This window comes from Mucilaginibacter sp. P19 (assembly GCF_050632265.1).
Lineage (GTDB): Bacteria > Bacteroidota > Bacteroidia > Sphingobacteriales > Sphingobacteriaceae > Mucilaginibacter > Mucilaginibacter gossypii.
In genome coordinates, this window is sequence record NZ_CP192586.1 from 2,133,849 (window position 1) to 2,364,534 (window position 230,686).

Below are 230,686 nucleotides of genomic sequence, written 5' to 3' on the forward strand. Positions count from 1 at the left end.
ATTATTTAGTCCGCCAACCTCAATTGTTTTATCAACAATATCTTCTGCCATTTTGCGGTAGGTAGTCCACTTACCGCCGGTTATAGTAATTAAACCTGATGCGGAAACAATCAGTTTATGGCTCCGCGAAATTTCTTTTGTTTTTGAGGCTCCATCCTGTGGGGCGGCAAGTGGCCTTAAGCCTGCAAAAACGCTTAGTACATCTGCACGGGTTGGGGCTTTGGTGAGGTATTTACCGGCTGTTCTTAATATAAAGTCTACTTCTTCATCCAGCGCTACCGGCTCCAGGCTGTGCGAGTTAATAGGGGTATCCGTAGTGCCAATCAATAGTTTCTCGTGCCACGGGACAGCGAAAAGCACACGTCCGTCTTCTGTTTTGGGAATCATTAGGGCATCTTCTGCCGGTAAAAATGAACGGTCGAGTACAAGGTGCACACCCTGGCTTGGCCTAACCATCGGTTTTTTCTCCGGCGTATCCATTTTTAGTACGTCATCAACAAATACGCCGGTAGCATTGATCACCGTTTTGGCTTTTAATTGATACCCGGCGCCAGTCTCTGTATCAGTGGCTTTTACGCCTATGATTTTATTAGTAGTATCTTTGATTAATCCGGTTACTTTAAAGTAATTGAGCAGGGTTGCGCTCTGTTCAATGGCGGTTTGCGCCAGGTTAATTGCCAGCCGAGAATCGTCAAATTGCCCGTCATGATAAATAACGCCTCCGTGAAGTCCTTTTTCCTGTATGCCGGGCAAACGTTTAATGGTGTCTTTTTTGAAATATGCTTTGCTCTGCCAAAGCTTAGTTTACCGGCGAGCAAATCATAAAGGCTGAGGCCGATAGTATAAAAAACACCGTCCCACCAGGAGTAATTGGGGATAATGAAACTTTCGTTTTTTACAAGATGTGGAGCGTTGTTCAATAATAGTCCCCGTTCGCGCAAGGCTTCACGTACCAGGCCTATATCGCCTTGTGCTAAATAGCGTACGCCGCCATGAACCAGTTTAGTAGCACGACTCGAGGTTCCTTTGGCAAAATCGGCCTGTTCAAGTAATAATATAGAGAAGCCACGCGAAGCTGCATCTACAGCCGCGCCAAGTCCGGTAGCCCCACCTCCTATAATAATCAGGTCCCAGATCTTTTCGGTATCATTAAGATGGTTGAGATTGGCCTCTCTGGTAAATGAGTTCATTTTATTTCGATATTTATTCAAATATATAAAATCGAAATAAAATAAAACTAAACGAAATTGAAAATAATTTTATTTGGTTACATTTGACTAACACGGAGCACAGTGAGCTTTGCAAAACATTACAGTCAATTTTTCTGTTTAATTTAGCGATTATGAGTAAAAACACAGACCGGCATAAGTTTATCCTGCAAAAAGTTGATACCGACGGCTTTGTGAATGTACAGGATCTGAGTACCCAGTTAAGTGTTTCGGAAGTTACTATCCGAAAGGACCTGAAACTTTTGGAAGATAAAAACCTGCTTTTCAGAACGCATGGTGGTGCAAGTAAAACAAACCCTTATGCTAATGACAGGCCGGTGGCCGAGAAGGAGAAACTGAACGGCCCCGAAAAAGAAAAATTGCCGCAGAAGCAGCGATAAGGATAGATACCAATGATTCAGTTATCATAGCCTCCGGTACTACAATGCTTGCCCTTGCCCGTGCCATGCAGCCCAATAAGCATCTTACGGTAGTCACCGCAGCTTTGCCGGTAGCGCTTGAACTTTTGCAGCATCCGCAGGTTGATATTGTTCAATTGGGCGGGCAAATGCGAAACACCTCCTCATCGGTAACCGGTAATTATGCCGAACTGATGCTGGATGATATGTTATGTGGCGTATTGTTTTTAGGAGTAGATGGTATCGATCCTGACATAGGATTGACTACCACAAATTTATCCGAAGCCAGGCTCAATCAAAAAATGATCAATGCTGCTCAAACTACCATTGTGTTGGCCGATAGCACCAAATTTGGTAAGCGGGGCCTGGCCAAAATCTGTGCGCTTGATCAAATCAATGAAATTATTACTGATAGCGGTATAAGCCCGGCAATGCTCAATATGCTGGAAGAAAAGGGGGTGAAGGTAACGGTTGTATAAATGGTTAAGCTTTGTCTTTGTGTTGGAAAGGATATCATTGCGAGCGCAGCAATCTTGTAGCCAATGCATATCCGATTTGAGTAGCTACGAGATTGCCACGTCGCCCCAGATGCTTTTGCCCGCGCCGCTCCTCGCAATGACATGGGGTTTAAACATCAACATTTTAAGTTGTTCTTCATCTTCTCAATACCTCACCGACGACGACCGCACAATCAATTGCGTTTCCACCTTTTCGGTAGTAAACTCTTCAACCGGCCATTTGCTTTCTATGGTTTTAATAAGCATCTCCGTAGCCATTTGTCCAATCTGAAAGGCAGGCTGACGTACAACAGTTAATGGTGGGTCGAACAGGTCAACAACATCCGAATTGGTAAAGCCTGCTATCGCGATATCTCCCGGAACTTTTAAGCCCCATTTTTTTAATATCGATATACTGCTGATGGTGAGCCTGTCGCTGCCACTAAAAATAGCCTCCGGCTTATCGTCCAATGCCAGCAATTCTTTCAGCACGAGCTCCACTTCATCGTGGATCATGCCGCCATGGTTGCAATGTTTAAGGTATTCGGGCCTAAACTCGATACCGTGTTTATCAAGTGCAGCGTTATAGCCTTCAAAGCGCTCATGGCTTATAAGCAGATTATTTGAATTGGTGAGGTGTGCTATTTTGCTAAAACCCGAATTGATCAAAGCTTCGGTGCCGTTAAATGATCCCTGAAAATTATTGGCTATCACTTTGTGAGTGTTCAGGTCAGGCGCCGCCCTGTCAAAAAATACAATAGGAAAACCCTTATCCAGCAGGTATTTATATTGGGAAGTATCAGTTGTTTGGGCTGATAGTGACACCAGCAATCCATCCACATGCCTTGAGAGCAGGTGTTTTACATTGGCACTTTCCCTGTCAAATGACTCATGCGTTTGGGTAATGATAACATGGTATCCACGGTTATAAGCAATAGATTCGATGCCATTAATAGCCTGCGAAAAATAATCATTTGCCACCTCGCAAACCACCACGCCTATGGAGTGGCTTTTTTGCTCTTTAAGGCTTAAAGCGATAGGGTTGGGCCGATAGTTAATTTTTTCAGCGTACTCAAGGACAAGCTTTTTGGTTTCGGTACCTATTTCGTAGCTTCCGTTCAGCGCCCTTGATACCGTTGATGTTGACACACCCAAAGCCTTGGCAATATCCTTAATAGTAACTGATTCAAACATAATTTAGCGTGGCAATCGGTTTTTAAATATCAGGCAATATTGATATGGGCTAAGTTATTTTAAAAATTGAAATATTTGAGTGTTTACCATTGTCAAAAGGGTGTGACTTTTTGGCGATAACTTCTTCAATTCCGGCAAAAGCAATTTTATATCAATTTAATTGTATTATTGATTTTTAATTAGGTGTAAATTTATTGTTATAATTATTACATTGTACCTGATTTCAATTGTAAAACGTTTTATCCCCTGGTTAAGCTATGTCTCACGAACAAATTGTTCATGACGATCATAATACTGCTGTCTGGCTTGCTTTTAAAGAAGGCAATTGGGATGCCTACACGCAACTGTATAACCAGTATTTTAAAATCCTCAATAATTACGGGCACAAATTTACCAGGGACGTTAACGTAATTGAAGATGCCATACATGATCTTTTTATCAGGCTTTGGACAAACAGGGCCGGGCTTGGCAATCCAGCTTCAGTAAAAAACTACCTATTCAAATCATTGCGCAGTATTATTTTCCGCAAGCTGCAATCAAAATCGCGCTTTGTTGACCTTGAAGATGAAGCTGAACATAACTTTCCCTTTGAAATTTCATTCGACCAGCAGCTCATGGCCGATGAGGAAGAACAGGAATTGCAGAAGAAAATTAAATTTCATGTAAAAGCTTTGCCGGCACGGCAGCAGGAAATTATATACCTGCGTTTTTATGAGGGTTTAGGTTATGATGAAATTGCCGATATTATGGAAATAAACATTAGTTCGGCCTATAAACTGATCTATAAAGCTTTTGATAACCTTCAGGATGTGCTAAAAACTTCAAAATTGGCTATTGTTTTAGCCTTGTATTCGTGCTTCTGCATAAACAATTATTAAAAAATAATTTTTTTTCAGTTTGTAGGGATAATTGGGGCAGGGTGCTGTCTATAAGGAGTAAATAACACCTTATAAACAATGCAGATAGCCAAATACAGTAATTATACCCTGCCGGATTTTTTAGAGGACGATGATTTTCTCCGTTTTGTGATTAACCCCTCACATAACGACACTGTTTTTTGGCAGCAAGTTGCAGCAGAATATCCGCAGCAGAAAGAAATAATAGCCGAAGCTTCAAAAATTATTAAAGCATACCGTAAACAGGATGTTTTTACCAATGAGGCTAATCAATCAAAAGTTTGGCTCAGGATTGAATCAACACTGCAAATAGACCAGGCTAAGCCAAAGATATTCACACTAAGCAGGTTCCTCCGTATCGCTGCAATGTTATTGCTGGTGTCGTCTATCGGCATTTCCTTATGGCTCGTCAAAGGCAGACAAAACGAAATTGATACCACTTTTGGTGAGCTGCGCACTGTTACATTACCCGATGGCTCAACCGTGGTGCTTAATGGTAATTCAAAGTTAACTTACTCCGGTAACTGGGATGAAAAATCGAGGGAGGTTTGGATAAGTGGAGAGGGGCTATTCAATGTAAAACATATCAATAAAGATCCCCGCAATATCAAACCTACTGAAAGATTTATAGTGCATTGCTCTGATATGGATATTGAGGTGTTGGGTACAACTTTTAATGTAAGAAGCAGGCACAATAAAACTAATGTAGGATTAGTACAGGGAAAGATCAGGCTTGACTATGTTGATGCAGCATCCGGAAAACTATCGCTTATTATGAAACCGGGCGATTATGTACAACATGCTTATAGAAAAACCCTTACCCGTATGATCCTGCCGGTTCCTGAAAAAATTACCAAATGGACAAAGCACCAGCTTTTATTTAATGATGCCTCCCTTGCGCAGATCAGCGAGATCATGACCGATGATTACGGCTATCATGTAGATTTTTTAAACCCGGATTTAGCCAATCTCAAAATAGAGGGCGAGATCAACGTTCCCAGTGTTGAGGAACTGATTGAAACTATAGCTACCACACTCCCGGTGAAAATTACCCGAACAGACAAAAATATTACTATAACAAAATTAAACCCCTAAACGAATAACTTATGCAAAAACTCGACTCATCCAATTTTTTAAGATGTTGCTGTTTCCTGATGGTTTTGCTCGGCCAGTCGGCGTATGGTTACGCTCAAATGTCATTGACCAATAACAACAGGTTACATGCACGAAACTTTAGTTACCCGATATCGCAGGTTACCGAAAGTAAGGTGCTTTTGAAAGACGCACTTGAAAACCTGAAAAAACAATTCAATGTTCAGATAGCTTACCAGGAAGGTTTGCTTGATAACAAGTTTGTGCCCACCAATTTAACAAGTAATATCAGTCAGTTTACGCTTGACGATAATTTGAAACAATTATTATCGGCCTTCCAGTTAACATATCGCAAGATAAATGATAACCAAATCTCGATTTTTACAGTGAAGGACCTTACCCTGAACAACGTATCTGTTGCAGCAGTTACATTAACAGGTAAGGTAGTGGATGCAGGCGATGGTCAGCCGGTTGTTGGCGCATCGGTTTATTTAAAAATAGATAACAAGGTAGGCGCAATTACAGATGTTACGGGTAGTTTCAAACTGGTGGTGCCTGATAAATATGCGGGCAAGCCTTTAACCCTGGTGGTTGCCTATGTAGGATATAACCAGGAAGAAGTGCCTGTAAGCGATCCGGTGTCGCCTTTGCAAATTAAACTGGTGCAAAATAACAAAGCTCTTAATGAGGTTGTGGTTACTGCCCTTGGTATCAGCAAGCAAAAAAATCATTGGGCTATTCGGTGACTGAGGTTAAGGGTACCGAATTTACTCAGGCCCGTGAAAATAACGTAGCCAACGCGCTTACCGGTAAAGTAGCCGGTGTTAACGCGGCGGGCTTATCAACCGGTCCGGGTGGTTCAAGCCGCGTGGTGATCAGGGGTAACGGTGGCCTTGCAGGTGATAACCAGCCGTTATATGTGGTGAACGGTATGCCGATTGATAACAGCGTACCCGGTGGCCCTGCTACGGTTAATGGTATTACCAACAATGTTGACCGCGGCGATGGTATAGCTGCAATAAATCCCGACGATATTGAGTCGATAAGTGTACTTAAAGGCGGTACGGCTGCGGCGCTTTATGGCTCGCGTGCAGCAAATGGCGTTATTTTAATTACAACAAAAAAAGGCCGCATACAAAAAGGTGTGGGCGTAGAATTTAACTCGACGGCCACCTACGATAATGTGGCTGTATTCCCAGATTACCAGTACGAATACGGGCAGGGCGACGGCGGTGTAAAGCCAACTACCCTGGCTGCAGCACAGGCAAGCGGAAGACGCTCGTGGGGTTCAAAAATTGACGGCTCAACCGATTATGTAGCTGTCGACGGGCTTACCCATCCTTATGTTGCACAGAAAAATAACCTTAGAAATTACTATCAAACAGGAAGCACTTATACCAACAGCCTTGCATTTTTAGGTGGTAATGAGGCTTTCACCTACAGATTTTCGGCTGCCGATCTGAATAGTAAAGGTATTTTACCGGGTACAACCTATGATCGTAAAACTTTTAACCTTGCCCTGAACGGTAAACTGAGCGACAAGCTATCTATTGAAGCGTTGGCCCAGTACAACGTTGAAACTGGCCATAATCGTACCGGCGCAGGCGATGCATTGGGTAACCCCAACTGGACACCGCTTGAGGTTGCCAATACCGTTGATGTACGCTGGCTTAAGCCGGGTTACGATGCTTTGGGCAACGAGCAGATCTGGAATGACGCATCCATTGCGTCAAACGGATATTTTGTGATTAATAAATACAAGGAAGATGATGTGAAGAACCGTTTTATTGGCCAGGGGTCGGTTATTTACTCTCCCGTAAAAAACCTTACTTTCAAAGCCACCATCAGCCGCGACTTTTTTAACTATAATTATACCAACATATTGCCAACAGGTACATTATATATCCCTAATGGCCAGTACGCCGGTATCAAATCAGATGTATCTGAAACTAATGAATTAGCGACCGTTAGTTATAAAACAAAGATCATCAGTGATTTAAATGTAAATGTTCTGGGTGGCGTAAACAGCCGTAAATACACAACCAATCAGCTAACGCTTAATGGTTCGCAATTTACCATTCCATATTTTTACAGCTTCACCAATCTTGCGGTTTCATCAACTACACCATATAATGCCAAAATTGTAACCAATTCGGTTTTTGGTTCGGCCGATTTTGATTACAAGAGTTTGTTCTTCTTATCATTCACAGGGAGGAAGGATTGGTTTTCAACACTGAGCCCGAAAAGCAACAGCATATTTTATCCAAGCGTAGGCGGCAGTTTTATCCTGTCTGACGCGGTTAAACTCCCTGAGTTTTTTAACCTTGCTAAACTGCGCGGTTCATGGGCGCAGGTAGGTGGCGGCGCTCCCGATCCATATGTTATCAACCTTACTTACAGTAACGTACCAAGCGCGGGGCAGCCACTGCAAAATGTAACCAGCAATAACATTACTAATAGCAATCTTAAACCATACACGTCAACAACGTTTGAAGGCGGCTTTGAGTTGCAGATGCTTAAGAGCCGTTTAGGTTTGGACGTTACCTTGTATGATCGTAAAACTACTAATGATATCGTAAATACAGCTATTTCTTCAACATCGGGCTACAATAACGTAATCCTGAACGTTGGCGAGGTAAGTAATAGAGGTATTGAGGTATTATTGAACGGTACACCTGTAAAAACAAGCAGCTTTACCTGGACTACAAGCTATAACGTAGCCTATAATGATAACAAAGTAGTTAAACTGGCGCCAGGCCTTAATACTATTCAGCTGGCTACTTCGGTAGGCAACTGGGGTATTTTAGATAATATTGAAGGTAAATCCTTTGGTATGATCGTGGGTACCCGTATGCAAAAGGATGCTAATGGTAATGTAGTGTTTAACGCTACCACGGGCTTACCGGTACAAACCCCACTACAGCAATTGGGTAAAAGCGTTGCCCCGCTTACCATGGGTTTAACCAACGAATTCAGGTATAAACGGTTCTCGTTAAACTTCCTGGTTGATGGCAAATTTGGTAACAAGGTGTTTTCGGTTATGGAGGTTTACGCCACCCGTTTGGGCTTGATGAAATCAACGTTGCCGGGTCGCGAAAACGGCTTAGTATTGAACGGTGTTGATCAAACCGGCGCGCCTTATACCCGTACGGTGCCGGTGAGCGGGTTAAGATCATACTATGATAATTATAAAACGTATTCCGACTTGTTTTTACACGATGGCAGCTTTGTTAAACTTCGCCAGGTTATCCTGTCATACGCGCTTCCAACAAGTCTTTTAAACAAAGTTAAGATCCAGTCGGCCAGCATCTCCTTTGTGGCCCGAAACCTTTGGACTATTTATAAGCAAACAGACAATTTTGATCCGGAGCAAAGTTTTACCAACAGTAATGCACAGGGCTTCGAGTCTATCGGTTTACCACGTACCCGCTCACTTGGTGTAAACCTGGCTGTTAAGTTTTAATACTTTAAATTGAAAACGATGAAAAGACATTTAACCAAATATATTTATTGTTCCCTGGTAATTCTCGGCATTATCACCACGCAATCGTGTACCAAAAATTTTGATACGCTTAATGTTAACCCGGATGCCTCATCAAAGGCGGTACCACAATACATTTTTACCAAAGCCCAGTATGATGGCACGGCCCGCATGCTTGATTTGTTGCTGGGTACTATGCAGTACACTACCAGCTTTAATGATGTGGCCGGCTTCGGTTCAAAATATGTGTTGAGCCAGAGCCCGCAGTCGGCAGCAGCTTTCACTAATGCTTACCCAAATGAAATCAACGAATTAGTTGAGGTTTTAAAGGCCATTGGCACCGATGCTTCGCTCGTAAACCTGCAGGCCGAAGCGAGGATCTGGAAAGTATATTGCTTTAGCAGACTTACCGACTTGTATGGTGATATCCCATATTCGCAAGCTGCACAGGGTTATAACCAGGCTATATATAAGCCTGCTTACGATGCACAAAAAGACATCTATGCCGATTTATTGAAAGAGCTTGACCAGGCAGCCCAAAGCCTTGATGCAACCAAAGCAACCTTTGGTTCGGCTGATTTAATTTACGGTGGCAATACCGTAAAATGGAAAAAGTTTGCCTATTCACTCATGCTCAGGTGTGCCATGCGCATGACCAAAGTTGATATTGCCCAGGCTCAAAGCTGGGCCACAAAAGCAATAGCCGGCGGCGTTATTACGGATGATGCAGATGTGGCCAAAGTAGTGTATGTGGGCGCAGGTCAGGATATCAACAAAAACCCTTTGGCGCTTGACCTTTATAATAATGACTACATAGCAGGTAACGGCAGCACTAACACTGAAGGCGGTAAATACCAGGATGTGTTTATTAATTATCTGAAAGCCAATAAGGACCCGCGTTTGGCTGTGGTATCTGTAGTATGGAACGGTGGTGTGGCTGATACAACCTCGGCTATTCAAAAAGGTATGTCATCAGGATTGAATGCCAAACCTGCGGATTTTGTGACCTATTCGGAACCAAATCCTAAAACCCTATTGCTGCTAAATTCTCCGCGATTGGTTTTTACAGCTGCCGAAAGCTACTTCCTGTTATCTGAAGCTGCGGCAAGGGGATGGTATACAACCGCTACCGCCGAGTCATTATACCAAAATGGTATTGCTGCTTCTATGCGCCAATGGAGCATCATTGCAGGCAGCGCAGGTACTATAACAACTACCCAGATCAACTCATACATCAATGCGCACCCGTTCAATACAGCTGGCACGCTTGATCAAAAAATGGAGCAGATCTATACCCAGTTTTGGGTTGGTATATTTCCTGATGCGCAGGAGGTTTTTGCAAGCTACAGGCGTACGGGCTACCCCGCACTTGTACCTAATAATTACGTTGGCAATGCTACAGGCGGTAAAATATTCAGGCGGATGTTGTATCCAGTTGGCGAGCAAAACCTTAACGCGGCATCATACGCTGCTGCCCTTGCACGGCAAGGTTCGGATGATTTTTTAACCAGGATATGGTGGGATAAACAATAGTGTTTAAGTTTGATTAATTGATGTTGTATCGGGGAGGGCGTGGGGCCTTCCCTGATTTTTTTAAACGGCTTTTTGATGTATAAGAAATACCTTTTTTTCTCTTGGTACTGTGTGGAATCCAAACTGCGTCAGCACAAAATGATCTGGTTAAAGATGATAACGCCAGTAATTATAACCTGAACAAGCCCGAACGCGAGCTATGGCTTAAAAATACAGGGTTGGGTTTGTTTATACATTTTAGTATGGATAGCCAGCTGGGTGTGGTGATCAGTCACTCGCTGGTTGGGGCAAGTGACGATTACGTAAACCGTTATTTTAATGAGCTGCCCAAAACTTTTGATCCCTCGAAGTTCGATCCGCACCAGATAGCAACGCTGGCAAAACTGGCGGGCATGAAATACATCGTATTCACCACCAAGCATCACTCGGGTTTTTGTATGTGGGATACCAAAACCACTGGGTTTAACATAACCCATACACCATACAAAAAAGACCTGTTAAAGGAATTTGTGAATGCCACTCGCGAGGCGGGATTGCAGGTAGGATTTTATTTTTCGCCCGAGGATTTTAACTTTCTCCGTGACCATCATATCCCTATTAGTCGTACCGATGTTAAGATGGATGCACAAACCCGCCATGAATATGACGAATACACCCGGAAGCAATGCGAAGAGCTGATGACCAATTACGGTAAAATAGATGTACTTTTTATTGACGGCGATCCGAAAGAAGTGGTAAAGCAAACCTGTTGGAAATTGCAGCCCGATTTGCTGATAACCCGAGGGGCCATTAAAACGCCTGAGCAGATCATGCCCGGCGCTATGATCAACGAACCATGGTTGTCATGCATCACTATGGGCACGGCCTGGGGATATCAGCCAACTAATGAACGGTATAAATCGGGCAATCAACTGATAGGATTGCTGATTGAGGCAAGGGCCAAAGGTGGATCGCTGTTGCTAAACGTTGGCCCGAAGCCAGATGGCGCTTTGCCCATTGAGCAGGAAGAGCGGCTAAGGGAAATGTCGGCATGGTATTTTGTTAACCGTGAATGTATTGATAGCGTGCGAAGCTGGGTGATTAGCAAGGAGGGCGACACCTGGTTTACCGCTAAAAACGGGCATACACTTTACGCTATTGTTACAAACGCTGCCGGCTGGAAGGAGGGGGCCCGCAAAATTTTTCTGATCCGTTCGGCCATCGCCACTATTAAAACTCAGGTTAGTGTATTAGGGCAAAATAGTAAGGTGATTGAATATAAAACCGATGATGTAAGCTGCAGGTATAAGCAAACCGATAGGGGGCTTGAAGTATCTGTTGTAAAGGCTCAGCGTATTTATGATGATCACCGCTGGCCTAATCCTGTAGTGATTAAACTGGAAAATGTTGCCCCTGTTTTTAAAGAAGCCGCCATTGTTGAAACAGGAGCAAGTTCAAAAACAAAGGCCGGTGCAGTTTTAAAAGGTAAAATTCTGAATTACAAAAGTATTTCGGCAAAAAGGGCGAGGTTTGATTATCGCCCTTACCATGGGCAGGTAGAAACTTTATATGCAGGTAAGTGGACAGCCGGCACCTGGGTAAATATTAAGACTGATGGCACATTTGAAGCAATACTCCCACTAAAAGCCGATTACGAATACAAGGCCGTAGTTGAACAGGCTAATGTTGAAATAGAAGGGGAGAACAAATTATTTAAGCAGTAATATTTGGTGAGATGCTGTTTGAAAATGGAAGAAAGAATTTTTGTAGAGACGCATAATTGCGTCTTCCGAAGGACAAGGCGATTTCAAAAGCGTCTCAACTGCGGTAAATTGCAAGCGTGAGACGCAATTATGCGTCTCTACATTCAAAAACTATCGTTTATAGGTAGATAAAACTTCATTGCCGTTGGTTTTAACCAACGGAATAATGAGTAGTGATAAGAGGGCTTCAGCCCAAACCCGCGTGTATAATTGGGCTAAAGCCAGAACTTTTTTGTCTTTTACCGTTGGTTAAAACCAACGGCAATTAATGTTTTTTAACAGCTTTCAAGATCATGAAAAACGGGGTTATGTTTTGCGTAACCCCGTTTTAGTTTTAAAGGTCTTTAATATTATCGTTAGGATTTCTGTCAATGAGTTTACTGAAGGGATCAATTCCTACAGAGGCAGGCTTACCCTTAACAATAACACTAAATTGCTGTAACCCGTGTTTAAGCTTATACTTTTTAAGGTATAAGGTGTTACTCACCATGCGGTTACCGGCACCTTGAACCTGCTTGCCGAAGATTCCGATATCAATATAATCGTTCATGTTTATGGCCGGGATATCGTTGTTTTTGGCGTCTTTCCAAACTTTATCAATATCAAGCTTCAACGTAACTTTATATTCATTTTTATTACCTGTGGATTGACTGCTTGCTTCAACCACCCTGTTATCATATAGTGTGATCTTTTGCCAGGTATCGGTAAGGTAGTACTGCAGCGAATCGGGTACATGCTTTTGGAGACATTGGTAAAGGTTATTGGCACCGGCAAACGGGCCATCTTTTTTAAAAGTATAGGTCTTTTTAAATTCGCGCAGGGCTACGTTCAGGCTGTCTTCACCAATCAGGTCGCGCAGGCCATACAGTGCCACGCTTGCCTTGCCTCCCCATAAAAACCAATTGTTGGCTTTTATTAAAGGATGTTCGTTTTCATTAAGGTGCCTCCTGATAAAAAGGTAATACCATAACTGATCTAAAACAATATAGCGCATGTTATCCTTGCCATATTTATGTTCTGACATTACCAGCTGATCGTAGTTTGAAAGGCCTTCGGGGATCACCAGGCTGCCAACAGTGCTGTTTGGTGCTGTTTGAAAACGCCACCATTGTTGTGATAACAGTCTGGTTGTATTGGCGTAACAATAATCAAAACTGTTAGGATCCCTGAAATCGGCATTCCATCCAAAGTATTCTGCGTAAGTGTCCAGCGTTGTCATGGAGGCATCCTGCGGACCGTAAACAGACGTCTCCACCAGTCGGATATCATTAAACGGATAGGCACCATAAACCTTGCTGTAATAAGTTAAGCCATCTTTATAAGCCGCAATATACCTGTCGATATTGGTGCTGTGTTCAGGATTATAATATACCTCGATATTTATGGTATGGTCCAGTTGAACGGTCGCTTTTTTTACGGCGAGTCTCTCTGATATAATGCCCAACGGCATGTACATACCCGGTTTATCCTGCACATAGTGAAAGTAATTACGACCGTTTTGCTGCCATTGTTTTACGAGCCGGCCGGGTACGATAGCGGTTTGATCGGCCAGGGTGCTAACAGTTACATCCAGTTTCAAAAGGTCAGCAGCTCTTCCTGCTTTTAAGGTGCTTATGCCCTCGGGATCATTTTGCTGCGTTTCCTCTTCCTTTTTTCGGGCAAACCTGCTTTTTTGCGTTCGTAAGGGCTGCTTAGCTCATCATCTTCATCATACCCAAGGCCCGGCAATCCACCGTTAAAAAATGTGCCGTTGTTAATGAGAGCCGCAGCATACATGCCATTGGTAAATCCTTTATGAACTATTTCTGAGTTGATCTCTAACGTTAATGAATCGCCCGGCATTAGCGGTTTTATGAACTTGTATAACCGAAATTCGGCAGTGTCAGTTTTCGGCCTGAACCAGTTGAAAAATCCACGGGGATAAAGAAGCGGGGTAGTAAACGGAACTAATGTGCCATTGGTTTTAAGCGAATAATTGGTGAGCTCATCGCCGTCGAGCAGTATCTGTAATATGGCAGCTTTATTTTTATTGGTGATGGTTACCCATGCGTGTGTGGCTACCTGTTGTTTATCCGGGTAAAGCTCTACCTGCATTTTTATGCTGGTTACTTTAGGCAGGGGAAGGTGCTCATATTTTTTCAAGGTTTTTTCATACATCACTGCCCTGGCTGTGTTTTCGCTTTTGATAAGGTAGCTGTTTAAAAAACTTACGTTATAATAATTCCACCCACCAACAGCTAAAAAAGCTATAGTCACTATTACGGTGATCAAAGCTGTGCTGCTGTTAAAACGCTGGGGCAATAAACGTAATCGCTCTTTAAAAGATGAGGTTACCCCCGGTAATAAAATAATCCCGAAACAATGATCAGCAAACCCGCAAATAGCATCCAGTACAGGTTGAACCAGCTAATGGGCGCTGCCATATGCCCTATGCCGGTCATATCAGATATTCCCGAAGATGGGGTGTACGAGTACAGCAGCAGATTATAATCAAAAGTGCCGGTTTTGCGCAAAAAGAAAACAATCACCCATAAAAACACGCCTATGCCATGGGCTGCAAATTTGTTGTTGATAACAACGTGCACAACATAGCAAAAAACAACCATCTGCAGCAAAGCGGGCAGCAATATGTAGGCTATGTAGAGAAAGTACACTGATAGATTCAATGTGTGATAACCCTTTAATAATTGAACGATAACCCCGGTTAATATGGGTAGGATGGATAAGCCGGTGCCAATAAGCAATAAGGTGATTAGCTTCGATCCGTTCAGGATCCAGTTTGGAGGCGGGAGGGAATCATTGATAAATGCATAGCGGGTAGTCCTGTCGCGGTGCAGGGTTTCGCCGGTATAAAATATCAGGATGAAGAAAATAAAGAATGGAAAAGCTTCATTAAAGATTGCGAGCAAGGTAACCGTACGCGGAAAATCAGGTACGCCATTCCTGTTATCGCCAAGCCAGAATACAAAACCGAGGAATAAGCTGCCAGCGATTAATATGATCCAGAAGTAGTTATCGCGGATAATATTCAGCAATTCAACTTTTACCAGGTTGTATAAGGTATTCCTGTTGTATTTGCCTGTAAAGCTAACAACTGGTTTAATAGTTACCTGGGTTTTAGTTTTTGTGCCTGCCTCGTCAATAGCAGCCTTATCACGCCTGCCGCTAAAGAAACGCTCAAAGCTAAACCTGAAATAAGTGAAAAGCACAATAACTATCCCAATACCGCCCCATAATACACGGTTGAGCATAAACGTACCGGTAACCGGGAATAAGGTAGTATTTTGCTCAATGGTGCTTGAAGAACTGGTTTGCATCCTGATACCGTTAAGCCCAAAGGGATCGCTGAGGTTTATTACCGTGGGGTTGTTAATGTGGTTAAGGAAAAACAACGCGATGAAGTAAAAAAGGAACAGCAGGATACCGCCAAAGTAAATAACCTTTACATTGCGGGTGATGGCTACAAGTCCAAAAAACAATGAAGAGGTGAACAAAACGTTAGGCAGCCCGATTGTGAAAAACGGGTGCAGATAGTAAATGAGGCTATTGGGGCCGTATTGCTTTGCATCCGTCCATCCCATAGCAGGGCCCAGTTTGGTGCCTATGAAGGCGCCAATGATAACCGCTGTTGAGATCAGGACCATGAAAACGAACGAGCCCAGGTAACGGCCCCAGAAATAGCCTGCTTTGGTGATAGGGTAGGTTAGGTAATAATCTTTTGTGTTGTATTCAATGTCGCGGTATAAGGCAGTGCCCATAATTGATGAACTCACAAGCGTCATCATCATGGTGATGCCCGAACACCACAACGCAAGTACATAAGGCGCGTTGATGTGCTCTTTTTCGCCTAATGGTAACGAGCCTGTTGAAAAAGTGAACACTGTAAATATCAGTGCTGCCAAAAAATAAAGGTAAACGGCTGGCCTGCGGACCCGATTCCGGATCTCGAACAGAAATATTTTAAGAAACATAAACTATTGGTTTATAGTAGTTTTAAATAGTATCTACATCTATACGTGTGGCGATGTTGCTGAAGTACACATCTTCCAGGTTTGGCGTGCTGCTGATAAAACCATTGCCGGGGTCGGCTTCGTTTATAATGCGGATATGGAGTTTGCCGGTTTTAAGCTGCGTTGATATCACCTGGTAATCATCTTTGTAAAAGCCCAGTTCTGATTGGGTGATCACCTTGCTGTAAATTTTTCCGTTCAGTTCATTTACCGCGCTTTCCGGGTCACCTGCGTACAAAACCTCGCCCTGGCAAATAATGGCAAAATTGGCGCAAAGCGTACTTACATCCTCAACAATATGGGTCGACAGGATTACGATGGTATTTTCACCCAGACGACTAAGCAAGTTGTAAAAACGGTTTCGCTCAGCCGGGTCAAGGCCCGCTGTGGGTCTCGTCAACAATAATAAGTTTAGGGTTACCGATTAATGCCTGTGCTATTCCAAAACGCTGTTTCATACCGCCGGAGTAGGTGCCAAGGTGCTTTTTCCGGTCTTTATAAAGGTTTACGTTTTCCAGTAATTGAAGCACAAGGTCTTTGCGTTCGGCGTTGTTGCCAACCCCTTTGAGCTGGGCAATATGGTCGAGCATTCGTTCGGCCGATATTTTGGGGTAAACACCAAACTCCTGTGGCAGGTACCCGAGTAGCTGCCTTACTTCGGTTTTGTTTTTCAATACATCCAGCTCATCTAAAAAATGCTGCCTTTATCGGCCTCCTGTAGGGTGGCTATGGTACGCATCAGTGATGATTTACCGGCGCCGTTTGGGCCAAGCAGGCCAAACATGCCATTATTCAGGGTCAGCGAAACATCTTTTAAAGCATGTACGCCGTTGGCATAGGTTTTTGATAGCGAGTTGATTACTAATTTCATGATTTGCTAAGTTTTGGTTATTTATTATTACGGATCATCCTTGTATTTCCGTTCAGGATTAGTTTAGCGCTGTCGGCAAGTTTATAGGTTATGTTGCTGAGGCTATCGTCCTTGATCCATAAGCGGCTTTTATTCCGGATATCGAGGTTGGTTTTATTGAATTGGTTGCCTGCTTCAATAGATAGATTTGAAGCACTATTGTTGCTTTTACCGATAATGGCGTTTACTATGTTAAACTTGTTGTTTTTTAGTAAGACGGTGGAGGCATGGTCCTGGATAATATTGAGCTGATCCCCGTTGAAACCACCGATGGTAGTAGCGCGCCATTTGAAGTCTGGTGCGGCAGTGGTATCGACAATTTGAGTGTCGCCTGCTTTATATTTTGCATCGGCATAAAACGCATTTAATTGCGGCATGGATATATACAGAACGTTTGGGGCTTGTACATTATGAAAGTTATCTTTAAACGCGGCACGAATAAAGAGCGAATCGTGCCGTTGTTCAATTTTCATGAACTCCATGGCGTTAGGATCAGCAAGTACTTTGAATGGCCCTTGAACCAGCATAATATTGATAGCCGTTGATGAACCAAGCTCAATAACCTTGAAGTTCCTGAAATTTAGGTTGTTAAAGCCATTATAGGGGTTTTTATACTCACCTTTAAAATATTCTGCTTTTAGCTGAAAGTCATGGATCCCAACCGAAACTATCAGTAACAATACCGCGGTAAGTAAGAATTTATTGCTTGTTTTCATCGTTGCTTGCCTGGTTTAATTCATTATTTTGTTGCGCCTGGAAATGTTGATATTGCAGGCTGATCTCATCTATCGATATACCTAACAGGTACATGTTTTTAAAAAGTTCGGGTAGGTTCTGACGCACAAAGTTTTCTTTGCGATAAGCTTTTACTTTGTCAAAGCCGTCATCAGCCACAAATAAACCGAGGCCGCGTTTGTTATAAATAATTTCGAGCCCCTGCAAAAATTCGTACGATCGCATAACCGTATTTGGGTTTACTTCCAGCTCAATCGCCATATCACGTACTGATGGGATCTTTTGCCCGCCGGGCCATTTGCCCATCAGGATCTGATCGCTCACAAAAGCTGCTATCTGGAGGTATATCGCTTCGTTATCTTTAAATTCCATTATCGTCTTTTTTAAGCCTGTTTCTCCTTAAACCTAAAATATGCCGCTATCCAGATCAACAGCGATATAATGGGAACCACAATAAAAGCCCAGGCAGATTGCTGCGCATTTAAACCAATGGAGTAAAAGTTCATACCATCCTGGAAATTGAGAAATGAAAAAGGCGTTACCGGTTTGATTGGCCTGCCAACAATAAATCTTACGAACACTGTATTCACAAGGATTAGCAGGGCATAAAAAATAAAGAAACTGAAACCTGTTTTTATAAAGTGTAATTTTTCGAACCGGATTGCTCCATATATCGTGACGGCATGCAGCAAGGAAAACAATATCATCACCAGTACAAATTTATCCTGAAACAGGGAGAGTATTTCAATTTGATGCCCGGGCCAGGGTTTGAGATTGATCAGGATAAATAATACCAGGTAAAAAACGCCTGTATACACCAAAAGGAATATAACATACGAATAAACCCAGCCGACCATAAACTTCTCGAGTTGTGATGCAGGCAGGGTTAACATTGGAACTGCCCGGCGCTTATCGCCCAGATCAGTAAAAACAGTGCTTGTAAATAATGGCCCAGCGATAATCATGAGTACCCCGAACATAGCCATCTGAAAGCCGGCATCTACCGGGCCCGGGATCATATAAAACACAAACGAACCGCCAAGTAAAAATCCCCCGCCAAAACCGCTGCCGACATCAAATAGGCGCGGTAATGCTCAACAGTGTGCTTCATAAACAACAGGCCAAAGCGCTTTAAACTGAAGTGATTATTCATGATTTGTGCTTGGTTTTAGTGCGTTTAGTAATTTGCTGCTATTGGTTGTTGCTGCGTTAAATAATAACTCAAGGTCCATTTTTCCGTACTTGCCGGTGGTGTTTTGTACAATAGCGTATTTGCCCACGAGGGTTTCTTCTTCGTACAGCACATTCATCCCGGTAAGTTCTTTAAAAATACCGAAGAACAGCTTTTCAGTAAGCTCATCTATCGAGTTCTCAATTACGATGCGGTGATCGTCCAAAATCAACACGGTATCAATAAGACTGTCCAAATCCCTCACCTGGTGGGTTGAAATAATAATGCAGCGCTCATCATTCAAAACAGATGCTATCAATTTTCTGAACTGAACCTTTGAAGGAATATCAAGCCCGTTGGTGGGTTCATCAAGTATCAGTACACTGGTATTGGTAGCCAGCCCGAAAGCGATGATCATCTTTTTTTGCTGTCCGTATGACATTCTGGTCATTAACAGATCCGGATCAATATCCAATATTTTCAGATAACTGTAAAAGTCGGTAATGCTGAAGGCAGGGTAGAAGCTTGCCGTCCGGGCCAAAAACTGGCCGGGAGTTAGTGCCGGTACGTGAACTTCTTCGGCAATAAAATAAAGGTCTTGTAAAGTGGATACCAGTCGCTTTGAGCTTTTTGTTCCGTTAATAAGGCAGTGCCCCGATTGCGGAAAAGCCAGACCGGCGATATTTTTCAACAGGGTTGATTTCCCTGCACCATTTTTACCCAGCAGCCCATAAATGTGGCCGGCCTTTAACGAAAGGTTCAGATTTTTGAACAACGGCTTCCTGCTGTTATAGCTAAAATTCAAATTACTTATTTGAATCATTTTATAGTGTATTAGTGTTGTAGTACACTGCAAATGTAATTAAACATTTTTAAAATGCAAGCGATATTTTGGTTAAGAAAGATCTTTCTGAAAACCAATCATTCCCTTAGCAGTTATTAAGATATGTCAAAGAAGAGAACCATGCCAAACGAGCCAGATGAAATGCCGGTAAACCCGGAGCGGCCGGAGATCAGGCAGCCTACTGACCCCGGAGAGCCGGAAATGCCCGAAGAAGCGCCGGAAAATATCCCGAATGAAATCCCCGATCCAGAGCCAAGCCAGCCTGAAGTAGACCCGGATGAGTTTGAAAAGTAAGGGGATCTTTACTGTTCATGAGCCATCGCAACTAATTGCTTGCGATGGGTGGCCGTGCTTTTAATATTTTGGAACATGCATGATATAACCTAAACTATTTAAATTGCATCATGAAAATAGCTACGTATAACGTAAATGGTGTAAATGGGCGCCTGCCTGTTTTGCTCCGCTGGTTAAAGGAAACATCCCCTGACGTTGCCTGCCTACAGGAACTTAAAGCTCCACAGGAAAACTTTCCGGAGCAGGCTATACTTGATGCAGGTTATAAAGCCATCTGGCATGGCCAAAAAAGCTGGAACGGCGTTGCGATACTGGCAAAAGACCGGGAAATTACTGAGGTATGCCGGGCACTTCCCGGTGATCCGGAAGATGAGCATAGCCGTTATATTGAAGCACTTGTTGATGGTATTACCATTGGCTGCCTGTACCTGCCCAACGGAAACCCGGCCCCCGGTCCTAAATTTGATTATAAATTAGGCTGGTTTGAACGCCTTAAAATTCACGCAGCCGGTTTACTTGCAGCCGATAAACCTGTTGTATTAACCGGCGATTATAACGTTATGCCTACCGAGCTCGACGTTTATAAACCGGAGCGATGGGTAAATGATGCGCTCTTTCGCCCTGAAACACGCGAAGCCTTTAAAACACTGGTACAACAGGGCTGGACGGATGCTATCCGCAAAATTTATCCTACCGAAGTGATTTATACCTTTTTCGATTATTTCCGCGATGCCTACGGCCGTAACGCCGGTTTACGGATCGATCATTTTTTACTGAGCCCTCACCTGGAAAAACGTCTTTTAGCTGCAGGTGTAAACCGGGATGTACGAGGCTGGGAAAAAACAAGCGATCACGCACCGGTTTGGATTGAACTGAAGGATGATGAATGAGTTTAAGAATTGAAGACTTACGAAGTTTTTAAAACTTCGTAAGTCTGGTTCAAAAACTTGTTGCGCTTACCTCCGCATACCAATGTTTTCGTGCACCCATTTGGCCTCTTCTTCCGGAGTTACTTTATCAATGGTACTGTTTACCCTGCTAAAAGTAGCCCCGGGGAAATCATAAGGTTTGCTATCGTCAAAAAACGGACCGACAACGCCAAGCATCCACCCGTTTTTAGCAGCCCAGTGGGGTGGGTTTACACAGTATTTAAACACCTCGTAGTGGATAAAATTGTTTCTGCCGTCAAAATCAATGGTAACCCGTTTAATATGTTCAATTTCGTCGGGGCAGGCATCCAATTCGGTAGGGAACTCCAGCCATTGGGCCAGTGAGCTTTCCGCTCCTTTAATAAGCGTAAGGTATGCCTCCGGGAACAAGTGTAATTCCTCAAGTTCTTTTAAATACAAAAAGGTGTCGTAGCGGGTAAGCAGGTTTTTGGCAAAGGGCAAAACATCTTCGGCGGTTAAACCTGCAGCCGCTTCCGCCTTTTTATAAAGCGGTAAAATCCTTGCTGATCGCTCCAATTCAAGTTTCTTCTTTTTCTTCTTAACATCAAATAACCTGAAAGCCGCAAATGCTATAATAAAAACTATAATGGTAATTACAATAAGCGTGATTAGATCCATAATGCAATGAATGTAAGCTTTTATGCATACAAATATCAAATTTATCGTATTACCAAAGTAAAATCGACACTTAACGTTTTAACCAGCGCCGGAGTAGTTGCAGTTAAGGTCCTGTTATCCTTATCGATAGCGCTATTTATGTCGCCATCCTTTATGCTGTAACTTTGCTCCCGACTGCTTCCACAGCCGGGATTTTCAATGATTTTCCCTGCGCCAGTAATTCGGAAGTGATGGCTCGTGTATAGGTTTTGATCTCGTTCTGGAATTCGGTAACCGAAGCTCCGGAGCGGATCTCTTCCAAACGTTTTTCCCATGTTCCGGTAAGTTCGGCCTGGGCTATCTGCTGATTTTTTACCACCTCATAAACGGCAATGCCGGTAGTTGTGGGCACCAGGTTTTTCTTTTCCCTGATAATATAATTGCGTTTAAGCAGGGTTTCGATGATGGCTGCCCTTGTTGCCGGCGTACCGAGGCCGCTGTCTTTCATGGCATAACGCAGCTCTTCGTCGTCAATCTCTTTGCCTGCTGTTTCCAATGCTTTAAGCAGGGTGGCTTCGTTGTATAGTGGCCGGGGTTTGGTTTGCTTTTCGAGCAGGGCTTTGGCTGTTATCGGGAGGTTTTCGCCTTGTGTTACTTTAGGCAGCGTTGCGTTCTCTTCGTCCTTTTTGTCGTCTTCCTTGTCGTTAAATACAGAACGCCAGCCGGCAGTATGGATCACCGTTCCGCTGGCGTTGAATTTAGCGCCCGATTGTACCACAATTTTGGTAACCTCCTTAATACAATCCTGGTGAAATGCTTCGAGCATACGCCCGGCCACCATATCATAAACGGCCTGCTGATCGGGCGAAAGCTGGTGCGGGTTCTCGCCGGTGGTAAGCACGGCATGGTGATCTGTTACCTTTTTTGCATTTACGCTTCGTTTGTTAAGCGTAGCGCTGCCCAACGCAATGGCTTGTTTGCCAAACAGCGGATGTTGTTCCAGTTTTTCAATTAATGCAGGCACGCCTGCAAAAACATCGTCGCCGATATAGCGGCTGCCGGTACGGGGATAGGTAACCAGTTTGTTTTCGTAAAGGTTTTGGAGAATGGTAAGGGTTTGATCAGCAGTATAGCCTTTGCGTTTGTTGGCTTCCTGCTGTAGGCTGCTCAAGTCATGCAATAGTGGAGGTGGCTCTTTGCGCGGTTTGGCTTCCACCTGTAAAATATGGCCGCCCTGCGGAAAGCCGCCTTCAACATCCTGTACCTTGTCAAGTACGGCCTGTGCTTCTTCTTTTGTTTTATAATTTTCGGCAGATATCGCTTTAAATACCTGTCCGTCTTTATCAGGATGGATACTTACCTGGTAAAAGGTTTCGGGTACGAAGTTTTTGTTTTCGAGGTACCGAGAACAGATCATGGCAAGGGTAGGGGTTTGCACTCTGCCTAAGGAAAGCACAGCGCCGCGAATGCCCGAAGAAAGACTAAGCGCCTGCGTGGCGTTCATACCCACCAGCCAGTCCGACTGGGAACGGCAATGGGCCGAATTGAACAGTGTATCATAATCGCTGCCGGGCTTCAGGTTACGGAAGCCCTCTTTGATAGCCTCATCAGTTTGCGATGAGATCCAGAGCCTTTTAAAAGGCTTTTTGCATTTTAAGTAATAGTAAATATAGCGAAAGATGAGTTCCCCTTCGCGCCCGGCATCCGTTGCTACAATGATCTCAGTGGCTCTCGTCAAATAGTTTTTGAATGGTATCCAGCTGTTTTTTTACTGATGGATCATCCACCAAACCATCCTTGGTTTTAACCTTGCGAATGGAAAGCTTAAACTTTTGAGGCAGCATAGGCAGGTGCTGAACGCTCCAGCCGTAATAACCATACTCCTGCGGGGCGGCAAGCTGCAGCAGGTGACCGAAAGCCCAGGTAAAGGTGAAACCCTTGCCTTCAATATAACCGTCTTTCTTTATAGTTGCCCCAAAAACTTTGGCAATTTCCCTGGCTACAGATGGTTTTTCGGCTATAATAACTTTCATAAATGTTGTTTCCCGTGTCCCGGTTTAGGCCGGTGCTGCTAATACGGGCGTCGAAAGTATGAATTTAGCGAGGCCTGTGCAAGGTTTGTTGGTAACATTGTGCGGCCCAACAGATTGAATGACCTGTTAAATGCCGTTGGCGGTGGTCAGTAATTCTTTATCTACACCGGCAATTATTTCTGCAAATACAGGTTCGGCATTGATGTAACCTTCAAGTAGTTTAAACTGGTTTTTAGCCCTGATCAAATTATGCCCTTCATATTGGGTACCATAGTAAATATCATTATTTAAAAAATCGGTTAAAAAACGGAGGCCCTGCATATAGATCATTAATTTGCCCGAAAAGGTGAAATACTGTTTTTCAGTTTCAGTAAGGATGTTGCTCATTTCGCTCATATAACCTTTATATATCGCTCTGAAAAAATCTGTCCTGATGATAATTTTATCCAGATCTTTTTCCTCTTCGTTGGCGGGCGATAAATAGGTGCGCATCATGTCGCCAACATCGCTTAAATAATAGCCGGGCATTACTGTATCAAGGTCAACAATACATAGCGCGTTTTGGTCTTTGTCGAACAGTACGTTATTTATTTTGGTATCGTGGTGGATCACCCGGAGCGGGATTTCGTTATTAGTTGTAAACAGGTTATAGGTATGCAATATGTTGATATGATCATCAGCAGCTTTTACTTCCTTAGCAGCCTGTTCCAGTTTTCGGGGTTCGGCTGTTTTTAAAGCCTGTTCAAACTGTGCAACCCGTAATTTTAGATTATGAAAATCCGTAAGTGTGTATTCGAGTTTGCTGATGTCAAAATGATTTAACAAACGGGTAAACCGGCCAAACTGCACCGCAGCGCTATAGGCTTCCTTTGTATCCTGCAAAAAGTTTACTGTATGCGATCCTTCAATAAATGGAAAAAGCCGGTAAAACTTACCGTCGGCGGCTTGAATGATCGATTTCCCTTTTTGATTCTTTAACGGGGCTACAAATAAATAACCTGGATTGTGTTTATCAAAATATTCTTTGATTAGTACAAGGTTGCTGTCGATATGATCGGGCCTTTTAAAAACGGCAACGTTGATTTGCTGAAGAATATAGGAATGGTTAGCACCACTTATTTTATAAGTATAGTTTATTAAACCCGAGCCAAAGGGCCGGATATGGTATTCAGAAACGTTTAATCCAAAATTTATTAGGATATCATCAAACATATTATAGACGTTAACTCATCAAACATAGCTAATTTCATAAACGATAGCCATGCGCAAACGTTTGAGTGTTTTTTGTTTAGGTTTATTTTTTGTTTTCAACCAGTTGCGATTCAATAATCACCTTGTAAAAGGCACTTGGTTCATTGCCGCCGGTACCCTGGTGATGCAGCAGGTCCATCAAAATATCAGTTGCTTTTTGCCCCTGTAAATATGGGAATTGTTCAACAGAAGCGGCGGGAATATTCTCCATATAATTGATTAGCGGTAAATTGGCATAGCTTACAAATTCAAGGTCCTTGTTTATTTTGATGTTTAATTTACTGGCGTGTTTAATAGCAAAAAGTGCTACATAATCATTAAAGGTTACTATGGCGGTTGGTTTACGTTTGCTGGCCAGCAGTTCATCTAATGCCTTTTTTGTGCCTTCTTCGGTCAAATCGCACGAAACTATAAGCGAAGGGTCGTACTTAAGCCTGTTTTTGGTCATCGCTTTGATATATCCCTCTTTACGCTCGCCGGTAGCAACCATGGTTTGCGGCCCGTTGATCATGCCTATTGCCCGGTGACCTTTTTTTAGCAGGTAACTCACTGCCTCAATAGTACCGATTTCCATATTGCAGGCTACATAATGGATGTTGGGTATGGCCGGGATCCTGTCGAAATAGACTACCGGGATATTGTATTTTTTTAAGTTTTCAAAATGCTGGTACGAGGAGGTATTTTTCCCTACCGATACAAGCAGGCCATCAACCCGGTGGTTTTTCATTTTTTCAACCAGCTGTTTTTCCTTTTGCTCATCATCATGTGATTGTGCCAGCAATACGGTATAATTTTTTTTATAGGCAGTATCTTCAATAGCGCTTATGGCCGAGGAGAAAAAAGCCTCCGAAAGTTCGGGTAAAATAACTCCGATGGTGAGCGTTTTGCCCTTTTGCAAAAAAATAGCGGTTTGGTTAGGCTCATAGTTTAACTCGCCGGCCAGCTTTTTAACTTTTGCCCTTGTGGTTAGTCCTATGCTCGGATGATCATGCAAGGCCCTTGAAACTGTAGAAACCGAGATGCCTAATATTTGCGCTATCTCTTTTATAGTAGTTGGCTTTGTTTGCATTAATTACGGGCTAATGTTGTTTTTATAGTTAAAGTTAAGCGATTATTATGAAATAGCTTGTATTAACTGCATTGCAAACGTTTGCGTAGCTAAATCATCAGTTTGCATAAGTTGGCAGGTAAGTATAGTGGAGATTTGAACATTAGCGGAGGCATACAGTACCCTTTAATTTTATTTAGAGAGCCCCGCTTATCTGCAACAAAGAAATAATCGCTTAGCAGGCATATTTACCTTCAATTTTAGAAGCCGAAGTCGTTACCCCATAATGTTTGATAAATATTTGTTTTTCAATTAATGCCAGTTAAGGGATAATTATGCCCATTTTTCAAACGTTTGCGTTGAAATTGAAACATTTATTTTTTCTTAAAGCCACTAATGCGAGTACATTTATGAAACGATACTTGTGTTATAACCCAATGATGAAGAAAACCGCTATAATTTGTCTTTCAATATTGTTTATTTTCATAGGAAATAGAGCTGCCATTGCGCAGACGGTACATATTGATGCTTCAAAGCTGCGTCACGTTATCCCGTTTGGCGGTAATGCCTGGGTAAACGCGCCGGATACCATAACCGATGAAGGGTTGATTGGCCTGAGAAGCATAAAATCAACCTGTAATATTTATTTCAGGGTTAGTGTTGCACAGTACCTTGAGCTTGCGCTGGTGGTACGGGCGCCGCAGGGGAACAGTACGCTGCTGTTATCGGTAGGAAAAAATGCGATCGTCAAAAAAATAAGCAATACCAGGTTTGATACTGTCAGTTTTGGGAAGGTTCACATCAGTCGGCCGGGTTATGTAAAGATCAGTTTAAAAGGCATCAGTAAAACCGGGACTGTTTATGCAGATGTATCTGACCTTGTAGTTACTTTGCAAAAGCCGGATAATGATATTTCATATGTTGCAAAAGGCAGCTCATATCATTTTGGCAGAAGGGGGCCTTCTGTACATTTACGCTATCCTGTTGCGGCCGATAAGGAGAATAAAGTAAAATGGTTTTATAATGAGATCATAGTACCCAAAGGACAGGATGTGATCGGCTCCTATTTTATGGCCGATGGTTTTGGCGAGGGATACTTTGGTATGCAGGTAAATTCGGCAACCGAACGCCGTGTGCTATTTTCTGTGTGGAGTCCTTTTAATACCGAGGATCCGAAAAGTATTCCCGATAGTATGCGTATTAAACTGGTAAAAAGCGGCAGTAATGTACACATCGGCGAATTTGGCAACGAAGGCTCGGGCGGACAAAGCTATATGCGCTTCCCCTGAAAGCCGGGCAAGCTTACGCTTTTTTGCTTAGCGCCGAGCCTGATAATGCCAGGCATACAACCACTTATACTGCGTACTTTAAAGATGTAGCTGCAGATAAATGGTTTCTGATAGCCAGCTTTACCCGCCCGCAAAAGGCTACTTACTTAACGCATTTGTATTCGTTTGTTGAGAATTTTGAACCTGACAACGGCGATAAGATCCGCAAAGCGTATTTTACCAACCAGTGGATAGGGGATAGCGATAATAACTGGCTGGAACTTACACATGCCATATATACTGGTGATGCTACAGCCAATGCTAATTATCGTAAAGATTATGCCGGAGGAAAAGAAGGTGATAAGTTCTTTCTGCAAAACGGAGGTTTCTTTGATAATTATATCCAGCTCAAAACCCCTTATGATCGTAAACCAACAGGAAAGAAGCCTGTAATTGACTTTGAAAAATTACCCAATAAATAAGCCCCAAAAACCTCAATATTATATATGGAAAGAAGACAATTTTTGAAAACCAGCGCAATTGCAGCGGCAGGTTTTAGCATTTTACCGTCAGGAAGGCTGTTTGCATCGGCACCTGCAAAAGTCCGTTTAGGTTACATAGGCGTAGGTGCCCGTGGCATGAGCCATATTGCCGAAGGTTTGCTTCGCGATGATGTGGAGATCGTAGCTATTTGCGATACGCAGGAAAGCTCGCTGAAAATTTGCCGCGAATACATCGCCAAAAAAGGCCATGCACCCGTAAAGGAATACACTGGCGGACTGGATGCCTACAAAAAATTGCTTGATCATAAAGATATCGATGCGGTAATTATTGCTACCCCATGGCAATTTCACCACCCACAGGCTATTGACGCTATGAAAGCCGGAAAGTATGTTGGTTGTGAGGTAATTGCCGGTCTTACGGTTGAAGATCACTGGGATATCGTTAACACTTCAGAAAAAACAGGTATCCCGTACATGACGCTCGAAAACGTTTGCTATCGTCGTGATGTGATGGCTGCCTTAAATATGGTGCGCCAGGACCTGTTTGGCGAAATCATCCATTTGGAAGGCGGATATCAGCATAATTTAAGAGGTGTATTGTTCAATAACGGTAAGCAATATTATGGCGGAGGCGTTGAGTATGGCCCCAAAGCCCTTAGCGAAGCTCAATGGCGTACGCAGTTTAATATCGATGTGGATGGTGATATTTACCCAACCCACGGCGCCGGTCCATGTATGCATTATGCTAATATTAATGCAGGTAACCGCTTTACCAACCTGGTATCGTTCAGCACCAAGGCAAAGGGTTTAGCTGCCTATGTAGAAGAATTATCGCCCGGTCACCCGAATGCTAAGATCCATTACAAAAACGGCGATGTTACCACTACGATGATCAATTGTGCCAATGGTGAAACGGTGTTACTGAGCCATGATACGCACCTGCCACGCCCTTATTCATTAGGTTTCAGGGTGCAGGGCACTAAAGGTTTATGGATGGATGTAAACAAAAGCGTTTATATTGATCATAAATCAAAAGAAGATGATTCATGGGATCCGGCAAAGGAATGGTTTGATAAATATGACCATCCGCTTTGGAAAAAATACGAAAAGTTTGCCGAGGGTGCCGGCCACGGTGGTATGGACTGGTTTGTGTTTAATGCTTTCGTAGAGTCGGTTAAGCAAAAACGCCAAACTCCTATAGATGTTTATGATTCTGTTACCATGAGTGTAATTACGCCCTTGTCAACAAAATCATTGAAAGAAGGTAACGCAAGCGTGGCATTTCCTGATTTTACCAAAGGTAAATGGAAAGAGCGGAAGAATACCTTCGCGCTTGATGATAGCGGCTTTTAATTACCGTTTATATTTTTTGCATGTTTTATGTTTAGCCCGGCCCAAAAGCCGGGCTTTACTTTTTTAAAGTAGTATAGCTACCCCTGCTACAGGTAAGCAGTGGCTTTTAGTGTAACCCTATGCTTTGTTTATGCTATTGATTTTTAGGTTTTTAAGTTTAAATAATAAAAATCTGTTAACCCTGTTAACCCCCTTTGCCGTCTAAGTTAACGCCTATAGCTGGAGCTGGGTGGCGGCTGATACCACAGTGGGGTTGTGTTTGTAGATCTTATTCCAATCCACTCATAATCAAATTATTCAAGCTTAGTCCTCAAATACGCAGAATCCATAAAATTGGCGCCTGAATCATCCCGGTTGCGATCTGCTCAATACCACAAAAACCTTCAAGAATCAATTTTTATCACCGCAAAATACTTTGAGTCAAACGTTTGCGTAGGTCCGATTTTGCCCAAAACAAACGTTTGCGCTGTGTTTGGAGGGGCGAATTTTTGCTTTCAAAATCCGCTATCTCTAATTTCCAATGTTCAAAAACAGAGCTAAATCACATTAAAAAGCTAACAATTAATTAATACTAACACCACCACGTATGATTAAAATTTACTCAAACCCCGATCGGGGCTTCAGCAAACACATTTATTTAGGAAGGCAGATCAATGGCCTTTTTAAATTGATATGCTGTTGCCTGCTACTATTATTGCCAGTACTTGCCAACGCGCAAACAACAATCAGCGGTAGCGTAAAAGATAAAGACGGCCCGGTAATTGGCGCTACCGTTATTCAAAAAGGCGTCAAAAATACTACCACAACTGATGTCAATGGTAAGTTTAAAATTACATTAAAGGGCAGTTCAACAGTGTTGGTTGTTTCTTATGTAGGGTATAAACCACAGGAAGTATCAATTAGCGGTTCCTCAGACATTACTATCACTTTACAGGAGGACCTTAATAAACTGAACGAAGTAGTGGTAGTAGGTTACGGTACAGTTAAAAAAGGAAATATAACAGGATCGGTTAGTTCAATAAAAAGTGATGACCTTACACTTGGTGGTACAACTACTAATATCGGGCAGGCCATTCAGGGTAAAGCTGCCGGTGTTCAGGTGCAACAAACCAGTTTTGCACCGGGCTCAGGGATTAATATCACTGTAAGGGGTGGTAACTCTATCAATACTTCTACCTCTCCTTTATATGTAGTTGACGGTTTTATCAGCGATAATGGCAACCAGGTTAACCCTAACGACGTCGAAGATATCCAGGTATTAAAGGATGCCTCTGCAACAGCTATTTATGGAGCAAGGGGAGGTAACGGCGTTGTTTTGATCACCACCAAAAAAGGAAAAAACGGCAAGGTTTCTTTAGATGCGGATATATCAGGAGGTACACAATATCTAAGGTATAAGCCGGACCTGTTAACCGGGCAGCAGTACACCGATATCCAAAACGCTACAGCTATTGAAGATGGTAAGCCACAACCATACCCGTCAAGTTTCCAGGTGGCCAACACCAATTGGTTAAAGCTTGCAACCCGCAACGCAACAGTTCAAAATCAAAGCATCAGTTTAAGTTCAGGTGATCAGAATTCAAAGATATATGTTGCTGGTAATCATATTAAACAGGTTGGTGTGTTGCAGCATACCGGTTTTGAAAGATATACTGCAAGGATAGGTGCTGAGAAAACAATGAATGAAAACCTGAAGATCAGCGCTAATTTTTATGGTGCCAGCTCAAGTTCGACATTGCAATCGTACTCTGGAGACATAACTGCGCCATTATTTAGTTTATTGACAGCACCACCTAATGTAAAGCCTTATAATGCTGATGGTACTTATAATTACTACGTTACCCAGGGCACAAAGACCAACGCTTTGGCCGGCCTTTTGGAACCAACAAACAACAGTGGCAATAAATTGATAAATGCCAATATTGGGTTAGATTATAAAATTATTAACGGCTTAACTTATCATCTTACGGCCGGTACCGAATACACTCAAACTACAGCAGGCCAGTACCTGCCTACTACTACCATCGCAGGTGCTAAGCAGGGCGGTGTTGCCAGTGAGCAAACATCATCGGCTTTCAGATGGATAGTTGAAAATTACTTTACCTATAAGTTCAACATCGCTAAGGATCATGACTTCACTGTTTTATTAGGTACATCAAATCAAAAAGATGTTACCGAAGGACTAAGTGCCGGTGCTAAAGGCTTCTCAACCGATGCGTTCTTGTACTACAACCTTGGTGCCGGATCATTGGTAAATGGTTATGGCAGCAGTAAGGCAGAGGCTATGTTAACCTCGTATTTTACAAGGTTTAATTATGCATATAGGGATAAATTATTAGCCTCGTTCTCTTATCGTGACGATCGTTCGTCAAACTTCGGCTCAAACAAGCGTTCAGGTTTTTTCCCGCAGGTGCAGTAGCTTATAAACTTACCGATGATGATTTTATAAAAGATCTGAATACCTTCTCAAACTTAAAAGCACGTGTTAGTTACGGTGTTACTGGTAATGACCGTATCCCTGCGAGTTTATATCTTTCAACATTTGGACCTTACGGTGTAGTACTGAATGAAACCGGTAATCTTCAAACAGGGATAGAACCAAAAACATTGGCTAATCCTAACCTAAAATGGGAAAGCACCAGGCAGTTTGATGTTGGTTTGGATATGGGTTTCGCCAATGGCCGTATTAATGCAAGTATCGACTATTACAGTAAAAAAACAACCGACCTGTTAATTCAGATCCCCATAGGTCAGCAATGGGGGTTCAGTAATCAGTATGTAAACGGTGGCGCAATCCAAAACCGTGGTATCGAGCTTTCGGTAAATACCAACAATGTGCGTGGTAAAGATTTGTCGTGGAACAGCACGGTTACTTTTGCCTACAATAAGCAAAAGGCATTGGATTTAGGTCCGGGAGTAACCGTGATCAGTACCAACACTGCAAACCCAAGCGGTACTGTTTCGGGGCAGGAATTTACAAGGGTTGTACCTGGCATTGAATTAGGTGAGTTGTATGGGTATGTTTACGAAGGGGTAGTGAAAACCGGTGAAAAATATGCACCTCAGCCAAACTCAAAAGCAGGCGATCCTAAATATAAAGACGTTAATGGCGATGGTGTAATTACCCCGGCCGACCGCACCTACCTGGGCAACTCTAACCCGCATTACATGGCCGGTTTTGGTAACGATTTTCATTATAAAGGCATCGATCTGGGTATATTTTTTCAGGGCGCATTTGACTATTACCTGTATAACATGAACGCCATGGTATTAGAGTCAACCACAGGTGCTGCTGCATTGAACAGGTTTGTAGTCGGCAAAAACGAAAATACCCCAATCCCGCGCGAAGGTTATTATCTAAGTACTTATGGTAGCTACGTAAACTCACGTTTTGTTGAAAATGCATCTTATGTACGTTTAAAGTCGCTTACGCTGGCTTATAATTTCCCTGCATCGTTGTTTCAGCACCTAAAAATTTTACAGGGAATAAGGGTTTATGCAGAAGCGCAAAACTTATGGACAATTACGGGCTATAAAGGTACCGACCCGGAAGTTAACGTACATTCTGGTGCTACCGGCGGCGGCTTAGACTTTAACTCGTTCCCGGCATTCAGAACCATAACATTCGGTATTAAAGCATCTATCCATTAATGAAATTATCCATTTAGGGGATCAACAAAATTTTAGTCAAAATGAAAAAATATAATATTCTACTCTTAGCAGCCGCGGTAGTTACACAGTTTTCGTGTAATAAAACCAATCTCGAGCCTAAAATATACAGCAGCTTAACAAGTCAAAATGCATTTTTAACCAAATCAGATGCTATTGCAGCCGTGAACGCGGTTTATGCCCGCTTAAAAGGTCCGGCGGTTGGTGACAATTTTGATTATTGGACGGTAAGGCACTTCGCCCTTACCGACTTAACCACCGATGTGGGCCACTGCAGCTACGCCGGCGACCCGGGACAATTATCACTGGTACAATGGAACTCGGCCAACGGTTTGATAGCTGAAGATTATAGGCAGATCTATAAATTGGTGGCCAACGCAAACAACGCTATCTATAATATTTCAGCGATGAAAAGTATCACAGATGCTCAGAAAAATCAGTTTTTGGCTGAGATGAAATTCTTACGTGCTATAGCTTACTCCGATCTTACAGATGCCTGGGGCCCGGTGATCCTGAATACGGAAAAGGATGTAGCCAATCCCGATTACAAAGCTCAAACCGCGCCAAGCTCTGTTGCGGATGTTGACGCGTTAATGATCAGCGATCTGCAAAATGCGGTCAATGTATTGCCTAAAGATTACACTAAAAGTGATATCTACACAACTAACGATGTTGGCCGGGCCACCAAAGGTGCGGCGATGTTCCTGCTGGCTAAGGTTTATCTGCGTGAGCACCAATGGCAAAAAGCGGCCGACCTTACAAAACAGGTAATGGATTTGGGTATTTACCAGTTATATCCAACTTATGAGGGTTTGTTTAAAGAATCAAACACCTGGTGTGCTGAAAATATCTTCTCGGTATTAAGCGATGCTAACGTTAATGGCACCGAATTATTGAACCACTTTGGTCCGTTGAGCCATCCGGTTTTAACCGACAGGTGGCAGTACTACGCTGTAACCTGGGATTTTTACAACAGCTATGGCGATGAAGACGATCGTAAAAAAATGTTCTTTACCCAATACCAGGGCGTTGATGGTTTAACTCATAAACAAGCTCCTTCATTAGGTGCGACAGCGCCGGATGGTGTATTGTATATGCCGGACGTTGCAACCATGAAATATGCAGATCCTAATGGTGCCAACACCTACTACGATGGCCATAGTGTTGATGTTTTGCGTTACGCCGATGTATTGTTAAGCCGCGCCGAAGCTTTAAACGAATTGAATGGTCCAACCGCAGAGGCTGTTTCATTAGTAAACCAGGTTAAAGGCCGCTCACATGCCAAATTATTGGTGCAGGCTAATTTGACCCAGGCAACTTTCCGCGATGCATTGTTACAGGAACGTGGCTGGGAACTATATTACGAAGGCAAAAGAAGGGCCGATTTGAAACGCTTTGGAAAATATGATGTGATCGTGAACGCTTATCTGAAACGTATTGGCCAAACCAACACTGTTCAATTGCCGCGCGATGAATATTTCCCATATCCGCTTAACCAGGTTAATATTAACCCTAAGCTGAATAATGCGGGCAGACAACAATAAGCACACAATTCAAATATTAGTAAAGAGTATACAGCCTTCAATGGGTTGTATATTCTTTATTATTTAACCGATGTTACAAATTTTAGTGATGAAAGATTGGTTTAAGGTTTTAGCGGGAGGTTTGTTGGTTTCGATCATCTGCGGTTGTTCGGGCGGAAACTTGGTAAAAGAAATTCACATAAGCCTGTATAATAACAATGAGCTAAAAATTAAGCTTAATGTTATGACCAGCAAGCCTGTTGATCTGTATGCCGAGTATTGGATAGAAGGCAAGCAGCCGGTTAAATACCGGTCGACTACTACCAGTAACGGCACATCATATAAGCTTGTACTTTGCAATATTTTGCCCGACACTACTTACTCATACCATATTGTAACTGTTGACGGTGGGGATACGGTTGTCGGTAAACCTCATACCTTCAAATCGCACCAGCTACCGTTGTTTTTACAGGAACAGTTCAACGCAAAAATTGCCGCGAAAGCTACTTTGCCTTCGCAGTTTAATGATGGATTGATGCTTATCAATAAACGTTATGCACCAGGGGTGGCGTTTTTGGTTGATGCAAAAGGGCAAATCAGGTGGTACCACATGATTGACAGGTTGGGTTTTAAGGTGATCAATTTTACAAAGGATAAAACCCTGCTCTCTATTTTAGGCCGAAATGACGAACCTACCAGTTACGGCAGCGAGATACTGGAGGTCAATATGCTTGGCGATACGCTACTACACCTCACCAAAGGGCAAGGCGATTTCAAGCAAACCATTCATCACGAAATCCTGAAGAATGATAAAGGGCAACTGGTTACCATTTTCGTTGATAACAGAATTATCGACCTTACATCAGTTGGAGGGAGCAAACAGGATACGGTTAATGGCGATGGTATTATGGTGATGGATAAAACCGGCAAACAGCTTTATAAATGGAGTGTGTTTGATGTAATGGATCCGCTGAAAGATCCTAAAATCCTGAAAACCAAAAAAGACTGGATGCATGCCAACAGTCTCAGCTATGATACAGACGGCAATTACCTGATGTCGTTCTACAACAACGGGCAGATCTGGAAAATTAACTCGCGCGATGGTAAGGTTATCTACAAGTTTGGTAAAGGCGGTACCATAGCCATGCCTGCCGATTGCAACTTTACCCAGGCCCACGCAGCTCATGTCAATAAACAGGGCAACTTGATGTTTTTTGATAACGGGGTAGAGAAACACCAGTCAGGCGTGTATGCAATGAAAATTGATGAGAAAAATCAAACTTCGACCATTGCCATGCACATTAAACTACCTAAAGAAATTTTTAACGGACGTATGGGCAGTGCCTATATGATCAATGATACAACCACATTGGTATGTTGCTCCAAAAGGCACATTGTGGTGCTGGCAAATAATAAAGGTGTGCTGCAATGGACGATGGAAACATCGGTGCCAACTTACCGTGCAGGTTTTATAAAATACGAACAGCTTGATCCATATTTAAAACCATAGATCATTAAAAATGAAAAAGAAATATCAATATATAGCTTTGCTGATGTTGTTAGTCGCTTTGGCGAGTGTTGCCCAGTTAGTGTCATGTAGCGGGAGCAAAGCCGAAGAGGCAAATAAAGCTGATTCAGCGGCTGTGAATAACCTGGTTGCTGTGGATACCTCCAAAATGCCCGGCGGTAAATACGGCGATGCGGTGCGTTATGGCCGCGAACTAATGCTGCATACCGCATATTATATCGGCCCCGAAGGTATTAACGGACACTATACCGGCAATAAAATGAACTGTACCAACTGCCATCGCGATGCAGGCACCAGGCCGTATGCCTTTAACTTGATAAGATCGTTTCGTGATTATCCACAATACAGGGCAAGAGAGGGAAGGATTTTATCTTTGGCCGAACGCATCAACAATTGTGTAATGCGCCCTAACCTGGGTAAACCTTTACCTTTGGATGGAAAAGAAATGATCTCGATAATGGCTTACCTCAAGTTTTTGAGTGATTCGTCAAATGTGTCAAAAACTACTAAAGGTTTAAAAAATATGGAAGTTGAGCTCCCAAATGTAGCTGCATCATCAGACAGGGGGAGGTTTTATATGCTCAAAATTGTGAGCGCTGCCATGCTAAAAATGGTGAAGGTAAAATGCGTTTTGATAAGGTAACCTATGAATATCCGCCGGTATGGGGATTGTTGGCATATCGTCCCGGTTCAAGTATGCACCGCGTGGTTAAATTAGCGCAATGGTTAAAGGGCAATATGCCTTATGATAAAACAGCCGAAGGTAAACCTTTCTTAACCGATGCTGAAGCGCTTGATATCGCTGCTTTTGTTAATGACGATAAAAAGCACAAACGTCCGCTGCCTAAAACCACAAAGGAGGTTGATTATCCGCATTACGAAGAAAAAGCGATTGATTATGATAAAGGGCCTTTTAAAGATCCTTTCTCAGAAGAACAGCATAAATACGGGCCGTACAAACCGATCATTGATTATTGGGAAGGGCAAGGGATTACTCCGGCTATTTGATCAGTAATAAATAACAAATGCGGTCGCTCGGCTCCAGCCGAGTGACCGCTATCTCCAGGCCTCTGGCCTGCTTGACACTGCGGCCGGAGGCCGTGAAATAGTTGCCACTCGGCGGAGCCGAGCGGCGGCGGTTTTAGGAATTATAATTTCTGAAACAACATTATAAAAAGACTGACTAAATTTATTTCATGAAAAAACAATTTTTAGCTATCACTTTCCTTTTATCGGGCTTTGCTGCTTCGGCACAAAAAGTACCTTATACCAATTGCGATAAATGCTGGCTGGCCGATTCATTAGGTAACCATCGTGTAGTGTTAACCTTTAATGGTACAGGTAAAGTGGCTAAAGCAGTAATTAATTGGAGACGCAGGGATAATGAGCCCGAAAACAAGCGGATCATTATTGAAGATGCTAAAACCAAGCAAAAAATAACTAATGTAAAAATCGGCGCAGTAAACCGTGAAAGCGGCGAACTGTATTTTGAGCCAACATCGGGTAAGGGCACTTACTTTGTGTATTACATGCCTTATAAAAATGAGGGACGCTCAAACTATCCTAAAGGTGTTTACCTTAAACCCGAAAATACAGCTTCGGCCGAGTGGCTTAGTGCCGTAAACGGTAAGCAGGCCCCGTTGGCCTCGGTGAAAGAATTTCAGTCGATAGATGCTTTTAACAGTTTTTACCCAATGGAGGTGATTGCTACCAACGCAGAAACTGAAGCATTGCTGAGCAAGCACAAATCCGAAGCATTTTTGGTTTTCCCTGAAGATAGGATGAACTCTATCCGCATGACCAAAGATTTGCCACAACGCTGGATTGAACTTGGTCCGCAAAATAAATATACAGGTGAAGCTGCCCGCGGCGAAAACTTTGCATTTCAACTGGGTATTTACGCCTTGAAGGATATCGAAAATGTACAGGTAACATTCAGTGACCTTAAATCAGTCACCGGTAAGGTTATTCCGGCTTCAGCATTGTTTTGCATTAATACCGGCGGTACCACTTATGATGCTAAGCCGCTTACCAAGGTTGTGAACGTGGCCAAAGGTGATATCCAGGCCTTATGGTGCGGGGTTGATGTACCTGCTGCCGTATTACCTTCGGTTTATACCGGTAAGGCTACTGTCAGCATTAACGGTAAGCCGGCAAAAACAATTGCTCTGTCGGTTAAAGTAAATAGCAAAATTTCAAAAGATGGCGGTGTAAGCGAGCCTTATAAAATGACCCGCCTGGGCTGGTTAAACTCAACCATGGCACAACAAAATACGGTCATTGCGCCGTATACACCACTTGAAATTAGCGGCAATACCATAAGCTTGTTAGGCCGCAAGGTGGAAGTGAATAAAGATGGTTTTCCAAAACAGATCCAGACTTATTTCACCCCGGAGATGACGGAGTACGCGGCAACACCCAATAACCTGCTTACCGAGGGTATTCACTTTCATTTTATCAACGCCGCCGGAAAAAAGATAAACCTGAAAAGCCAGGGCGTACAGTTCACCAAAAAAGAAGCAGGAACAGTTCAGTGGATTGCAATAAGCGCCAATGATAGTTTACAAATGGACGTAACGGCCTCGCTGGAGTTTGATGGCTTTATGGCTTACACCGTAAAAGTAAAAGCCCTGCAGGATGTTAGTCTGAAAGATGTTACCATGCACATCCCTTTTAAAAAGGATTTTGCAAAATATATGATGGGCCTGGGACAAAAAGGCGGCTATCGCCCCGAAAACTTTGAATGGAAATGGGATGTAGCCTATAAAAATCAGGATGGAGCCTGGATAGGCAATGTGAACGGCGGTTTGCAGTATTCGTTAAGGGATGAGAAATATGTTCGTCCGCTGAATACTAATTTCTATTTGCAAAAGCCTTTGTTGTTACCAACTTCATGGGGTAACGATAACAAAGGTGGTATTAAAGTGGCATTTGACGGTAAAGCGGTATTGGCCAATAATTACAGCGGCGAGCGCGACCTGAAAAAAGGTGATGAACTTTATTACAACTTCACGCTGCTGATAACGCCTTTCCATACCATCAATACCGATTTTCAGTGGGCTACAAGATTTTATCACTCATACAAACCTATTGATACTATAAAAAAAGCGGGAGCAACGCTTGTCAATATTCACCACGCAACGGCAATAAATCCAACTATTAACTACCCGTTTATTGCATGGCAAAAAATGAAGGCCTATGATGACTCGGCCCATGCGGCCGGGTTAAAGGTGAAGATCTATAACACTATCCGGGAGTTATCAAACCATGCTTATGAAACTTTCGCATTGCGTAGTTTGGGGCATGAAATTTATTCGCCGGGCAAGGGCGGCGGTTTCAGCTGGTTGCAGGAGCACGTGGGGGATGATTATATAGCAGCCTGGTTTGTGCCTGAGATTAAAGACGCAGCCATCATCAACAGCGGCATGAACCGTTGGCATAATTACTACGTGGAAGGCATGAACTGGTTAACCCAAAACGTCGGTATCGACGGTATTTACCTGGATGATGTGGCTTTTGACCGAGTTACGATGAAACGTATCAAACGTGTATTAACCAAAGATGGTCACCCGGGTATTATTGACTTGCACTCTGCTAACCAGTACAATAAAAGCGACGGTTTTAACAACAGTGCCAACCTGTACATGGAGCATTTCCCTTACCTGAACCGTTTATGGTTTGGTGAATATTTTGACTATGAAAAAAATGATCCTGATTTCTTCCTGACTGAAGTGAGTGGGATCCCGTTTGGTTTAATGGGCGAGATGCTGCAAGGCGGCGGTAATAAATGGCGTGGCATGGTTTACGGCATGACTAACCGTATGCCGTGGAGCGATGGTGCCGATCCGCGCCCGATCTGGAAAGCCTGGGATAATTTTGGAATGAAAGGCACAAAAATGATTGGTTATTGGGTTGATGATAACCCGGTGAAAACCGATAAAGCCAAAGTGATAGCAACTGTTTACAAAAAAGATGGTGCTGCCATGGTAGCAGTTGCCAGCTGGGAAGATGCTGATACCGATTTTCAATTAAATATCGATTGGAAAAATTTAGGCATTGACCCGGCCAAAGCAACTATCACTGCTCCTGAGATAAAAAGTTATCAGCCTGGCAAAACATTTGGCTTAAACGACAGGATTCCGGTTGAAAAAGGTAAAGGCTGGTTGTTGATTGTCAAATAGAACGGTTAATGCATAAAAATGGTTTATCACTACATGCTTTTGCATGGGTAGATCACTGATTTAAACCCGCCAGCCGGCTCTTGTGGTTTATTTATTACTGGTTTATTATGTTAGTTTGTAGTTGAGGTATGTACCAAGAGCATATATGCCGCCTGCGTTTTAATAAAAGCCGTAAACCCTTGAAACTGAACGGTAATTAGATTTTTGAAGCATTTGAGTAATAAAGTAGATTGAAATAAAATGAAAATGTTTTAATTGAATCGGTAAATTGTTGGTACTTTCATAAAAAAATAACCAAAATATTGAATTACTACCAATGAATACACAGCATCCATGGCATGAAGTTTCAACCGGGCCTAAAATTCCCTATGTTGTAAACGCAGTTATTGAAATTCCCAAGGGCTCAAAGGCTAAATATGAGATTGATAAAGAATCCGGACTTTTAAAATTAGACCGCGTGCTTTTTTCTTCAGTAATGTATCCGGCCAATTATGGATTTATCCCTCAAACCTATTGTGATGATCAGGATCCGCTTGATATTTTAGTTTTATGCTCGGTTGATGTTTTTCCGCTGTCTGTCATCGAAGCTAAGGTGATAGGGGTAATGCATATGGTTGACAATGGCGAACAGGATGACAAAATCATTGCCGTTGCTAATAATGATATGTCGGTTAATTATATAAATGATTTAAGCGAACTGCCACCTCATACAATTAAAGAGATAGAGTGTTTCTTTAAAGATTACAAGGTTTTGGAAGGTAAAAATGTAACTGTTGAACGCTGGATGGGGGTAAGTTACGGCCATCAGGTGATAGAAGATAGTATGGTATTATACGATGTTAATTTTAAACCCGTCCAAACCAAAGTTGCCGGTTAAAATATTAAGATCTGGCAAAAAATGTTTAACCCTGCTTCTTTTAATTGAGTTGCGGCGTTAAACATTTTTTATTTTTACTTCGTGCTGCCGGGGGGCGTAGTTAATCTTTGGGAGTTAGTACTTTTGGTTCTCGTCCAGGATTTGCCTGCTCCGTTTATACCTCGATAATTTTAGGTTTAAAATTGCAGCAGGCTAAATAACCCCTCCGCGGGATGCATATTTGCATTCTCATATTGCTAATGATGTTTTATGAAAATACTGCACATTATACCTGCTTATAAACCCGCTTACGGCTACGGAGGTCCAACTGAATCTGTATCGCGGCTTTGCGAGGGATTAGCAGCTAATGGGCATGTTGTTGACGTTTTTACCACTACCGCTAATGGTAAAACCGAACTGGATGTAATACCCGGAGCTAAAACGAATGTTGAAGGGGTTAATGTGATTTATTTTAAACGGATCACCGGTGATCATACGCACGTTAGTCCGGCATTATGGCGCAGGCTTGTTAAAACTGCCAACCACTATGATGTGATCCATATTCATTCGTGGTGGAGTATTTTAAACGTAATTGCTGCACGGATCGCCTTGTTCAGTAAAGCCAAGGTTATTTTGGCGCCCCGCGGCATGCTAAGCGGGTACGTATTTGAAAGCGGGAACAACAGCTACAAAAAATTGATCCATAAATTAGGTGGTCGTAAAATTTTAAAGAAATGCGTGCTGCACGCTACCGCCCAATCTGAATATATGGAGTGCAGGAAGTTGATTCCGGGCTGGCAGGGCTTTGTATTACCCAATATTTTATCATTACCTGATATCGAAATAAAGGAACCCTATAATGAGTGCTTCAGGATTATTTTTATGTCGCGCATTCATCATAAAAAAGGACTTGAAAAACTATTTATTGCTATAAGCAAGCTCTCTTTTAACCTGAAACTTGTTATTGCCGGCGATGGCGAGGAAGCATATATACAGCAATTGAAACAACTTGCAGTTGAGTTAAATATAGCTTCAAAAATTGACTGGATAGGCTGGGTGAACCGGGATGAGAAATTTGAACGGCTTAACCAGTCTGATCTGTGTGTCCTCACCTCCTTTAATGAAAACTTCGCGAATGTGGTGGTTGAATCGCTGCATATGGGTACTGCTGTTTTAGTTTCCGAAAATGTAGGTCTTTCCGATTTTGTTGGTGAAAATAACCTGGGTTGGGTTTGTACATTAGATACAGTCGACATTGTCGAAAAGCTGAACGAAGCTCACCTTGCAAAGCAAAAATTAGATCACATCCGTAAGCATGGCCGCGAAATTATCCGAACGACATTTCATGAGCAGGTGCTGATAACAAAGTATTACGAAGAGTATTTAAAATAATTCCTTTTTTCTTTCAGTCAGTTTGCTATCCCGGATGGCTGCCTTCCTTTAAAGCTAAGGCCGAAATGTGCGTTGGAAGTGAAGTTGGTACTATTAAAGGGCCAGACTATTGCCGGCCCTTCTGATACTTATAATGTAAATTCTTTAGCGTTTCGATAGTAGCCTCATCTGTCGAGATCCCGTAGCCCGTTACCAGCGTACCTTTAACACCTTCCGCTGAAGCAAGGGCGTAAACAATAGCCTCATCGGCAGGGTCGGAGGGGCCTTCGTAGCGGTATAGGTCCACTATTTCAAATTCTTTTACCGGGAAGTTTTCCGCGCCTGCTTTAAGATGGTCACCTTCCAGGCTAAATTCATGGGTATAGCCCTGTTCTTTTAATTTGGTTATAGCTTCGGTTACCGTTGCGTAATGAAATTTTTGTTCTTCCATGAGATAGGTATTTGTTATCAATAGCTAATATACAATTAAAGTACGCTGCCTGTTTCAGTAATTTCTGCCGAAAATGTTTCGGGTTGTACCAACACAAAGCGCACCAAACTAAACTCCTGCTTAATACAATCCCGGATCCGGCCTATAGCTTCGTTGATTTGTTCGGTATTCAGATCATCTTTAAAAGCTACTATCAGCATCAAAATAATTTCATCGGGCGATTGATAAGTTGACAGCATGTGCATCACCTTTAAAACAGCATTGTCCTGTTCAACGAGTGTGCTTATCTTAGTCTTCGATTCAGACGAAATACCCTCGCCCATAAGCAAACTCCTGCTTTCGCGGGCTAATATGGCCGAAACACCAACCAAAATTAAACCAACCAATAATGATGCTATACCGTCAAGCACAGGAATGTTGTAACGATGGTTCAGGAACATGCAAATGCCAACAATAAAAAGGCCTGCAACGGCTGCACTATCCTCAAACATCACTAAAAAGTTTGATGGGTCTTTGCTTTTAACTACGGCGTCCCACCAGGTTTGATCGCCCCTTATGGCGTTAAATTCTTTCAGGGCGATGATGAGCGATGAGCCTTCAAATATGACGGATAATCCCAAAACTATATAACTCATAGTAGGATCGCCAAGGGGTTTGGGTTCGCGGATATGTAATATGCCCTGGTAAATGGATAATCCTCCGCCCAGGCCAAATATCATGATAGATACAATGAACGACCAGAAATACAGCTCCTTACCGTAGCCAAAAGGGTGGGTTTTATCGGGTTCTTTGCGTGCCCGGTGCAGACCAAGCAATAGTAGCAATTCGTTAGCAGTATCCACTACCGAGTGAATCCCTTCGGAGATCATAGATCCGCTTCGGCCTATAACGCCCGCTATAAATTTGGTTATTGCTATGAGCAGGTTGGCAATAAGTGCACTATATATCGATTTTTTTGATGAGGGCATATTCCTTAATGCGCTATTACCTCGGCATCGCCAAGTTTTTTAACATACAATTCATCAACCAAAATCACAATGATGGCCACAATAGGAACTGCCAATATGATACCCAGTACCCCCGAAAGCGTTCCCATAACCACCTGGCTGATGATGGTAAGCGCGGGAGGCAGGTTGATCATACGGTTTTGTACTATAGGCACTACGATATTGCTCACCACGGTTTGCGATATTATATAAATGAGCGCCACTATGATAGCTGTATTTGTGCCCATGGTGAGTGCAAGTAATACACCCGGTATCATGGCTATAACCGAACCCAGGTTAGGGATGATCTTTAACATGCCTGCAAATAAGGCTAATATCAATGCTGCCGGAATTCCCATAATGCTTAAGCCCATGGTAAGCAGCAAGCCCAATAATACCATAGAGAGCAGCATCCCTTTAATCCAACCTTTTAATGAAAGACTGATCCTGTCGATAATATCCTGTCCCAATGGTTTTTTTGATCTGATAGCAGCATTAAAATGCCGTTTTTGTAAACATCGGGATTGGTGGTAAAAAAATACTCAGGAACAGGATGATATAAATATCCCCCAACACGCCAAAGCTGGTACTAAAAAAGTGTTGTACCGTAACCACAACTTTATCGGGGTCATTATCGCCCGAAAAATAATCAAGTATTTGCTGCCCCGTTGGGTTTGAAGCCAGTTTAGCCTTAAAATTATTAACCGTATGCGGGAGTGTATCTTTAAGTAAAGCTATCTGGTGCTGTATGGTTGTGCCCATCAAATAAAACAAGCCCGCCACAATTAAAAATGAACCAACTACAGAAATGATCATGGCATACCGCCTGGGCATTTTGGTGTTGCGCTCTATCAGGTCGCCAAGGCCGTGAAAATAAGTCGCGATCAGTGCGCCTGAAAGTACCATGAGCAGTACGTTAAAAGCCACCCGGGCTATCAGTATTACTACAACCAATAAGGCAACAATAGCAACAGTGTGCCATACTTTTTCGATATAAGTAAGCTCTTTCTCTTTTTTGGGGTCATATAGCAGGTATTTGTTCCATTAACACATTCATGTACTCTAAATGTTTTGATTGAATTAAGTTAACAAGATATTATGAAAGAGATTGATACTGATTGTTACACTTTCTTTTTGAAATATTTTAAAATGAAAGTGTGAGAACTTAAACAAGCTGTTGTAAAATTATTCCTCCAAAGGATTTTTTAACGATATTTAGGTTCATACCGAACCAAAAACCATAGCCCTTCAGTTGATGAAGAAAAACTACTACATCTCATTGTATTCATTTTCAATAGTTGGCTTCTTTATGTCGGTAATATATCTCATTATATTCTCGCTGGCGTTGAGGTCGATAGCTGAAGATCACGGTTCATTTGCCGGGATCCCGGGTGACGGTATTATTGGTGGCGCAATGGTTAAGCTCCTGATAGGTGGCTTGGGCAGCTTGTTTGGCTTAAGGCAGGGGATGTTTTTGCTGTACATTACATTCGGCTACATGCTTAGTATCGGCTTTTGGGCTAAGCCGCTGGTTACCAACAAAACTATTTTTGATAATAAAGCATAATAAATAAATGAGCAATATAAAAGTTATAGGTATTGATCTGGGAGCTACCAATATCCGCGGCGCGGTGGTTAATAATAACACCATCGGTTATATCATATCGCAACGGATAAAAAGCGAAGGCAGTGTAGAAGATGTGCTGAACGATATTTATGCTGTTGTTGATGTCCTGCTGCAAAACGATAAGGCCAGCGCCATAGGCATAGGCGTGCCCAGCGTGGTTGATGTAGCCGAAGGTATTGTTTATGATGTGCAATATATTCCCTCATGGAAGGAAGTACACCTGAAAAAACTGATGCAGGAGCGATACAACATTCCTGTATATGTAAATAATGACGCAAATTGTTTTGCCGTAGGTGAGTTATATTTTGGAAAGGGTAAAGGTGCCGATAGCATGGTTGGCGTAACCCTGGGCACCGGGCTTGGCACTGGCATTATCACCAATGGAAAACTGTACGCAGGCCACAATTGCGGCGCCGGGGAGATAGGTCTTTTTCCCTATATCGATAACGTCCTTGAGTATTATTGCAGCGGCTCATTCTTTGGCAATGTGTACGGATTGAATGGCGTACAGGTATTTAAAGATGCGCAGGCCGGCAAAGAGATGGCATTGGAGCTGTATGCCGAATTAGGAAACCATGTAGGGAATGCCGTGAAAATGATCATGTATGCTTATGATCCCGAACTGATTATTTTAGGCGGATCGGTAAGCCAGGCCTTTGAGTATTTTAAAGACACCATGTGGCAGCAGGTGAAAACCTTTGCCTATTCAAAAACGCTTGAACATATAAAAATCGAGATCTCGGAACTGGAAAACAGCGGTATCATAGGTGCGGCTGCTTTGTATTACGACTATCAGAAGTGAAGTTAATCTGTCATAAAAAAATATTGTTAATGTCGGTAATAGTCCTGCTCAGTACAAGGGTATTTGTGCAGGGGCGACGGGAGTAATAATCAAAATACCGGTATTGCAATTGCGTTTTTTGTACATCTGCGCGCTTTAAAAGAGCAAGGTGGTGACGATATTTTACCGGTGATCTTCAGCGATAATTATATCTCACTGGCACCGGGCGAAAGCAGGGTGATTAAGTGCACCTATAGCACTAAAAATGCCGATGATACAACGCCCTATTTCCCAACCCCGGCCTGGAACCTGGATATAGCTGAGAGCAATGGCGATTGTGGGTTTGAAGATGGGCTGCCGAAGGAGTAGTTTACCCGGGAAATAAGCTGAGTATAACCTGTGTTTCTTTGGCTAAAACATTTGGTGAAATTTATCTCCGGGGGATAAATACAGGTGTTTTTTGGGCTAATTTCCGGTGATTGGTGAAATAAATAAATCGCTGTTTATTATATTCGGCAAAACCCAAGCAGATAATGAAATTACTATCTAATTTAACCCTATCATTTTGCCTGTTTTTTTGTGCCGGTGTTTGGGCCCAGCAACCTGTTAATATGCAATATTCGGTGTCGATGGAAAAGGCGGCCGACCATTTGTATCATGTTGAGTTGACCAATAAAACCCACCTCAAAACGCTTGATTTTAAGATGTGCGTTTGGACGCCGGGCTATTACCAACTAATCAATTTTGCCGGAGCTGTACAAAATTTTACTGTTGCCGATGCAAAAGGCAATTCGCTTAAATTTGATAAGCCCACTAAGGATACCTGGAAAGTTATTAACCCTTCGGCCGGCGATGTAAAGATCTCGTACGATGTTAAAGCGGTTGTGCCGTTTGTAGGCAACGTTTATCTTGACGAAACAAGAGGCTACATTACCCCCGGAGGCCTGTTCATGTACCTCGACCAGGAATTACGCCATCCAGTCACCATCCAAATGAAGCCTTACAGCAAATGGAGCGATCTGGTAGCAACCGGGCTGGATACCCTGAAGGGACAATATCATGTTTACAAAGCCGCCGATTTTGATGTGCTTTATGACAGCCCTTTTTTAATGGGCGAGCTGGAAGTTTTGCCACCTTTCAGCGTGCAGAATAAACCACACAACTTTATCGGTTATAAGTTGCCTGCTTTTGACAGGCAGGCGTTTATGGACGACCTGAAAAAGATAGTAGTGACGGGCAGCAACATCATAGGCGAAATCCCCTATACACACTATACATTTCTATCGATAGGCGCTGGCGGCGGCGGTATCGAACACTTAAACTCAACCTCGTTAAGTTTTAGCGGAGGTGAAGGGTTTAATACTCCCGAAGCCCGTAAAAAGCTGTACAACTTTATAGCGCATGAGTATTTTCACCATTACAATGTTAAACGCATCAGGCCGGTTGAGCTCGGCCCGTTTGATTACTCAAAGGAGAACCACACTAATATGCTTTGGGTATCCGAAGGATTTACAGTTTATTACGAGTACATGATCACCAGGCATGCGGGTTTAATGAATAACGAGGATATGTTTGGCGATTTTCAGAATAACCTGCGTAACTATGAAAATGAACCCGGCCATTTGTATCAATCGGCAACAGAAGCCAGTTATAACACATGGGATGACGGGCCAAACGGCAGGCAGGGCGATGATTTTAATAAAACCATTTCATACTACGATAAAGGGCCGATTTTGGGCTTGATGCTTGATTTCAACATCCGCCATGTAACACAAAATAAAAAAACGCTTGACGACGTAATGCGATTGCTTTATTACAAATATTACAAAAAGCTAAATCGCGGCTTTACAGAGCAGGAGTTCAGGAATGAGTGCGAGAAAATGGCGGGTGTGCCGTTAACAGAGGTATTTGAATATGCATCGACCGTTAAGCCGCCTGATTATCCAAAATATTTCGCTTACGGAGGACTCGCTGTTGATACTGCTACTAAAGTGGTATCGGAATCATGGGCTGGCCTTAACGTGCGGCAGCAGGGCGATACGCTCAGGATCAATACAGTTGCCTATAAATCCCCCGCCTGGGATAAAGGTATCAGGGGGCGCACGGTTATACTTACGGTTGATGGCGCTCCTGCAACAAAAGATGTACTTTACAAGGCCTTCGAAACAAAAAATACTGGAGATAGTTTAACGTTGGGTTTGTTAAAGAACGGCGAAAAGAAAGATGTAACCATTGTTTTGGGTAGGCTGAGGGAAAAGACATTTAAAATTACACCCTTGCCAGGCCCCGATAAATTGCAAGCTGCTATTTTTAAAAGCTGGACGGAAGGAAAATAGCTACTTATCCCGGATTTTTTTGTAAGATCAGGTACACGCTATTTTTTATGATTTACTGTATATTAAATCATAAAAAATAGCGTTTTGGTTTCATTATAAACTTAACCTATCCAAATCAATGAAAAATGCCCTGCTGCTTTCGTGCTTCATAACATCCTTGTTTAGCTGTAATAAATCAAATGGCCAAAATCAACAAGATTTATTAAATGGCGACTTTGAAAAAATAAATCAGGTAAATAAGTATCCTGAAGGCTGGACTCATTCTGACGGTCGTGATTATAAATATGCAGTAGATAGCATTGCTGCGCAGCACGGTAAATATGCACTGTCAATCGCCTCAGAGGTAGATACCGCCGGGTATGGTATTATCAGCTTTGTTATTCCAAAAAGATTTGAAGGGAGTGAGATTGAACTAAAAGGGTATCTGAAAACGGAAGGTGTAGGCTCTGGCTTCGCGGGTTTGTGGCTTCGGATTGACGGTACTTCTGCTTTTGATAATATGCAACGCCAAAATATCCATGGTACAAATGGCTGGAAACAATATAGTATCAAATTGCCATACAATAGCCAAAAGACGATTAATGTAGTTGGCGGTGCACTTCTGGTAGGTAAAGGGAAAATTTGGATTGATGGTCTGCAATTATTTATTGATGGTAAACCCATTGAAAATGCTGTGCCTAAAGCGATAATCAGGGTTAAGGCTGATTTGGATACTGCTTTTAAAAATGGCTCGGGGATTAATACCATTACGCTTAACCCACAAACAATCAATAGCTTAAGATTGCTTGGCCAGGTTTGGGGTTTTTTGAAATATCACCACCCCGCTGTTGCAAAGGGGGTTATAATATGGATGCTGAGCTTTTTAGGGTAATGCCCGCTGTTATAAAAGCCCGGAATAATAGCGAATTAAACCAGCTGCTTGAGCAGTGGACCGATAAGTTTGGTGAAGTGAATGCTTGTGATAATTGCAAACCCGATATAAATAATGCGGTTAAGCCCACGCCCGATTACGGAAATCTATTTGATCATTCGGTGCTCAATAAATCACTCACTGATAAGCTCCGCTTTATTTTAAATAATCATAAAATCACTGAAAGTTATTATGTAAGCATGGCAGAGGGCGTAGGTAACCCCTTATTTGACCACGAAAATGGATATTACCAAATGAAATATCCTGATGCAGGTTACCGCTTGCTGTGCCTGTTTAAATATTGGAATATGGTACAATACTTTTTTCCTTACAAGCATTTGATAGGAAAAGATTGGAATCAAAGCCTGCCTGAGTTTATCCCCCAGTTTGTGAACGACAAAAATTCAACAGAATATATACTCACAACGCTCAAGCTTATCAGTAGTATTCATGATACGCACGCTAATATTTGGAGCGGAAACGCTGAGCTGGAAGCCTATCGCGGTAAATACAGGCCATCATTTAAGGCCGGTTTTGTGGAGAATAAACTGGTGATAACCAGTTTTGAGTCTGATTCACTTGCTGTTAAAGAAAAGTTCAGGATAGGGGATGTGATAACTGCTATTAATGGCATTGCTATAGATGAACTGATCAAAAAATATCTGCCTATAACTGCGGCGTCTAATTACGCAACTCAGTTAAGGGATATGCCGGGCAACTATTTACTGAGGAGTAATAATCCACATTTTGAATTTACCATGCAGCGCGATGGAAATCAATTAAATGCGGTTGTGGAAGGAGTACTCGTTTCAAAAAACGGCTTAATGGGTAGCAGCAATCTTAGTGTTAAAGATCCTGGTTATTATTTAATCAATGAGCAGATAGGCTATCTATATCCGGCAAAATACCACAATGCAAATCTGCCTGCTATCCGGGAGATGTTTAAGAATACAAGGGGTATTATTATTGATATGCGTTGTTATCCTTCGGAATTTATGCCCTTTACCTTTGGAGCGTACGTTAAATCAGGCACGACTCCATTTGTTAAGTTTACTAATGGAAGTATTAATAAGTCGGGTTTATTTGTGGAAACACCACCGCTTAATATTAAGCCTGATGATTCTTACCAGGGTAAAGTTGTGGTGATAGTAAATGAACAATCACAGAGCCAGGCAGAGTACACTACTATGGCTTTTCAAAGTTCACCCAATGTTAAGGTTATAGGTAGTACCACGGCAGGAGCTGATGGCAATGTATCGCAGATTATTTTGCCGGGCGGTATAAGTTCCCTGTTTTCGGGAATAGGGGTATTATACCCGGATGGAACTCAAACCCAGCGAAAGGGTGTGAAAATTGATGTTATAGTAAAACCTACTATTAAAGGTATCAAAGCTGGAGTTGACGAGCCGCTTGAAAAAGCAAAGGCATTGATCATGGAGTAGTAATTAAGTTTTTCTAAATTGCAGAGCAAGCTTAATACTATGAAAATTGCAGAACAAACAGCCCGGTTAACCAAAATTGGCGTTGACAAAATTGTGTTAGACCGCTACCGGGAGCCCCATCGGTTTTACCACACCCTTGAGCATCTGGACGATGTATGGCAACAATTAGAGAACCGGGGCTACAGTGATAATGATGTATTATTGCTGGCTACAATTTTCCATGATATCATTTACGATCCGAGATCCGGCACAAACGAAGAGGATTCGGCGAGATATTTTAACGAAACGTTTACGGGGGATGGAGCGCTCAAAGCTCTTGTAACAGATATTATCCTCGATACCAAACATCACAAGCCGGGCTCGGCATTGTCAGAGATTTTCAGTGCAGCCGATCTTAATATCTTAAAACAGCCATTTGACAAACTGCTGATTTATGAGCAGCAAATATTTAAGGAATTTCAGTTTGTAGATCACAAAATCTATAAAGAAAAAAGAGTAGAGGTATTAACAAGCCTGCAACAAAGTGTTGATAACCCGGCCCTGGATTATTTAATAGCCCATGTAGAAAACTTTAAACCCCGTATAGCAGTATATCCGGGGAGCTTTAATCCATTCCACAAAGGGCATTATAATATACTCCAAAAGGCCGAGCGAATTTTTGATAAGGTGATTATAGCCCGTGGTGTTAACCCAGGTAAAGATAAAGCCACATACGAATTGCCGGAAATATTAAGATACAGGCAAACTGAAACTTACGAAGGATTACTCACCGAATTTGTAGATGGTTTGGGGTATGACGTTACTATTATCCGGGGATTACGAAATGGATCGGATTTACAGTACGAACTGAACCAATACCGCTATCTTCAAGAGTTAGGCGGCAAAAACATCAGTGTAACGGCCATTTTTTGTGATATGGAATTTGAACACATCTCAAGTACAGGTATCAGGCAACTGGAGAAGTATGGTAAAGCAGGAGAGTATTTGTTATTTTGATAGTTGGCTGGTGGTAGTATAAATTGATTTCGGAGTTGGGATTTTCAATTTCGAATTTATTACGTCTGAGCCCCACTTTATGGAATTTAAAGAATAGACAGAGTAATTGCAAATTCTATAAATTCCCTTAACTCCATAAATTCGAGTTCCGACAATAACAACCACTCACTTAATCCAACTCAATCAACCACTCACCTAATCCAAAAAACAAATCAACCCACCCCTTGCTTTTGCATAATTAATCACTATCTTTGCACCCACAATTAATAAAATAGTTAACGCTTTAATATTATTCAAGTAATGTATTTAGGTAAAGAAGCAAAGGCAGAGATCTTTGCAAAACACGGTAAATCAGCAGCTGACACAGGTTCGGCCGAAGGTCAGGTAGCATTATTTACTACTCGTATTGCTCACTTAACAGGGCATTTGAAAAAAACAAAAAGGATTTTTCAACTCAATTATCGCTACAAAAATTAGTAGGTAAACGTCGTGCGTTACTTGCTTACCTGTATAATAAAGACATTGAAAGGTACCGTGCTATCATCAAAGCTTTACAGCTAAGGGATATCATTAAGTAATTCTCTCCTTTTTTATTTAAAAGCCATCCCCATTTTAGGATGGCTTTTTTACTTTTGCAACATATATTTACACACATAAAATCCGATGCGCTCCCGAAGATGAAAAGTGCATCACAAACAAAAAAAGATGAGTTTAAACGTAATTAAAAAAGTTATTGATCTGGGCGACGGACGCACCATTGAGATCGAAACAGGTAAACTGGCCAAACAAGCGGATGGTTCGGTAGTGATAAAAATGGGTGACACCATGTTATTGGCTACTGTTGTATCATCGCCTGAAGCTAAAGAAGGAGTTGACTTCTTGCCTTTATCTGTTGACTACCAGGAAAAATACGCTGCAACAGGCCGTATCCCGGGTGGTTTTTTACGCCGCGAGGCCCGTTTATCAGACTATGAGGTTTTGATCTCCCGTTTGGTTGACCGTGCTTTACGTCCATTATTCCCTGAAGATTATCACGCTGATACACAAGTGATGATCTCTTTAATATCTGCCGATAAAGATATTATGCCCGATGCATTGGCCGGTTTGGCAGCATCTGCAGCTTTATCTGTATCTGATATACCTTTTAACGGTCCAATCTCTGAGGTACGTGTTGCTAAAATTGACGGGCAGTTAGTAATTAACCCTACTTTAAGCCAGCTTGAAAATGCAACTTTAGAATTTATTGTTGCAGGTAGCGAGCATGATATCAACATGGTTGAGGGCGAATCAAAAGAAATTCAGGAAGCTGAATTGGTTGAAGCCATCAAATTTGCCCATACTGCTATTAAACTGCAATGTTTAGCTCAAAAAGAACTGACCATTGAAGTTGGTAAAACCGAAAAACGTGTTTATAGCCATGAGCATAGCAATGAGGACTTGAAAAAAGCTATCTACGCTGCTACTTATGATCAGGTTTACGCCATTGCTTCTGCTGCATCTGCAAAAGAAGAGCGGAGTGCTAAGTTTAAAGAAGTGCGTGACGCCTATATCGAAACCTTAGGTGAGATAGATGATATTACTAAAGGCCTTGCTAAAAAATATTACCACGATGTGGAATATGATGCTATCCGTAACCTTGTGTTAGACGAAGGCAAACGTTTAGATGGTCGTACTACTACACAGATCCGCCCGATATGGAGCGAAGTTGGCTATTTGCCATCGGCTCACGGTTCGGCGATATTTACCCGCGGCGAAACCCAGTCATTAACTACCGTTACCTTAGGTGCTAAGGATGACGAGCAAATGATTGACGGTGCGTTCATTAACGGTTACCAGAAATTCCTGTTACACTACAATTTCCCTGGTTTTTCAACCGGCGAAGTTAGGCCTAACAGGGGTGCCGGCCGTCGTGAAATTGGGCACGGTAACCTGGCTATGCGTTCATTGAAACAGGTATTGCCATCTGAAGATGAAAACCCTTACACTATCCGTGTAGTTTCTGATATTTTGGAATCAAACGGTTCTTCTTCAATGGCTACAGTTTGTGCCGGTACACTGGCGCTTATGGATGCAGGTGTTAAAATTAAAGAGCCTGTATCAGGTATCGCGATGGGTTTGATCACCAACGAAATGGGTACCAAATATGCTATCCTTTCTGATATCCTTGGTGATGAAGACCACTTAGGTGATATGGACTTTAAAGTAACCGGTACTAAAAACGGTATCGTTGCTGTACAGATGGACTTGAAGATCAACGGCCTTTCATACGAAGTATTAACCAACGCGTTAAACCAGGCTAAAGATGGCCGTTTACATATTCTTGGCGAAATGGCTAAAACCATTACCGAGGCACGTGCCGACTACAAACCACACGCTCCGCGTATCGTTACCATTAAAATTGATAAAGAATTTATTGGTGCAGTTATCGGGCCCGGTGGTAAGATCATCCAGGAAATGCAACGCGAAACTGGTGCTACCATCTCTATCGAAGAAAAAGACAACCAGGGTATCGTTCAGGTATTTGCCGATAACAAGGCTTCTATCGACGCAGCGTTGGGTCGCATCCGCGCTATCGCTTCAAAACCAGAAGTTGGCGAGATTTACGAAGGTAAAGTAAAATCAATTATGCCTTTCGGTGCGTTTGTTGAAATTATGCCAGGTAAAGATGGTTTGCTGCACATATCTGAAATTGATCACCGCCGTATTGAAACGATGGATGGCATCTTCCAGATAGGCGACGAAGTAAGGGTTAAACTGCTTGACGTAGATAAGCAAGGTAAACTAAAGCTATCGCGCAAGGTTCTGCTACCTAAGCCTGAACCAAAGCAAAATAATTAAGTATTTTTATACAGTAGCAAAACCCTCTTTATGAGGGTTTTGCTATTTTGTTTTAATTTTTTTTATTTTTTAAAACAAAAAGCGGATGTTTAAACTTATTAACTGTTAATACGTAGTTGATAAAACCATAATTCCGATCCTGTTTGATAAAAAAATGACCCCTGCTACTAACGATCCTTTAGATTTTCTGAGCAAGAATTCGGCTGGAATGCAGACGGGTACTCAAATTGATTTGGTTCAGCAGTTGCTCTACGAAATAATAAGGGTTAAAGAAATTATTGTTTATTATGACTCCATTCCCAATGGAGGCGGTCAGCTTGGATCATCTATCCTCAATGAGCTGGTTTCAGAAGCTTATCAGTCGCTGGTTAATTACGATACCGTACTGATGCGGAAATATTACGATTTATTGTTGAACTGCGATTAAACGCCCCCAGCCCCCTAAAGGGGGAGGTTAGGGACATAGATTAGTGACTGGAGATTAAGGATTAGGAATCCAGGAGGAGATTAAATCATTAACTAAAGATGTTTATCTGTTTGTTTTAATTTACGAAAATTATTGCGAGATACCTTTCTATCTCCCCCTTTAGGGGGCCGGGGGGCTACAGCAACAATATATCAATCTGGTGCGCATGCACCATCCCCACAACCGGCGACCATGCAAATACTGTAAACCGGCCATCCTGCGAAGCTACCAGTGCTAAGGCGTCCTTTTGATCAAAAACAAACTGTGCCGCCGCTAAATGCCTTGTACCGCCGTTTTGCGCCGGGTGGATCACCCGGGTTGAGCAACCGACAATAGGCTCGGTCACTACGATCTCTTCGACAGGTGAGCTTTTTGCTGCACGACCTATTTTGGCACCGAAAGCCAGCAACTCATGTTTATCATTTATCAGCGTTGCGCCGTCTATCGAGGTTAATCCGCCTATGGTATCAACCGCGCGGCGCATTTTTTCCTGCCATGAGGTGTGGTAACGGTCGATGCCTTCGTGAATCATCAAATCGGTAAGACCTGAGAACGGAGGATCGACAGGATAGGAGATCGGGGTAATGATAGATTCGCGCCATTCTTCATTTCCGGAGGGCACAACTAATAATATGCCGCCACGTTTATGGGCTTGCATGGAGGTAGCCAGCTGAACTAATACGTTTACCGGATCATTCCATAGAGACGGCAAAGTAAAATCAAGCATGGCCGAAAGTACATTAGGGCAATCAGAAATGCTGGAGCCGTGCTCGTCAACAACTTTGATATCGTCGCCTTTTAATATGGCTATGTTTACAAATTTGCCAAAACCCTCTACACGGCGATGTTTGATCACCAATAATCCGGGTTCAATTACTTCCAGCACAAAACAGTAAGCCGGAATAGCCAGGGTAGTTCCCCAGATGTATAGTTCATCATCTTCTATCCAGATGCCTAAATGAATGCCCGGCTGTTGTACTGCCGAGGCAAATTTGGTGAGGATATTAGGCGCGAGTTTAATTTTTCCACCAAACAACAACGGCTGACCGGCAGCTTCGGGCGGCAAAAAAGCAAGTGTGAATTTTGGTGAAAATCCCTCTTCCCGTCGCAAGCTTGCCCAAAATGAGATATCGATGAGTGATTCGATAGTGGTGCAGCTGGGGGTAGGAGCAAGGTCTATCTCATTATTATCGGCAAGCGCCTTGGCATGAAAATGCCTGAAATGCCTTTCAATAATGGTTGCTACTTTACCGGCTGCTTTATATGTAGGTCCTGAACTCAAAGTTTTGGTGGTGTCTTTCATTTAAATACTTATCTCAAAAGTAAAGCTAAAAAAACATGCTAACAAACTAACGCATCAATATTGCAATTAGATGAGCCGGCCTCATCCCAAACCCTTTTCCAAAGGGGGAGGATTAAATGAGGCTGTTTGTCAACCGTTTATCATACTCATTATCAATTATCTTCCTAAAGTCAGTTGTTGATCCAGGTGAATTTTTTTGAAACTATTGTAGCAATTTTGCAGCCTGAAACGATAATGTAATCATGAAACTCATATCACACCTCATATCACTCACCCTGCCGGATACCACACCACTGCAGGTATCAGCCCTTTTAAACCTCGGGTTAACTTACGTACAACAAGGTTTCAATAAAGTTTTTCATAAAGCGGCTCAAAATAATCAGCCTTGCGGCGAACTTCAGCCATGTATGTAAGCTGTATTTAATTGCAGATAACGGCAACCGTCCTTATAAATTATAGCTAAATTTGCGTGTAATTATTAAGTATGGATCAGCTAACGGCTGCGGGCAAATCAAAAATGCGGATTGCCAACAGTGTCTTCTTCTTTGTTTCGGGCTTCGGGTATTCTTCATGGGCCTCGCGTATTCCATCCATAAAACATCAGCTTAATTTAAACGAAGCCCAGTTGGGGGTTGTGCTGTTTGCTATGCCTGTTGGCCTGATGCTTACCATGCCTTTAACGGCTAAAATGATCAAGCATTTCAGCAGCCGTATAATGATGCTGATAGGTGCACTGGCCTTTAGTCTGGTGCTTTGCCTGCCCGGTTTTGCAGCTTATATGTGGCAACTGATAGTAGTTTTATTTTTTGTTGGCTCAACCCGTAATATATTAGGTTTATCCATGAACTCGCAGGCCGTGGGGATCCAGGCTTTGTATGATAAATCGATCATGGTAACATTCCACGGCATCTGGAGCCTGGCCGGTTTTGGCGGCGCTGCTGTCGGCTATTTAATGGTATTATTTAACGTAGAGCCGTCATATCATTTATTAGCAGTAGGAATTGCAATGCTGATCCTCTCGGTAATATTTTATCCCTCAACATATGATTATCAGCCTGCCGAAACACCCAATAAATCGGTGTTTTCCATGCCCGATAAACACTTGCTTAAATTTTCTTTAATATGTTTCGCCTCTATGGCCTGCGAAAACACGCTGTACGATTGGAGCGGTGTTTATTTTGAAAAGGTAGTCCATGCCACCAAATCATTCGCTGAGGCCGGCTTTGTAGTTTACATGGTTACCATGACCATTGGCCGCTTCGCGGGCGATAGGGTAGTATCGGCCATTGGTATAAAAAAGGTGTTAACTTATAGCAGCTCGCTGGTTTTGGCCGGTTTGCTGGTATCTGTGTTTTTACCATATACTTTAACCGTTTATTTGGGCTACGCCATGATAGGCATGGGGGTGTCATGTATAGTGCCGCTGATTTTTAGCATGGCCGGTAAATCAAAAACAATGAACAGCAGCCAGGCACTGGCCGCCATATCAACAGTTGGTTACCTGGGTTTTGTTATAGTACCACCAATAGTTGGTTTTATTGCTCAGGCAGCAAACCTGCAAATAGCTTTTTTTGTTGTTGCCGCCTTTGCTGCCATGATGATATGGCTGGTGCGTAAAATTGAAGATGAGCCTGTGGTATCATAGTTTTGTCATATAAGCTGCTTAGTATTTACGCCAGCCCCGTTTTAGCTTATAATTGTGTCATCAAATCCACTGGTTTGATATAACATCTGCAACAAATGAGCACAAACATTACCGAAACCAGCATACAGCCGTCAACAGAATTATTTATCAAAATGGTAGTCTCCAACTGGGAACTGCAAAACAGTCGCCTAAACGGTTTACTCGATAAGTTAACTGACGAAGCTCTTGCTGCCGAAACTGCTCCCGGCCGAAACAGCGGTATTTACCTGCTGGGCCATCTTACTGCTGTTAGCGACGGAATGTTTACCTATTTAGGTTTGGGCGAAAGGCTCTATCCCCAGCTGGATCAAATTTTTGTTAAAAGTCCTGAAAATTCTGGGTTGGAGAAACCGTCACTGGCTGAGCTTAAACAATATTGGGCTAAAGTAAATGAGGTTTTAACCGAAAGGATGAATGCTATGCAGCCCGAAGAATGGTTTAAGCCGCATAGCGCCATTTCAGCAGATGATTTTGCAAAAGAGCCGCACCGTAACAGATTAAATATCCTGATTAATCGTACTATACACCAGGGCTATCATATTGGGCAATTGGTTTACCTGGTAAAGAAATAAGCGTTTGCCGACCGGATTTGACTCAAAAGGTTTAATCCATGACAATTGGATGAAACGTTTTTTACAAAGGGATGGTAAATAATCCTGAAAACCGTTATACTTTTGCTTAACACTGTTAAATGATTTAATAGTGTGATCAAAATGGCAAGTAAAGAACGAATCCAGCGCTTAAAAGAAGAAACCCGGGTTAATATCCTGGATGCCGCGCTCCACATAGTTAAGCATGAAGGCTGGCAGGCTTTAAGCATGCGGAAGATTGCCGATGTAATTGAATACACCGCACCCATTATATATGAATACTTTGCAAATAAGGATGCTATATTAATGGAACTTACCCGCAAAGGCTATTTGATATTAGCAAAAGACATGGAGGAAGCCAAAGAAAAGCACCGCCTGCCCGAAAAGCAGCTGGAAGCCATGTGGCTTGCTTACTGGAACTTTGCTTTTGAAAATAAGGAACTTTACCAGGTTATGTTTGGCGTACAGATGAACTGTTGCTGCGAGATGGTAAAATCAATGCCCGAAGCCCAGCTCCCTACTACTATGGTTAGCGAGGCTATTATGCAACTGATGGATATAAAAGATATCAATGACGAAATGATCTGCACCAAGTACTATACGTTTTGGTCGGTCGTACACGGTTTGGTGTCCATCAACTTACTGAGCAGGGGATTCTCTGACGAAGTTAACCGCCAGGTTTTAAAAGATACCATAGGCGGTATCATCAGGTCGATGAAAGATTAATTCTTTCTGTGACTTGAAAACTACACTGTTAAATTACCTTACAGTGTTAGGTAATTGTTAAGCACTTTTTAAAACAAACTCTTAATACAATGAAAAAGCTCACTCACAACCCACGCAGTCTATTTAACAGTGTTAAACGATTTAACGGTGTTGTAACATCTAATTTATGTACTTGCTGTAATTAGCGTACATCGTTTCGGTATATCGTCATGAAAAATCGTGAAAATAACGATATAAGGCATTGGAAATTAAATATTATAAATATAAATAGTTGATAGTCAGCTAAGTATGTAACTGGCATCTCAATTGAAAATGATCGGCAATAGTAAAACAATGAAAACAATCAAATCATCATATATCACAAGCCCAACGGCTTTTTCTAATCCTATTCATTCACCACTCTTAAAATCATCACTCATGAAAACACTCCTTTTAGCAGCAGTTGCAGCTTTAACATTATATGGATGTTCATCTGCACCGCAGGCTCCAACAGCACCTCCACCACCGGCTTTACCGGTTGCTTCTATAGTATCAGGTACCGAAACTACTTACCAGGAATATCCCGCTTCAATTGAAGGCGCCGTTAACGTAGAGATCAGGCCACAGGTAAGCGGTACTTTAGATAAAGTATTTGTTGACGAAGGCGCTTTCGTATCTGCCGGTCAGCCAATATTTAAAATTAATGAACAACCATACCGTGCAGCTTTAAATAATGCATTGGCAAGCTTACATGCCGCCGAAGCAGCACATGTAAATGCGCAACTGGAAGTTGAAAAACTAACTCCGCTTGTAGCTAATAAAGTAGTTTCTGACTACCAGCTAAAAACAGCTAAGGCAGCAGCTGATGTAGCGAAAGCCAATATCGAATCGGCTAAAGCTAACGTAGCTACCGCGCAGATCAATTTAGGTTATACCTTAATAAAAGCTCCTGTAAGCGGTTATATCGGTCTGCTTGCTAAGAAACAAGGTAGCCTTGTTGCTCCTGCGGATGTTGCTCCACTAACTCAATTATCAGATGTTCATGATGTACACGTTTACTTTTCATTGGGCGAAAAAGATTTTGTTGCCTTTAAAGAACAATATCCAGGTGCCAGCCTGAAAGATAAATTGAAAAATGTACCATCAGTATCATTATTGTTAGCTGATAATACAGAATATGCTAAACAAGGTAAAATTGATATTGTAGACGGCCAGTTTGATAAAAACACCGGCGCTATCACTTTAAGGGCAAATTTCTCAAACCCCGACGGTCTTTTACGCTCTGGTAATACCGGCAAGATCCGTTTAAGCCTGAGCCATAAAGATGCTTTGATTGTTCCGGAAGCTTCAACTATCGAAATGCAGGATAAAGTATTTGTATTTGTAGTTGGCGATAGCAGCAAAGTGAAAAAACAACCTATCGACATAATTGGTAAATCAGGTGATCATTACCTGGTTAAAGATAAAGAAGCTATTAAAGCCGGCGACCAGATCGTGTTAGAGGGCATTGATAAACTACAGGAAGGTATGGTTATCCAGCCTCAAAAGGCTGCAGATAAAGTAGCCGCTGTAGTTAAGAAATAATACATACACTTAAACTTTAAAGTCATGTTTCAGAAATTTATAGAAAGACCGGTACTCTCAACTGTTATCTCCATATTGCTGGTGATAGTAGGTGTGCTTGGTTTAACAAAACTGCCCTTAGAGCGGTTTCCTAATATTGCCCCTCCGTCAGTATTGGTATCGGCTGTGTATCCGGGTGCCAATGCCGAAACTATTTTACGTTCCGTTACGCCTTCGTTAGAAGAAGCGATTAACGGTGTGGAAAATATGACCTATATGACCTCTACCGCCAGTAATGACGGTACATTGGGTATTACCGTTTACTTTAAACAGGGTACTAACCCCGATCAGGCAGCGGTAAACGTTCAAAACCGTGTTTCACAGGCTTCAAGCCAATTACCAGCCGAGGTTTTGCAATACGGTATTACAACTACCAAACAGCAAAACAGCTTTATCGGTGCTATGGCCATCTACTCTGAGGATCCTAAAAAATACGATCAAACCTTTGTGGCCAACTACGCACAGATCAATATCGTTCCGGAAATTAAACGTATTCCGGGTGTAGGTTCTGCCAGTATCTTTGGTGGTATTAAGGATTATTCAATGCGTGTTTGGCTAAATCCTACCCAAATGGCAGCTTACAATGTTACTCCTGCCGAGGTTACAGCCGCTATACAGGACAAAAACCTTGAAGCAGCACCAGGTAAATTTGGTGAGCGCAGTAACGAAGCATTTGAGTATGTAATTAAATATAAAGGTAAACTTACCAAACCAGAGGAGTACCAGAACATCGCCATCCGTGCTAATGCAGATGGCTCTGTATTGCGTTTAAAAGACGTAGCACGTGTTGAACTGGGTGCTTATTCATACAATAGTGTTAGTAACCTGAATGGCCACGATGGTATTATCATCGGTATTATCCAATTGTCAGGTTCAAATGCCAACGAAATCCAGATCGCTATCGACAACCTGATGGTGAAATTATCTAAAGATTTCCCTGTCGGGATTAAATACAACCAATTCTATCGTACTAAAACCGACCTTGATGAGTCTATCAACCAGGTTGAGCATACCTTGGTTGAGGCCTTCATCCTTGTGTTTATCGTGGTATTCGTCTTTCTACAGGATTTCAGGTCAACGTTGATCCCGGCGATAGCGGTTCCGGTTGCTATTATCGGTACGTTCTTCTTTATGAACCTTTTCGGTTTCTCAGTTAACTTGTTAACGCTGTTCGCATTGGTATTGGCCATCGGTATTGTGGTGGATGACGCCATTGTGGTAGTGGAGGCGGTGCATGCCAAAATGGAGCATGACCCAAGCCTAACCCCTAAGGCTGCAACTACGGAGGCCATGCACGAAATTACGGGTGCTATTATATCCATTACGCTGGTTATGGCGGCGGTGTTTTTACCGGTGAGCTTCATGACGGGCTCAACAGGTATCTTCTATCGCCAGTTTGCCTTAACCATGGCTATATCTATTATTATATCAGCTGTTAACGCTTTAACCTTAAGTCCTGCCCTGGCAGCCTTGTTTTTAAAGAATAAACATAGCGAAAATGGTCATGACGCACCTAAGAAAAGCTTTGTAGAGAAATTTTACGCGGGCTTCAATGGTGGCTTCAATTATATGACCAACAGGTATGTTGGCGGCTTGAAAGTTCTGATCCGTAATAAATGGATCAGTATGGCCGGCCTTGCCTTAGTAGTTGTTGCTACAGTTTACATGGTAAACAAAACCAAAACAGGCTTTATTCCTACCGAGGACCAGGGCTTTGTGGCGATAGCAGTAAATACACCATCAGGTACTTCATTAGCAGGAACTAACAAAACCTTTAAACTGGCTGAGGATCAGTTGAAAACACTGCCGTCAGCACGATTTGTTACCGCGCTTTCTGGTTTTAACTTCTTAACACAATCCAGCAGCCCGTCAGCAGGTGTTATCTTCCTGTTGTTGAAGCCTACTGAAGAAAGGGGAGAAGTTAAAAATATTGATGCTATCCAGAATATTGTTAGGGGCAAATTAGCAGGCATACCAGGTGGTACGTTCTTCGTGTTCAGTTTCCCAACCGTTCCTGGTTTCAGCAACGTGGAAGCGCTTGACGTAATGCTGCAGGATAAAACCAACGGCAGGTTGGATAAATTTAGCGGTGTTGCCAATAACTTTATCATGAAACTGATGCAGAAACCAGCGGTTGCTTTCGCCTTTACTTCATACAAAGCTGATTACCCTCAGTTACAATTAGAAGTTGATGACGAAAAAGCCAACCAGTTGGGTGTAAGTGTTAAAGACATCCTGTCAACCATGCAGGCTTACTTTGGTACCGCACAGGCATCAGACTTTAACCGCTTTGGTAAATACTACCGTGTGGTTGTTCAGGCAGATATTGCAGACAGGACAGATCCATCGGCAATTGACCGTGTGTTTGTTAAAAACAAATCGGGCGAAAATGTGCCGATCAATACCCTGGTTAAATTAACCCGTGTGTATGGTTCAGAAACTGCTTCACGTTATAACCTCTTCAACTCTATCGAAATTAATGCTATCCCTAAACCTGGCTACAGCTCTGGTGATGCCATTAAAGCGATTGAGGAAACTGCTAAGGAGCAACTGCCGCAAGGTTTTGCCTATGAGTTTACTGGCCAAACCCGCGAGGAGATTTCTTCAAGTGGTCAGTCGACTGTGATCTTCCTGTTGTGTTTGGTGTTTGTATACTTCCTGCTGTCTGCGCAGTATGAAAGTTATATCCTGCCATTGGCGGTAATACTTTCAATACCTACAGGTTTATTCGGGGTATTCATTGTGTTAGGCTTAACCGGTATCGAAAACAACATCTATGTACAGGTTGCGCTGATCATGCTCATCGGCTTGCTGGCCAAGAACGCCATCCTGATCGTAGAGTTCGCGGTGCAACGGCGAAGGGCAGGGCATGGGCTGGTTCAGTCGGCTATCGAAGCTGCTCAGCTCCGTATCCGTCCAATCATCATGACCTCCATGGCCTTCGTATTCGGTTTATTCCCGATGAGTATCGCTACCGGCCCATCTGCACAGGGTAACCACTCTATCAGTATTGGTGCAGCAGGCGGGATGGTTTCAGGCGTATTGTTAGGTTTATTTATTATACCTGTACTATACGTGATATTCCAGGGCTTGCAGGAACGCATTAGTGGCAAACCTAAGCCGCTTGCCGCTGCCGGCGACCATGGTAAAGATGCTGTAGTTTTAGAAAACGAATATTCAGCTTAATCAATCAAAACATCAACTAAAACTATCACGGCCGTTAAAATCCGTGATAGTTTAAAAAAGATATAACAATGAAAAATATAATAGGCAGTTTGGCTTTAGCACTGGTGGTGCTTGCCGGCTGTAAAGTTTCAAAAGATGTTGCTACGCCAAAGGACGCGCAACCTGAAACCTTCAGGAACGCTGTTACCACCGGCGATACCAGCAGCATTGCTGACTTGCAATGGAAAAACTTTTTTACCGATGCTGCTCTTCAAAAGCTGATTGACAGTGCTATCGTTAAAAATTACGATATGCAGGTGGCCGTAAAAAATATCGAGGCTGCACAATTGCAGTTTAAACAAGTTAAGTGGAATTATGTTCCTACTCTTGGCTTAAACGTTACTGCAAGCACCAACCGCCCGTCTGATAACAGTGTTACCGGTTTAAGTATCAAACAATACAATATTGGTACTAAACATGTCGAAGATTATAATGCTAACCTGGCGCTGTCATGGGAAGCTGATATCTGGGGTAAAATCCGCAGTCAAAACCGTGAAGCTTTGGCCCTGTACCTGCAAACTAATGAAGCTAAAAGGGCTATCCAAACCAACATCGTATCAAGTGTATCACAAGGTTACTATAACTTGCTGATGCTTGACGAGCAACTGGAAATAGCTAAGAAAAACGTAAAACTGAATGACAGTACATTGCGCATCATCAAATTGCAATACGATGCCGGTCAGGTTACTCTGTTAGGTGTTCAGCAGGCACAGGCCCAGTTAGAAGCTGCCGCGCAATTGGTTCCTCAGTTTGAACGCGATATCAATGTTCAGGAGAATGGCTTGAGCATATTGGCAGGTAGGTTACCTGACGCTATTGAACGTAGCGCTAAACTTAATGATATTACTTTCCCCGAAACACTTTCGGCAGGTGTACCATCAGCAATGGTGAGCCGCAGGCCAGATGTACGCAGTTCGGAGTTGGCTTTAAATATAGCTAACGCGAGGGTTGGTATCGCTAAAGCCCAGCTTTACCCTTCATTAACTATAACCGGTCAGGGTGGTTTAAACTCATTTAAATCAAGCAACTGGTTTAACATCCCTGCTTCATTATTTGGTACAGTAGCAGGTGGTATAGCGCAACCGTTGTTACAACATAAACAACTGCGTACCCAATATGAAGTTGCCAAAGTTGACCGCGAAAAAACAGTGATCCAATTCCGTCAATCTGTATTAAATGCGGTTGGCGAAGTATCTGACGCTTTGGTAAGGCTCCAAAAGCTTAAAGAACAACAAACTATCGCTGCAAACCGTGTTAAAACATTGCAACAAGCTACAAGCAATGCGAGCATGTTGTTTAAAAACGGGCTTGCTACCTATCTTGAGGTGATTACTGCGCAAGGTAATGTATTGCAAGGTGAGCTTGAATTAGCATCTATTAAAATGGCTCAACTTAGTGCCAACGCTGAGCTTTACCGCTCATTAGGCGGCGGCTGGAAATAAGCGTTATCCACCCCCGTGAAAATGGAAAACGGCTGATCAGAGATCCTGATCGGCCGTTTTCCATGTTAGGGATATGCCTTTCCCTGCGTTTTATTGCACCGGCTTTTTTTAGCTGATGTTATATATTCATTTATAATCAACAATAAAACAGGCAGCAGCAAACCTGTCAGTAAAGCAAAAAAATATACTAATAATGATTTGGAGAGCATTGATTCCTTCGCATGCCACGTTTCACTTATAATGAGCCTTGGCCCGGGGGCTTGCCCGCCTGAGCCATGTAACAGCCTGTTATACTGTTGTTGCTTGTTTTCAATTAAAGCTTTTATTTGGGCGATAGAATCATTCAATTGCAGCGATAAAAATGATGCTATTGATTTTGAATCTTTTGGGTGATCGACATCTTTTGGTTGCACACTATCTTGAGGTTGCTCAACATCTTTTGGTTGATCAACGTACTTAAGTTGGCGGACATCTTTAATTTGATGAGCATTTCTGATTTTTTGTTCTTTTACCGTTATGCCGTTAACAAGTGCTTCTTTTATTGAATTAAGTTCGAGTTTGAAAGCGTAAACGCTTGCATCAGCATTGTCCGAATCCTGCATTACCCGCTGTTTATTGAGTTGCGCTTTATTAAAATCTTGTATGAGTGCTTCGATACGGTAATCGCTAACCTGATGATTATCCGGTATGATAACAAAAGCGTCATTAGGTTTCAAGGCGTATGCTTTAACAGCAGTAAGTGCATTTAGGCCGGCTCTTTCTTTTTCCGTCAGTGCCGTTTTCGCCGTCACCAGTACCGGAACAGCTCTCCGCTTCGGCATTTGTCTGGGCTTTTTAATGTTGTTCAGTATGGCTTGCTGTTCGTGATACTTATCTGCCACCGCTTTATAATAAGCTATGCTATCGTTTAATTTAAGAAGTAACGTGGTATCAATAACAGCCGGTTTAGTGGGTGAAACAGGTTTAGCATATTGGGCATTAATTATTTCTACAAGTTTATTCAAAAAATCATGCCCCTTTTGAGCATTATCCGTGTTTATGCTCAATTCAAAACTGCTATCGTTCAAAATTTTCGCACGCATACTTTTGCTAAATTGTTCAGTTAAATCGGCAGAGCGAGTGAGTTTTACTATCAGCGGTAGTTGTATTGATTTAAAAGCTGGCCCTTTTATTATGGTGTAACTTAGAGATCCGTACTTAACCGGGTGGTATAAAGGTACATCTGTGAGTACATTATCCTGATCAATCCTGCAAACGCCGCCATTAATTAAATTGATGGTGATTTCAACAGCAGAAGTATAGAAGTTGCTCTTTCCGGGTATAAGCTTAATGGGTAATGAATTGCCATAAATCTCTTTTGTTGTAAAAGTTCCCTTATGATAATAACTTACCTGGAGCCCCAATGCATTGACCGCTTTTTTTATCGTGGTTTCAGAGCGCAACTCGTTAATTGCTGTCGTTAATAGTTCCCAATCATCGGAAGCATCCAACTCTACGCTCACTTTGTATTTAGGGGATGAAAAAAGTAAATAAACTGAAGTTGCTAAAACAACAATTACTACCGAAGCAATCACGAAATATCTGTTGCGGAATAACAGGCCAGAAATATTCCTTCCCGCTCCTTTGATGCGAGCCTGGTTCATAGGATGCAATACTTGTGCTGATGTAAATTGCTGTAATTTAGTAATTTGCAATTTATCCAGAACGCTCGTTTTGTGATTGTTCTTCGCGCTGTGGTAATTTTAGTAACGCTTTACATGTTGTTATAGCTAAACTCACAATCGTATCTCAAAAATTGTGAAACAATTTATACAACTCCCTGAGTGCATTGACAGGTGATTTCATGACCTTACGGATAACAACCTGCCCGGTTGCAGCAGTTAAACACTTTGTTACAAACAAATTACCGGGTTTTTCAAAGAAAATTCATATCATAGCAGCCCCAAACTATTTGAGTTGTTTTTAAATGAAATTTAAGATCGTACTTGTATTTATTTTGTTTTCCGGATACGTACGGGCGCAAAATGTCAATATAATCCCGCAGCCCAAGTCTGTTGTTAATGGTACAGGGCAGTTTACATTCAGTAATCACAGTACCGTTGGTGTAAATGATGCTTCGTTGTTGCCAATAGCCCGTTACTTCCAAAAACAGGTAAGCCAGTCGGCAGGTTTTACGCTTGCCGTTGATAATAAAGATGCAGGTAGTGTTATTCATTTGTTGTTAACCAATGGCGATCCCGCCGCGGGGGCATATTCCTTAAAAATTGTTGCCAATGAAATTACCATTTCTTCGTCAAACCGTGACGGGGTGTTTTATGGGATGATTTCCTTGCTGCAAATGATCAAAGACCAGCCCCGGGGCGAAACCATCAGCTTAGCGTCTTTAACCATTACCGATACGCCGCGCTATCAATGGCGGGGGCTAATGCTTGACAGAATCCCGCCATTTTTTCGGGATGGAAAAAGTTAAGCAAATCCTTGACTGGATGGCTTACTATAAGCTAAATAAGTTTCACTGGCATTTAACCGATGCCCAGGGCTGGCGTTTGGAGATAAAGAAATATCCTAAACTGACACTGATTGGCGGTATCGGTAATTACAGTGATTCGATAGCCGATCCTCAATATTATACCCAAACCCAGATCAAAGAGATCATTGCTTATGCTGCGGAAAGGTTTATAACCGTGATCCCCGAAATTGATATGCCCGGCCATGCTACCGCAGCTAACAAAGCGTATCCGCAGTTTAGCGGCGGCAGTGTTGAAGGCTATCCTAATTTTACTTTTAATCCTGCAATCGATAGTACCTACCAGTTTCTTGGTAACATCATTAAGGAAACCAGCACGCTTTTTCCTTCTAAAATGATCCATTTGGGAGGCGATGAAGTGGCCTTGGGTGTTAAGGCCTGGTCGCTTAACCCTTCAATAGCCGGGTTTATGCAGAAAAATAATTTTGCCGATGTAGGCGAGCTGGAGCGTTATTTCTTTAAGCGCGTAGCCGACACCGCCATAAATGCAGGTAATAAAGTATTGGCCTGGGATGAAGCAACCGGAACAAACCTGCCGGCTGATAAAACCATTATTTTTTGGTGGAGACAAAATTTACCGGGCCAACTGCATTTAGCCGTTCAAAAAGGCTACCAGGTAGTGCTTTGTCCGCGCCTGCCTATGTATTTTGATTTTGTGCAGGATGCTGACCATATCTCGGGCCGCAGGTGGAAAGGTGTGTATAATACTGTGGGCAGTGTTTATGGTTTCCCTGAAAGGCAGATGCAGAATAACGAAGACCTGCAATCAAAACAGATCATAGGTGTACAAGCCAATATCTGGACTGAAATGATCGGCTCTGAAAAGCGCCTTGATTTTATGCTGTTTCCGCGTATAGCAGGTTTGGCCGAAGCTGGATGGACAGCCCCTGAGCTTAAGGACGAAGAAGCTTTCAATAACCGTTTAAAAGCAAGTATCAAAATCTACGATGCAGCTAATATCTATTATTTTAATCCTTTTGATAAGTTTTTCCATGATGAGGCTATTGATTTTGGTCCGAAGATCAGGAAAATGGAGAGACCGGCAGATCAGAATATAGAAGATGAAGGTTACCGCCCGAGGAGAAGACATGGAAAGTCTTCAAAAAGAACCTCTCATTCGTCAAAACATTCTTCTTCATCAAAGCATTCTTCCTCTAAGAAGTCATCATCTTCAAAAAAATCTTCTTCTTCAGGTAAAAGCAAAAAATCATCTCATAAAAAAAGGAAATAACCTCTAGGTTATTTCCCTTTTGAAATTACTTCCGGATGTTATTATCTGTATGAAGATAAGTGCGTAGTTTTAATACTAAGGACAAACGATTTGCCAACGCTTATCTTTACATTTTTGTCCTTTAAAATCGCTTTAACAGCTTCATCGGCTTTAAGGAGTTCGTACAAATCGCGCGCCACTGCCGATCCGCTGATGTTGTTGGTGACCTTGCCGTTTTCGATATTGATATTAAAGGTATAACCGGATTTTCCCCTGCTGCCGGCCGCTTCAAAATCAGTTATATTTAACTTAAACTGCTGCTCGTCCTGCAGACTTCTTTTCAAGTGCAGGCGTATTACAGGCATGTACTTTTGCCACGTGCTTAAATAATTTCTTTCGTCCATAATAGTGTTTGTAAAAGCGAAAGCCCTCGTAAAGTATTTATACAAGGGCTTCGGTTATCGGGTTAAAGAGATTGTTACACCTCCCGGCATTAATAGTTTTCAATAAATCAGCTTAATGTAACGGCCAATTTTTATAAGTTTCAAAGTTACCTAAATAAAATGGGTAAACAGGCAGCATGTTATAGTTTGTTTTAATACCCCAATTAAATTATAAAGAGTTGTTGGATAAATTGTAGTGGTAAATTAGGGGGATGGTTGCCGATTTTTAGGCCAGGGTTACTAACTGTCGGTTTATAAATACTGTAAATTGCATTGATCATTAAACTTCATTTACATGAATTCATTTGTTCGCCAAATTATCCTGTCAGCCTTTTTTTCGCTGTTTTGCTGTCTGTGCAAAGCGGATCCTGTTTTTTACATGAACCAGGTGGGGTATGATGCCCGGGGAGCAAAAACTGTTGTTGTGCGTTGCGATACCAAACTTGTGCCGGGTATACTTTTCGCGTTGCAAAACTCAAATGGTAATGCTGTATATATTGCTCCGTTAAATGGTCCGTTAAAGGTTGAGGAATGGGACAAGGACGGATATTTTTACCAGGCCGATTTTTCGGAATTTACAGCGGAAGGGAAATACAGAGTTTACATTGGTGCCAAAGATTTTAGTTCTCAATCTGATTGGTTTCAGATTAAGGGAAACGCATTGGCAGTAACTACCATCCCATCGGTATTGAGTTATTATAATAAGCAGCGGGCTAACACACCAACGGAGCTGCAGGCCGACGCAGCCGTTCAACTTTATGGCAGCGATAAAACAGTCGACCTGCGTGGCGGCTGGTGCGATGCGTCGGGCGATGTAAGCAAATACTTTTCGCACTTAGCTTATGCTAATTTTATGTCGCCCCAGCAAATACCGTTGGTAACCTGGTCAATGATCAATACGGTGCAAACCGCGCTGGGTTTGTTAAATAAGCTAAACGTATATGACGGTATGGTGAACGAAGCACTCTGGGGTGCTGATTACATGATGCGCGCCCTGTCAAAAGACGATTATTTTTACATGATCGTATTCAGCTATTTTAATAAAGACCCTAAAGCCAGGCGTGTTGTAGGGCTAAAAGCAAACAGCGTTACTACAGATGAGTACCAGGCTGCTTTTCGGGAAGGAGGGGGATCGCTATTGCATCGTTGGCACGGATCTCGCAACTGAAAAAAGACGGTGACTTTAAGTCGGCGGAATATCTTGCCGCTGCCAAACGGGCTTTCGCGCACTTGCTGGCAAACAATACCAGATATGATGACGATGGCAAGGAAAATATTATTGATGATTATTGTGCCCTGATGGCTGCTACCGAATTGTGGATTGCTACCGATAGTTCCCTTTATCGTGATGAAGCCCGAAAACGTGCGCTAAATTTGAACAAGCGAATGAGCCCCGAAGGGTATTTTATTGCTGATGATGGCGACAGGCCTTTCTGGCACGCAGCTGATGCCGGCTTACCCGTTATCGCTTTATGCAGGTACCTGGATAAGGAGCAAGAAGCTGATGAGCGTTCTGGTGCGTTATCAACCATAAAAAAAGCACTGGATTATAACCTGAAGGTAACCGCTAATGTGGATAATCCGTTTGGCTATGCCCGCCAATCTTTTAAGTTTAGAGGTGCGGTAAAAGATGGCTTTTTTATCCCGCATGAAAATGAAACCGGCTGGTGGTGGCAGGGAGAAAATGCCCGCCTGGGTTCGCTGGCTGCGGCGGCATTGGTAGGGGGACGGTTAGTATATCCCGAAAAAGGTGGCTGGGGCATAAAAAGAGAACTGGCAGAGTATGCATCGCACCAGATAGCCTGGATACTGGGTTGTAACCCTTACCAAATGTGCTTTATGTATCAGTATGGTAAAAACAATGTGCCTTATATGAGTTCAAATTTCGGCCATGGATCGGGCAAGGGTGGGATTTCTAACGGAATTACCGGTAAAAAGGAAAATTCCGACGGCAGCGGTATCGATTTTAAAATAAAAGACAACGGCAACGAATGGCGATGGACAGAACAATGGTTGCCTCATGCCGCCTGGTATTTGCAGGCCGTTACCGCTATGGCTGTCCAGCAATAATTCGGAGCTGTCATTTTTTATACCTCAAATTGTCATATTTAATACCCGGTGCCTTATCTTCATACTGCTAAGTTTGTATTGAATTAAAAACCTATGGATATGACACAAACAAATATTGGGGGTAACTATGCCGTTGTTAACGGCCTTAAAATGTATTATGAAATTCACGGCGAGGGTTTCCCGCTGGTATTGATCCATGGCGGCGGTTCAGATATCGGCGTTACTTTTGGCAGGATATTATCTGCGTTTGCACAAAATCACCAGGTTATAGGGGTTGATCTGCAGGCGCATGGCCGTACGCCCGATAGAGGTGTACCTACCTCATTTGAACAAGATGCAGATGACGTAGCCGCTTTGCTTAAGCATTTGGACATAAAACAGGCCGATATTATGGGTTTTAGCAACGGAGGTAATACCGCCATGCAGGTAGCCATCAGGCATCCACAATTGGTTCATAAAATAGTGATTGCTTCTTCGTTCTATAAACGCAGTGGTTTTGATGACTGGTTTTGGGATTTTATGAAGAACGCAACCCTTGACAGTATGCCCAAACCTTTGCAGGACGCTTTCCTCGCCATAAACAATGACCAGGCCGCTTTAGAAATAATGCATAAGCGGGACCTTCATAGGATGCAGGGTTTTCAGGATTGGAGTGATGAGGCTATCCGTTCTATCACCATGCCCGCATTAGTTATTGCCGGGGATAAAGACGTGATCAGGCCTGAGCATACGCTTGAGCTATACCGCATGCTTCCCGATGCCCAACTTTGTATTTTGCCCGCAGGCCATGGCGATTATATAGGTGAGATTAGTGAGGTTCGTGAAGATGGGAACTACCCGGCGGTAACTATCATTGAAGAGTTTTTAACTAAGGCAAAAGCTTAAACTTTTGCCTTAGTTTCTTTACGTACAACAGGTGCAACCCTGGTGCCGTAAAGTTCAATTGCTTTTAAAATATCCTTGTGCTTGGTAAAGCCCGTAACTAACTGGGCTACGAAACGGGTGTTACCGAAAAGCTCATATTGTTGCATGATCTTGTCGATGGCTTGTTGCGGATCGCCTACTACCAATGGCCCAAAATCGCGAAGATATTCAAATTGTTCCCTTGTCATGGGCGACCAGCCCCTGTCTTTGCCAACACGGGTCATGAGGGCTTCGTAGCTTGGATAAAACTCGTCGGCAGCCTGTTGCGAGGTCCCTGCAATATAAAATTGCGAACTGATGGCCAATTGGAGCTTGCTTACATCGTGCCCGGCTTTGGCTGCCGACTCGCGATAAAGCTCAACAAAGGGTACAAAATGTTTTGGCGCGCTGCCCAAAATAGCGATGATCATAGGGAGGTTAAGTGCTCCTGCCCGTTTTGCTGAGGCAGGGGTTCCGCCAACGCCAATCCAAACCGGAATTTCCTGTTGCAGCGGACGAGGATATACGCCCTGGTTCCTGATTGGTGCCCTGAAATTACCCTGCCACGAAACAATTTCCTGCTTGTTAATCTGCAAAAACATTTCGAGTTTTTCTGTAAATAATGCATCGTAATCATCCAGGTCGAAACCAAAAAGCGGGAAAGATTCAATAAAGGAACCCCGACCGGCTATCATCTCCACGCGACCGCCAGATACCAGATCGGCAGTGGCGAAATTTTGAAATGTACGAACAGGGTCGACCGAACTTAATACGGTAACCGAGCTTGACAGCCGGATGTTTTTGGTAATAGCTGCTGCTGCTGATATCAATATTTCGGGTGCCGAGATCACAAAATCGGGCCGATGGTGTTCGCCGAAGGCATAAACATCTAAACCCACCTCATCGGCCAGCTTTACTTCTTCCAATAACTCCTCAACCCGCTTATGGGCATTTACGGCGTTGCCGCTCGTCCCATCGGGATGGATTTCACCAAAGGTGCTTATACCTAATTCCATGTATCAATAATAAAGATCGGCTGCGTTAAGCTCCTTCTTTTCAAAACTTCCGGGTGCGGTAACATATACTTTAAGTGGTGCTGCACGTTGCCTGTACCTGCCGGTTGGGGGAGGCGGTGCGTTGTATATATACTTTACCTTTAATTGATGAAAACCTTTCGCCAGTGGCAGCGCATATTCGGCTTCTGTTAGTTGTTCACCATCAATAAATAACTGGCTGGCGGCATAATTTGCAAGGGTAAAGTTATAAGTACCATCGGCCAATATATTCACGTAACCGTCATAAACTACACCAAAATTCGGGTTGTCTTTTTTCAAAGCTTCAGCATCCAGTTTATTGCTGACAGCCGAATCTTGAGGTGCTGTATAACTAAGCTGATCGGGTGAGGTGAATGTATTTTTTGTCCACTTGTATTTAAGCCCCTGTTTATTGGCCGTGTAGGTTACCGGAGGTAGTGGCGCTTTATTGTACATCAAAGTGCGGGTGGCGATACTCCTGCGCCCGGATGGTGTAATTACCCTTGTCCTCAATTCCCGTTTTTCGTTTTGCGGAATGGAGAACGTGATAGGCCCCTCATACTGCAAATCGGTATCCAACGGGTCACGGCCGTTTAATGTATAATAAATCTTAGCGCCGGGTACCACCGATTTTAGCGTGTAAACAAAATGAGGGCCTACTACCATGGTATCAATTGTTGTCAGCGCAGTGGGAACACGGTAGTTATAATTGATGGCATCAAGCTTTGCAAAGTGTTTGGCCAGCCTTACTTCGGAAAAATTTGTATAGTCCTTGTTCTCCGGCTTGCTCCAGGCTACTTCTGAAAGGGCGAATACTCTCGGCATGATCTGGTATTGAAGTTTGGCTACGGTAGGCACATACTCTGTCCACAAGTTGCCCTGGGTGCCTATTACATATTTCTGTCTCGTCGGGAGTAAGCTGCTTTGAAACCGGATCATAATTGTATGTTTCTTCTAAAGTAGCATAACGGCCAAATGATACCGGCTCCTGCGGCGAACTGCTTTGATAATGATCAAAGTAATTACCGGTGGTTTGCGGTGTCATGATCACATTATGTTTTTGATGGGCAGCGTTAATGCCGCCTTCCTCGCCCTGCCAGCTCATCACGGTGGCGTTAGGGGCGAGGCCGCCTTCTAATATCTCATCCCAGCCTATAATGCTGCGGCCTTTGGAATTGATGAATTTTTCTATCCTTTGGATAAAATAGCTTTGCAGTTCTTTTTCATCTTTCAAGCCTTTTTCTTTCATCAAAGCCTGGCAAAATGCCGATTGTTTCCATGGTTCTTTACCTGCCTCATCACCGCCTATGTGAATGTATTTACTTGGGAATAAAGCCATCACTTCTGTAAGCACATCCTGTAAAAAGGTAAACGTTTGTTCGGTAGGGCAGTACAAATTATTGATATCGCGCGGGGCTTTTTGTCCAACTACTGTATCACATTTAAACTCAGGGTAAGCACGTAAGGCAGCTTCGGAATGGGCAGGCATTTCAATTTCGGGGATAACGTTGATATACCTGTCGGCCGCGAATTTTACTACCTCTTTAATTTGATCCTGGGTATAATAGCCGCCGTAGCTAAGCGAATCGAGCCAGTCGCGGTTGCTGCCAAACATGGTTTGCTGACGGAATGCACCCACCTGCGTAAGTTTAGGATATTTTTTGATTTCGATACGCCATCCCTGGCCATCAACCAAATGCCAGTGAAAGGTATTGAGTTTGTAAGAAGCGATAAGTTCGATCACCTTTTTTACCTGCGGAATGGTGAAGAAATGACGCGATACATCCAGCATCATTCCCCGGTATCCAAAGCGCGGCGAATCTTCAATTACCGCGCAAGGCAATTTGTAAACGGCTGCGTTTTCAACCGGGAAAAGTTGCAGTAAGGTTTGGATACCGTAAAACAGGCCTGCATCCTTACCAACTATGATGATATTACGAGGGGTGATGGTTAGTTTATAACCTTCCGCGGGTAATTTATTGGCTCCCTTTGCAGTTAAGATCAGCCCCCTGCTTTTTGCGGCTTTAAGCTTTGAATTGTATTTAGTTATTTTAATATTCAGGCGCCGGGTATCCTGCAGATAGCTTTTTAGCCATAAAACAGCTTTATCTTTCGGATTATCAGCCTTGATTGCTGTAAGCTGGCTAAATGTAAACGTGCCGCTATTTTTGGTAATGGAAGCAGGGGCAGGGATAATGCCCAAATGCGGATCATCGGTAGTGACCTGGGCCGATACTTTGTTTGTTTGCCCTAAAAAGATAAAAAAGCTTGCGAGCGTGATGAGTTTTGTTAAATAGTGTGCTTTAAAATTCATACAGGCGTGGATAATGATGAAAGGATAAATTTAACCATTATCCTATGCTGTAATGATGCTAAAGCTTATGTAACAAACAATTGACGTTTAATCGTAGCCTGCGTAATCCCATGCGCTTTGATAGCCGTTTAGCTGTTCCGTATAACTGATCATATCTCCATAAAAGGGAGCATACGCAAGTGTTGAGCTGTCGCCGATCATTACCAGTTTTTTGCGGGCGCGGGTCATGGCCACGTTCATGCGGCGGATATCGTTCAGGAAGCCTATCTCTCCGTTGGTATTGCTGCGTGTGAGGCTGATGTAAACCACGTCGCGTTCCTGCCCCTGGAAACTATCAATCGTGTTCACGGCAATTTTATCTGCGTAAACCATCAACTCTGTCGAATCCAATAACAATTGGTTTAAAATCCTGATCTGTTCCTTGTAAGGAGATATAACTGCAACGGTTGGGAAGTTTTCCGACGGATAATGTTCCTTAAGCTCACCAACCAGCTTATGCAGATGTTTAAACAGGAATGCAGCCTCTTCAGGATTCGCCGTGCTGGTGCCTTCCTGTTTTTCATCGTAACCACAGCCCGCGGTATCGACAAAGCTTACAGGCAAATCGCCGGGAATTAACAGCTGATGGGCAACGGTGGAGTGCGCCTTTAACCTGTTGTCATAAAACTCTTTGGATGAAAATCCCATAATGGCTTCATTCATACGGTATTGTTCTTCGAGCAATATCGCGGATTCGGGGTGGAGGACAATGCATTTCTCAAGCAGGGTAGTGCTAAGGCCATCCTTACTTGCCTGTTGCGATTTGATGGTAGGCGGGAGCTGCAAATGATCGCCGGCAAAGATCACTTTTTGCGCCTTCGATATCGGGATCCAGCAGGCGGGCTCAAGCGCCTGACCGGCTTCGTCGATAACTACCGTATGGAATTTTAAATTGCGGATGGTATAATGGTTAGCGCCTACAAGGGTTGCCGTAATTATCTGCGCTTTACCAATCAGGTCCTCCGTAATAAATTGTTCGGTTTTATCCACTTCTTTAATGAGCTGGTGAGCTGCATCAAAAAGTGCTTTGCGCTGATCACGTTCGGCTTTGCCAAAATTGCGCTTGTATTTGTGCGCCATGTTCTTGTACTCTGAAGCCTGCTTTTTAAGCTTTTTAATCTCCTTCATATCGCTATGGGCACTTATCCTGCTATCTAAAGTTAAAGCCATTAACTTTTCAGATACCCTTGCCGGATTGCCAATGCGGAGTACATTTAAACCTTCATTACTTAACTTTTCGCTTAGCAAATCAACCGCTGTATTACTTGGCGCTACAACAAGGATCTGTTGTTTGTTTTGCCTGATAAGTGCCTTGATAGCCTGTACAAGCGTGGTTGTTTTACCGGTGCCCGGAGGGCCGTGAACTATTGCAAGCTCCCGTGCCTCAATTATTTTTTGAACAGCCTGCTGTTGTGAAGCGTTTAAACCATTAAGCGGGTAATGAATTGTTTCGGGGATAAAAGCCGGCGTACTTTGCCCGGTTAACACCCGGGTGAGATGGCCTTCTTTATGATCATCAACAAGCCTGGCAGATAGTTTGAGCGCCTTCTGCATCTCGTCATAACTGTTATCATCAAACAGCAGGTCGATGCCGAGTTTGCCGCTCCTGGTCCAGTCGGGCAGCTCGTCGGTGTTCAAAGTTAATTTTAGGCGGTTACCGCCTTGGTATGATACCGTGCCGTTTACACGATCGGTTTTAGGATCATGGTTGGAGAACAATGCAGCTGAAGCGCCGAACCTGAACTGGTGACTAAGGTCTTGGTGAGAAGGCCGTTCCACCTCAACCGTAAGGTAATCGCCGCGTCCTATTTCCGTGCCTTTTATGGCTATGGGGTACCATGTAAGCCCTGCTGCCCGGCGTTCGGCAGCTGAAGATGTTTCAGTTAGTTTGAGGTAAGCCTGGCGGTCTTCGTCCTGCTCAGTTTGCAATAAGCTGAGCAGTTTTTTAAAATAGTCCATTTTGCAAAGGTAAAGCTTAAGCCTGGCTTTTGTATAATCACATAAAACACAAAAGAGGACTTGAATGTCCCCTTTTTCATATCCTGATTAACAAATTATTGCTGCCAGTTAGGTGCCGGTTTTGTTTCAAGAGCAATTGTATTCCTTGAAAGCTCTTCGTTTATCTTACCCAAAAAATGCCTTGTTAATGGTTTTGAAATAAAGCTTTTGACAAAGGGATATGCTTTAGCCCGTTTCTGATCGGCAGGGTCAACAGAGTTTGAAATAATATAAACCGAAACAGGTTTTACTAATGAGCTGTAAATGTTATTGAATAACTTTAAAAATTCCCACCCATCCATTACCGGCATATCGAGGTCAAGAAAAATAATGTTGGGTATTTCTGCATGTTTATCCCGGTTGTTATATAATGCTTTGTAAACAGGTTCCGGATCCATATAAAAACTTGCATTTAACCAATTATCTTTCAATATGATTTTAACCGTTTCATGAAAAATAATGTCATCGTCAATGATAGCGACCGAACGGTGCTGATCGTCTTTAATAAGATTGAGGATATCTTTTTTGATTTCGATAAGTAACGGAGACAAAAGTTCAGTACCGCATTCAATACAATTCAAGGTACGTGATAACGCAACCTCAAGTGGTACTTGTATTGATAAGCAGGTGGCATCGTTATATATGGAGTTTGCGCAATCTTTATTAAAGCAATAACAGGTGATTTTTTCGGTGCTGGCCATAGTGTAAAGGTTTTGTTTAGTAGTTCATTTTAAATTGCCTCAACATTGATGCCCCTTGTTGGTTTGTAGTTAAATATTTACAAAGCGGCTTCTATTTTGTCAGGATTGTTAAGGGTTATAAAATTCAATTCCCTAATGCTGAGCTGATTATATTCATGGGCTAAAATAGTTGCATTTTAACATTTTTATAACCGCAGCTGTTAAGCGAATTAATTTAAATATAAAAAAGATTAACTATAAATACAAGTGTGTTTTTTATAAGCCATGTGTATGTTTAAACTGACAATCCGTTTCTTTTTGAGGCCGCCATCGGCTGTAAAATATTAATTTTAATACCTGCGAACAAGCTGTTTTAAACGATGGTTAGATGCTGAATTTAGATGGAATAAGGATAAAAAACCACAGCGACTTTTTTTGTTATATTGAAACACTAAACTATCAACATGAGCCGATTAACCAGCTTTTTATTATTCCTGTTCGCTTTAGTGATGGCACAATCATGCCAAAGTAATCGGCATGCCAATAATTATAACAAGGCCCTGGTTGATGATAACGGTTTATTGTTTATTAAAAGCGGGGAAGAATCAACTCTCGCCTCTGTAAAAGCATCTGGTTTGGCAATCGCCAATTCAAAAAATCAGCGCGTTATTCAGTTTGCCAAGCTCATGATTGATGACCATACCATGCTGGCAGATGATTTTAAAAAATTAAGGACCGATAATTTTATTGCCGATTCGGTTGTTATTAGCCCTATGCATCATCAAATTATTAATGATTTGGATACAAAACGCGCCAGCGCGTTTGACAAGGCCTATATCCAATTGGTTATAAACGATCATACTGAACAAATAGCTTTATACAAAACAGCAGGAAAAGACCGGAGAAATACAAGCCTTGCCGATTTTGCAAATAAAATGTTACCTGGTTTACAAGCTCATTTAGATACTGCAAAGCTGATTAGCAGTACATTAAAATAACTTTAATTGCTGCTCGACAGGTGGTTTGGCTTTGCCAAAAACGGTACGGCCCCCATATTTCCACGAGTCGTTGCGTTCCTTTTCAATAACTTTATCAAAGTTGGCATTGGGCGTGAAATCTTTTTCAGCCCTTTCGGCTATTTGGGAAAGGCGTTTGATAGCTTCATTTTTATCGCTGTTGCCCATTTTTGCTTTTTGAATAGCCGTTTGCAGGGTGCTTAAGGTTCTCGTCATAAACTTTGGTAGGCACCGGGAATGGGGCGCCATCTTTGCCGCCATGTGCAAAAGAAAACCTCGCCGGGTCTTTAAACCGGGATGGTGTGCCATGGATCACTTCACTTACCAGGGCCAGCGACTGTAAGGTGCGGGGCCCTAAGCCTTGCAGCAATAGCAGTTCTTCAAAATCTTTGGGTTGTTTTTCGTGTGCCAGCCAAAGTACGGCACCAAGGCGTTTTAGGTCGACATCTTTGGCATGTACTTCATGATGGCTGGGCATCACCAGTTTACTGATCTCGTTGAGCATGATGCCCGGGTTTTCGGCGGCAATCTGCATAACACCATTGCGCGAACCATCCGCTCCCTTATCTGTCATGTTAAGGATATAGCCGCTGTTTTTACCATAGATAAAAGTGTGCGGGTCGTTAACAAATGAGCTTAACTGTTCGGAATGCCAGTGGTATCTGCGGGCCGTACGGCTTACATCGCTCATGCCTTGCTGCACCACGGCCCATTTGCCGGTATCGCTTAAAATAAAATTATGCGTGTAAAGCTGGAAGCCATCTTGTATGGCGGTATTATCAACTTTGGCGCTCAGCTTGCTGCATTTTACCAGGTAATTTGCATCAAGTCCGGTGGTTTGGCCAACCTTGACCAGTTCGGCAGGTGTTTGAGTAGAATGTTTTCCTTTACCGCCGCAGATATAAATGCCCAATTCGCGGCTATGCGGGTTGATTGACCTTTTTAAAGCTCCCATTACAGAAGTGGTTATGCCCGAGGAATGCCAGTCCATCCCCATAACAGCTCCCAAACTCTGAAACCAGAAAGGATCGCTTAGCCGGCGAAGCACTTCATCTTTGCCATAGTCCATCACAATGGTTTCCACCACAGCAAGGCCAAGTTTAGCCATGCGCTCGGCAAGCCATTGCGGTACATAGCCATAATGTAAAGGTAAGTCAGCACTGCCTGATCGCTTCATGCTAACAAATTTAGTATTTTTTGGGGATTACACCGATTGTTTTTTTTGAGATTACACCGATTGTTTGATGAGTTTCGGATTGATAGATACAAAAATGCCGCAGATTTGAGTCTACGGCATTTAAGTTATTAATCAAAAATAATCTAATCAGATTTTCAAATCGGTGAAATCAAAAATTAATCGGTGTAATCCCCAAAACTAATCTTCCTCCGTCTCCCCAACATACAGTTCGTCAATATCGGCGGCGTATTTTTTTCGATGACCTTACGTTTGGCTTTCATCGTAGGGGTGATTTCGCCATCATCCATGCTGAAAGGGTTACGTTTTATCTTGAATGATTTGATGCGTTCAAACTTAGCCAGCTCATTGCTGTATTTCCTGATGTCGGCGCCTATCCAGTCAATTATTTCTTTATCATCAATGAATACTTCAGAACGTTCAAAGAAATCATTTTGAAGGTTGAAAGTTTCCTGCAGGGTCTCGCGTGCCGGCACAATAATGGCGGCAATGTATTCGCGTTTATCGCCCACTAAAAACACCTGTTCAATTTTAGGGCTTTTGAGGTAGGTGTTCTCTACCGGAGTAGGGTAGATATTTTTACCATAGGCATTCACCAGCATATTTTTGAGACGGTCAGTAATTTGAAGGTTACCGCGGAAAAACCTGCCGATATCGCCGGTATGGAACCAGCCGTGCGAATCAATAACGGTGGCGGTTTCTTCGGGCTTGTTCCAGTAGCCTTTCATTACGCAATGCCCGCGAACAATGATCTCGCCTTCTTCGGTAAGGGTATCTTCTTTAAAGTTATCATGAGTTTGGATGCTGTAGATATGTTTGGTATCCACATTCTGGATAGCCACTTCAATACCGGGAATAATACGACCAACGGTGCCATAAATTACCCTATGGCGCTCTGTAACCGCCATTACGGGGGATGTTTCGGTTAAGCCAAAACCTTCTAAGATTACAATGCCCAGGTCGCCAAAAAATTCACCGATGTTTTTAGGCAATGCTCCACCTCCTGAAACCATGAATTTCAGCCGTCCGCCGGTTTTTTCCTTGATCTTGCTGAATACCAGTTTCTCGGCAATGCCGTGTTGTGCCTTCAGGATTACGCCCGGTGACTTACCGGCCTCCTGTACCAGGCGTACTTTTTTACCGATCTCAAATGCCCAAAGAAAGATCTTAGTTTTAAAGCCGCCTGTCGATGTGCCGCTTTTGATCGCTTTGTCGTGGATACGTTCCAGTAACCGCGGCACGCAGCAAAGTATAGTAGGTTTAACCTCGCCCATGTTTTTGGCCAGCAGCTCCAAACTTTGGGCGAAAGCTATTTGTGATCCCCGGTAAATAGCTATATGGTAAATGGTGCGCTCAAATACATGCGATAGCGGCAGGAATGATAAAAATCTATCAGTTTTTTCAACAAACGGAATCTGAATTAAACTATTGATAGCGTTTTGCGTGAGGTTATGGTGAGTTAGTACCACGCCTTTAGGTACCCCTGTAGTCCCCGAAGTATAAATGAGGCATGAAGTATCAGTTGTTAAGATAGCTTCACGTGCGGCATTAATGGCATGGCGATATTGCTCCAGCAATTTGCTGCCTTCGGCAATTACCTGGTCAAAACCAATTACGCCTGCATTTAAGCTTACCTTATCGCTGAATTTTTCAAAATCATCAAACGCCGGGATCAGGCGGATTAATTCCGGACAGTTGTTTGCCACTTTTAAAACTTTCCTGAACAGGAAAGGGTTGCCACAGATGATAGTACGAGCCCCCGAATCATTTAGGATATATTCTATCTCGTTTTCGGTGAGGGTGGGGTATATAGAGGTGTTAACAGCACCAATCTGTTGCAGGGCCTGATCATAATAAACGTAATTGGGGCCATTTTCAATGATGAGCGAGAGCCTGTCGCCCTTCCTGATACCGATGTGCAGGAACCAGGCCGAAATCGCGTCTATTTTTTCTAAGGCTTCACCGTAGCTGATTTCTACCCAGGTATCTTTAACTTTATGGAGCAGGAAAGTATGATCTAAAGGATGAATTTTGGCAACGGTATTGCGAATGAAACTTGGAACAGTTGAAAGCTCGGTATTTTTACTCATTTATATAATCGGATATTGGAACAAATCTAAATCTATTTTTATAAAAACAAGCATTGATACGGGTATTTGACAACTGAACGTGTTTTACTTTGTGATGATGCTGATTTACGTTAAGCTTACTAACTTGGATAAAAACATATACTATGAAGATAATTATTATCGGTGCTTCGGGCACTATTGGCAAAAAAGTTACCGAAGCATTGCAAGGCAAAAACGAGATTATTACTGCAGGCTCAAAAAGTGGTGATTTTCAATTGGATATTACTTCACCCGAATCAATTGAAAGATTTTATGAAAAGGTTGGCCCGTTTGATGCGTTGGTGAGTACTACAGGATCGGGGCATTTTGGCCCACTGGCGAGTACAACCCCTGCCGATTTCAAAAAGGAATTGAAAGCAAGCTACTTGGGCAGATAAATCTTGTACTGATAGGCCAGCATTATATTAATCATAAGGGCTCATTTACGCTTACCTCAGGTATCCTATCGGAAGATCCGGTTGTAAACGGCGTGAATTTGGGTACCATTAACGGTGGGCTAAATTCCTTTGTAATAAGTGCGGCCATTGAATTACAAAATGGTGTGCGGATCAACGCGGTAAGTCCGGGTGTTGTTGAGGATTCACCTGGTTACTTTGAATACTTCCCCGGCCACGAGCCCGTTGCTATGGATAAGGTAGCCAACGCTTACGTTAAAAGCGTACTTGGGGCCATTACAGGACAGGTGATCAAGGTGTTTTGATAAAAACAAACTACATGTCATTGCGAGGAACGAAGCAATCGCACGGAAGTATAGCCACCCTATATAGCATGCGATTGCCAAGCTGCGCTCGCAATGACATTATTTTATTTTCCAAACTTTCCCTATCTTCACTGCATAATTACTATCTCTACATATAAAACAAGGGTCGCCTAAGGCCCCGGCCTGTTGATACAGGTTTGGTAACGCGCTGCTTTTTGCGGTAGTGTTTAGTATTGTCTAAAAATTTCAAATCAATTTTATTTAACGGTAATGAAAATTACTCAAGTATTTACTTTGGGCATTTGCTGCATTTTTACGTGCATTGCCCTGGATGCAAAATCTCATACCTGTATGGATACCATAACCAATAAACAAAAAGTGCTGTCCTTTTATAAACAAATAGTGGGGCAACGTAAAGCTGAGCTGATCCCAGAATTTATAGCCGAAGATTATAAACAACATAACCCTACCGTTAAGCAGGGGAGGGCAGGCATAACAGAAATGGTCAATTATCTGAAAACTTTACCACCACCGCCCGAAGATGCAAAGTCGCCAATTGTAAGAGCGATACAGGATGGCGACTTAGTAGTTACCCATCTTGATGTTTCATTTATGGGGAAGCGGATGGCTGTGATCGACCTTTTTAAGTTAAAGGACGGTATGTTAACAGAGCACTGGGATGCTATCCAGCCTTTGCCCGATGAAAGCGGGAAAACAGTCACTGCTACTAATGGAATAACTGAAATTGATCATAATGCCTCCACAGAAAGTAGCAGATCTGTTGTTGAGCAGTTTTATAAATCGGTTGTAAATAAACAATCTGATAATCTGTTTATTGATGCTGCTTACATTGAGCATGCTGCTTCTGTAATTGCATCAGGTTTGGGATTGGCTGATTATCTTGCTGAGCCTGATCGATCTGTTAAAATTCATAGGCTCATTGCTGAAGGGGATTTCGTGGTAACCCAATCGCAGTTTAACAGGAGCGGCAAAACGTTTGTGTTTTATGAGATATTCAGGGTGGCTAAGGGTAAAATTGCAGAACACTGGAGTGTGGAACAGGTTGTACCCGATGATGTTAAAGTAGAGGATATGTTTTAGTGAATTCAGCTGAAAGCTGGCTCATGTTAAAACACGGGCTGGAAGCCCGCGGCAGCTTTGCAGCTTTAGTAAAACAAAAAGAGGCGCTCATCGCGCCTCTTTTTATATTTTAAGGTTAATTTTTATACCGAAAAACTTTCGCCGCAACCGCAGGTACGGCTGGCGTTAGGGTTGTGAAAATTGAAGCCTTTACCGTTAAGACCGTCAGAAAAATCAAGTTCGGTACCGGCGAGGTACAGGAATGATTTCATATCAAGCGCCATGCGGATGCCCTGGTCTTCAAAAAACTGATCGCCTTTTTTCTCTTCGTTATCAAAATCAAGATTGTATGATAAGCCCGAGCAACCACCGCCCTGAACAGATACACGCAGAAAATACGAGGCATCAAGCCCTGCATCCTGCATCAGGTGTTCTATTTTGCTTTTTGCTTTATCAGTTACAGTTACCATTTTAAAAAGAATCAAGATTGTTAGAATCAAGAGCCAGGATTTTTCAGCCTTCTCTTACGTATCACACTAATTAAAATTTAAGATACAGGAAAAAGTCTTGTTTTCTTGACTCCTGCATCTTAAAGTCTTTTTTAGTGGTGTACTTTTTCGCTTTCAATTGGCGCTAAGCCGTTTTTTACGCGGAAATCATTGATCGCTGCTTTGATAGCGTCTTCAGCTAACACCGAGCAGTGGATTTTTACCGGTGGAAGGGCAAGCTCTTCAACGATATCCATGTTATCGATTTTCATAGCGTCATCAATGCTTTTACCTTTAAGCCACTCAGTAGCTAATGATGAAGAAGCGATTGCCGAACCGCAACCGAAAGTTTTAAATTTTGCATCGGTGATAACATTGTTATCATCAACCTGGATCTGCAGGCGCATTACGTCGCCGCACTCAGGTGCACCAACTAAACCGGTACCTACTTTGTGGCTGCTTTTATCCAAAGTGCCCACATTGCGGGGGTTAGTGTAGTGATCGATTACTTTATCTGAATATGCCATTGTCTTTTAGTTATTGAATTAGTGAGTTAGTGAATTATTGAATAATTTAAACTCGTAATATTTATTTTTTGTATCTGAAATGAAAAATCCGAAATCGAACCTCCCAAATCCGAAATTAAATTAATGTTCTGCCCACTCAATTGAGTTAAGGTCGATACCCTCTTTAAACATTTCCCAAAGTGGTGAAAGGTCGCGCAGGTGGGTAACCGCTTTTTTGGTTACTTCAATTGCGTAATCAACTTCCTCTTCGGTAGTGAAACGACCTAAGCCGAACCGGATAGAAGAGTGTGCCAGGTCATCAGACAGGCCTAAGCTTTTCAATACGTATGATGGCTCCAATGAAGCAGATGTACAAGCCGAACCTGATGATACAGCCAAATCTTTCATAGCCATCATCAAGCCTTCACCTTCAACATATTTAAATGAAATGTTGGCTACATGTGGTAAGCGGTGTTCAACGTTACCGTTTACATAGCTTTCTTCCAATACGGTTAAAGCCGATTGCAATTTATCGCGCAAAGCTGAAAGGCGTTTTGCTTCGCTTTCCATTTCCTGGCCGCAAAGTTCGCATGCTTTACCTAAGCCAACAATACCCGGTACGTTAAGGGTACCTGAACGCATACCGCGTTCGTGACCGCCACCGTCCATTTGGGCCGTAACTTTAACCCTTGGTCCTTTACGGCGTACATATAATGCACCAACACCTTTAGGGCCGTATATTTTGTGTGCTGATAAAGCCAAAAGATCAATACCATCAGCATTAACGTCAACAGGAATCTTACCTACAGCCTGTACAGCATCGGTCATAAATAATGCGCCGTGTTTGTGGGCAATAGCCGAAATTTCTTTAATTGGCTGAATAACACCAATTTCATTGTTGCCATACATAATCGATACCAGGATGGTTTCAGGCGTCATTGCCGCTTCTAAAGCTGCAAGATCAACCAAACCATCTTCTTTAACTGGCAAATAAGTTACTTTGCCGCCCAGTTTTTCAACGTGTTTGCAGGCATCAAGTACAGCTTTATGCTCTGTAACAGTAGTTATGATGTGGTTACCTTTATCTTTGTACATTTCAAACACCCCTTTAATAGCAAGGTTATCTGATTCTGTAGCACCAGAGGTAAAGATGATCTCTTTTTCAGATGCGCCTATCAATTTGGCTACCTGTTCGCGTGCGTAATCAACCGCCTCCTCTGCAACCCAGCCAAACGCATGGTTACGGCTTGCTGCATTACCAAATTTTTCATTAAAATATGGTAACATAGCCTCCAGTACCCTTGGGTCCATCGGTGTAGTTGCATTGTTATCTAAATAAATTGGGATATTCATAGTTCTTTTGAAATATATTAACAAAACAAAGATACGCAAGTTTTTATTGAAATTCAGCTAAAATCCTTCGCAAATAACCAAAGCTGACCAATAATTTACAATATTTGGACATGAACAAAGTGGAGCACATTGGGATAGCAGTTAACAGTGTTAAATTAGCAGGCGAGATTTACGCTAAACTGTTGAACACACCGGTATACAAAACCGAAACTGTTGAGAGCGAACATGTGATTACCGCCTTTCTGCAAAGCGGGCCGAACAAAATTGAACTGCTCGAGGCTCTTAATGATGATAGTGCCATTGCTAAGTTTATAGCCAGGAAAGGCCAGGGGATTCATCATATAGCTTTTGAGGTAGATGATATTGAAGCTGAAATGAAACGCCTTAAAAATGAGGGTTTTGTTTTGTTAAATGATAAGCCTAAGCAAGGCGCGGATAATAAACTGGTTTGCTTTGTGCACCCCAAAAGTACTAATGGGGTGTTGGTAGAGTTGTGCCAGGAAATTTAAACTTTAATCGATATTATTTTGCAGGTGGGATAATTTTCCTGATCCTGGCATTTTGTTCGTCGCCAACATATATGTTACCGCTGGCATCTACCGCTATGCCATGGGGATCGTTAAATTTGGCCTGTAAGTTTGCACCATCATAAAAGCCCCTTTCTTTTGTGCCTGCAAACGTAGTTACCTCGCCACTTGCTGCTATTTTTCTAATCAAGCTTAGGTTATCGGTTACATATATGTTTCCGTTTTTATCTACAGCTACACCCAGAGGCCCGTTGAAGGTTGCCGATGTTGAAGCACCGTTGTCAGATCCGGGTGCAAGCTTGCCGGTAACTGTTGTAACTACCGCGGCGGGGGTTATTTTCCTGATCATATTATTACTATAATCGGCTACATAAATATTATCTGCACCGTCAATAGCTAAGCCTTCCGGTAACCGAAAATTGGCTTCTGAACCTGTTCCGTCTGCAAAACCGGGACCCGAATGCACATTGCCTGCAAATGTTGTAACATCCTGTGATGGCGTAATTTTTCTGATAATGTTATGATTATCTGTTATATACAGGTTGTCGGCGTGGTCAATTGCTATTCCCGCCGGGCCATTAAAGGTTGCTAACGGGCCTTTTCCATCGTTAAAGCCTATTACTCCCGAACCAGCAAATGTACTCACAGTGCCGTCGGTTGCTATTTTTCTAATTACGTTGTTGCCAAAATCGGTAACATAAGTATTCCCTTTCGAGTCGAGCGCAATACCTATCGGATTATTAAATTTTGCCAATTTGGCGGGGCCGTTAACCAGTCCGTCCCCCGTCCCGCCCGCCAGCGTAGTTACAATGCCTTCGGACGTAATTTTGCGGATAGCATTGTTGCCCTGGTCGGTAACATACAGATTGCCGGCGGCGTCTACCGCTACACCATTAGGATTATTGAGTGCTGCATTTGCTCTTAGGCCATCAACATATCCATACGTGCCATTACCTGCCAGGGTATAAGTATGTCCCGGAAGATTTTCTAATTTGGGGTTGTCATCCGTGGCTGGGGCTGGTTTATCTTTACTGCAGCTAAATAATGCTACAGAAGTTGAAATTGCAATAAGTAATAAAGCGGGAACAAATCTTTTATTATTCATGTATGTGGATATGGTTCAAGTTTGATTATTACAACAACAAACAGTCGGTTTTATTGTAGCTATCGTTAAAAAGCTATCAAATAGTGCAGGGAGACTGTTTCCCTAAATATAAATTTAAAGTAAATTGATAGGCATCTTATCTGGTTGATTTTATTTTTAATTTGCTTTTCCAGTTTTCACTTTTATTATTACATTTGCACCTCTTTTAAGTAAAGTACAGAAGGTAAGTTTATATAATATAATGAAAAAAGATCTGCATCCATCAAACTATAGGTTAGTTGTATTTAAAGATATGTCAAACGACTACTCTTTTATCACTAAATCTTGCATCGATACCCGCGAAACCGTTAAATGGGAAGATGGTAACGAATATCCATTGGTTAAATTAGAGATTTCTCACACTTCCCACCCGTTCTACACCGGTAAAATGAAACTGGTTGATACTGCAGGTCGTATTGACAAATTCCGCTCACGTTACAACAAAAAGTAATTTTTGTTTAATTAATATTTACAAGTCCCGGCTTTGCAGTCGGGACTTTTTTTATTTTTGCGCCATGGCAATTATCCTTTTTGACGATAACGCACACCATACGCTGTTACCGCTTACCTATACCCGGCCGGTTGCCGATCTTCGTATCGGGATGCTTACCATTGCCGAAAAATGGGCCAGGCATTTAAAAAGCGCTTATTCTTTTCAAACGCTTGATTTCTTAAAGATTAAGTTCCCGGTAAATATTGAGGCTGATAACGTTTTTATCAATGGCGCTATATGTCCGGATGAAAACCTGGTTGAAGCAATTGATAAACTACAAACCGGGCAGGCGCTTAAATACAATGATCAGTTAATAGCCGTTAAACTTAATGCCCCGGATGCGGAAAGTTTTGACGCTAATGCTGATTTTGGCGATGTGATAAACTATTCTAACCTTTTTTTATCGATCAAATACCCTGAAGATATTTTCAGAAAGAATGACATTGAGCTTCGTAAAGATTTTCAACTGCTTACTAAAGGACGAACAAGCGCGGCTGTCAGTTCAACCAATGTTATTATAGGTGATGATTTTTTTGCTGAAGAAGGTGCTGTTGCCGAATGTTCGACATTTAATACGACTAACGGACCGATTTACCTTTCGGCTAATACCGAAATTTGGGAAGGTACCCATATCCGCGGGCCATTTGCTATTTGCGAACATTCGCAGGTGAAAATGGGGACTAAGATTTATGGTGCTACCACCGTTGGGCCGTATTGCCGGGTTGGGGGCGAAATAAATAATTCGGTAATTTGGGGATATTCCTCAAAAGGTCACGAAGGCTACCTTGGCAACTCGGTTTTAGGCGAATGGTGTAATATCGGTGCTGATACAAACAATTCAAACCTGAAGAATAACTACGCCGAAGTAAAACTTTGGGATTACAGTACACAACGTTTCCGTAAAACGGGCCTCCAATTCTGCGGCCTCATTATGGCCGATCATGCAAAAAGCGGGATCAATACCATGTTTAATACCGGTACAGTAGTAGGGGTAGGGGCCAATGTTTTTGGGGCAGGTTTTCCGCGTAACTTTGTGCCCGACTTTTCATGGGGAGGCGCGCAGGGCTTCGAAGTTTATTTGATCAATAAAATGTTTGAAACCGCTCAGAAAGTATTCGACCGCCGCGATCACCGTGATTTTGATGAAATCGAACAGAATTTATTAACAGCCATATTTGAACAGACGGAGAAGTATAGGCAGTTTTGATTTTTGTGAGTGGTTGATTAGGTGAGTGGGGTAATATCACCATTTAATTGAACTTTATGAACTACTCACCTAATCAACCCAATCAACCATTCACTAATAAATAAAATAATAAAATCATGAGAAAGAAAATCGTTGCCGGAAACTGGAAAATGAACCTTGATTATAATGAAGGTTTAGCTTTATTTTCAGAGATCATCAACATGGTAAAAGATGAGGCTACCGGCACGCAGGAAGCAGTGATCTGCAGTCCGTTCATCCACATTCATAGCCTGGTGCAATTGTCAAAGGGTTATAGCAAAATTGCTGTTGGTGCACAAAATGCCCACCAGGAAGAAAAAGGTGCTTACACAGGTGAGATCTCTGCTAAGATGATTAAATCTACCGGTGCCGCTTATGTGATCCTTGGTCACTCAGAACGCCGCCAGTATTTTGGCGAAACCAATGCTTTGCTTGCCAAAAAAACGGATACTGCTTTAAAAAATGATCTTCGCCCTATCTTCTGCATTGGCGAAACCTTGCAGGAGCGTGAAGCCAATACACATTTTGATGTGATCAAAACTCAGTTGGTAGATGGCATCTTTCACCTTGATGCTGAAGCTTTTGCTAAATTGGTTATTGCTTATGAGCCGGTTTGGGCTATTGGTACAGGTGTAACTGCTACATCGGCACAAGCACAGGAAATTCACGAATTTATCCGTAAAGAAATTGCCGCTAAGTATAGCCAGGAAGTTGCTGATGCTACTACCATTTTATACGGCGGTAGCTGCAACCCAACCAATGCTGCCGAACTGTTTGCTCAGCCTGATATTGATGGCGGCCTTATCGGCGGTGCTTCTTTGAAATCGCGCGATTTTACGGATATTGTTAAAACGTTTAATTAATATTAGATATGAGATTTTAGATATGAGATATGAGAAAATGCGCAAACATAATTTCAAACAGAAAAAGGGTTGCGCTGTTTATGAAAAATAAACTCTCAAATCTCATATCTCACGTCTCAAATCTAACAGAAGCATGAAGCTTTTAAAAGTTCTTTTACCCGTTTTGGTCGATTTTGGCGTGTTTTGGGCGGTTGTATACCTCAATATGCCCGATCACCCTATGCGCATTGGCGAAATTGGTAATGGTAACCTGTATAGCCTCATGGCCTACTTCAGCCTTTTTTGGACCTTATTGCTTGCAGATGGAGTCCTCACCCAGTACCTGATCATCATACCACTTTGGAATTGGGTTAAACATAAAGGAGCTTCGGCGCGCTTTATTGCCGGAAGCTGCATTGCCCTGGTTTGTATATTATTTGCCGGTGCCCTAAGCTATATTATATGGTTGCCCGAGGATGGATATAGCCCCCTGTTTAGTTTTTGGTGGTATATGACCGAAATACAAGCTGTTTACTGGATTGTTAACTTTGTTGTACTGTATTTGCTCGACAGGAAGAGGATAAGCGCAGATAGCGAGCCGGCTGAACCTGAAGCTGCCGCTTAAATTCTCTGCCGGCTGACCGGATTCCTGGTGAAGGTTAATGACGAAAAAAATCAAAATGAATTACTACGAACTGTTTTTTACCACCATCACTACCGAAGATTACCAGCAAGACCTGCTGATAAATGCTTTGGGTGAGATAGGTTTTGATACTTTTGAAGAGCTTGAGCTTGGCTTTAAAGCTTATATTCCCGAAGATGTTTTTGACCAGCAGGCGCTTGATGCACAACTTTTACCCTATAAAGACCTGTTTACTTTTAGTTACGAGATAATGCTCATTCCGCAGAAAAACTGGAACGAGGTATGGGAAAGTAATTTTGAACCTATAGAGATAGGGGATAAGATTTATGTACGGGCAACCTTTCATGAACCAAAGCCTGAGTTTGATTATGAGATTGTTATTGACCCTAAAATGGCGTTTGGCACCGGGCATCATCAAACCACAGCTATGATGCTGGGGCTGATGCTTGAAAATGAATTTGCCGGTAAAAAAGTGCTTGACATGGGCTGCGGTACGGGGATCCTTGCTATTATGGCAGCCAAACTGGGTGCCGACGATATCACCGCCATTGATTACGACCCGGTTTGTTATGAAAGTACTATCGAAAATTCGGCTTTGAATAATGTGGGTAATATCAAACCACTTTGCGGGTCAAAAGAAGTTATCCCCAACGAGCAATATGATACTATCCTGGCTAACATTAACCGTAATATCCTTATCGACCAGATGCCGCGTTATGCTGAAGCGTTAAAGACCGATGGCGAGATTTACTTCAGTGGTTTCTATGAATCGCCAGACCTGGATATCATTACCGACAGAAGCCCGCAAGTATGGCCTGAAATACATTACCCATAAAAAAGATAAGGAATGGGTAGCTGCTAAGTTTATTAAATGAACCTTGATTCGTAGGATTTTACGATGGCCTGATTTATTGTAGCAAAAAGAAAAGCTTATGAAGAATAAAACTTCATAAGCTTTTTACTTTCTATCAGGGGAATCCTAAAATCCTGCAAATCATGGTTCTGATTAATATCCCACAGTAAACCTTCTTTTCACAAACTGGTTGTTTTCCAGTTCATCCAATATAGCAACTGCCAAATCTTCAACCGAAATTTCGTGTTCGTGCTTGTCATTAAACACAGGCTCATCCGTACCGATACGGTATACGCCTGTGCGGGTGCCAGGATGCAGGTGTATAGCCGGGCTCAGGAAGGTCCAGTCTAAATCTTCTTCTTTTTTGATGATGTTCAGGTAATCGCGGGCCGCTGTGGCGCCTGTTTTCCATTCGGCAGGGAATTGAGGGCTGTCAACTAATTGTACGCCCGGAGTAATAAAAAGGCTGCCTGCACCGCCTACAACCAACAGGCGGCTTACACCAGCTTGTTTAGTGGCCTGTTGTATAGCCTCTGACCCTTTAATAAAATCATTGTACAGGTTAGGGTTACCCCAGCCGGCGTTAAATGAGTTTATAACAGCATCATGCCCTTTCAATGTTTCGGTTAACTCATCAACGTTATATACATCGGCAGTTTTAAGTGTTAATTTAGGGTTTTCAATATCTGTTTTCGGGTTACGGGCTATAGCAGTTACCTCGTATCCACGTTGTAACGCTTCGTTTAAAACGGCTTTGCCTACAAAACCTGTGGCTCCAATTAATGCGATTTTCATTGTTTTTGCTTTTATATTGTAATTAAATTTGTTACAGTTTGTTTTAAATTTTTTTAATCAAATTGATTTACAAAATCAAAAATGGTTATGGTGCTTAGTTTTGTGATAATGGCTGCTTCAACCTCATCGGCCAAATGATCAAGGTGAGCTCCAATTTGCTTACCGACAGGGCAGGCAGGGTTGGGCTTATTTTTAGCCTGGCCTAAAGCCGGCGGCAGTTTTACAGCTTTATAAACATCAGCAAGGGTTATTTTTTGAGGGGGAGGGCGAGGCAATAACCGCCTGTTTTACCTTCCTTGCTTTCAATAAGCCCGCAGACGCGTAATTTGCGCATTTCTTTACGTACCAGAACAGGGTTTACGTTCATGCTGCCGGCAACATAATCAGACGATAATAGCTCGCCCGGCTGCTTACAAAGCAGGGTTAATACATGGGTTGCTATTTGAAATTGTCCGTTCATTTATCTGTAATAAAAAATATTACAGTACAAAAATGAAATTTTAATTTTAAAAAGAAGAATTTTTTGCGCTTTTTTGCGCACTAAATTACAATGGGATGAAAATCCAGACCTAAATTACTCGAAAAAAATACCGTGTAGCAGGTATGTTTTAGAATGATTTATTTGCTTTAATTTAAGGGATTTGCCAATCGCAACAATTAACTACACTTTAAAATAAAAAATTACGCAAATTAGTTGATAATTAGCGTGATAATAAATATTATTGTAAAGTAATTAACTTTTGCGAAACCTACACTATTAATTTAACCAAATGAAAACTCTCGGAAAAAAATCAGATTATTACGTCATCAAAAGGGGTGGAGCCAGGAGGATGTTGCAAAGAGATTGGATATTTCAATTCCTGCTTTCTCAAAGATTGAAACAGGGATCACTGATATTAATTTATCAAGGCTTGAGCAGATAGCAAACCTGTTTGAAATGTCAGTAGTTCAGTTGCTTACGTTTAATGATACCGAACAGGATCAGAAATTTGTTAACGAGCTTGAAACCGTTAACAAACGCTTAATGGACCGTGAAACTGAAGTAATCGATTTGCAGAAAAAAGTAATTGAGCTATTTGAAGAACTTCGACATTCAAAAGTAACCGCATAATTTGGTGGCCCGGTTTGGCCGGGCTAATCAAAAATGTAACGCATTGTTAAATGCTTTTTGCCAAATGTAGCACCAACTGCTTCATGGATGGCTATCATTTTGTCGTTAAAATCGCCTACCCAGGATAGTTCAAGCTCATCATAACGCTTGAGAGGCAATACATATTCCTTTAATTTTATAAACATAGCCGACTCGAGGCCATGCTTTTGGTACTTTTGTTTTGTGCCCATCACAATAGCCCGCATGCGGGATACCCCTTTCCAGCGGTAGTATAAAAATTTGAGCTTACCTATCAGGTTCAGTTTGCCGTTTAGCGGTTTAAGCATCTGGTTGGCGTCGGGTAAAATGATCATAAAAGATGCTGGTTCATCGTCAACGTAAGCAAACCAAATCAATTTTTCGTCCATCAGGGGCTTCATTTTTTCGAAGCTTTCCATGATCGTATCGTATGTGATAGGAACAAAGTTTTCGAAATCTTTCCATCCATCGTTATAAACCTCAATGAAATCAGCTGCGAATTTTTCTATTTTTTTTATTTCAAAATGCCTGAAATCGTACCCTGGCTTTTTGGCTACCCAATTAGCTATTTTGGTAAACCGCTCGGGGAAAGGTTTATGAGCGTCAACATGGTTAGTGATCTGCGCGTACTGGGTTTTAAAGCCGTACTCGTCAAAAAAGGCCTGGTAATACGGATGATTATAGTTCATTCCATAAGAGGGCGGGGTGAAACCTTCAACCAGCAAGCCCCAAAAATTGTCGTTTTCGCCAAAGTTGATGGGGCCGTCCATGGCTTTCATGCCGTTTTCCCGGAGCCAGTTTCTTGCGGTATCAAATAAAAAAAGGCAGCTTCTTTGTTATCGATACACTCAAAAAAACCCATACCGCCGGTTGGCTGCTCGTAATTGTATGCCTTTTTTCATTAATAAAAGCAGCAACCCGGCCAATTAGATGGCCATTGTCATCTGTCAGGATCCAACGGGTACATTTACCATGTTGATGAAAGTTGTTTTTTGCCGGGTTAAATACAGCTTCAATATCATTATCAAGCGGGCAAACCCAGTTATCGTCATCTTTATAAATGATGCGGGCCACATCTAAAAAGCCTTTTTTGTTGTTTTGTCCTTTACTTCTGTTACTTTCATTTATTGTACGCTACCGGTAGATAATAAAAAAAGCATCCAGAGGCATAGTCTGAATGCTTTGTAAAATGTTATGTATTAAAAAGAATTAATAGTCGTCTTCGTCTTCGTCATCGAATGACTCGTAACCCCTGCCCAGATCATCATCTAATGGTCCGTCAAAATCATCATCATCGTCATCAACTACCTTCTTTTTCACTTTTGGGTCAAACTCATCATCATCATCAGGATCATTATCTGAGTTTTCGATCTTTTTAGTGTTCGGTTTCTTTGGCGCTCCCATTGTAATGGATTTTATAAATTAAACTTTGTCAATAATAATAATTAAAATCAGATAAAGAAAAGCGTTTCTAAAATCTTTTACCCTATTGATTCAATAGTAAAAATAATGAAAAATGGTTTTTTTAAAACAGAAATTAAAATTATTCTGATTGCTCGCCAATGGTGGCCGTGTTGTTTGTAAAGTCCTTAAGTTGAGGTAATTCCTCAATGTTGTTAATGCCAAAATAGTCCATAAACAAAGCACTGGTACCATAAAGGATAGGTTTTCCGAGCCCTTCTGATTTGCCAATTATAGCTATTAGCTCTTTTTCGAGTAACTTTTGGATCGAATAATCGCAGTTTACACCCCTGATCTGTTCTATATCGGGCTTAGTTACGGGTTGTTTGTAAGCGATGATAGCCAGGGTTTCCAAAGCGGCCTGGCTTAGTTTTTTCTTTGACCGTTGCAGCTGCAAAAGGTTAATAACAGCATGATATTCCTTTTTTGTGAGGAATTGATAGCCGTTGCCAATTTTAACCAGCTCAATAGCTAAGCTATGATGCTGGTATTTTTCGTGGATCCTGCCTATAGCATCGGTTACTTCTTGTATATCAAAATCGCGCTCAAAAGCAGCCTGGAGGCAATACATGATCTCTTCCAACCGGATTGCCTGCTCTGATGCAAAAATTAGGGCCTCTATGTATTGTTCCATTTTTAGTCAGTGGCAGTTGCAGTTTTTAGTTGCAGTTACTTTTTCACTGCTACTGCTACTAAGGGCTTAATAATTTATAACCTGTTCTTCAATTTCAACGGGAATTTCGCGCCACTCGTATCGCTGGGTACGAAGCTGGGGCTCAAAGCCGGCTTCTTTTATGGATTCCTGGATGCCTTTAGCAGTAAACCTGTGAGGTGCACCGGCTGCGGATACAACGTTTTCTTCAATCATGATCGATCCAAAATCGTTAGCACCGGCGTGCAAGCAAATTTGGGCAACCTGTTTACCCACGGTAAGCCATGAAGCTTGAATATTTTTTATATTAGGCAACATGATCCGGCTCAAGGCAATCATGCGGATATATTCGTCGCCGGTAACATTATTGGTGATACCGCGTACTTTACGTAAGAGGGTACCATCATCCTGGAAAGGCCAGGGGATAAATGCTATAAAACCATAGTTGCCTTCAGGTTTTTCGGCCTGTACCTCGCGGATCCAAACCAAATGTTCAAAGCGCTCTTCAATAGTTTCAATGTGGCCGAACATCATCGTAGCTGATGTTGGCAGGTTAAGCTGGTGAGCAGCACGCATGACATCAAGCCATTCCTTACCGCCGCATTTGCCTTTTGATATCAGGCGGCGTACGCGGTCGTTCAGGATCTCGGCACCAGCACCCGGTAATGAATCCAGGCCTGCTTCCTTCATTGCTCTTAGTACCTCAATATGCGCCATGCCCTCTAATTTGGCAACGTGCGCAATTTCCGGCGGACCTAATGAATGCAGTTTTAATTTCGGATAAAGCTGTTTCAGTTCGCGAAACAGGTCGGTATAAAATTTTAAGCCAAGATCGGGGTGATGCCCGCCCTGTAACAGCAGTTGATCGCCGCCGTAACGAAATGTTTCCTCGATCTTCTTTTTATAAGTTTCAATATCAGTAATATAGCTTTCCTCATGACCAGGACGGCGAAAGAAATTACAAAACTTGCAATTGGCTATACAAACGTTGGTAGTGTTAACATTACGGTCAATTTGCCAGGTAACCTTGCCATGCGGAACCTGTATTTTACGAAGTTCGTTGGCTGTGTACATCAACTCGGCAGTAGAGGCGTTGTTATACAGGTAAACGCCTTCTTCAAGCGTTAAAAAATCAAACCGCAAAGCGCGCTGCAACAGATCGGCTGTATTCATATCACGCAAATATACGCAAGTTGGTAATTTGATTTTAACGGCTGTTAAATAATTGACAAAAAAGATAGAAAGGAAGCGTAAAGCCTAAAGCAGAAAGCCCAAAGCTTGTTATTCCTTCAGCTTTCGGCTTTCAACTTTTGGCTTTCAGCTTAAAAAACTACCTTTCCCTTATCCAACCTCAAAACTTTATCAACACTGTTGGGTATTTCACGTTGATAGTGGGTAACATAAATAAGTGTAACATTGCCCAGGCTGCAAATGGTATCAACCAGGTTTTTAAAGTGGAGTTGCTGATGATCGTCCATTCCCTGGCAGGGTTCATCAAAAATAAGCAGTGCCGGATTTTTAATGAGCGCCCGGGCAAGCAGACAGAGGCGTTGTGCACTTGCCGGGATGTTTTTGAGCAATACACGCGCGTACTTTTCAATTTCCAAAGCCTTCATCCATCGTAAAGCAACCTCTGCACGGTCTTTATTGCTTGGCCTGAATAAGCCGAGGGTGTCGTAATAGCCCGACTCGATTACCTGCAAACAGCTATTATCAGTAGGGAAGTACTGATGCAGTTCGGGCGATACGAAGCCGATTTTTTTGATATCCCAGATGCTTTCGCCTGTCCCGCGTTTTTTATCAAATAAAATAATGTTGTTAGCATAAGCCTGCGGGTTATCTCCGTTGATTAAGCTTAGCAACGTTGATTTGCCTGCCCCGTTAGGACCCAGCAAAGCCCAATGTTCTCCAGGGTTAATCTGCCAGTTTACATCATCCAGCACCACCTTATCGCCATACTTAATGTGTACCTTATCCATTTTTACAATGTGCTTGTAAGTGGCAGGGTTTTTATCGATGTTGAGTAAGGCATTCAATTCATTGGTATCAATTGTATCGCTTTTGTCCTGCTCAAAAAGTTCTGCTTTAAAATCCTGTTTTAGGCTTTCGTGGATAATAGCCCCTTTGCTTAACACGGCGACATGGGTAATAGCTGTTGGGATTTCATGGATAGAGGTGGCTATTATGATGTTAATACCTGATGCCATGATTTGCTCAATAATGCCATTAAATTCTTCGCGGGTTTTTATATCAAGGCCGGTTAGGGGGCTGTCCAGCATTAATAGTACCGGATTTTTAAGCAGGGCGGCTGCCAGCATCAGGCGTTTGGTTTCGCCGTTTGATAGTTTAATGATCTGTTTATTGAGCAGTGGTTCGAGCCGTAATAATGAAACTACTCTTTCAAATGTCCAGGATGTATCGGTGCCGGGAAAGTGCGGTATCGTATTAAGATAGTCTATAACGGTAAGCGCATCTTCCGAATCGGATGAATTATAGCGTTGCTGGTAGTAGAAATCAGTAGTGTTTGAAAGATTGCGGAAATGATGTTTAGGCTCAACCAGGGCTATAAGCTTATGTGGCGTGGCAATATCACCGGCCTTGAAAAATTTGGAGTACTCATTCCAGAAATGATAATCTATTTCACCCCCTGTGATATTAAAACGCCCGGCTATGGTTTGTAGCAGGGCACTTTTCCCCGATCCGCTTTCGCCGATAAGAGCCCAGCTTTCGCCTTTTTTTATACTAAAGCTTAAGCCGGTAAATAATGTCGTATTTAAAAAACGTACAGTTGCTTTATTTATTGATAGAAGTGCATTTGTCATAGCTTAACCAGTAGAGTAGCGTGTAAATGTACTCATCTGAGTTAAAGCCATAAAAAATTTTTGTGGATTTATGGCGCTTGCTATCCTTCTCCTGTAATTAAGCCGTGCGTTTTAAGGTTTCAGTTGTAGCCGGTATTTCATTGGCCTTTTTGTTGAGCCGGTTCCAGGTGGCAAAGTCGATAGTGAGCGCTTTTACAAAGTTTTTGCAGCTCTTGTTAGGGCACGTAAGTACCCAATATTTTTTATGCTGTTCAACATGAGGCCTGTTACCGCATTTAATGCAGTTTTCACATTGAATGTTTGGTTGTACCGGTATTATCATAGTTGGTTGGAGATAAATTGTTAATAAATTATTTTATGCTAAACGCAACAAACCTGCTGTAGGCAGCCGGTGTAAACATGTAACCTTCTATAATCTTTAAATTATTGATATGTTTAATTGGTTTATAACTAATTATGTTATGAACGATTAATGGTAGTGTTTGGTTTTAAAATTTGAGGATTATTTAGAAATTATTTCGGCTATTAAATTCCGGTTAAAAGCGACCGCTTATTTATTATCTGCAGGCATCATTGTATACATACCTATACAATTAATTAGCTAAAATATACCGCTATTTAAATTGGTTCCCTCCAGTTAGCCTGATGTTAAAAAGGCCTGATTATTGCATTCCTTTTATCGATAGTAACCGGGGAACTAACCAACCATCATACTTTTATCTATTTAAACATTAACCATGAAAAACTCACACCTTTTATTATTCACTTTCGCCTTATTAACGATGAGCGGATGCTCGGTTATAGGCGATATTTTTAAGGCCGGAGCAGTAACCGGTATCATAGCTGTAATAGTTGTTATCGCTATTGTTATTTGGGTGATCTCTTTATTTAGGGGGAAAAGCTAATTTTCATTTTGGATTATTTTTTATATAATTAATTAAACAATTTAATTTTAAAGGGGTTGATATTATATAAAAACATCTAATCATGGAAAATACACAAGCAACTGTAGAGATTTTAAATGATCTGATACAGATCAACAATGACAGGATTGAGGGCTATCAACGCGCCTCAAAGGATTTGAAGGATAGCGATGCCGAACTAAAATCGCTTTTCACACGGTTTATTGGCCAAAGCCAGGGTTACAGGCTTGCTTTGGGTACAGAGGTTAGCGCTTTTGGAAATGACATTGAAACCGGTACAACCACCAGCGGCAAAATACACAGGGCCTGGCTTGACGTTAAAGCCGCATTTACCGGACATGATACCCACAACGTGCTGGAGGAATGCGAATTTGGCGAAGATGCCATTTTAAAAGCATACCGTACCGCGCTTGAAGACGAAAATTTACCGGCCTACCTGCGCGAAACAATCAGCCAGCAGGAAAGTGAGCTGCTTGATGCTCATGACGAGATTAAAGCCCTGCGTGATACTGTTCACTAAATTTATTGATAACTAATTAACCACCGGGGGCAGTTTTATAACTGCTCCTTTTTTATGATTACTGTTAAGCGGTTGGTTTTATGGCTGAGGAATAATGTCTATTTTTTTAACTTGCCAGCTATTTTTCTCGGCCCAGTCACCATCCGTATACAACATTTTAACTTCCCAGGCCGATTGTTCCATTTTGCCCCTATCGTTCTCAATTTTTACCGTTGATTGTACCTCGTAGCTATTAGTTGTTGTATCAATAACCGATTTAAAACTATTGTTAGGAAAAACAGCTTTTTGAGGTTGTTTCAGCTTTTCCTTTACAAATAATTTCGCCATGGTAAAAGCTTCCTTTGCAGTTGGTTTGCGGTTAAGATGAATTGTGCTGTTTTTACTTATGCCAAGCACTACTATAATAAATGTTATCGCAAAAACTATGGCAAAAAGGGTTGCAGTGCGTATATGCGGATGACGGTGCCAGCCAATATTTTGACGCTCATCGGCACTAAGCGTTTTCCATTCAGAATATTTCATATTTTATTATGTATCACATTAAGCAATACCAATAGAAATTGTTTGGCGGTTTTGGGTAAAAAAAACGCCCCCGGTTTTCCGGGGACGTTTTTTTACATAAAAAGTTAAATTACTTTTTAGTAGTGTCTTTTTTAGTGGTGTCAGCTTTAGTAGTATCAGCAGCCATTTTAGAAGTGTCAGCTTTAGTAGTATCAGCAGCCATTTTAGAAGAATCAGCTTTAGTTGAATCAGCAGCAGAAGATGATGAAGAACCTTTACAAGCAGCGAAAGAAACAGCGATAGCTAAAGCTAAAAAGCCTAATTTGAAATTTTTCATGTTTAATTTTTTTAATAAGTGATTTAATAGTTTACAGCTTAATACCAGAAATAAAAAAAGGTAACCCATAATTTTGAAAAAAATTACAAGTCACCTTTTTTATTGATGGATAACTAAAAAATCAATAGAAAAAGATTAAAAATGATATTTAACTACTTTCTATCTTATCAGAAATAATTATTTCTTGGTGGTGTCTTTTTTAGTAGTATCAGCAACAACTTTAGTAGTGTCAGTTTTAGTAGAGTCAGTAACAACTTTAGTTGAGTCAACTACAGTTGTTTTAGTAGTATCGCCATCAGTTTTTTTAGCGTCACCGCCACAAGCTGAAAAAGAAGCTGCCAGAACTAATGCTACGAATGCTAATTTAAATGTGTTTTTCATTTTCTTAATTTTTAAAATGTTAACGTTTTGTGATCGTTTGTTACTTAATACGCATTAATGGAAAAGGTAACCCATAAAAATTAAACTTTGTAAATTCCATAGGGTTTATAGTTTACGTATCGGTTTTTGCAAGCGGTTTTTTTATTGCAGATTTGCCTGCATAGTTTTTAACATTGGGGTTACCTTGTTTACCCGCCGGTATTAACGGTAAATTAATGCATTACACAATTGTTACAGGTAATGAAATGTAATGCCAATGTTATTAATTTATTTTAGTTTGATTTTTTTGATAATAGTGGGTTACAATTTGACCTAAATAGTATTAAGAGTGAATAAAGACTTAAAAGCTTCGGCTCCAACAGATAGTGAAATAGTTCTTGGGATACTTAATAACTCGGAGGTAGTGCTGAAGAGGCTCTATACAACCTATTTTCCGATGATATTACAGTTGATCATCAACAACAATGGCGATGAGGATGACGCGAAGGATATTTACCAGGAAGCCATTATCGTTCTTTACAATAAAATTAAAGCCGGTGATTTTGAGCTAAACAGTAAGCTTAAAACATATATATACTCAGTTTGCCGGCGGCTTTGGCTTAAAAGGTTAAGCCAAATGAACCGATATGGTGGTGACATCAGGGACTTTGAAGAACACTTACCCGTTGAAGAAGAAATTGATAACCATAACGACAGGGACATCCAGTTTGGTAAAATGGAGAGTGCGCTCCAGTTATTAGGCGAACCCTGTAAAACCATTATGGAAGATTTTTATATAAAAAACAGATCGATGCAGGAGATTTGTGAGCGGTTTGGTTACACCAATGCGGATAATGCCAAAACGCAGAAGTACAAATGCCTGCAAAGGCTGAAGAAACTATTTTTTCAGCAGAAATAAGGAGATCAAGAGATGAGTGATAACCAACTAACAGAATTTATTGAACGGTATCTCGACGGTAGCATGACCGCCGAAGAACGTGTTCAATTTGAGCTGCTTCGCAAAAACGACGCGGCTGTTGAAAGTAAAGTTACCGAGCATGCTAAGTTTATAGGCTTACTGAAGCAATATGGCGAACGCCTTGAGCTTGAGAATCGCTTAAACGCCATTCATAATGAAATTGATGTTCATGCTTTGAAAGAAGAAGTGATGATCCACCCGGTATGGATTGTACGTCTGTGGCGTAATCACCATTCAAAAATATCGGTGGCGGCTTCGGTTATGATATTTGCCGTATTGAGCGTATTAATTGTTACAGGCAAATTAAGTAACGAGAGATCGAAGTACGAAGAATTGAAAGGCCAAATCAAAACTATTAATGATAAGGTTAAACATATTAATGTTAATGCGGGCGGCCGTACGCCTGTAAGGCCTAAAGCAACTACGCCGCCTGCAAATTTCAGGGGCACCGGTTTTGCGCTTACATCAAATGGTTACCTGGCTACAGATTACCATGTGATCAAAAATGCCGATTCGGTTTATGTGCAGAATGCCGCGGGCGAATCATTTCATGCTAAGGTTATTTATACCGAACCACAGTATGACCTGGCTATTTTACAGATCAATGATCCATCATTTAAAAACCTTGGCCCTATACCATATAACGTTAAAAGGGCGGAAGGCGATCTTGGAGAGAGCGTATACACACTCGGGTACCCGGCCGATAATATGGTTTATGGAGGAGGTTATTTAGCTTCGGCAGCAAATTATTCGGGCGATACTACCGAATATGTAATTTCTGTTCCGGTAAACCCCGGTAATTCAGGCGGACCCTTACTTGATGAAAAAGGAAACGTGATAGGTGTAATTACAGCACGTCAAACCCAGGTTGCAGGTGCATATTTTGCTAAAAAATCAACTTACCTGTTAAAGGCGATACAAAATATTCCAACCGATTCGTTGTCGAAAACGCTTAATCTTAATACAAAGAATAAGTTAGCTGGATTAAGCCGTACTCAACAGAGCAGCAAGCTCAAAAACTACGTGTTTATGGTTAAAGTGTATAACCAGTAATCATTAGCCCATTCCAATAAAAATTAATATATTAAAATGAAAGGAGACGCCGCGAGGGGTCTCTTTTTTGTTTGTCTGAACTCGAATTTATAGAATTTGAAGAATTAACAGAAAGCTTAGCAAATTCATTAAATTCTTACAATTCGTTTAATTCGAGTTCAGACGGCTCTACCTGTCCACCTCGCCTAAAACAAAGTCGATAGAACCTACAATTGCTATCAAATCGGCAATTAATACACCCTTGGATAGCTCGGGCAGTACCGAAAGATTATTAAAGCTTGGCCCGCGGGATTTTACACGGGTTGGGATCTCCGATTTGCCGTCGGTAATAAAATAAAAGCCAAACTCGCCTTTGGCGCCTTCGCAGCGTACATAATAATCCTGTGCTTTGGGAATGGTTTTGCGGGGCATCTTAGCACGGGGATCAAAATCAGGCGTGCGCTTTAACTCTTTTTGCAAACGGTCAAGGCATTGTTCAATTATTCTTAGTGATTGTTCAATTTCATCAACGCGTACCTTGTACCTGTCCCAGCAATCGCCAACTTTGCCCATCAGCCCCTGCCCAATCGGGATTTCAAAATCAATTTCGGGGTAGGCCGAATAATTATCAATCCGCCGCAAATCCCATTTTAAGCCCGATGCGCGCAACATTGGGCCCGAGCAGCCATAGTTAATAGCTACATCAAGCGGCAAAACGCCCACATTGGCTGTGCGCGAAATAAATACCTGGTTGTCGGTAAGCAACTGGTTTAGCTCAACCATTTTAGGTTTAAAATACTCCACAAAATCCCGGCAGCGTTCTTCAAAACCAACCGGCAAGTCGTAAAATAAACCGCCTACCCAAATGTAATTGTATAGCATACGTGAGCCCGATGCCCACTCCAGCATCCCCATAATATGCTCCCTGTCCCTGAAACACCACAGGAAGGGGGTAAAGGCGCCTATATCAATGCCGTAAGTGCCAATGGCTATCAGGTGCGATGCTATGCGGTTTAGCTCGCAAACCAGCACGCGGATGTATTCAACACGTTTAGGGATATCCTTGTCAATACCCATCATCCGTTCAACACCCATTACAAAGGCGTGGCTGTTGTTCATCGAAGCCAGGTAATCCATCCTGTCGGTAAAAGGGATGGTTTGTTGGTAGGTTAATGATTCGGCATGTTTTTCAAAGCAGCGGTGCAGGTAGCCGATATGGGGGATCACCTCTTTTACTATCTCGCCATCGGTAATTAATTCCAGGCGCAAAACCCCGTGCGTTGAGGGATGTTGCGGACCTACATTAAGTACCATATCCTCAACGCTGGCCGCGGCTATCTTTTTATTATACCTGAGGAGTGCTTCTTCGTATTTGGGGTTTGTAATGACCAATTTTATATCCGGTTAAATTTATATCCGGTCATATATTGCTTGGGGCATATTGCCGGATACCAAAAATCAGCTTTTTTTATTTATGGGCTACTTTCGCTGTAAAAATGAAGTAAACAAAGCTGTTATTTAATAGCCTGCCTTTGGCTCATTTCGCTCCGTTAACACCAGGAAAGCTTATTTGAGGTTAATCTATCCTGATGCCTTTATAAAATTCGGCGTTCTGGTAATCTTTCCGTAAAGGGAAACCTTCCCAATCGTCGGGCAGCAAAATCCGGCGAAGATCGGGGTGGCCTTCAAAGTAAATCCCCAGCATGTCATATGTTTCGCGCTCATGCCAGTCGGCAGTGCGGTAAACAGAGGTTATGCTTTTAAATTCGGGCAGTTCAGTACTTTCTTTTGGATGGGCTTTGCTTATTTTTAAAGTAAGTTGTGTTTTATAAGGGATTGATGCCAGGTGATAAACCACACCATAGCGGTTTGCTTCGTCATTATAATGCACACCGCTCAGGCTCGACAAAAAATCGAAATAAGTTTTAGGATTGTTCCGCAACTCCAGGCATACGGCTGTAATATCATCAGGGTTAATTAACAAGGCGGGTTGCAGACCGCCTGTTTCTTCGCCGGTAATTACCGTATCACCAAGTTTTTCGGTGAGCAGGTTTTTAATATCATCAAAACTCATGGTGCAAGGCGTACTTTTTTCCAGATTTTTTTATCAGTTTTTTTATACAGGATGCGGTCGTGCATGCGGCTTGGCCGGCCTTGCCAAAACTCCACCAATTGCGGGTTTAAGATATATCCACCCCAATACGATGGTTTAGGTACTTCTTTATCAGCATATTCGGCCTCCAGTGCGTTCCACTTTTGCTCCAATGCATCGCGGCTTTCAATTTCCTGGCTTTGTGGAGATACTATTGCGCCAACCTGGCTGCCTTTAGGGCGTGAATGGAAATATTTTTCAGACTCTTCTTTGCTTACTTTTTCAATAGTGCCTTCAATACGCACCTGGCGCTCAAGGCCTCCCCAAAAAAATGTTAACGCGCCCTGGGGGTTTTTGGCTATCTCTTTGCCTTTGCGGCTTAAGTAGTTGGTGAAGAATATAAAACCGCCTGCATGAAAGCCTTTTAAAAGTACAATACGTGCCGAAGGCTTGCCGGTTACGGTGGCAGTTGACAGCGTCATGGCGTTGGGTTCATGCAATTTTGCCTCCAAAGCTTCGTTAAACCATTGTTCAAACTGTTTAATAGGATCGCCCTTAGTGCTGTTTTCTGATAGGGTAGAGGCACTATAGTCCTGCCTTAAATTTTGTATTTCCTGCTGATTCATTTTGATGCAAACTTACAAATTAATTAAACCGTATATAATGATGTAAATCATTATTCATAATTGAACATATTTTTGCTATGCTTGTTATGTATTTAAACGCTAAACTTTATGCTTAGTCCTATTGCGGCCGCGGCAGGCCATTTACTCATTTCGGAACCGTTTATGATGGATCCGAATTTCAGAAGGTCCGTAATAATTTTAACAGAATACTCTGAAGAAGGAGCTATGGGCTTTATCCTGAACCATCAAAGCGAATATTTATTGGGCGATGTACTGCCTGATGTATCATACTCCGAAATGCCTGTTTACGAGGGGGGCCGGTAGCCAAAAATACACTGCATTTTATCCATTGCGCGCCTGACAAAATAGAAGGCGGCATTGAAATAGCAAATGGCCTTTACTGGGGCGGCGATTTTGAGCAGGTGAAATATTTAATATCCAATTACCAGTTAAGCACCGAAGAAATTAAATTTTTTGCAGGATATTCGGGCTGGACGCCTCAGCAACTTGATGAAGAAATAAAAGAAGACAGCTGGATTGTGACTAATAAGTTTGATATAGAAACACTATTTACCCTCGATGAACAAAATCTATGGCGCAAGGTGGTGATCAGTCTTGGCCAGCGGTATGCCCACATTGCTAATTTTCCGGAAAATCCGGCGTTGAATTAAGGTGAGTGATTAGAGGTTGGAGATTAGAGGTTAGACTATAATATTTAGAAATGAGAAAAGGCCATAATTTACTACGGCCTTTTCTCATTTAACTTGTATAATCTTAAGCTAACTAATCTCTAATCTCCAACCTCTAATCACTATCTTCCATTTCCCTTGCCGACTCCTCAACTTTCTTTTTAAGGTTTTCTTTAAAGTCGATAAGGTTTTTTACCAGGTATTCGTCTCCTGTTGACAGGATCTGTGCTGCGAGGATGCCCGCGTTTTTGGCTGCATTTAAAGCTACAGTGGCTACCGGGATACCGTTTGGCATTTGTAGTATAGATAGGATGGAATCCCAGCCGTCAATAGAGTTGCTTGATTTTACCGGTACTCCAATCACTGGCAAATGGGTTAATGAGGCTACCATGCCCGGCAGGTGGGCGGCGCCGCCTGCTCCGGCAATGATCACTTTAATGCCCCTGTCGGCAGCGGCGCGTGCATAGCTGAACATACGATCGGGTGTGCGGTGGGCCGATACCACGGTTATTTCGTATTCAACGCCTAATTCGGCTAAAACATCAGCAGCATCCTGCATTACATTTAAATCGGATTTGCTGCCCATTATAATGGCGACTTTTGGATTACTCATGGTTATGTTTGTAAGCGTCATTGCGAGGCACGAAGCAATCCCCGATTAGCAGGTTCGCCCTGTATAGTTTGGGATTGCTTCGTGCCTCGCAATGACGTGTGGCTATTTCTTTATTAACTAATTACTTTCAGTGTTTTCTGCACAAATCTTGCCTTTTCAATCGCCTTTTCTCTATCGGCATCTACAATAGTAACGTGCCCCATCTTCCTAAATGGTTTAGTTAAAGCTTTACCATAAAGGTGAATATACACACCCGGTACTTTCAATACTTTTTCGATGCCCTGGTAAATAGCTGGTCCTTCATAACCGGCTTCACCTAAAACGTTTACCATAATGGCATTATTAAGGCAGGAGGTATCGCCCAAAGGCTGATTAAATATCGCCCTCAAATGCTGCTCAAATTGTGATATCACATTGCCTTCAATAGTTTGGTGACCACTGTTATGCGGGCGCGGGGCAAGCTCATTCACCAGGATGCGGCCTTGCTTATCTAAAAACATTTCAACCGCCAGCAAGCCAACAATTTTAAGACTATCGGCAATCTTTTTAGCTATTTGTTCTGCTTTTTGTTGGATGGCGAATGGAAGGGTAGAGGGAGCGATCAAAAACTCCACGAGGTTGGCTTTAGGGTTGAACTCCATTTCAACCATCGGGAACGTGCTGATCTCGCCGTTTTCATTACGGGCAACAATTACAGCAATCTCTTTTTCAAAATCTATCCATTGCTCAATCAGGCTCGGCTCTTTAAAAGCGCCGGCAAGGTAACTTTCATCAATTACTTTGTATACGCCTTTGCCGTCATAGCCATCCTTACGTAGTTTCTGGATATAAGGAAACGGGATTAAACTTTGTTGTAGCTGTTGGGGTGATGATATGATCTGGAAATCGGCAGTAGGGATATCGTTTTCCTTGAAAAATTGCTTCTGCAAACCTTTATCTTGAATCAGCCTGATAATGCGGGATTGCGGATAAACCAGTACACCCTCTTTTTCAAGCTGTTCAAGGGCGTCAACGTTAACCTTCTCTATTTCAATGGTAAGCAGGTCGACAGTTTTACCAAAGTTATAAACGGTTTCATAATCACCCAATGAGCCTACGGTAAACTCGTCACACAGTTTGCGGCAAGGCGCTTCGCGGTCCGGATCAAGAATTTTAACAGTAACATTATAGTTTATGGCTTGCTGTATCAGCATACGTCCTAACTGTCCGCCGCCTAAAATACCCAGTTTTAAATCTCCGTAAAATGCTTTCATATTTGAAGATGCAAGTTTAGCCTAAATCTTTCAAAAAGCCTATAAATGCTTTAAACAACAATGGTTCAACGTCGTTTTTTGGTCATTAGATAATAGAAAACGCTGTGTACTATGATAAAACTAATGGCCGTAATAAAGTAAAGCGTTTTGTTTTCGGGGTTTAGCTGTAAACGGAAGGCGGTAATGACAAATACAACAGAGCCCGAAAAATAAAGCACCAGCCTTATAGACAGATTGTTGTAATACGCCGGGTTGGCTAAAAACAACATGGGCAGGGTCATTATTAAAATAAAGATGTTGAGTAAAGCCACGCTTTCGGACAATGAGGGGAGTATCCCGTTTAGGTCCTGGCTTACGCCTTTATGCTGCAGCGAGTAATAAACCGCACTTGCTACTATAGATATGATTACCGAAAAAAGAAAAGTTTTGAAAAGTTGCCTGGCGAGTGCCTTCATAGTGATATTTATTGATATGGATTACCGCAAACTGCGCAGTAATTTTATTATTTGCAAAGTAACGCATCGGGATGCAAAATGCACTAATCCCAATGTCACAAATTGAAGATACCTGCAATCTGTTGATCTTGGGAAGCGATGTCTTGAATCTTGTATCCTGAAGTCTTGATTCTGTTATTATCTTTACGCCGCATATGAAAGTATCCGGTTTTACCTTTATCAAGAACGCTGTACGTAATGATTATCCCATTGTTGAGGCCATTACATCCATATTACCGCTTTGCGATGAATTTATTGTAGTAGTAGGTAACTCCGATGATGGTACCCGGGGATTGATCGAGGGCATCAACTCGCCGGTTATAAAAATCATTGATTCGGTTTGGGATGAATCATTAAGGGAAGGCGGAAAGGTTTTCGCTGCCGAAACAGATAAGGCTTTTGCAGCTATATCGCCCGATGCCGACTGGTGTTTCTATATCCAGGGCGACGAAGCGGTGCATGAAAAATATCATCCGCTTATCAAAAAGGAAATGCATGAAGCTTTAAATAAACCCAACATTGAAGGCTTACTGTTTAAATACCTGCATTTTTATGGCTCATATGACTATTACGGGCATTCAAGGCGCTGGTACCGCCGCGAAATCCGGTTGCTCAAAAATATTAAGGGTATCCATTCATATCGTGATGCTCAGGGATTCAGGCTTGATGATCGTAAAATCAACGTAAAGCTTATTGATGCCTATATATATCATTACGGCTGGGCAAAGCCACCACAAGGGTTAACCCATAAGGTGCGTAACTTTAATAAATTTTATCACGACGAGAACCTGGTTTGCTGAACACTTGCCCGAAACCTATGAGTTTGATTATGGCAATGCAGATCGCTTGATCCGCTTTACCGGCACGCATCCGGCAACCATGCAAAAACGAATAACAGCTACTAACTGGAATATCGATTTTGACTCCAAAAAACTAAGGGCTGGTATGGACTTCCGCCGTAAGGCACTGCAAAAGATTGAAGACCTTACGGGCTGGCGCGTTGGTGAGTACAGGAATTATAAGATAGTGGAGCGGTAGTTAAAAAACGCTATTAAAAATAGGTATTTACACTCATAACTTTGGTGGCGCTATTTTGTCAGCGCTATTTCTAACCGGCGCGGTCAATATCAAAAAAATCCAAAAAGGCTTAAAAAATGGCAAAATAAAAAGGGTGTTTTAGCCCGTATGTGAAACCAGAAGCGCTTACTCCTTAAAGTTTTAATTGTTGATAATTAGATATTTAACAGTGTTTCGTGTAAAATATTATGTATTTGATAATCAATGTGTTTCATTTTTAAAGCGTTCCGCGTTTTCACTCTCAAAAAATGGAACAGTCCTCTTTTTTAAAAAAGAACGCCGGGCTTTTTTTATTTTTTTGGAGAATCAAAAAATTGGGACACCCGATTTGTTACAATTGCAAAGGAGGATTTCCCGGCATCACCGAACGTCGGCAAATGAATGATAGTGGCAGGTTAGCTGGTAAAATAGCATCAACGAAATCAGCGTAATCGCAAAAAAGTCAACGGTCATATGTTTTGCGCTATCACAAAGCCGCTTGCCCAGGCCCATTGAAAATTATAGCCCCCAAGCCATCCTGTAACATCCACACATTCGCCGCCAAAAAACAGCCCGGGGACTTTCTTAGCTTCCAGTGTTTTTGACGAAAGCTCATCTGTAGATACACCGCCGCGCATTACTTCGGCCTTGTCATAACCTTTATCGCCGGCAGGTTTTACCTTAAAATCATGAATGAGGGTGCTGATGTTTTCAATGTCGGTTTTGGTGAGCGATGCCATGTTTTTTTCGGCGGGGAGTTTGTCGCTCAACGCTTCGGCAAACTTGCGGGTATATAAAGATGCGATGTATGCAAGCAGCATTTTTTTGCCGTTGGTTTCCTTTTCCTGTTGGATCAGGCCGGCAATATTTTGATTGGGCAGGAGATCGATGTTAATGGATTCTCCTGGTTTCCAATAGGAGGAGATTTGTAATATGGCTGGTCCGCTGAGGCCCCAGTGGGTAAACAGGATATTTTCTTCAAAGCTTGCCCTATCGTTCCAAACCCTACAAAAAATGCTATTGCCTGATAATTGCTCATACCAGGGCTGGTCTTTGCCGGTAATTGTAAGGGGCACCAGGGCAGGGGCGGTGTCGGTAACTTTTAAACCAAAATTGCGCGCCGTTCGGAGTCCGAAATCGGTAGCGCCCATTTTGGGGATGGGCAAACCGCCGGCAGCCATCACTACACTGGCAGCGCTTATATATTCCTGTTTGCCGTTAACTTCGGCCCGAACTGTAAAACCATCGTCAGTTTTTTCTACCATTTTAACTTCGGCATTTACCCAGATCTCCTGGCCAAGGTCGTCGCACAGGTTCGTGAAAACCTCAACTACATCCTTTGCTTTGTCGCTTACCGGGAAAAGCTGACCTAATGTTTTTTCTTTGCCGGTAATGCCATAAGTTTCAAAAAAGCTGATGGTATCATCAACTGTCCATTGTGAAAAGGCTGATTTACAGAAGTGTGGATTTTGCGATATAAATTGCTGATCTGTAGCGTAAAGGTTGGTATAGTTACAACGCCCGCCGCCGCTAATAAGGATCTTGGCGCCAACGCGGTCGTTTTTTTCAAGTACCAGTACCCGCTTGCCTAAAAAGCCGGCCTGTACGGCACACATGAGGCCGCATGCGCCTCCACCAATTATTATAGCGTCAAAATCTGTTTGTTTTACTAAATTTGTACTCATGACGGATGTTTCGCAAATATCAGAATTTGGAAAGATACTCATCTTTATTATTACGGGGATAATAATGGTGTGTGTGATATTTTTTATCAACAGACTTTTAGCCCCCAATAATCCTAACGCCGAAAAACTTAGCTCGTACGAATGTGGTGAAGAACCAACAGGCAATGCCTGGTTGCCCTTTAATCCCCGCTTTTATGTTATAGCTTTAGTTTTCCTGTTGTTTGATGTGGAGATGGTTTTTATTTTTCCATGGGCAACGGTATTTGGCAGCCATGAGATTGCTGCGCAGGATGTGCGCTGGGGATGGCTTTCATTGGCTGAGATGTTTGTGTTTTTAGGTATCCTGATTGTAGGTTTAATATACGTTTGGCGCAAAGGCGACCTGGATTGGATAAAACCGACCCCTGTTGTACCGCATACCGATGTGCATATCCCGCCAACCTTGTATGAGCAGTTAAATCAGGAGCAAAGCAGGTTTACGGTAAAAGCTTTCAATGCTGATACTGTAGTAACTGCAACTGCTGCTGCCACTCCATCTGCCGCTGCTACTACCACTCCGCCAACTGAGCCCGCACGCAAACCTATGTTTAAACCCGCCTTTAAAAAGCCTGCAAATGAATAACGATATAACCAGTGAGAATGGTGGTGTAGTGATAACCAAAATGAACGACCTGCTTAACTGGGCACGTTTATCTTCATTATGGCCGCTTAGTTTTGGTATAGCCTGTTGCGCTATTGAAATGATGGGCTCCATGGCCTCAACCTATGACCTCGACCGCTTTGGTGTTTTCCCGCGTCCATCTGCCCGGCAGGCCGATGTAATCATTATTGCAGGTACCGTTACCTTTAAAATGGCCGAACGTATTAAACGCCTTTACGAACAAATGCCAGATCCTAAATACGTGATTTCGATGGGCTCATGCTCCAACTGCGGCGGTCCGTACTGGCAGCATGGCTACCACGTGGTAAAAGGAGTTGACAGGGTAATTCCTGTTGATGTTTATGTACAAGGATGCCCGCCAAGGCCAGAAGCCTTAATTGGCGCTATATTGGAATTGCAAAAAAAGATAGAAGGCGAACAATTGATAAAAGCCTGATATTCGATATTTACTTTAGTTAATCCTTATGAAAGTCCTGCTCGTTCTCATCATAGGTTTTATCCTCACGACCGTTATTTCCCGGCTTTTTGTTGATGATTGGAATATCATGCTCAGTGGTAACATAGCTATGATGCTGATGCTTTGGTTTACCTCATTGGGGCATTTTATGTTTACCAAAGGGATGGTTATGATGATGCCTGCATTTATCCCGTTTAAAGGAGCGTTAGTTTATTTAACCGGGATAATGGAAATAGTTCTCGGCGCTTTGCTGGTGGTTAACGCTACAAGGCATATAGCAGGGATTATCTTGCTTGTTCTGTTTGTGGTCATGCTGCCTGCTAATATCAATGCAGCCATGAAGCATGTGGATTTAGAAAAAGCTACTTATGATGGCAGCGGTACCGGTTACCTGTGGTTTCGCATTCCGTTGCAAATACTGTTTATTGCCTGGATATTATATTTTTCGATTGGGATTTAGTTGTTGATTTTTAAGGATATGGATTATCTTTAAACAATTAACCAATTATGAAAAAGATAATCCAAAATCTGCTGATCGTTACGATTAGCACCCTATCTATATCGGTCTGTGCACAAACATCAAGTCCTAAACAGCCATTTTTCCCAAAAGGCACCATATTGTATGGTGATGTTAATTATGCCGGTGATACCTTAAAAAAACACTTATTAGATGTTTATCTGCCTCCGGTAGTCAAAGAAAGCTATTCGGTTATTATCTGGATCCACGGTGGTGCATGGATGCTGAATGATAAATATGCCGATATGGGCTATATGCAGAAAACCGTGCAGGGTTTTATTGATAACGGATATGCTGTGGCCTCTATCGATTACCGCTGGAGTACTACCGCGCCATTTCCTGCGCAGATTCAGGATTGTAACCAGGCTATTGAGTTTCTTTATCAAAACGCATCAAAATATAAGCTTAACAAAGATAAGTTTGGGGTGATAGGTTTTTCGGCCGGAGGGCATCTGGCATCGTTACTTGCTTTATCCAATAACAATAATATTAAGGAGTTTTATCCCAACGGAAACAAACCTCATTTTAAAATAAAACTGGCGCTTGACTTTTACGGTCCGTCAAATTTCCTGTCGCTTAAAGGTACCGATGTTAATGATCCTAAGAGCCCGGTTAACCTGCTGCTTGGCGCTTATGCTATTGAGCGGCCCGATCTGGCCAATATAGCCAGCCCGGTTACCTATGTTGATAAAAACGACCCGCCATTTCTCATTGTTCAGGGCGAAAAGGATGAATCGGTCAATTACACCCAATCGGTTTTGCTAAGTTCATACCTTAAACTTGTCGGTGTTAAAAATGAACTTATTATTGTACCCAACGCGCCTCATTACGGGGTAATGTTTGATGCCGAAGAGATCAGGAAAAGAGTGTTTTATTTTATGGATGAATATCTGAAGTGATAATCTGATTGCTGGAATCCAATTGGTTAAAAATGTATTTCATATATAATTTATTGCGTCTTAAACGCTATTTAAATTTGATTGTTTTTAAATGTAGAGACGTATAATTGAGTCTTCCACATGCAATTTCCGACAGGATCAGGAGCCTTTAAATCGGCTTGTCTTCCGGGAGACGCAATTATGCGCCTCTACAAAAAACTTTCTGTTCTTTTTTAAACAGCGTCCTAAAAGCATAAATTTACGCTTCTGTAACTTCTGCCATGTTAAAAAAAGAAAACCCGAAAAAGAAAAGTAAACTTGTCAATATCCTGTTCGCCGGGTTTATAACGGGTACGCTTGATGGACTTGCAGCCATGATCCTGAACTATAAAGTAAACCCTGGTGTTATTTTTAAGTTTATTGCCAGCGGGGCCTTCGGACCGGCGGCTTTTGCAGGCGGGGCCGAAATTATAGTTGCCGGGGTTATTTTTCATTATGTGATCGCTTTTCTATTCAGCGCGGTATTTTTTCTGCTGTATCCATTCTTTTATAACGGATTACGCAACAAGTACTTTGTGGCAGTTGTATACGGCATCGCGGCATGGTTGATCATGAATTTAGGTGTAATACCCCTCAGTAAAATAACGACGAAGCCAGGGTACCATATACCTGTAACTACTATCCTCATTGGGATGCTTACGCTGGTGATCTGTATTGGTTTGCCCGTGGTTTTCATTGCCGACAGGGAAAATAAAAAAATTGAATAACATGCATATGTCTGAATTACCTTTGCTCACTACTGATCGTTTGCGCTTACGCGGGCTGCTTGATTCTGATGCCGCTCAGATCCTGGCTATCCGCTCTAATGCTGAAGTGAACAAATATCTGGACCGGCCAAATGATACCACCATTGATCAGGCATTATCATTTATTAATAAGATAAAAGCAATAGTAAGTGGGGGCGAAGGCTTTTACTGGGGGATAACCTTAAAAGATAAAGAGGAGCTGATTGGATCTATTTGTTACTGGAACCTTGAGCCAACTAATAAAAAGGCCGAAATAGGCTATGAACTTCATCCGGATTACCATGGACAGAGTATTATGCAGGAAGCCATTTCTGCAGTGTTGGCTTTTGGTTTTAATGATCAATATTTTGAATTGATAACCGCTTGTCCGAAACAGGGGAACGAAAGCTCGGTAAGGCTGTTAAAAAAGACAGGTTTTTCACTTACCGGAGACTTTACAGACGAGAAGACTAAAAGTAAATATTTTGATTTTAGATTAACTAAAGCCGATTATTTAACAAGGTCGTCTTAAATGAAAAACCCGGTTATTGAGACCGGGTTTTTCATGGATTTAAAATTAAACTAAGTATTTTATGATTAAGGCATCATGATGCCATTAATGCCATGTACAACACCATTGCTGGCCTCGGTGTCAAATGCGGTAACCAACACTGCATTGCCTTTGGCATCGGTGATCTGCAAATTGCTTTTATCATTTACAGATAAATGCAATGTTTGCCCGTCGATGGTTTTCAGGTCGGCTTTGCCTTTGCCTGTACCTAAGGCCTTAATGATATCGGTTTTAGTGTATTTACCTGCTACCACGTGATACTTCAGTATCGGAGCAAATTTAGCCGGATCTTTCATTAGGGCATCAAATTGTGCTTTTGGCAATTTACTGAAAGCTACATCATTGGGGGCAAATATGGTGAACGGGCCGGCTGCCTGCAATGTTGGCTCAAGCTGAGCTGATTTTATTGCAAGCGCCATTGGCGCGTAGTTAGTTGAGGTCGACATCACACCAACCACATCGCCTGATGCGGCAGCTGTTGATGTTGCAGGAGCAGCAGTTGCTTTAGTAGTGTCCTTTTTGGTTGTATCCTGTGTTTGGGCTATTGCCTTGTTTGATAAAAAACCAATAGCTAATGAAGCAACGGCTATTAAAACTGACTTTTTCATGTTCATCTTTCTTTCTGTTTTTATTAGTGAATTAAAATGTAATGAGTAGCCGTTGATGTCGATATAAATTAATTAAAAGTTATTTATTTGGTGAATTACTATAGTTTAATAACTTTTAATTATGCTAAATGGTTTTTAATTTATTGACATTTGTGGTTAAACACGTGATGTTCAGGGGAGAAAAAAGAGTGGGAGGTAGCAGATTTGAGACGCAAGATTTGAGAATAAGCGTTTGGGGAAAAGTAAATTATGCGTCCCTATAAACAGAAACGACCACCCGGATGTATCAGGTAGTCATCTATCCGTTTGCCGCTTGATAAAGAGATTTATTGCCGGGCTTTTTGCAATCTCGTCAAATTTTGCAATGAGCTTATCGATACTCTTAAGATTGTATTTATGCTCATGGATCTGATCAACAAGGTCGGGTTCATCTCCCATGATATCGCTCATAATATCTTCAAAATTTTCATCGGTGAGGCGTTTCATACCTGCAGTGGTTTCACCATAATAATAGGTTGTTTTTGAACTTCCGCCCCGGCCACCGCCGCCGCCAAGGTTAATGCCGATGCCGCCGCCAATTCCGCCGCCGTAACCACCGCTTCCGTAGCCTGCTGATATCCCCGGTGTAATACCAAAGCCACTGCCTCCCCCGCCTTTACCTCCCTTAGCCATAAATAGCTTCACCGGCTCATCAAGCACTACTTTTACAAAGTCGGTTTCTTCTTTGGTCCACGATTCGTTTGCCGGAGCATGCGCCACAACAAAGCTGTCCTGACCAATAACATACGATCTTAAATCGCTGGCGCTTAATTTATATGGATTAGTTTTTTCGTTTTCCTTAAACTCAATGAAACCTTCACCTTTTATTGGCCCTTTTCCTGAAGGATTAGCGCGGATCAGCCCGGTTTCGCGGTTGCCCTTTACATCAGTAAAGCTACCCTGTTGCCATTTTTGCGATTTTGCTGATACAAAACACAGCATGAAAAATAAAATGATTAAAATTGAGCGCATAACGAGTTCTGAATTCTGATACAAAGAACGCAAATTTTAACTTTTTAATATGATCACTGTTGATTTCCGAAGCGATACCGTAACCAAACCAACGCCCGGCATGCTCGAAGCCATGTGGAGCGCCAAAGTAGGGGATGACGTTTTTGGCGAAGACGAAACTATAAATGCCCTTGAAGCTAAAGCTGCCGCTATGTTTGGTATGGAGGCGGCTATCTTTTGCCCATCGGGCACTATGACCAACCAGATAGCGATTAAATGTTTTACTCAACCGCTTGATGAGCTCATTGCCGATCAAACCGCGCATGTTTACAGGTACGAGGGCGGGGGCATTGCTTTTAATTCGGCAGTATCAACCCGATTGTTGAATGGTTACCGGGGCATCCTTACATCCGAAATGATAGAGCCGGAGATCAATGCTGAAAACATCCATTACCCGCATACCAGTTTGGTGGTGCTCGAAAATACAGTTAACAAGGGTGGTGGTAGTTGTTATACGCTTGAACATATCAAGCCCATTGCCGATTTGTGCCGCGAGAAAGGTTTAAAGCTTCACCTTGATGGTGCCCGGATCTTTAACGCACTTACGCATACCGGTGACGCTGCGGTTGAGTATGGCAGATATTTTAATGGAATTTCGGTTTGCCTGTCAAAAGGATTGGGTGCACCTGTAGGCTCTGTCTTATTAGCCGACAAAGAAACTATTAAATATGCCCGTCGTATCCGCAAGGTATTGGGTGGCGGTATGCGCCAGGCGGGGTTTTTAGCTGCCGCTGGGATCTACGCGCTTGACCATCATGTTGAACGCCTGAAGATAGACCATGCCCATGCACGGATTCTGGGTGAGGAACTGGGCCGATTGCCATGGGTAAGCAATGTAATTCCGGTTGAAACCAATATTGTTTTATTTGATACGGTTGAACCGGCTGCTGCGGTGCTTGCCAAACTTGCAGACAAAGGCATCAGGGCAAGCGATACAGGTAAAAACCGGATCCGCTTTGTAACTCATTTAGATGTACATGCCGAACAGGTGGAATATACAATAGGGGTATTAAAGGGGTTGTAAATTTAGATGGCTTGCCAACACCATTGTACTGATTGACATTTATTTAATACATACATAATAGTTAAAAAACTTTGAGAATGTGACCGTTTTATATTTTTTCAAACATTTTTAATTTCTTTACAGTTATACGTTGGTTTCATCGATATAATTATTAATGCTGCAAATACTGCGAATTTTATAATATTTGCGGCAACCATACATTAGCCTATGTTTGAATTTACTCAATCAAATGAGAAGGAACTGCTTTTGCAAGTGGCTCAGGGTAATGAGTTTGCTTTTCGTCAATTGTTTTCTGTTTATCACCAGCGTTTAGGCGTTCATATCTTGCGTATAACCCATTCTGCTGAACTGGCTGAAGAGGTTGTACAGGATGTGTTTATGAAGATCTGGATGACCCGCGAAACGCTTACGGGGGTTGATAATTTCAAAGCTTACCTGTTTGTAATTTCAAAAAACCATGCTTTAAATTGTTTGCGAAAAGTTGCCCGCGAGCAGATGCAGCTTAAAAAGTTGGAAGAAACCCGCATTGTGCCTTTTAATGCCGAAGTTCAGGAAACAGATCATTATTATAATTTGATTGATGAGGCCATTGATCAGTTGCCGCCTCAGCAGCAAAAAGTTTACCTTATGAGCAGGCATAACCGCTTAAAGTATCATGAGATTGCCGATGAGCTCGAGCTATCCCGCGAAACCGTCAAGAAATACCTTCAAATTGCCACCTCATCCATAAAGGATTATGTGCATGAACATATGGAGGCGATAGCGTTAGTAATGGCGCTGATTCATTTTTTTATTTTTTTCAAAAAGTAATACCCCCTTTTTTAATCTCACAGGTGTCATGTATATGAGATCTGCCCCAACTCACTGTAGCCAATTATACAGTTATACTGAAAAACATTTACTATGAGCGAACTTTACGCCCGGCTTGATTATTTGTTTAATACTTATTATAATGGCACTGCTACGCCAGCCGAGCGCGATGAATTATTTGAGATCATCAACTCATCGGCAACCGATGCGGAGCTTGCATCGCTCATACATCATGCCTGGGATAAGCTTGACGATCATGGGCCGCTTTTTGACCGCTCAAAGAGCGAGGATATGCTCATGCAGATTTTAAGGACTAATCCCGAACAATCTGTTGCTGCACCGGTAAAGAATAATAATCTCCCGTGGAGAAGGTTAGGGGTCGCCGCTTCATTTTTATTACTTGTTGGGTTCGGCGCTTACATTTATAGCTATCAAAAAAAGCAGGTTATTGCAAAAAAATATTGCCAAAATTCATCCTAAAAATGATGCTTTGCCCGGTGGTAACAAAGCAATTTTAACATTGGCCAATGGCAAAACTATTACGCTTGACAGTGCGCAAAACGGCCTGCTGGCGCAACAGGGTACTACCAAAATCAATAAAACCCGCAACGGTCAGCTGGTTTACGAAACCGGTACTAATGTTGATGCTCCGGTAATAAATACTGTTTCAACTCCGCGTGGCGGTCAATACCAGTTAGTTTTGCCGGATGGGAGCAAGGTTTGTTTAAATTCGGCATCATCATTAAGCTTTCCAACCAGGTTTACGGGCAAAACGCGTGAGGTCACCATCACCGGCGAAGCTTACTTTGAGGTTGCCAAAAATCCGCAGATGCCTTTCAGGGTTAAATCCGATAACACTACAGTTGAGGTTTTAGGTACGCATTTCAATATCATGGCCTATAATGACGAGGCCGAAATGAAAACCACTTTATTAGAAGGATCAGTAAAAATAAGTAACGGCACTGCAATCGGCATTTTAAAACCCGGACAGCAGGCTGTACTCAATAAAGCGGGCAAGTTAAAGGTACTTAACGATGTTGATGTAGATGATGAGATAGCCTGGAAAGACGGCATCTTTCAATTTAGGGATGCGGGGATAGATGCCATTATGAGGCAGGCTGCCCGTTGGTATGATGTTAAGGTAGCCTACGAAGGCAAAATACCACAGCGCGAATTTACAGGCCGAATCTCCCGAAATGTAAAAGCATCCGAATTAATGAGCATGCTTGGCTATGCCGGGGTAAAATTTAAAATTGAAGATAAGCGCATTACCATACAACAATAGCATAATTATTATACCTACTATATTAAGCAACCAATTGTTAACAATTTAAACAACCCTATGATGGAAGAAATACCTGAGATAAGTTAGCCACGGTACAGGAGCCTCATTGGTAAAACGGTTTATCATGCGTTTAAACATGCATGTAATCTCAAAAGTTACCATAAAAAAACCGGGAAGTATTCGCAGTACTTTCCCGGCATAAACATCTGGGCCCCAAAAAAGTACAATCGATGAATTGAAAGTTAATGTTTAACCCAAACTCTACAAACTTATGAATTTTAATTCTAAGGCTACGCCTTTGGCATGGCCTCAATTACGCAAATTTATATTGGCCATGAAGCTAACTGCCTTTATTATAATTGCGGCCCTTACCAATGTGAGCGCCAAAAGTTATAGCCAGATAGTTACTTTGCACCAAAAAACACTACCGTTGAAAAAGTACTCCGCTCCATTGAAAAACAAACAGGCTATCATTTCATGTATGATAAGCAGGATGTATCAAAGGCCGGAGCAATCAACATTGAAGTTGCAAACGTAACTATAGAGAGTGCGCTTGATCAATGCTTTAAAGATCAGCCGCTTACCTACAAAATTTTTGATCAGACCATTGTTGTTAAAAAGAAGGATGAGCCTGTTGTATCCCAGGTAGCTGTTGCCCCAATTAAAGTAACGGGTACGGTAAGCGATGCCAAAGGCCCTATCCCTGGTGTTACTGTTAAGGTTAAAGGTACCAATGTTGGTGTACAAACTGATATTAATGGTAAATATACCGTCAACGCGCCAGATGCCAACGGAACACTGGTGTTTACATTTATAGGATATACAACCCAAAATGTGCCTATTGGAGGCAGGAGCCAGATTGATGTTGTATTGGCAGAAGAACCAAAAGCATTGAGCGAGGTAGTTGTGGTTGGTTACGGTACCGCAAAAAAGGTCGACCTTACCGGTTCGGTAGGCAGCGTAGGTGCAAAACAATTGCAGGAGCGCCCGCAAACCAATCTTGAGCAGGAATTGTCTGGTAAAATTGCCGGCGTAAACGTATCAAGTAACTCAGGTGCACCCGGCGGTGCAACCAAGATCCGTATCCGTGGTTACAGCTCTATCAATACCAATACCGATCCGTTATATGTTGTGGATGGCGTGGTTTGGACAGAGGGTGGTAACGCCATTAACCCCAATGACATTGAAACTATCGACGTACTGAAAGACGCATCATCAACCGCTATTTATGGTACACGCGGTGCAAACGGCGTAATTTTGGTTACCACTAAAAGAGGTAAAAAAGGCGGTACTATTTCGTACGATGCCTATATGGCCGTAAATCATATGTTTAAGGAGATACCTGTTCTTAACTCAAAACAGTTTATGCAGATTGAGGACGTTTCTTATGCTAATATCAAAAAATATGACCCTACCGGCTGGGCTGCGGGCGACTATACCAACCGTAACCCTGTAACGCAAAGAACAGCACTTATCGGTAAACTGTTCGATCAAAATTTAAATCCATTATATGACGTTGACTGGCAAAAGGCTACAACCCGTACTTCGGTAAGCCAAAACCACAACGTTGCGTTCACCGGCGGCGCCGAAAATATAAACTATGGTTTATTCCTGAACTATGCCGATGATGAAGGTATTATCCTTAACAGCTATCTGAAACGTTATAATGTGCGTTTAACGGTTGATAACCAGATAAAACCATGGGTAAAGGTTGGTGCTACATTAAACTACAACTACCAGGATGGCCGTAACCAGGATCAGGGTACAGGCGGCAACAACATTCCGCGTATGTTGATTGAGATGGTGCCTTTTATTCCTGTTAGATACCCTGACGGAACCTATGGTAAACGTACTGATTATCCTAACCTTGAAGGCGGTGATAACCCGGTAGCACAAGCTAACGAAATTCAATCTCTTACCCGCAACCGTATCTTCAGCGGTAATGGTTATTTAAATTTAAACCTGTTGCCAGGTCTTGAATTTCGCAGCGTTTTGGGAGTAACTACATCTGCTAATTATAACCCGGCTTCTCAAAGCGGGCTTGTTGGCGGCCCTGTTGCAGGACAAAGCTATAGCTCGGCCTCGATAGAGGAGTTTAACAGGACGTTTTGGCAATGGCAAAACTATTTCACCTACAACAAAACCTTTAACAAGGTACATACTATAAACCTTGTTGCAGGTGCCGAACGTCAAAACTATCAGCAACTTCGTTTAAAAGGATCAACGGGTACATTGTCTGACGATTTTTATGAGTATTATAACTTATCTGCCGGTATTGTACCCAATAAACCAGAGTCTGATTATGATGCATGGCAAATGCAGTCGTTTTTTGCCAGATTGAACTATAACTACAACGAGAAATACCTGTTAACTTTAACGGGGCGTGAAGACGGCTCCTCACGCTTTGGTACCAACAAAAAGTACGGCTTTTTTCCTTCTGCGGCGTTTGCATGGCGCGTATCTCAGGAAGATTTCTTAAAGGATAATAAAACTATATCAGATCTGAAATTGAGACTGAGCTACGGGTTAACCGGTAACTCCGAAATTGGTGAATATCGTTCACTCGCAAATATTAATACAGTTGGCTACGCCTTTGGTGGCAACAGTGCGGTAGGTACTACGCAAACCTCGATAGGTAATGAGGATCTGCAGTGGGAAAAAACCGCGGAGTATGATTTAGGCTTTTCATTAGGCTTGTTTAATAATCGTTTAAACATTGAAGCAGATGCTTATCTGAAAAAGACAAAAGCATTGCTTTTAAATGCACCACTGCCAGAAACAAGCGGTTTTCAAACCGTATATAAAAATATAGGTAAGCTGCAAAACAAAGGTCTTGAGTTCACGATCAATGCTACTCCTATAAAAACGCAGGATTTCACCTGGAATTCTACATTTAATATTTCTTTCCTAAAAAACAAAATCTTGCAGTTAGGTGCATCTAATGATGATATCTTCCTTGCTCCAACCTTCCTTTCGCAATTTAACCTGATGCGGGTCGGTCTTCCGGCCGGTAGTTTTTATGGTTACAAAGTGCTTGGAACCTGGGGAACTGCTGAGGCGACCGAAGCTGCTAAATATGGCTTGTTACCAGGCGACCTAAAGATACAGGATACCAATGGCGATGGCAAAGTTAGCGCTGACGATAAAGTGGTATTAGGTAAATCAATACCTGATGGTTATGGTACTTTCAGCAACAACTTCCGCTACAAAAACGTTGACCTGGGTGTTGATCTGCAATTTAATTACGGTAATCAGATCATGAACCTTACCCGCCACTCGGGCCAGGACCGCACTGGTCAGGCAAACAGCTACGCTACCGTACTTAACGCCTGGACACCGACTAACCAAAATACCAGCATTGCCGAAAGTAGGCCCGCTTATGTGCGTTATCAAACCGAAATTTATTCAACCAAAGTTGAAAGCGGTAATTTTATTCGCGGCAGGGCAGTAACACTTGGTTATACTTTTAACGACAATATTCTTAAAAAGTTAAAGTTAAGCCGTTTAAGGGTTTATGCGCAGGCACAAAACCTGTTCCTGATAACCAAATACACGGGTTATGATCCAGAGGTATCAACATACAATGCCTCAAGCAACTTCACCCAGGGTATCCAGTTTTATGATTATCCAAAACCACGTACTTTCCTGTTAGGTGTTAATGTTAGTCTTTAATTAAAAAATGTTAAAACATCATATTATGAAATTTAACTTTAAAAAATACCGGGTAGGTGGTCTGTTACTTATCCTTGCTGCTGCTACAGGCAGTGGTTGCAAAAAATATCTTGATGAAAAAAATAAGAGCAACTTTGTTAAGGATAATTATTTTGTCAGCTCAAACCAGGCTTTAACCTTTGTAAACGGTTTGTACAACGTAATGTATTTTTTTCAAAACGGAGATGCTTATGGTGAAAGCCCTTTTATTACATTGGAGTTGTTTGCCGGTCATGCCACTTCGTTAGGACAGAGCGTAAACAATGGTAATGTGATCCATCAGCGTACCGATGCAGTTAATCCTGGTTTTGAAACAGTGTGGTACAACTGCTACAAGGGTATCGCCAATGCAAATCTTGCCATTGAAAAGATCCCTGGTATATCACCAATGGATGATGGATTAAAAAAGAAACTGATAGGTGAAGCTTACTTTTTCAGGGCATTTTATTACTACCACCTGGTGCGTTTATATGGCGATGTTCCGCTGATTACCGCGTCGCAAACAGTGAGCAGCCCTGATCTGTATCCTTCACGTACACCTGTGGCCGATGTTTATAAACAAATCATCAGCGATTTACAGGCAGCCGAAGCATCAGGCATGCCGAATACTGATGCAAGCGGTCGCGTTTCGTTGGGGGCTGTTAAAACTTTATTGGCCAGCGTTTACTTGACAACAGCAGGCTTCCCGCTAAAACAAACTGAAAACTATGCCAAGGCAGCATCAGAAATTGAGCCTGTTTTAGGTTGGTACTCTCTGTTTTCTGATTATGCATTCCTGCATGATAATGCGCACAAAAATCAGCAGGAATTAATATTCCAGATCAATTACCTGGTGGGTACTCAAACTAATGCCATTCCTCAGTTAACTATTCCGTTTAACCTGTTGGTTGGTGCATATGGAGACCACCTTGGCGCTATGATCCCTACCAATCAGTTTGTGGCAAGTTACGAGGCGGGCGACCTGCGTACACAGGAACGCCAGTTTTATTTCTCAAGCTATCCTCAATATGGTAACCCAGGCAACATCATCCAGTTTGGCGAACATGCACTTTATAAATATTTCCATGTTGAAAGTGCTGCTCAAAGCGGTCGAAGTGATGAGAACTGGACTTTATTGCGTTTGCCCGAAGCTCAGTTGATCTATGCCGAAGCAACTAATGAGGTAAGCGGGCCAACTGCTGAAGCTTATGCCGCTGTTAATGCTATCCGTGCACGCGCTAAACTTGCGCCATTGAGTAATTTAACCAAAGATACCTTCCGCCAGGCAATCTGGAGAGAACGCTACCATGAGCTTGCTTATGAAAATAAGGCATACTTTGATATGCAGCGTACCCATATGGCCTACTTGCCGCAATCAAACACCTTTGCCGATCCTACCGCTTCGCAAACAGAGCAGGGTGTAACCTTTAAAACTCAATATTACCTGTGGCCGATACCACAGCGTGAAATCAGCACTAACAGTAAATTAACCCAAAATCCGGGTTGGTAATTGTATAATGCAAATAATACACTTAAAAGACTGGCTATATCAAGCCAGTCTTTTATATTTACGGCTGGTAAAACGTTTCATCAAAAATCAAATATTAAAACAATGAAAAAAGCCCTGGTACTTATCGCATCAGTGTTGTTGGCATCCGGTACTTTTGCTCAGCAGGTAAATAAGGTTACCGATCCTGTTGAATACATCAATCCGTTGATGGGTACCGACTCGCACTACGACCTTTCAAATGGTAACACTTATCCCGCTATTGCCCTTCCCTGGGGGATGAATTTCTGGACACCGCAAACCGGTGTTATGGGCGACGGATGGGCGTATACTTACGATGCGCACAAGATCCGCGGTTTTAAACAAACCCACCAGCCATCACCGTGGATGAACGACTACGGACAGTTTGCCATTATGCCGGTTACCAAACATGCAGTAGTAGGCCAAAATAAAAGGGCAAGCTGGTTCTCGCACAAAGCTGAAACCGCTAAGCCATACTATTACAGCGTTTACCTGGCCGATCATGATGTGACTACCGAAATTACTCCAACTGAGCGTTCGGCACAGTTCAGGTTTACTTATCCTAAAACTGATAGCTCCTTTATCGTTATTGACGCACTGAACAAAGGCTCATACGTAAAGATCATGCCCGATCAAAAGAAGATTGTAGGCTATTCAACCAAATATGCGCGCGGCCCGCTTAAAAACTTTAAAAACTATTTTGTTATTTATGTGGATAAGCCAATCACCTATGCACATACTTTCAGCGATACTACGCAAACTGATGGCCTGGAGCTAAAAGCTGAACATGCAAGCGCTCTGATAGGTTTTAAAACTACGCAAGGCGAAAAGGTTCATTTGCGCGTAGCTTCATCATTCATCAGCATTGAACAGGCCGAGTTGAACCTGGAGCGTGAGCAGGGTAAAGACAGCTTTGATGTAACTTGTCAAAAGGCAAAAGCTGTTTGGAACAAAACCCTAAACCACCTGCAGGTTGAAGGCGGCTCTGTTGATCAGATGCGTACCTTTTACTCATGCTTTTACCGCATGGTATTTTTCCCGAACAAATTGTATGAGATAGATAAGGACAACAAGATTGTACACTATAGCGCATCAACAGGTAAAGTATTCCCGGGTTATAAATTTGCCGGTACCGGCTTTTGGGATACCTTCCGGGCGCTATATCCCTTCCTGAACCTGGTTTATCCATCCATCAATAAAGAAATGCAGGAAGGCCTCATCAATGATTATAAAGAAGGTGGCTGGTTGCCTGAGTGGTCGAGCCCGGGTTATTCGGCGGTGATGATCGGTAATAATTCGGCTTCGGTAGTTTCTGAAACTTATTTAAAAGGTTTACGCGGGTATGATATCAGTACTTTGTGGGAAGCTTTGGTGCACGGCGCAAATAATGCCGGTCCGCAGGCTACCGGCAGAGAGGGAGTGGAGTACTATAATAAATTAGGCTATGTGCCTTATGATGTTAAGATTAATGAAAACGCAGCCCGTACTTTAGAGTATGCATATGATGATTTTGCGATTTATAAATTAGGCAAGGCACTGGGCAAACCCGAATCAGAGATTGGCATTTATAAAAAACGTGCCATGAACTATAAAAACCTGTTCGATCCGGAAACAAAACTGATGCGTGGTAAAAACCAGGATGGTACTTTTGAAAAACCATTCAGTCCGTTTAAATGGGGTGATGCGTTTACCGAAGGTAACAGCTGGCATTACAGTTGGAGCGTTTTCCAGGATATGCAGGGCCTGATTGATTTAATGGGCGGACGTCAGAAATTTATTACCAAGCTGGATTCGGTATTTAGCATGCCACCGGTGTTTGACGATAGCTATTACGGCGAAACCATTCATGAGATCCGAGAAATGCAGATCATGAATATGGGGCAATACGCCCACGGCAACCAGCCTATTCAACATATGATTTACTTGTACAATTATGCAGGTGAACCATGGAAAACCCAGTTCCATGTGCGTGATGCTATGGAGAAGTTATACAAAGCTACTCCGGATGGTTATTGTGGCGATGAGGACAATGGCCAAACATCGGCATGGTATGTGTTCTCGGCTATGGGCTTTTACCCGGTAACTCCGGCCAGTGATCAGTACGTTTTGGGTACACCACTGTTCAAGAAAATTACGCTAAACCTTGAGAATGGTAAAACCGTAGTGATTAACGCAGCTAACAACAGCCCTGCTAATAAATACATCAATATGTTAAACGTTAACGGTAAGCCATATGATTTAACCTGGTTAAGCCATTCGGAACTTAAAAAAGGAGCTGTGCTTAACTTTAATATGGCACCTAAGCCTAATAAAATAAGAGGTGTGAAGGTTAGTGATGTTCCGTATTCGTTGAGTACAGAGAAATAATAAACATTTCGTCATTACAATGACGTTTTTAGATTTAAAACAGGAAAGGCGAGGATTTACCTCGCCTTTCCTGTTAACGGCCACTGCCTAATTAGCGTGGGCTTTCGGCCCGTGGTGAACCATGGTTTCAGCTTTGGAGGTATAATTAATAACTAATCCGAAATCGAAAATCCCAATTCCGAAATCAAGAATTAATGCCATTCTTCACGATATACAAACTTGGGCATTTGCCAGTTGTACCTGATAGAGAGCAGGCGTAATGCGAGGCCAATAATACAAGCTATTACAATTGTCGCGCTATTGGGAGCACCCAAATGTTCGAGGCTTAAATAGCATGCCCCGGTAACTATTGATGCGCTGGCATAAACTTCTTTACGGAACAACAACGGTACCTCATTGCATAGCACATCGCGCAGCACGCCTCCCGCACAACCGGTTATCATACCGCTTAGCAAAATGATAAGCCAGGGCAGATCAATTTGTTCCGCTATCTGGCAGCCTATAATAGTAAATACTACCAATCCTAAAGCATCCAGGTAAAGAAACAGCGTTTTCATTTTGGTCATGAGGCGTGCGATGATGGCGGCCAATATTGCTGCCGCTGCGGTAATCACTAAATATTCGGGGTGTTCAACCCAGCTCATGGGGTAATGATTAAACAATATGTTGCGAACGGTGCCGCCGCCTAAAGCTGTAACCCAGGCTATGATACAAACACCAACCCAATCCATATCTCTTCGCCCGGCGGACAATGCGGCTGTCATTGCTTCCGCAATTATGGCTATAATGTAGAGAATGTGAAGCATACAGGTAGTGAAGGGTTTATTTATACGCCAATATAATAAACCTTTATTGAATATGCTATAGTTCTCCCTTAGCGGGGGGCGGTTTCATCCAGTCTTTTCCTTCCGTAAAACGGGCCACCAGCATGGCAGCAGCCGTATCGCCGGTTGCATTTAACAATGTGGCCATTGGGTCAACCAGTGTACCAATAATAATAGCCGGGGGAGCGCTTCGGGCGGGAAACCATAGGCCGAAATAAAAAGTAGCTCGCCAATATAACCGCCGTTAGGAATGCCACCTTCAACCAGGCTCACTAAAACTGTCATAGCAAGGGCTATGATTATAGTTTCAGCGTTGTCAAAGCTTTTACCAAACAGCGCGAAAACTACAGCCATTTTTACTATTGACGAAATGCTTGAACCATCTTTGTGCAAAGTGCCACCAAGCGGAATGGTAATATTGGCAATAGCATCAGAGATTCCCATTTTTTTGCGGCATCCAAATTTGCCGGGATGGTGGCGATGCTGCTGCACGTACCTACTGCTGTAGCTGATGGGATAATGTTGTTTTTCCAGTATCGCTTAACTGCACCAATGCCGCCGGCAATAAAGGCGTACATGCTAAATATCGCCAAATAATAAAACGCACCAACGCCGTAATATAAAGCCATAGAACGCGCGTAACCGCCAAACAACTGTGGACCGAACACACCAACCTGGTAAGCAAAATAAGCACCCAAACCAATTGGGCCAATCCTCATAATGAGGCTGAATATATTTTTGAACACCTCATTGCCGCTATGTAAAAAAGCTGCAAATGCTTTGCCTTTTTCGCCTGCATGCAGTGTAGCAAAGCCGGTGATCACGGCAAAAATGATCATGGCCAGCATGCTTTTGCGGGATAACAGCTGGTAAAACTCACTGGTAGTAAAAAGGCTTGTTAACTGATCGCCGAATGGTTTTTTGGTGATAGCTTCAGTTATGGGGCTGGCAACAAGGTGCTGATGGATAGGGAAGATCCAAATAGCTATAATGGTAACCATAGCAGCTACTAAAACAGTCGACACAAATACCAGAGAAGTAACGCCTAATAATTTGCCCAGTTTTTGCGAACTATCCAATGCTGCAATAGCCGATGCTATGGCAAAGAAAACCAGCGGCACAACGGCAGTGAACAACAGGTTTAGAAAAATATCACCAATAGGTTTAATCACTTCAACTTTATTCCCTAAAACTGCCCCGGCGATACTGCCAATAATAATGCCTGTTAGTAATAAGATAATGCCTTTATAGTTTTTAAACCAGCTGTTCATTGTGCTAAGATAATTGTTTAAGCTCTGTTTTATTGTAGAGACAATTGCCGCTTTAAATATTTATTTCGATCATGCAATGATGACCTGTACGAGGGAGACGCAATTATGCGTCCTTGTGTGTATTCGTATATTTCTTAAATTAATATATTAGCGCCATTATAAATACTGAATGCAGGTAGAACAAGCCGGGGGCTTTATCCTCGACAAAATAAAGAAAGAGCTCCCCAAACATTTTCATTACCATAATGCTGATCATGCGCTTGATGTTTATACTGCTGCAAAACAAATTGCGGCGGGTGAGGGGATAATCGGAGACGAATTGGAGCTATTACTTACGGCCGCTTACTATCATGATTCAGGTTTTTTGTTCGGGCAAGTCAATCATGAGGCTGGTTCATGCAAAAATGCGAGGCAACATCTGCCTGATTTTGGTTATACAAGTGATGAAATTGAGCAGGTTTGCGATATTATTATGGCAACCAAAATGCCGCAAAACCCTCACAATCATTTAGGCCAGATAATTTGTGATGCTGATTTAGATTATTTGGGCCGAAATGATTTTTTTATCCTTAGCAAAAGGTTATTTTCGGAACTCGTAATTACAGATCACCTTGAATCGGAATTGGAGTGGGACAGGCAGCAGGTGAAATTCCTGCAAAGCCATCATTACTTCACCCAAACGGCGCTCAGGCTCAGGGCTGAAGGTAAAAACGAGCATTTGAAAATTATCACAAAAAAATTTAAATACTGCTATTAATGACACAACCGGGTTTGAAAATTGAAGAAATTTTAAAAGACGTAGTCACAGTAATTATCGGCATTTTATTTTGCGGTTTTGCACTTAAAGGCTTTTTAGTACCCAACAGCTTTTTTGATGGCGGGGTAACCGGTATCTCATTGCTAATTCATGAGCTTTATCATTTCAACATAGCCTATGTAATAATTATAGCCAACATCCCTTTTATTATTATGGGGATGTTCCAGGTTAATAAATCATTTGCGCTAAAAACGCTTGCCTGTGTAATTGGACTTGGCCTGTGCCTGCAGTTTATAGAGTACCCAGTTATAACCCAGGACAAGCTATTGGTGTCTATTTTTGGTGGCGTGTTTATGGGCCTGGGTGTGGGGTTATCGATAAGAGGAGGCTGCGCATTGGATGGTATCGAGATATTAGCTTTATACACATTAAAACGCAGCAGTTTTACCATCAGTGAGATTATTTTAGGTATTAATATTATCATCTTCCTGATAGCCGCAGTTGAGTTGGGTTTGCCTACGGCGTTGTACTCCATTTTAACCTATTATACGGCATCGCGCACCATCACTTTTGTTATTGATGGTTTGGAAGAATATACGGCGGTAAATATCATCTCTGGTCAAAGCGAAATAATTAAAGAACGGCTTGTGATGGAACTCGGTCGCGGGATCACCATTTACAAAGGTGAGCGTGGCTTTATGAAGGAGAGTTTTGACGTTCATCAACCGGTTGATATCATCTTCACTGTAGTAACCCGTTTGGAAGTTCGCAGATTAAAAAACCTGGTTCATAGTATTGACCCTAAGGCCTTTGTTTTTACAAACAGCATCAAAGAAGCCGCGGGCGGGGTGTTGAAGAAAAAGGTGAGAGATCATTAATTGGAAGTTCTAAGTCTTGGGTTCTAAGTCTTAAGTTTTTCTTAACTGTTGCTGCTGATGAGGGGGCTGGCGCTCATTTGTAATGAGTACATAAGCAGGATTTGAATTTATAATGAACGGGCGATGCAATCGTAAAACCATTTTAAGTGGTCGTTGAAAAAAACAACAACAGCAAGGCACGTATCTTACAACAACCTAAACTGCAAAATGAAAGAGGAATATTGGTATTTTGGAGGCCTGGTACTTTTCTATTTCGGAAGATTGCTTTATCTGTATTACCAAAAAAGGTGCTACCGTAAGACGGGTGAAGAAATAGCCGACTACCGTTATGAAAGATACCTGGAGTTGAGAGATGAGATATTTGCGCTGAAATTCGAAGACTTAGGTATAGAGGCGCCCAATGAAGAAGAAACCGCTTTTGCTCTGATATTAGAAATGCATACTTATGCAGTACTACAGGCTGTTGTTGCATTCTCTGATGGCAAGGTTTGGGCGTTTAACACCGCCAATGCCCGCAAAAATGTTGGTGATAACAAGGCTGTGGATTTACGTTCTGCAGCTATTGAAGCTGTTGTGGCGGCCCAATATCATTTTGCGAGAATGAGAAGAAGGGATGCCGATACGCTTCTTCCGGGGCACATCAAATTGCATATAATAACCAATCAGGATATATACTCCGTCGGTGATAGGATCAATGAAATGTTACATGAATCATCGGAATGGGCAGAATTGATTACAAAAGCTTTTGCAGTGGCCGACGAATTGAATGACGCTGCTAACAGAAAGTCCTTGAAGCGAGTTTATACCAAAATTGCAGTGAAGCGTAGCAAACCTGCAAACTTTTAACGGTTATGCGTGCTTAATCCGGACCTGCGTTTGTAATCTATGGCAAAAATGATGGGTGAAGTTGGAAACTTCAATGATGCTACACCACGGGTTACACTAAACCCGCGGTAGCTATTTTTTAATTAATCAACAACCTCGTAAATCTCCACCGGTTTTAACTTGTTCTTGAGGCTTACCTCACCAATTTTATTGAGGGCGAAAGATCCTTTAGCCTGTTCATATACATCGGCACTAACGATGATCTGGTTGGCTTGTGCTACTGTTTGCAGGCGCTGAGCCAGGTTAACAGCATCGCCTATTACAGTATAATCCAATCGTTTTAAGGTGGCCGAACCGATATTACCCGAAATCATCTCACCCGAATTAATGCCAATTGAAACAGAAGGCTTAAAAGTTTTATCACCCGCCTGGATTTCATCGGCCTCGTGCATTTTATCGCGAACAGCGAGGGCTGCGTCAATAGCGCGGTCAAGGTGATATTCACCGCGGAAAACGGCCATTACGGCATCACCCATAAACTTATCAATATGACCGTTTTGGGCAATGATCTCCTGTACCATTACATCAAAGTACTTATTGATCATACCTACAACCGTATTGGCGGCAACATGCTCGGTTATGGCGGTAAAGCCGCAGATATCAATAAATAGCACAGTTGCCTCGATAGTTTCATTACTCAAAAGGCTGTTCTCAAACTCCTTATGGGTCATGAAGTTAAGTACATTTTCATCCACATACATCCGCAGGATATTGTTCTCCTTAATGGCCTGCATGGTTTTCTTAAGTTCGATAACGTGTTGTAAAGTTTTCTCAATAGTAATGTCAAGATCTTCGAAGTTTACCGGCTTACAAACAAAATCAAATGCGCCGCGGTTCATGGCCGTGCGGATATTATCCATATCGCTATATGCAGAAACCATCACTGCTTTTAATATAGGATTAGCATCGGGCAGTTTGGTAAGCAGGGTTAGTCCATCCATTTCAGGCATATTGATGTCGCTTAAAACTACATCAATATCGGGGTGGGAGGCCAGTTGAGTTAACGCTTCAAAACCATTTTGGGCAAATACAAATTCATACACACCTTCCCGTATCTTTTTCCTGAATTTTTGCCTGATCAGTAATTCCAGGTCCTGCTCGTCATCTACTACCAGTATCTTGGCCATTATTGTTCTAAGTGTTTAAGTTTGTCTTTTAAGTTGCTAAAATCAAGCGGCTTGGTTAAAAAGTCGTCGGCACCAAGCTCCATTGATTGTTTGTAGTTTTCGTCATCGCCATAAGCGGTGATCATCATTACCACCGGTGGTGGTTTTTCATAGTTGCGCCTTATGTTACGTAATAGCTCCAAACCACTCATGCCCGGCATATTAATGTCAGATAAGATCAGGATCACCTGCGAATGATGATCTTCTAAAAAATGAAGAGCCTCTTCTCCCGATAGTGCAAAGTTGAACTCTACTTCGCCGCTTTTAATCTCTTTTCTGAAACGTTGTAAAAACAAGGGTTGAACATCCGCCTCGTCATCAACAACAAGTATTTTCATAGTACTTCAAAGTTATATTTTTGTGTGGTGTTATTTTGATAAAACGCAAAAATTACCCGTGTTTAACTTTGGGCAACATTACCAACAGGTATGCAAATTACAAACCGTGCAAACTGGCCCTCGGCGGTTTCAACGTTCAGTTCGCCACCGTGCCCTTTGGTGATAATATCATAGCTCATGGAAAGACCAAGCCCGGTGCCCTGCCCGGTAGGCTTGGTGGTAAAAAAGGGCTGGTAAATTTTATCCAGCACTTTTTGCGGAATTCCAGTGCCATTATCTTCCACCGTAATTTGCACCATATTAGCACCCGATGGCGATTTTACCTTTTTGGTATTAACTGTTACGGTTGGTTCGTACCCTTCTCCCAAAATCCGTTTCTTTTCGGTTACCGAGTAAAACGAATTGTTAAACAGGTTAAGCAGTACGCGGCCCAAATCCTGCGGAATAGCTTCTATTTTACCCAGATCAGGATCAAAACTGGTTTTCATGCCTGCATTAAATGATTTATCCTTGGCACGCAGACCGTGATAGCTTAGTCGCAGGTATTCATCGGCAAGGGCGTTGATATCAGTGGGCTCCTTTTTACCAGTTGTAGCACGCGAATGCTGCAGCATGCCTTTTACGATGGCATCGGCACGTTTGCCATGCTGGTTTATTTTGCTCAGGTTTTGGGTAATGTCGTTAATAATATCGCCCGCATCTTCCTTCACATCGTCGGGCAGTTTGTCAAGTACTTCGTCCTTTAGTTCCTCAAGCAGTTCAATGCTTACCTCGCTAAAGTTGTTCACAAAGTTCAGCGGGTTTTGAATTTCATGTGCAATACCGGCAGTGAGTTCACCCAGTGAGGCCATTTTTTCCGATTGGATCAGCTGCGCCTGGGTGCTCTTAAGCTCGGACAGGGTCTGCTGTAATTCTTCTGTTTGGCGGGTAAGTTCGGCTGTGCGCTCACGAACTTCGCTTTCAAGGTTTACCTTCATAGCGGCCATCATGCGGTTTTGCTCCTGCTCGGCAAAGCGTTGTTTGCGCTCATTTTCAAGTGCTTTGGTTTGTTTGCGACTGATAAGCCAAAGCGAAAATGCCCAGATAAGCGAAAACATTACCAGGCTTTGTATCAGGTTATCGTGATTGTCGTAAAAATTAGGGAACCATTTTTCCAATAAGTCTTTTATTAAACCGGCAATTGCATAAGGAATCAATGCAAAAGCAAGTTGTTTGCCTGATTTCAGGTCTTCGATATAATAGGGTGATATGACAACCCCTAAGAAAAACAAATGGGAGAGTATCATAGTCAGCCTCTCGCCGTGGTCAAAACTTACACCAAACACAAATATGGCAATAGCAATATAATAGCCTATGTTAAGGTATTTGTTCCATTTGGTTAGCAGCCCGTCGTTCTTCAGGTGCCTCCTGAATTGGGTGATCACAAATACGGCAAGGAAAGGTTCTAAACTCATGAAGGTTGTTTTACTTCTTTTATAAATGCGAAGCCGAAATTTAACAATTTTATAGAGATTATTAAACTATGCCTGTAATTTATCAAAAGTAACAGCTTAAACAATTTATTTTGATTGCTTGTCGGGCATTTTATCCCCCTTTATAAAGCAACCTTAAAGGTGTGTAAAACGTAGTTAACAATGAAACCAGTGATGAACCTGGTTTTATTGTTTTATCATCCTCTTGAAGCAAATTTTAAAAAGTATTCTGCTCATACTTGATCGATCTGAAAAGCGGAGGCTCATCAGGTCAATTATTGTCGATATTGTTATCGCCCTGTTGGATGTTGCTTTTTTAGGCTTGCTGCTGTTGATAGTTAATTTTTATACACAGCGAGAGCCGGGAAATAATTATAGTTTTTTACCGGTCGGCTTTACCAATAATAAATCATTGTGGCTCATCGGTATTTTCCTGGTGCTTTTTGCAGTAAAAAACTGTATTGGTTTCTTTGCGCAAAATGCGCAGCAGCATTTTTTTACAAGGTGGCTTCAAGGCTGTCCGAACGTAATATCAGGAATTACCTTGATGCAGATTTTGACCAGTTTATACACGTTGATTCATCTATCCATATCCGGCGAATCAGCCAGCAGCCGATTGAATTTAGTCATTACATCCTCACCAATTTTCAGCAAATAGTATCTCAAACGGTATTGATCCTTTTTACTATTGGGGCTATTATGTTCTATCACCCGGCCTTGTTTGTTTTGTTGTTTGTGTTGCTGCTGCCACCTGTCGCGGCTTTGGGCTGGTTCATTAAAACCAGGCTAAAATTTATCAGGGCACAGATCAAAACTGTGAGCGAAAAAACGCTTCAGCATTTAAACGAATCCTTATCAGGTTACGTGGAGAGCAATATTTATCAAAAAAATGATTTCTTTAGTCGCCGGTTTTTTAGCTGCCAACAGCAGCTTAATCAAAATATAGCTTCACAGCAAACCTGGCAAAACCTGCCTTCACGGTTGATGGAAGTATTTGCCGTTCTGGGTTTTTTTATTCTCATCGCTGTAAACAAATTAACGGGCGATACTCCGGTGGTTAGTATCCTGACCATCGGCATTTTTGTGGCGGCAGCATATAAGATCATCCCAGGTATTGTAAAAATACTGAACAGCAGCGGGCAAATGAAGACCTATGAATTTATCCTGGCCGATTTGATCATTGAAGAAGATGATAAACCACAGGTTAATGAGGTTGTTGACGAACAGATTTGGTCATTGAAACTTGAAAAAGTAAGTTTCAGTTATCCGGACAAAACTGTTTTGGATGAGCTTTACCTTGAGATAACTCCCGGTGATATTATGGGCATTTCGGGGAATTCAGGCAGGGGGAAAACTACTATCATTAACCTGTTAACCGGTTTTTGGAGCCGGCCGAAGGGGGCATTTATATCAACAATATAATTGCTGCCGCGCCAATGCGCCGGCTTTACCGTAAAAACATTTCCCTGGTTAAACAACAACCGTTTTTTATATATGATACTATCCTGAAAAACATCATACTTGACGATAAAACTGCCGATGAGCAAAAGTTAACCAGTGTACTGGAGTTTTGCGGATTAAATAAGCTGGTTGCGGATTACCCAGAAGGCACAGCTAAAGTTATTACCGAAAACGGCAAGAACATCAGCGGCGGTCAGCGCCAAAGGATCATGCTGGCCCGGGCGCTTTATCATAATCACGATCTGTTAATTTTAGATGAGCCGTTCAGTGAAATGGATACAGATGCGGAAAATGAATTGTTAACCAAATTGAGGCAACTGGCCCGGCAGGGGAAAATGATCATCCTGATTACCCATAACAAGGACAGCCTGGCTATCTGTAATAAAGTGATCTCGCCCAATGGATGATAACCGTAAAAAAGCATTGCTTATCCTGAGCCCCGGTTTCCCCGAAAACGAAGCCGATACTACCTGCTTACCGCCTCAACGGGTTTTTGTACGGGCGTTGAAGGCCGAAAATCCGGAACTGCATATCATTGTGCTAAGTTTTCAATATCCCTTTTTCGCTGCCGAATATGATTGGCATGGTATACGGGTGATCAGTTTTGGAGGAAGAAGCCGTGGTAAACTATTCAGGCTGAATACCTGGCTAAAAGTATGGCGAGCTTTAGGGAATTTAAACAAACAATACCAAATAATGGGCTTGTTAAGCTTTTGGCTTGGCGAATGTGCCTTTGTTGGTCATTATTTTGCCCGGATAAAAAATATTAAGCACCACTGCTGGATGCTGGGGCAGGATGCAAAAAGGGGGAACAAATATGCTAAGTGGATAAAGCCCAAAGGAGAGGAGCTGATAGCGCTGTCGGATTTTATTGTGCGGGAGTTCACCAAAAACTACAATGTAAAACCACTGAATGTTATCCCTGTGGGAATAGATATTTCATTATTTGGTGATTTATCTGCCGGAAAAGACATTCATATTTTAGGGGCAGGGTCACTTATTTCCTTGAAACGGTTTCACCTGTTTATAGAAACTGTTGCCATGCTGAAGCAGTATTACCCGGATATAAAAACGGTAATATGCGGCGACGGCCCTGAAAAGGAAAAGTTAATAAAACGAATTAAATCAAAGCAACTTGAAAGTAACGTAACCCTTGCAGGCGAACTACCGCATCACGAAGTGCTTAAAATGATGCAGCGCTCGAGAGTGTTATTTCATCCTTCGGAATATGAAGGCTTCGGCGCCGTTTGCCTTGAAGCTCTGTATGCGGCAGCCGAAGTGGTAAGTTTTGTTAAGCCGATGGATAATGATATTACCAACTGGTTTATTGTAAATAATATGGAAGAAGCCGGGCAAACTATCCGTTGTATTTTGGATGAACCGGATTCGGGGAAGAAAAATGTATTGGTTTATGACATCAGGGATAATGTGAGGAAGATGATGGGGTTGTTTGAGCGGTAGGTTTTATCCGCAGCTGGTGATTGTAAGAGCAAGCATTCAAAGGCTTTGCACTATGCTCTCGATCCTCTCTGCAATAGCCTCAAACGATAAGTTTTGCTTATAATATTCAATGGATAATCTCCGCTTTTCTGCAACATTCATTTGTGTAGTTTGCAGGAGCACATCAAGTAATGCAGGTTCATTTCCCGGTTCATACAATACGCCGCATTCACCGTTGTTAGTGATCATCCTGAACGAAAGGATGTCTGTAACCACCGGCACGCATCCGCATGACATGGCTTCGCAAATAGCGGTGCCGCTGCCTTCATAATGTGAGCCGGAGAGAATGAAATCGGCACTGTTGTACCAGTACAATAAATCGGCGTGTGGTACTTCGCCAATTAATTCAATGGCTTCTATATTTGGTGATGAGTTTAATAAATCGTTGATCTTCGGCAGTAACTCTTCGGTGTGATAGATCATAAAGAGCTTTGCCCCGGGCGAACTTTCGGCGAATTTCAAAAAGGCTTTCACCACGTTTAACGGATCTTTATTTTCGTTTAAACGGCCTACCCATAAAAACACCGGGTTGCCTTGTGCACCTGTTTGAGAGTTGGCTTCCAAGCGGCTTATAGGATAAAAAACAGAGGAAACTTCCATTACCTCATGTATTTTACCGGGCGATTTGAGGTTGCCGGCGGCAATCCATTCCATACCCATATCATGCGATGCAAACAAGTTGGCGTTAACCAACCGGTCGGCTGCCCGCTGAAGTAGTTTTTTTAAACCGGTAAAAGGTTTTTCAGCATGATTTTGTACAATGACCTTTACTTTGCGGCCAAGCATAAGGCGTAGCTGGATAACCTGCAAGGGGAAATGCAAACCATGTACTATTACCACATCGGATTTAAGGCTTTTAATATACAAATGCAAAGCCCACGGAAAATATTTGAGCGCCGCTTTTGGGTATCTTCTGAAATGGTAGTTAACCCCGTTTTGTGTCAGTTCACCTTCGTAATTGATTTGTTCAATGCTGATCACCTCGTTGCTTTTGGCCAGGGCATCTAATATGCCGGTATACATGTTAATGCGCTTTAACCAGGCCTGTGGCTGGTTAAACTCTTTGGTGTACACATAACTGGCTAAAACGTATCTCATTTAAAAAGTATTAATGGTGGCAAAAGCAAATGCTATTTTTATTTAGAGGTATCAAGGTCTTTATCCAACCCCAAAACGTGGCATCCACCACCGCTTAAATAAACCGCTTTGGATTTCGATTTTGACCATATTTTTTTGATGATATTCATGCGGCAGGCAGGGCTGGGTGAGGTATGGGAAAACAGGCATCCGGCTTGTATCGTTTTATTTCGGCTATTAAACCAGGGATATCGCCCATCACGTATTTGAAATGGTTGCCGGTAAAGACCTTGCTGTAATTTTGGGTAATTATACCCGTAAGCTGGTGATAAAGCGATTCATCAAACAGCAAAATCACGCCCTTATGCATCACCAGTAAAATATCATTGGGTGTTATATTATAAAAAGCCTGCAAACCAACTTTGCCTTTTGCTTTGGCTATTACAATATCGGCGTCAAATCCGCTGGTAATGCTGCCACTATTTAGTTTCCAGGTTTGGGCAGGGGATGAAGTAAGAGAGTTGTACAATTCATCATCATTAAGCATTTGGGTTTTACGCGCAAGGCGAATGTGATGCCAGATGTCCCAATGCCCGGTAAGTGTGCTATCTGTGCCAAATAAAATCGTTGTTTTGCTTTTTAGCTCATCAATGGCCGCTGTTTTATTAAGCAGGAAATAGTTTGATTCGGGGCACCAAACCAGGGCTTCGAAATGTTTGGCTTGTTGAGGATCCATAGCTACTCCATGGATCCCGATGAGTTTACGCTTAAGGATATTCCATTTAATTAGTTCATCTATTTCGGTATGGGCGATATCGTTTGTGCCCTCGCCTATATGGATGACGGCCGGTTTATTTATTTTAAGCGGGTTATTGAGCCGTTTCTTCCAGTTTTTTCAAACCGGACGGAGTGGATACTCTGGCAATTGTCAAATATGGTGATGAGAGGATCATTTATGGTAGTTTTTTCCCCGTGGTTTACCACTGTGGTAACGCCGCAAAGCAGGTTTTTATAAACACCCCAGCGTTCGCGCAGGGCAATAGGGATTTTTAGCACAGATGCAATCTCAACGGCGTAAGCGCGGTGAATGTGTTTTCCCCATTCAGTATAACTTTCATAGGTTTTATTGCCAAGCTGCGGAAAAAGATTAAAATCAAGATGGTCATGCGAGTTGATCAGGCCCGGAAAAGCAATGGCATTCACAAAGGTCAGCTGTTCGCGGTCATCAGTATGTGAGGGGAAACCTGTTTTATTTTACCCTCGCTTATACTTATGCTCACCACGGCATCGTTTCCCGGTATCATCACGTTATTCAGTACCATCAGTTCTCGTCAAGTGCAACCCGTAAATAATGGGGAAGCCTTTATATTTATCATAAACATGAAGCGCGTTTTTATTGGCATAATAATGCTTCATGGTTTCATCTATTTTAATTTCTTCTTCGGCAATTAGCTTAAAACCGTTGTTCAGCAACAGATCTTTAATGGTATTTACTGGGTGTACATAGTTTTCGACCGCTATAAAACTACTGCCATGTTTAAATGTCCGCTTGCCGCCGTTTGCCAATGTCTGCGGATGGAAATCGGTAATAATGATGTCGCCGGTCGGTTTCAGGATCCGCATCCAGGCCTGCAAGGCAACTTCAATATTTTTGATGTGCGCAACGGTAAGGGTTGAAACTATGGTGTCAAAACTCCCCGATGGCATGTCACCGAACAGGTCATCGGTAATTCGGTAAATATTTGCCGATGGAAACTTTTGCTGTAAACGGGACAGCATTCCGCCCGATGTGTCAAAGCCTGTTAACCGCCCTGGATTTAGCGCAAACATCTTTTCCCAATGTCTGCCGGTACCGCAGCCAATATCGGCCACGTTTTTACCGGCGATAACTGTATCCGTAACCAGGCGGGGAAACAAAACTTCATCCAAATCGAGCATGAGGTTACCTGGCTGCGCATCATAATGCTCGGCCCAGATATCGTAGGCATCCACCGAGTTTTTCTCTATGATATCGGGCGGGAAAAAGCGCTGCTTAATATAATTTTTTACAGTTTGGATCACGGTTCCGGGGGTATTTAATTAAACCTTATATCAGCAGATACGGCTGTTAAATAATAATGGTTGCCAGCTATTTTATTTATAAAGGCAGGCAACCTGTGTGAAAGCCAGGGCGTATTTATTAGTGTGAAAGTGATAATGTAGAAGCTCAGATTAATTGTTGAATGGGCAATCCCCCTCATTTGTGATTGGGTATGGCAGTGGGTTTTATTTTGTGTGCAGACTTTGTAATGGCAGGGGTGCTTTACAGGTTGCTTAAACTAAAAGATAAACCCATTGCCGGGGGGATTGAAAGCAAAGTATTGATACTAACAGATGAACAAGATATTATTATTTAACCCGCGCAGTGCAAATAACAAGTATCGCATACCTAATTCGATACTAAATATAGCGGCCTCGGTTGATGGAAAATATGATTGGGTAATTGTTGACGGCAATTGTGAGCATGACCCGATGGTTAAGATAGATAGCTATTTAAGCACCGGCGAGTTTAAATACTTTGGGTTTACAGTTATGCCCGGTCCGCAGTTAAAGCAGGCTATTACTGCGGCAAAAATTATAAAGCAAAGATATCCCAATACCAAAATGATCTGGGGGGTATTTCCCATCAAATCAACCTAACGCGGTTTTATATTCCGGTTATGTCGACTTTATTATCAACGGGCCTGGTGATCACGCTTTCCCCGCCTTGATTGATGCCCTGGAGAAAAACGAACCTTATGAGTTTATCCGCAACCTCATCTATAAAGCAACCGATGGCAAGATCATCAAAACCGCTAAGGAAGACCTTTTAGATCAGGACAGCCTACCGGCCTTGCCATATGATAAGCTGAATACTTTTTATCCCATCACCAAGTTTTTGGGTAAAACTTACCTGGGCGAAAAAACGATGGCTTATCACTCCAGCATCGGTTGCCCCTTCACCTGCTCCTTTTGTGCTGTAGTGCCAATATATGAGGCAAGATGGAAGGCAAAATCGGCCCGGAATGTTTATAAGGATGTAAAATATATTAAAGATAAATGGGGTGCAGATGCCATTGAGTTTCATGATAACAATTTTTTTGTATCAGAAAAGCGCGCGGTTGAGTTTGCCCGTTTAATAAAACCCGAAAACATGACCTGGTGGGGTATGGCCCGCATCGATACCATGTCGAAATTTAAAGATTCATCCCTTGCCGCAATCCGCGAATCAGGATGTAAGATCATCTTTTTCGGAGCCGAAAGTGGTAACAATGCCATTTTAGAACAGATGGATAAGGGCGGCACGCAAACAGGTGACCAGATCATTGAGTTTGCCGAACGCCTTAAAAAGTTTGACATCATACCCGAATATTCCTTTGTATTAGGCACTCCAGCGCCAACCCAGGAACAGGTTCAGTCGCAAATTGATTTTGAAATAGAATTTATTAAAAAGGTAAAAGCGGTGAACCCTAAAACCGAGATCGTGATTTATACCTACAGTCCTGTGCCTACCGAAGGGTCGGAATTGTTTAAGCAGGTAATGAAAAGCGGCTTCCGTTTTCCGGAAACGTTGGAAGACTGGATAAGCCCGGCATGGGAAGCCTTTGATCTTCGTAAAAATCCGCTCACGCCATGGCTTACACCGGAAATGATCGATAAGATCAGGAATTTTGAAACGGTGCTGAACGGGGTGTATCCAACGGTAACTGATATCAGGCTCAATATGATTAAACGTATGGCCATTAAACTGGTAGCTACCATGCGCTATAAGGCGAGCATGTACCATTATCCTTATGAAATAAAGTTGCTACAAAAGGTTTGGCGTTACAGGCAGCCCGAAATACAGGGATTTTAATTTATGCAGATGACAGGCCAATCGTTATATCATACCTTTCAGCGTTTCCGCACATTGCAAACGCACCGCATCGCTGCGCTACCCATCGTGATTTTGATGCCGCACAGTGCCTGCAACTGCCGTTGCGTAATGTGCGATATCTGGAGGGATAATAAAAACCTGAAGCAGCTTACCGAAGCCGACGTGACCGATCTGTTAGGTGCTTTACGGAAATTCGGTACAAAGCATGTATTGATGTCGGGCGGGGAGGCATTGCTGAATACCAATTTTTTCAGGCTATGCGAGATTTTGCGTGCTGAAAAGATCAAGGTTACGCTGCTGTCGACAGGTTTGTCTATAAAAAAACGCGTTCGATATTTTAAGATGGGTTGACGACCTCATTGTTTCTTTAGATGGCGATGAACTTTTACATGACGCTATCCGGAATGTACCTGGGGCATTCAATAAACTCCGGGAAGGGGTGAAATTCATTAAATCTATTGAACCAAAATACCGCATAACAGCTCGTACAGTGATCCATCGCCTAAATTACAGGAATTGGCAGGCTATTATTGAAGCGGCAAGGCAGATGGAGATAGACCAGGTAAGTTTTTTACCGGCTGATGTTAGCAGCCATGCCTTTAACCGCCAAACAGCATGGGCCGAGCCTCGGCAACATGAGATACTGCCGACTGAAAATGAACTTGCCGAATTTCAGGAAATGACGAGACCAGGTGCTGGCTAATAAAAGCGATTTTGCCAACAGGTTCATTGCCGAATCTCCGGCTAAGATCCGGGATATTTATGGTTATTATGCTGCTTTTTATGGCCATAATACATTCCCGTTTAAAAAGTGTAATGCACCATGGGTGTCGGCAGTGATTGAGGCTGATGGCACGGTAAGGCCTTGCTTTTTTCATGAGGCGATAGGTAACATCAGGGATAATTCATTAAATGATATTTTGAACAGCAAAGAGGCGATCAATTTTCGCAAAACACTGGATATGGCTAATGACCCTACCTGTGTTAAATGTGTGTGCTCGCTTAATTTATCGCCGCTGGCGAGGTTGGATTGATAATAAAAAAGCAATGAAGCGCGGAAATGTGCGATTTCTTCCCCTGGGAGGGTATAGGAAATTTCCCTGGATTTAGAAACAGGCTAAAACACGATGAACAATATACTGTTTACACATTCTTACTTTTTACGGTTCGACCCAAAGCAATGGGGCATAGGGCAACCTTATGCGCCACTGGGTACTATATACGCTGCTGCGCTGATGCGGGAGCAGGGTTACCGGGTAAGTCTGTTTGATACCATGTTTGTGAGCAATCCTGACGAGGTGATAGCCGCTATTGAGTTGAATAAACCGGATTTTTTTGTGGTTTATGATGATGGGTTCAACTACCTGACCAAAATGTGCCTCACCAATATGCGCGAGGCTGCATTTAAAATGTGCAAGCTGGCTAAGGAACGTGGTTGTACCGTTATCGTTTCCAGCTCAGATTCAACCGATCGATATGCAGCATATCTTGCCGAGGGAGCCGATTTTGTGATATTGGGTGAAGCTGAACAAACGCTGGCGGAACTAACTAAACATATCCGAAGTGGGAATACTGATCATTTTGAAATAAAAGGATTAGCTTACACGAACGGCAGCGAGATTATTAAAACACCCGGCCGCGCGGTAATGAAGGAACTGGATAGTTTGCCCATGCCCGCCTGGGATTTGGTGAATATGGATACCTACCGGGATATGTGGATGAAGAATGCGGGTTGTTTTTCAATTAATGTGGTAACTACCCGCGGTTGTCCGTTCAAGTGTAACTGGTGTGCCAAGCCTATTTATGGCAACCGGTACAATTCTCACAGTCCGCAGTATATTGTTAATGAACTTAAAATGCTTAAGGAGCGGTACCAGATGGATCATATCTGGTTTTGCGATGATATTTTTGGATTGAAACCCGGTTGGGTAAAGGAATTTGCCAAGCTGCTGGCACAGGAGGGAATTAAGATCCGTTTCAAGATTCAGTCGCGGGCCGATTTGTTGGCCGAGAAAGAAGCCGTAGCAGCCTTGGCCGCAGCCGGTTGTGAGAATGTATGGATAGGGGCCGAGAGCGGTTCGCAGAAGGTACTGGACGCCATGGATAAGGGGATCACTATCGATCAGATCCATACGGCTACGCACCTCATGAAAGCGCATGGCATTAAGCCATCGTTCTTTATCCAGTTTGGCTACCCCGAAGAAACGCGGGATGATATTACGCTTACCATAGATATGATTAACCGGTTGCTGCCATTTGAGATTGGTATTTCGGTATCGTATCCGTTGCCGGGTACCGGTTTTTACGAGCGCGTTAAAAACGAGTTGAAAAAGAAAACCAATTGGACTGACTCCGACGAGATGGCGCTGATGTTTAAAAACACCTATCCGCCTTTTTACTACAAGCAATTGCATAAATACGTCCACCGCAACTATCACAAGCACCTGGCTAAAAACAGCTTCCAAAAACTGCTGAAAGATCCGTTCGGGAGCTCGGTAAAAAATATCAGGAAAGCGTTATCGGTGTTTTATTATGCGCCGCTTACTTATCTTGAAAAGCTGAAGCTGGAAAAATTTGAAAAGGCGATATGACCGGCACCGCATCACGTATAAACGAACAATTTGCCGAGGCTGCATTTAGCAACCAGTCGGTAGTTTTTGATGAATTGTACTCAGGCGACACGATAATTGCGTACAAGCGCAAACGCGTGCGTGATCATATCCTGCAATACCTGAAGCCTGGAAGCAACATCCTTGAACTGAATAGTGGTACCGGTGAAGATGCACTGTTTTTTGCACAAAAAGGATTTAAAGTACATGCTACCGATATTTCAAAAGGGATGCAGCAGCAACTACGCGAAAAGGTGGTAAAGTATGATATGCAGCATGCGGTAAGCAATGAGCTTTGTTCATATACGCAGCTTGAACAGCTAAACAATAAAGGCCCTTATGATCTGATCTTTTCCAACTTTGCAGGCCTCAATTGTACCGGTGAGCTGGAAAAAGTATTGAGCTCATTTGTCGGGTTGCTAAACTCCGGCGGCACAGTGACCCTGGTGGTGCTGCCCAAATTCTGCCTTTGGGAAACTTTACTGGTATTTAAAGGGAAATTTAAAACTGCTTTTCGCCGGTTTTTTAGCAGTAATGGCCGCAAGGCGCATGTTGAAGGTGTATACTTTGATTGTTTCTATTACAACCCATCCTATATTAAAAAACGTTTAAAATCCGACTTTAAAGTATTGGATGTTGAGGGCTTGTGTACCATCGTACCGCCATCATATATTGAAGGCTTTGCCGAAAAACATCCGCGTGCCTATAAAACACTTGCCCGTTGGGAGAATAGGTTGAAGGCCACCTGGCCGTTTAAGTACGTAGGCGATTATTATATTATTTCGCTGAGGAAAATGTAATTGAAAAAGTTGCCCGAACTTTTTGCGGAAACTATAAACAAGTATCTCATACAAGTTTTAGACTTAGCATTTTAGGGCCGAAATAATTTCGGTATGACAATAAGGAGGAGTTTTATTGCGCCATCCGTTCTTCAAATTGCTGTAACAGCATGGAAACTTTAATCCGATATTTTTCTATCAGTTTAATTTGAAAGTTTTCGGGAGAGGGCTTGGCAAAATGTTTGCTTGCGGCCATGCTCATTACCGTACCCCGCATATTCAATTTCTTCATTTCAGTTTTCTTGTTCCATCGCCCGGAGGTGATTTTCATCAATACATTATCCAGCCAATCGCCGAATGAATTATTGAACAGGCTTTCTGCAAATGTTTTATACCACCGCTTTTTTAATGGTTTAGCAGTAGCGAGGCGCATACATTTGTTAGGCAGGAAACCGGAGGTCCAGGCATTAGATTTATAAAAGCTTTCAAAGGTAAGGTCACCCTCTAATGGGATAATAGTTGCTACTTCAATTGCTGTATAAATGTTCTTTTCAACTATCTGCAGTTGGGCTTCGTCAATATAATAGTTCATGCAGTAGTTGTGCTGCTTACCAACTAAAAAGGTAAGTTTTTTGAACATATGCATAAACGTACGTGCAAGCCAAAGCCTGTTGCGTTCGGTAATGATAAAAAAATCAATGTCCGAATTGTCATCGGCGAAGTTCTTAGACAAAGAACCTGAAATGCCAATACCGCGAACGAACGGAAACCGGATCAGGAAGGCACCTACTTCTTTAGCTTTATTGATTAGCCCGGAAGCTTTTTTGTTCCCTTTATTACGCCTCACCGCTATCATATAATCGTTTTTGAGCGAATAAAACCTGTCGAAATGAAATACCAGCTTATTGACGATAAGTTGATCAAGCGCTTCAGTGAAATCATGCCGGCCATACTTGTTTTCCAAAAACAGGAATATCTCGCCGTAGGTTAAAGGGTAGTCCCACATGTCAAAATAGGCAAGGGTAGCTAAAATATTATTCCGGGTATTTAACAATCGTTTATTGTTTTGTTCAACTAAGATGACTGTACTTTTCACGTCTTTGTATATATAATGATGACGTACCCCTTGCAGCTTTGGTTGCTTGTTAATAAACTAATTACACAATATTTTTAGCGTGGGTAGCTGTTGTTTCTGAGCTTGCAGAAAATATTAGTAGTGAGAAAAATACACTGTAAAAAAAGATGCCTTTATCCACATCTAAAAAGTTTTCTGAAAAGGAAACGACGGTTATAATAACCATAAAAGCCATGAGCAATAGGTCGCGTTTTGTAACGGCTGCCCTGATGCCAAATGCCAGCACGCACAGGTAAACCATCAACCCAACGCCCCCCGATTTAATAAAAAAGCTGATAAACTGGTTATGTGCGTTTAACCCGGCCAGGTACGAGCGGTAAAATTGATGGTCAAAAAATGGGTCTTTGAGCAAACCAATTTCAGTGCCTGCGCCATGACCTATAACAGGCGAATGTGCTCCCACACTAATGGCCACGTTCCAGCGCGCTAATCGCGGATCAGTAAGCTCGGCATCGGTTGACTGACTTAGGTCTTTTTTTAGCTCGGTTACATAACGTTCTTTAAAAGTATCCCGGGTATAAATGCCTGCCATCACCACTATAAATAATGCTGTGCTAATGGCCATAAACCTGAAACGGTTTCGCCCTTTTAGTATAAATAAGGGCAGCGCGATATTTATAATAAGCAGCAAAGCTATAAATATCGATTTTGAACTAAGCTGCAGAATGCCCATTGCTAAAATGCCACAGCAAGTAAGCCAGAAAAATTTACGGGTCTTTACCGGTTCCCTTACCAAAATATACAGCAGATAAACCAGCGCTATGGCTATCTGCATGGAAAAAAATGTGGCATGGATCGCCAGTGGTTCCGAAAAATTGTGGTTTGTGAACGCAGAAGAAGCCAATGCTTTTAAAGGCAGATGATAATATTTTATGGTAAAAAGTGCCTGTAAAAAAAGATAAGTGATAGTGATGGTACAGCCTAATGAAAATACGAATAAAAAATTATGCCGGTATTTTTTTAAATCGAGCGGGTTAAAACAAAAGATTAACGGGATAAGCAAAATAGTAACCTGCCTGCCTAACTCTGTAAAAGCCTGGGGCTTATTGGTAGTGTAAATAATGCTCAAAAGCGTTACAAAAAAAACAGCAGCCAAAGCAAAGTTAGCCCTTGTTAATAGCGGCTTTATAGTTGTTTTGCGAATTTGGATAGTAGTATGCAGGGCCAGGCCTATTAAAAACAGGTGGCTGTAAAACAGGTTAAAGGGCAGGCTCAGCAATAACAGCATCAGCAGGTAATAGCTTATCCTGTTGTTTAAAGCATCATCAGGCCTTAATAACTTTTCCATGTTGTTGCTGATAGCATTCCAGTATAAAATCTTCGTAATCGTTGATCACTACCTCCCAGTTAAACTGGTATTGTATCTTATGAAGATTGTTTTTCACCATTTCGCGTTCGGTATCCTTGCGCCGTACATTCTCAACCAAATGGCGTACCTCGTTAGCATTATCAAAATAAAAAGCATCTGAATTGAGTACCGATTTATTGAAAGGGTTATTATGGGCCGCAATCAGGGCTTCGCTGGCCATGGCTTCAAGCAGCGACGGATTAGTACCTCCCACGCTGTGCCCGTGGAAATACAGGTAGCTGTTATTCTGTAGCGCGCGCACAACCGAATTATCAAAATTGGCGCCCTTAAACTGGATGCGGTCATCGTTTTTAAACCTGTGAGTTATGAATTTGCCAAAGCGGTTACTGGTATCGCCCAAAACCATAAAGCTTTTTTTGATGAACTGTTGTTAAAGCCTTCTAAAATAGTTTCGATGTTGTTTTCGGGCTCCATACGGGCCATCAGCAAAAAATAATCTTCTTTAAGCACCTCGCTTTTATCAAACTGCTCACGTTCCTGGTCTGAAAACAGATCGGCACCATAGGGGATATACCGGCTGTCGACCTCGTACTTATCCTTAAGGTATGACCTGATTACCCTTGAGTCGGAAATATAATACTGGCTATGTTTCACGGCCAGCTTTTCTGCGTACTTCAAAAATTGTTGTACAGGCTTTGAGTACTTGGAGCGTTTCCACTCCAATCCATCCATATTGGTAATGATAACGCTGTTGGGCGGGTAAAGGTGGCCCCAAACCGAGCTGCTGGTGTAGCCCATAAGCAGTACCACATCAAACTTACGTTTACGGGCATCCATAAGGCAGTTAAAATCATAGGCAAACTGCCCGGCAGTGCCTATCAGATACTCCGGATCGTAACAATGTACAATGTTAACGCCGTTCCAGGTATCGGCTTCATAAGGGTGGTTGTGGGAGTTATAAACGGTAACTGAGTGCCCTTTTTTTACCAAACCGGCCGATACATATTCGGAAATATGCTCAAACCCGCCATAGTAGTTCGGGATGCCCCTCGTGCCTAAGATCGCTATTTTTAGTTTCATGACAATGAAAATTTGCTTGTAACAAGTTGTAAAATATGGTGCTGCTTTTTTGCCAGTGGTATTGCTGTTCAACATGTCGCGCTACCTGGCTGGTGAAGGCATCGCCGGGTGGTTGCTGTGCGGCAAGTAATAGCTTTTGCTCAAAATCCGTATGATTGGCCGGGTTAAAAGTATATGGCGCAAAAAAGCCAAAGTTTTTCATGGCTGTTTCTGAAGAGCATAGTACCGGCGTCCCACAAATGGCTGCTTCAAGCGGCGGGATCCCAAAGCCTTCGGCTTTTGAGGGATATACAAACAACCTGCAGGCCCGGTAAAAAGCTGCCAGATCCGCTTGTTCTGCCCGCGGTATCCACCTGAAAAACCGCTCTTGCTCAGGCGTAAGGCTCTTGATGAGCTTGGCTAAGCCCGGAGTTTTTATGGATGCTTTACCAATGAACACCAGGCTAATGCCTTTTTCGTATAGCTTCAGTTTCAAATATTTTTGCAGTAACAAAAGGTGGTTTTTGCGGGGTTCAATGCGGCTGGTGTACAGGATGAAATTTCTTATGCCGAATTTTTCTGCTACCCAATCTTCTGCCTTTTTTTGATGACTGGTATTGCAGTAATGAGTTATTTACCCCGTTTTGGATAATATGCACTTCGTCAGCGGGGATTTGGTAATAATTACAGATCCGTTCTTTTGAATAGTCGGATACAGTGGTTTTGATGTCGGCATTTTTAATACTGCGACCAAAAAGGTAATTGCGCGTTAAGCTGAACAGGATGGGGAAATCCTTCCTGAAATCATTAAACAGCATATCATGCATGGTTACTATGTACCTGCAGCCCGCCATTTTTTTAGGGCTGACGTATTGAAAATGTGCAAAATCAAACCTGTATTTTTTGATGTAGGCCGGTATATCAAATACAAAGCGCAGGATGTTGATTCCCCTGTTTTTATAAGGCAATATGTTTTGCGGCGGCAGCAGCGGGAACAATCTGCGGATATTATCGGTATCGTGGGCGCCGATGTAAATATCTATGTCCGGGCGGTGGGCCAGCAGGTGGTTGTATAATTCGCGTATAAAAGTTTGCGCTCCTTGAAATTCTTTATCAAAGGAGTGGGCATCAACAAACAGTTTTATCTTTTTAGCTGCCATAATTCAATTCGTTTTGATTTAAAACAGCGGTTGGCAGCTCGGCTTCGGCTAAACGGAAATTGCGTTTACCTAATTGATATAAACTCATCAGCATACGCTCGGGCAGAAATGACATCAGCAGCAAAAAATAATTTTTGAGATGCAGCGGGCTGATAGAAAGTGTTTTCAGCAGGTTTTCCCTTGCCTTTTCCGGCTGATAATTATTCCACAGGTATTTTTTGCCGAGCAGGGCATAATAAGCTCCTTTTTTGATGCGTGGAGATAACTGTTTAATGCCGATCTCAGACAACTGCCTTCCTTCGGCTTCAGTAATGCTCCCCTTGCGCAGGGCATTGTACTTGATCTGCCTGAATTTACCTGTACGCCATTTTTCATCAATGGTAACGGATTCGGCATTGAGCCTCACCTTAATGAGCGGTTGATTAAGGTTAAAAGCTTTTTCGTGTTTAAGAATACCTGCCCACAAAAAATGATCTTCAAAAGTGTAGGCCAGCTCATTGTAGCCACCGGCATTTAAAACGGTATCACGCTTATAAAATACACTGGAGTGAATGAAGGGACAAATCCTGTAACTGAGCTGCCTTATCTGGTTATGGCTCAGGGCGTCAGGTTGCCAGGTAAATATCAGATCGCCGTTAACATCGGTATAGTCAACTCCCGAACCAATAATGCTATAATAGGGATGAGATGTGATGAAATCATACTGCACCTGCAGGCGGTAAGGATAACATACATCGTCGGCATCGAAACGGGCTATATAAGGCGCCCGCGCGTGGCGTAAACCCTTATTGAGGGCCGCAGCTACACCTTTGTTTTCCTGGCCCAAAACCACTATACGCTCATCGTTAAATGAGTTAATAATATCTGCCGTGTCATCAGTTGAGCCATCATTTACAATCAGCAATTCAAAATCAGCAAACGATTGTTCAAGTACCGATGTAATGGCTTCGCGAATATATTTACCGGCATTATAAGCAGGCATTAAAACAGTAATTTGAGGACTATGCATACGCAAGTTCCTCCTGCACTGTAGTTTTTGTTTTTAAATGGGGTGTAGTAGTTTCTTTTATATTGAGGAGTAACATCAATTCAAAAATTACCAGTACCGAGAGTTGCTCAAACCAATAATCAAGAAAAAATATGCCCGTTACCATTATTAATATGGGCAAACCATAACTAAGCTTTTTATAATGCCGGGCAAAAAAGCCAATGTAAAATATAAGCAGGGCAAGCAATCCGAGGATACCGTATTCACTCAGCATTTGATCGTAAGTGGAGTAGGGGTTATTGCGTACCGAACGGAAACCTGCATCCTTGCTGAAAAAGCTCAGGTACAGGTCTAAATGATTGTGCATAAATGCTGGGTTGATATAGATGTATTTTGGGGGATAATTGCCCCTTATACCGGCACCAACCGCCCTGAAAGCTATTTTGGATGAAAAATTTCCGGGAGCTAAGCCCACTATACTTTGTAAAGAGTGGCTGGTAAGGTAATTAAAGGTTTGTATTGCACCGGTAATCTTTCCAGGCAATGCAGGATTGAAGGGCTCAAGCCGGCAAAGCGATAGCTGAGCCCTGTGAGCAGCTATGCAGTCGATAAGCTGTTGCCTGTCGGGCGTCATTTCGCCGGTGTTATAAAATTCCGCAAAGTGTGTGTTTGGTGCCGGGATGTATAGCCTGCCGTCATCGGTAAGCGGCAAGCTTTTGATCTTTTTATCAAGTGCGCTTGGTTTTTCCTGTTCAGCCTTTATCCTGCTTAGGCTATCCAGATAGTTTTGTGCAAATCTCCTTCTTTGTTCATCCCTGGTTATGAATCGCCCTCCGGGATTGGCAGTTGTTGCCTGCACTGCTGCATGGCCCTGTTTTTCAATACGATTTTCCCGCAGCGTACTTTTAGTCACTTCGTTAATATACTTTTCATTTTGCGGCGATATTTTGACGAGGGAGATTACATAAAGCAGCAATGCCACTACTATCATGCTTTTTTGATTGCGCGTGGTTTTATAAACAAAAATGAAAGCGAGAATCAGCAGTACCAAAATGCTGATGAGGTTACTGTAGGTAAGTGCCAGCGTACTCATGCACACGATCATCATGGGCAAGCTATTCTTATAAATGAAGTAAAACACACCGAAAGCACAGATAACAGCATTGGTTGATGAAATGTCAAAGCTTATGCCCATTACATTATCGCCGGTATTGATATAATAGCGCTGATGCATTCCCATAAAAGCATAGGGGTTAATGCTTTTAGTGATCCACATAATATGCGTTAGGTTACCCGCCGAGAAAGCTGCGTTTATGATAAAAAAATGATCAGTGTACGGTAAATGGTTTCGGCATCTGTTTTATCAACCATCAGCTTAACCTGGTGAACCGCCAGCAGGGCCAGCGCCCAGCATATCAAAGCCCAGCCAAAAACAGGTATATAATACAGGTTGGAAAAATTTTGGTTGATGACTGCTGCGGCAATAGCTATAGGGAAAACCAGCAGATAGAATAACGGGATCCTTGAATTGCGCAGCTTAAAGCCAAATTGAAAGTTAAACTCGCTAATGTAGACAAAAATCAACGCAACTATCTTAAATGGGATCCGCACGTTGATAAACAGCAGCAGGAAGATCAGCAGCCGCCAATCGGCATAAGTTTTCCACCTCTTAATATCAAAACCCGGCAAACTGATTGTCATTATTCCCTTGTATTTATTGATGTTCATTTCCCGGTTTTGCCGGCCTTGTCGCAATTGTTTTGTTTAAATAGGTTACGTGCCAAAAAATGGAATGGTTGCCTCGTTAATGTGCTGATATATGCAGATATTTAACCGGGATATTAAAATGTTACAGGCAACCGGCCGATAAAAACAATAGTATAAGAGTATAAACATATACGTCGTTGTTCAGGAGTAAAGCGTTCATCGGGTTTTTTTCGTCAGGTTTGCAGGCACTTGCCTTGCAGGTGCTTGGCAGTATCTTTTTTTATATTATTTCTGTTTACCTGAGTAAGGACAGTTTTGGGGCCATTAGCTGGATGAATGCCTTATCGATATTTGTTACCACCATACTGGGGTTTGGACTGGAGCAGGTAGTGATCAGGCGTATAGCAGCCTCACAACGGTCGGATTGGGCGGCGGCTGCATTTTTGTTCCATTCGCTCACTACTTTTTTTGTAACCCTGGGTGTACTGTTATTATTAAGTTTAATATTGCATGACAATATTTACCGGGCGCTGCCATGGTTTTTTATAGCCCAGGGCCTGCTTTTCCTGGGTATTCCGCTAAAGCAGTTTCTAAACGCAAAGGAAAAATTTACACCCTATGGCGTAATTGCCGTTATAAGTAACAGCTTAAGGGTTTGTGGTGCATTCTATCTTATTACCATACAGCAATTACAAGTTCGCTCTATAGTAATGGTAATGATAGGCACGGCCGGGGCCGAATTGCTGGCCCTGCTCATTTATGTTATCACGAAAACAGATTTTAGTTTTAAATTTCAATTTCGGGCTTATAAAAAGTTGCTTAAAGAGGCCACGGCGCAGTATGTATCGGTAATATTTGATATGAGCTTGTCGCGGATGGACTGGCTATTGCTGGGTTTTATGGCAAGTAAAACCGTGTTGGCCGATTATAGTTTCGCATACCGGGCTTATGAGCTTTCACGGTTGCCAATGCTTATTATAGCTCCTGTTATTTTACCGCGCCTGTCAAGGCTGATGGCCTTAAAGCCATCTAACCAATTGCAGGAGCAGGTAAATTCCTTTAATACCGTCGAGTTGCTGTTGGCTATGCTCTTACCTCTTGTCCTTAATATACTTTGGATACCTGTAGTAGGTATGATAACCGGCGGCAAATATGGCGCGGCCAATGCTACCGAATTTTTGATCCTATCATTGTGTATACCCCTGCAGTTTTTCATAAACCTGCTTTGGTCGTTAAGTTTTAGCGTTAAAAAGTACAAGGCTGTATCATCTGTTACCGTAATCTGTGCTACAACAAATATTGCGCTTAACCTGATATTGATCCCGCTACTGAATGGTATTGGTTCGGCTATGGCATTTTTAATTACCAATATATTACAGGCGGTGCTCTATTACAGGTTAGTGAATAAAAATATCATGCATATCAGCTTAAGGCCATTTGTGATACTGTTCCCTGCTGCTTTGGCTGGCTGGTTTATCACAGCTTCAATAAACATACATTTCTTGTTCAGGCTTTTATTGGGGATAGTTTTTTATCTGTTAGTAGCTTTAATGTCAAACCAATTGAGCAGTCGCAATATTCAAAACAGTAAACAGTTTTTAGCGCAATGAACATTTTATATCTGTGCGATGAATATCCTCCCGGACCGCATGGCGGTATTGGAACCTATGTGCGGCTCATTGCACGGCAAATGGTAAAGCTGGGGCATAAGGTAATTGTTGCCGGGTTGTATAGCCGCGGATACGGAGGCGCGGATGAATTTGAGGATGAAGGTGTAAAAGTTTTGAGATATCGCTGGAGTATTGATGATAAGTGGTTTGAAAATCAGCGGTCTGCCGGGGTACGGATGCTTAACAGGATATTACTGGATACAGGTATTACGCAACGGGATATAAAAAGAAGCATTGCGGCTTATCAAAAAAAGCTGGAACATATGATAGCCGATGAGCAGATCAACATTATTGAAATGCCCGATTATAATGATTATATCAGGTTTTGTAAATCATATGTGCCGTTTCCCACATTACCTGTTCCCGTAGTTGTTAAATTTAATGGTTCCATTACCTACTTTAATGCTGAGGCAGGGATACCGGTAGCACCGCATATTTTGAAAATGGAGCAGGATATTTTAAACCGCGCAGCGGCTGTTAGCAGTGCAAGCGCCTATACCGCAGAAAAAGTGCTGATTACCTGTCGTATAACAAATCCATCACGGTGTTGTATAATGGTATAGATACAAATATCGTCATTGGAAGCAGCGACATGTCCGGTGCGAAGCAGGTGGTTTTTACGGGGAGCCTTGTACAAAAAAAGGGATTTTTCAGTTAGCGGAGGCCTGGAATATAGTTATAAAACAGGTCCCTGATGCCCGGTTACTGATACTGGGGAAAGGCCCGGTAAGTAAAGTAATCGCCTGCTTGCAGAAGGATGCAAAAAGCAGTGTTGTGTTTAAAGGGCATGTGGGGAGGGATGAACTTTATGCCTGTTTAAGTAATTCGGCAGTGGCGGTATTCCCATCATATGCCGAAGCTTTTGCACTTGCGCCGTTAGAGGCCATGGCATGTGGAACAGCGGTGATCAATTCAAACCGAACATCCGGCACCGAACTTATTGATGATGGCGTTAACGGGCTGCTGATAGATCCAGACAATATTGAGGAATTAGCATCGGCAATAGTTACATTGCTCAATGAGCCTGAAAAACGCCTGCGCCTTGCTTTAGCTGGCAATGAAAAGGTAAAACAATGTTTTGATATCGATATATTGGCCAGGCAAACGTTGAAGTTTTACCAACAGGTGCTGGACAAATAGTTTTAAGTCGATAGTACTTAGCCTCAGCTCAAAAGTCCTATTTAGTTTTGACTTCAGACTGCCAACTATACGATACCATACCATACCTTGGTCAGTTAATCTGCTCTATAGCCAACTCGTTACGATAGGTGTTTCGCGTTTGAGACAACTCTTTATATTGTTTCAGATAAGCGTATTTAAGGCGTGTGTTTTTATAAATAACACGCGCTATAGCCAATCCTTCAGCTCCATCTAAAAAACCAAGCCTGATAATGTAATTGCGTAAAAAGCCAAAAGCGGGCGAGAAATATAGCTTGATAAACGTTGCCTTTTTACCGGCTTTGTAATATTTGGCTGCGCTTAGCTGTGCATAAAGAATAGCTTTACGCTTAAAGTCGTCAATATCGGTTACAGAGTGGTGTTGGATATAACCCGCTATGCTTTTGATCTCGGCATCGGAAGGCAAAAGCAAGGTTTCGTGTACCTCGGTTTCGCCCCATTTTACCAATGAACGATTAAACAAACGCACGTGATGATCATTTCCCCAATTACCAAAACGGATCAGCTTTTTGCCAAAGTATGATTTGAATTTGATATCGTAAACAACATTCGGTTTGTCAAAGGTTAAATTATGGAGCGATTTAATAAGCTCCAAATCAAGTACCTCATCAGCATCAATACTTAAGATCCAGTTGTAGCGGGCCTGGGCTACCCCTTTATTTTTGTTTGCTCCATATCCGCTCCAGCTTTTTTGAAACACCCTGCAGCCATAACGGGAGGCAATAAGCGGCGTGCCATCGGTACTGTCATTATCAATCACAACAATATCATCGGTAATTAAAGAAGCCATTTTTATACAATCTTCAATTAAGGCAGCTTCGTTTTTAGTAATGATCACAACAGACACCGGTACCATGCAGCAGTAGTATTATTAGTATATAAATTATTAAGGGCTTGTTATGCCCTTTTATAATATATATCGTGCATGTTCCGGGGATGGTTGCCTTAAGATAAATAAACCGGCGAAAAAACATTATGGATTTTGCTTATTCCATTCTGTTATATTAATCAGCTTGTCAGAAATGGCATTTCGACAATTCGGATTGGGGCACAGGATAATCCAGCGATCTTTTGCTTGTTCAATTATCGGACGTGTCCCGCAGGTTTTACAATTTTTTACAGGGAAGTTTGGGTTTATGTCGATTCTCATAAAAGGCCTTTAAAGCAGGCGGGGTTTACATGGTATTACGCTATAAATACACGTACAGGTTGCCTCATTGGCAAAAATATAATTATTTGCAAAGATTTTATTGAGGCTGTGTTAGCTTGTGCATATTTTGTATAAATGATTTCCGTAGGTGAGAAAAGTGTGCATGATTTTATCCAATTGTGAGAAAAATTTAAATTATTTTGCACAACGGGCAACCTTTTAATAATAGTTGCCGTGATGTGCGTAGATAAGGTTAAATTTATGTGTTTGATTCTGAGTTTATAACCCCCGTATGGGCGAAGAAGAGTTACATCAACTGATCAATGGCTGCGTAAAGCAGGACAGGAAAAGTCAGAAAATGCTCTATAAGGCGTTTTATGGATTTTCTATGGGCATTTGTCTCCGTTATGCAGGTAACCGTGATGAAGCTGCAGAAGTTATGAACCAGGGTTTTATGAAAGTATTTACCCATATAGACAGGTTTGATACTTCAAGGCCGTTTAAAGCATGGATTGGACGTATTATGATGAATGTTTCTATTGATTATTATCGTGCCAATTTAAAAATGGCCTATACCGAGGATTTGGAGAAGGCAGAAAATGTGAGTGAGGGAGACCTGACAGATAAAAATTTAAATTATGAAGACCTGCTGGCTATGGTACAGCAGTTGCCGCAGGCTTATCGTACGGTTTTTAACCTTTTTGCGATTGACGGTTATTCGCATGAAGAGATAGGGGAAATGCTAAATATTAATTCGGGCACATCAAAGTCAAACCTGCACAAAGCGCGTCAAAAACTAAAACAAATGATATTAAAAGCAGAGGAAACTGCTAATAAAACAAATTACAACAGGGGTATGGATATTAACCCAATTGTGGCCTATAATGGCATAGGTATAGATGTAAGGACAACCTTTTTTAATAATGGTATCAGAGGATGAAAAGCGAAGAAGATTTAGATAACATTTTTAAGAAGGGACTGGAAGACCCGGCAAATCATCGCGCGTTTAACGAGGATGACTGGAATGCGCTTGAGCAAATGCTTGACAAAGGCAAGAAACGTCGTGGAATTGTTTACTGGTTGCCAATTGCAAGCGGAATAGCAGCGATGTTACTGCTGTTTTTAGGATGGTGGTTTTTTAAACCTAATGTAAAGGATGATAATACAGCTGGGCAACAACAGGCTAAGGTTAAGCCCGCTGCGCCTAAAACAAATCCCGGAACCAGTGGCGGGAGTACGCCGCAACCACCAACAGACAGTTTATTAACAACCCGGCCAGCCGGGAACAGCAACATAGCTGCCAACAGCAATACAGGCAATCATGCTCACACAGGCCAGATAAGCTTAACACCATCTGTCGCCAGCTTCCACCGTAATATTCGCGGTGCAAACAAAAAGGGAATCAGCGGCCGGGATACCATTATGCAACACGATCGCGCCCTGATGGCAGGTGCTGAGCCGGCTAATAATAATGGTACCATTTCAAATTTACTGGTAAATAGAGCGTTATCACTTGATATACAATATTCTCCTTTAGCTGTTCCTGATTTTAAAACAAATATTGAAAGACAACCTATTCAAGCACCTGCAACGAAATCCAATAAAAAAATAATTAAACAGAGCTTTGGTTACCGGCCGCAATGGGCTATCACGGCCTTGGCTTCTTCTGATGTTAATGGTACAAATTCGTTCCAGGGCAAGGTTGGCAGCAATTATGGTTTGCTGCTTTCATTTGGTGCCACTAAAAAGTTAACAATTACAAGTGGTGTTGTGTATTCATCAAAACCTTACAATACAAGCTTTGCCAATTATCGCACTGCATATGTGTTTAAAAATGAGCCAACGGATGTAACGGCAGACTGTAAAATGCTTGATATTCCGGTTAATATAGCCTATCAGGTATATGGCAATTTTCGCAATAAATTATCGGTAGGCACTGGTTTATCGTCCTATCTGATGTTGCATGAAAAGTATACTTATAATTATGCCGATGGTGCTAACAGTGCTGCTTGGCCTCAAAATTATACCGTACCAAACAGTAAGGGGTATTTATTGAGCATTATCAATATAAATGCAACCTATGAACATAAAATAAATTCAAAAGTTGGTGTAAGTGTTCAGCCATATATGAAAGTGCCAATTTCAGGAGTTGGATATTCTGATATTAAACTGCAGTCTACGGGTGTAGCGGTGGGGGTAACGTATAATCTTAATTCGTTCAGCAAACCCTAAGCTTTTGTACAACCCTTACGGTAAGGCTAGCATTCCTCTTATACTAAATGGAATTATTATCTTGCGCCACATTTACCGTACAAGATCAATCGCCATGAAAAAACTACTGTTTTTTGCCCCTTTGTTATTACTGTTTTCATGTGGGCATGGCCCGGCACAGCAGCTCGAAAATAAAAAGCTCAATAGCCTTGCTGTTGAATATGTAAAGCTTGGCCTTGCAATAGGGCAATACGACGGCGACTTTGTAGATGCTTATTATGGGCCGGATTCATTGAAGCCAAAATCGGAGCCACTGAAAACTTTCCCTAAGGATAGTCTGCTGGCGTCGGCAAACAGCCTGATGAATGACCTGCGCACCATCGCCAATACTTCGAAAATTGATACCAATAAGATCCGCGCTAATTGGATGGCCGATCAGTTGGTTGCTTTCAGTCGCCGGATCCGTATTTTTTCGGGAGAGGAAAGGCCTTTTGATGAAGAATCGCGCGAGTTATTTGGTGTAGCTGCCCCGGTTTATACCGATGATTTTTTTAAGGGGCAGATAGCCCTGCTCGACAGCATTTTACCGGGTAAAGGAAACGTGAACGACAGGTTTCAAAAGCTGGCCAATAAGTTTATTATACCAAAAGATAAATTAGACCCTGTTATAAAAGCGGCTATTGCCGAAGCCCGCAAGCGCACAATTGCCCATTACCAACTGCCTGCCGGCGAAACATTTACGCTGGAATATGTAACTAATAAGCCATGGTCGGGTTATAACTGGTATAAAGGGGGTATAAGAGCACCGTACAGATCAATACCGATCTGAAGATTTTTATTGACCGTGCCATCGATGTGGGCAGTCATGAAAGTTATCCCGGACACCATGTATACAATATGTTGCTGGAGAAAAACCTTTACCATGATAAAGGTTGGGTTGAAATTTCTCTATACCCGTTGTTCAGTCCGCAATCGCTGATTGCCGAGGGCAGTGCCAATTACGGTATTGAAGTAGCTTTTCCCGGTGATGATAAAATAAAGTTTGCGAAAAACGTATTGCTGCCGCTGGCCGGTTTGGATACCGCCGGTGCCGACCTGTATTTCAAGGCCCTTGCTATAAAAGGCACTTTAAACTATGCCCGCAACGAGGCAGCAAGAGGCTTGATCAATAATACCATGAGCCAGGATAAAGCATTGTCGTACCTTAGAAAGTATTGCCTTATGAACGATGAGACTGCTCAAAAATCAATCAGCTTTATCAAAAAATATCGTAGTTATGTTATCAATTATAATTACGGCCAGGATTTGGTGAAAAACTACATTGAATCAAACGGAGGCACCACAAAAGCTCCCGCAAAACGCTGGGAGCTGTTTGGAAAACTGTTGAGCCAGGAGGTTGCACCTGTTAGTTTAGTGAAGAAATAAAAGTAAGGATTCCCTGTAGAGGATTCTTGTGATACATCTTGTAATGCCATGGCTTTATTAGCTATGGCATTTTTTATGGACGAGAATGATATACGCAGGCAACGGATGAATATTTGTAAAATAATTTTTATTCATACATTTAGAGAGCACTGTTGCTAACACGCGCCGCGCCATGTATACTGAAATGCGTCGGGACCCAATTAACGCCAAATTTTACATTATAAATGATTAACACCCGGTATTTGATAGCCCTGTGCTTTGCGGCAGGCATTTATACGTCCTGTAAAAATCAGCAAGGCAATCAAAACAATAACTATAGTGGTTGGCCTGCCTATGCGGGTTCAAAAGAAGGGGTACGGTATTCATCCAATGATGAAATTACTTTAAATAATGTAAACAAACTAAAAGTGATGTGGACTTTTGGCACAGGCGATAAGGATACTGCCAATCTCAGCCAAAATCAATGCAATCCTATTATGGTTGATGGTATTTTGTATGGTACCAGTCCTAAATTGAAGCTGTTTGCGTTAAATGCTGTTACAGGCCTGCAAAAATGGCTGTTTGACCCCGCTAAGGATGATACTACTAATAATGGCGACCCTATGGCTTACTATAAAGTGAGCCGTGGAGTAATATACTGGCAAAATGATAATGGCGGCGAAAAAAGGATTTTCTACAGCGTGGGAGCTAAAACCTGGGCTATTGACGCCGAAAACGGCACTCCGGTGCGCTCATTTGGCAAGGGTGGATATCTCGACCTTACTAAGAATTTAGACAGGGATACCAAATCATTTGTCGCGGGAACTACGCCCGGCGTGGTTTATAAAGATGTGTTGATTGTTGGTGACCGCGTATCCGAATCAGCTGATGCGGCTCCTGGGCACGTGCGTGCTTACGATGCCCGGACAGGAAAGTTAAAATGGATCTTCCACACCATACCGCATCCCGGCGAAGTGGGGTACAATACCTGGAAAGATACAGCGGCTTACAAAAAATTTGGCGGGGCTAATAATTGGGCAGGGATGGCTTTGGATGAAAAGCGGGGGATCGTGTATATTCCCACCGGCTCGGTAGGTGGCGACTTTTATGGCGGGTTCAGGAAAGGGCAAAACCTGTTTGCCAATTCGTTGCTGGCACTTGATGCAGCTACAGGTAAGCTGAAATGGTATTACCAATTTGTGCATCACGACCTGTGGGACCGCGACCTGCCCGCCAATCCAAACCTTGTAACCATTGTTAAAGACGGTAAAAAGATAGATGCCGTAACACAAATCACCAAGCATGGTTATGTATTTATGTTCGACAGAACGAATGGTAAACCTATATTCCCAATAGTGGAAAAACCTGTGCCAACCAAAACCCTGCCCGGCGAAGAAGTTTGGCCTACGCAACCCATCCCAACTTTGCCGCAACCTTTCGCCCGGCAAATGTTTAATCCCGAAGATGTTACCGACCGTACGCCCGAAGTGCACAGGGAAATGCTGTCAAAATATAACCAGGTTAAAAACCGGATCATGTTCACCCCGCCAAGCAAGGAGGGAGGCTGGATCTTCCCCGGTTTTGATGGTGGGGGCGAGTGGGGTGGAGCTGCTGTTGATCCTGAAAGCAAGATACTATACGTAAACTGCTCTGAAATGCCATGGGCACAGGTAATGATCGATGTACCTAAAACCAACACTAACGATCATTCACCGCAGGCATTAGGACACGTAGTGTATAATACGAATTGCATTGGCTGTCACGGCGCCGAACTGAAGGGTAATGGAGCATCCTATCCATCGTTGGTAAACATCGGCAAAAAGTATACTGCCGATCAGGTGAGCGGTATTATTGCTGCCGGCCGCAACATGATGCCTTCTTTTAAACAGATTTCGCCCGCAGATAAAAAGAACCTGCTTGCTTTCCTGCTCAAGATTCCTGCAACTAAGGCGGCGAAAGAAGTAGCCAAAGAGCCAACCGGCAATCGCGTCGCCAGCTCGGAGGCGGAAAGGAAAATGGTTGATGAAGTCCCTTATGCCATGAATGGTTATAATCGTTTTTTAGATAAAGATGGCTATCCCGGTATAAAACCGCCATGGGGTACGCTCAATGCTATCGACCTCACATCGGGCAAGTTGCTTTGGAAAGTGCCGCTGGGTGAGTATCCTGAGTTAACCAAAAAAGGAATCCCTGTAACCGGCACGGAAAATTATGGTGGTCCGGTGGTTACCAAAGGTGGCCTGGTATTTATCGCTGCAACCAAAGATGAAAAGATCCGTGCGTTTGATAAACGTACCGGCAAAGTGGTTTGGGAAGCCGATTTGCCGGCGGCAGGTTACGCTACCCCTGCAACTTATTCAATTGATGGTAAACAGTACGTAGTTATTGCCTGTGGCGGCGGAAAAATTGGAAGTAAGTCGGGAGATAGTTATGTTTGTTTTGGATTAACCGACTAACACCTCTTTATGGATTTATTTGAAGCAGTTTTTGATTTGTACGAGCAGATACGCTTAAAGGCCGAAAGTGATTTTCAGGATCTGATCAAATGCCAGTATACGCAGCAATGTTACAGCGATAATGGCGCTTTTTGCCTTGTATTGGAGATCACTGTTTTAAAAAATATCTCTGATGATGATTATGGACTGGTGTTTGCTATTAACGCTCAAACAGAACCTAACCATCCCGATCATAAGAGCGATACAAATGGCATCTTTTTAATCGCCGATGTACATCATGGTGATAATAAGGCGATCAGTAATTTGGATGAGCTTGTTTTTGACCCACAAAATGAAGGTGCCGTTCAGCAGGTTTATGCTAAGATTGAGCAATTTGTTAAGCCTTTTACCAAAAGTGTGAGTGATTTGCTTGTACAGGGATATGATATTAAGGTAGAGGATAATTCGGTAAATTAGGAATAATCGCCCACATTAAAACAACGTCATTATAAGGTATGAAACAATGACGTTGTTTAAGGTCTTTTTGTTGACGGTCGCGAGCGGCCTTTCCTAAAACTTCTCCTCATAAACCGCTCCTCCCGGCGTTTCCAATTTATATTGCTTAACCTCCCCTGGCCCTTCAAATTCAAAACGGATGCCTACAATACGGCCCATGGTGTGAGCCTGTTTAAATTCAAAGATCTGTTTGTTGTTAAGATATATCTTCAGGTAGTGGTCTTTTACAGTACAACGCAGGTTTTGAAATTGCGACATATCTGTGCCAAAGGCACTCAGGTCATGGTTTTTTCCATCAACCCATTCTTCACCGGTTAAAATGCCCATATTGGCGATGCATCCTTTGTTTAATATGGGGATCACAATGGCGGTGCCGTTGCCTAAAATGGTGAGGTCGGCTTTGGCGCAGGCCGATTGACCGGGTGTTGAAATATTGCGCAGGGTGCAATCCATGGTGAAATTATCTGCATTAATTCCCGGAAATTCGCGAATGTTGGCAAACTTTACCCTGGTATTGTTAAAAACAGAAGTACCTAACTTTTGCTCCATTACATCAGCGGTAATTCCCATAAAGCCCTGCCCTTTAATTTCTTCCCGTGAAAGATAAACAGGTATGGGCTGGTGATCGATGATGCCTTTCCAGCCCTTGGTTTTAATAAATACCGATGTTTCCTTTCGCACATGTTTGTCTACGATGAGCTTAGCTATAAAATAGCCTGGGTCATAATAAATAGAGGTATACTGTTTGCCGTCACCGGATACCTGTTCGCGGCGATTAGGGTCCCATGATTGCTGAATAAAAACGCTATCAGAATGAAATGCTGAGGCGTCGTAATTAAATACAACCGAGTTAGGCAAATCGTCAGAAACTTTCCTGCTGGTGAATTTTATTGAGCCGGGATCAATAGGTTTATTGCGCTTGCTGCTCATGAAAAACAATGCGCCCAATACCAGCAGTAATGCGCTGCCAAACCATATATAGCGTAAACCGGGTTTTGAAAGCGGAACCAAAACTGCGGTATCTGAATCATTTATTTTAACCGGTTGCTCAATTACGCCGTTAACCTGGTGGCGCTGCCTGAAATCGCGCCAGCTGGTGTAGTCAAGGAAACAAGCAAGGGCGTTCAGCGTTGCTGCGTTAGGGAAGCTTTCGTAGCGCACCTTACCCCAGATCCTTTTCAGAGTTGATACACTGAGCTGTACCCGCGTTTTATCAAAGATCTGCTGGCTTAGCTGCTCAAAGTCATCATTACCCCAAATATCACTATCACCCCAATTTAAGGTTCGCTCAATAAGCTGCCGGCATAACAAAAGCAATTGTTTTTCCTTTTCCATTGATCTACAAGTAATAATGTGGTTTAAAAATCCCTAAAACGCTTTGAACAAACTTGAACTTAACTTGAAATGCCGCCCGTGCTTTATTGTAATGACAATTTGCAAGTTTTGATTAAAGTTAAAATCAAAACCCATGAACAACAAGATTTTATTGTTTGCCATACTAAGCATGACGCTTGGCGGCGGCTTTTGTTACAGTCAGCAAAAAAGAGTTACATATGATATTAACCAATTGCTGAAGGAAAATAAAATGGTGAAAGCCTACACCCGCCAAACTGTTAAAGAACTTACCGATGGCAATAAACAAGGCCTAACATTAGATGGTATTTTATGGCTTAAAGATGTGAATTTTAAGACAGGCACTATCGATATCGATTTACGGGGCAGAGATGTTTTTCAGGAAAGCTTTTTGGGTATAGCTTTTCACGGGGTTGATACTACAACCAATGATGTTATCTATTTCCGCCCTTTTAATTTCCAAACCACGGATACGCTTCGCCGCAAGCATACGGTACAATACATCAGCGAGCCGGATTTTCCCTGGGATAAACTCCGTAAGGAACATCCGCTGGTTTATGAAAATGCAGTAAATCCTTTTCCGCTGGCGGAGGCCTGGTTTCATGCACGCATTGTAGTTAATGCAGATAATATTGTTGTGTATGTTGACCATTCCCATCAACCATCGCTTACTGTAAAAAAACTGAATAACCGGCAAAGCGGGCTCGTTGGCCTTTGGTCGTCCGGGTTGCCGGGCGATTTTGCCAACCTTGTTATTACTCAATAAGTATAAACTAACCATCATCATGAAAAAATTTGTCTTAATGTTAACACTGTTCGCTGCCGTGGAAACACGGGCACAACAAAAGCACCAGGTATACAACCTTTCCGTTATAAACCCTAAACAATGGATCATTCCTAAAAACGATACGCTTGACTATGAGTTGGGCACTTTTTAGGGACAAAAAGCGCTGCTCATCAAACGGAAAATCGGCGACTACAAATCGGCCAGTTTAGCGTATAAACCGGGTTTAAATTTTAAGGACGGTATTATTGAAATGGATGTAGCTTGTGTAAATCCCAAAGGAGGTTTTGTTGGTTTGGCTTTTCATATCCGGGATGCCCATCATTATGAAACAGTTTATTTCAGGCCGGGGGCATCTGGTACCATTAACGCCATCCAGTACATGCCCGAAAAAAAGGCCGAGTTTAACTGGTGGGACTATGAGGCAACAAAATACCAGCCTAAAGCCATAATCCCGCAAAATAAATGGTTTCATGTTAAAGTGGTGGTTCGGGGCAGCAAAATGGAGGTTTATGCGGATAATGCCCCGAAGCCGGCTATGGTGTACACCCCGCTTGATCCGTCATTGAAAAGCGGTGAGGTAGGTTATTGGCATGGAAACTGCCCCAAAGGTGCTTACAAGAATCTTGTTGTAACGGCTTTTAACTAAGAACTATGGTGAGGGATTTGTGCGTTCTCTGTCCGGCCTTGCGAGGTTTTTAAATTTCGCAAGTCTTCAACTGCAAAAAATCGCCCTAACTACATCGATGTAGTAGAAATATATAGTCAAATGGCTGTCCGGTGCTTGTTTTTATTGAACCAAAATCTGCACTTTTATAACTTGAAATGTGCCCTGCATAAGCACTTTAACCAGTTACTTATAGTCTATGAAATTTAAACACCTGTACAAATCAGCAATTACTGCATGTTTATTAGCGCTAAGCCTCAATTCTTTTTCGCAAAATAGCTTTAAACCTCAAAAGGATGTATTGGCAACCATCAAAAAAAACTTTGCTGATGCGGGCATACAATATAAGTACATGGCCAAACAATTTGGACCGGAGCAGTTCCCTAAAACGTACCACCCTACTACCGATAAGTTTGAAACAAGCAATAGCAGCTGGTGGTGCAGTGGTTTTTATTCAGGTACATTACTAAATCTATATCAGCAAACTAAAGATGCTGAGCTGCTTAACCAGGCTAATGAAAACTTGAAAGGCCTCGAAAAAGAACAATATAATAAAGGGACGCATGACCTCGGCTTTATGATGTATTGCAGCTTCGGTACAGCAAACCATCTTGAGCCGAAACCTGAGTATAAAGAAATTCTGATTAATAGTGCCAAATCACTTTCAACAAGGTTTAACCCAACGGTTGGCTGTATCCGTTCATGGAATTCAAAGGCTAATGATTTTCTGGTGATCATTGACAATATGATGAACCTGGAACTGTTGTTTTACGCTACCAAGGCAACCGGCGACTCGAGTTTTTATAAAATAGCGGTTACCCATGCCAATACCACTATGAAAAACCACTTCCGCCCGGATTTTAGTTCGTACCACGTAATTAATTACGATGAACAAACAGGAGCGGTAAAGGAAAAGAAAACCGCGCAAGGCTTTGCTAACGAGTCGGCATGGGCAAGGGGACAATCCTGGGGGCTATACGGCTATACAGTTATGTACCGCGAAACTAAAGACAAAAAATACCTTGAGCAGGCAAAAAATATAGCGCATTTTATATTGACCAATCCAAACTTGCCCGCCGATAAAATACCTTACTGGGATTATAACGCACCAAACATCCCTAACGCGCTTCGCGATGCTTCTGCGGCATCAGTTATGGCCTCTGCCTTGTTAGAGCTTTGCCGTTACGTTGATAAAAAGGATGGTCAGGAGTATTTTAATACAGCTCAAACTATTATCAAAAACTTATCTGCACCGGCATATAAAGCTGATTTGAACAGCAACGGAGGTTTTATTTTGAAACACAGCGTGGGCCATTTCCCGGCAGGTACCGAAGTTGACGTACCTTTAACTTATGCCGATTACTACTTTGTTGAGGCTATGCAGCGTTATAAGGCTTTTGCCAAATAATGCTATATTTAGCCCATGGCGTTAGGTAAAGGCAGGTTAGAAGCATTTAGTGATGGCGTAATAGCCATCATTATTACCATTATGGTGTTGGAAATGAAGGTTCCGCATGGCGAAACCCTGGAAGCTTTGAAGCCACTTATCCCGGTTTTTTTAAGCTATCTGCTCAGTTTTGTATATGTAGGTATTTACTGGAACAATCATCACCATACCTTGCAGGCGGTACGCTCTGTAAATGGTAAAATATTGTGGGCCAACCTACACCTGTTATTCTGGCTATCGTTGATACCTTTTGTAACCGGCTGGATGGGAGAGACCCACCTCACCCAATGGCCGGTTTTCTTTTATGGTGTGGTGCTCATCATGAATGGTATTGCCTATCGCATCCTGGCGTTAATGCTCATTAAACATCACGGTGAAGACTCGTTAATAACAAAAGCCTTCGGCAATGATTTTAAGGGGAAAATTTCTGTGGCGCTATACGCGGTTGCTATTTTATGTACATGGTTAAATCCTGTTATCAGCGTGGTAATTTATGTAGTGGTAGCCGGGACCTGGTTCATACCCGATAAACGTTTTGAACGACTCCTCGAATCTTAACGGTTTCCTGAATTAAGATCGGGATCCCGGTATGATAAAAAGTACAGTAACCTTGCTTACTTGGTGCGCATAGTTAAAAAGCAGTTCACTTTTAACTATGCTTTATTTACCCAAATAGTTTATTCCGGCCACTTTTAATTTTTTAACAACCGCTGCTGCCACATCGCGCCCCTGCTGATTTCCGTTAACAATGGCATCATTAAAATGAATACCACCATAAAAGCGGGACAAAGAAGCTTCTTCAGCCGCCTGCTTAAATGATTTGAAGTCGCGGGGGCCAACACCATAGGGGATTTCCGAATCATCTGTGTAAGCAAAGTTATCACCCAACAGATAACTTAATACTCCAGCCGACGAATTTGACAACACGGCATGGCCGCTTGGATATTCCGGGAATGGCGGGGTTTGCAACATGGGTACCCATTTAATATCAATGTATTTGTTAATATAGGTTTCGGGACGGATGCCGTTACTGCGATATTTTTCGTCCCAGCAACTGATAAAAGCATCCATTTCGGTCATGGCAACCAGTGTTGCCACCTGTATAGATTTATCAAAACTAAGCCCGGCTTTTTTTACGGCAATACCGACAATGTTCATCCAGTGCCCACCCGGACTGATTTTTTTAAAACCGATCATCATGTGCCCTGATGTGGTGACAGCAAAAGGGTTGCAATCCCAGAAGTTGGCAATCATGATTTGTTCAGTCGATAGATTTTTGGATACCTTGTAAACTGCATATGCTTCCTTGTAAAAGTCGCTGGTGCTGTCAGTGCTGAATACGGCGGGCCTTATAGGCACAAACTGGTTAGAGGAGTCGATAAACATAGGCCGAATGGTTTTCCAGTTAGGCTCAACGGCCTCCATGTACATTGGAGGGGTTGGGAACCAGTTTTTACCTCCTTTTATAGGTGAGTACCTGAGCCGACCGCTCAGTTTGTTGTAATTATCTGATTTGGAATAATTAATAACCTTGCCAGTCATTTCGGTGGCAGCTGCTATTGATTGTTTGATCACATCTTCGGTTACGCCGTTCTCTTTAAGAAGGGCTACATATTTAGCCTCATCATCCTGCAGCATAAAACCCGATGGGAGCATCTGCTTTCCCGTTTCCAGTATACAATACATAGCGGCTATGCGATAATCATATTTATCAGCCGGGATGCTGATCTGGTTATCCTGTGTGTAACTTTTGATAAAATTGCCAACCGGTATTATCTGTTTATTGTTTAGGCTAACCAAATTATAAGCACCCAGGGTTACATAGGCATAATAACGGGAAGCAGCGGGCGGGTTTACAACATCATGGATCATAACCGCCGAAATAGCATTTACAGCCTGATCGATATGCAGGTACGGAAGAATGTTTTTTTATTCTTTTGCGCATAAGCTGGTGTGCTTATAAGCGCTAAAAACAATATGGATATTTTTTGGATCATCTGTTTTAATTTTTGTTTCGAGTCCCAAGCCTTAAGTCAATAGGTACTCAAGATTCAGTACTTATAAAACTGTAACGCCTGGCCCGATGCACCTATCATTACATAATTTGCGCCGTTTATTTTTATTTCTGTGGCCGATTTTACGTCACCGTTTACTGATAGCCCTGCAACCGGTTGGCTTTGGTATGTGAAATTACCCTTCCCGTCGCCGGTAAGCAGGCAGCCATAATTTGCATCAAAGCTTCCCAATTTCAGGCGGTTATCTGAATGGTTGCCCAGCAGCAGGAAGTCTGTTTTACCGTCATGATTAAAATCGCCGGTGAGGATCTCTGATACCGACGAATATTGGGCCTGCAACGGCAGCTCAGCTTTTACAAACTTTCCACCACGGTTCATGAACAGGCATGTTTCAACTTCATTAGCTGTAAGTTTAGTGGCTTTAGTAAGCTCTTCGGGCGTGAAAATATCTTTCATGGTAGCATCGCAATAAGCTTTATATGAAGCGAACCTTTTACGCATCGGGTAAATCTGGTCGTTCAGTTCGTCGCGGCTCACAAAGGGGTAGCTTACACCCTGTATATAAAAGTTAAAAAACGGATCGATTGAGCCGTTGCCGTCAAAATCGGCAAAATACATTTCGGCAGGCTCTGTTTGGCTGGCATGGATCTGTGTGTTTTCGCCAAGGTTGCCAGCAATAATATCAGGCTTGCCATCGCTATCCACATCGGTAATGGCTAGCGTGTTCCAGAAACCGCTAACGGGATGGTCAAAGTATTTGACTGTTTCATCAACAAAACCAGCTTTGGTGTTGGTAAATACCATGATGGACATAAATTCGCCGCATACTATCAGGTCTTTACGGCCATCGCCATTCAAGTCGGCCCATTGCGCATCTTTGATCATACCTATGCCTGTAAATGGTGCATCGGTAATTTCAAAATGACCACCGCCCGTATTGGTAAGCAGGTAGCTTTTTGGTGCAGATGGATAAGAACCCGGTGTAACGTTTGATCCGACAAACAGGTCAATTTTTCCGTCGTTGTTATAATCACAAGGGCGTACACATGATTTACTGCTGGCTGTTAATATCGGGAGGGAGGTGCTTGAAAAGCTGAAATTGCCTTTACCATCGTTTAGATAAAGCTTGTCCTGCAGCTCATTAGCGCCGGGTTCTAATAGTGAATAGCCGCCTTTGGCTATATACAGATCGGGGAAACCATCGCCATTGGCGTCAAAAAACGCCGCTGCTGATGTGTTTTCTTTGTTAACGTCCGATATCTCCTGAACGGCATAATTGCCGCCTGCTTTTTGAATAAATATTTTGCTCGGTGTATTCTGATCACCGGCAATAAATAGGTCCTCAAGACCATCTTTGTTTACATCAGCTTTGGCTATTACCGGTCCTGTTTTTGAGCTCATGAACAGCATCAAAGGCTGGCGTTTAAAATCGTTGATGCTATTTTCGGTATGAGTATAATCAATAGTCGGTTTAGCTAAACAAAAAACAGATTTGGTAATGGCTTTTCCATTGGTTTTAAATATAGGATTGCCTGTTTTATAGGTAATGTTTAAGCGTTGATTTGCTTTAACATTGCTAAGCAATTGCGATGTTTGATCGGGCCAGATGATCCGTACTGAATCTGCCTGCTGCTGGTCACCCAATCCAAAATTTAAAACTGTGGATACGCACGAAAGATATCCCCTGTTAGGGTTAACCTCCTGGTACTGTACTTGCTTACCGCTATATACAAATACTTTTGAACCTATGGCGTTTGTATTTCCTTCCGGTTGTTTAAGGTTTACGGCCAGGTAGCTCTTTTTACCGGTTTCCATGGTCATGTTTTGTAATATGGAAGCCTCGCTGTTGATATTATTGGTAACCAGGTCAAGATCGCCGTCGTTATCAAGGTCGGCATAAACAGAGCCGCTGGAAATGCCACCTTTATTGATCCCCCAATCTTGTTTTTTATCGGTGAAGGTAAGGTTATGATTATTTTGGAAAATATAGTTTGACAGGGTAGTAGAGGGCATAGCTTTAACCAGGTCCATGAGCAGGAATGGTTCGCGGTTCATAGCTTTTTTAGCTTATAATCGCCCCAGTACCGTAAAAAATCCTTGTTGGTATAATCGCGGAAGTAACCGTTGGAGATGAAGATATCCTTGTAGCCGTCGTTGTCAAAGTCGGCAATTAGCGGGCACCAGCTCCAGTCTGTATTGGAAATACCTGCCAGCTGACCGATTTCGCTGAAAGTACCATCGCCATTATTAACCTGCAGCATGTTGCGCATATATTGTTTGTACAGGTTCTGGTTCAGCATCAGCTCAAACGATTCGTAGTTTTCCTGTAGTTGCAACAGCTTTTGACGCCGGTTATCAGGCGGCAGCATGTCAAGTGTCATCATATCAGGAAGGCCGTCATTATTGATATCAGCTATATCAACCCCCATTGAAAATTGTGACAAATGTTTGAAGCACTTTTTACTATCCTCGGTAAAAGTGCCGTTTCCGTTGTTTATGTAAAGGTAGTCGGGTTCGTTGTAATCGTTGGTTACATAAATATCCTGTAATCCATCTTTGTTCATATCAGCTATGGCAACGCCAAGGCCAAAGGTGAGGGGATTTTGAATGATGCCCGCTTTTTTGGATACATCAACAAAATGACCATCCTGGTTTTCAAAAAGTTTATTGCTGGCCAGTTCGTCGGTTTCGGCTTTGGCTTGCGCAAATTCAAGGTTGCTGATTTTTTTAACGTTATGGTTAAGCAGGAACATATCCAGCTTGCCATCATTATTATAGTCAAAAAATACAGCCTGGGTACTGTAGCCCGGATCATCAAGGCCGTATTGTTTGGCCATTTCAACAAATTTGCTGTTGCCTTTGTTGATGAAAAGCTGGTTGCGGCGTTTGGCATTATCACCAAGGCCGGAGTAACATACATAAATATCTAGAAGGCCGTCGCCGTTAACATCGGCCATGGTAACGCCGGTTTTCCAGTCGCCGGGCCTGCCCGCGAGGCCGCTGCCGGCTTGCTGGGTAATATCTTTAAATTTCAGGTTCCCTAAGTTGAGGTACAGTTTATTTTGACCAAGGTTGCTGGTAAAAAATAGGTCTTCGAGACCGTCATTGTTGATATCGCCAACGGCAACACCACCGCCATTGTACAGGTACTCATAGGAGAGCACATTGAGCTTTTCGTCCTCAATCAGGTCATTGCGGAATTTAACACTGGTTTCGTCGGGGGTAAGCAGCTTAAAAAGCGGCTGCTGCGCATTACCGCGCATACTTTGTAATGTAAACAACGCAACAGTACAAAATGTAAAAGTGTTTAACCTTTTAAGTTTAAAATTAACGAGGGGAGAAGAACAACACATTATCAACAGATTTTATTTTTTCCGGGTCGCAGGGAGATTTAAATTTACTTATTTGTATTGATAATTGCCACCGGATTATTAATCCTTTTTGTTGTAAAAACCAAAAAACAAGGCTATGAAGCCATAGCCTTGTTTTTAAAATGAATTATATAGGGGTATTATTTATCCCACCATACACGTGATGAAAATTTATCACCACCAGATAATGATTGAACTCCGCTTGCTAAACCTTTAGGGTTTGTTGATGACAAGTTAATTGGGTAAATAACGCGACGCGGAATTTGAGTATCAAACTGAGCTGAGTAAACAACAGGTGTTAATACAGGGAAACCTGATCTTCTCCAGTTTGTCCAGTTTTCGTTAAACATGAACAAGGTTGAAGTTTCAACCCAGTACTCCATGTTAATTTGCTGGAGTGCGGTAGCACTAACCAATGGGTGTGTAGCAACATAAGCTGTGATGGCGGCAGCATCTACCGTAGCGGCCGAATTGATTTGCGCGACCGATTTCATGTTAGCAGCAAGAGCATTAGCATAATGCGTAGCAGCGTTACCTGTATTCCAGTTCCTGGTCGAAGCTTCGGCAAGTAACAACTCGGTTTCGCCATAAGTTAACAGCATGTTGATGGTGCTTTTATCAACAGGGTTAATGCTTCCGGATGAGGTGTAATAAACTTGGAGCCTTGGTCTTGAATATTTGCCAAGTGGTGCCGGAGCATCTGTAGCGCTTACAGCCGGAGTTGCGCCTGGGTAACCCGGTGCTTTTGATATATCAGTGGCTCCGCCGTTAAGATCATAGCCATTCGGCATACCTAACTGTTTACTGTAGGTATTATCACCAGCAAGCGATTCGTTTTCGTTAGCTGCTTTACCGTTACCCGTAGTGATTTCAGCAATTGCGCTAACTCGCGGATCGGTAGTTGATTTCATGTAATCGATCAAAGTTTTTGACCAGCGTACTTCACGGAAATCATCGGTAGTTAATAAAGCATTAACGATAGAATTGCTGTAACCATTCGCGTTATCTGTTTTTACTTTGGCGTTATCATCAACGCTGGCCATGGTACCACCGGCATAAGCTTTTTCAGCATATTTTTGCGCGGTAGCGGCATCAACTTTAGTTAAACGCATAGCAACACGCAGCATTAAAGAGTAACCAAACCGTTTCCATTTGGCAATATCGCCACCGTAGATCAGATCAGAAGTCGGTTTATCTTTTGCAGCATCAAGACCGCTTACTGCCGCGTCAAGATCTGCAAGCATAGCGGTATATATATCCTGCTGCTTATCAAACTTAGGGAAAAAGATACCCTGTTTTGCCATGCCTGCTTCTGAGTAAGGAACATCACCATAAGTATCGGTAACGCGTTGCAGGATAAGCACCTTCATAATAGTGCCTATTTTATTCAGATTTGAATACGCTGCATTGCTCGCTGTAAGGTTTTTCATTTCCTGTGCGTAAGTTTCAGCGCCATAGCCCTCACTATACACACGGCCAACATAATCGTTAAATGATCCGCTTTGCGTGTATTTATCGCCGTTACCATAATAGCCGAACGTTGAAGCTAATGATTGCGACCACATACTTTGAAAAAGTAACTGCGAGTAGCCCGTTTGTGAATAATTAAGTTCAGCCTGCGCTAAAAGAAAGTTTGGATTGAACACTTCGGCCGACGTTTTATTAGGGTCGGTATTTATTTTGGTGAAATCTTTGGTACAGCCGGCAAAAAGCGACGCTGCAATACAAAGACCACTATATATAAGTTTCTTTTTCATCTCTGTTATTTTCTAAATTTAAAGTTAACATTAATACCGAATGTGCGGGTTGCCGGTAAGCTGGTACCTTCGATGCCTGCATAGTTGATATTGTTTGAGAAGCCTGATTCAGGATCGATATTGTCTGAATGTTTCAGGATGGTCCAAAGGTTACGACCTACTGCTGATACGGTAATACCGTTAAACGGTGAACCTTTCAATATGCCGCTTGTAAAGGTATAACCCAATGTTACCTGGCGTAGTTTAATAAAGTCGCCGCTTAACACGTTAAGAGCCGATACTTTATATAAACCATTTTGGTAGTAATCCTGCGCTTCAACATTTTTGGTGTTTGGCGTACCTGCTTCAGTAACACCTTTGCCTACTACACCTCCTTCACGGCCATCAAGTGTGATTTTGTTTAAACCACGGTAGATGCTGTAAGCGTTTGTTGCCGAAAGAATTTTATTACCAAAACGGTAGTCAACCAAAAACGAAAGATTAATATGTTTGTAGCTGAAATCGTTGTTTAAACCGCCGTAAATTTTAGGCACTGTTGTACCCATTGCTTTACGATCGGTGTACTCAGGATAACCGCTTGAATCGAAAATAATATTACCGCTTGCGTCGCGTTTGTAATCGTTAGCCATAATTTGCGGGCCAGGTAAACCAACTACGTAAGCAAGGTTAGCATTTAACGGACGATAGGTGCCTAAATTTTGCGTAGTGCCGAATTCATCGGTTTTTAGCACCTTGTTTTTAACATAAGTAAAGTTAAACGATGGAGTCCAGGAGAATGATGAAGTTTGGATTGGTGTACCTTTAACCTCTAACTCCACGCCGCGATTTTGGAATGACTGAGAACCGATTAAACGGGTGGTATAACCTGATGCTATGTCAAGTCCGCTACGCAGGATCTCGTTTTTAGTTTTACGGGCAAAATAGTCAAAATCAAAATTTAACCGACCGTTAAACATTTTTAACTCGGTACCGATCTCAATTTCCGAAAGGGTATATGGTTTTAAACCTGTGTTATAAAGATCAGATGAGTAATTACCGATAGTTATACCATTAATATTGTTACCCAGGCTGTAATAAGCCGAAGTGCCATAAGCGTCTTTTAGCTCACCACTTGTTTTAGCGTATGATAACCTGATTTTACCTAAATCAATATTCGGTATATGTGTCAACTCGGAGAAAATGAAGGCGCCCGATACCGATGGAGTGAATATACCTCGGTTACCGGCATTAAGCGTTGAGTATGCATCATAACGGCCGCTGGTACCAATGGTCAGGAAGTTTTTAATCGCAAAATCAGCGTTGTAGTAAGCCGAATGCACTTCTGATTTGCTGAAGCCATAACTTGAGTTTTTGCTGCCTACGTTGTTGATGCTATAGAAAAACGGCAGCGTGAACGGACCGCCGCTAAGGCTGGTATATTCGTATTGGTTTTTACGGGTTGCAGCACCTGCGGTTACGTCGAAACTTAACAGGTCTTTAACAATGTCGTGTTTAACACCAATTAAACCGTCGATGTTTAATTCGGATGTTTGCGTGGTTGATTGCTCGTCCAGGCCGCCCATTAACCCCGAGTAGTACGCGGTACCGGTAGGGGTTACTTTAAAGCGGCTATCGTTAATGTTGTCATAACCTAAACGGGCCTGCGCGTAAATCCAGCTGGTGAAGTTGTAGCGGGCGGTTAATGCTGTAATTAACCTTTTACGGCCGGTGTTATTGATAAACTTGTTGGCAGCAAAGTAAGGGTTGGTTACATATGGGTCGTCTGTCCAAACCTGCTCATAACCATTAGCACCGTAGCCAGGGTTTAGGATAGATTGGTTTAAGTTAGGGGCGATAAACCAGATGTTGTTCGGGTTACCCGGACCGTCAGAAAGGCTTGGACGGTTTGTAGAGTTTTCAACCAGGTAGTTGGCCACGATACCGATGTTCAGTTTGTCGGTTACGTTTTGGTTGGCGTTTAAGTTGAAAGTTTTCCTGTCGAGTTTGCTGTTAGGTACTATCGAACCTGCATTCATATCCGAAACTGATAACCTGAAAGCTCCTGTTTCATTACCGCCGTCAAACGCTACTGTATTAGTATAAGTATTGCCTGTGCGGTAGAAGTTTTGCAGATTATTGTTTACCGCGGAATATGGATACATTTTGCCGTCAAACTGTATGGTTTGTGAACCATCAAGTTTTGAACCCCATGCTAAACGAGTTGACGCTTGTGCGTCGGATGCATTTTGAGGCTTTACACCACGCTGACCCTGACCATATGTGGTTTGGAAATCGGTAGTGTTGTTAACCTTGTCGGCTTGGTAGTTGGTATTGAATTCAACACCAAAACCCGAATTTTTTTGCCGCCTTTGGTGGTGATCAAAATTACACCATTTGTAGCACGGGTACCGTAAAGAGCGGATGCTGACTGGCCTTTTAATACCGTAATGGTTTCAACATCATCAGGGTTAATGTTGCTGATACCGTCGCCATAATCAGCGCCACCCCATTCGCCGGATGAACCGCGCTGGGTGTTGTCCATCGGTACACCGTTGATTACGAATAACGGGCCGCCAGCTGTACCGCTCGTTACACCGCGTAATAAGATACGGGCTGAAGAACCCGGACCGCCACTTACACCGCTGATGCTCAGACCTGCCACGCGGCCTTCTAATGAGTAGGCTACGTTGCTTTCTTTCGCTTTATCAAGCAGGTCGCCTTTTACAGTTGTAATGGCGTAGCCTAATTTTTTCTCTTCTTTTTTAATACCTAAGGCAGTTACCACAACTTCGTTCAAATTGTTGTTTGAGGTTAAAGTAATGGTAATAGTTGATTTACCTCCCACCGCAACTTCTTTAGTGCCATAACCGATATAGCTCAAAATCAACACAGTGTTTGGCTGAACATCAAGCGTAAAATTACCGCTGGCATCGGTTTGTGTACCTGTAGTGGTGCCTTTGATCCTGATGCTTACGCCTACAAGGGGTTCGCCTTTTTCGTCAACAACCTTACCGGTAAGTTTAGCGAAGTTTAAGTTAAAATTATAGTTTGATTTGGCATTTGCTTTTGGCGCTTCAGCAGCCGAAGCCTGCATATTCAAGAGCACCATACCTGCAAGGGCAAATTTACACAGGTTGAGGGATTTTGATACCCATGGCCTCTGTACACCCACCGGGTGTTTGAAAAATTTCATATTTTATTGAATTTAAAGGGAGTTAATAGCGAAGCGCCCTGGAAGCACAACGCAGTTATAAACATTCAAAAATCTTTTTCGAGGCAGTAATTCCCTCCGGGTAATTATTGCCTGTAGTGGGGAGAGTAAGCTTTTTTTACATAGGCATCAGTTTTCCTGGGTTTATTAATAATGTCATATAGTTTGGTTAATGATCACTGTGCTAAAGGAAAACTATCCTTTGTAGGGATGCACTTTAGTGATTTAAAGTGAGGACAATTAAATTTTAGCGATTGCCTACAAACCCATGAAAAATATTTTGCAATTATTAATTACCGGTACTTTAAACTGCTGTATGAAGAAAAAGAGATTGGTAAGAAGTGGATTAGTATTGCCCGCTGCCTGACATGATCATGGATGCAAGCTGCTCGTCGCGGTCATAAATATCTTTGCGGAAATTGAGCCGGTTATTCCTGTCGGTGAAGGCGGTAAAATAGGCTATAAATACAGGCATCTTTTGTTTGAGTGTAACCTGCTGTTGTTTACCGAGATGCATGGCTTTATTAATGCGGGAGGTTGTCCAGGTGCTGTCGTATTTTAAAAGAAATGAAGCCAGTTTTACCGGTTCGCCAACGCGGATACAGCCGTGGCTAAACGCCCGGGACGATTCGCCAAACAACGACCTTGAAGGCGTATCGTGCAAATAGATACTGTAACTATTAGGGAACAGGAATTTTACCAGCCCCAAAGAGTTTGCAGGTCCGGGCTTTTGCTGAATTACCGGAAGCCCGTTTTCCCGGCCGGTAATGACCATATTATGCTCGTTAAGATAATTTGGGTTGCTGCTCATGGCCGGCAAAACTTCATTGCGCACAATACTTTCGGGCAGGTTCCAGTAAGGACTGAATACCACGTACTGCATTTCGCCGTAAAATATTACTGTTTGATGTACTTTTTCCCCCACCACCACATTGCAGCTCCATAATAAGCTATCGGCATGGTAAACGTGCAGTTTAAATTCGGGGATATTCACAGCGAGGTAGTCGGTAGTTAAACTTACCGGTAGCCAGCGGCAGCGCTCCATGTTTACAATGATCTGTTTGATCCGTGACTTGAGCGGTACATTCATTTCGGCCATGGTTCCGGGACCTGGTAAGCCATCGGCGCCAAGGCCGTGCCTGAGCTGGAATTGGGTTATGGCTGCTTTGAACTCGTCATCAAATTTATTGTTGAGCGTATCGCCTTTAAAATCTTCCAGTTTATATAGGCGGGCTTTTATGTTGGCAACTACAGCCGACGAGTCGCCGAGTTTGAGTTTTTTGCTGATAATAATTGGCTCCCAGTTCTCATGGGCATCAAGCTGGCGGTATTTGGCCAGGAAACTTTTTAGCAAGTCGTACTGGCGGTACACCGGCTCGCTTATAGCAGGGGTTTGTTTCGAAGTTTTTTTAAGAGTGTATCAAGATAATCATCATATGCTATCTTTTTACGCGGCAGGAACCAGTTTACCGAACGGCTGACCGAATCGCTCATGCCCCGGAAAGCCAGTTTTGAAAACGCGAAATACTGGGCAGTGAGCATTAACTCGGTGCCAATATCAGGCTTTTTGACTCTTGTTTTTGAATGATTATCAAATATCAGGGAGTCTAAATCTTTTTGATAGGGGGTACCTTTATATATGCCTTCATTTTGCAGGTTCATCAGCCTGTCGTTCAGGTTACCAGCCTGTTCAATTAAGGTGCCTTTTTCGTACCATGCATAGGCAAATTTACGCTTACGGTAAAAACTCCGCAGATCCTGCTCATAGGGAACCAAAGCGGGGTGCTTTTGAAGAAATGTGACGATGCGGGTACTGTCAAATACAACTTCGGTTTGATCACTAAAGTTGCCAGGAATGGTTTTTGTCCACTCTTTAGCCATTTTCTTTTTTAGGGAGTCAGCTATATAATTGTAATGTTTTTTGCTGTTGTTTTTGCAGTTGGAAAGGACTAAAACACTTAAAACAAATACGATAATATATTGCGGTTTCAACCTGTTCTGCATAGCTAATTTATTAGTTATACGGAACGCAAATTACAAGGTTTTGTTTTTAGAAAGGGAAGGGCATTGAATGTTAGCCGATATAAAATGCCAAATAAGAGACAAGGTATTTTGAGGATAAGAAGGATTGATAAATATTTTTCAATAACTTCTACTAAGTTTATAGATATTATAGTATATTTGTTATGTAACATTCAAAAACAGATGACGGGCAACAGTTTAATCAGCAGTAATAAATACACATCAGCTCAAAACCGGGGCGAAATGTACATGCCTATATGTTGCTGTTGTTAAAATTCTCTCCACCTCAGATAAGCTGTTACGCACCTTTAAATTTACTGACCTCAATTAATATATTTTTATGAACACATCCAGCAATAAACAATTAAGCAGCGCCATCCCGTCGGGCTTGCTCATGCGTTACCGGGTAATTTATGGATTATGCCGTTGTTGTTGAACAATAAAGCTCAACTACAATTACCTTAAAACACTATCCATAACATCATAAATCTATTTTAAAATGCAAACCACAAATAATAATAAATATCCTTTTTTCGATCTGCTTGAAGTTGTTGCCGAACCCGATCTTAAGTTTCGTAAGCTGAAATCATTACATCCTGTAAAAGCGGGCAATTTGGTCCCTGAATTTAAGTTAAATAACGATTATAGCCGCTGGCAGCAATTTTACAATGGCGCCGAAACACATGGCCCTATTTCGCAAAGGAATTTATTAAATAAGCCGCTGGTTATTTCTTTTTATTCGCGTCATTGGGGGCAGCAAGGTCTGGCGCAGCTTAAACAACTGAATAATTTGCAGCATGAGGTTAAGGCAAGCGGCGGCAACCTGCTTATCATTAGTGACGAACGTACCGAAGATCTTGAAAAATGGGCGTGGGAACAAAGTCTCACCCTTAATTTTTATCACGATGCCGATAAAGAAATAGCACAGCAATTCAGGGTGTATTCTGAGGATTACCCTGTGTGGGACAGGTTTTCGGGCATTGACGAAAACGCGCCGTTATTGGCCACCTATATTATTATTGAACCATCAAAACAGGTTATCTACAGCCATATCGACTGGGATTTCCTGGGCACTTTTTCTGCCGAAGACATCATCAGCACTGTTTATGAATCAGCATTGATCAGTAATAGCCGCAGATCGGCATAAACACCAGAAGGTTAAGCGCCTTACACAACAGCAATCTTATAAGTGTTTACTAAGTGCACGTATAAGATTGCTTCTTACTTTCCGAACAATATTTTTATTAGTCTGTTAATTCAGGTGCCCATCCCGTAGCTTGGCCTTATAATAACTTGGCGTAATGCCCTCTATCTTTTTAAATGCGCGGCTAAAGTAGTTAAGGTTATTGAACCCGGCTTTAAAACAAGCTTCAGAGATACTGTTATGCGGATTGTTCATGAGCTGCTTGGCTAATTGCAGGCGCTCTTTAATGATATAATCAACCGGCGAAATCCCCAACTCGTGCCTGAACGCCCGGAAAAAGCTTGCTTTGCTCATGAAGGCCATTTGGCTCAATGCATCAATATTAAGCTTATCGCTTAAATGCACCCTAATGTATTCCAGTACGTAGGCAAATCGGCTACTGCTTGATAGCTCATGCAGGTTATCGCTGATCTCGTTAATGTTTTGCATCTGCATAATGCGGATTAGCAATTCTTTTAAAGTGAGGTTGGCAAGCACATCCTTGGTCAGGGCATCGCCGGTACTGATGCGGATGAGTTTATTAATGAGCTGGGCCAGCTCATAATTATTAAAAAAGTGGAACTGGTTATAGTTCAGCTGCCAAACCCGCTTATCTTCCCTTGGGTAATTCTCATTTAAGAAATCAAGCGTATTGGTAATTTCCTGGTGGTTAATAGCCAAAGCTGTGCACTGTGATGGCTGGTTGATAGTAGCCTCCGGGAAATCAATTTTCATGGTAATATTTGGCGGCACTATAACGGTTTCGCCGGGGAGGTAATCAAACCCCGGTTTATCAAACAAGTGCATCACCTTTTTGCCGCGCAACATGCTTGTTATTACCAGGTCGCTAAAAGTTAAGGGCACCAGCTCGCTGCGCTCAAAAGTTTCAAAAACGTTGAGTTCGCAATGGTTCATGGTGTAAGCCCTGCGGTTTTCAACCAGGGTATTCAGTTCTTTTCCGTGTGAGAGGCTTAGTGGAGATAACAGGGTTTTGTTATTCATAGCCATTTATAATTTATACCAAATTAGGTATACTTATCATGATTAACAAGTGGGTGCAAAAAATGCGACCATTGTGCTACCTTTTGAGAGCATAATGCAAATGCCTTACAGCGAGGTTGCTCTACATTAGTGTTACCAAAAAACCATAAAAATTATGAGCGCTGTTTCTAAACCATCCTTCAAGGATAAATACGACAATTTTATCGGCGGCAAATTTGTTCCGCCGGTTAAAGGCGAATATTTTGATAACGTTTCGCCTATCGACGGCAAAGTATTCACCAAGGCTGCACGATCAGGAAAGGAAGATGTTGAACTGGCTCTGGATGCCGCTCATGCCGCATTCCCGGCATGGGGCAAAACTTCAGCCGCACACAGGGCATCGCTGTTAAATAAAATAGCCGATGTTATTGAAGCCAACCTGGAGTTTTTGGCCGTTGTAGAATGCATCGATAACGGAAAGGCCATTCGTGAATGTCGCGCTGCCGACTTGCCGCTGGTGATTGATCATTTTCGTTATTTCGCCGGTGTTATCCGTGCGGAAGAAGGCGGGATTTCCGAGCATGATGAATATACCGTAAGTATTTGTTTAAATGAACCATTAGGTGTGGTAGGACAGATCATCCCCTGGAATTTTCCGCTGTTGATGGCTACCTGGAAAATTGCGCCTGCGCTTGCTGCCGGTAATTGTTGCGTGGTGAAGCCAGCCGAGCAAACACCAACATCCATCATGGTATTAATGGAATTGATCCAGGATATTTTGCCGCCTGGTGTTTTGAACATTATCACCGGTTTTGGTCCGGAGGCAGGTAAGCCACTGGCTTCATCGCCAAGGGTTGCCAAAGTTTCCTTTACAGGCGAAACCACAACCGGCCGCTTGATTATGCAGTACGCATCTGAAAACCTCATCCCGGTTACGATGGAGCTGGGCGGAAAATCACCAAATATTTTTTTGAATCGGTAGCCGATGCCGATGATGAGTTTTTTGACAAAGCTGTTGAAGGCGCAGTATTATTTGCCCTTAACCAGGGCGAGGTTTGCACCTGCCCGTCGAGGATCCTGGTGCATGAAAACATCTACGATAAATTTATGTCGAAGGTGATAGAACGCACTAATGCTATCATTATGGGTAACCCCTTAGATGGCACCACAATGATGGGCGCACAGGCATCTAACGACCAGTACGAAAAAATCCAGTCGTACCTGAAAATTGGTAAAGAAGAGGGAGTAGAGGTACTTTGTGGCGGCGAGGTTAAAAAGCTTGATGGTGAGCTGGAAGGCGGTTATTATATCCAGCCTACGTTATTTAAGGGCAATAACAAGATGCGCATTTTCCAGGAGGAGATCTTTGGTCCGGTGGCTTGTGTAACTACGTTCAAAACTACTGAAGAAGCTATCGCGATAGCCAATGACACACTTTACGGATTGGGTGCCGGTGTGTGGACCCGCGATGCGCACGAGCTTTACCAGGTGCCCCGCGCAATACTGGCCGGCAGGGTTTGGGTAAATAATTACCACGCATATCCTGCACATGCGCCGTTCGGCGGCTATAAAAAATCAGGTTTTGGTCGCGAAAATCATAAAATGATGCTTGGTCACTACCGTCAAACAAAAAACATGCTGATCTCATATAATAAGAACAAGCTGGGATTTTTTAATCCCGGCTTTAATCCCCCGTTCCCCAGACTTGCGAGGTTTCTGAAACTTCGTAAGTCTTTATGTGTTTGAATATTCCTTTACTTATCTGCAGCTTCGCGCGAAATTTGAAGACATGATCAAAAGAGTAACCATAACCCCCGAAGCTTCAAAGCTGATAGCCGAACTCAAATCCCGCTTTGGCGACCTGATGTTCCATCAAAGCGGTGGTTGCTGCGATGGCTCATCGCCTATGTGCTTTGAAAAAGGCGAGTTTAAACTCGGCGGCAGCGATGTTAAAATAGGAGAGGTGGATGACTGTGAATTTTGGATGAGTAGGGACCAGTTTGAATACTGGCAGCATACCCAGCTCCAGCTCGATATTACCAAAGGCCGTGGTTCAAGTTTTTCAATAGAAATACCGACGGGTTTTAGGTTTATGATTCATTCAAGGTTGTTTACTGAAGACGAGTTGAAAGATTTAGAACCGGTGAGTTTTATAGATTAGCCCCTCCAAATCTCCTACTGCTCTGCCTGCACCTTATCCAGCTTATCCATGATCTCTTTGGTATACTTTATTGATAAAGCTTTCTTAAAATACTTTTCGGCATTTGCTTTATCCCCACGGGCTAAAAAGCAATCGCCCATACTGTCATAAACGTTGAAGTTTTTTGGATAATTATCTATGTTCACCTGGAAGAACATGTCCGCTTTTTCATAATCTTTTTGTTGCAAAAACGCGTAGCCTATGCCATTCATCTCCGGCTCAGGAGGGCGTACGGTGTAACCCATTTCAGCGGACATCATTTTGTAATGGGCATCTATCATTTGTCTTAGCTGCACGGCATTATACTGTTTATCAAAATATTGGTTATAAGGCTGGTTTCGCGGAAAGCGGTTGTTTTTGAAAATAAACCGTAAGGCATCATATTCAGCATTGAATGAAACAGAATTATGATCGTCGTCGGGATAATACTTTTTAGCCCATTGCAGATTGTTGGTTTTATTGACAGAAAGATCATCAGCCAGTTTCATGATCGACCGGATATGATGTGATATTTCGGCCGTGTCCTTTTTTACTTGTATAGTATCCATGCCCGCATTCATCGTATTGGCAAAACCGAGGAAAAGCTTTTTACCGCCAAAATTCTTTCGCTTAAGGATAATGGTTGCTTGTTTAAGTAAATTATCGTTGTCATAAAACATGCTCGGATCGATAGCTACATAGGCATTAAAAACATGTGTATGTTTTAATAATAAATTGATCACCGTTAATCCTCCCAACGAATGACCGATCATGGTGCGATAGGGAGCAGTTGGATATGCTTTGTCGATATATGGAATTAGTTCTTTTTCCATAAAGGCGGCAAAGTTTTCCCCTCCGGCTGATGACTTGTACATAGCGCTGCTGGTAGGCGTAAGGTCTCGTGTACGGTGTCCGGATGTATTCAAAATGCCAACTATAATCATTTGCGGCAGCACCGTATTGCCTGCAGTTGCGCTAAGTTCTTTGATCATAGTAACCAGCGACATGAAATGATCATCGGCATCTAAAACGTACAAAACCGGAAATTCCGGTTTTGAAAAGTAGTTGGTATCATATCCTGGCGTATAAACCCAAAGTGGTCGTTTCTCTTTCAGGATGTTGGAATAAATGGTATCCACCCTGCCCAAAACTATAGGTTGCTGCAGCGGCTGCGCCTTCAACAGGTATGCAATGGTGAGATGAATCAGTATCAGGATAAGCTTTTTCATGTGGCTGTTGATTTATGATTCAATGGTACAGCAACAATATGACCTTCAGAATTAAATGTGACAGATGTTGTCGTTGGCGTGACGGAAATAATTTGGAGCTTGTTTTCGTTTTAAAGAAGGACTGAAACATGTTTTGGCAAGTTTTTGTTAGTTGTTACAATCATTCATAAAATCATGGCCGTGCTCAATACCTATAATACTGCCCGTAAAAAGAACGGCTTAACAAAGTTTGAGACGTTGATCTTCGGATTAATGATCGTGTTCAATATAGGGGCTATCATACTCTTCTTTATTGATAAAGGATATTTTGAGATGATATACAATCGCTATGGCGGTTTTATAGGATACTTCACGGTATTGTTGTTACTTGTAATTTTTGTAGTGTCGGCAGTATATATTGTAAGGCTTTCGCGCTATCGAAGCATCCAGTTTTGTGTGGTTTTAATTTTAACCGGGGTAGCAAGCCTGTTTTTTATCGCCGAAAAAATGAGCAGTTTGCCTGATCTTTTTCATCTGTCAACCCATTCGCTTTTTAAAGCCAACACCGCAATATTGGGGGCAAATGCAAATGGAATAATTAAAATTAATGAGACCGGAAAAATTGTGCTCTATTGGATTTTGATAGCCGCAAGTGCTTTTTACTTTTTGATATTGCCGTTTATATATCGGAGTAATTTTAGGGCTAAACGCTTTATTGATAGAATCGGAATTCCTATCCCGCACCGCAACCACGTTATCGCAATAATTATATTAACCATTTTGATAATGCTATTTTCGGCAGTAAATGAGTCGGAAGTTTTACCACTTGATTTTGCTGCAATATTTTTGCTGATCCTGCTTTGCCCGGAAAACATCGGTGTTTTCAGGCGATAGTCATATTTTTTTGCAACACTTTAAATTGTTTTTTTAGGCTCCGTTTAATCCGATCATTTACTGCAACTTTGTAATAAATCTTTCAGTTACAACCTTATAAAAATATGGCTACAGTTTCATTGGGCAGCCCGGCAGGCAAATGGATCATGGTTTCGGCTATACTGGCTTCGGCCATGGCATTTATTGATGGAACAGCGCTTAATGTGGTGCTGCCGGCATTACAGCAAAGCCTTGATGCCAAAGGAGCCGATCTCTTTTGGATCCTGAACGCCTACCTGTTGATGCTTGCCTCGCTTATTTTAATAGGCGGCTCGCTTGGCGATAAACTGGGGCGGAAGAAAGTCTTCATGATCGGCATCTTTATTTTTATAACCGGATCGGCTCTTTGCGGGCTTTCACCAGGTGTTTTTTATCTCATCGTTTTCCGGATCATACAGGGTATCGGAGGTGCACTGATGATTCCGGGGAGCCTTTCGCTTATTTCATCATCCATTGATGCAAAAGAAAGGGGCAAGGCTATCGGAACATGGTCGGCCATTACCACGGTAGTTACAATGGGCGGCCCGGTATTGGGTGGCGCCTTAGCCGATGCCGGTTTATGGCGGTACATATTCTTTATTAATATACCCATAGGGATAGTAGCTTTACTCATCCTGTGGCGCAAGGTTGCCGAAAGTAAGGATGATAGTACCGACCAAACCATTGATTTTCCCGGGGCTATTTCTATCGCATCAGGGCTTGCTTTGCTAACATTTGGTTTTCTGCGGATGCCGGCGGTAGGTTTTAATAGCTGGCAGGTTTATGGATCATTAGCCCTGGGCTTATTATTGCTCATTGTTTTTATTTGCATAGAAGGTACAAGCAAACATCCCATGATGCCGCTAAACCTATTTAGCAATAAAACCTTTAGCGGGATAAACCTGCTTACATTTTTTCTGTATGCGGGTTTGGGTGGCGGTATGCTGTTCATGTCGCTAAACATGGTGCAGGTGCAGGGGTATAGCCAACTGCAATCTGGGTTAACATTTTTACCTTTTACTGTGCTCATGATCTCCATCGCACGTTATGCAGGAGCTATTGCCGATAAAAAAGGCCCGCGTTTATTGCTCATCATCGGTCCTGCTTTGGCGGGAGCGGGGTTACTAATGTTGTCGTTCATCAAACAAACTGCAGGCCCTTCCGATTATTGGACAAGCTTTTTCCCCGGTGTGCTTGTTTTTGGCTTCGGCATGTCATTAACGGTAGCGCCGCTTACGGCAACGGTAATGGGATCGGTAAGTGATCATTTTTCGGGCACAGCATCGGGTATTAATAATGCTATGACCCGCATTTCGAATGTTTTTGCCAATGCCATTTTTGGTGCCCTGGCGGTTTTGTTTTTTTCGGGAGCGATGCAGGGGGAGTTGAAAAAGTTATCCCTTAATGAAAATGATAAAAAGACGGTTATGGAACAATCGGCCAACTTGGGCAATGCTAAAGTGCCCGCCGGTATCGACGGATCCAACAAAAAGGCAGTCGGGATTGCCTATCACAACGGATTTATTTCGGCCTATGGCAATATTATGCGGATCTGCGCCGGCCTTGGTTTCCTGGGTGCGCTGATGTCGGTTATTTTTATCAGGAATAGTGCTGTTAAGAAGGAGTGATTGTTTTTGAAAAAACGTGAATAGAGTGCCTCTGCGTAGATCCTAAGAAAAATCAGATTGGGGTTGCAACCATTTGTTTATCACTATCGTCTACCTTACAAATCTATCTAAAGCTTATTGTTATGTTCAAATCGATATTCTCCCGAAATTTTGCAAAACTCGTTGCCTTATGTTTTTTATGCTTTGTTGCCGTTAGCGTATCCGCGCAGGATAAAACCAAAACGATAGGCAACAAACCCCGAAGCGGCTCATCCAATAATACCTTTGATGCTGTTAAAGGTGCGCAGGTTGGCATTGAAATGAATGCTGGTAAAAAGCAGGTACAATTACTTACGCTGAACTTTCATACTCAAAACCGATCAAGCGATAGCATCCCTTTTAAAGTAAATGTTTACCAAATGGCCGGGAAGTTTCCAAATGAAGCTAATTTGGTTCAAGACGAAATAAAAGGCTACATTAAAAAATACGACAATGTGGAAAACCATCAATTAACCACTGTCAACTTATCGCCATACAATGTTAAAGTGGCCGGTGATATTGTTGTTTCTATTGAATTTTTGACAACTAAAACCAACTCCAACGTTGGATTTGCCTGCGGCTTATTTAACGGTGGTACCTTTCATAAGGATGGTGAAACCCAACCTTGGAAGAAGATTCCGATTGTTGGTGTTGATTTTAATGTACTGGTGAAAAAGTTGAAGTAGATGCCCCTCTAAATCTCCCCTAAAAGGAGAGACTTTTAAGAACTGCGCTCATTGCAAACGAGCGCAGCAAAATACGCTAAATAGTATTCTTTAAACCCTGCGAGGTTTACTCAAACAATTCCTGCTCATCAGTATAATATGTTTTCCGCGATGCTTCGTTAATTATGATTGCGGCGCCTGTTGGGCTATGCTTTTTCTTTGAATTGTGAATATCCATGAAATCGCGAACTTCACCGTTAATGATGCCGGGGTTTGATTTCAAGATGCTTTTTTCGGCAGTTTCCAGTACTGTTTTTATTGACTGAGCCAGGTTTTTCAGTTTGGCTTCCGGTATTTTACTGCTTACGGAGAACGGTGAAATGCGGGCATGCCACAAAATTTCATCGGCATAAGCGTTGCCGATGCCTCTCATGATCTTTTGATCAAGCAAAATAGCTTTTATATTGGTCTTTGTTTTTGCCAGGCGCTTTTTCAAATACTCGGCATCGGCATCAAGCGCGTCGGGGACATCCTTTTTTCCGGGTTGAGGGTTGGTGTTGCTATCCCCTGGAAATCGGTCAGTACTAACCCGCTGCCATCATCAAAGTGCAGTTCGATGATGCTGTACTTGTTTTCGTTTTTGGTATCGAACGAAAAAAGTTTACCGTGCAGCATCAGGTGCAGACCCAGTACATCGCCCTTGCTAAATTTAATATGCAGTTCCTTCCCTTCACGATATACTTTTTCGAGCTTTTGTCCGCTTAATACCTCGTTCAGTTCGTGTACGCTAACATTTAGTTTTTTAGGGTTAGGTACTTCTATTTTTTTAACGGTTTTACCTGCAAGTATTTTTTGCAGGTTATGGCTAAAAGCCTGCAGATCGGGTAGTTCGGGCATGATATGTTGTTTTTATAAGTAACTTGTTGTTGTAATTAATGTTTGTTATCCGAGACCATTAAACTTTTTAAAACGTTGTATGGCGCTTTCAACAGACTGGTTTTGAGCCTTATTGAGTTTGTCAAATGGTTTGAGCTCAATATCAATATTCTTTTTACCCATATTCCGGCTCCAGTTGCCAACCACCTGGTTATTGACCAATATGGTTGGGAAAAAGGTAATAGCCCCCATTTTATCACGAAATCTGGCCGGTACCATGGCATCACGATTTTTATACGCTATAATTAACTCATCGTAAACAGGCAGAAGGTAAGCCACTGTTTTTTTGCTGTACTGAAATCGACATCAGTATCCATCCAATAGCTTACCCCTTCAATGATGATATTACTTAGCCGGCCTTTATTTATTTCGATCCCGGTTTTGGCATCGGCAACAGTAAGGCCGCTCCAATGCACAAAATCATTTATTGTAGCTGGGCCATGGCTTGTAAAATACCGCAAAACCAAACGAGCTACCGCCTCGTCACGATCTATGGCCGGTGTCATTGGTGCACGTTCGTTAAGCAGTGCGTAAGTAAATTGTTTACCCTGTCTTGCGCCACTGCAAATTAATTGCTCCAATTCGGCTTTCATTAACAGTATCGTAAGCCTCAGATCGTTCGTAGCTATATTTGCCTCATGCAGGGCCGAAACAATTTCGGCACGGGTTAGTTGTTTGCCGCCCTGCATGGTTTTTATAAATACATCAAAGCTTTTGTTAAAAATTGCATCGGTGACCTCCTGCTTTTTATACATGGCGGCATTGCCTGCGTTGATCCTTGACGCCGTAAGGCTGAGCATCCAGCGGATATCCTGGGGTAAAACAAAATGCCAGGTTGGTCTTAATACATGGGTTCGTAAAATAGCACCGGTGGTCATCGCTTTTTCCACGGCCTTATCCGATGGAGATGACATACGTAACCCAATTGCCCATTTGGCATGCGCATATTCCTGTGCCTGTATGGCACACATATAGCCAACCACCTCTTCGGCCTTTTTGAATTTATTGTGGTTAAGATGTTGGTTATAAACCCGGAGATTAGCTATATCACGTATGGTCATGTCTGTCTGCTTTGATACTATTCAAAATAAATATATATTAATGACAACTGTTTGTCAGCAGGAAAAATGATTTAATTTGAGAGGCTTATTTTGATGGACGGATGAACAGGATAGATCCTAATTATTTTGCAGGCGGGCTAATTGTCGGTATTGCTATTGGCTTAGCCTTGCACAGCGTTGGTGTAGGTATAGCAATTGGCGTTGCCGTGGGTTTGTCTGTGGGCTTAAGAAAGAAGAAAGGGTAGGAAAGATTCTCCAAATTACAGCCTCACGAAGTTTGAAAAACTCGGTGAGGCTGTAATTTGGTAATTAAAAATCGTGATATAAATTTCTGAACGAGCTTCTTATCCCGAAGGTGATCATGGTGTTTTTTGAATCTTTCTGATCATTTTTTTCCTGGCGGTATAACGCGCCGAGTTCCAGGCGTAAATTATACTTTGGGTTAAGTATGTAAGCAACAGTTCCTTCACCATAATAAAGCTGTGTGCTTATACCCTGGCCTATGGTAGTCGTAGTATTTTCCGATGGTACAAAAGGTTTGGTAATTATTTTGCCGTTATTTGCAGCCTTTGTGGCATCAAGTCCATATTTGGCATAATTAAGTTGCCCCTGGAAATCAAACCGGCCAACCGAATAATTCAAAATGCCTAAAAGTTCCCTGAAGTTTGCTCCGTAAGGGTGGGCCAGAGGATCGCCATAAAATGAATAACTGCTTATTGACTGCTGGTTGCTGTAAGTGTATGGCTTAACAGTGTTATATTCAAATAGATAGTTTAACCTTTTAACTTTAAAAATATCTGCGCCACGGATACCCAATTGCCAGCCGTTGGTGTTATCGGTACTGTTGCCCGAAAAGAAATCGCTGCCTTTGAACCTGTCGAACATGATCTGTCCGTACAGGGCAGCTTTATCAAAAATCTTGTATTTGGCATTGAACCCTAAAAATACGTTATCCTTTTTGTTCCCGCCCGGGCCCAATGAGCTTGCAAATAAAATAGGGTTTACAAAATTGGCGTCAAAGCCTGCCCGGTTGCCCTGGTTATCAGCTTCGGGAGCTATCAGGGCGTTAAACATACCAAACGAGGCGCGTTTGGTTATATTCCAGTCAATATAATGGAATAAAGCCCATTTGCGGCGGTTACTTCCAAAACTGTCAAATTTTTGTGCAACATTATTGAGGTCTTCAATATAGGCCCACGCTACCATATAACGTACGGGGCCAAGGTCGGCTGTAAGCCTGAGAAGCGGCATATTGGCGGCAAAGTCAGATAAGAGCACCGACCGGTACCCGTCACCAATAAACATTTTATCTTCGCCTAATGTAATATTCAGTTTTTTTGTTACTGAATAGGAGAGTATTGCAGTTACGTACGACCAATCTTGTGAGTTGCGTGGTTGGCCTGTATACTTCCTGGCATATGCCTGGCCGGGTATAAAACCATTGGTATTGACATAGTTGCTATAATACGATACAAACTTGGCCGAATTTTCAAAACCGCTTGTGTAAAATGAAAATTTGCTGCCTACTGTTCCCCCAATTTGATAGCCACGTACATTTAAGTTGGTCGAATTACTGTTAGTGAAATCCCTGCCGGCCTGCAGATCAGTAATATAGTCGGCATAAAAGGTATATTCTTTTGCTTTTACGTCAAAAAGGTGTTCATTAAATAATTTACGCCCGCCCCAGGTTTTGCGGTCTTTAACACCAACATTCATTACCGAATCATAGGTATGCAAAATGGTGCTGTCAATTAAAAAAGGACGCAATGAAGTATGGACCGAGTTTTTTACAGAATAAATATCCGAATTGAACTTTTGATACAACTGGTATGAATTAGGTAAATAAACTGATTGAGCTTTTGCTAATTGCGATGTAAATAAGGCAATTACAGCTATGATAAATGTTTTTCGAAAGCTTAGGAAGTAGAGTTTTTGCATTACAACAAAATAAGTATTAATTGTTCTAAGTTAAAAATTTCATTGGTAGATAAGGATATATACATACATGCCCCGCAGGTTGTTTCTGATATATTAAAATTATGCAAATTGATTTGGACATTGATACCTGGTTAACCGTTCATAATCATTGAATTAATTATTCAATAAAGCAGGTTTATAGTTATTAAATAAATGGATTGAAATATGCCTGTTCGTGGAGATCGGTAAATAAAATTTCTTTAATCCCAGTACTTCAAAAAGTTAATTAATGTTAAATTTTGTCACGTGCAGGTGTTTTTTTTAAATAAGTTATAAAAATCATGATATTTGCCGCGCTATTAAATCAATTGATATTATTAAATGCAGTACAAAAAAATCAATAACCTGTTAGGCTGGCTTTGTTTTGTTATAGCCTCAATAACCTATATTTTAACATTAGAGCCGTCTGTAAGCTTTTGGGATTGCGGCGAATTTATTTCATGTGCCTACCGTTTACAGGTAGCCCACCAGCCTGGTTACCCGGTTTTTGCCATGATAGGCAAGGTTTTGTCGTTATTGTCATTTGGCGATAACACTAAAGTGCCTTTCTTTACTAATATGGGGTCGGCATTGGCCAGTGGTGCAACTATTATGTTTTTATTTTGGACAATTACTGCTTTTGCCAAAAAACTGATGGTTGAAAAACGAGATGAGGCTATTGACGGTTATAAATTATATGTAATTATGGGGGCCGGCCTTGTTGGTGCCCTGGCCTTCACATATACCGATACGTTTTGGTTTTCGGCTGTCGAAACCATTGTATTTGCCCTGTCATCACTATGTACCGCAATTGTATTTTGGGCAATTCTTAAATGGGATGAGCACGCCGACGAACCCGGTGCTGATAAATGGATTGTTTTTATAGCTTATGTTATCGGTTTATCCATAGGGATCCACCTGTTAAACCTGTTGACTATACCGGCCATCGCAATGGTTTACTATTTCCGCCGAACCAAAAATATTACCGTTGGCAATAGCATCCTGACTTTTTTGGCAGGGGTAGTGATTCTTGGCCTGGTACAATACGGCATCAGGGGATATACCATTAAGTTTGCGGCTTATTTCGACCTTTTCTTTGTCAATTCCTTAGGAATGGGCTTTGGTACCGGGGCTTTCTTTTTCATCCTGTTGATAGTTGTTGCTCTGGTATTGGGGATCATGTACAGTATCCGCAAAAAGAAGCCTGTATTAAACCTGGCTTTACTTTGCGTTGCATTTATATACTTTGGATATGGCTCATTCGCTTATATCCCTATTCGTGCAACTGCTAATACTAATTTAAATAACTCACATCCAGATAACGCTTTTACGCTTTACGGTTATTTGAATCGTATCCAGTATGGTGAAGTGCCTTTGCTAACCGGCCCTATGTATGATTCGCAGGTTACGGATCAAAAACAGGGTAGTATCATTTACCGCAAAGGTAAAACTAAATATGAAAATGCAGGTCGTAAAACAGATTATGTTTATGACCATACCACAGCATTGCCACGTATGTACAGCACCGACGCTAACGATGTGCAGTTTTACAAGCAATGGCTGAGGATTCCCGAAGGGCAGGCCCCAACTATGGGCGATAACCTGAAATGGATGTTTAGCTGGCAAATGTACCAAATGTACTGGCGTTACTTTTTCTGGAACTTTGTTGGCCGTTATAACGATGCCGACGGACAAACCAGCACCGAAGGTATTGACGGCAACTGGACGACCGGTTTATTTGACGGTGGCAAACATTTACCAAAATCAGTAACTGCAGCTACTACCTATACTCCGCTATATGCCCTGCCATTAATAATTGGTTTAATAGGTTTGTTTTTCCATGTTAACCGCCGCAGTAAAGATGCGTTGATTGTTGGCTTGCTGTTTTTCTTCACCGGTTTGGCAATTGTGCTTTATGTAAATCAGGCATCAGTACAGCCGCGTGAGCGTGATTACTCATACGTAGGCTCGTTTTATGCCTTTGCCATATGGATAGGGCTCGGCGTAATTGCTATTGCTGAATTTGGCCGCAAATATATCGACGCTAAAATGGCCGCTATCGGTTCAACCGTTATAGGCCTTTTGGTTTGCCCGGTACTTTTAGCAGCCAAAGAGTGGAAAGATCATGACCGCTCAACCAAAATGACGCCGCATGATATGGCCTACAACTATCTTATTTCATGCCCGCCAAATGCTATTTTGTTTACTTATGGCGATAATGATACGTACTCATTGTGGTACGATCAGGAAGTTGAAGGTATCCGCCCGGATGTGCGCATTGTAAACTTAAGCCTGTTTACCGGCGACTGGTATATCCGCCAGATGCAGAAAAAGATGAACAGTTCTGAGCCGCTTCCTATCACTATGCCTTTTGATAAATATAAAGAAGGGGTGAGGGACGTTATTTATTTTAACGATCAGAAACTACCTGGATATCAGGATATTAAAGAAGTGTTTGATTTTATTACTTCTGATGATAAGGCTACGCAGGTACAATATCAAAGCGGCGACTATGGCAACTACCTGCCGACCAAAAATCTGAAAGTTACGGTTAACCCTGATGAGGTAGTTGCCAACGGCGTAGTAAAAGCCGATCAGAAAGATAAGCTGGCAACCGCCATGGAATGGAAGTATACATCAAACTATGTAACCAAAGAGAATTTGGCCATGTTTGATATTTTGGCGCATAACCACTGGAAGCGCCCTATCTGCTTTACTACTACCATTGGTAACGAAAACCTGATAGGTTTACAGCCTTACCTTTACAAAGAGGGCTTTACTTATCACCTAATACCGTTTAAACCGGATACAGCTTTACATGATCAGTTGAGCAAAACCAATACTGATGTAATGTATGATAACGTGATGAACAAGTTTAAATTCGGCAAGTTTAAAACCGCCAAATACCTTGATCATGAGTCGACCTCGATGTTTTACCCCGTTATGGTAACTACATTCCTTGACTTGGCTCAAAACCTTGTTCAGGAAGGTAAAAACGATAAAGCGTTAAAAGTAGTTCAGAAATATGATGCTGAGCTGCCTGATATTTACCCGTATGTAGATGTTGCCGGTCGCAAATTGTATTTAACCCAATTGGCTTATCAGCTTCATGACGTGGTGTTGGGTAACAAATTGGCAGGCAATATCGACAATTACCTTACCGATCAGTTGGATTATAATGCCTACCTGCTAAGCCAGGATGTTAATAGCATTAACGGGCGCGATGTACAAATAGGCATGCAAGTGTTGAACGGACTGGTGCAGTTTACCAAAGACAACCATCAAACCGCTCTTGCTACCAAATTTGAAAACCAGTTAAAGGCTTACGAATCAAAATTCCGTGCTGTATTAGGCGGAGGGCAATAGTAATTCTTGATAATATTTATTGGCAAAGCCATCCCGGTTTCGGGGTGGCTTTGTTGGTTTAATAGTTTACTCACCCCGACATCGCTGCGCTTGTCACCCCTCTCTACGCAAGCGTAAAGAGGGGACGAGAAATTTTAATTTTGAATTTAAGTAATATCTTTACTCATCCTATCACCTTATCAAAATGAGCAGTATTATTGATTTTTGCAGAGAATTAAGACAGCGGGAAACTGTAACTGAAAAAAGCTTTGGTTTGAATTAAGAAACAGAAAGTTAGCCGGCAAAAAATTCCTTAGGCAACACCCTCTTTGTGTACAATCATATTTTGGAAAAAGTTTATACTATATCCTCGATTTCTATTGTCATGAAGCAAAATTAGTTATCGAAGCAGATGGGGCAATCCATTTGTATAAAAAAGAATATGACAAAAATCGCTATAAAGTGTTATCTGATTTAGGATTAGAAATACTGCGTTTTGAAAACGATGAAATAATAAGCAACATAAATGAAGTGTTGAATAAGATCGTTTTACACCTGCATTAATCCCATAAAACCATGAAGTCCTGAGAGTCTTTAAATCCCCTCTATACGCGAAGCGTAGAGAGGGGTGGCGAGCGGAGCAACGCCGGGGTGAGTCAATCCTTCGCGCAGTCACCCTGCCGTTTAATACGTTTATTATCCCATATAACCCCACAGTTAAATATTAAAATAGTTACATTAAATTGATCTGAATTTCTTTATTTTCAGAGCCTGTATACAAAAGCTTTTAAAATGCGTTTTACGTTTTTCCTTTGTTTGGTGATGTTGTTTTGGTGCAGCGGGACTGCTTTTGGCGATACACCATCGGTGCATATTTCGGGCAGGCCAACATGGCTTAGTGTGTTAAAGCCTTATAATCAAAAACCTTCCTCGCGTGCTATTGAACGCGGTTTTTATTATGCGCTTATCGAAGAGCAGGTGCAGGTTGAAAAACAGGCCGACTATAATCATATTATCCGCGAAATAGTATCCGAAACCGGCATTCAGAATGCATCGCAGATCTCTGTTAGTTTTGATCCTGCTTATGAGCGGCTCGACTTTCATGATATCACCGTTTGGCGCGATGGTAAACCATTAAACCGCTTAAAAACTTCGGCCTTTAAGGTATTGGCCGATGAGCAGGATCTTTCTAATTTTATTTACCAGGGAAGTTTTTCTGCCTTATGTATTTTGGATGATATCCGTAAAGGCGACCGGATTGAATATTCATATACCATTACGGGCCGTAACCCTATATTGAACGGTAAATTTTGTTCAAATATGTATGTTCAGTGGTATACGCCCATTGCACATCATTATACGGCTATTATTGCATCATCTCAGCGCAAGCTGAACTTTAAAACTTTTAATACGGTACCTAAGCCTGTCATTAGCGAAGCGAACGGCTTAAAACGTTACGAGTATGAAGGTTTCCAGGTACCGCCGGCGCACGATGATGATAGTCAGCCATCGTGGTATAACGAACGCGGTTTTATCCAGGTAAGTGAGTTTGCAAGCTGGCCCGAAGTTGTTAATTGGGCCTTAAGTATAAACCCGCCGGCAGTAAATATCAAGGGTGAGCTTGGCGAGCGGATTGCGACGCTAAAAAAGGATGCAGGTAATAACAAGGAAAAATATTTCAGGGAAGCAGTACGTACGGTGCAGCAGGAAGTGCGTTACATGGGCATTGAAATAGGCGAGTATTCGCACCGCGCAAATAACCCCGAAAAAGTATTTAAACAACGTTATGGCGATTGCAAGGATAAGTCATTGTTGCTGGTATCGATGCTGAAGGCAGGAGGGATTGACGCTTCGATGGTTTTGGTGAATGCCGATATGAACGGACATGTTGAGCAATACATACCTACAGCATATGCTTTTAACCATGCCGTGGTAACTGCCAACGTAAACGGAAAACAGGTTTGGGTTGACGCCACTATGGATAACCAGGGCGGTGAGAGCACGGATATTTACTTTCCGCGTTATGACAAAGGATTGGTATTGAAGCCAGGAAGCGACGCACTCACCACTATTCCGCCATCAAAAGGCGGTAAAGTTATCGGAGAGGATGTTTACACAGTAAGGGATGGAAAATCACCGGTACTCTTCACCGTAAAAACCACCTACACCGGCGATGAAGCTGATTATATGCGGGGTAAACTGGAGTCATCGGGGATGGCCGAAACAGAAAAGAGCTATCTCGATTATTATGCAAAGATCTATAATAAAATAGAAGTTAAGGATTCGATTATCGTAAAGGATGATTTGAAAGCCAATAAGCTTACTACCATAGAAACTTATAAAATAGCCGACTTCTTTAAGAAAGATTCTACCAGCGACAAACTTACCGCCGATCTGTTTGCCAATTTTATTTACAACCAGTTTCCCTCAATAACCGGTCGCATAAAAACGCCGGTATCTCTTACCTACCCTTACGATGCCAGTTATGCTATTAAGGTGGTTTTGCCAGGCGGCTGGAATATTAATGAAGATCATGATTCCATTAAGCGGGACTACTATCACTATGAATCGGATTTCACTGCTGCTGGCGATACTTTATCGCTTAACTACAAGCTATCCTTTTTGAGTGACTATGTGCCTGTAAACAAACTCGATGAGTTTAAGGGAGATATTAAAAAACTTAATAATACCAGCTTGGGCTACAGTTTTTCTTATACGCCGCAGGGAGTTGCTAAGCCATCAACTACAAATAGTACATTAGTTTTGGTTGTATTGCTTTTGACGGTTGGTCTTGTTTTATTGGGTGTATGGTTTTATCAAAGAGAAACGCCGGGGATTGTGTTTGCTTACGGATCGACCTTTGTGCCGATAGGAGGGTGGCTTATATTAATCGCAATAGGCTTAGCCGCTACAGCTTTGGTGACAGGTTCAAATATGGTTACAGGCGATTATTTTAGCCTCCACACCTGGAATGTGTACCATGGCAACCAACATGAGTTTAATTTCAGGTCGCTGGTTGTTATAGAGGCAATTGGTAATATTACATTAATGGTTTACGCCCTTTTTTGCCTGGTGTTGCTGTTAAATAGGCGCGATATACTGCCTGTATGTATTACCGGTTATTTTGCTTTTGGCTTCGTTTTTTTCCTGACGGATTATATTTTGGCTGCCAGTATCAGCAGTAAACTTGCAGAAACAGCACTTAGTCCATTTTTACGATCAATAGTTACAGCGGCCATCTGGATCCCTTATTTCAAAAAATCGTCGCGTGTGCAGGAAACTTTCATTGTGCCATATCCGCCTTATAATTATAGTTACGAGAGGCCCGGAGTTGCCGAAGAACCAGTATCTTAAATTGTCGGGTAGTTAAGGGCCATTTATAATTGGTTTTTGTTTTTAATTGACAGAAATTTTTGACATTCCACGAAATATCGCCATATGATTGAGATTGGTTGAATTTATGATGTTGAAAATCAATAGTATATTGGGATGGTATGCGTTTTGTAAATATAAAGGCAACCATTTTCTTGTCTTTTGCGCAAACAATGCCCGATAAATGATGTTCTCCCCCGGCATAGCTGCAAATAGGCATTTTAAAAAAATTGATTTACTTTTAACAACAAAAACTACGATGAAATTTCAACCGCTGTTAGAACAGGTAAAACAGTACGCTATATCCTATTTTGACGTACATCATGATCCCGATTTAATTTATCATAACCTGAGGCATACTAAAGATGTTGTTGCAGCGGCCACCCAGATAGCCAACCACTACCAGTTAAGTGATGAAGATTTTTTTGTGGTGATCTCTGCATCCTGGTTTCACGATACCGGATATTTTACTGATAAAAAGGATCACGAATCAAAAAGTGTTGCGCTGGCTACACATTTCCTTAAACAGCATAAAGTTGAGCAGCCTGTTATTGATAAAGTATCCGGCTGTATTTTAGCTACTAAAATGCCGCAAAACCCTGCCGACTTATTGCAACAGATCATTTGCGATGCAGATTTGTTTCATTTAGGTACAGATGATTTCCGCGATAAAAATAAGCTGTTACGCAAAGAGATGGAAGCCATCAAGAAACATGATATTGATAAGGACGAGATGGCGCAGCTACAACATCGAGTTTTTACAGGGGCATGAGTATTATACAGATTACTGTCGCCTGCTGCTTAACGATCAGAAACAAAGAAATCTTCAAAAGCTAATTGAAAAACAAGCTGATGTTGAAGTAAAAGAAACCCCGGCCATGATCACTACAGAAACAGATCGTGAAGCCATTATTACCGTTGAAAAAGAAAAGGATAAAGACCACGATGACGATCACGGCGGTAAAAAACATAAGAATGACAGGCCAGATCGCGGGATCGAAACCATGTTCAGGATCAGCTCCAGCAATCATCAGCGTTTAAGTGATATGGCCGATAATAAGGCCCATATCATGATCACGGTTAACTCCATCATTCTTTCGGCAATTATCAGTTTGGTGCTGCGTAAACTTGATGAGCATTCTAATTTGTTGATCCCAACGTTTATGCTCTTGTCGGTTAGTTTGGCTACTATGATCTTCTCCATACTTTCAACCCGTCCGTCAATCCCACCGGGTTTGTTTACCCCCGAGGATATCAATAAGAAAACAGTTAACCTGTTGTTCTTCGGTAACTTCTACCGCATGTCATACCAGGATTACAGCGATGGTATGGAGAAAATGATGGAAGACCGGGAGTTTCTTTACGGTAGCTTAATCCGTGATAATTATTCGCAGGGTGTTGTGCTTGGCAAAAAATACAGGCTGCTCAGGGCATCGTACAATATATTCATGTTTGGCCTTATTGTATCGGTAGTAGCATTCATTATATCTTCGTTATTGTAGGCGGTCGGGGTACTGCCAAAAACAAAATCTGCACCTATGGAATACTCATTTTTCGACAGGGACCTGAGCTGGTTACTTTTCAATGAACGCATATTGATGGAGGCCGAAAGCGAAGAACTCCCCGTAATGGAAAGGGTAAATTTTCTTGCTATATTTTCATCCAACCTCGACGAGATTTTATCGCGTGCGGATGCCGGTGGTAATGGCACTGCACAAGCTTAACCTGCTTAATAAAGTCGATGAAAGCGAGGATGTACTATATAAAGCCCAGCAACTGGTAGAAGCTCAGCAAAATCGCTTTGGGAAGGTTTTTACAGGCAGGCTTATTCCGTTGTTAAAAGAAAATAATGTAAACCTGCTGTTCAATGAGCCTATTCCGGCTTCTATAGCAGATAGAGTGAGCGACTATTTTTACAGCCAGGTACTTGCCTTTTTGCAACCTATTGACCTGGTAGGCGGTAAAAAACAATTCTTCCCCGAAAATAACCGGCTATACTTTTTAGTGAACCTTGGTTTGGATAAGAAGAAGGAAAGGTCAGTGATCCTCAACATTCCCTCAAACCAGTTACCGCGGTTTTTTAGTGTTAATGAAGGAGGTAAACAATACATCATTTTCCTGGATGATATTGTGCGGTATAATCTGGACAAGATCTTTAAAACCGAAGAAATAAAAGGCTGTTACAGCTTCAAAATAACCCGCGATGCTGAGCTTGAGCTTAAAGATGACTATGATGGCGACGTTCAGGAGCAGATTGAAAAACAATTGCTAAAACGTGACCTGGGTTTGGCAACACGCTTTTTGCACCAGCCAGGGATTCCGTTGCGCATATTGCATTTGGTTGAAGATAAACTGGGTGTACTGGGATCAAGTGTTGTTGAAGGCGGCTTTTACCATAACCTTAAAGATTTAATGGGTTTGCCGGTAGGTATCCCATCTTTAAAATATACTAAATGGCCGCCATTGGCGAACAGGCAGATCAGCGCGGACAGAATCTATATTTGATTACATTGATAAAGGTGATTGTATTTTTCACGCACCTTATCAATCCTATAACTCTATTCTCCGGTTTTTTAATGAGGCAGCTATCGATGAAAGTGTTGAGGAAATTTCTGTAACGCTTTACCGCGTAGCCAGCGATTCGCGGATTGTAAATGCACTGATCAGCGCTGCTCAGAGTGGTAAAAAGGTGCGCGTGTTGGTTGAGCTCAAGGCCCGGTTTGATGAAGCCAACAATATCAAATGGGCTAAAAAGCTAAAGGCGGCCGGTGCCGATATAATTTACAGCGATAAAGCTATAAAGGTACATGCCAAAGTAGGGCTTGTAAAGCGCTTTGTTGATGGCCGTGTTAAATATGCCGGACTTTTAGCAACCGGTAATTTTAACGAAAGTACTGCTGCCTTTTATACAGATCATATAATGATGACGGCCAATCCGCAATTGCTGCGAGAAATGGACCTGCTGTTTATCTACCTTGCTAAAAAAGCAAAATCGGCCGAGGGATATGATATTGATTTTGAACACCTGCTGGTGGCTCAATTTAATTTGCAATCAAAGTTTATTGAGCTTATAGACAGGGAAATTGAGCAGGCCCGTAAAGGGAAGCCGGCGGGGATCACCATAAAACTCAATAACCTGGAAGAGCGGGTGCTGATTGGCAAACTCTACGAAGCGTCGCAGGCAGGGGTGAAGATCAGGATGATTGTACGTAGCATTTGCTGCCTTATACCCGGGGTGCCGGGTATGAGCGAAAACATCACCATAAGACGTATAGTTGATCGTTACCTGGAGCACGGACGTATTTTTATATTTCATAACAGCGGTGACCAGGAGGTTTTCATGGGCTCGGCCGATTGGATGAACCGTAATATTTACCGCCGTATCGAGGTGTGTTTTCCGGTTTATGATGAGCGCATCAGGAACGAGGTAATTGCCATGCTTGATATTCAACTGGCCGATAATGTGCAGGCTGTAAAATTAAATGAACAATTGCAAAACATAAGGGTTGATAAAACTGAACCGCCGGTACAATCGCAGCGGGCCATTTATGAACTTTTACAGCAAAAAATATGACGGGGTTTAAAAAACAAGGTGCTAAACGAGCAATGACCCTTTATGTAGCCGGCATGCTTGCCGTGGCCGTAGTTTTTTTGATCATCTCTTGTAAAAATAAAGAAAAGGCAATCCCTGCCAGTCCGACGGGATACGACCTTAATAATCCTGTTAAATATAAAATGCCCGAAGATCTCACCGAAATCTCAGGTTTTGCCTTTCACAATGGTAAAAATGATTCGGTTTATGCCGAGCAGGACGAAGAAGGCTTTTTGTTTAACCTGAAACTGGGCGATAAAAAAGCTAACTATACCAAGTTTGGCAAAAGCGGTGACTATGAGGATGTGGCCATTTGCCGTGAACAGGTGATCATGCTAAAAAGCGATGGTACGTTATTTACTTTTCCGTTTAACCAGGTTAGGACTAAAGAAGTAACCAACGTACAAAAAACTGAAGGCCAGTTACCCGAAGGTGAGTTTGAAGCTATGTGTGCCGATGAAAAAAACGGTTTGGTTTATGTGTTGTGCAAGCATTGTGCTGATGAAAAAACATCCCAAAGCAGCACCGGCTATATTTTGAAAATCCAGGCAGACGGTACCCTGAAACAGACCGGCAGTTTTGCAATAGATGTTAGGGAAATTGAGCGGTTGGCTGATAAAAAGCGTGTACCGTTTCGCCCTTCGGCAATAGCAAAAAATACATTTACCAATGAGTGGTATATCCTTTCGTCGGTAAATAAAATGCTGGTAGTTGCCGATGCTAACTGGAAAGTGAAAAATGTTTATCCTTTAAGTGTTACCATATTCGGACAGCCCGAAGGTATGGCATTTGATAACCAGCGCAACCTGTATATCTCAAACGAGGGCGATCAGTTAAGTGCTGGCAATATATTGAAATTCAGCTTTAAGAAATAGTGCTTTGAAGCACAAATAGTGCAAATACTACATACATCTCAACCAAACCTCATGATTAAAAAACTACCCTTGTTGTTTGTTTTACTATTGGGCACGCTAAAAACACAGGCCCAGGATTCGGTACAGTACAGGATGATTTTAATTGGCGACGCCGGCGAAATAGACATGCAGCAAAGTGCCGTTTTAAAACATGCGGCAGCCAATGTGCTTAAAAATAAAACTTCGGTATTTTATCTGGGAGATAATATTTATCCACGGGGGATAGGATTGCCGGGTAGCCCGGAAGAAGCCGAAACCCAAAAGATCCTGCAATCGCAATACCAGCCTATGCGGGCTGCCGGTGCGCCTGTGTACTTTATACCCGGTAATCATGACTGGGATAAAATGGGCCCGCTTGGTTTAGCCAAAATAAAACGACAGTGGGAGTACCTTAATCAGCAGGGTGATAAACTGCTTAAAATGGTGCCTGAAAATGGCTGCCCTGATCCAGTTGAGATTAACCTGACAAAGGATCTTACAGTAATAGCATTCGATAGCGAATGGTGGCTATATCCATTCAATAAAAGTAACCCCGGCGCCGAGTGCGATTGCAAAAACAAAGATGACATTGCCGATAAGATCAAGCTGATATTTGAGCGAAACAAAGATAAGGTTATCATCCTGGCATCGCATCATCCATTCCAGAGTTATGGTACACATGGTGGATATTTTTCGCTTAAAGATCATATTTTCCCGCTTACCGTAGCCAATAAAGACCTTTGGGTACCGTTGCCTGTTATCGGTTCGCTTTACCCGTTTTTACGCTCTGCATTTTCAAACCCCGAAGATTTGGGGCATCCCTTGTATAAAGACATGATCAGAAAGGTTGATGCTGTTTTTGGCAGTTTTCCAAACCTTATCCATGTGGCGGGTCATGAGCATGGGCTGCAATTCATCAAAAGCAGACAGTTGCAGGTGGTTAGCGGCGCAGGTGCCAAGCAAACCTATGCTATTAAAGGTAAATACTCCCTTTTTGCTGATGCTACTCAAGGCTATGTAACTGCCGATCTGTTAATAGATAAACGGATGCGCTTTACCTATTACATCGACAGTGATAAAGGAGTTAAGCAGGTGTTTACTTATACACAACCTTATACATCGGTGAAAAATATTCCGGATATGCTGCATACGCCTATCAAGGCAGATAGCATCATGGTTAGGGTGCACCCCAAATATGACAGCGTAAGCAATTTTCACCGCCGCTGGTTTGGTGAAAACTACCGCAAAGAGTGGGCTGCCGAAACCAAACTTCCTGTGATCAGGCTGTCGGAAATTCATGGCGGATTAAAGGCTGAAAGCATTGGCGGTGGTTTCCAGACACATTCGCTTCGTTTAATTGATAAGGATGGGAAGGAATGGGTGCTGCGTAGTGTGGAGAAACAACCTGAAAAGATCCTGCCCGATGAATTCCAGGAAACCTTTGCCAAAGATTGGGTTAATGATGCCATGAGCGCCCAGCATCCGTTTTCGGCGTTAATAGTACCACCGCTGGCCACCGCCGCTCGCGTTCCCCATGCCAACCCGATAATCGGTGTGGTATCGGCTGATCCGGTTTTAGGGCAATATGCTAATATTTTTGCCAATAAAGTTTGTTTGCTTGAAGAACGCGAACCAGGCGGCAAATCAGACAATACCGTGAAGATGATTGGTAAAATGCTGGAGGACAATGATAATACCGTAGACAGCGAGGAGTTTTTACGCGCCCGCCTGCTCGATTTGCTCATCGGCGACTGGGACAGGCATGGTGACCAGTGGCGCTGGCGCGATGAGGATAAAGGGAAAGGTAAATTTTATACTGCCGTTCCGCGCGACCGCGATCAGGTTTTTTACACCAACCAGGGAGTATTGCCAACCATAGCAGCGCAGCCATGGATTGCGCCGAACCTGCAGGGCTTTAGCGGTGAGATCTACAGCGTAAAATATTCCTTATGGAAAACCATGTTCATGCAACGATGGCCATCGGTACAATACAGTCATGAACAATGGACAAAAATTGTAAAAGATTTTGTTGCGGCAGAAACTGATGAGGTACTGGAAGCCGGTTTAAGGCGTCTGCCCGAATCATCGTACAAATTAAGACATGATGTATTGCTGAAACAACTGAAGGAGCGTCGAGCCAATATCCCGGCCGAAATGGAGTATTACTACAAATTCATCAATAAAATAGTTGATATCCATACTTCAAATAAAAATGAGCTGGTAACGGTGGAAGATGAGCCTAATGGCAGCCTCAACGTGATCATCAATAAGATCAATAAAGATGGTGAGATTAAGGATACGCTCATGAACCAGAATTATCATCCTGATATTACCAAAGAGCTCCGCATTTATGTAAGCGGCGGTGATGATAAAGTAGTGCTTGATAATGCCACATCGCCAATTAAGCTGCGGTTTATTGATAGCACAGGCACCAAAACTTACAATATTGTAAAATCGCTTAACACGGTACAGCTTTATGACCGTGGCAAAAAGCTGACTATAACTGGCGATGAATCAAGGGTTAACAAACACATAAGTAAGGATAGCGCTAATACATCGTACTTAAGGGTTAACCTGATGAATGTGATAGCGCCGCTGGCTAATATCTCTTACAACCCGGATGAGGGCGTATTGCTTGGAGCAGGTTTTAAATATACTCACCAGGAGGGTTTTCAAAAACTGCCTTACAACGATGTGCAAACAGTGTTTGCCAGTCACTCGTTCACTACAAAGGCTTTTAAGATTAAATATAACGGCGAGTGGATCCACGCTTTTGGCAAAGCCGACTTTTTGATGGATGCCCAGCTTGACTTTCCGGATAATATCAATTTTTTTGGCCGTGGCAATGAAACACCATTTGTTAAAGTAGGCGATTATCGCAAATATTACCGTACCCGCTTTGATAATTTTACCTTTAGCCCAGCCTTTAGGTGGCGCAATGAATCGGGCACTTCTGTAACGGTAGGCCCTGCTTTTCAGTACTATAAATTAGATGTTGATGACAATATCGGCCGATTTATTACATATCCGTTACTCACAAACGCGCCCGACAGTTATACCTTTGACAAAACAAAAATGCATGCCGGTATTGTTGTTAACTTTACCAGTGATAAGCGCAACGATAAGGTGCTTCCGGCCTGGGGAAGTTTTGTAAATATTAAACTTCAGGAGTTTAATGGCTTAAATAATAACTCTACAAGTTTTGCCCAGCTTATGCCACAGGCTGCTTTGTACAAAAGCCTGAATGCCAAAAGCACCATTGTTTTGGCCGATAGGGTGGGCGGCGGCATTACCATCGGAAAAACCGCTTTTTATCAGTCGTTGTTTTTAGGCGGGCAGGATAACTTATTAGGCTACAGGTTATACAGGTTTGCCGGCCAGCATAGTTTTTATAATAACCTGGAGTTGAGGATAAAATTAACTGATTTTGCCAGTTATATAGTTCCAGGACAAATAGGGGTTTTAGGATTTTATGATATAGGCCGTGTTTGGGAAAACGGGCAAAGTTCAGATAAATGGCATAACGGCACCGGCGCAGGCTTTTACGTAGCACCGGCAAGACTCGCGGTTATCAAGATAATTGCAGGTTACTCTGAAGAAGGATGGTACCCTTATCTTTCAACAAGTTTCAGATTTTAAAGAGGGTAAAACTGTTATAAAAATGCACACAGAAGTACTCAATATAAGCAAAAACGAATGCACCATTTGTCAGGTTGAAACATGCCTGACATTTAACCCGTTCGTGGAGCATTTAAAAGAACGGATTGCTACCGAAAAGACGCTCAAAAGCGAGTTTTATCGCTATGTTTTGGAACGTTTTGAGCATGATATATGTATTGACCTGGATATGCGGCCCACGGACGCCGAAAAGTACCGGGAAATGCTGGAGCTCATTTACTCCATACTGACACCGCCAATAGCTAACGAAAAGGAATTTCACTGGGCGCTAAGTACACCGGTACCTGATAAGATATTTTTCAGTACTGAGGCTTTTTATGATTTCCATTCAAGTCATCATTCTAATTTATATGCGTTGAATGTATCCAAGAACGAAATGTTCAGTGATAGGCAAAAGCGGTTCATTTATAACCTGATTCTTGAGCGGATGTATGGCTTTTCGTCGGCAATTAAGAATGAATTGCTGTTTTCATACGAAGATCCTGAAACCGGTCTTTCAAGGTATTTTAATATCCAGACTGATGCCCGTTTCGTGGAGATTGAATTGAATGGCGAACTGCCTGAACTTAGTTTTGATACTATTGAACCGTATTTACATTCGCATACCAGCCTTGAGCTTATTGAAAAGGTAATACCGCTCAATATTTTTAAATTTAAGGGGTTTTCGATAATTACATTAACTGATGTAACGCTAACCCATGCGCTCGAAAATATTCGTACTGAGCTTGTTAACCATTCGGCAAATGAGGAGGAGCAATATGCGCACATCATCAGCTCGCTAAAATCCCTTGCCGAAAGCCCGGGCATTGAGTTTGGGTTGATGCCTTTTTTAACTATCAATAATGAGCCTATTTTTGATAACGACGAATGCTCCAGAAGTATCCTGCTTAAGGCCGCTAAAGATTTTAACCTTGCGGAAGAAACGTTTGACGCCATCATTGATGATTACAACCAAAACCCGAGGCCTATCTTTTTCAATTCCATTACCAACGAAAAAATAGGTAAATTCCCCTTTTTGCAGGTTTTGAAACAAGCCGGCATTAAATCTTACGGAATTTTCCCGGTGTACTACAATAAGAAAAATGTAGGCATCATGGAAGTATTTTCATATAAAGAGATTGTTTTTTACGAAAAACTGCTCTCGAAATTACAGGCTACTATCCCGCTGATTGCCCAATTGCTGCAAAACAGCATCGATCAGTTTGAGGCCCGCATTTCAAGTGTTATCAAAAATAAATTTACCTCGTTGCAACCGTCGGTTCAATGGAAGTTTAATGAAGTGGCCTGGAATTATCTTAAGGAAAAAAGAAAGAAGAAAAAGAGCCCCGAAATTGAAACAGTATCATTCAGCCATGTTTACCCTTTGTTCGGGGCTGTCGATATCCGCAATTCCACAGTTGAACGCAACAGCGCCCTGCAGGAGGATTTGAAAAATCTGCTCACCATACTTATTGAAACGCTCCAGGTTTTAAATGAAAATATTCATTTAAGCCTTACCGGCAAGTTGGTATCTAAATGCGAAGAGTGGCTCGAACGCATCAGCGGTTATATTACTACCAATGATGAATTGATGCTGGATACTTTCCTTCATAACGAGATTAATCCTTTCCTGGAGCATTTCAGAAATAATTACCCTGCCGAAAGGGAAACTATTGACAGGTATTTTAATGCCATGAATGAGGAAACCGGCGCTTCGTTTGAAAACAGGCGTAAGCTGGAAACCTCCATGCAGCTTATAAATACTTCTATCAACCAATACCTGGAGCAGGCTCAGACAGAAGTGCAGGAATCATTTCCCTGTTATTTTGAAAAATTCCGTACAGATGGGGTGGAATATGATATTTACATAGGGCAATCGATAGCGCCGCAACGCGTTTTCGATATGCTGTACCTTAAAAATATCCGTTTGTGGCAGTTACGGTCAATGGCCGAAATAGCCCGGATGACAAACGACCTTGGCGATCAGCTTTCACGTCCTTTGCAAACCACGCACTTGATATTTATTCACTCAAACGCTATAGATATCAGTTTCAGAAACGATGAAAGGCGTTTTGACGTTGAGGGGGCCTATAATATCCGTTACGAGGTGGTAAAAAAGCGGATTGATAAAGTTTTAATAGCAGGAACTTTTGAACGCCTTACCCAGCCTGGCAAAATAGCCATGGTATATTTTAACCCAACAGAAGCTGCTGAATATGACGAGTACATCAGGTACCTGCAAGGACAGGGTTACTTGCTTGATGACCTGGAATATCTTGAACTGGAAGAGTTACAGGGCGTTACAGGCTTAAAAGCGTTAAGGGTTGGAGTTAATTATCAATTGCCGTTATTAAATAGCTAAAAGCCTAAGGCTTAAAGCGAAAAGAAATCAATAAAGCAAAAAAGCTTTCGGCCTTAGGCTTTCGGCTTTGAGCTTGATAAGATCGCTTTCCTCATTAATAAATCGGTTTGCTTATCGCTTCCCAGGACAAATTCATGGCTGCTGAATACTTCAAAGCCATGTTTTTCATAAAAAGCAATTGCTTTTAGGTTGTGTTCCCAAACACCAAGCCAAACGTATTGCAGGTGTTTATCCGTAGCTGCTTTTAAGGTGAAATCAATAAATTGGTGGCCTATCTTTTTGCCGTGATATTCGGCCAAAACATAAATGCGCTCAATTTCAACTGCAGCAGGATCCTGAAATTCTGTTTGGGCGTGGCAATAGTTTAGCTTGAGATAGCCGGTTATTTCACCATCCAGCATCGCGAAGAAAAATGAGAGTTTGGGTTACTGAGCTCTGCTTGTATTTTTTGCGGCGTGAAGGCTACAGATGCATAAGCCTCCATATCTTCTGGTTTATTTAAATGAGCAAAGAAATCAAAAAAGTTTTTTTGCTTAGCTCCAATAATACGTCGGCATCAGCTAAAGTTAATTTTTGAATTGTTACAGTTTCGGAAATAGCCATCAGGCAAATCTAAAAAACTAATCCTTTAATCAAATTGTTCTTTCAACCTCACTAATCTGTCAATCATAAGGTTTAGCTTTTCTTCCTCGTTCTTAAACATCCGGGGTTTAAGGTAAAACGTAGTGAACAAAAACCAGATCCCGATTGATGTATATGTTACTATTTTAAAAGTGAGGGATGAATGTTCAAGTACTTCGATAAAATACATGGCCAAGCCTGCGCTGAGCAACAATATATAGGTATAATAAAACCAACCTATAACTTTGCTGCGGTTTTTTTGATATGCCTTAAGGCTGTCAAGATATTCGGCAGGGTTGAGTGTTGCATCGCGCTTACTCAAAATGTGGTAATGACGTACCATTAATGAAAGATACATCAACATGGTTACCAGTACGATGAGGATTCCGATAGTAGTAACTGCAGATTTAAATGCCAGGAAAAAAGTGACGACAAAAGCGAATGCGACAGTTACAACCATGGCCACAATACTCCAGTATAACTTTTGGGTTATACTCCTTATTCCCTTCTTTACCTGCTTCAGCACCTCATCCACCGAAAGCTGATCTGGTTTTGGCTGTCCCTGCCAAACCGACATCAAATGATCAAAGTCTTTCATACTGGTTATATAACTCCGTTAATTTTTGTTTTATACGATAAATTTTCACCCTCAGGTTCCCTTCTGATATACCCGAAATTTCAGCAATTTCGGGGTATGGCACCTCATCAAGTACCATAGTTATAATAATCCTTTCTGATTCTTCCAGTTTTGAAATACATTTATAGAGCAAAGCTACCTGCTCGTTTTTATCCGATAGTTCTTCTCGTTTTGTTTCCGCTAATTGTGGGGTTAGTCTCGTCTTTGGCCTGGCGTTTTTCCGAGCGCAAATAGGTTAAGCAGGTATTTACAGCAATGCGGTAAATCCAGGTTGATATCATGGCCTGGTTACGGAATTTCTCTAAATTTTGCCAAACCTTTAAAAAGTTTCCTGTAGCAGGTCATTGGCGGCATCGTCATCGCCGGTATAACCATAGCACAGATGGAATATCTTTTTAGAATTAGCTTCATATATCTGCTTGAATGCTGCTTCTTTGTTGGCCACTTCAGTTAATTTTATATTTAGACGATGTTAAACTTTATATGTTACAACAAGTGATCATTCTTTTTAAACCAGCCAAGCTTGCTTTCTGCATCGCTTATTAATTTATTGTAACTATCCTGGTAGTCAAATTGTAAGTCTTCATGAAGCTTGTTAATTAAACCACGGATCTTTTCAACCTGCCTTATCAATATCAGCCTTAAGGGTTTGTATGAGGTGCGCCGGTCGGCATATTCAAGGTAATTTTCGCAAAAATTGATCAGTAAATCAATCTCAGCACCTTTTGATGTCATAAACTTGGTGTACTTGCTCAGCAACCTCAATATTTTGCGCATACCCTTTGCTGCGTTGTAACTCAGCGATGATAACTGGCTGAACATGAAACCCGCTTCGGCTTTTACTTTTTCAATAAAAGCGGCTTCATCATGGGCTTCAAAAAGCAGGTAGGCCAACAGCTCCTTGTTTTCTTTTTTGTACCGTGCCAAGCGCAGCATTAATTCGGCCAATTGCTCGTTGTGCAGGTGCTGAATTTCCTTTTTTATATGCTGTAATCCGTAAGCTGTGATACTCATGTTGTAAATAAGCGGGTAAAATACTAATTGTTTAAATATTTTTCACGAATTGCCTTTTAAGCTTGATTCAATTAGAACGAATTACACGAAGGGGTTCCAATTATAATGGTGTAATTAATTGTAGTACGCAAAATTAGTGAAGAAACTGAAATAGCGTTTGCTGAGTGCAACGATTTTATTTTCTCATCTGATTTAAATGGAAAATAGAATATTCCCACACCTGTTTAAACAGCGCGTAAATTTTGTAGTTTTGCAGGCTTATTAAATTAAATGAAAAAAAGCAGACTGACGCTCTTCATTTTTATCGCACTGGTATTGGGTGTGATAGCCGGTTATATTTATAATACCTACGTTTTTGCCGATTTGAATAAACAGCTCAGTACCGCCGGGACTGCAATTAAAGCTATTGATAAAAATATTGAAGCATTACCCGATACTACGGTTGCGGCCTACAAAGATCTTAAGTTACAAAGAATTACCCAGGTTAAACTGCAAAGCCAGGCTACCGATGCGCGGGAAGATAAACTTGAACTTTATAATATCCTGAGCAAGATCTTCCTCAATCTTATAAAAATGATTGTGGCCCCGTTGGTATTTACCACCCTGGTGGTAGGCGTAGCCAAGGTAGGGGATATCAAAGCTGTGGGCCGGATTGGTGGCAAAACCATGCTTTGGTTTATCAGCGCTACGCTGGTGTCTTTATTATTAGGCATGTTATTGGTTAACCTGTTTGAACCGGGCAAAACCATGCACCTGCCGCTTCCGGATAGTCATTTAAGTACCGGTATCAAGAAATCTGCATTATCATTAACCGAGTTTGTCGGTCACGTTTTCCCTAAGAGCTTTATTGAGGCGATGGCCAATAACGAAATATTACAGATTGTTGTGTTCTCTTTATTTTTTGGCGTAGCGACAGCAGCGATAGGCGAACAAGGCAAAATAGTGGTCAAAGCAATGGATGCCTTTGCACATGTGATCATGAAGATTACCGGTTATGTAATGAAAATGGCCCCTTTAGCCATATTTGGTGCCATAACCGCCGTAGTGGCCAAGCAGGGAATAGGCGTACTATCAACGTACGGTATTTTTATCAGCGAGTTTTATTTTTCGCTCATCGTACTTTGGTCGGTAATTATATTGGCCGGGTATATTGTATTGAGAAAGCCGGTATTCAGACTTATTAACAGAATTAAAGACGCCATGCTGATCGCATTTAGTACTTCAACGAGCGAAGCGGCCTATCCAAAGGTGCTGGAAGAGCTGGAGCGCTTTGGCTGCAGTAATAAAATAGTAAGCTTTGTATTGCCATTGGGGTATTCATTTAATTTGGATGGCTCCATGATGTACATGACCTTTGCATCATTGTTTCTGGCGCAATCATATGATATTCATCTTTCATTCGGGCACCAGTTATCCATGTTATTGGTGCTGATGCTTACCAGTAAAGGTGTGGCGGGTGTGCCAAGGGCTTCGCTCGTGGTTATAGCAGGTACGTTGGCTATGTTTAATATCCCCGAAGCCGGCTTGTTTTTGCTAATAGGTATCGATCCGTTGTTGGATATGGGACGTTCGGCCACAAACGTATTAGGCAATGCAATGGCAACAGCCGTTGTGAGCAAGTGGGAAGGAGAAGAGGTAGGTACTCAAATAATAAGAGAATAAAGTATGCCGTCATTGCGAAGAACTATAGGGTAAATCCCAAAAAGCAGTGATGATGGGAAAATATATTTTAGAGCTGGCGCGTATGGCCGCGTTAGGGATTGTAGTGAAAAGCCCACAGCGCGGGCTGGGATTGCGGGCAGGAAAGGTGAGGACTTGTAACGGAAAGCCCGGGCCGCAGGCAACGCCCAAGTTTGTAGATAGAAAAAAAGCATTAATAATCAATTTATAATTATGGCATTATAAGAAACGAAGACAGCCGACCGAATGCAGTTCATTAACACCTATAAATTATAGCTGTTGATAGTCTCTGATATAGAATCGCTCTGTATAGTTCGTGATTGCTTCGTACCTCGCAATTACATGATGAAAAAACAATAATTCACTAATTCAATAACTCAATAATTATATATGTCTCCCCGTTTAAAAAAAGTATTTCTGATCATGACTGTTGTGGTGCCGTTTATACTGTACTGCGTGTATTATTATGGCATGATGATTAAGAATGCGCCATACCGCTTCGTTGATTTCGAATCGATCAGTTTTCAGTATGGTCATAAGGATAGCCTTGTAAATAAATACGATTCACGTACAGGTATGTTCCAATACCTTGACAGGCGCGATTCGTTGGTTAAAGAGCATTTGCGTTTAACTAAAGATGACCTGTTATACCTGCACCGTAAAGCTGCCGACCTGGGTTTCTGGGATTTTCCGTCGAAGGAAACGGGTGATACGTCGAAAGTTGCTGATGGAAAAGCTGTTCGGTACATTATTGAGTTCAAATACAAAGAAAAAACCAAGCGTGTGATCTTTGATACCGATTATTTTGGCAATCCTAAACTGATTGACGCTAATCAAAGGTTGATAGCCGAGATTCAAAAAAACTAACTGATGTAGAGAATCGTGGTAAAAAATAAAATATCGGGATGTTGTTTATTAAATAATCAATCCCTATATTTGCACCTCGAAATTTAAAACAATATTTAACAAACATGTACGCAATAGTAAGTATAGCAGGACAGCAATTTAAAGTTGCAAAAGACCAGCAGATCTTTGTACACAGGTTACAAGGCGATGAAGGCGCTAGTATTGAATTTGACAGTGTATTGTTAGCAGAAAACGAAGGTAAATTCAAATTAGGTTCTGATTTGAAAGGTGCTAAAGTATCGGCTAAGATCGTGTCACATTTAAAAGGTGATAAAGTAATTATCTTCAAAAAGAAAAGAAGAAAAGGTTACAAAAAGAAAAACGGTCACCGTCAGCAATTTACCAAAATTGAGATCACCGGTATTACATTATAATTAAAGGTTGAACCGGAGTTGTTCTGCAATTCCATAAAAGAAATAAAAAATGGCACATAAGAAAGGGGCCGGTAGCTCAAGAAACGGTCGTGAGTCGCATAGCAAACGCTTAGGTATCAAAATTTTCGGTGGTCAACCAGCAATCGCAGGTAATATCATCGTCTCGTCAGCGTGGTACCAAACACAATCCAGGTTTAAACGTTGGTCTTGGTAAAGATCATACTTTATTTGCACTGGCTGAAGGTATCGTAGTTTTCAAAAAGAAAGCTGATAATCGTTCATACGTATCAGTAGTTCCGTTTGAAGCTGCTGAAGTTGAAGAAGTAGCTGCATCTGCACCAAAAGCTAAAAAAGAAGCTGTAGCTGTTGAAGCTCCTGCTGCTGAAGAAGCTCCAAAAGCAAAGAAAGCTGCTGCACCAAAAGCTAAAAAAGAAGAAGCTGCTGATGCTGCTGAAGAAACTGTAGCTGAATAATCAGTTAACAAGTATTAGGATATAAAAAATCCCGGTCAGTTTTGATCGGGATTTTTTGTTTTGCAGATATTTCCGATTATCGCTCTTTTATCTTTTTTACAACGGCTGGTATATCGTTACCTTTTCCAAACAATACAGGTACAGAGTATAGGCAACGTACGGTTTTGCTGCTTTGCTGAGCCGGTTTCCATTTAGGGCCTCTTTTTATTATGTCGATGGCAAGCGAATCAGTTTCAGAAGTTAACCCTTTGGTTACATGGGTATTGGTTATACTGCCATTATTTTCTATAATGAAGGTAATAATGACCAATCCTGAAGGCAGGTCTTTAAGTGGGGATTTTTTTATAGTATTCGATATATACTCTTTAAATTTTTCAACACCACCAGGAAATTCCGGAAGTTGCTCAACCTCGGTATAAACTGAGGTGTCTATCTTCGCTGTCTGCGCTTTAACGGCGGGTAATAACATTACAAATAGAAATGCGATAAGTAGGACATGTTTCATCTTAAGATAGTAGTACTTTATTTATTCGATGATCAGTTTCTTTAAATAGTAAGTATCAGGATCGATAACCGGCATGGTTTTGCTGGTTACGGTGATGCCTTTTTTATCAAGTGTATAACGTTTGGTAACACCGTCAGTTGTAATGTCAACAGGCAAGGGCATATCTATATTTAACAACTGAACCTGGTATTTATCGCCTCGCTGAGCTTTTACATGTACTTCAAGTTTATTGATTGAGTAGATGTATAGATCAAATAGCGGTTTCAAGTCCTTACCCGCAGCCTTGCTAAAATATTGCATCACATCATCGGTATTGGCCAAATTGCTGTAAGTATAACGTGGGTCGGTAACAAAACTTTTAAGGGTAGGGAAGAAAGTGCTATCGCCCATAATATACCTGAGCGTATGCATAAAGAAAGCAGCTTTACCATAGATATCTCCATTATAAGCCGATTCTTCGTCAATATCTTTCCCGATAACAATCGGAATTTTATTGCCGAATGAGAGTGCCGAGTTTTGGAAGAACTTGATATAAGCTTTCTCGCCTTCAAATTCCCTTACATACAGCGCATCGCCGTAAGTACAGATGCCTTCATGGATCCAGTAATCGGCCCAGTCTTTGGCGGTTACTTTGTTTCCCCACCATTCGTGACCAAATTCGTGGTGCATCAGGCCATCGTAATCTTCGCCCCCAACTTTGGTGTATTTAAATTTGGCACCGTAAGCATTCATGGTTTGATGCTCCATGCCCAGATGAGGAGTTTCAACTATGCCTATCTTTTCTTTTACCCAGGGATATTCACCAAAATATTTCTCCTGCTCTTTAATTGTTTTTACAAAGATATCAAGATGGTGCTCGGCCTTAGAGGCATGCTCTTTTAATACATAAAACTGGATGGGTACATTATGCCCATCTACAGTAGTATACGGACGGGTTACCACGGTATAATCACCTGCATTGAATAATATACTGTAATTGTTAATGGTGTATTTGGTTTGCCAATGAAATGTCGCTGTTCCCTTTTGCTTGCTTACGCCTTTTAATAATCCAGGCCCGGCAACTACGAGGTTTTTAGGAACAGTGATAAACATATCTACGCCATCGTTCGGCTCGTCGGATGGATGGTCTTTACATGGGAAATACAGTTTGCCGCCAGTGCCTTCGGCAGTGATAGCCATCCACTGGTGCCCGGTTGAATCGCGGGTCCAGATAAAACCATCATCCCATGGTGGCCTACGGGCAACATGGGGTTTGCCACCATATATTACTTTTACGCTTGCTTTACCGGCAGGTAGCTCTTTGGCTGTATTAATGGTAATGAGGTTATTCTTGTATTCAAATGCTTCCTGTTTGCCATTTACTAAAACCTTGCTGATAGTTAAAGAATCTAACAGGTCAAACAATAAAACCCTGGTTGGTTTCGCCATGATTACATCAATGGTAGTAAAACCATTAATGGTTTTTTGCTCCGGATCCACAACAAGAGAGATTGTATAATGCCGAACATCCATAATGGCCTGCTCGGGTTTAAGCTTTCCGCCTGAGGTGAGGGTTTGGGCACGAACATATCCGGCAAAAAGGAATATAGTTGAAATTAGTATGGCTTTTTTCATAGAATATTAATGGCTGCGTTTAAAGTTAATGGGTAAGGCATATTGAACCCTTACGGGCTGGCCCCCTCTCATGCCTGGTTGCCAGGGGGAAGTCATTTTTATAAGCCGTAGCGCTTCCGTATCTGTAGCCTTGGATAAACTTTTGGCAATTTTTAAATCGCTAAGACTTCCATCTTTTTCTACCACAAACACAACATATACCCGGCCTTCAATTGTATCTCCTTTAGGATATTTAAAATTTTCATGAATGAGTATGGCAAGCTTCTGGAGGCCACCCGGAAATACAGGAACTTGCTCAACTGATGTAAATACGGGGTCTTTAGCCTTTGTTGTATCAGTTGTTTGAGCTTTTGTTGCTAGGGCTCCCATTATGAACATCGCAGCGGACAGGATTCTCTTCATCGACCTTTGTTCCTTGGTGAAATTTATGATGATTGGTCAATTAGCTTTTGCGCTATCTAAAACTTGCACATCCTGCACGGTATAAAATTGTATGGGGACGGAATATTTTGATTTAATAAAATGCCCGTCGCGCATGGCCGGGATCCATTTTTTTGATAAAGAAATTACCCGTAAAGCTTCTTTATTAAAAGGTTCACTCATGCCTTTAACAACTTTCAAGTCGGTTAAACGGCCGTCATTTTCAACAAAAAAGCTTATGGTAACAATGCCTTCTCCTCCGCTTACCTCCTTTGGCCATTTTAAGTTTTGATCTAAAAATTCATGAAATGCCTTATCGCCACCACGGAAATGCGGAGGCGTAAGTTTTTGCGCCTTAGCGCTTAATGAAACCATTAAAATGATAAGGATGGGTGAAAATTTCTTCATCCTTAAATATAAATCAATTCTCCCTCACCAGCAAGCCGTCTGCAAAATCTCGCAGGTATTGTTTATGATCTTCGGGCAGATTAATAGCGTCGAGGGCTACGAAAGCTCTATCGGCATAGGTTTGCATCGCTTTTTCAGCATGCTGCCTGATATCAAGTTCGTTGTAAATGTTGGTTATAGCTTTAACCTTTTCTGCAGTGTCAAATTCAGCTGCACTTAGCCATTGGTTTAGCGTTTGTGCCTGGCTGCCTTTTGTCAGTTCAAGGGCCCTGATTAGCAAAAATGTTTTTTTATTGGAGATGATATCGCCGCCAACCTGCTTGCCAAACTTTTCAGGATCGCCATAAACATCCAGTATGTCGTCCTGTAGCTGAAACGCTATGCCCAGGTTTACGCCAAAAGCATCGATCAGGTCTGCGTCGGTTAAAGCTGCACCGCCAATGATGGAGCCGATTTTTAATGTACCACCTAACAGCACCGCCGTTTTAAGACGGATCATGTTGATATATTCTTCAATACTTACATTGTTACGCTGTTCAAAGCTCATATCAATTTGCTGGCCTTCGCACACGCCGGTCGCAGTATCGTTAAAAACGTCAAGTACATTACGCAAAATGCTGTCATCAACCTTCATCATCAGGCGGTTGGCTTCTACCATCATGGCATCGCCGGAGAGGATAGCGACATTGGCGTTCCATTTTTCATGCACAGTTGCTTTGCCACGGCGGAGCGGGGCTTTATCCATAATATCATCATGCATCAGCGTGAAATTATGGAATACCTCTATAGCCAGTGCGGGTTCAATAGCCTTGTCAACGTCGCCGCCAAAAAGGTCACAGGCCAGCAGGAGCAGGGCAGGGCGCATACGTTTTCCGCCAATAGATAAAATATAGCTTATCGGTTCATACAGATCGGCCGGGTAAGCGGGATAGCTTAGTTTGCCTACTGCATCATTTATTAGTAACTGTAACTCTGTAAGTTGTTTCATTTGTTTACGGGAACCCTGATTTTCTTGATTTTAGGATCGACTTGATTATAAATATCAGGAAATCCTAAAATCAGGCGAATCACGGTTCATTATTCTTGTACCAATATAAAGTCTATCTGTTTTTTGGTCAGATCAACCTGTTTTACCTTAATCTTTACTTCATCGCCCAGTTGGTAAATTTTCTTTTTACGCTGACCGATGATGGCGTAATTTTTCTCGTCCAAAGTATAAAAATCGTCCGAGATATCGCGCAGGCGGATCATACCCTCGCATTTGTTTTCAATGATTTCTACATACATACCCCATTCGGTAACCCCCGATATGATGCCCATAAAGGTATTACCAACCTGGTCGCGAAGATACTCAGCTTGTTTGTATTTTACTGAAGAACGCTCTGCATCGGCTGCTTTTTTCTCCATTAAAGAACTGTGCGAACAGAGCTTTTCATAAAACTCGGCATTGGCCGATTGTCCGCCATTTAAATAATGAAACAGCAACCGGTGTACCATGACATCAGGATAACGGCGAATTGGCGAGGTGAAGTGCGTATAATGATCAAAAGCCAAACCGTAGTGAGCACTGCTTTTGGTAGTGTAAATAGCTTTGGCCATGGAGCGGATAGCCAGATGGGTTAGCACGTTCTGTTCTTTTTTCCCTCTACGTCTTCCATCAGGTAATTGAGGGATTTTGCTGTTTCCTTGTCAGATTTTGTATTGATTTTATAACCAAACCTGGCTGCAAACTGGGCAAAATTGGCCAGCGCATCGGGCTTGGGCGAATCATGCACACGATAAACAAAAGTGTATTTGTGTTTGCCTTTGCCCATTTTGCTCACCCGCTCGGCCACTTTGCGATTAGCCAGCAACATAAAATCTTCGATTAGTTTATGGGCGTCTTTGCGCTCTTTTACATAAACGCCTGTTGGTTTGCCGTTTTCATCCAGTTTAAACTTAACTTCGGTAGTTTCGAAACTGATAGCGCCGTTTTTAAATTTACGGTCGCGAAGCTTATAAGCCAGTGCGTTGAGCTTGAATATTTCTTCCTTAAAATCACCTTTTCCCGTCTCTATTACTTCCTGTACTTCTTCATAGGTAAAGCGTCTGTCGGAGTAGATGATGGTTTTACCGTACCATTCGGTAATGATATTGGCATTTTCATCCATTTCGAACACTGCAGAAAAACAAAGCTTTTCTTCTTTTGGCCTGAGCGAGCAAAGACCGTTTGATAATCTTTCGGGCAGCATCGGGATAACCCTGTCCACAAGGTAAACAGAGGTAGCCCTGTCTAAAGCCTCTTTATCCAAAGCTGAATCAGGGGTAATGTAATGCGATACATCCGCAATGTGAACACCAACTTCGTAGTTGCCATTATCCAGCACGCGATAGGACAGGGCATCGTCAAAGTCTTTGGCGTCAAATGGGTCGATGGTGAAGGTTGTGATGTTTCGGAAATCACGGCGTTTGGCAATTTCTTCGGGCGTGATCACGTCCGGAATTTCTTCAGCATCATGCTCAACCTCGGCAGGAAATGATAGCGGAAAACCATATTCGGCCAGGATGGCGTTCATCTCCGTATCGTTTTCACCTTGGGCTCCTAAGATATGTTTGATCCTTCCGATAGGGTTTTTAGCTTCTGTTGGCCAGTCGGTGATTTCGGCTACAGCTTTGATGCCATTTTTAGCCCCGTTAAGCTCGCTAATGGGGATGAAAATATCGTGCATCATCTTACGATCATCAGGAATAAAAAACGCGTATCGTTCTGAGAGTTTAACAATGCCCGTAAACTCCATTTTGGCACGCTGCAGAATTTCGATAACCTCGCCTTCTTTGTGCTTGCCTTTACTTTTGGCGTATACATAAACTTTCACACGGTCGCCGTTAAGAGCGGTGCGAAGCTTACGCGGAGCGATGAAAATATCGCTTTCAAACTCGTCATCGGTAACGATAAAGGCCGAACCATCGTTGGTGAGGTCAACTACGCCTTCAATAAAGGTTTTAAGTTCAAGCAGCTGGAATTTGCCCGGAGCGATTTCTTTTAATACCGATTTTTTAACCTCGTCTTTTAAGATGTCGTAGATGATCTCGCGCGATTCGGGGTCACGGACGTTTAATTTAGCAGAAACCTGTTTATAGTTGAGTGGCGTATTGCCGTTTTGTTCAAATATATCAAGTACCATTTGGGTAAGTACCTGGTGTATAGAAGAGTTGTTTTTCTTGCGTTTAGACATAGAATAGTATTTGCATCAAAGATACAGAATTTTGGGGTGTGGGAATGATGGTATTCAAATGCTTAAATAGACATCAAGAGTGCCTACGAGCGATATGGATCAAGTAATTTTAAATCCGAAATTTTTGAAAAATCGCTGATGTTCCTTGTTATTAAAGTCAGCTTGTTGACTATCGCTGTCGCTGCAATTATTGCATCGGGGAGTTTTACACGATAATTTTTTCTGATTTCAATTGATTTTAGAATCACTGGCTCATTGAAATCAAATATGTGTGATATATTTATAAAATCGGTTAAAAGTTTTAATTGGCTATCAGTAGCTTTGGGCCAGGCTAAAAGTTCAATGCGCGAAATTACGGAAAGCTGAAAATTTGTATTATCTAAAAGCTGGTTTGATTTTTCTGGTAATTTGCTTTCGAGATAATCGATAATTGCGTTTGTGTCAATTAAATATCCCTCTTCCACTCGTCTCTGATGTTTTTTACGTGATTTTGGAAATCGATGTATTGTTCATCGGATAATTTTAGCTTGCCTCTAAAATCAGATGGCTTTTTGCCTTCTATCTGTTTTTCTTCCTGTAACTCATCCACAGCATACAAAAGCACTTCTATCTGTTTCCCTACATAGTCCTGTGGAATATGAATAGAAATATCCTGTTGTTCCGGTGTCACTTTCGTGCGTATCATTTTTTTAATGGTTAAATAAAAAAAGTGCTTTTAACAAATTTAAACATTTAGATTGGATATTTATGCAGCCTGATCAACCCGGTATTGAAGCAATCAGCCTTTTGGTGTATTCTTCTTTTGGGCGATAATAAATATCGTCGGGATAGCCGGTTTCCACTATCTCGCCTTTGTTCATCACCATCATCCGGTCGGAGATATGTTTAATCACGGCCAAATCATGCGAAATAAAGATATAGGTCAATTTAAGTCTCGTCCTGAAGTTCGCGAATGAGGTTTAATACTTGGGCCTGAACCGATACATCAAGCGCGGAAACTGATTCATCGCAAATGATAAATCTAGGCTGGAGCGCCAAAGCCCGGGCAATAACAATCCGCTGCCGTTGTCCACCCGAAAACTCATGCGGATAACGGTCAAAGTGCGCGGGCAGCAGGTTAACCCGTTCAAGTAGTTCCAGCACTTTTCGTTTGCGGGTTGTATCATTGCTGTAAAACTGATGTACCTGCAATGGCTCCATAAGTGATTGGCCAACGGTAAGCTTAGGATTTAATGATGAGTATGGATCCTGAAAAATGATCTGGATATCTTTTCTGATCTGCCTCAACTCATTTTTTTAAGTTCACGAAGATCAGTACCATCAAAAGAGACCTTCCCCGAAGTAGGTTCTATCAACCTTAAAATACTTCGCCCCAAAGTGGTTTTTCCACAGCCTGATTCGCCGACGAGGCCTAAGGTTTCGCCTGGGTATACATCAAAGCTTACATTGTTCACTGCTTTTACAACATGATCTTTTCGTTTGAAAAGCCCCGTATCTGTAGGGAACCAGGTATTTAATTTATCTGCCCTTAACAAAGGCTGCTGTTCATATAGTTTACGCTTTCTTTCGGCGATTTCGGTGTCCGGGTAATGATATAATTCCCTGATGCTTTCTATAGTTACTGCGGGCCTGGCCCCATCCAGAAAATCGGCCACAACAGGGAGTTTTTTCAAATGCTGCTGCGGGGAAGGACGGCAGGCCAGCAATCCTTTAGTATAAGGGTGCCGGGGATTTGCGAATAGATCTTTTACCGCGGCTTCCTCTATAATTTCGCCTTTGTACATCACCAAAACCCGGTCGGCAATCTCTTTGATCACACCCAAATCATGCGATATAAAGATCAGGCTCATATGCCTTTCAGCTTTAAGCTTGTGCAGCAGCTCAATGATTGTTTTTTGCACGGTAACGTCAAGTGCAGTGGTGGGCTCATCGGCAATCAAAATCTCCGGGTTGCAGGCCAAAGCCATCGCTATCATTACCCGTTGTTTTTGTCCGCCCGAAATCTGGTGAGGATAGCTGTTGAATATGGCTTCGGGCCGCGGTAATTGTACTTCTTTAAACAGCTCAATGGTTTTTTGTTTAGCCTCCGCTTTACTTGATCCCAAATGCAACCTGATAGCTTCCGTAAGCTGAAAGCCACAAGTAAGTACCGGGTTAAGCGAGGTCATTGGCTCCTGGAAAATCATGGCTACCTGGTTGCCGCGCACACGCCGCATTTCATCTTCCGATAATTTACACAGGCATACACCATTTAAAAGCACAGAGCCATCTATTAGGGCCTGATCTTCATTAAGCAAACGCATCAGGGCAAGGGAGGTAACAGATTTGCCCGAGCCGGATTCGCCGACAATGCCAATGGTTTCACCTTTGTTAAGTGTAAAAGAAATTCCCTTTACCGCTGTGAACTGGTTTTTACCATTCTTAAAACTAACCGACAGATCACTGACTTTAAGCATTATTAGCCTACAATGGTTATAAATTCGTCTGCTATCAGTTCTTCGCCGCGGTAACGTCTTAATAGTTGTGCTGTAGCTATCACATCTTTTTGGCAATAAGCGCAAATGCGCTCCAACTGGTTTTCATTCCAGTATACGCGGCCTACATCGCTGCCATCTATATCGTCTTTTGAGGTTGGGATATTAAAAATTGTGGTAAGCAGGTTTAAGGAAGTGTAATGTTTGTGATCGCCAAACTTCCATAATTCCATGGTATCTAAATGGACAATCTCCCAGGGCTTTTTACCCGCTATTTGCAGCTGCGGCGGAATTGATATGCCGTTTACCAGTAAACGGCGGCAGAGGTACGGGAAGTCAAATTCCTTGCCATTATGAGCACATAAAATAAGGTTGGGCGGTTGACTGACCAACAGGTTGCAGAATTTGGTAAGCAATTCTTTTTCATCATGTGATGCAAAAGATTTTACCCTCAAGCCAATGTTTTTCCCGGCAATAAAGATCCCGGCCGAAATGCAAACTATTTTACCAAACTCGGCCCAGATGCCGGCGCGCTCATAATGAATGTCAGCAGGTTCATCTTTGCGTTGATGCCGGGTTTTTAGTTCCCATAAAACCTGCAGATTTTCGGGCAGTTGTTCGTGGGTGCTGTACTGCGGCACCGTTTCGATATCAATTACCAATAAATTATGCAGATCGTACTGTTCAAGCATCCGGTTAAAAATTATTGAGCCAATATAATGATAAAGTTAGTAGATGGTTGCTGCGGACATTTAGTTTACAGAAAAATTAAAATCGATAAGTTGTGTTTTTTATTTCTTCAATACTTCAAACGCTATGCTGATAGTATTGCCGTTGCCATCAACCAACGTAAGAATATGTCTGCCCGGAGGTGGGTTTAAAGCCACCTGGTGAAAATCTTTGGTCTCGCCAACGTACTGATCATCCAGGTGCCAAAAAATCTTCATACCTGGCTGGCGGTGTGCTGCGTTGCAAATCATGCGGCCACGGGTGCCGTCTGCTTCAAGGGGCACGTATATTTTAGCACCGTTTTTAGGGTAGATGACTTCCATTGTATTTCCATTGTCGGCCTGGATACAATCCGGGCGAAAGGGAGGAGTACATGATATTGATAGTTTCTGGCTTTGTAATAATATTCCATAGATGGCGGCAACACAAACCAGCTTTTATTGAGGATGTTATCCGGCGGCTCACAATTACCGTTTACCTGCCATTTGGCATCGGCAGATAAATGCACCAATTGATGGTAAGGACAAACAGGGGCTTTCAGGCCGCTTTTGGGTACATATTGCTCATCTGCATCCTGGCAGTATTGCCCGGCCCGGTAGCCGCTTTGTTTGCACACATTTATTTTCACCATTTCGCCCATTGGCATTTCAAACCAATCGCGCGATACGGGCAATAGCCTGAAGATTTCAAACAGGGCAGGTGCAGCTGTGTTAATGCCCGTTAAGCCCGGCCGGCCCTCGCCATCGGTATTGCCAACCCAAACGCCAACAACATATTTAGGAGTAACCCCAATTGCCCATCCATCGCGAAAGCCAAAGCTTGTACCGGTTTTCCAGGCCACCCGCTGGCTCGAGCTAAATTGCTGCCATAGCATTTCCTCGCCCGGCCGCATCACTTCCTCCATGGCTTGGAAAGTGTAATAAACAGAAGCCGCATCCAATAACCCAGACTTTTCAAGTTCAGGTTTGGCTGTAGCCTTCTTTTCATAAACAGGATTATGAAAATCAGCAGGATCATACTTGCCATTGTTTTTGTTGTAATGATTAAGTACGCGCGCCATATCGGCATAAGCGCCGCTTAATTCCCAAAGTGTGTTTTCACCCCCGCCCAATATTAACGACAGTCCATAGTGATCGGCAGGTTTGGTTAAAGTGGTGATGCCTGCTTTATGCAAAAAATCATAAAAACGCTCATATTTGTATTGCTGCAGCATTTTAACCGCCGGTACATTCAGCGAACGGGATAAGGCGCGTGATGCGGGGACAGCACCATCATAACCCAGATCGAAGTTTTCCGGATGGTAACCCGCGATCATGGTAGGTACGTCGGGCATCAGGCTATTGGGCAATATCAGTCCGTCGTGCAACATTGCCGCGTATAACAGCGGCTTCAGGGTACTTCCGGGGCTTCGCGGGGCATCTATCACATCAACATCGCTCTCCATTTGCGGGTCCTCCCGGTGGGATATGTTACCGGCATATGCAAGTGTTGCACCTGTTTCAACATCAAGTACAATGGCGGCAATATTGTTGATGTCGTTAGCCTTTAGTAAACTATGATGCTGCTCCAGGATATCGTTTACCTGTTGCTGAAGCGACGACTTGATGCTGCTTGTAATGCGGGTATCTCCCTCTGGCTTAGCCTGATGATCGGTTTTAAAACGTTGCAGCAGGTGTGGAGCAAGTTGAGGAAGGGCCACCGGTCTGTCGGGCACAGGCTCGAGCCGGGCGAGGGCTGTAGTTGTACTATCAATGATACCTGCCTTATGCAATTTATCCAATAATGAATTCCGTTTGCGGAGCAGTATGGCCCTGTTCCTGCCAGGGTGTACCAGGGATGGCGAGTTAGGCAAAACAGCCATAGCCGCCATTTCGCCCCAGGAAAGTTTATCCGGGCTGCGGCCAAAATATCGCCAGGAGGCAGCATCCAACCCAATGACATTGGTGCCGAAGGGGGCGTTACTGGTATATAACGCTAAAATTTCGCTTTTGCTATGGGATATTTCAAGGCGCATTGCCATGAAAATCTCTTTCAGTTTATTCCAGATATTGCGTTTATGCCTGGTAGCCAGCCTGATCACCTGCATAGTAAGGGTACTGCCGCCGCTGCTTACCTTTTTCGAGCTCAGGTTTTGCTTGATGGCCCGGCTAAAAGCAACAATATCAAAGCCGGGGTGGTGCTCAAAGCGTTTATCCTCAAAAGTGATAATACATTGTTTGAATTTTTCAGGTACTGTGGGATTATAAGGAAAGCGCCATTGGCCATCATTTGCTATGGATGCACCGAGTAACTGGCCCCGATCATCGTCAATTACGTAGGAGGTGGGACTATTAAATAAAGGATTGGGCAAACAAAACCAAAATATCAGGGTTAAAACAAACAAAAAGAAAAGTGATACTATAACTTTAGGCTTTTTTAAATAACTTTTAGCTCGTTTTAGCGCAAATTGCATTACTAAATATAAAAATATTAAGCCAGTTCAGGTTTATACAACTATAATTGTGGCAAAAATCTACCAGGCAATAATACAATAAATGACGATACAAAAATTATCAATTATTATTCCGGCTTACAACGAAGGTAAAACCATCCATTTAATTTTGGATAAAATTAAAGAGGTAAACCTTATCAACTATATTGAAAAAGAAGTGATCATTGTAAATGATTGCTCAAAGGATGATACAGAAGCAGCTATTTATAAATATAAACTTGCCAACCCCGAAGTTAACATTCAATACTTTAAGCACGAAGTAAACAAAGGTAAGGGAGCAGCTTTACATACAGGTATAGCAAAAGCTACAGGCGATTACCTGATCATCCAGGATGCCGACCTTGAATATGATCCGGCTGAATACAACGATCTGTTAAAGCCCGTAGTAGCGGGTTTTGCTGATGTGGTTTATGGTTCCAGGTTTATGGGAAGCAACCCTCACCGTATCCTGTTTTTTTGGCATACCATTGGCAACAGATGGCTTACTTTTGCTTCAAACATGTTTTCCAATC

General features: G+C 42.3%; 226 protein-coding genes and 13 pseudogenes (2 of these 239 only partly in view). 127 read left to right on the forward strand and 112 right to left on the reverse strand.

The annotated features are described in order from the left end of the window. Together ACQ86K_RS10120 and ACQ86K_RS10125 are read right to left on the reverse strand one after the other, a co-directional pair. Positions 1–714: the 5' portion of a glycerol-3-phosphate dehydrogenase/oxidase gene (locus tag ACQ86K_RS10120; protein WP_431200827.1), read on the reverse strand. It extends 390 nt beyond the left edge of the window; the window shows 714 of its 1,104 coding nt (coding positions 1–714); the start codon lies at positions 712–714; the stop codon falls past the left edge of the window. Continuing rightward, a complete protein-coding gene (locus ACQ86K_RS10125) occupies positions 615–1,190 on the reverse strand; it encodes an FAD-dependent oxidoreductase (protein WP_431200286.1) in 576 nt (191 codons plus the stop codon). The genes ACQ86K_RS10120 and ACQ86K_RS10125 overlap by 100 nt, the downstream gene beginning before the upstream one ends. A gap of 152 nt (positions 1,191–1,342) precedes the next feature. Between ACQ86K_RS10125 and ACQ86K_RS10130 the strand changes: the two genes are divergently transcribed. Next, positions 1,343–1,609 (forward strand): DeoR family transcriptional regulator, encoded by a 267-nt coding sequence (locus ACQ86K_RS10130; protein ID WP_431200287.1) that lies wholly within the window; start codon positions 1,343–1,345, stop codon positions 1,607–1,609. A gap of 26 nt (positions 1,610–1,635) precedes the next feature. Next, positions 1,636–2,106, forward strand: coding sequence for a DeoR/GlpR family DNA-binding transcription regulator (locus ACQ86K_RS10135; RefSeq protein ID WP_431200828.1), 471 nt, complete (start codon positions 1,636–1,638; stop codon positions 2,104–2,106). 183 nt (positions 2,107–2,289) lie between these two features. Here ACQ86K_RS10135 and ACQ86K_RS10140 read toward each other — a convergent pair whose 3' ends face one another. Beyond that, a complete protein-coding gene (locus ACQ86K_RS10140; RefSeq protein WP_091168222.1) occupies positions 2,290–3,318 on the reverse strand; it encodes a LacI family DNA-binding transcriptional regulator in 1,029 nt (342 codons plus the stop codon). A 257-nt stretch (positions 3,319–3,575) separates the two neighbouring features. Here ACQ86K_RS10140 and ACQ86K_RS10145 point away from each other — a divergent pair, with 257 nt between their 5' ends. The 6 genes from ACQ86K_RS10145 (at position 3,576) to ACQ86K_RS10170 (ending at position 12,023) form a co-directional block, all read left to right on the forward strand. Then, positions 3,576–4,196 (forward strand): RNA polymerase sigma factor, encoded by a 621-nt coding sequence (locus ACQ86K_RS10145; protein WP_091168218.1) that lies wholly within the window; start codon positions 3,576–3,578, stop codon positions 4,194–4,196. 78 nt (positions 4,197–4,274) lie between these two features. Further along, positions 4,275–5,309, forward strand: coding sequence for a FecR family protein (locus tag ACQ86K_RS10150; protein WP_091168214.1), 1,035 nt, complete (start codon positions 4,275–4,277; stop codon positions 5,307–5,309). A gap of 11 nt (positions 5,310–5,320) precedes the next feature. Next, positions 5,321–6,052: a carboxypeptidase-like regulatory domain-containing protein gene (locus ACQ86K_RS10155; protein ID WP_431200288.1), complete on the forward strand. Its 732-nt coding sequence runs from the start codon at positions 5,321–5,323 to the stop codon at positions 6,050–6,052. Next, complete coding sequence (locus ACQ86K_RS10160; RefSeq protein ID WP_431200289.1) at positions 6,049–8,769, forward strand: SusC/RagA family TonB-linked outer membrane protein; 2,721 nt, start codon at positions 6,049–6,051, stop codon at positions 8,767–8,769. The genes ACQ86K_RS10155 and ACQ86K_RS10160 overlap by 4 nt, the downstream gene beginning before the upstream one ends. A gap of 18 nt (positions 8,770–8,787) precedes the next feature. Beyond that, positions 8,788–10,320: a SusD/RagB family nutrient-binding outer membrane lipoprotein gene (locus ACQ86K_RS10165; protein WP_431200290.1), complete on the forward strand. Its 1,533-nt coding sequence runs from the start codon at positions 8,788–8,790 to the stop codon at positions 10,318–10,320. A 101-nt stretch (positions 10,321–10,421) separates the two neighbouring features. Continuing rightward, on the forward strand, positions 10,422–12,023 hold the full coding sequence (locus ACQ86K_RS10170) for an alpha-L-fucosidase (RefSeq protein ID WP_431200291.1): 1,602 nt from the start codon (positions 10,422–10,424) through the stop codon (positions 12,021–12,023). Positions 12,024–12,396: 373 nt separating this feature from the next. Here the strand turns inward: ACQ86K_RS10170 and ACQ86K_RS10175 are convergent, their stop codons facing one another. The 10 genes from ACQ86K_RS10175 to ACQ86K_RS10220 all read right to left on the reverse strand — a co-directional run bounded on the left by ACQ86K_RS10175 (position 12,397) and on the right by ACQ86K_RS10220 (position 19,711). Further along, positions 12,397–13,641: a hypothetical protein gene (locus ACQ86K_RS10175; RefSeq protein ID WP_431200292.1), complete on the reverse strand. Its 1,245-nt coding sequence runs from the start codon at positions 13,639–13,641 to the stop codon at positions 12,397–12,399. Positions 13,642–13,673: 32 nt separating this feature from the next. Next, positions 13,674–14,333 (reverse strand): hypothetical protein, encoded by a 660-nt coding sequence (locus ACQ86K_RS10180; RefSeq protein ID WP_431200293.1) that lies wholly within the window; start codon positions 14,331–14,333, stop codon positions 13,674–13,676. A gap of 59 nt (positions 14,334–14,392) precedes the next feature. Next, positions 14,393–15,964, reverse strand: a complete 1,572-nt coding sequence (locus tag ACQ86K_RS10185) for an ABC transporter permease (protein WP_431200294.1) — start codon at positions 15,962–15,964, stop codon at positions 14,393–14,395. Between the two features lie 91 nt (positions 15,965–16,055). Beyond that, positions 16,056–16,472: a hypothetical protein gene (locus ACQ86K_RS10190; protein WP_431200295.1), complete on the reverse strand. Its 417-nt coding sequence runs from the start codon at positions 16,470–16,472 to the stop codon at positions 16,056–16,058. Next, positions 16,447–16,746: an ATP-binding cassette domain-containing protein gene (locus ACQ86K_RS10195; protein WP_431200296.1), complete on the reverse strand. Its 300-nt coding sequence runs from the start codon at positions 16,744–16,746 to the stop codon at positions 16,447–16,449. The genes ACQ86K_RS10190 and ACQ86K_RS10195 overlap by 26 nt, the downstream gene beginning before the upstream one ends. Positions 16,747–16,760: 14 nt before the next feature. After that, on the reverse strand, positions 16,761–16,943 hold the full coding sequence (locus tag ACQ86K_RS10200; RefSeq protein WP_431200297.1) for an ATP-binding cassette domain-containing protein: 183 nt from the start codon (positions 16,941–16,943) through the stop codon (positions 16,761–16,763). A gap of 17 nt (positions 16,944–16,960) precedes the next feature. Next, positions 16,961–17,698: a hypothetical protein gene (locus tag ACQ86K_RS10205; protein WP_091168200.1), complete on the reverse strand. Its 738-nt coding sequence runs from the start codon at positions 17,696–17,698 to the stop codon at positions 16,961–16,963. Beyond that, a complete protein-coding gene (locus ACQ86K_RS10210) occupies positions 17,682–18,089 on the reverse strand; it encodes a GntR family transcriptional regulator (RefSeq protein WP_091168198.1) in 408 nt (135 codons plus the stop codon). Before ACQ86K_RS10210 ends, ACQ86K_RS10205 begins: the two co-directional genes overlap by 17 nt. A gap of 11 nt (positions 18,090–18,100) precedes the next feature. Continuing rightward, positions 18,101–18,736 (reverse strand): hypothetical protein, encoded by a 636-nt coding sequence (locus tag ACQ86K_RS10215; RefSeq protein ID WP_431200298.1) that lies wholly within the window; start codon positions 18,734–18,736, stop codon positions 18,101–18,103. A 126-nt stretch (positions 18,737–18,862) separates the two neighbouring features. Next, complete coding sequence (locus tag ACQ86K_RS10220) at positions 18,863–19,711, reverse strand: ABC transporter ATP-binding protein (RefSeq protein ID WP_091168190.1); 849 nt, start codon at positions 19,709–19,711, stop codon at positions 18,863–18,865. Between the two features lie 123 nt (positions 19,712–19,834). Here ACQ86K_RS10220 and ACQ86K_RS10225 point away from each other — a divergent pair, with 123 nt between their 5' ends. Both ACQ86K_RS10225 and xth read left to right on the forward strand, forming a co-directional pair. After that, positions 19,835–20,026, forward strand: a complete 192-nt coding sequence (locus tag ACQ86K_RS10225; protein WP_143020760.1) for a hypothetical protein — start codon at positions 19,835–19,837, stop codon at positions 20,024–20,026. A gap of 110 nt (positions 20,027–20,136) precedes the next feature. Then, a complete protein-coding gene (gene xth, locus ACQ86K_RS10230; RefSeq protein ID WP_091168186.1) occupies positions 20,137–20,916 on the forward strand; it encodes an exodeoxyribonuclease III in 780 nt (259 codons plus the stop codon). A gap of 66 nt (positions 20,917–20,982) precedes the next feature. On the opposite strand, the gene ACQ86K_RS10235 is transcribed toward xth, so the two are convergent. The 5 genes from ACQ86K_RS10235 to ACQ86K_RS10255 form a co-directional block, all read right to left on the reverse strand. Further along, positions 20,983–21,594 carry a hypothetical protein gene (locus ACQ86K_RS10235; RefSeq protein ID WP_091168183.1) on the reverse strand — a complete coding sequence of 204 codons (612 nt, stop codon included), beginning with the start codon at positions 21,592–21,594 and terminating at the stop codon, positions 20,983–20,985. 151 nt (positions 21,595–21,745) lie between these two features. Continuing rightward, positions 21,746–23,311 carry a DNA topoisomerase gene (locus ACQ86K_RS10240; RefSeq protein WP_431200299.1) on the reverse strand — a complete coding sequence of 522 codons (1,566 nt, stop codon included), beginning with the start codon at positions 23,309–23,311 and terminating at the stop codon, positions 21,746–21,748. Further along, positions 23,295–23,606 carry a hypothetical protein gene (locus ACQ86K_RS10245; RefSeq protein WP_431200300.1) on the reverse strand — a complete coding sequence of 104 codons (312 nt, stop codon included), beginning with the start codon at positions 23,604–23,606 and terminating at the stop codon, positions 23,295–23,297. The genes ACQ86K_RS10240 and ACQ86K_RS10245 overlap by 17 nt, the downstream gene beginning before the upstream one ends. Before the next feature lie 126 nt (positions 23,607–23,732). Beyond that, positions 23,733–24,818: a phosphotransferase enzyme family protein gene (locus ACQ86K_RS10250; RefSeq protein ID WP_091168178.1), complete on the reverse strand. Its 1,086-nt coding sequence runs from the start codon at positions 24,816–24,818 to the stop codon at positions 23,733–23,735. Between the two features lie 82 nt (positions 24,819–24,900). After that, entirely contained in the window at positions 24,901–25,926 is a 1,026-nt protein-coding gene (locus tag ACQ86K_RS10255; RefSeq protein WP_091168176.1) for a LacI family DNA-binding transcriptional regulator, read from the reverse strand. Positions 25,927–26,345: 419 nt separating this feature from the next. Here ACQ86K_RS10255 and ACQ86K_RS10260 point away from each other — a divergent pair. The 11 genes and pseudogenes from ACQ86K_RS10260 (at position 26,346) to ACQ86K_RS10310 (ending at position 42,178) form a co-directional block, all read left to right on the forward strand. Continuing rightward, positions 26,346–27,655 (forward strand): annotated as a pseudogene (locus ACQ86K_RS10260) (DUF3472 domain-containing protein). 24 nt (positions 27,656–27,679) lie between these two features. Then, on the forward strand, positions 27,680–29,029 hold the full coding sequence (locus ACQ86K_RS10265) for a Gfo/Idh/MocA family protein (RefSeq protein ID WP_091168170.1): 1,350 nt from the start codon (positions 27,680–27,682) through the stop codon (positions 29,027–29,029). Positions 29,030–29,615: 586 nt separating this feature from the next. After that, the gene (locus tag ACQ86K_RS10270; protein WP_431200301.1) at positions 29,616–31,448 is read left to right on the forward strand and encodes a SusC/RagA family TonB-linked outer membrane protein; all 1,833 of its coding nucleotides are present in this window, start codon (positions 29,616–29,618) and stop codon (positions 31,446–31,448) included. 35 nt (positions 31,449–31,483) lie between these two features. Next, positions 31,484–32,680, forward strand: coding sequence for a TonB-dependent receptor domain-containing protein (locus tag ACQ86K_RS10275; protein WP_431200829.1), 1,197 nt, complete (start codon positions 31,484–31,486; stop codon positions 32,678–32,680). Positions 32,681–32,721: 41 nt separating this feature from the next. Then, positions 32,722–34,242 (forward strand): RagB/SusD family nutrient uptake outer membrane protein, encoded by a 1,521-nt coding sequence (locus tag ACQ86K_RS10280; protein ID WP_091168163.1) that lies wholly within the window; start codon positions 32,722–32,724, stop codon positions 34,240–34,242. Positions 34,243–34,312: 70 nt separating this feature from the next. Continuing rightward, positions 34,313–35,731, forward strand: coding sequence for an aryl-sulfate sulfotransferase (locus ACQ86K_RS10285; protein WP_091168160.1), 1,419 nt, complete (start codon positions 34,313–34,315; stop codon positions 35,729–35,731). Positions 35,732–35,741: 10 nt separating this feature from the next. Then, on the forward strand, positions 35,742–36,392 hold the full coding sequence (locus ACQ86K_RS10290; protein WP_431200302.1) for a c-type cytochrome: 651 nt from the start codon (positions 35,742–35,744) through the stop codon (positions 36,390–36,392). Beyond that, positions 36,305–36,757: a c-type cytochrome gene (locus ACQ86K_RS10295; RefSeq protein ID WP_431200830.1), complete on the forward strand. Its 453-nt coding sequence runs from the start codon at positions 36,305–36,307 to the stop codon at positions 36,755–36,757. Before ACQ86K_RS10290 ends, ACQ86K_RS10295 begins: the two co-directional genes overlap by 88 nt. Before the next feature lie 188 nt (positions 36,758–36,945). Next, positions 36,946–39,930, forward strand: a complete 2,985-nt coding sequence (locus ACQ86K_RS10300; protein ID WP_091168156.1) for a glycoside hydrolase domain-containing protein — start codon at positions 36,946–36,948, stop codon at positions 39,928–39,930. A gap of 316 nt (positions 39,931–40,246) precedes the next feature. Further along, positions 40,247–40,807: an inorganic diphosphatase gene (locus ACQ86K_RS10305; protein ID WP_091168153.1), complete on the forward strand. Its 561-nt coding sequence runs from the start codon at positions 40,247–40,249 to the stop codon at positions 40,805–40,807. 249 nt (positions 40,808–41,056) lie between these two features. Then, positions 41,057–42,178, forward strand: a complete 1,122-nt coding sequence (locus ACQ86K_RS10310) for an XrtY-associated glycosyltransferase XYAG1 (RefSeq protein WP_091168149.1) — start codon at positions 41,057–41,059, stop codon at positions 42,176–42,178. 106 nt (positions 42,179–42,284) lie between these two features. Here the strand turns inward: ACQ86K_RS10310 and ACQ86K_RS10315 are convergent, their stop codons facing one another. Genes ACQ86K_RS10315 through ACQ86K_RS10330 form a run of 4 tightly spaced genes read right to left on the reverse strand, consistent with a single transcriptional unit; the run spans position 42,285 to position 44,548 of the window. Beyond that, positions 42,285–42,608, reverse strand: coding sequence for a hypothetical protein (locus ACQ86K_RS10315; protein ID WP_091168146.1), 324 nt, complete (start codon positions 42,606–42,608; stop codon positions 42,285–42,287). Positions 42,609–42,643: 35 nt separating this feature from the next. Continuing rightward, positions 42,644–43,576 carry a cation diffusion facilitator family transporter gene (locus ACQ86K_RS10320; protein WP_091168141.1) on the reverse strand — a complete coding sequence of 311 codons (933 nt, stop codon included), beginning with the start codon at positions 43,574–43,576 and terminating at the stop codon, positions 42,644–42,646. 5 nt (positions 43,577–43,581) lie between these two features. After that, a complete protein-coding gene (locus ACQ86K_RS10325) occupies positions 43,582–44,082 on the reverse strand; it encodes an AI-2E family transporter (protein ID WP_431200831.1) in 501 nt (166 codons plus the stop codon). Positions 44,083–44,089: 7 nt separating this feature from the next. Next, complete coding sequence (locus tag ACQ86K_RS10330) at positions 44,090–44,548, reverse strand: AI-2E family transporter (protein WP_431200303.1); 459 nt, start codon at positions 44,546–44,548, stop codon at positions 44,090–44,092. A gap of 301 nt (positions 44,549–44,849) precedes the next feature. Between ACQ86K_RS10330 and ACQ86K_RS10335 the strand changes: the two genes are divergently transcribed. The 10 genes and pseudogenes from ACQ86K_RS10335 (at position 44,850) to ACQ86K_RS10380 (ending at position 54,951) form a co-directional block, all read left to right on the forward strand. Beyond that, a complete protein-coding gene (locus tag ACQ86K_RS10335) occupies positions 44,850–45,161 on the forward strand; it encodes a sugar MFS transporter (RefSeq protein WP_143020759.1) in 312 nt (103 codons plus the stop codon). A 7-nt stretch (positions 45,162–45,168) separates the two neighbouring features. Further along, a complete protein-coding gene (locus tag ACQ86K_RS10340) occupies positions 45,169–46,023 on the forward strand; it encodes an ROK family protein (RefSeq protein ID WP_091168129.1) in 855 nt (284 codons plus the stop codon). A gap of 63 nt (positions 46,024–46,086) precedes the next feature. Beyond that, positions 46,087–46,371 (forward strand): glycoside hydrolase family 2 protein, encoded by a 285-nt coding sequence (locus ACQ86K_RS10345; RefSeq protein ID WP_091168126.1) that lies wholly within the window; start codon positions 46,087–46,089, stop codon positions 46,369–46,371. A 164-nt stretch (positions 46,372–46,535) separates the two neighbouring features. Next, positions 46,536–48,338 carry a M61 family metallopeptidase gene (locus ACQ86K_RS10350; RefSeq protein WP_091168123.1) on the forward strand — a complete coding sequence of 601 codons (1,803 nt, stop codon included), beginning with the start codon at positions 46,536–46,538 and terminating at the stop codon, positions 48,336–48,338. 118 nt (positions 48,339–48,456) lie between these two features. Next, entirely contained in the window at positions 48,457–49,209 is a 753-nt protein-coding gene (locus tag ACQ86K_RS10355; protein WP_431200304.1) for a hypothetical protein, read from the forward strand. After that, entirely contained in the window at positions 49,185–50,690 is a 1,506-nt protein-coding gene (locus ACQ86K_RS10360) for a S41 family peptidase (protein ID WP_431200305.1), read from the forward strand. The genes ACQ86K_RS10355 and ACQ86K_RS10360 overlap by 25 nt, the downstream gene beginning before the upstream one ends. A 39-nt stretch (positions 50,691–50,729) precedes the next feature. Continuing rightward, entirely contained in the window at positions 50,730–51,686 is a 957-nt protein-coding gene (locus ACQ86K_RS10365) for an adenylyltransferase/cytidyltransferase family protein (RefSeq protein ID WP_091168116.1), read from the forward strand. Between the two features lie 300 nt (positions 51,687–51,986). Continuing rightward, positions 51,987–52,189: pseudogene (locus tag ACQ86K_RS10370) on the forward strand (30S ribosomal protein S15); the annotation flags it as partial. 202 nt (positions 52,190–52,391) lie between these two features. After that, positions 52,392–54,524 (forward strand): polyribonucleotide nucleotidyltransferase, encoded by a 2,133-nt coding sequence (gene pnp, locus ACQ86K_RS10375; protein ID WP_091168327.1) that lies wholly within the window; start codon positions 52,392–52,394, stop codon positions 54,522–54,524. A gap of 154 nt (positions 54,525–54,678) precedes the next feature. Beyond that, entirely contained in the window at positions 54,679–54,951 is a 273-nt protein-coding gene (locus ACQ86K_RS10380) for a hypothetical protein (protein WP_091168111.1), read from the forward strand. Positions 54,952–55,126: 175 nt separating this feature from the next. Here the strand turns inward: ACQ86K_RS10380 and ACQ86K_RS10385 are convergent, their stop codons facing one another. Next, on the reverse strand, positions 55,127–56,293 hold the full coding sequence (locus ACQ86K_RS10385; protein ID WP_091168108.1) for a putative sensor domain DACNV-containing protein: 1,167 nt from the start codon (positions 56,291–56,293) through the stop codon (positions 55,127–55,129). Positions 56,294–56,535: 242 nt separating this feature from the next. On the opposite strand from ACQ86K_RS10385, the gene ACQ86K_RS10390 reads away from it, so the two are divergent. From ACQ86K_RS10390 to ACQ86K_RS10420, 7 genes are all read left to right on the forward strand, one after another. Next, complete coding sequence (locus ACQ86K_RS10390) at positions 56,536–56,706, forward strand: hypothetical protein (RefSeq protein ID WP_167516166.1); 171 nt, start codon at positions 56,536–56,538, stop codon at positions 56,704–56,706. Positions 56,707–56,777: 71 nt separating this feature from the next. After that, entirely contained in the window at positions 56,778–57,938 is a 1,161-nt protein-coding gene (locus ACQ86K_RS10395) for an MFS transporter (RefSeq protein WP_091168104.1), read from the forward strand. Between the two features lie 95 nt (positions 57,939–58,033). Further along, a complete protein-coding gene (locus tag ACQ86K_RS10400; RefSeq protein ID WP_091168101.1) occupies positions 58,034–58,549 on the forward strand; it encodes a DinB family protein in 516 nt (171 codons plus the stop codon). A gap of 141 nt (positions 58,550–58,690) precedes the next feature. Beyond that, positions 58,691–59,293 carry a TetR/AcrR family transcriptional regulator gene (locus tag ACQ86K_RS10405; protein WP_091168098.1) on the forward strand — a complete coding sequence of 201 codons (603 nt, stop codon included), beginning with the start codon at positions 58,691–58,693 and terminating at the stop codon, positions 59,291–59,293. 417 nt (positions 59,294–59,710) lie between these two features. Further along, complete coding sequence (locus ACQ86K_RS10410; RefSeq protein ID WP_091168324.1) at positions 59,711–60,856, forward strand: efflux RND transporter periplasmic adaptor subunit; 1,146 nt, start codon at positions 59,711–59,713, stop codon at positions 60,854–60,856. Positions 60,857–60,880: 24 nt separating this feature from the next. Further along, positions 60,881–64,081, forward strand: coding sequence for an efflux RND transporter permease subunit (locus ACQ86K_RS10415; RefSeq protein ID WP_091168095.1), 3,201 nt, complete (start codon positions 60,881–60,883; stop codon positions 64,079–64,081). 68 nt (positions 64,082–64,149) lie between these two features. Continuing rightward, complete coding sequence (locus tag ACQ86K_RS10420; RefSeq protein ID WP_091168093.1) at positions 64,150–65,562, forward strand: efflux transporter outer membrane subunit; 1,413 nt, start codon at positions 64,150–64,152, stop codon at positions 65,560–65,562. Between the two features lie 65 nt (positions 65,563–65,627). Here ACQ86K_RS10420 and ACQ86K_RS10425 read toward each other — a convergent pair whose 3' ends face one another. Next, positions 65,628–67,256, reverse strand: coding sequence for a hypothetical protein (locus ACQ86K_RS10425; RefSeq protein WP_431200306.1), 1,629 nt, complete (start codon positions 67,254–67,256; stop codon positions 65,628–65,630). Positions 67,257–67,528: 272 nt separating this feature from the next. Between ACQ86K_RS10425 and ACQ86K_RS10430 the strand changes: the two genes are divergently transcribed. Then, the gene (locus ACQ86K_RS10430) at positions 67,529–68,032 is read left to right on the forward strand and encodes a glycoside hydrolase family 20 zincin-like fold domain-containing protein (RefSeq protein WP_431200307.1); all 504 of its coding nucleotides are present in this window, start codon (positions 67,529–67,531) and stop codon (positions 68,030–68,032) included. Beyond that, positions 68,019–69,320 (forward strand): beta-N-acetylhexosaminidase, encoded by a 1,302-nt coding sequence (locus tag ACQ86K_RS10435; protein WP_431200308.1) that lies wholly within the window; start codon positions 68,019–68,021, stop codon positions 69,318–69,320. Before ACQ86K_RS10430 ends, ACQ86K_RS10435 begins: the two co-directional genes overlap by 14 nt. Before the next feature lie 41 nt (positions 69,321–69,361). Here ACQ86K_RS10435 and ACQ86K_RS10440 read toward each other — a convergent pair whose 3' ends face one another. Continuing rightward, positions 69,362–69,703, reverse strand: a complete 342-nt coding sequence (locus ACQ86K_RS10440) for a hypothetical protein (RefSeq protein ID WP_091168082.1) — start codon at positions 69,701–69,703, stop codon at positions 69,362–69,364. A 334-nt stretch (positions 69,704–70,037) separates the two neighbouring features. Between ACQ86K_RS10440 and ACQ86K_RS10445 the strand changes: the two genes are divergently transcribed. The 3 genes from ACQ86K_RS10445 (at position 70,038) to ACQ86K_RS10455 (ending at position 72,697) form a co-directional block, all read left to right on the forward strand. Beyond that, positions 70,038–70,910, forward strand: coding sequence for a cellulase N-terminal Ig-like domain-containing protein (locus ACQ86K_RS10445; RefSeq protein ID WP_431200309.1), 873 nt, complete (start codon positions 70,038–70,040; stop codon positions 70,908–70,910). Further along, the gene (locus ACQ86K_RS10450) at positions 70,889–71,812 is read left to right on the forward strand and encodes a glycoside hydrolase family 9 protein (protein WP_431200310.1); all 924 of its coding nucleotides are present in this window, start codon (positions 70,889–70,891) and stop codon (positions 71,810–71,812) included. The genes ACQ86K_RS10445 and ACQ86K_RS10450 overlap by 22 nt, the downstream gene beginning before the upstream one ends. A 99-nt stretch (positions 71,813–71,911) precedes the next feature. Beyond that, positions 71,912–72,697 (forward strand): alpha/beta fold hydrolase, encoded by a 786-nt coding sequence (locus ACQ86K_RS10455; RefSeq protein WP_256337420.1) that lies wholly within the window; start codon positions 71,912–71,914, stop codon positions 72,695–72,697. On the opposite strand, the gene ACQ86K_RS10460 is transcribed toward ACQ86K_RS10455, so the two are convergent. The 6 genes and pseudogenes from ACQ86K_RS10460 to ACQ86K_RS10485 form a co-directional block, all read right to left on the reverse strand. Next, positions 72,694–73,731: an Atu2307/SP_0267 family LLM class monooxygenase gene (locus ACQ86K_RS10460; protein ID WP_091168073.1), complete on the reverse strand. Its 1,038-nt coding sequence runs from the start codon at positions 73,729–73,731 to the stop codon at positions 72,694–72,696. The genes ACQ86K_RS10455 and ACQ86K_RS10460 overlap by 4 nt on opposite strands. 3 nt (positions 73,732–73,734) lie before the next feature. After that, on the reverse strand, positions 73,735–74,574 hold the full coding sequence (locus ACQ86K_RS10465) for a PA14 domain-containing protein (protein WP_431200832.1): 840 nt from the start codon (positions 74,572–74,574) through the stop codon (positions 73,735–73,737). 15 nt (positions 74,575–74,589) lie between these two features. Continuing rightward, positions 74,590–74,688, reverse strand: a pseudogene (locus ACQ86K_RS10470) (hypothetical protein); the annotation flags it as partial. Positions 74,689–74,716: 28 nt separating this feature from the next. Then, positions 74,717–76,063, reverse strand: a pseudogene (locus ACQ86K_RS10475) (beta-N-acetylhexosaminidase); the annotation flags it as partial. A gap of 87 nt (positions 76,064–76,150) precedes the next feature. Then, entirely contained in the window at positions 76,151–78,061 is a 1,911-nt protein-coding gene (locus ACQ86K_RS10480) for an AAA domain-containing protein (protein WP_091168070.1), read from the reverse strand. Positions 78,062–78,156: 95 nt separating this feature from the next. Next, the gene (locus tag ACQ86K_RS10485) at positions 78,157–78,801 is read right to left on the reverse strand and encodes a response regulator (RefSeq protein ID WP_091168066.1); all 645 of its coding nucleotides are present in this window, start codon (positions 78,799–78,801) and stop codon (positions 78,157–78,159) included. A gap of 443 nt (positions 78,802–79,244) precedes the next feature. Between ACQ86K_RS10485 and ACQ86K_RS10490 the strand changes: the two genes are divergently transcribed. After that, a complete protein-coding gene (locus ACQ86K_RS10490; protein ID WP_091168061.1) occupies positions 79,245–79,778 on the forward strand; it encodes a DUF4142 domain-containing protein in 534 nt (177 codons plus the stop codon). Here the strand turns inward: ACQ86K_RS10490 and ACQ86K_RS10495 are convergent. From ACQ86K_RS10495 to ACQ86K_RS10505, 3 genes are all read right to left on the reverse strand, one after another. After that, the gene (locus ACQ86K_RS10495) at positions 79,770–79,964 is read right to left on the reverse strand and encodes a hypothetical protein (protein ID WP_431200311.1); all 195 of its coding nucleotides are present in this window, start codon (positions 79,962–79,964) and stop codon (positions 79,770–79,772) included. The genes ACQ86K_RS10490 and ACQ86K_RS10495 overlap by 9 nt on opposite strands. Next, positions 79,948–80,973, reverse strand: coding sequence for a DUF763 domain-containing protein (locus ACQ86K_RS10500; RefSeq protein ID WP_431200312.1), 1,026 nt, complete (start codon positions 80,971–80,973; stop codon positions 79,948–79,950). The genes ACQ86K_RS10495 and ACQ86K_RS10500 overlap by 17 nt, the downstream gene beginning before the upstream one ends. Before the next feature lie 176 nt (positions 80,974–81,149). After that, positions 81,150–83,081, reverse strand: coding sequence for an AMP-dependent synthetase/ligase (locus tag ACQ86K_RS10505; RefSeq protein ID WP_431200313.1), 1,932 nt, complete (start codon positions 83,079–83,081; stop codon positions 81,150–81,152). A gap of 143 nt (positions 83,082–83,224) precedes the next feature. Here ACQ86K_RS10505 and ACQ86K_RS10510 point away from each other — a divergent pair, with 143 nt between their 5' ends. From ACQ86K_RS10510 to ACQ86K_RS10520, 3 genes are all read left to right on the forward strand, one after another. Beyond that, on the forward strand, positions 83,225–83,497 hold the full coding sequence (locus ACQ86K_RS10510) for an NAD-dependent epimerase/dehydratase family protein (protein ID WP_431200314.1): 273 nt from the start codon (positions 83,225–83,227) through the stop codon (positions 83,495–83,497). An 8-nt stretch (positions 83,498–83,505) separates the two neighbouring features. Beyond that, the gene (locus tag ACQ86K_RS10515) at positions 83,506–83,820 is read left to right on the forward strand and encodes a hypothetical protein (RefSeq protein WP_431200833.1); all 315 of its coding nucleotides are present in this window, start codon (positions 83,506–83,508) and stop codon (positions 83,818–83,820) included. A 270-nt stretch (positions 83,821–84,090) separates the two neighbouring features. Beyond that, on the forward strand, positions 84,091–84,921 hold the full coding sequence (locus tag ACQ86K_RS10520) for a nuclear transport factor 2 family protein (RefSeq protein ID WP_091168050.1): 831 nt from the start codon (positions 84,091–84,093) through the stop codon (positions 84,919–84,921). 122 nt (positions 84,922–85,043) lie between these two features. Here the strand turns inward: ACQ86K_RS10520 and ACQ86K_RS10525 are convergent, their stop codons facing one another. From ACQ86K_RS10525 to ACQ86K_RS10535, 3 genes are all read right to left on the reverse strand, one after another. After that, complete coding sequence (locus ACQ86K_RS10525; protein ID WP_091168048.1) at positions 85,044–85,370, reverse strand: HesB/IscA family protein; 327 nt, start codon at positions 85,368–85,370, stop codon at positions 85,044–85,046. Between the two features lie 131 nt (positions 85,371–85,501). After that, complete coding sequence (gene iscU / locus ACQ86K_RS10530) at positions 85,502–85,915, reverse strand: Fe-S cluster assembly scaffold IscU (RefSeq protein WP_076378185.1); 414 nt, start codon at positions 85,913–85,915, stop codon at positions 85,502–85,504. 120 nt (positions 85,916–86,035) lie between these two features. Next, positions 86,036–87,247 carry an IscS subfamily cysteine desulfurase gene (locus tag ACQ86K_RS10535; RefSeq protein WP_091168046.1) on the reverse strand — a complete coding sequence of 404 codons (1,212 nt, stop codon included), beginning with the start codon at positions 87,245–87,247 and terminating at the stop codon, positions 86,036–86,038. A 110-nt stretch (positions 87,248–87,357) separates the two neighbouring features. Between ACQ86K_RS10535 and mce the strand changes: the two genes are divergently transcribed. After that, complete coding sequence (gene mce / locus ACQ86K_RS10540) at positions 87,358–87,756, forward strand: methylmalonyl-CoA epimerase (protein ID WP_091168044.1); 399 nt, start codon at positions 87,358–87,360, stop codon at positions 87,754–87,756. Positions 87,757–87,769: 13 nt separating this feature from the next. Here mce and ACQ86K_RS10545 read toward each other — a convergent pair whose 3' ends face one another. After that, positions 87,770–88,879: an NHL repeat-containing protein gene (locus ACQ86K_RS10545; RefSeq protein WP_091168042.1), complete on the reverse strand. Its 1,110-nt coding sequence runs from the start codon at positions 88,877–88,879 to the stop codon at positions 87,770–87,772. 241 nt (positions 88,880–89,120) lie between these two features. Here ACQ86K_RS10545 and ACQ86K_RS10550 point away from each other — a divergent pair, with 241 nt between their 5' ends. The 5 genes from ACQ86K_RS10550 to prmA all read left to right on the forward strand — a co-directional run bounded on the left by ACQ86K_RS10550 (position 89,121) and on the right by prmA (position 92,956). After that, the gene (locus ACQ86K_RS10550) at positions 89,121–89,369 is read left to right on the forward strand and encodes a type B 50S ribosomal protein L31 (RefSeq protein WP_090524811.1); all 249 of its coding nucleotides are present in this window, start codon (positions 89,121–89,123) and stop codon (positions 89,367–89,369) included. Positions 89,370–89,433: 64 nt separating this feature from the next. Then, a complete protein-coding gene (locus ACQ86K_RS10555; protein ID WP_431200315.1) occupies positions 89,434–90,618 on the forward strand; it encodes a GlmU family protein in 1,185 nt (394 codons plus the stop codon). Between the two features lie 116 nt (positions 90,619–90,734). Next, positions 90,735–91,499 (forward strand): triose-phosphate isomerase, encoded by a 765-nt coding sequence (gene tpiA, locus ACQ86K_RS10560; RefSeq protein WP_090524814.1) that lies wholly within the window; start codon positions 90,735–90,737, stop codon positions 91,497–91,499. 133 nt (positions 91,500–91,632) lie between these two features. Then, on the forward strand, positions 91,633–92,103 hold the full coding sequence (locus ACQ86K_RS10565) for a hypothetical protein (RefSeq protein ID WP_091168035.1): 471 nt from the start codon (positions 91,633–91,635) through the stop codon (positions 92,101–92,103). Between the two features lie 55 nt (positions 92,104–92,158). Further along, entirely contained in the window at positions 92,159–92,956 is a 798-nt protein-coding gene (prmA, locus tag ACQ86K_RS10570) for a 50S ribosomal protein L11 methyltransferase (protein ID WP_431200316.1), read from the forward strand. A gap of 171 nt (positions 92,957–93,127) precedes the next feature. On the opposite strand, the gene ACQ86K_RS10575 is transcribed toward prmA, so the two are convergent. Further along, positions 93,128–93,769, reverse strand: coding sequence for an NAD(P)-dependent oxidoreductase (locus tag ACQ86K_RS10575; protein WP_091168032.1), 642 nt, complete (start codon positions 93,767–93,769; stop codon positions 93,128–93,130). Positions 93,770–93,822: 53 nt separating this feature from the next. Continuing rightward, positions 93,823–94,229, reverse strand: a pseudogene (locus ACQ86K_RS10580) (Rrf2 family transcriptional regulator). Positions 94,230–94,559: 330 nt separating this feature from the next. Between ACQ86K_RS10580 and ACQ86K_RS10585 the strand changes: the two are divergent. Next, positions 94,560–94,880: a helix-turn-helix domain-containing protein gene (locus tag ACQ86K_RS10585; RefSeq protein WP_431200834.1), complete on the forward strand. Its 321-nt coding sequence runs from the start codon at positions 94,560–94,562 to the stop codon at positions 94,878–94,880. 23 nt (positions 94,881–94,903) lie between these two features. Here ACQ86K_RS10585 and ACQ86K_RS10590 read toward each other — a convergent pair whose 3' ends face one another. From ACQ86K_RS10590 to ACQ86K_RS10620, 7 genes are all read right to left on the reverse strand, one after another. Then, positions 94,904–95,677 carry a hypothetical protein gene (locus tag ACQ86K_RS10590; RefSeq protein WP_431200317.1) on the reverse strand — a complete coding sequence of 258 codons (774 nt, stop codon included), beginning with the start codon at positions 95,675–95,677 and terminating at the stop codon, positions 94,904–94,906. 31 nt (positions 95,678–95,708) lie between these two features. After that, positions 95,709–95,972: a hypothetical protein gene (locus ACQ86K_RS10595; RefSeq protein ID WP_431200318.1), complete on the reverse strand. Its 264-nt coding sequence runs from the start codon at positions 95,970–95,972 to the stop codon at positions 95,709–95,711. A gap of 135 nt (positions 95,973–96,107) precedes the next feature. Then, the gene (locus ACQ86K_RS10600) at positions 96,108–96,302 is read right to left on the reverse strand and encodes a hypothetical protein (RefSeq protein WP_091168023.1); all 195 of its coding nucleotides are present in this window, start codon (positions 96,300–96,302) and stop codon (positions 96,108–96,110) included. Positions 96,303–96,441: 139 nt separating this feature from the next. Next, a complete protein-coding gene (gene scpB / locus ACQ86K_RS10605) occupies positions 96,442–96,993 on the reverse strand; it encodes an SMC-Scp complex subunit ScpB (protein WP_091168021.1) in 552 nt (183 codons plus the stop codon). A gap of 66 nt (positions 96,994–97,059) precedes the next feature. After that, complete coding sequence (mqnC, locus tag ACQ86K_RS10610; protein WP_091168016.1) at positions 97,060–98,184, reverse strand: cyclic dehypoxanthinyl futalosine synthase; 1,125 nt, start codon at positions 98,182–98,184, stop codon at positions 97,060–97,062. Between the two features lie 149 nt (positions 98,185–98,333). Continuing rightward, a complete protein-coding gene (locus tag ACQ86K_RS10615; protein WP_431200319.1) occupies positions 98,334–99,833 on the reverse strand; it encodes an ATP-binding cassette domain-containing protein in 1,500 nt (499 codons plus the stop codon). A 97-nt stretch (positions 99,834–99,930) separates the two neighbouring features. Continuing rightward, positions 99,931–100,155, reverse strand: a complete 225-nt coding sequence (locus ACQ86K_RS10620; RefSeq protein WP_090524834.1) for a hypothetical protein — start codon at positions 100,153–100,155, stop codon at positions 99,931–99,933. A gap of 415 nt (positions 100,156–100,570) precedes the next feature. Here ACQ86K_RS10620 and ACQ86K_RS10625 point away from each other — a divergent pair, with 415 nt between their 5' ends. Together ACQ86K_RS10625 and ACQ86K_RS10630 are read left to right on the forward strand one after the other, a co-directional pair. Next, complete coding sequence (locus tag ACQ86K_RS10625; protein ID WP_176844461.1) at positions 100,571–100,738, forward strand: hypothetical protein; 168 nt, start codon at positions 100,571–100,573, stop codon at positions 100,736–100,738. Between the two features lie 82 nt (positions 100,739–100,820). After that, complete coding sequence (locus tag ACQ86K_RS10630) at positions 100,821–101,276, forward strand: PA2169 family four-helix-bundle protein (RefSeq protein ID WP_091168011.1); 456 nt, start codon at positions 100,821–100,823, stop codon at positions 101,274–101,276. Between the two features lie 78 nt (positions 101,277–101,354). Here ACQ86K_RS10630 and ACQ86K_RS10635 read toward each other — a convergent pair whose 3' ends face one another. The 3 genes from ACQ86K_RS10635 to ACQ86K_RS10645 form a co-directional block, all read right to left on the reverse strand. Further along, positions 101,355–101,798, reverse strand: a complete 444-nt coding sequence (locus tag ACQ86K_RS10635; RefSeq protein ID WP_091168009.1) for a hypothetical protein — start codon at positions 101,796–101,798, stop codon at positions 101,355–101,357. A gap of 109 nt (positions 101,799–101,907) precedes the next feature. Then, a complete protein-coding gene (locus ACQ86K_RS10640; RefSeq protein WP_090526183.1) occupies positions 101,908–102,114 on the reverse strand; it encodes a hypothetical protein in 207 nt (68 codons plus the stop codon). A gap of 177 nt (positions 102,115–102,291) precedes the next feature. Then, entirely contained in the window at positions 102,292–102,495 is a 204-nt protein-coding gene (locus ACQ86K_RS10645) for a hypothetical protein (RefSeq protein ID WP_091168007.1), read from the reverse strand. A 328-nt stretch (positions 102,496–102,823) separates the two neighbouring features. On the opposite strand from ACQ86K_RS10645, the gene ACQ86K_RS10650 reads away from it, so the two are divergent. Together ACQ86K_RS10650 and ACQ86K_RS10655 are read left to right on the forward strand one after the other, a co-directional pair. After that, positions 102,824–103,393 carry an RNA polymerase sigma factor gene (locus ACQ86K_RS10650; RefSeq protein WP_091168005.1) on the forward strand — a complete coding sequence of 190 codons (570 nt, stop codon included), beginning with the start codon at positions 102,824–102,826 and terminating at the stop codon, positions 103,391–103,393. Between the two features lie 12 nt (positions 103,394–103,405). Continuing rightward, the gene (locus ACQ86K_RS10655; RefSeq protein WP_091168003.1) at positions 103,406–104,506 is read left to right on the forward strand and encodes a S1C family serine protease; all 1,101 of its coding nucleotides are present in this window, start codon (positions 103,406–103,408) and stop codon (positions 104,504–104,506) included. A 168-nt stretch (positions 104,507–104,674) separates the two neighbouring features. Here ACQ86K_RS10655 and ACQ86K_RS10660 read toward each other — a convergent pair whose 3' ends face one another. From ACQ86K_RS10660 to pdxH, 3 genes are all read right to left on the reverse strand, one after another. Further along, on the reverse strand, positions 104,675–105,871 hold the full coding sequence (locus ACQ86K_RS10660) for an NADH-quinone oxidoreductase subunit D (RefSeq protein ID WP_431200835.1): 1,197 nt from the start codon (positions 105,869–105,871) through the stop codon (positions 104,675–104,677). A 190-nt stretch (positions 105,872–106,061) separates the two neighbouring features. Next, a complete protein-coding gene (locus tag ACQ86K_RS10665) occupies positions 106,062–106,559 on the reverse strand; it encodes an NADH-quinone oxidoreductase subunit C (protein WP_091167998.1) in 498 nt (165 codons plus the stop codon). After that, positions 106,556–107,203: a pyridoxamine 5'-phosphate oxidase gene (gene pdxH, locus ACQ86K_RS10670; RefSeq protein ID WP_091167996.1), complete on the reverse strand. Its 648-nt coding sequence runs from the start codon at positions 107,201–107,203 to the stop codon at positions 106,556–106,558. The genes ACQ86K_RS10665 and pdxH overlap by 4 nt, the downstream gene beginning before the upstream one ends. Positions 107,204–107,368: 165 nt before the next feature. On the opposite strand from pdxH, the pseudogene ACQ86K_RS10675 reads away from it, so the two are divergent. Beyond that, positions 107,369–107,874 (forward strand): annotated as a pseudogene (locus ACQ86K_RS10675) (YqgE/AlgH family protein). A gap of 133 nt (positions 107,875–108,007) precedes the next feature. Here ACQ86K_RS10675 and purE read toward each other — a convergent pair. The 3 genes from purE to ACQ86K_RS10690 all read right to left on the reverse strand — a co-directional run bounded on the left by purE (position 108,008) and on the right by ACQ86K_RS10690 (position 110,213). Then, complete coding sequence (purE, locus tag ACQ86K_RS10680; protein WP_091168316.1) at positions 108,008–108,505, reverse strand: 5-(carboxyamino)imidazole ribonucleotide mutase; 498 nt, start codon at positions 108,503–108,505, stop codon at positions 108,008–108,010. A 113-nt stretch (positions 108,506–108,618) separates the two neighbouring features. Then, positions 108,619–109,758, reverse strand: a complete 1,140-nt coding sequence (locus ACQ86K_RS10685; protein ID WP_091167991.1) for a 5-(carboxyamino)imidazole ribonucleotide synthase — start codon at positions 109,756–109,758, stop codon at positions 108,619–108,621. Positions 109,759–109,823: 65 nt separating this feature from the next. Beyond that, a complete protein-coding gene (locus ACQ86K_RS10690) occupies positions 109,824–110,213 on the reverse strand; it encodes a hypothetical protein (RefSeq protein ID WP_090524856.1) in 390 nt (129 codons plus the stop codon). 194 nt (positions 110,214–110,407) lie between these two features. Here ACQ86K_RS10690 and ACQ86K_RS10695 point away from each other — a divergent pair, with 194 nt between their 5' ends. After that, positions 110,408–111,052, forward strand: coding sequence for a glycosyltransferase family 2 protein (locus ACQ86K_RS10695; RefSeq protein ID WP_431200320.1), 645 nt, complete (start codon positions 110,408–110,410; stop codon positions 111,050–111,052). A 4-nt stretch (positions 111,053–111,056) separates the two neighbouring features. Continuing rightward, entirely contained in the window at positions 111,057–111,290 is a 234-nt protein-coding gene (locus tag ACQ86K_RS10700; protein WP_431200321.1) for a hypothetical protein, read from the forward strand. A gap of 488 nt (positions 111,291–111,778) precedes the next feature. Here ACQ86K_RS10700 and ACQ86K_RS10705 read toward each other — a convergent pair whose 3' ends face one another. After that, positions 111,779–112,993: an NAD(P)/FAD-dependent oxidoreductase gene (locus ACQ86K_RS10705; RefSeq protein WP_091167983.1), complete on the reverse strand. Its 1,215-nt coding sequence runs from the start codon at positions 112,991–112,993 to the stop codon at positions 111,779–111,781. On the opposite strand from ACQ86K_RS10705, the gene ACQ86K_RS10710 reads away from it, so the two are divergent. The 6 genes from ACQ86K_RS10710 to ACQ86K_RS10735 all read left to right on the forward strand — a co-directional run bounded on the left by ACQ86K_RS10710 (position 112,992) and on the right by ACQ86K_RS10735 (position 116,823). Beyond that, the gene (locus ACQ86K_RS10710; protein ID WP_091167980.1) at positions 112,992–113,615 is read left to right on the forward strand and encodes an NADH-quinone oxidoreductase subunit A; all 624 of its coding nucleotides are present in this window, start codon (positions 112,992–112,994) and stop codon (positions 113,613–113,615) included. The genes ACQ86K_RS10705 and ACQ86K_RS10710 overlap by 2 nt on opposite strands. Further along, positions 113,608–114,090 carry an NADH-quinone oxidoreductase subunit B gene (locus tag ACQ86K_RS10715; RefSeq protein WP_091167978.1) on the forward strand — a complete coding sequence of 161 codons (483 nt, stop codon included), beginning with the start codon at positions 113,608–113,610 and terminating at the stop codon, positions 114,088–114,090. The genes ACQ86K_RS10710 and ACQ86K_RS10715 overlap by 8 nt, the downstream gene beginning before the upstream one ends. Positions 114,091–114,118: 28 nt before the next feature. Beyond that, positions 114,119–114,571, forward strand: a complete 453-nt coding sequence (locus tag ACQ86K_RS10720) for a DoxX family protein (RefSeq protein ID WP_091167975.1) — start codon at positions 114,119–114,121, stop codon at positions 114,569–114,571. A gap of 47 nt (positions 114,572–114,618) precedes the next feature. After that, positions 114,619–115,527: an alpha/beta hydrolase gene (locus ACQ86K_RS10725; protein WP_091167972.1), complete on the forward strand. Its 909-nt coding sequence runs from the start codon at positions 114,619–114,621 to the stop codon at positions 115,525–115,527. Between the two features lie 260 nt (positions 115,528–115,787). Beyond that, the gene (locus ACQ86K_RS10730; RefSeq protein WP_091167969.1) at positions 115,788–116,273 is read left to right on the forward strand and encodes a hypothetical protein; all 486 of its coding nucleotides are present in this window, start codon (positions 115,788–115,790) and stop codon (positions 116,271–116,273) included. Positions 116,274–116,280: 7 nt separating this feature from the next. Then, the gene (locus tag ACQ86K_RS10735; protein WP_176844460.1) at positions 116,281–116,823 is read left to right on the forward strand and encodes a GNAT family N-acetyltransferase; all 543 of its coding nucleotides are present in this window, start codon (positions 116,281–116,283) and stop codon (positions 116,821–116,823) included. Between the two features lie 65 nt (positions 116,824–116,888). On the opposite strand, the gene ACQ86K_RS10740 is transcribed toward ACQ86K_RS10735, so the two are convergent. Beyond that, entirely contained in the window at positions 116,889–117,470 is a 582-nt protein-coding gene (locus tag ACQ86K_RS10740) for a fasciclin domain-containing protein (RefSeq protein WP_176844459.1), read from the reverse strand. A 294-nt stretch (positions 117,471–117,764) separates the two neighbouring features. Next, positions 117,765–118,451 carry a hypothetical protein gene (locus tag ACQ86K_RS10745; protein ID WP_431200322.1) on the reverse strand — a complete coding sequence of 229 codons (687 nt, stop codon included), beginning with the start codon at positions 118,449–118,451 and terminating at the stop codon, positions 117,765–117,767. Between the two features lie 79 nt (positions 118,452–118,530). Between ACQ86K_RS10745 and ACQ86K_RS10750 the strand changes: the two genes are divergently transcribed. The 8 genes from ACQ86K_RS10750 to ACQ86K_RS10785 all read left to right on the forward strand — a co-directional run bounded on the left by ACQ86K_RS10750 (position 118,531) and on the right by ACQ86K_RS10785 (position 129,224). Next, complete coding sequence (locus ACQ86K_RS10750; RefSeq protein WP_176844458.1) at positions 118,531–119,544, forward strand: threonine aldolase family protein; 1,014 nt, start codon at positions 118,531–118,533, stop codon at positions 119,542–119,544. 207 nt (positions 119,545–119,751) lie between these two features. After that, complete coding sequence (locus tag ACQ86K_RS10755; RefSeq protein ID WP_091167958.1) at positions 119,752–120,354, forward strand: RNA polymerase sigma factor; 603 nt, start codon at positions 119,752–119,754, stop codon at positions 120,352–120,354. Positions 120,355–120,447: 93 nt separating this feature from the next. After that, positions 120,448–120,834, forward strand: a complete 387-nt coding sequence (locus ACQ86K_RS10760; protein ID WP_431200323.1) for a hypothetical protein — start codon at positions 120,448–120,450, stop codon at positions 120,832–120,834. Beyond that, complete coding sequence (locus ACQ86K_RS10765) at positions 120,803–121,639, forward strand: FecR family protein (RefSeq protein ID WP_431200324.1); 837 nt, start codon at positions 120,803–120,805, stop codon at positions 121,637–121,639. Before ACQ86K_RS10760 ends, ACQ86K_RS10765 begins: the two co-directional genes overlap by 32 nt. A gap of 271 nt (positions 121,640–121,910) precedes the next feature. Then, positions 121,911–122,177 (forward strand): hypothetical protein, encoded by a 267-nt coding sequence (locus ACQ86K_RS10770; RefSeq protein ID WP_431200325.1) that lies wholly within the window; start codon positions 121,911–121,913, stop codon positions 122,175–122,177. Next, positions 122,117–125,311 carry a TonB-dependent receptor gene (locus ACQ86K_RS10775; protein WP_431200326.1) on the forward strand — a complete coding sequence of 1,065 codons (3,195 nt, stop codon included), beginning with the start codon at positions 122,117–122,119 and terminating at the stop codon, positions 125,309–125,311. Before ACQ86K_RS10770 ends, ACQ86K_RS10775 begins: the two co-directional genes overlap by 61 nt. A 25-nt stretch (positions 125,312–125,336) precedes the next feature. Continuing rightward, positions 125,337–126,839 carry a RagB/SusD family nutrient uptake outer membrane protein gene (locus ACQ86K_RS10780; RefSeq protein ID WP_091167949.1) on the forward strand — a complete coding sequence of 501 codons (1,503 nt, stop codon included), beginning with the start codon at positions 125,337–125,339 and terminating at the stop codon, positions 126,837–126,839. A 102-nt stretch (positions 126,840–126,941) separates the two neighbouring features. After that, the gene (locus ACQ86K_RS10785; protein WP_091168309.1) at positions 126,942–129,224 is read left to right on the forward strand and encodes a GH92 family glycosyl hydrolase; all 2,283 of its coding nucleotides are present in this window, start codon (positions 126,942–126,944) and stop codon (positions 129,222–129,224) included. 191 nt (positions 129,225–129,415) lie between these two features. On the opposite strand, the gene ACQ86K_RS10790 is transcribed toward ACQ86K_RS10785, so the two are convergent. Together ACQ86K_RS10790 and ACQ86K_RS10795 are read right to left on the reverse strand one after the other, a co-directional pair. Further along, a complete protein-coding gene (locus ACQ86K_RS10790) occupies positions 129,416–130,030 on the reverse strand; it encodes a trimeric intracellular cation channel family protein (RefSeq protein ID WP_091167946.1) in 615 nt (204 codons plus the stop codon). Between the two features lie 150 nt (positions 130,031–130,180). Beyond that, positions 130,181–131,319 (reverse strand): annotated as a pseudogene (locus ACQ86K_RS10795) (dicarboxylate/amino acid:cation symporter). Positions 131,320–131,488: 169 nt separating this feature from the next. Here ACQ86K_RS10795 and ACQ86K_RS10800 point away from each other — a divergent pair. From ACQ86K_RS10800 to ACQ86K_RS10810, 3 genes are all read left to right on the forward strand, one after another. After that, positions 131,489–132,076 (forward strand): HD domain-containing protein, encoded by a 588-nt coding sequence (locus tag ACQ86K_RS10800; RefSeq protein WP_431200327.1) that lies wholly within the window; start codon positions 131,489–131,491, stop codon positions 132,074–132,076. Beyond that, on the forward strand, positions 132,076–132,954 hold the full coding sequence (locus tag ACQ86K_RS10805; protein ID WP_091167940.1) for a YitT family protein: 879 nt from the start codon (positions 132,076–132,078) through the stop codon (positions 132,952–132,954). Before ACQ86K_RS10800 ends, ACQ86K_RS10805 begins: the two co-directional genes overlap by 1 nt. 207 nt (positions 132,955–133,161) lie before the next feature. Continuing rightward, positions 133,162–133,800 carry a hypothetical protein gene (locus ACQ86K_RS10810; RefSeq protein WP_143020757.1) on the forward strand — a complete coding sequence of 213 codons (639 nt, stop codon included), beginning with the start codon at positions 133,162–133,164 and terminating at the stop codon, positions 133,798–133,800. 122 nt (positions 133,801–133,922) lie between these two features. Here the strand turns inward: ACQ86K_RS10810 and ACQ86K_RS10815 are convergent, their stop codons facing one another. The 3 genes from ACQ86K_RS10815 to ACQ86K_RS10825 all read right to left on the reverse strand — a co-directional run bounded on the left by ACQ86K_RS10815 (position 133,923) and on the right by ACQ86K_RS10825 (position 136,797). Beyond that, positions 133,923–134,966, reverse strand: coding sequence for an adenylate/guanylate cyclase domain-containing protein (locus ACQ86K_RS10815; RefSeq protein ID WP_176844457.1), 1,044 nt, complete (start codon positions 134,964–134,966; stop codon positions 133,923–133,925). Continuing rightward, positions 134,966–135,343: a response regulator gene (locus tag ACQ86K_RS10820; RefSeq protein WP_091167932.1), complete on the reverse strand. Its 378-nt coding sequence runs from the start codon at positions 135,341–135,343 to the stop codon at positions 134,966–134,968. The genes ACQ86K_RS10815 and ACQ86K_RS10820 overlap by 1 nt, the downstream gene beginning before the upstream one ends. Before the next feature lie 62 nt (positions 135,344–135,405). Next, positions 135,406–136,797, reverse strand: a complete 1,392-nt coding sequence (locus ACQ86K_RS10825) for a sensor histidine kinase (protein WP_091167929.1) — start codon at positions 136,795–136,797, stop codon at positions 135,406–135,408. Between the two features lie 522 nt (positions 136,798–137,319). On the opposite strand from ACQ86K_RS10825, the gene ACQ86K_RS10830 reads away from it, so the two are divergent. Genes ACQ86K_RS10830 through ACQ86K_RS10840 form a run of 3 tightly spaced genes read left to right on the forward strand, consistent with a single transcriptional unit; the run spans position 137,320 to position 139,737 of the window. After that, positions 137,320–138,237 (forward strand): ATP-binding cassette domain-containing protein, encoded by a 918-nt coding sequence (locus ACQ86K_RS10830; protein WP_431200328.1) that lies wholly within the window; start codon positions 137,320–137,322, stop codon positions 138,235–138,237. Beyond that, positions 138,198–138,683, forward strand: a complete 486-nt coding sequence (locus ACQ86K_RS10835; RefSeq protein ID WP_431200329.1) for an ATP-binding cassette domain-containing protein — start codon at positions 138,198–138,200, stop codon at positions 138,681–138,683. Before ACQ86K_RS10830 ends, ACQ86K_RS10835 begins: the two co-directional genes overlap by 40 nt. Further along, positions 138,676–139,737 (forward strand): glycosyltransferase family 1 protein, encoded by a 1,062-nt coding sequence (locus tag ACQ86K_RS10840; protein WP_091167923.1) that lies wholly within the window; start codon positions 138,676–138,678, stop codon positions 139,735–139,737. Before ACQ86K_RS10835 ends, ACQ86K_RS10840 begins: the two co-directional genes overlap by 8 nt. Before the next feature lie 36 nt (positions 139,738–139,773). Here ACQ86K_RS10840 and ACQ86K_RS10845 read toward each other — a convergent pair whose 3' ends face one another. The 4 genes from ACQ86K_RS10845 to ACQ86K_RS10860 form a co-directional block, all read right to left on the reverse strand. Next, a complete protein-coding gene (locus ACQ86K_RS10845) occupies positions 139,774–140,874 on the reverse strand; it encodes a glycosyltransferase family 4 protein (RefSeq protein WP_091167920.1) in 1,101 nt (366 codons plus the stop codon). Positions 140,875–141,019: 145 nt separating this feature from the next. Next, a complete protein-coding gene (locus tag ACQ86K_RS10850; RefSeq protein WP_431200836.1) occupies positions 141,020–141,712 on the reverse strand; it encodes an amidohydrolase family protein in 693 nt (230 codons plus the stop codon). Next, positions 141,709–142,056 (reverse strand): hypothetical protein, encoded by a 348-nt coding sequence (locus ACQ86K_RS10855; RefSeq protein ID WP_431200330.1) that lies wholly within the window; start codon positions 142,054–142,056, stop codon positions 141,709–141,711. Before ACQ86K_RS10855 ends, ACQ86K_RS10850 begins: the two co-directional genes overlap by 4 nt. Positions 142,057–142,161: 105 nt before the next feature. Beyond that, positions 142,162–142,914 carry a class I SAM-dependent methyltransferase gene (locus tag ACQ86K_RS10860; RefSeq protein WP_091167915.1) on the reverse strand — a complete coding sequence of 251 codons (753 nt, stop codon included), beginning with the start codon at positions 142,912–142,914 and terminating at the stop codon, positions 142,162–142,164. Between the two features lie 312 nt (positions 142,915–143,226). Between ACQ86K_RS10860 and ACQ86K_RS10865 the strand changes: the two genes are divergently transcribed. From ACQ86K_RS10865 to ACQ86K_RS10895, 7 genes are all read left to right on the forward strand, one after another. Beyond that, positions 143,227–143,532: a hypothetical protein gene (locus tag ACQ86K_RS10865; RefSeq protein ID WP_431200331.1), complete on the forward strand. Its 306-nt coding sequence runs from the start codon at positions 143,227–143,229 to the stop codon at positions 143,530–143,532. A gap of 67 nt (positions 143,533–143,599) precedes the next feature. After that, the gene (locus tag ACQ86K_RS10870) at positions 143,600–144,727 is read left to right on the forward strand and encodes a B12-binding domain-containing radical SAM protein (RefSeq protein ID WP_431200332.1); all 1,128 of its coding nucleotides are present in this window, start codon (positions 143,600–143,602) and stop codon (positions 144,725–144,727) included. A 9-nt stretch (positions 144,728–144,736) separates the two neighbouring features. Beyond that, positions 144,737–145,099, forward strand: a complete 363-nt coding sequence (locus ACQ86K_RS10875) for a radical SAM protein (RefSeq protein ID WP_431200333.1) — start codon at positions 144,737–144,739, stop codon at positions 145,097–145,099. An 88-nt stretch (positions 145,100–145,187) separates the two neighbouring features. After that, positions 145,188–145,451 carry a hypothetical protein gene (locus tag ACQ86K_RS10880; RefSeq protein WP_431200334.1) on the forward strand — a complete coding sequence of 88 codons (264 nt, stop codon included), beginning with the start codon at positions 145,188–145,190 and terminating at the stop codon, positions 145,449–145,451. After that, complete coding sequence (locus ACQ86K_RS10885; RefSeq protein ID WP_431200335.1) at positions 145,441–145,782, forward strand: SPASM domain-containing protein; 342 nt, start codon at positions 145,441–145,443, stop codon at positions 145,780–145,782. Before ACQ86K_RS10880 ends, ACQ86K_RS10885 begins: the two co-directional genes overlap by 11 nt. Positions 145,783–145,875: 93 nt before the next feature. Then, positions 145,876–147,339: a B12-binding domain-containing radical SAM protein gene (locus tag ACQ86K_RS10890; RefSeq protein WP_431200336.1), complete on the forward strand. Its 1,464-nt coding sequence runs from the start codon at positions 145,876–145,878 to the stop codon at positions 147,337–147,339. Further along, entirely contained in the window at positions 147,336–148,157 is an 822-nt protein-coding gene (locus ACQ86K_RS10895) for a class I SAM-dependent methyltransferase (protein ID WP_431200337.1), read from the forward strand. Before ACQ86K_RS10890 ends, ACQ86K_RS10895 begins: the two co-directional genes overlap by 4 nt. Positions 148,158–148,269: 112 nt before the next feature. Here ACQ86K_RS10895 and ACQ86K_RS10900 read toward each other — a convergent pair whose 3' ends face one another. The 9 genes from ACQ86K_RS10900 to ACQ86K_RS10940 all read right to left on the reverse strand — a co-directional run bounded on the left by ACQ86K_RS10900 (position 148,270) and on the right by ACQ86K_RS10940 (position 155,515). Continuing rightward, positions 148,270–149,232 (reverse strand): hypothetical protein, encoded by a 963-nt coding sequence (locus ACQ86K_RS10900; RefSeq protein ID WP_431200338.1) that lies wholly within the window; start codon positions 149,230–149,232, stop codon positions 148,270–148,272. A 61-nt stretch (positions 149,233–149,293) separates the two neighbouring features. Further along, on the reverse strand, positions 149,294–150,559 hold the full coding sequence (locus ACQ86K_RS10905) for an O-antigen ligase family protein (RefSeq protein ID WP_431200339.1): 1,266 nt from the start codon (positions 150,557–150,559) through the stop codon (positions 149,294–149,296). Beyond that, the gene (locus ACQ86K_RS10910) at positions 150,537–150,980 is read right to left on the reverse strand and encodes a hypothetical protein (protein ID WP_431200340.1); all 444 of its coding nucleotides are present in this window, start codon (positions 150,978–150,980) and stop codon (positions 150,537–150,539) included. The genes ACQ86K_RS10905 and ACQ86K_RS10910 overlap by 23 nt, the downstream gene beginning before the upstream one ends. Further along, complete coding sequence (locus ACQ86K_RS10915; RefSeq protein ID WP_431200341.1) at positions 150,944–151,660, reverse strand: DUF1972 domain-containing protein; 717 nt, start codon at positions 151,658–151,660, stop codon at positions 150,944–150,946. Before ACQ86K_RS10915 ends, ACQ86K_RS10910 begins: the two co-directional genes overlap by 37 nt. Next, entirely contained in the window at positions 151,599–152,273 is a 675-nt protein-coding gene (locus tag ACQ86K_RS10920) for a glycosyltransferase (protein ID WP_431200837.1), read from the reverse strand. Before ACQ86K_RS10920 ends, ACQ86K_RS10915 begins: the two co-directional genes overlap by 62 nt. Continuing rightward, positions 152,173–152,799, reverse strand: a complete 627-nt coding sequence (locus ACQ86K_RS10925) for a glycosyltransferase (protein ID WP_431200342.1) — start codon at positions 152,797–152,799, stop codon at positions 152,173–152,175. The genes ACQ86K_RS10920 and ACQ86K_RS10925 overlap by 101 nt, the downstream gene beginning before the upstream one ends. Beyond that, positions 152,789–153,808 carry a glycosyltransferase gene (locus ACQ86K_RS10930; RefSeq protein ID WP_091167888.1) on the reverse strand — a complete coding sequence of 340 codons (1,020 nt, stop codon included), beginning with the start codon at positions 153,806–153,808 and terminating at the stop codon, positions 152,789–152,791. Before ACQ86K_RS10930 ends, ACQ86K_RS10925 begins: the two co-directional genes overlap by 11 nt. Then, positions 153,801–155,063, reverse strand: coding sequence for a hypothetical protein (locus ACQ86K_RS10935; RefSeq protein ID WP_431200343.1), 1,263 nt, complete (start codon positions 155,061–155,063; stop codon positions 153,801–153,803). Before ACQ86K_RS10935 ends, ACQ86K_RS10930 begins: the two co-directional genes overlap by 8 nt. 35 nt (positions 155,064–155,098) lie before the next feature. Continuing rightward, on the reverse strand, positions 155,099–155,515 hold the full coding sequence (locus ACQ86K_RS10940; protein WP_431200344.1) for a hypothetical protein: 417 nt from the start codon (positions 155,513–155,515) through the stop codon (positions 155,099–155,101). A gap of 176 nt (positions 155,516–155,691) precedes the next feature. On the opposite strand from ACQ86K_RS10940, the gene ACQ86K_RS10945 reads away from it, so the two are divergent. From ACQ86K_RS10945 to ACQ86K_RS10955, 3 genes and pseudogenes are all read left to right on the forward strand, one after another. Then, the gene (locus ACQ86K_RS10945; RefSeq protein WP_431200345.1) at positions 155,692–157,104 is read left to right on the forward strand and encodes an oligosaccharide flippase family protein; all 1,413 of its coding nucleotides are present in this window, start codon (positions 155,692–155,694) and stop codon (positions 157,102–157,104) included. Beyond that, positions 157,101–157,727 carry a glycosyltransferase gene (locus ACQ86K_RS10950; protein ID WP_431200346.1) on the forward strand — a complete coding sequence of 209 codons (627 nt, stop codon included), beginning with the start codon at positions 157,101–157,103 and terminating at the stop codon, positions 157,725–157,727. Before ACQ86K_RS10945 ends, ACQ86K_RS10950 begins: the two co-directional genes overlap by 4 nt. 67 nt (positions 157,728–157,794) lie before the next feature. Next, a pseudogene (locus ACQ86K_RS10955) lies at positions 157,795–158,304 on the forward strand (glycosyltransferase family 4 protein); the annotation flags it as partial. 91 nt (positions 158,305–158,395) lie between these two features. On the opposite strand, the gene ACQ86K_RS10960 reads toward ACQ86K_RS10955, so the two are convergent. Further along, entirely contained in the window at positions 158,396–159,199 is an 804-nt protein-coding gene (locus tag ACQ86K_RS10960) for a glycosyltransferase family 2 protein (protein ID WP_091167877.1), read from the reverse strand. A gap of 586 nt (positions 159,200–159,785) precedes the next feature. On the opposite strand from ACQ86K_RS10960, the gene ACQ86K_RS10965 reads away from it, so the two are divergent. The 6 genes from ACQ86K_RS10965 to ACQ86K_RS10990 all read left to right on the forward strand — a co-directional run bounded on the left by ACQ86K_RS10965 (position 159,786) and on the right by ACQ86K_RS10990 (position 166,020). Next, positions 159,786–160,433, forward strand: a complete 648-nt coding sequence (locus ACQ86K_RS10965; RefSeq protein ID WP_091167875.1) for an RNA polymerase sigma factor — start codon at positions 159,786–159,788, stop codon at positions 160,431–160,433. Beyond that, a complete protein-coding gene (locus ACQ86K_RS10970; protein WP_091167872.1) occupies positions 160,430–161,725 on the forward strand; it encodes a hypothetical protein in 1,296 nt (431 codons plus the stop codon). The genes ACQ86K_RS10965 and ACQ86K_RS10970 overlap by 4 nt, the downstream gene beginning before the upstream one ends. Positions 161,726–161,819: 94 nt before the next feature. Further along, positions 161,820–162,533, forward strand: coding sequence for a hypothetical protein (locus ACQ86K_RS10975; protein WP_431200347.1), 714 nt, complete (start codon positions 161,820–161,822; stop codon positions 162,531–162,533). Positions 162,534–162,559: 26 nt separating this feature from the next. After that, a complete protein-coding gene (locus ACQ86K_RS10980; protein WP_431200348.1) occupies positions 162,560–163,129 on the forward strand; it encodes a hypothetical protein in 570 nt (189 codons plus the stop codon). 224 nt (positions 163,130–163,353) lie between these two features. Next, positions 163,354–165,564, forward strand: a complete 2,211-nt coding sequence (locus ACQ86K_RS10985) for a PQQ-binding-like beta-propeller repeat protein (RefSeq protein ID WP_091167866.1) — start codon at positions 163,354–163,356, stop codon at positions 165,562–165,564. A gap of 9 nt (positions 165,565–165,573) precedes the next feature. Next, positions 165,574–166,020: a hypothetical protein gene (locus ACQ86K_RS10990; protein ID WP_091167862.1), complete on the forward strand. Its 447-nt coding sequence runs from the start codon at positions 165,574–165,576 to the stop codon at positions 166,018–166,020. 93 nt (positions 166,021–166,113) lie between these two features. Here ACQ86K_RS10990 and ACQ86K_RS10995 read toward each other — a convergent pair whose 3' ends face one another. Continuing rightward, complete coding sequence (locus ACQ86K_RS10995; RefSeq protein ID WP_091167859.1) at positions 166,114–167,394, reverse strand: hypothetical protein; 1,281 nt, start codon at positions 167,392–167,394, stop codon at positions 166,114–166,116. Positions 167,395–167,527: 133 nt separating this feature from the next. Between ACQ86K_RS10995 and ACQ86K_RS11000 the strand changes: the two genes are divergently transcribed. The 5 genes from ACQ86K_RS11000 (at position 167,528) to ACQ86K_RS11020 (ending at position 170,868) form a co-directional block, all read left to right on the forward strand. Next, a complete protein-coding gene (locus ACQ86K_RS11000) occupies positions 167,528–168,178 on the forward strand; it encodes a hypothetical protein (RefSeq protein ID WP_143020755.1) in 651 nt (216 codons plus the stop codon). Positions 168,179–168,197: 19 nt separating this feature from the next. Next, entirely contained in the window at positions 168,198–168,350 is a 153-nt protein-coding gene (locus tag ACQ86K_RS11005) for a hypothetical protein (RefSeq protein WP_176844454.1), read from the forward strand. 99 nt (positions 168,351–168,449) lie between these two features. Further along, a complete protein-coding gene (locus tag ACQ86K_RS11010) occupies positions 168,450–168,845 on the forward strand; it encodes a hypothetical protein (RefSeq protein WP_091167854.1) in 396 nt (131 codons plus the stop codon). A gap of 217 nt (positions 168,846–169,062) precedes the next feature. After that, positions 169,063–170,271, forward strand: a complete 1,209-nt coding sequence (locus tag ACQ86K_RS11015; RefSeq protein WP_091167851.1) for a glycoside hydrolase family 88 protein — start codon at positions 169,063–169,065, stop codon at positions 170,269–170,271. 15 nt (positions 170,272–170,286) lie between these two features. Next, positions 170,287–170,868 (forward strand): TMEM175 family protein, encoded by a 582-nt coding sequence (locus tag ACQ86K_RS11020; RefSeq protein WP_091167849.1) that lies wholly within the window; start codon positions 170,287–170,289, stop codon positions 170,866–170,868. A gap of 102 nt (positions 170,869–170,970) precedes the next feature. On the opposite strand, the gene ACQ86K_RS11025 is transcribed toward ACQ86K_RS11020, so the two are convergent. From ACQ86K_RS11025 to ACQ86K_RS11060, 8 genes are all read right to left on the reverse strand, one after another. Continuing rightward, positions 170,971–172,182: a vanadium-dependent haloperoxidase gene (locus ACQ86K_RS11025; RefSeq protein ID WP_431200349.1), complete on the reverse strand. Its 1,212-nt coding sequence runs from the start codon at positions 172,180–172,182 to the stop codon at positions 170,971–170,973. 179 nt (positions 172,183–172,361) lie between these two features. Beyond that, positions 172,362–174,380 (reverse strand): FG-GAP-like repeat-containing protein, encoded by a 2,019-nt coding sequence (locus ACQ86K_RS11030; protein WP_431200350.1) that lies wholly within the window; start codon positions 174,378–174,380, stop codon positions 172,362–172,364. Further along, positions 174,377–175,588: an FG-GAP repeat domain-containing protein gene (locus tag ACQ86K_RS11035; RefSeq protein WP_431200351.1), complete on the reverse strand. Its 1,212-nt coding sequence runs from the start codon at positions 175,586–175,588 to the stop codon at positions 174,377–174,379. The genes ACQ86K_RS11030 and ACQ86K_RS11035 overlap by 4 nt, the downstream gene beginning before the upstream one ends. Positions 175,589–175,836: 248 nt before the next feature. Continuing rightward, on the reverse strand, positions 175,837–177,453 hold the full coding sequence (locus tag ACQ86K_RS11040) for a SusD/RagB family nutrient-binding outer membrane lipoprotein (protein ID WP_091167840.1): 1,617 nt from the start codon (positions 177,451–177,453) through the stop codon (positions 175,837–175,839). Between the two features lie 5 nt (positions 177,454–177,458). After that, positions 177,459–179,594: a hypothetical protein gene (locus ACQ86K_RS11045; RefSeq protein ID WP_431200352.1), complete on the reverse strand. Its 2,136-nt coding sequence runs from the start codon at positions 179,592–179,594 to the stop codon at positions 177,459–177,461. Between the two features lie 92 nt (positions 179,595–179,686). Further along, positions 179,687–180,625 carry a TonB-dependent receptor plug domain-containing protein gene (locus ACQ86K_RS11050; RefSeq protein WP_431200353.1) on the reverse strand — a complete coding sequence of 313 codons (939 nt, stop codon included), beginning with the start codon at positions 180,623–180,625 and terminating at the stop codon, positions 179,687–179,689. A 364-nt stretch (positions 180,626–180,989) separates the two neighbouring features. Beyond that, entirely contained in the window at positions 180,990–182,015 is a 1,026-nt protein-coding gene (locus tag ACQ86K_RS11055; protein WP_431200354.1) for a L,D-transpeptidase family protein, read from the reverse strand. A gap of 8 nt (positions 182,016–182,023) precedes the next feature. Continuing rightward, positions 182,024–182,647, reverse strand: a complete 624-nt coding sequence (locus ACQ86K_RS11060) for a hypothetical protein (RefSeq protein ID WP_431200355.1) — start codon at positions 182,645–182,647, stop codon at positions 182,024–182,026. Positions 182,648–183,164: 517 nt separating this feature from the next. Between ACQ86K_RS11060 and ACQ86K_RS11065 the strand changes: the two genes are divergently transcribed. Then, on the forward strand, positions 183,165–183,812 hold the full coding sequence (locus ACQ86K_RS11065) for a redoxin domain-containing protein (protein ID WP_091167836.1): 648 nt from the start codon (positions 183,165–183,167) through the stop codon (positions 183,810–183,812). 105 nt (positions 183,813–183,917) lie between these two features. Here the strand turns inward: ACQ86K_RS11065 and ACQ86K_RS11070 are convergent, their stop codons facing one another. After that, positions 183,918–184,850, reverse strand: coding sequence for an AraC family transcriptional regulator (locus tag ACQ86K_RS11070; RefSeq protein ID WP_091168305.1), 933 nt, complete (start codon positions 184,848–184,850; stop codon positions 183,918–183,920). 154 nt (positions 184,851–185,004) lie between these two features. Between ACQ86K_RS11070 and ACQ86K_RS11075 the strand changes: the two genes are divergently transcribed. The 3 genes from ACQ86K_RS11075 to ACQ86K_RS11085 are packed head-to-tail and all read left to right on the forward strand — an operon-like array spanning position 185,005 to position 186,990. Then, the gene (locus ACQ86K_RS11075; RefSeq protein WP_431200356.1) at positions 185,005–185,811 is read left to right on the forward strand and encodes an aldehyde dehydrogenase family protein; all 807 of its coding nucleotides are present in this window, start codon (positions 185,005–185,007) and stop codon (positions 185,809–185,811) included. Further along, the gene (locus ACQ86K_RS11080; RefSeq protein WP_431200838.1) at positions 185,784–186,575 is read left to right on the forward strand and encodes an aldehyde dehydrogenase family protein; all 792 of its coding nucleotides are present in this window, start codon (positions 185,784–185,786) and stop codon (positions 186,573–186,575) included. The genes ACQ86K_RS11075 and ACQ86K_RS11080 overlap by 28 nt, the downstream gene beginning before the upstream one ends. Positions 186,576–186,618: 43 nt before the next feature. After that, positions 186,619–186,990, forward strand: coding sequence for a DUF779 domain-containing protein (locus ACQ86K_RS11085; RefSeq protein ID WP_090524975.1), 372 nt, complete (start codon positions 186,619–186,621; stop codon positions 186,988–186,990). A gap of 14 nt (positions 186,991–187,004) precedes the next feature. Here the strand turns inward: ACQ86K_RS11085 and ACQ86K_RS11090 are convergent, their stop codons facing one another. Further along, a complete protein-coding gene (locus ACQ86K_RS11090) occupies positions 187,005–188,237 on the reverse strand; it encodes an alpha/beta hydrolase-fold protein (RefSeq protein WP_431200357.1) in 1,233 nt (410 codons plus the stop codon). Between the two features lie 174 nt (positions 188,238–188,411). Between ACQ86K_RS11090 and ACQ86K_RS11095 the strand changes: the two genes are divergently transcribed. From ACQ86K_RS11095 to ACQ86K_RS11105, 3 genes are all read left to right on the forward strand, one after another. Beyond that, positions 188,412–189,110 carry a hypothetical protein gene (locus ACQ86K_RS11095; protein ID WP_431200358.1) on the forward strand — a complete coding sequence of 233 codons (699 nt, stop codon included), beginning with the start codon at positions 188,412–188,414 and terminating at the stop codon, positions 189,108–189,110. 104 nt (positions 189,111–189,214) lie between these two features. After that, a complete protein-coding gene (locus ACQ86K_RS11100; protein ID WP_431200359.1) occupies positions 189,215–190,756 on the forward strand; it encodes an MFS transporter in 1,542 nt (513 codons plus the stop codon). Positions 190,757–190,878: 122 nt separating this feature from the next. After that, on the forward strand, positions 190,879–191,460 hold the full coding sequence (locus ACQ86K_RS11105; RefSeq protein ID WP_431200360.1) for a hypothetical protein: 582 nt from the start codon (positions 190,879–190,881) through the stop codon (positions 191,458–191,460). A 106-nt stretch (positions 191,461–191,566) separates the two neighbouring features. Here the strand turns inward: ACQ86K_RS11105 and ACQ86K_RS11110 are convergent, their stop codons facing one another. The 4 genes from ACQ86K_RS11110 to ACQ86K_RS11125 are packed head-to-tail and all read right to left on the reverse strand — an operon-like array spanning position 191,567 to position 193,436. Beyond that, entirely contained in the window at positions 191,567–191,935 is a 369-nt protein-coding gene (locus ACQ86K_RS11110; RefSeq protein WP_431200361.1) for a hypothetical protein, read from the reverse strand. Continuing rightward, complete coding sequence (locus tag ACQ86K_RS11115) at positions 191,932–192,336, reverse strand: DNA-formamidopyrimidine glycosylase family protein (protein WP_431200362.1); 405 nt, start codon at positions 192,334–192,336, stop codon at positions 191,932–191,934. The genes ACQ86K_RS11110 and ACQ86K_RS11115 overlap by 4 nt, the downstream gene beginning before the upstream one ends. Before the next feature lie 45 nt (positions 192,337–192,381). Continuing rightward, positions 192,382–192,654 carry a DNA glycosylase AlkZ-like family protein gene (locus ACQ86K_RS11120; protein ID WP_431200363.1) on the reverse strand — a complete coding sequence of 91 codons (273 nt, stop codon included), beginning with the start codon at positions 192,652–192,654 and terminating at the stop codon, positions 192,382–192,384. After that, positions 192,621–193,436 carry a winged helix DNA-binding domain-containing protein gene (locus ACQ86K_RS11125; protein ID WP_431200364.1) on the reverse strand — a complete coding sequence of 272 codons (816 nt, stop codon included), beginning with the start codon at positions 193,434–193,436 and terminating at the stop codon, positions 192,621–192,623. The genes ACQ86K_RS11120 and ACQ86K_RS11125 overlap by 34 nt, the downstream gene beginning before the upstream one ends. 101 nt (positions 193,437–193,537) lie before the next feature. Between ACQ86K_RS11125 and ACQ86K_RS11130 the strand changes: the two genes are divergently transcribed. Beyond that, positions 193,538–193,681, forward strand: a complete 144-nt coding sequence (locus tag ACQ86K_RS11130; RefSeq protein WP_429263018.1) for a hypothetical protein — start codon at positions 193,538–193,540, stop codon at positions 193,679–193,681. Between the two features lie 64 nt (positions 193,682–193,745). Here the strand turns inward: ACQ86K_RS11130 and ACQ86K_RS11135 are convergent, their stop codons facing one another. Further along, complete coding sequence (locus ACQ86K_RS11135) at positions 193,746–195,374, reverse strand: gliding motility protein RemB (protein ID WP_431200365.1); 1,629 nt, start codon at positions 195,372–195,374, stop codon at positions 193,746–193,748. A gap of 360 nt (positions 195,375–195,734) precedes the next feature. Between ACQ86K_RS11135 and ACQ86K_RS11140 the strand changes: the two genes are divergently transcribed. From ACQ86K_RS11140 to ACQ86K_RS11190, 11 genes and pseudogenes are all read left to right on the forward strand, one after another. Further along, the gene (locus ACQ86K_RS11140) at positions 195,735–198,758 is read left to right on the forward strand and encodes a DUF2723 domain-containing protein (protein WP_431200366.1); all 3,024 of its coding nucleotides are present in this window, start codon (positions 195,735–195,737) and stop codon (positions 198,756–198,758) included. A 252-nt stretch (positions 198,759–199,010) separates the two neighbouring features. Next, positions 199,011–199,301: pseudogene (locus tag ACQ86K_RS11145) on the forward strand (endonuclease domain-containing protein); the annotation flags it as partial. Between the two features lie 228 nt (positions 199,302–199,529). Further along, a complete protein-coding gene (locus ACQ86K_RS11150; protein ID WP_091167810.1) occupies positions 199,530–202,091 on the forward strand; it encodes a DUF3857 domain-containing protein in 2,562 nt (853 codons plus the stop codon). Between the two features lie 277 nt (positions 202,092–202,368). After that, positions 202,369–202,881, forward strand: a complete 513-nt coding sequence (locus ACQ86K_RS11155) for an HD domain-containing protein (protein ID WP_431200367.1) — start codon at positions 202,369–202,371, stop codon at positions 202,879–202,881. Then, positions 202,829–203,611 carry a Pycsar system effector family protein gene (locus ACQ86K_RS11160; protein ID WP_431200368.1) on the forward strand — a complete coding sequence of 261 codons (783 nt, stop codon included), beginning with the start codon at positions 202,829–202,831 and terminating at the stop codon, positions 203,609–203,611. Before ACQ86K_RS11155 ends, ACQ86K_RS11160 begins: the two co-directional genes overlap by 53 nt. A gap of 36 nt (positions 203,612–203,647) precedes the next feature. Then, positions 203,648–203,833 (forward strand): hypothetical protein, encoded by a 186-nt coding sequence (locus ACQ86K_RS11165; RefSeq protein ID WP_431200369.1) that lies wholly within the window; start codon positions 203,648–203,650, stop codon positions 203,831–203,833. Further along, on the forward strand, positions 203,814–204,614 hold the full coding sequence (locus tag ACQ86K_RS11170; protein ID WP_431200370.1) for a hypothetical protein: 801 nt from the start codon (positions 203,814–203,816) through the stop codon (positions 204,612–204,614). The genes ACQ86K_RS11165 and ACQ86K_RS11170 overlap by 20 nt, the downstream gene beginning before the upstream one ends. 22 nt (positions 204,615–204,636) lie before the next feature. Then, positions 204,637–205,683, forward strand: a complete 1,047-nt coding sequence (locus tag ACQ86K_RS11175) for a phospholipase D-like domain-containing protein (protein WP_431200839.1) — start codon at positions 204,637–204,639, stop codon at positions 205,681–205,683. Then, positions 205,680–206,576, forward strand: coding sequence for an SdiA-regulated domain-containing protein (locus ACQ86K_RS11180; protein ID WP_256337417.1), 897 nt, complete (start codon positions 205,680–205,682; stop codon positions 206,574–206,576). The genes ACQ86K_RS11175 and ACQ86K_RS11180 overlap by 4 nt, the downstream gene beginning before the upstream one ends. 51 nt (positions 206,577–206,627) lie before the next feature. Next, the gene (locus ACQ86K_RS11185; RefSeq protein WP_091167802.1) at positions 206,628–210,233 is read left to right on the forward strand and encodes a BamA/TamA family outer membrane protein; all 3,606 of its coding nucleotides are present in this window, start codon (positions 206,628–206,630) and stop codon (positions 210,231–210,233) included. A gap of 22 nt (positions 210,234–210,255) precedes the next feature. Further along, positions 210,256–212,613, forward strand: coding sequence for a GAF domain-containing protein (locus ACQ86K_RS11190; RefSeq protein ID WP_143020754.1), 2,358 nt, complete (start codon positions 210,256–210,258; stop codon positions 212,611–212,613). A gap of 53 nt (positions 212,614–212,666) precedes the next feature. Here ACQ86K_RS11190 and ACQ86K_RS11195 read toward each other — a convergent pair. The 4 genes and pseudogenes from ACQ86K_RS11195 to ACQ86K_RS11210 form a co-directional block, all read right to left on the reverse strand. Further along, positions 212,667–213,017, reverse strand: a pseudogene (locus ACQ86K_RS11195) (GNAT family N-acetyltransferase); the annotation flags it as partial. 224 nt (positions 213,018–213,241) lie between these two features. After that, positions 213,242–213,832, reverse strand: coding sequence for a hypothetical protein (locus tag ACQ86K_RS11200; RefSeq protein ID WP_090525003.1), 591 nt, complete (start codon positions 213,830–213,832; stop codon positions 213,242–213,244). Then, a pseudogene (locus tag ACQ86K_RS11205) lies at positions 213,819–214,316 on the reverse strand (RNA polymerase sigma factor). The gene ACQ86K_RS11200 and the pseudogene ACQ86K_RS11205 overlap by 14 nt, the downstream one beginning before the upstream one ends. A 41-nt stretch (positions 214,317–214,357) precedes the next feature. Further along, positions 214,358–214,885 (reverse strand): hypothetical protein, encoded by a 528-nt coding sequence (locus tag ACQ86K_RS11210; protein ID WP_091167791.1) that lies wholly within the window; start codon positions 214,883–214,885, stop codon positions 214,358–214,360. Positions 214,886–215,155: 270 nt separating this feature from the next. Between ACQ86K_RS11210 and ACQ86K_RS11215 the strand changes: the two genes are divergently transcribed. The 5 genes and pseudogenes from ACQ86K_RS11215 (at position 215,156) to ACQ86K_RS11235 (ending at position 218,318) form a co-directional block, all read left to right on the forward strand. Further along, a complete protein-coding gene (locus tag ACQ86K_RS11215) occupies positions 215,156–216,547 on the forward strand; it encodes a dicarboxylate/amino acid:cation symporter (protein WP_091167787.1) in 1,392 nt (463 codons plus the stop codon). Between the two features lie 408 nt (positions 216,548–216,955). Next, complete coding sequence (locus ACQ86K_RS11220) at positions 216,956–217,432, forward strand: hypothetical protein (RefSeq protein ID WP_431200371.1); 477 nt, start codon at positions 216,956–216,958, stop codon at positions 217,430–217,432. Positions 217,433–217,536: 104 nt separating this feature from the next. Next, positions 217,537–217,845 carry a 50S ribosomal protein L21 gene (rplU, locus tag ACQ86K_RS11225; RefSeq protein ID WP_090467954.1) on the forward strand — a complete coding sequence of 103 codons (309 nt, stop codon included), beginning with the start codon at positions 217,537–217,539 and terminating at the stop codon, positions 217,843–217,845. A gap of 49 nt (positions 217,846–217,894) precedes the next feature. Beyond that, positions 217,895–217,954: pseudogene (locus ACQ86K_RS11230) on the forward strand (50S ribosomal protein L27); the annotation flags it as partial. A gap of 19 nt (positions 217,955–217,973) precedes the next feature. Beyond that, on the forward strand, positions 217,974–218,318 hold the full coding sequence (locus ACQ86K_RS11235; RefSeq protein WP_431200372.1) for a 50S ribosomal protein L27: 345 nt from the start codon (positions 217,974–217,976) through the stop codon (positions 218,316–218,318). Between the two features lie 76 nt (positions 218,319–218,394). Here the strand turns inward: ACQ86K_RS11235 and ACQ86K_RS11240 are convergent, their stop codons facing one another. The 14 genes and pseudogenes from ACQ86K_RS11240 to pbpC form a co-directional block, all read right to left on the reverse strand. Next, the gene (locus ACQ86K_RS11240; protein WP_091167780.1) at positions 218,395–218,823 is read right to left on the reverse strand and encodes an energy transducer TonB; all 429 of its coding nucleotides are present in this window, start codon (positions 218,821–218,823) and stop codon (positions 218,395–218,397) included. Positions 218,824–218,844: 21 nt separating this feature from the next. After that, the gene (locus tag ACQ86K_RS11245; RefSeq protein WP_091167777.1) at positions 218,845–220,437 is read right to left on the reverse strand and encodes a M1 family metallopeptidase; all 1,593 of its coding nucleotides are present in this window, start codon (positions 220,435–220,437) and stop codon (positions 218,845–218,847) included. 6 nt (positions 220,438–220,443) lie between these two features. After that, a complete protein-coding gene (locus ACQ86K_RS11250) occupies positions 220,444–220,839 on the reverse strand; it encodes an energy transducer TonB (RefSeq protein ID WP_091167774.1) in 396 nt (131 codons plus the stop codon). Positions 220,840–220,875: 36 nt separating this feature from the next. Continuing rightward, positions 220,876–221,265, reverse strand: coding sequence for a TonB family protein (locus ACQ86K_RS11255; protein ID WP_091167771.1), 390 nt, complete (start codon positions 221,263–221,265; stop codon positions 220,876–220,878). Between the two features lie 13 nt (positions 221,266–221,278). Beyond that, complete coding sequence (locus tag ACQ86K_RS11260) at positions 221,279–222,253, reverse strand: polyprenyl synthetase family protein (protein ID WP_091167769.1); 975 nt, start codon at positions 222,251–222,253, stop codon at positions 221,279–221,281. A gap of 89 nt (positions 222,254–222,342) precedes the next feature. Further along, positions 222,343–224,480 (reverse strand): annotated as a pseudogene (gene rnr, locus ACQ86K_RS11265) (ribonuclease R). An 83-nt stretch (positions 224,481–224,563) separates the two neighbouring features. Continuing rightward, on the reverse strand, positions 224,564–224,944 hold the full coding sequence (locus ACQ86K_RS11270; protein WP_176844451.1) for a type II toxin-antitoxin system VapC family toxin: 381 nt from the start codon (positions 224,942–224,944) through the stop codon (positions 224,564–224,566). Beyond that, on the reverse strand, positions 224,926–225,165 hold the full coding sequence (locus ACQ86K_RS11275; RefSeq protein WP_091167762.1) for a hypothetical protein: 240 nt from the start codon (positions 225,163–225,165) through the stop codon (positions 224,926–224,928). Before ACQ86K_RS11275 ends, ACQ86K_RS11270 begins: the two co-directional genes overlap by 19 nt. A 73-nt stretch (positions 225,166–225,238) precedes the next feature. Continuing rightward, the gene (locus ACQ86K_RS11280) at positions 225,239–225,406 is read right to left on the reverse strand and encodes a hypothetical protein (protein ID WP_431200373.1); all 168 of its coding nucleotides are present in this window, start codon (positions 225,404–225,406) and stop codon (positions 225,239–225,241) included. A gap of 1 nt (position 225,407) precedes the next feature. Then, positions 225,408–225,767 (reverse strand): ATP-binding cassette domain-containing protein, encoded by a 360-nt coding sequence (locus tag ACQ86K_RS11285; RefSeq protein WP_431200374.1) that lies wholly within the window; start codon positions 225,765–225,767, stop codon positions 225,408–225,410. Then, positions 225,764–226,936: an ATP-binding cassette domain-containing protein gene (locus ACQ86K_RS11290; protein ID WP_431200375.1), complete on the reverse strand. Its 1,173-nt coding sequence runs from the start codon at positions 226,934–226,936 to the stop codon at positions 225,764–225,766. The genes ACQ86K_RS11285 and ACQ86K_RS11290 overlap by 4 nt, the downstream gene beginning before the upstream one ends. 2 nt (positions 226,937–226,938) lie before the next feature. Beyond that, positions 226,939–227,646 (reverse strand): 3'-5' exonuclease, encoded by a 708-nt coding sequence (locus ACQ86K_RS11295; protein ID WP_091167756.1) that lies wholly within the window; start codon positions 227,644–227,646, stop codon positions 226,939–226,941. A 99-nt stretch (positions 227,647–227,745) separates the two neighbouring features. Continuing rightward, a complete protein-coding gene (locus tag ACQ86K_RS11300; RefSeq protein ID WP_431200376.1) occupies positions 227,746–228,006 on the reverse strand; it encodes a hypothetical protein in 261 nt (86 codons plus the stop codon). Further along, on the reverse strand, positions 227,931–230,135 hold the full coding sequence (gene pbpC, locus ACQ86K_RS11305) for a penicillin-binding protein 1C (RefSeq protein WP_431200377.1): 2,205 nt from the start codon (positions 230,133–230,135) through the stop codon (positions 227,931–227,933). The genes ACQ86K_RS11300 and pbpC overlap by 76 nt, the downstream gene beginning before the upstream one ends. Before the next feature lie 82 nt (positions 230,136–230,217). Here pbpC and ACQ86K_RS11310 point away from each other — a divergent pair, with 82 nt between their 5' ends. Continuing rightward, positions 230,218–230,686 carry the 5' portion of a glycosyltransferase family 2 protein gene (locus tag ACQ86K_RS11310; protein ID WP_431200378.1) on the forward strand. Its footprint extends 146 nt past the window's final position, so the window shows 469 of its 615 coding nt (coding positions 1–469); the start codon lies at positions 230,218–230,220; its stop codon lies beyond the right edge, outside the window.

What these genes read in the sequence shown, in the direction of transcription:
- ACQ86K_RS10645 (WP_091168007.1), bottom strand. Translation starts at nt 102,495, where the DNA reads ATGAAAAACACATTTAAATTAGCATTCGTAGCATTAGTTCTGGCAGCT.
- ACQ86K_RS10620 (WP_090524834.1), bottom strand. Translation starts at nt 100,155, where the DNA reads ATGATAATACCGGTACAACCAAACATTCAATGTGAAAACTGCATTAAA.
- ACQ86K_RS10640 (WP_090526183.1), bottom strand. Translation starts at nt 102,114, where the DNA reads ATGAAAAATTTCAAATTAGGCTTTTTAGCTTTAGCTATCGCTGTTTCT.
- tpiA (WP_090524814.1), top strand. Translation starts at nt 90,735, where the DNA reads ATGAGAAAGAAAATCGTTGCCGGAAACTGGAAAATGAACCTTGATTAT.
- ACQ86K_RS10355 (WP_431200304.1), top strand. Translation starts at nt 48,457, where the DNA reads ATGAAAAATGCCCTGCTGCTTTCGTGCTTCATAACATCCTTGTTTAGC.
- ACQ86K_RS10655 (WP_091168003.1), top strand. Translation starts at nt 103,406, where the DNA reads ATGAGTGATAACCAACTAACAGAATTTATTGAACGGTATCTCGACGGT.
- ACQ86K_RS10125 (WP_431200286.1), bottom strand. Translation starts at nt 1,190, where the DNA reads ATGAACTCATTTACCAGAGAGGCCAATCTCAACCATCTTAATGATACC.
- ACQ86K_RS10225 (WP_143020760.1), top strand. Translation starts at nt 19,835, where the DNA reads ATGTCAAAGAAGAGAACCATGCCAAACGAGCCAGATGAAATGCCGGTA.
- ACQ86K_RS10495 (WP_431200311.1), bottom strand. Translation starts at nt 79,964, where the DNA reads ATGGGCAACAGCGATAAAAATGAAGCTATCAAACGCCTTTCCCAAATA.
- ACQ86K_RS10600 (WP_091168023.1), bottom strand. Translation starts at nt 96,302, where the DNA reads ATGGGAGCGCCAAAGAAACCGAACACTAAAAAGATCGAAAACTCAGAT.
- ACQ86K_RS10840 (WP_091167923.1), top strand. Translation starts at nt 138,676, where the DNA reads ATGGATGATAACCGTAAAAAAGCATTGCTTATCCTGAGCCCCGGTTTC.
- ACQ86K_RS10890 (WP_431200336.1), top strand. Translation starts at nt 145,876, where the DNA reads ATGAACAATATACTGTTTACACATTCTTACTTTTTACGGTTCGACCCA.
- ACQ86K_RS10205 (WP_091168200.1), bottom strand. Translation starts at nt 17,698, where the DNA reads ATGAAAACAAGCAATAAATTCTTACTTACCGCGGTATTGTTACTGATA.
- ACQ86K_RS11190 (WP_143020754.1), top strand. Translation starts at nt 210,256, where the DNA reads ATGCACACAGAAGTACTCAATATAAGCAAAAACGAATGCACCATTTGT.
- ACQ86K_RS11255 (WP_091167771.1), bottom strand. Translation starts at nt 221,265, where the DNA reads ATGAAGAAATTTTCACCCATCCTTATCATTTTAATGGTTTCATTAAGC.
- ACQ86K_RS10420 (WP_091168093.1), top strand. Translation starts at nt 64,150, where the DNA reads ATGAAAAATATAATAGGCAGTTTGGCTTTAGCACTGGTGGTGCTTGCC.
- ACQ86K_RS11170 (WP_431200370.1), top strand. Translation starts at nt 203,814, where the DNA reads ATGGCACTGCACAAGCTTAACCTGCTTAATAAAGTCGATGAAAGCGAG.
- ACQ86K_RS11095 (WP_431200358.1), top strand. Translation starts at nt 188,412, where the DNA reads ATGGCCGTGCTCAATACCTATAATACTGCCCGTAAAAAGAACGGCTTA.
- ACQ86K_RS10685 (WP_091167991.1), bottom strand. Translation starts at nt 109,758, where the DNA reads ATGAAAGCATTTTACGGAGATTTAAAACTGGGTATTTTAGGCGGCGGA.
- ACQ86K_RS11050 (WP_431200353.1), bottom strand. Translation starts at nt 180,625, where the DNA reads ATGAAATTTTTCAAACACCCGGTGGGTGTACAGAGGCCATGGGTATCA.
- ACQ86K_RS10990 (WP_091167862.1), top strand. Translation starts at nt 165,574, where the DNA reads ATGGATTTATTTGAAGCAGTTTTTGATTTGTACGAGCAGATACGCTTA.
- ACQ86K_RS10405 (WP_091168098.1), top strand. Translation starts at nt 58,691, where the DNA reads ATGGCAAGTAAAGAACGAATCCAGCGCTTAAAAGAAGAAACCCGGGTT.
- ACQ86K_RS10745 (WP_431200322.1), bottom strand. Translation starts at nt 118,451, where the DNA reads ATGCTGTGTTTTGTATCAGCAAAATCGCAAAAATGGCAACAGGGTAGC.
- ACQ86K_RS11030 (WP_431200350.1), bottom strand. Translation starts at nt 174,380, where the DNA reads ATGAACCGCGAACCATTCCTGCTCATGGACCTGGTTAAAGCTATGCCC.
- ACQ86K_RS10285 (WP_091168160.1), top strand. Translation starts at nt 34,313, where the DNA reads ATGTTACAAATTTTAGTGATGAAAGATTGGTTTAAGGTTTTAGCGGGA.
- ACQ86K_RS11240 (WP_091167780.1), bottom strand. Translation starts at nt 218,823, where the DNA reads ATGAAACATGTCCTACTTATCGCATTTCTATTTGTAATGTTATTACCC.
- ACQ86K_RS10940 (WP_431200344.1), bottom strand. Translation starts at nt 155,515, where the DNA reads ATGAACATCAATAAATACAAGGGAATAATGACAATCAGTTTGCCGGGT.
- ACQ86K_RS11125 (WP_431200364.1), bottom strand. Translation starts at nt 193,436, where the DNA reads ATGACCATACGTGATATAGCTAATCTCCGGGTTTATAACCAACATCTT.
- ACQ86K_RS10130 (WP_431200287.1), top strand. Translation starts at nt 1,343, where the DNA reads ATGAGTAAAAACACAGACCGGCATAAGTTTATCCTGCAAAAAGTTGAT.
- ACQ86K_RS10485 (WP_091168066.1), bottom strand. Translation starts at nt 78,801, where the DNA reads ATGGCCAGCACCGAAAAAATCACCTGTTATTGCTTTAATAAAGATTGC.
- ACQ86K_RS10905 (WP_431200339.1), bottom strand. Translation starts at nt 150,559, where the DNA reads ATGGAAAAGTTATTAAGGCCTGATGATGCTTTAAACAACAGGATAAGC.
- rplU (WP_090467954.1), top strand. Translation starts at nt 217,537, where the DNA reads ATGTACGCAATAGTAAGTATAGCAGGACAGCAATTTAAAGTTGCAAAA.
- ACQ86K_RS10565 (WP_091168035.1), top strand. Translation starts at nt 91,633, where the DNA reads ATGAAGCTTTTAAAAGTTCTTTTACCCGTTTTGGTCGATTTTGGCGTG.
- ACQ86K_RS10445 (WP_431200309.1), top strand. Translation starts at nt 70,038, where the DNA reads ATGAATTCATTTGTTCGCCAAATTATCCTGTCAGCCTTTTTTTCGCTG.
- ACQ86K_RS10500 (WP_431200312.1), bottom strand. Translation starts at nt 80,973, where the DNA reads ATGAAGCGATCAGGCAGTGCTGACTTACCTTTACATTATGGCTATGTA.
- pnp (WP_091168327.1), top strand. Translation starts at nt 52,392, where the DNA reads ATGAGTTTAAACGTAATTAAAAAAGTTATTGATCTGGGCGACGGACGC.
- ACQ86K_RS10535 (WP_091168046.1), bottom strand. Translation starts at nt 87,247, where the DNA reads ATGAATATCCCAATTTATTTAGATAACAATGCAACTACACCGATGGAC.
- ACQ86K_RS10810 (WP_143020757.1), top strand. Translation starts at nt 133,162, where the DNA reads ATGAAAGAGGAATATTGGTATTTTGGAGGCCTGGTACTTTTCTATTTC.
- ACQ86K_RS10935 (WP_431200343.1), bottom strand. Translation starts at nt 155,063, where the DNA reads ATGTGGATCACTAAAAGCATTAACCCCTATGCTTTTATGGGAATGCAT.
- ACQ86K_RS10510 (WP_431200314.1), top strand. Translation starts at nt 83,225, where the DNA reads ATGAAGATAATTATTATCGGTGCTTCGGGCACTATTGGCAAAAAAGTT.
- ACQ86K_RS10410 (WP_091168324.1), top strand. Translation starts at nt 59,711, where the DNA reads ATGAAAACACTCCTTTTAGCAGCAGTTGCAGCTTTAACATTATATGGA.
- ACQ86K_RS11245 (WP_091167777.1), bottom strand. Translation starts at nt 220,437, where the DNA reads ATGAAAAAAGCCATACTAATTTCAACTATATTCCTTTTTGCCGGATAT.
- ACQ86K_RS10875 (WP_431200333.1), top strand. Translation starts at nt 144,737, where the DNA reads ATGACAGGCCAATCGTTATATCATACCTTTCAGCGTTTCCGCACATTG.
- ACQ86K_RS11045 (WP_431200352.1), bottom strand. Translation starts at nt 179,594, where the DNA reads ATGTATCCATATTCCGCGGTAAACAATAATCTGCAAAACTTCTACCGC.
- ACQ86K_RS10505 (WP_431200313.1), bottom strand. Translation starts at nt 83,081, where the DNA reads ATGAGTAAAAATACCGAGCTTTCAACTGTTCCAAGTTTCATTCGCAAT.
- ACQ86K_RS11185 (WP_091167802.1), top strand. Translation starts at nt 206,628, where the DNA reads ATGATTAAAAAACTACCCTTGTTGTTTGTTTTACTATTGGGCACGCTA.
- ACQ86K_RS11035 (WP_431200351.1), bottom strand. Translation starts at nt 175,588, where the DNA reads ATGCGCGGTAATGCGCAGCAGCCGCTTTTTAAGCTGCTTACCCCCGAC.
- ACQ86K_RS11155 (WP_431200367.1), top strand. Translation starts at nt 202,369, where the DNA reads ATGAAATTTCAACCGCTGTTAGAACAGGTAAAACAGTACGCTATATCC.
- ACQ86K_RS10210 (WP_091168198.1), bottom strand. Translation starts at nt 18,089, where the DNA reads ATGGAATTTAAAGATAACGAAGCGATATACCTCCAGATAGCAGCTTTT.
- xth (WP_091168186.1), top strand. Translation starts at nt 20,137, where the DNA reads ATGAAAATAGCTACGTATAACGTAAATGGTGTAAATGGGCGCCTGCCT.
- ACQ86K_RS11150 (WP_091167810.1), top strand. Translation starts at nt 199,530, where the DNA reads ATGCGTTTTACGTTTTTCCTTTGTTTGGTGATGTTGTTTTGGTGCAGC.
- ACQ86K_RS10965 (WP_091167875.1), top strand. Translation starts at nt 159,786, where the DNA reads ATGGGCGAAGAAGAGTTACATCAACTGATCAATGGCTGCGTAAAGCAG.
- ACQ86K_RS11100 (WP_431200359.1), top strand. Translation starts at nt 189,215, where the DNA reads ATGGCTACAGTTTCATTGGGCAGCCCGGCAGGCAAATGGATCATGGTT.
- ACQ86K_RS11115 (WP_431200362.1), bottom strand. Translation starts at nt 192,336, where the DNA reads ATGCCCGAACTACCCGATCTGCAGGCTTTTAGCCATAACCTGCAAAAA.
- ACQ86K_RS10695 (WP_431200320.1), top strand. Translation starts at nt 110,408, where the DNA reads ATGAAAGTATCCGGTTTTACCTTTATCAAGAACGCTGTACGTAATGAT.
- ACQ86K_RS11005 (WP_176844454.1), top strand. Translation starts at nt 168,198, where the DNA reads ATGAAAAAATTTGTCTTAATGTTAACACTGTTCGCTGCCGTGGAAACA.
- ACQ86K_RS11015 (WP_091167851.1), top strand. Translation starts at nt 169,063, where the DNA reads ATGAAATTTAAACACCTGTACAAATCAGCAATTACTGCATGTTTATTA.
- pbpC (WP_431200377.1), bottom strand. Translation starts at nt 230,135, where the DNA reads ATGCAATTTGCGCTAAAACGAGCTAAAAGTTATTTAAAAAAGCCTAAA.
- ACQ86K_RS10440 (WP_091168082.1), bottom strand. Translation starts at nt 69,703, where the DNA reads ATGGACGAAAGAAATTATTTAAGCACGTGGCAAAAGTACATGCCTGTA.
- mce (WP_091168044.1), top strand. Translation starts at nt 87,358, where the DNA reads ATGAACAAAGTGGAGCACATTGGGATAGCAGTTAACAGTGTTAAATTA.
- ACQ86K_RS10970 (WP_091167872.1), top strand. Translation starts at nt 160,430, where the DNA reads ATGAAAAGCGAAGAAGATTTAGATAACATTTTTAAGAAGGGACTGGAA.
- ACQ86K_RS11140 (WP_431200366.1), top strand. Translation starts at nt 195,735, where the DNA reads ATGCAGTACAAAAAAATCAATAACCTGTTAGGCTGGCTTTGTTTTGTT.
- prmA (WP_431200316.1), top strand. Translation starts at nt 92,159, where the DNA reads ATGAATTACTACGAACTGTTTTTTACCACCATCACTACCGAAGATTAC.
- ACQ86K_RS10460 (WP_091168073.1), bottom strand. Translation starts at nt 73,731, where the DNA reads ATGGAATTAGGTATAAGCACCTTTGGTGAAATCCATCCCGATGGGACG.
- ACQ86K_RS10280 (WP_091168163.1), top strand. Translation starts at nt 32,722, where the DNA reads ATGAAAAAATATAATATTCTACTCTTAGCAGCCGCGGTAGTTACACAG.
- ACQ86K_RS10865 (WP_431200331.1), top strand. Translation starts at nt 143,227, where the DNA reads ATGAACAAGATATTATTATTTAACCCGCGCAGTGCAAATAACAAGTAT.
- ACQ86K_RS10960 (WP_091167877.1), bottom strand. Translation starts at nt 159,199, where the DNA reads ATGGTACCGGTGTCTGTTGTGATCATTACTAAAAACGAAGCTGCCTTA.
- ACQ86K_RS10220 (WP_091168190.1), bottom strand. Translation starts at nt 19,711, where the DNA reads ATGATTCAAATAAGTAATTTGAATTTTAGCTATAACAGCAGGAAGCCG.
- ACQ86K_RS10780 (WP_091167949.1), top strand. Translation starts at nt 125,337, where the DNA reads ATGAAATTTAACTTTAAAAAATACCGGGTAGGTGGTCTGTTACTTATC.
- ACQ86K_RS11250 (WP_091167774.1), bottom strand. Translation starts at nt 220,839, where the DNA reads ATGAAGAGAATCCTGTCCGCTGCGATGTTCATAATGGGAGCCCTAGCA.
- ACQ86K_RS10730 (WP_091167969.1), top strand. Translation starts at nt 115,788, where the DNA reads ATGTTAAAAAAAGAAAACCCGAAAAAGAAAAGTAAACTTGTCAATATC.
- ACQ86K_RS11070 (WP_091168305.1), bottom strand. Translation starts at nt 184,850, where the DNA reads ATGAATAACAAAACCCTGTTATCTCCACTAAGCCTCTCACACGGAAAA.
- iscU (WP_076378185.1), bottom strand. Translation starts at nt 85,915, where the DNA reads ATGGCATATTCAGATAAAGTAATCGATCACTACACTAACCCCCGCAAT.
- ACQ86K_RS10315 (WP_091168146.1), bottom strand. Translation starts at nt 42,608, where the DNA reads ATGGAAGAACAAAAATTTCATTACGCAACGGTAACCGAAGCTATAACC.
- ACQ86K_RS10820 (WP_091167932.1), bottom strand. Translation starts at nt 135,343, where the DNA reads ATGAAAATACTTGTTGTTGATGACGAGGCGGATGTTCAACCCTTGTTT.
- ACQ86K_RS10785 (WP_091168309.1), top strand. Translation starts at nt 126,942, where the DNA reads ATGAAAAAAGCCCTGGTACTTATCGCATCAGTGTTGTTGGCATCCGGT.
- ACQ86K_RS10415 (WP_091168095.1), top strand. Translation starts at nt 60,881, where the DNA reads ATGTTTCAGAAATTTATAGAAAGACCGGTACTCTCAACTGTTATCTCC.
- ACQ86K_RS10255 (WP_091168176.1), bottom strand. Translation starts at nt 25,926, where the DNA reads ATGCAAACAAAGCCAACTACTATAAAAGAGATAGCGCAAATATTAGGC.
- ACQ86K_RS10455 (WP_256337420.1), top strand. Translation starts at nt 71,912, where the DNA reads ATGACACAAACAAATATTGGGGGTAACTATGCCGTTGTTAACGGCCTT.
- ACQ86K_RS10725 (WP_091167972.1), top strand. Translation starts at nt 114,619, where the DNA reads ATGAAAAAGATAATCCAAAATCTGCTGATCGTTACGATTAGCACCCTA.
- ACQ86K_RS10555 (WP_431200315.1), top strand. Translation starts at nt 89,434, where the DNA reads ATGGCAATTATCCTTTTTGACGATAACGCACACCATACGCTGTTACCG.
- ACQ86K_RS10770 (WP_431200325.1), top strand. Translation starts at nt 121,911, where the DNA reads ATGAATTTTAATTCTAAGGCTACGCCTTTGGCATGGCCTCAATTACGC.
- ACQ86K_RS10140 (WP_091168222.1), bottom strand. Translation starts at nt 3,318, where the DNA reads ATGTTTGAATCAGTTACTATTAAGGATATTGCCAAGGCTTTGGGTGTG.
- ACQ86K_RS10750 (WP_176844458.1), top strand. Translation starts at nt 118,531, where the DNA reads ATGATCACTGTTGATTTCCGAAGCGATACCGTAACCAAACCAACGCCC.
- ACQ86K_RS10430 (WP_431200307.1), top strand. Translation starts at nt 67,529, where the DNA reads ATGAAATTTAAGATCGTACTTGTATTTATTTTGTTTTCCGGATACGTA.
- ACQ86K_RS10465 (WP_431200832.1), bottom strand. Translation starts at nt 74,574, where the DNA reads ATGCCGAGAGTATTCGCCCTTTCAGAAGTAGCCTGGAGCAAGCCGGAG.
- ACQ86K_RS10200 (WP_431200297.1), bottom strand. Translation starts at nt 16,943, where the DNA reads ATGAAATTAGTAATCAACTCGCTATCAAAAACCTATGCCAACGGCGTA.
- ACQ86K_RS11210 (WP_091167791.1), bottom strand. Translation starts at nt 214,885, where the DNA reads ATGAGTATCACAGCTTACGGATTACAGCATATAAAAAAGGAAATTCAG.
- ACQ86K_RS11010 (WP_091167854.1), top strand. Translation starts at nt 168,450, where the DNA reads ATGGATGTAGCTTGTGTAAATCCCAAAGGAGGTTTTGTTGGTTTGGCT.
- ACQ86K_RS10335 (WP_143020759.1), top strand. Translation starts at nt 44,850, where the DNA reads ATGAAGAAAAACTACTACATCTCATTGTATTCATTTTCAATAGTTGGC.
- ACQ86K_RS10400 (WP_091168101.1), top strand. Translation starts at nt 58,034, where the DNA reads ATGAGCACAAACATTACCGAAACCAGCATACAGCCGTCAACAGAATTA.
- ACQ86K_RS10735 (WP_176844460.1), top strand. Translation starts at nt 116,281, where the DNA reads ATGTCTGAATTACCTTTGCTCACTACTGATCGTTTGCGCTTACGCGGG.
- ACQ86K_RS11105 (WP_431200360.1), top strand. Translation starts at nt 190,879, where the DNA reads ATGTTCAAATCGATATTCTCCCGAAATTTTGCAAAACTCGTTGCCTTA.
- ACQ86K_RS10395 (WP_091168104.1), top strand. Translation starts at nt 56,778, where the DNA reads ATGGATCAGCTAACGGCTGCGGGCAAATCAAAAATGCGGATTGCCAAC.
- ACQ86K_RS10775 (WP_431200326.1), top strand. Translation starts at nt 122,117, where the DNA reads ATGTATGATAAGCAGGATGTATCAAAGGCCGGAGCAATCAACATTGAA.
- ACQ86K_RS11200 (WP_090525003.1), bottom strand. Translation starts at nt 213,832, where the DNA reads ATGAAAGACTTTGATCATTTGATGTCGGTTTGGCAGGGACAGCCAAAA.
- ACQ86K_RS10845 (WP_091167920.1), bottom strand. Translation starts at nt 140,874, where the DNA reads ATGAGATACGTTTTAGCCAGTTATGTGTACACCAAAGAGTTTAACCAG.
- ACQ86K_RS10790 (WP_091167946.1), bottom strand. Translation starts at nt 130,030, where the DNA reads ATGCTTCACATTCTCTACATTATAGCCATAATTGCGGAAGCAATGACA.
- ACQ86K_RS10385 (WP_091168108.1), bottom strand. Translation starts at nt 56,293, where the DNA reads ATGAAAGACACCACCAAAACTTTGAGTTCAGGACCTACATATAAAGCA.
- ACQ86K_RS10950 (WP_431200346.1), top strand. Translation starts at nt 157,101, where the DNA reads ATGAACATTTTATATCTGTGCGATGAATATCCTCCCGGACCGCATGGC.
- ACQ86K_RS10805 (WP_091167940.1), top strand. Translation starts at nt 132,076, where the DNA reads ATGACACAACCGGGTTTGAAAATTGAAGAAATTTTAAAAGACGTAGTC.
- ACQ86K_RS10350 (WP_091168123.1), top strand. Translation starts at nt 46,536, where the DNA reads ATGAAATTACTATCTAATTTAACCCTATCATTTTGCCTGTTTTTTTGT.
- ACQ86K_RS10755 (WP_091167958.1), top strand. Translation starts at nt 119,752, where the DNA reads ATGTTTGAATTTACTCAATCAAATGAGAAGGAACTGCTTTTGCAAGTG.
- ACQ86K_RS10915 (WP_431200341.1), bottom strand. Translation starts at nt 151,660, where the DNA reads ATGAAACTAAAAATAGCGATCTTAGGCACGAGGGGCATCCCGAACTAC.
- ACQ86K_RS10995 (WP_091167859.1), bottom strand. Translation starts at nt 167,394, where the DNA reads ATGGAAAAGGAAAAACAATTGCTTTTGTTATGCCGGCAGCTTATTGAG.
- ACQ86K_RS11090 (WP_431200357.1), bottom strand. Translation starts at nt 188,237, where the DNA reads ATGAAAAAGCTTATCCTGATACTGATTCATCTCACCATTGCATACCTG.
- ACQ86K_RS10815 (WP_176844457.1), bottom strand. Translation starts at nt 134,966, where the DNA reads ATGGCCAAGATACTGGTAGTAGATGACGAGCAGGACCTGGAATTACTG.
- ACQ86K_RS11135 (WP_431200365.1), bottom strand. Translation starts at nt 195,374, where the DNA reads ATGCAAAAACTCTACTTCCTAAGCTTTCGAAAAACATTTATCATAGCT.
- ACQ86K_RS10825 (WP_091167929.1), bottom strand. Translation starts at nt 136,797, where the DNA reads ATGAGTTTAGAACCTTTCCTTGCCGTATTTGTGATCACCCAATTCAGG.
- ACQ86K_RS11000 (WP_143020755.1), top strand. Translation starts at nt 167,528, where the DNA reads ATGAACAACAAGATTTTATTGTTTGCCATACTAAGCATGACGCTTGGC.
- ACQ86K_RS10435 (WP_431200308.1), top strand. Translation starts at nt 68,019, where the DNA reads ATGGAAAAAGTTAAGCAAATCCTTGACTGGATGGCTTACTATAAGCTA.
- ACQ86K_RS11295 (WP_091167756.1), bottom strand. Translation starts at nt 227,646, where the DNA reads ATGCTTGAACAGTACGATCTGCATAATTTATTGGTAATTGATATCGAA.
- ACQ86K_RS11130 (WP_429263018.1), top strand. Translation starts at nt 193,538, where the DNA reads ATGAACAGGATAGATCCTAATTATTTTGCAGGCGGGCTAATTGTCGGT.
- purE (WP_091168316.1), bottom strand. Translation starts at nt 108,505, where the DNA reads ATGAGTAATCCAAAAGTCGCCATTATAATGGGCAGCAAATCCGATTTA.
- ACQ86K_RS11300 (WP_431200376.1), bottom strand. Translation starts at nt 228,006, where the DNA reads ATGGAAGTCATCTACCCTAAAAACGGTGCTAAAATATACGTGCCCCTT.
- ACQ86K_RS11085 (WP_090524975.1), top strand. Translation starts at nt 186,619, where the DNA reads ATGATCAAAAGAGTAACCATAACCCCCGAAGCTTCAAAGCTGATAGCC.
- ACQ86K_RS10665 (WP_091167998.1), bottom strand. Translation starts at nt 106,559, where the DNA reads ATGAGTTTTGATGATATTAAAAACCTGCTCACCGAAAAACTTGGTGAT.
- ACQ86K_RS11060 (WP_431200355.1), bottom strand. Translation starts at nt 182,647, where the DNA reads ATGCAGAACAGGTTGAAACCGCAATATATTATCGTATTTGTTTTAAGT.
- ACQ86K_RS10250 (WP_091168178.1), bottom strand. Translation starts at nt 24,818, where the DNA reads ATGTTTGATGATATCCTAATAAATTTTGGATTAAACGTTTCTGAATAC.
- ACQ86K_RS11180 (WP_256337417.1), top strand. Translation starts at nt 205,680, where the DNA reads ATGACGGGGTTTAAAAAACAAGGTGCTAAACGAGCAATGACCCTTTAT.
- ACQ86K_RS10155 (WP_431200288.1), top strand. Translation starts at nt 5,321, where the DNA reads ATGCAAAAACTCGACTCATCCAATTTTTTAAGATGTTGCTGTTTCCTG.
- ACQ86K_RS10265 (WP_091168170.1), top strand. Translation starts at nt 27,680, where the DNA reads ATGGAAAGAAGACAATTTTTGAAAACCAGCGCAATTGCAGCGGCAGGT.
- ACQ86K_RS10925 (WP_431200342.1), bottom strand. Translation starts at nt 152,799, where the DNA reads ATGGCAGCTAAAAAGATAAAACTGTTTGTTGATGCCCACTCCTTTGAT.
- ACQ86K_RS11075 (WP_431200356.1), top strand. Translation starts at nt 185,005, where the DNA reads ATGAGCGCTGTTTCTAAACCATCCTTCAAGGATAAATACGACAATTTT.
- ACQ86K_RS10380 (WP_091168111.1), top strand. Translation starts at nt 54,679, where the DNA reads ATGACCCCTGCTACTAACGATCCTTTAGATTTTCTGAGCAAGAATTCG.
- ACQ86K_RS10525 (WP_091168048.1), bottom strand. Translation starts at nt 85,370, where the DNA reads ATGGTAACTGTAACTGATAAAGCAAAAAGCAAAATAGAACACCTGATG.
- ACQ86K_RS10740 (WP_176844459.1), bottom strand. Translation starts at nt 117,470, where the DNA reads ATGAAAAAGTCAGTTTTAATAGCCGTTGCTTCATTAGCTATTGGTTTT.
- ACQ86K_RS10985 (WP_091167866.1), top strand. Translation starts at nt 163,354, where the DNA reads ATGATTAACACCCGGTATTTGATAGCCCTGTGCTTTGCGGCAGGCATT.
- ACQ86K_RS10305 (WP_091168153.1), top strand. Translation starts at nt 40,247, where the DNA reads ATGAATACACAGCATCCATGGCATGAAGTTTCAACCGGGCCTAAAATT.
- ACQ86K_RS10340 (WP_091168129.1), top strand. Translation starts at nt 45,169, where the DNA reads ATGAGCAATATAAAAGTTATAGGTATTGATCTGGGAGCTACCAATATC.
- scpB (WP_091168021.1), bottom strand. Translation starts at nt 96,993, where the DNA reads ATGGAACAATACATAGAGGCCCTAATTTTTGCATCAGAGCAGGCAATC.
- ACQ86K_RS10145 (WP_091168218.1), top strand. Translation starts at nt 3,576, where the DNA reads ATGTCTCACGAACAAATTGTTCATGACGATCATAATACTGCTGTCTGG.
- ACQ86K_RS10895 (WP_431200337.1), top strand. Translation starts at nt 147,336, where the DNA reads ATGACCGGCACCGCATCACGTATAAACGAACAATTTGCCGAGGCTGCA.
- pdxH (WP_091167996.1), bottom strand. Translation starts at nt 107,203, where the DNA reads ATGAATCAGCAGGAAATACAAAATTTAAGGCAGGACTATAGTGCCTCT.
- ACQ86K_RS10930 (WP_091167888.1), bottom strand. Translation starts at nt 153,808, where the DNA reads ATGCATAGTCCTCAAATTACTGTTTTAATGCCTGCTTATAATGCCGGT.
- ACQ86K_RS10360 (WP_431200305.1), top strand. Translation starts at nt 49,185, where the DNA reads ATGGATGCTGAGCTTTTTAGGGTAATGCCCGCTGTTATAAAAGCCCGG.
- ACQ86K_RS10365 (WP_091168116.1), top strand. Translation starts at nt 50,730, where the DNA reads ATGAAAATTGCAGAACAAACAGCCCGGTTAACCAAAATTGGCGTTGAC.
- ACQ86K_RS10480 (WP_091168070.1), bottom strand. Translation starts at nt 78,061, where the DNA reads ATGGACTATTTTAAAAAACTGCTCAGCTTATTGCAAACTGAGCAGGAC.
- ACQ86K_RS11220 (WP_431200371.1), top strand. Translation starts at nt 216,956, where the DNA reads ATGTCTCCCCGTTTAAAAAAAGTATTTCTGATCATGACTGTTGTGGTG.
- ACQ86K_RS10715 (WP_091167978.1), top strand. Translation starts at nt 113,608, where the DNA reads ATGAATAACGATATAACCAGTGAGAATGGTGGTGTAGTGATAACCAAA.
- ACQ86K_RS11215 (WP_091167787.1), top strand. Translation starts at nt 215,156, where the DNA reads ATGAAAAAAAGCAGACTGACGCTCTTCATTTTTATCGCACTGGTATTG.
- ACQ86K_RS10975 (WP_431200347.1), top strand. Translation starts at nt 161,820, where the DNA reads ATGAAAAAACTACTGTTTTTTGCCCCTTTGTTATTACTGTTTTCATGT.
- ACQ86K_RS10310 (WP_091168149.1), top strand. Translation starts at nt 41,057, where the DNA reads ATGAAAATACTGCACATTATACCTGCTTATAAACCCGCTTACGGCTAC.
- ACQ86K_RS10245 (WP_431200300.1), bottom strand. Translation starts at nt 23,606, where the DNA reads ATGAAAGTTATTATAGCCGAAAAACCATCTGTAGCCAGGGAAATTGCC.
- ACQ86K_RS10150 (WP_091168214.1), top strand. Translation starts at nt 4,275, where the DNA reads ATGCAGATAGCCAAATACAGTAATTATACCCTGCCGGATTTTTTAGAG.
- ACQ86K_RS11165 (WP_431200369.1), top strand. Translation starts at nt 203,648, where the DNA reads ATGGAATACTCATTTTTCGACAGGGACCTGAGCTGGTTACTTTTCAAT.
- ACQ86K_RS10630 (WP_091168011.1), top strand. Translation starts at nt 100,821, where the DNA reads ATGGAAAATACACAAGCAACTGTAGAGATTTTAAATGATCTGATACAG.
- ACQ86K_RS10615 (WP_431200319.1), bottom strand. Translation starts at nt 99,833, where the DNA reads ATGACAAATGCACTTCTATCAATAAATAAAGCAACTGTACGTTTTTTA.
- ACQ86K_RS10705 (WP_091167983.1), bottom strand. Translation starts at nt 112,993, where the DNA reads ATGAGTACAAATTTAGTAAAACAAACAGATTTTGACGCTATAATAATT.
- ACQ86K_RS10800 (WP_431200327.1), top strand. Translation starts at nt 131,489, where the DNA reads ATGCAGGTAGAACAAGCCGGGGGCTTTATCCTCGACAAAATAAAGAAA.
- ACQ86K_RS10520 (WP_091168050.1), top strand. Translation starts at nt 84,091, where the DNA reads ATGAAAATTACTCAAGTATTTACTTTGGGCATTTGCTGCATTTTTACG.
- ACQ86K_RS10590 (WP_431200317.1), bottom strand. Translation starts at nt 95,677, where the DNA reads ATGAAAGCCATGGACGGCCCCATCAACTTTGGCGAAAACGACAATTTT.
- ACQ86K_RS10300 (WP_091168156.1), top strand. Translation starts at nt 36,946, where the DNA reads ATGAAAAAACAATTTTTAGCTATCACTTTCCTTTTATCGGGCTTTGCT.
- ACQ86K_RS10390 (WP_167516166.1), top strand. Translation starts at nt 56,536, where the DNA reads ATGAAACTCATATCACACCTCATATCACTCACCCTGCCGGATACCACA.
- ACQ86K_RS10270 (WP_431200301.1), top strand. Translation starts at nt 29,616, where the DNA reads ATGATTAAAATTTACTCAAACCCCGATCGGGGCTTCAGCAAACACATT.
- ACQ86K_RS11020 (WP_091167849.1), top strand. Translation starts at nt 170,287, where the DNA reads ATGGCGTTAGGTAAAGGCAGGTTAGAAGCATTTAGTGATGGCGTAATA.
- ACQ86K_RS10550 (WP_090524811.1), top strand. Translation starts at nt 89,121, where the DNA reads ATGAAAAAAGATCTGCATCCATCAAACTATAGGTTAGTTGTATTTAAA.
- ACQ86K_RS11025 (WP_431200349.1), bottom strand. Translation starts at nt 172,182, where the DNA reads ATGATCCATGATGTTGTAAACCCGCCCGCTGCTTCCCGTTATTATGCC.
- ACQ86K_RS10320 (WP_091168141.1), bottom strand. Translation starts at nt 43,576, where the DNA reads ATGCCCTCATCAAAAAAATCGATATATAGTGCACTTATTGCCAACCTG.
- ACQ86K_RS10215 (WP_431200298.1), bottom strand. Translation starts at nt 18,736, where the DNA reads ATGATCCCGGGCCCGGTAGATGCCGGCTTTCAGATGGCTATGTTCGGG.
- ACQ86K_RS11275 (WP_091167762.1), bottom strand. Translation starts at nt 225,165, where the DNA reads ATGATACGCACGAAAGTGACACCGGAACAACAGGATATTTCTATTCAT.
- ACQ86K_RS10490 (WP_091168061.1), top strand. Translation starts at nt 79,245, where the DNA reads ATGAGCCGATTAACCAGCTTTTTATTATTCCTGTTCGCTTTAGTGATG.
- ACQ86K_RS10710 (WP_091167980.1), top strand. Translation starts at nt 112,992, where the DNA reads ATGACGGATGTTTCGCAAATATCAGAATTTGGAAAGATACTCATCTTT.
- ACQ86K_RS10545 (WP_091168042.1), bottom strand. Translation starts at nt 88,879, where the DNA reads ATGAATAATAAAAGATTTGTTCCCGCTTTATTACTTATTGCAATTTCA.
- ACQ86K_RS10635 (WP_091168009.1), bottom strand. Translation starts at nt 101,798, where the DNA reads ATGAAATATTCTGAATGGAAAACGCTTAGTGCCGATGAGCGTCAAAAT.
- ACQ86K_RS10760 (WP_431200323.1), top strand. Translation starts at nt 120,448, where the DNA reads ATGAGCGAACTTTACGCCCGGCTTGATTATTTGTTTAATACTTATTAT.
- ACQ86K_RS11065 (WP_091167836.1), top strand. Translation starts at nt 183,165, where the DNA reads ATGCAAACCACAAATAATAATAAATATCCTTTTTTCGATCTGCTTGAA.
- mqnC (WP_091168016.1), bottom strand. Translation starts at nt 98,184, where the DNA reads ATGAATACAGCCGATCTGTTGCAGCGCGCTTTGCGGTTTGATTTTTTA.
- ACQ86K_RS10235 (WP_091168183.1), bottom strand. Translation starts at nt 21,594, where the DNA reads ATGGATCTAATCACGCTTATTGTAATTACCATTATAGTTTTTATTATA.
- ACQ86K_RS11290 (WP_431200375.1), bottom strand. Translation starts at nt 226,936, where the DNA reads ATGCTTAAAGTCAGTGATCTGTCGGTTAGTTTTAAGAATGGTAAAAAC.
- ACQ86K_RS10165 (WP_431200290.1), top strand. Translation starts at nt 8,788, where the DNA reads ATGAAAAGACATTTAACCAAATATATTTATTGTTCCCTGGTAATTCTC.
- ACQ86K_RS10290 (WP_431200302.1), top strand. Translation starts at nt 35,742, where the DNA reads ATGAAAAAGAAATATCAATATATAGCTTTGCTGATGTTGTTAGTCGCT.
- ACQ86K_RS11040 (WP_091167840.1), bottom strand. Translation starts at nt 177,453, where the DNA reads ATGAAAAAGAAACTTATATATAGTGGTCTTTGTATTGCAGCGTCGCTT.
- ACQ86K_RS11260 (WP_091167769.1), bottom strand. Translation starts at nt 222,253, where the DNA reads ATGAAACAACTTACAGAGTTACAGTTACTAATAAATGATGCAGTAGGC.
- ACQ86K_RS10720 (WP_091167975.1), top strand. Translation starts at nt 114,119, where the DNA reads ATGAAAGTCCTGCTCGTTCTCATCATAGGTTTTATCCTCACGACCGTT.
- ACQ86K_RS10625 (WP_176844461.1), top strand. Translation starts at nt 100,571, where the DNA reads ATGAAAAACTCACACCTTTTATTATTCACTTTCGCCTTATTAACGATG.
- ACQ86K_RS10690 (WP_090524856.1), bottom strand. Translation starts at nt 110,213, where the DNA reads ATGAAGGCACTCGCCAGGCAACTTTTCAAAACTTTTCTTTTTTCGGTA.
- ACQ86K_RS10575 (WP_091168032.1), bottom strand. Translation starts at nt 93,769, where the DNA reads ATGAAAATCGCATTAATTGGAGCCACAGGTTTTGTAGGCAAAGCCGTT.